Annotated in this window: 199 protein-coding genes, 17 tRNA genes, 2 rRNA genes, 1 other RNA gene and 1 other annotated feature (1 of these 220 only partly in view); of the genes, 46 read left to right on the forward strand and 173 right to left on the reverse strand. The window is 49.6% G+C overall.

Annotated features, from left to right (window positions below; translation table 11 throughout):
* From rpoB to nth, 4 genes are all read right to left on the reverse strand, one after another.
* Positions 1 to 2,982, reverse strand: partial view of a DNA-directed RNA polymerase subunit beta gene (rpoB, locus tag FXY30_RS06430; protein WP_071705833.1) — the 5' portion only. The gene continues 795 nt to the left of window position 1, outside the view; 2,982 of the gene's 3,777 nt are visible here — the first part of the coding sequence; the start codon lies at positions 2,980 to 2,982; the stop codon falls past the left edge of the window.
* 320 nt (positions 2,983 to 3,302) lie between these two features.
* Entirely contained in the window at positions 3,303 to 6,419 is a 3,117-nt protein-coding gene (gene ileS / locus FXY30_RS06435) for an isoleucine--tRNA ligase (RefSeq protein ID WP_071705834.1), read from the reverse strand.
* Between the two features lie 72 nt (positions 6,420 to 6,491).
* Complete coding sequence (locus FXY30_RS06440; RefSeq protein ID WP_071705835.1) at positions 6,492 to 7,796, reverse strand: BaiN/RdsA family NAD(P)/FAD-dependent oxidoreductase; 1,305 nt, start codon at positions 7,794 to 7,796, stop codon at positions 6,492 to 6,494.
* A complete protein-coding gene (gene nth, locus FXY30_RS06445) occupies positions 7,784 to 8,425 on the reverse strand; it encodes an endonuclease III (RefSeq protein WP_071705836.1) in 642 nt (213 codons plus the stop codon). The genes FXY30_RS06440 and nth overlap by 13 nt, the downstream gene beginning before the upstream one ends.
* Before the next feature lie 140 nt (positions 8,426 to 8,565).
* Here nth and rodA point away from each other — a divergent pair, with 140 nt between their 5' ends.
* Positions 8,566 to 9,714: a rod shape-determining protein RodA gene (gene rodA / locus FXY30_RS06450; protein ID WP_071705837.1), complete on the forward strand. Its 1,149-nt coding sequence runs from the start codon at positions 8,566 to 8,568 to the stop codon at positions 9,712 to 9,714.
* Here the strand turns inward: rodA and FXY30_RS06455 are convergent.
* Positions 9,620 to 11,740, reverse strand: coding sequence for a ComEC/Rec2 family competence protein (locus tag FXY30_RS06455; RefSeq protein WP_147659391.1), 2,121 nt, complete (start codon positions 11,738 to 11,740; stop codon positions 9,620 to 9,622). The two genes, rodA and FXY30_RS06455, sit on opposite strands and share 95 nt — an antisense overlap.
* A gap of 203 nt (positions 11,741 to 11,943) precedes the next feature.
* Positions 11,944 to 12,291 carry a hypothetical protein gene (locus FXY30_RS06460; RefSeq protein WP_071705839.1) on the reverse strand — a complete coding sequence of 116 codons (348 nt, stop codon included), beginning with the start codon at positions 12,289 to 12,291 and terminating at the stop codon, positions 11,944 to 11,946.
* A 128-nt stretch (positions 12,292 to 12,419) separates the two neighbouring features.
* On the opposite strand from FXY30_RS06460, the gene FXY30_RS06465 reads away from it, so the two are divergent.
* Entirely contained in the window at positions 12,420 to 13,355 is a 936-nt protein-coding gene (locus tag FXY30_RS06465; protein WP_071705840.1) for a TIM44-like domain-containing protein, read from the forward strand.
* 9 nt (positions 13,356 to 13,364) lie between these two features.
* Here the strand turns inward: FXY30_RS06465 and FXY30_RS06470 are convergent, their stop codons facing one another.
* From FXY30_RS06470 to FXY30_RS06495, 6 genes are all read right to left on the reverse strand, one after another.
* Positions 13,365 to 14,651 carry an MFS transporter gene (locus FXY30_RS06470; RefSeq protein ID WP_071705841.1) on the reverse strand — a complete coding sequence of 429 codons (1,287 nt, stop codon included), beginning with the start codon at positions 14,649 to 14,651 and terminating at the stop codon, positions 13,365 to 13,367.
* Positions 14,652 to 14,674: 23 nt separating this feature from the next.
* Positions 14,675 to 15,514, reverse strand: a complete 840-nt coding sequence (locus FXY30_RS06475; RefSeq protein WP_071705842.1) for a zinc dependent phospholipase C family protein — start codon at positions 15,512 to 15,514, stop codon at positions 14,675 to 14,677.
* Positions 15,515 to 15,620: 106 nt separating this feature from the next.
* A complete protein-coding gene (locus FXY30_RS06480) occupies positions 15,621 to 16,262 on the reverse strand; it encodes a hypothetical protein (protein ID WP_071705843.1) in 642 nt (213 codons plus the stop codon).
* 216 nt (positions 16,263 to 16,478) lie between these two features.
* Positions 16,479 to 16,868: a 30S ribosomal protein S9 gene (rpsI, locus tag FXY30_RS06485; RefSeq protein WP_071705844.1), complete on the reverse strand. Its 390-nt coding sequence runs from the start codon at positions 16,866 to 16,868 to the stop codon at positions 16,479 to 16,481.
* A gap of 13 nt (positions 16,869 to 16,881) precedes the next feature.
* Positions 16,882 to 17,310 carry a 50S ribosomal protein L13 gene (gene rplM / locus FXY30_RS06490; RefSeq protein WP_071705845.1) on the reverse strand — a complete coding sequence of 143 codons (429 nt, stop codon included), beginning with the start codon at positions 17,308 to 17,310 and terminating at the stop codon, positions 16,882 to 16,884.
* Positions 17,311 to 17,533: 223 nt separating this feature from the next.
* Positions 17,534 to 18,661, reverse strand: coding sequence for an aspartate-alanine antiporter-like transporter (locus tag FXY30_RS06495; protein ID WP_071705846.1), 1,128 nt, complete (start codon positions 18,659 to 18,661; stop codon positions 17,534 to 17,536).
* Positions 18,662 to 18,897: 236 nt separating this feature from the next.
* Between FXY30_RS06495 and FXY30_RS06500 the strand changes: the two genes are divergently transcribed.
* A complete protein-coding gene (locus tag FXY30_RS06500) occupies positions 18,898 to 19,296 on the forward strand; it encodes a helix-turn-helix transcriptional regulator (RefSeq protein WP_071705847.1) in 399 nt (132 codons plus the stop codon).
* On the opposite strand, the gene FXY30_RS06505 is transcribed toward FXY30_RS06500, so the two are convergent.
* The 11 genes from FXY30_RS06505 to FXY30_RS06555 form a co-directional block, all read right to left on the reverse strand.
* Complete coding sequence (locus FXY30_RS06505) at positions 19,293 to 21,374, reverse strand: heavy metal translocating P-type ATPase (protein WP_071705848.1); 2,082 nt, start codon at positions 21,372 to 21,374, stop codon at positions 19,293 to 19,295. The genes FXY30_RS06500 and FXY30_RS06505 overlap by 4 nt on opposite strands.
* Before the next feature lies 1 nt (position 21,375).
* Positions 21,376 to 21,702 carry a DUF6110 family protein gene (locus FXY30_RS06510; protein WP_071705849.1) on the reverse strand — a complete coding sequence of 109 codons (327 nt, stop codon included), beginning with the start codon at positions 21,700 to 21,702 and terminating at the stop codon, positions 21,376 to 21,378.
* Positions 21,703 to 21,962: 260 nt separating this feature from the next.
* A complete protein-coding gene (locus FXY30_RS06515; protein WP_071705850.1) occupies positions 21,963 to 22,682 on the reverse strand; it encodes a DUF554 domain-containing protein in 720 nt (239 codons plus the stop codon).
* 103 nt (positions 22,683 to 22,785) lie between these two features.
* Positions 22,786 to 23,113, reverse strand: an RNA gene (rnpB, locus tag FXY30_RS06520) — RNase P RNA component class A.
* 24 nt (positions 23,114 to 23,137) lie between these two features.
* On the reverse strand, positions 23,138 to 25,237 hold the full coding sequence (locus FXY30_RS06525) for a ribonucleoside triphosphate reductase (protein ID WP_083428265.1): 2,100 nt from the start codon (positions 25,235 to 25,237) through the stop codon (positions 23,138 to 23,140).
* A gap of 220 nt (positions 25,238 to 25,457) precedes the next feature.
* The gene (locus FXY30_RS06530) at positions 25,458 to 26,144 is read right to left on the reverse strand and encodes an anaerobic ribonucleoside-triphosphate reductase activating protein (protein WP_071705851.1); all 687 of its coding nucleotides are present in this window, start codon (positions 26,142 to 26,144) and stop codon (positions 25,458 to 25,460) included.
* Between the two features lie 82 nt (positions 26,145 to 26,226).
* Complete coding sequence (locus tag FXY30_RS06535) at positions 26,227 to 26,853, reverse strand: hypothetical protein (RefSeq protein WP_147659392.1); 627 nt, start codon at positions 26,851 to 26,853, stop codon at positions 26,227 to 26,229.
* A 10-nt stretch (positions 26,854 to 26,863) separates the two neighbouring features.
* On the reverse strand, positions 26,864 to 27,289 hold the full coding sequence (locus FXY30_RS06540; RefSeq protein ID WP_071705853.1) for a PPC domain-containing DNA-binding protein: 426 nt from the start codon (positions 27,287 to 27,289) through the stop codon (positions 26,864 to 26,866).
* A gap of 49 nt (positions 27,290 to 27,338) precedes the next feature.
* Positions 27,339 to 28,514 (reverse strand): ABC transporter permease, encoded by a 1,176-nt coding sequence (locus FXY30_RS06545; RefSeq protein WP_071705854.1) that lies wholly within the window; start codon positions 28,512 to 28,514, stop codon positions 27,339 to 27,341.
* Positions 28,501 to 29,691, reverse strand: a complete 1,191-nt coding sequence (locus FXY30_RS06550) for an ABC transporter permease (RefSeq protein ID WP_071705855.1) — start codon at positions 29,689 to 29,691, stop codon at positions 28,501 to 28,503. Before FXY30_RS06550 ends, FXY30_RS06545 begins: the two co-directional genes overlap by 14 nt.
* On the reverse strand, positions 29,684 to 30,628 hold the full coding sequence (locus FXY30_RS06555; RefSeq protein ID WP_071705856.1) for an ABC transporter ATP-binding protein: 945 nt from the start codon (positions 30,626 to 30,628) through the stop codon (positions 29,684 to 29,686). The genes FXY30_RS06550 and FXY30_RS06555 overlap by 8 nt, the downstream gene beginning before the upstream one ends.
* Before the next feature lie 236 nt (positions 30,629 to 30,864).
* Here FXY30_RS06555 and FXY30_RS06560 point away from each other — a divergent pair, with 236 nt between their 5' ends.
* Together FXY30_RS06560 and FXY30_RS06565 are read left to right on the forward strand one after the other, a co-directional pair.
* On the forward strand, positions 30,865 to 31,968 hold the full coding sequence (locus FXY30_RS06560) for a sensor histidine kinase (RefSeq protein WP_157885044.1): 1,104 nt from the start codon (positions 30,865 to 30,867) through the stop codon (positions 31,966 to 31,968).
* Entirely contained in the window at positions 31,965 to 32,612 is a 648-nt protein-coding gene (locus tag FXY30_RS06565; RefSeq protein WP_071705857.1) for a response regulator transcription factor, read from the forward strand. The genes FXY30_RS06560 and FXY30_RS06565 overlap by 4 nt, the downstream gene beginning before the upstream one ends.
* Before the next feature lie 87 nt (positions 32,613 to 32,699).
* On the opposite strand, the gene thyX is transcribed toward FXY30_RS06565, so the two are convergent.
* The 3 genes from thyX to FXY30_RS06580 all read right to left on the reverse strand — a co-directional run bounded on the left by thyX (position 32,700) and on the right by FXY30_RS06580 (position 35,344).
* Complete coding sequence (thyX, locus tag FXY30_RS06570; RefSeq protein ID WP_071705858.1) at positions 32,700 to 33,326, reverse strand: FAD-dependent thymidylate synthase; 627 nt, start codon at positions 33,324 to 33,326, stop codon at positions 32,700 to 32,702.
* Positions 33,327 to 33,365: 39 nt separating this feature from the next.
* The gene (locus FXY30_RS06575; protein WP_071705859.1) at positions 33,366 to 33,650 is read right to left on the reverse strand and encodes an OadG family transporter subunit; all 285 of its coding nucleotides are present in this window, start codon (positions 33,648 to 33,650) and stop codon (positions 33,366 to 33,368) included.
* Between the two features lie 134 nt (positions 33,651 to 33,784).
* The gene (locus FXY30_RS06580) at positions 33,785 to 35,344 is read right to left on the reverse strand and encodes a pyruvate carboxylase subunit B (RefSeq protein ID WP_071705860.1); all 1,560 of its coding nucleotides are present in this window, start codon (positions 35,342 to 35,344) and stop codon (positions 33,785 to 33,787) included.
* 187 nt (positions 35,345 to 35,531) lie between these two features.
* On the opposite strand from FXY30_RS06580, the gene FXY30_RS06585 reads away from it, so the two are divergent.
* The 3 genes from FXY30_RS06585 to FXY30_RS06595 are packed head-to-tail and all read left to right on the forward strand — an operon-like array spanning position 35,532 to position 37,795.
* Positions 35,532 to 35,804 (forward strand): type II toxin-antitoxin system Phd/YefM family antitoxin, encoded by a 273-nt coding sequence (locus FXY30_RS06585; protein WP_071705861.1) that lies wholly within the window; start codon positions 35,532 to 35,534, stop codon positions 35,802 to 35,804.
* Entirely contained in the window at positions 35,791 to 36,105 is a 315-nt protein-coding gene (locus FXY30_RS06590) for a type II toxin-antitoxin system RelE/ParE family toxin (protein ID WP_071705862.1), read from the forward strand. The genes FXY30_RS06585 and FXY30_RS06590 overlap by 14 nt, the downstream gene beginning before the upstream one ends.
* Positions 36,106 to 36,151: 46 nt before the next feature.
* Complete coding sequence (locus FXY30_RS06595; RefSeq protein WP_071705863.1) at positions 36,152 to 37,795, forward strand: M20/M25/M40 family metallo-hydrolase; 1,644 nt, start codon at positions 36,152 to 36,154, stop codon at positions 37,793 to 37,795.
* Here FXY30_RS06595 and FXY30_RS06600 read toward each other — a convergent pair.
* The gene (locus tag FXY30_RS06600) at positions 37,790 to 38,608 is read right to left on the reverse strand and encodes a purine-nucleoside phosphorylase (RefSeq protein ID WP_071705864.1); all 819 of its coding nucleotides are present in this window, start codon (positions 38,606 to 38,608) and stop codon (positions 37,790 to 37,792) included. The genes FXY30_RS06595 and FXY30_RS06600 overlap by 6 nt on opposite strands.
* Positions 38,609 to 38,783: 175 nt before the next feature.
* Between FXY30_RS06600 and FXY30_RS06605 the strand changes: the two genes are divergently transcribed.
* Both FXY30_RS06605 and FXY30_RS06610 read left to right on the forward strand, forming a co-directional pair.
* Positions 38,784 to 40,865: an efflux RND transporter permease subunit gene (locus FXY30_RS06605; protein WP_071705865.1), complete on the forward strand. Its 2,082-nt coding sequence runs from the start codon at positions 38,784 to 38,786 to the stop codon at positions 40,863 to 40,865.
* Entirely contained in the window at positions 40,862 to 43,429 is a 2,568-nt protein-coding gene (locus FXY30_RS06610) for a hypothetical protein (RefSeq protein ID WP_071705866.1), read from the forward strand. Before FXY30_RS06605 ends, FXY30_RS06610 begins: the two co-directional genes overlap by 4 nt.
* Before the next feature lie 23 nt (positions 43,430 to 43,452).
* On the opposite strand, the gene FXY30_RS06615 is transcribed toward FXY30_RS06610, so the two are convergent.
* Positions 43,453 to 44,202, reverse strand: a complete 750-nt coding sequence (locus FXY30_RS06615) for an RsmE family RNA methyltransferase (RefSeq protein WP_071705867.1) — start codon at positions 44,200 to 44,202, stop codon at positions 43,453 to 43,455.
* Entirely contained in the window at positions 44,202 to 44,588 is a 387-nt protein-coding gene (locus FXY30_RS06620; RefSeq protein WP_071705868.1) for a metal-dependent transcriptional regulator, read from the reverse strand. The genes FXY30_RS06615 and FXY30_RS06620 overlap by 1 nt, the downstream gene beginning before the upstream one ends.
* 254 nt (positions 44,589 to 44,842) lie before the next feature.
* On the opposite strand from FXY30_RS06620, the gene FXY30_RS06625 reads away from it, so the two are divergent.
* Positions 44,843 to 45,271 carry an Hsp20/alpha crystallin family protein gene (locus FXY30_RS06625; protein WP_071705869.1) on the forward strand — a complete coding sequence of 143 codons (429 nt, stop codon included), beginning with the start codon at positions 44,843 to 44,845 and terminating at the stop codon, positions 45,269 to 45,271.
* Positions 45,272 to 45,363: 92 nt separating this feature from the next.
* Here the strand turns inward: FXY30_RS06625 and thiT are convergent, their stop codons facing one another.
* The 18 genes from thiT to FXY30_RS06715 form a co-directional block, all read right to left on the reverse strand.
* Positions 45,364 to 45,972, reverse strand: coding sequence for an energy-coupled thiamine transporter ThiT (gene thiT, locus FXY30_RS06630; RefSeq protein ID WP_157885045.1), 609 nt, complete (start codon positions 45,970 to 45,972; stop codon positions 45,364 to 45,366).
* A gap of 280 nt (positions 45,973 to 46,252) precedes the next feature.
* A complete protein-coding gene (locus FXY30_RS06635; protein WP_071705870.1) occupies positions 46,253 to 47,296 on the reverse strand; it encodes a PTS transporter subunit IIC in 1,044 nt (347 codons plus the stop codon).
* 3 nt (positions 47,297 to 47,299) lie between these two features.
* On the reverse strand, positions 47,300 to 48,688 hold the full coding sequence (mtaB, locus tag FXY30_RS06640; RefSeq protein WP_071705871.1) for a tRNA (N(6)-L-threonylcarbamoyladenosine(37)-C(2))-methylthiotransferase MtaB: 1,389 nt from the start codon (positions 48,686 to 48,688) through the stop codon (positions 47,300 to 47,302).
* Positions 48,685 to 49,686: a 50S ribosomal protein L11 methyltransferase gene (prmA, locus tag FXY30_RS06645; protein ID WP_071705872.1), complete on the reverse strand. Its 1,002-nt coding sequence runs from the start codon at positions 49,684 to 49,686 to the stop codon at positions 48,685 to 48,687. The genes mtaB and prmA overlap by 4 nt, the downstream gene beginning before the upstream one ends.
* On the reverse strand, positions 49,686 to 50,807 hold the full coding sequence (gene dnaJ / locus FXY30_RS06650) for a molecular chaperone DnaJ (protein WP_071705873.1): 1,122 nt from the start codon (positions 50,805 to 50,807) through the stop codon (positions 49,686 to 49,688). Before dnaJ ends, prmA begins: the two co-directional genes overlap by 1 nt.
* Positions 50,808 to 50,905: 98 nt before the next feature.
* Positions 50,906 to 52,765, reverse strand: coding sequence for a molecular chaperone DnaK (dnaK, locus tag FXY30_RS06655; RefSeq protein WP_071705874.1), 1,860 nt, complete (start codon positions 52,763 to 52,765; stop codon positions 50,906 to 50,908).
* Between the two features lie 26 nt (positions 52,766 to 52,791).
* Complete coding sequence (gene grpE, locus FXY30_RS06660) at positions 52,792 to 53,448, reverse strand: nucleotide exchange factor GrpE (protein ID WP_083428269.1); 657 nt, start codon at positions 53,446 to 53,448, stop codon at positions 52,792 to 52,794.
* Between the two features lie 48 nt (positions 53,449 to 53,496).
* Positions 53,497 to 54,519: a heat-inducible transcriptional repressor HrcA gene (gene hrcA, locus FXY30_RS06665; RefSeq protein ID WP_071705875.1), complete on the reverse strand. Its 1,023-nt coding sequence runs from the start codon at positions 54,517 to 54,519 to the stop codon at positions 53,497 to 53,499.
* 182 nt (positions 54,520 to 54,701) lie between these two features.
* Entirely contained in the window at positions 54,702 to 55,916 is a 1,215-nt protein-coding gene (hemW, locus tag FXY30_RS06670; RefSeq protein WP_071705876.1) for a radical SAM family heme chaperone HemW, read from the reverse strand.
* The gene (gene lepA / locus FXY30_RS06675) at positions 55,903 to 57,714 is read right to left on the reverse strand and encodes a translation elongation factor 4 (protein ID WP_071705877.1); all 1,812 of its coding nucleotides are present in this window, start codon (positions 57,712 to 57,714) and stop codon (positions 55,903 to 55,905) included. Before lepA ends, hemW begins: the two co-directional genes overlap by 14 nt.
* An 8-nt stretch (positions 57,715 to 57,722) precedes the next feature.
* Positions 57,723 to 58,280 (reverse strand): signal peptidase I, encoded by a 558-nt coding sequence (gene lepB / locus FXY30_RS06680; RefSeq protein ID WP_232009049.1) that lies wholly within the window; start codon positions 58,278 to 58,280, stop codon positions 57,723 to 57,725.
* 16 nt (positions 58,281 to 58,296) lie between these two features.
* Positions 58,297 to 59,418 carry a signal peptidase I gene (lepB, locus tag FXY30_RS06685; protein ID WP_232009050.1) on the reverse strand — a complete coding sequence of 374 codons (1,122 nt, stop codon included), beginning with the start codon at positions 59,416 to 59,418 and terminating at the stop codon, positions 58,297 to 58,299.
* A 128-nt stretch (positions 59,419 to 59,546) separates the two neighbouring features.
* Positions 59,547 to 59,816 carry a 30S ribosomal protein S20 gene (rpsT, locus tag FXY30_RS06690; RefSeq protein ID WP_071705879.1) on the reverse strand — a complete coding sequence of 90 codons (270 nt, stop codon included), beginning with the start codon at positions 59,814 to 59,816 and terminating at the stop codon, positions 59,547 to 59,549.
* A gap of 93 nt (positions 59,817 to 59,909) precedes the next feature.
* Positions 59,910 to 60,947 (reverse strand): DNA polymerase III subunit delta, encoded by a 1,038-nt coding sequence (holA, locus tag FXY30_RS06695; protein WP_071705880.1) that lies wholly within the window; start codon positions 60,945 to 60,947, stop codon positions 59,910 to 59,912.
* Between the two features lie 14 nt (positions 60,948 to 60,961).
* Positions 60,962 to 62,020, reverse strand: a complete 1,059-nt coding sequence (locus tag FXY30_RS06700) for an ABC transporter substrate-binding protein (RefSeq protein WP_071705881.1) — start codon at positions 62,018 to 62,020, stop codon at positions 60,962 to 60,964.
* Positions 62,017 to 62,793: an ABC transporter permease gene (locus FXY30_RS06705; RefSeq protein WP_071705882.1), complete on the reverse strand. Its 777-nt coding sequence runs from the start codon at positions 62,791 to 62,793 to the stop codon at positions 62,017 to 62,019. Before FXY30_RS06705 ends, FXY30_RS06700 begins: the two co-directional genes overlap by 4 nt.
* Positions 62,786 to 63,655 (reverse strand): ABC transporter permease, encoded by an 870-nt coding sequence (locus FXY30_RS06710; protein WP_071705883.1) that lies wholly within the window; start codon positions 63,653 to 63,655, stop codon positions 62,786 to 62,788. Before FXY30_RS06710 ends, FXY30_RS06705 begins: the two co-directional genes overlap by 8 nt.
* The gene (locus FXY30_RS06715; protein ID WP_071705884.1) at positions 63,652 to 64,704 is read right to left on the reverse strand and encodes an ABC transporter ATP-binding protein; all 1,053 of its coding nucleotides are present in this window, start codon (positions 64,702 to 64,704) and stop codon (positions 63,652 to 63,654) included. The genes FXY30_RS06710 and FXY30_RS06715 overlap by 4 nt, the downstream gene beginning before the upstream one ends.
* A 268-nt stretch (positions 64,705 to 64,972) precedes the next feature.
* On the opposite strand from FXY30_RS06715, the gene FXY30_RS06720 reads away from it, so the two are divergent.
* A complete protein-coding gene (locus FXY30_RS06720; protein WP_083428271.1) occupies positions 64,973 to 66,277 on the forward strand; it encodes a YjiH family protein in 1,305 nt (434 codons plus the stop codon).
* Between the two features lie 35 nt (positions 66,278 to 66,312).
* Positions 66,313 to 66,825 (forward strand): thiol peroxidase, encoded by a 513-nt coding sequence (tpx, locus tag FXY30_RS06725; RefSeq protein WP_071705886.1) that lies wholly within the window; start codon positions 66,313 to 66,315, stop codon positions 66,823 to 66,825.
* Between the two features lie 180 nt (positions 66,826 to 67,005).
* Here the strand turns inward: tpx and thiI are convergent, their stop codons facing one another.
* Together thiI and FXY30_RS06735 are read right to left on the reverse strand one after the other, a co-directional pair.
* Positions 67,006 to 68,199 (reverse strand): tRNA uracil 4-sulfurtransferase ThiI, encoded by a 1,194-nt coding sequence (gene thiI, locus FXY30_RS06730; protein ID WP_083428272.1) that lies wholly within the window; start codon positions 68,197 to 68,199, stop codon positions 67,006 to 67,008.
* The gene (locus FXY30_RS06735) at positions 68,196 to 69,401 is read right to left on the reverse strand and encodes a cysteine desulfurase family protein (RefSeq protein ID WP_071705887.1); all 1,206 of its coding nucleotides are present in this window, start codon (positions 69,399 to 69,401) and stop codon (positions 68,196 to 68,198) included. The genes thiI and FXY30_RS06735 overlap by 4 nt, the downstream gene beginning before the upstream one ends.
* Positions 69,402 to 69,598: 197 nt before the next feature.
* Here FXY30_RS06735 and FXY30_RS06740 point away from each other — a divergent pair, with 197 nt between their 5' ends.
* Positions 69,599 to 70,570 carry a ribonuclease H-like domain-containing protein gene (locus tag FXY30_RS06740; protein ID WP_071705888.1) on the forward strand — a complete coding sequence of 324 codons (972 nt, stop codon included), beginning with the start codon at positions 69,599 to 69,601 and terminating at the stop codon, positions 70,568 to 70,570.
* A gap of 64 nt (positions 70,571 to 70,634) precedes the next feature.
* Here the strand turns inward: FXY30_RS06740 and FXY30_RS06745 are convergent.
* The 25 genes from FXY30_RS06745 to FXY30_RS06865 all read right to left on the reverse strand — a co-directional run bounded on the left by FXY30_RS06745 (position 70,635) and on the right by FXY30_RS06865 (position 86,312).
* Positions 70,635 to 70,708: transfer RNA gene (locus FXY30_RS06745), tRNA-Ile, on the reverse strand.
* A 4-nt stretch (positions 70,709 to 70,712) separates the two neighbouring features.
* A tRNA-Trp gene (locus FXY30_RS06750) sits at positions 70,713 to 70,784 on the reverse strand.
* 126 nt (positions 70,785 to 70,910) lie between these two features.
* Positions 70,911 to 71,150, reverse strand: coding sequence for an acyl carrier protein (locus FXY30_RS06755; protein ID WP_071705889.1), 240 nt, complete (start codon positions 71,148 to 71,150; stop codon positions 70,911 to 70,913).
* 92 nt (positions 71,151 to 71,242) lie between these two features.
* A complete protein-coding gene (locus FXY30_RS06760) occupies positions 71,243 to 72,130 on the reverse strand; it encodes a DegV family protein (RefSeq protein ID WP_071705890.1) in 888 nt (295 codons plus the stop codon).
* 39 nt (positions 72,131 to 72,169) lie between these two features.
* Positions 72,170 to 73,117, reverse strand: a complete 948-nt coding sequence (locus FXY30_RS06765; protein ID WP_083428273.1) for a YitT family protein — start codon at positions 73,115 to 73,117, stop codon at positions 72,170 to 72,172.
* A complete protein-coding gene (locus tag FXY30_RS06770) occupies positions 73,104 to 73,634 on the reverse strand; it encodes a dihydrofolate reductase (protein ID WP_071705891.1) in 531 nt (176 codons plus the stop codon). Before FXY30_RS06770 ends, FXY30_RS06765 begins: the two co-directional genes overlap by 14 nt.
* A 404-nt stretch (positions 73,635 to 74,038) precedes the next feature.
* Positions 74,039 to 74,111, reverse strand: a tRNA-Phe gene (locus tag FXY30_RS06775).
* 106 nt (positions 74,112 to 74,217) lie between these two features.
* Positions 74,218 to 74,291 (reverse strand) — tRNA-Ile (locus FXY30_RS06780).
* A gap of 6 nt (positions 74,292 to 74,297) precedes the next feature.
* A tRNA-Ser gene (locus FXY30_RS06785) sits at positions 74,298 to 74,386 on the reverse strand.
* A 3-nt stretch (positions 74,387 to 74,389) separates the two neighbouring features.
* Positions 74,390 to 74,478: transfer RNA gene (locus tag FXY30_RS06790), tRNA-Ser, on the reverse strand.
* Positions 74,479 to 74,483: 5 nt separating this feature from the next.
* Positions 74,484 to 74,556: transfer RNA gene (locus FXY30_RS06795), tRNA-Lys, on the reverse strand.
* A gap of 3 nt (positions 74,557 to 74,559) precedes the next feature.
* A tRNA-Gln gene (locus tag FXY30_RS06800) sits at positions 74,560 to 74,633 on the reverse strand.
* A 24-nt stretch (positions 74,634 to 74,657) separates the two neighbouring features.
* Positions 74,658 to 74,730: transfer RNA gene (locus FXY30_RS06805), tRNA-Gln, on the reverse strand.
* Between the two features lie 4 nt (positions 74,731 to 74,734).
* A tRNA-Arg gene (locus tag FXY30_RS06810) sits at positions 74,735 to 74,808 on the reverse strand.
* 89 nt (positions 74,809 to 74,897) lie between these two features.
* A tRNA-Thr gene (locus FXY30_RS06815) sits at positions 74,898 to 74,970 on the reverse strand.
* Positions 74,971 to 74,995: 25 nt separating this feature from the next.
* A tRNA-Asp gene (locus tag FXY30_RS06820) sits at positions 74,996 to 75,069 on the reverse strand.
* Between the two features lie 13 nt (positions 75,070 to 75,082).
* A tRNA-Val gene (locus FXY30_RS06825) sits at positions 75,083 to 75,155 on the reverse strand.
* A gap of 6 nt (positions 75,156 to 75,161) precedes the next feature.
* Positions 75,162 to 75,233: transfer RNA gene (locus FXY30_RS06830), tRNA-Glu, on the reverse strand.
* Between the two features lie 116 nt (positions 75,234 to 75,349).
* Entirely contained in the window at positions 75,350 to 75,694 is a 345-nt protein-coding gene (locus FXY30_RS06835; protein WP_071705892.1) for a hypothetical protein, read from the reverse strand.
* 543 nt (positions 75,695 to 76,237) lie between these two features.
* Entirely contained in the window at positions 76,238 to 78,037 is a 1,800-nt protein-coding gene (locus FXY30_RS06840; protein WP_071705893.1) for a hypothetical protein, read from the reverse strand.
* Entirely contained in the window at positions 78,027 to 78,737 is a 711-nt protein-coding gene (locus tag FXY30_RS06845) for an ABC transporter ATP-binding protein (protein ID WP_071705894.1), read from the reverse strand. Before FXY30_RS06845 ends, FXY30_RS06840 begins: the two co-directional genes overlap by 11 nt.
* On the reverse strand, positions 78,738 to 80,915 hold the full coding sequence (locus FXY30_RS06850; protein ID WP_071705895.1) for a DEAD/DEAH box helicase: 2,178 nt from the start codon (positions 80,913 to 80,915) through the stop codon (positions 78,738 to 78,740).
* Positions 80,916 to 80,986: 71 nt separating this feature from the next.
* Complete coding sequence (locus FXY30_RS06855; RefSeq protein ID WP_071705896.1) at positions 80,987 to 82,279, reverse strand: BREX system ATP-binding domain-containing protein; 1,293 nt, start codon at positions 82,277 to 82,279, stop codon at positions 80,987 to 80,989.
* Positions 82,269 to 83,789, reverse strand: coding sequence for a hypothetical protein (locus tag FXY30_RS06860; protein WP_071705897.1), 1,521 nt, complete (start codon positions 83,787 to 83,789; stop codon positions 82,269 to 82,271). Before FXY30_RS06860 ends, FXY30_RS06855 begins: the two co-directional genes overlap by 11 nt.
* Before the next feature lie 300 nt (positions 83,790 to 84,089).
* Positions 84,090 to 86,312 carry an InlB B-repeat-containing protein gene (locus FXY30_RS06865; protein WP_071705898.1) on the reverse strand — a complete coding sequence of 741 codons (2,223 nt, stop codon included), beginning with the start codon at positions 86,310 to 86,312 and terminating at the stop codon, positions 84,090 to 84,092.
* Between the two features lie 379 nt (positions 86,313 to 86,691).
* Here FXY30_RS06865 and FXY30_RS06870 point away from each other — a divergent pair, with 379 nt between their 5' ends.
* Both FXY30_RS06870 and FXY30_RS06875 read left to right on the forward strand, forming a co-directional pair.
* Positions 86,692 to 87,783: a D-alanine--D-alanine ligase family protein gene (locus tag FXY30_RS06870; RefSeq protein WP_071705899.1), complete on the forward strand. Its 1,092-nt coding sequence runs from the start codon at positions 86,692 to 86,694 to the stop codon at positions 87,781 to 87,783.
* Complete coding sequence (locus FXY30_RS06875) at positions 87,780 to 89,159, forward strand: UDP-N-acetylmuramoyl-tripeptide--D-alanyl-D-alanine ligase (RefSeq protein ID WP_071705900.1); 1,380 nt, start codon at positions 87,780 to 87,782, stop codon at positions 89,157 to 89,159. The genes FXY30_RS06870 and FXY30_RS06875 overlap by 4 nt, the downstream gene beginning before the upstream one ends.
* Positions 89,160 to 89,316: 157 nt before the next feature.
* On the opposite strand, the gene FXY30_RS06880 is transcribed toward FXY30_RS06875, so the two are convergent.
* The 17 genes from FXY30_RS06880 to FXY30_RS06960 form a co-directional block, all read right to left on the reverse strand.
* Positions 89,317 to 90,492 carry a type II restriction endonuclease gene (locus FXY30_RS06880; protein WP_071705901.1) on the reverse strand — a complete coding sequence of 392 codons (1,176 nt, stop codon included), beginning with the start codon at positions 90,490 to 90,492 and terminating at the stop codon, positions 89,317 to 89,319.
* Between the two features lie 2 nt (positions 90,493 to 90,494).
* A complete protein-coding gene (gene dcm, locus FXY30_RS06885) occupies positions 90,495 to 91,664 on the reverse strand; it encodes a DNA (cytosine-5-)-methyltransferase (protein ID WP_071705902.1) in 1,170 nt (389 codons plus the stop codon).
* Between the two features lie 180 nt (positions 91,665 to 91,844).
* Positions 91,845 to 92,414 carry a chromate transporter gene (locus tag FXY30_RS06890; protein ID WP_071705903.1) on the reverse strand — a complete coding sequence of 190 codons (570 nt, stop codon included), beginning with the start codon at positions 92,412 to 92,414 and terminating at the stop codon, positions 91,845 to 91,847.
* Positions 92,411 to 93,046, reverse strand: a complete 636-nt coding sequence (locus FXY30_RS06895; protein WP_232009051.1) for a chromate transporter — start codon at positions 93,044 to 93,046, stop codon at positions 92,411 to 92,413. Before FXY30_RS06895 ends, FXY30_RS06890 begins: the two co-directional genes overlap by 4 nt.
* An 18-nt stretch (positions 93,047 to 93,064) precedes the next feature.
* Complete coding sequence (locus tag FXY30_RS06900; RefSeq protein WP_083428275.1) at positions 93,065 to 94,150, reverse strand: undecaprenyldiphospho-muramoylpentapeptide beta-N-acetylglucosaminyltransferase; 1,086 nt, start codon at positions 94,148 to 94,150, stop codon at positions 93,065 to 93,067.
* The gene (gene serS / locus FXY30_RS06905) at positions 94,147 to 95,427 is read right to left on the reverse strand and encodes a serine--tRNA ligase (RefSeq protein ID WP_071705904.1); all 1,281 of its coding nucleotides are present in this window, start codon (positions 95,425 to 95,427) and stop codon (positions 94,147 to 94,149) included. The genes FXY30_RS06900 and serS overlap by 4 nt, the downstream gene beginning before the upstream one ends.
* 109 nt (positions 95,428 to 95,536) lie before the next feature.
* Entirely contained in the window at positions 95,537 to 96,208 is a 672-nt protein-coding gene (locus FXY30_RS06910) for an NAD(P)H-hydrate epimerase (protein WP_071705905.1), read from the reverse strand.
* Between the two features lie 13 nt (positions 96,209 to 96,221).
* A complete protein-coding gene (locus FXY30_RS06915) occupies positions 96,222 to 97,181 on the reverse strand; it encodes an ATP-binding protein (RefSeq protein WP_071705906.1) in 960 nt (319 codons plus the stop codon).
* Positions 97,178 to 98,122: a DnaD domain-containing protein gene (locus FXY30_RS06920; RefSeq protein WP_071705907.1), complete on the reverse strand. Its 945-nt coding sequence runs from the start codon at positions 98,120 to 98,122 to the stop codon at positions 97,178 to 97,180. Before FXY30_RS06920 ends, FXY30_RS06915 begins: the two co-directional genes overlap by 4 nt.
* Before the next feature lie 46 nt (positions 98,123 to 98,168).
* Positions 98,169 to 99,530: a replicative DNA helicase gene (gene dnaB, locus FXY30_RS06925; RefSeq protein WP_083428278.1), complete on the reverse strand. Its 1,362-nt coding sequence runs from the start codon at positions 99,528 to 99,530 to the stop codon at positions 98,169 to 98,171.
* 3 nt (positions 99,531 to 99,533) lie between these two features.
* Positions 99,534 to 99,980: a 50S ribosomal protein L9 gene (gene rplI / locus FXY30_RS06930; protein ID WP_083428279.1), complete on the reverse strand. Its 447-nt coding sequence runs from the start codon at positions 99,978 to 99,980 to the stop codon at positions 99,534 to 99,536.
* The gene (locus FXY30_RS06935) at positions 99,961 to 101,979 is read right to left on the reverse strand and encodes a DHH family phosphoesterase (RefSeq protein ID WP_071705908.1); all 2,019 of its coding nucleotides are present in this window, start codon (positions 101,977 to 101,979) and stop codon (positions 99,961 to 99,963) included. The genes rplI and FXY30_RS06935 overlap by 20 nt, the downstream gene beginning before the upstream one ends.
* Positions 101,972 to 102,919 carry a DUF2232 domain-containing protein gene (locus tag FXY30_RS06940; RefSeq protein WP_071705909.1) on the reverse strand — a complete coding sequence of 316 codons (948 nt, stop codon included), beginning with the start codon at positions 102,917 to 102,919 and terminating at the stop codon, positions 101,972 to 101,974. Before FXY30_RS06940 ends, FXY30_RS06935 begins: the two co-directional genes overlap by 8 nt.
* A gap of 1,182 nt (positions 102,920 to 104,101) precedes the next feature.
* Positions 104,102 to 104,329, reverse strand: coding sequence for a 30S ribosomal protein S18 (gene rpsR, locus FXY30_RS06945; protein ID WP_066924832.1), 228 nt, complete (start codon positions 104,327 to 104,329; stop codon positions 104,102 to 104,104).
* Between the two features lie 23 nt (positions 104,330 to 104,352).
* Complete coding sequence (locus FXY30_RS06950; protein WP_071705910.1) at positions 104,353 to 104,850, reverse strand: single-stranded DNA-binding protein; 498 nt, start codon at positions 104,848 to 104,850, stop codon at positions 104,353 to 104,355.
* 19 nt (positions 104,851 to 104,869) lie between these two features.
* Entirely contained in the window at positions 104,870 to 105,154 is a 285-nt protein-coding gene (rpsF, locus tag FXY30_RS06955; protein ID WP_071705911.1) for a 30S ribosomal protein S6, read from the reverse strand.
* A gap of 336 nt (positions 105,155 to 105,490) precedes the next feature.
* Positions 105,491 to 108,370, reverse strand: a complete 2,880-nt coding sequence (locus tag FXY30_RS06960; protein ID WP_071705912.1) for an insulinase family protein — start codon at positions 108,368 to 108,370, stop codon at positions 105,491 to 105,493.
* Positions 108,371 to 108,497: 127 nt separating this feature from the next.
* Between FXY30_RS06960 and FXY30_RS06965 the strand changes: the two genes are divergently transcribed.
* A complete protein-coding gene (locus tag FXY30_RS06965; RefSeq protein WP_172619985.1) occupies positions 108,498 to 109,256 on the forward strand; it encodes an exodeoxyribonuclease III in 759 nt (252 codons plus the stop codon).
* Between the two features lie 23 nt (positions 109,257 to 109,279).
* Here FXY30_RS06965 and FXY30_RS06970 read toward each other — a convergent pair whose 3' ends face one another.
* The 4 genes from FXY30_RS06970 to FXY30_RS06985 are packed head-to-tail and all read right to left on the reverse strand — an operon-like array spanning position 109,280 to position 114,888.
* Positions 109,280 to 110,143 (reverse strand): hypothetical protein, encoded by an 864-nt coding sequence (locus tag FXY30_RS06970; protein ID WP_071705914.1) that lies wholly within the window; start codon positions 110,141 to 110,143, stop codon positions 109,280 to 109,282.
* Position 110,144: 1 nt separating this feature from the next.
* On the reverse strand, positions 110,145 to 110,993 hold the full coding sequence (locus FXY30_RS06975) for a hypothetical protein (protein ID WP_071705915.1): 849 nt from the start codon (positions 110,991 to 110,993) through the stop codon (positions 110,145 to 110,147).
* 9 nt (positions 110,994 to 111,002) lie between these two features.
* The gene (locus FXY30_RS06980; protein WP_083428281.1) at positions 111,003 to 112,103 is read right to left on the reverse strand and encodes an ABC transporter ATP-binding protein; all 1,101 of its coding nucleotides are present in this window, start codon (positions 112,101 to 112,103) and stop codon (positions 111,003 to 111,005) included.
* The gene (locus FXY30_RS06985; protein ID WP_083428282.1) at positions 112,096 to 114,888 is read right to left on the reverse strand and encodes an ATP-dependent helicase; all 2,793 of its coding nucleotides are present in this window, start codon (positions 114,886 to 114,888) and stop codon (positions 112,096 to 112,098) included. Before FXY30_RS06985 ends, FXY30_RS06980 begins: the two co-directional genes overlap by 8 nt.
* A gap of 146 nt (positions 114,889 to 115,034) precedes the next feature.
* On the opposite strand from FXY30_RS06985, the gene FXY30_RS06990 reads away from it, so the two are divergent.
* Positions 115,035 to 116,417: a polysaccharide deacetylase family protein gene (locus tag FXY30_RS06990; protein WP_071705917.1), complete on the forward strand. Its 1,383-nt coding sequence runs from the start codon at positions 115,035 to 115,037 to the stop codon at positions 116,415 to 116,417.
* Positions 116,418 to 116,658: 241 nt separating this feature from the next.
* Positions 116,659 to 117,213: a QueT transporter family protein gene (locus FXY30_RS06995; RefSeq protein ID WP_071705918.1), complete on the forward strand. Its 555-nt coding sequence runs from the start codon at positions 116,659 to 116,661 to the stop codon at positions 117,211 to 117,213.
* Here FXY30_RS06995 and FXY30_RS07000 read toward each other — a convergent pair.
* Complete coding sequence (locus tag FXY30_RS07000) at positions 117,154 to 118,620, reverse strand: circularly permuted type 2 ATP-grasp protein (protein ID WP_071705919.1); 1,467 nt, start codon at positions 118,618 to 118,620, stop codon at positions 117,154 to 117,156. The two genes, FXY30_RS06995 and FXY30_RS07000, sit on opposite strands and share 60 nt — an antisense overlap.
* The gene (locus FXY30_RS07005) at positions 118,607 to 119,932 is read right to left on the reverse strand and encodes a glutamate--cysteine ligase (protein WP_071705920.1); all 1,326 of its coding nucleotides are present in this window, start codon (positions 119,930 to 119,932) and stop codon (positions 118,607 to 118,609) included. Before FXY30_RS07005 ends, FXY30_RS07000 begins: the two co-directional genes overlap by 14 nt.
* 141 nt (positions 119,933 to 120,073) lie before the next feature.
* On the opposite strand from FXY30_RS07005, the gene FXY30_RS07010 reads away from it, so the two are divergent.
* A complete protein-coding gene (locus tag FXY30_RS07010; RefSeq protein ID WP_071705921.1) occupies positions 120,074 to 120,832 on the forward strand; it encodes an MBL fold metallo-hydrolase in 759 nt (252 codons plus the stop codon).
* Positions 120,833 to 120,844: 12 nt separating this feature from the next.
* Positions 120,845 to 121,507, forward strand: coding sequence for an HAD family hydrolase (locus tag FXY30_RS07015; RefSeq protein ID WP_071705922.1), 663 nt, complete (start codon positions 120,845 to 120,847; stop codon positions 121,505 to 121,507).
* Between the two features lie 86 nt (positions 121,508 to 121,593).
* Here FXY30_RS07015 and FXY30_RS07020 read toward each other — a convergent pair whose 3' ends face one another.
* Positions 121,594 to 122,487 carry a LysR family transcriptional regulator gene (locus tag FXY30_RS07020; RefSeq protein WP_071705923.1) on the reverse strand — a complete coding sequence of 298 codons (894 nt, stop codon included), beginning with the start codon at positions 122,485 to 122,487 and terminating at the stop codon, positions 121,594 to 121,596.
* Between the two features lie 130 nt (positions 122,488 to 122,617).
* On the opposite strand from FXY30_RS07020, the gene aroA reads away from it, so the two are divergent.
* The 3 genes from aroA (at position 122,618) to FXY30_RS07035 (ending at position 127,002) form a co-directional block, all read left to right on the forward strand.
* A complete protein-coding gene (gene aroA, locus FXY30_RS07025; protein ID WP_071705924.1) occupies positions 122,618 to 123,928 on the forward strand; it encodes a 3-phosphoshikimate 1-carboxyvinyltransferase in 1,311 nt (436 codons plus the stop codon).
* A gap of 60 nt (positions 123,929 to 123,988) precedes the next feature.
* Positions 123,989 to 125,038, forward strand: coding sequence for a TAXI family TRAP transporter solute-binding subunit (locus FXY30_RS07030; protein WP_071705925.1), 1,050 nt, complete (start codon positions 123,989 to 123,991; stop codon positions 125,036 to 125,038).
* Positions 125,039 to 125,100: 62 nt separating this feature from the next.
* The gene (locus tag FXY30_RS07035) at positions 125,101 to 127,002 is read left to right on the forward strand and encodes a TRAP transporter permease (RefSeq protein WP_071705926.1); all 1,902 of its coding nucleotides are present in this window, start codon (positions 125,101 to 125,103) and stop codon (positions 127,000 to 127,002) included.
* Positions 127,003 to 127,197: 195 nt separating this feature from the next.
* Here the strand turns inward: FXY30_RS07035 and FXY30_RS07040 are convergent, their stop codons facing one another.
* The 8 genes from FXY30_RS07040 to FXY30_RS07075 form a co-directional block, all read right to left on the reverse strand.
* A complete protein-coding gene (locus FXY30_RS07040; RefSeq protein WP_071705927.1) occupies positions 127,198 to 127,494 on the reverse strand; it encodes a HigA family addiction module antitoxin in 297 nt (98 codons plus the stop codon).
* A gap of 38 nt (positions 127,495 to 127,532) precedes the next feature.
* Complete coding sequence (locus tag FXY30_RS07045) at positions 127,533 to 127,823, reverse strand: YcxB family protein (protein WP_071705928.1); 291 nt, start codon at positions 127,821 to 127,823, stop codon at positions 127,533 to 127,535.
* A gap of 64 nt (positions 127,824 to 127,887) precedes the next feature.
* Positions 127,888 to 129,177 carry an Ig-like domain-containing protein gene (locus tag FXY30_RS07050; protein WP_147659393.1) on the reverse strand — a complete coding sequence of 430 codons (1,290 nt, stop codon included), beginning with the start codon at positions 129,175 to 129,177 and terminating at the stop codon, positions 127,888 to 127,890.
* A 9-nt stretch (positions 129,178 to 129,186) separates the two neighbouring features.
* Positions 129,187 to 130,101, reverse strand: coding sequence for an acetamidase/formamidase family protein (locus FXY30_RS07055; RefSeq protein WP_071705930.1), 915 nt, complete (start codon positions 130,099 to 130,101; stop codon positions 129,187 to 129,189).
* A 309-nt stretch (positions 130,102 to 130,410) separates the two neighbouring features.
* Positions 130,411 to 131,013 carry a PH domain-containing protein gene (locus FXY30_RS07060; RefSeq protein WP_071706149.1) on the reverse strand — a complete coding sequence of 201 codons (603 nt, stop codon included), beginning with the start codon at positions 131,011 to 131,013 and terminating at the stop codon, positions 130,411 to 130,413.
* Between the two features lie 210 nt (positions 131,014 to 131,223).
* A complete protein-coding gene (locus FXY30_RS07065; protein WP_083428286.1) occupies positions 131,224 to 131,646 on the reverse strand; it encodes a DDE-type integrase/transposase/recombinase in 423 nt (140 codons plus the stop codon).
* 192 nt (positions 131,647 to 131,838) lie between these two features.
* Positions 131,839 to 132,735: an ORF6N domain-containing protein gene (locus tag FXY30_RS07070; RefSeq protein ID WP_071705932.1), complete on the reverse strand. Its 897-nt coding sequence runs from the start codon at positions 132,733 to 132,735 to the stop codon at positions 131,839 to 131,841.
* 91 nt (positions 132,736 to 132,826) lie between these two features.
* A complete protein-coding gene (locus FXY30_RS07075) occupies positions 132,827 to 133,042 on the reverse strand; it encodes a helix-turn-helix domain-containing protein (protein ID WP_071705933.1) in 216 nt (71 codons plus the stop codon).
* A 198-nt stretch (positions 133,043 to 133,240) separates the two neighbouring features.
* Between FXY30_RS07075 and FXY30_RS07080 the strand changes: the two genes are divergently transcribed.
* Positions 133,241 to 134,191 (forward strand): DDE-type integrase/transposase/recombinase, encoded by a 951-nt coding sequence (locus tag FXY30_RS07080; protein ID WP_071705934.1) that lies wholly within the window; start codon positions 133,241 to 133,243, stop codon positions 134,189 to 134,191.
* A 371-nt stretch (positions 134,192 to 134,562) separates the two neighbouring features.
* Here FXY30_RS07080 and FXY30_RS07085 read toward each other — a convergent pair whose 3' ends face one another.
* The 6 genes from FXY30_RS07085 to FXY30_RS07110 form a co-directional block, all read right to left on the reverse strand.
* Positions 134,563 to 135,279: a FadR/GntR family transcriptional regulator gene (locus FXY30_RS07085; RefSeq protein ID WP_071705935.1), complete on the reverse strand. Its 717-nt coding sequence runs from the start codon at positions 135,277 to 135,279 to the stop codon at positions 134,563 to 134,565.
* Between the two features lie 308 nt (positions 135,280 to 135,587).
* Positions 135,588 to 136,439, reverse strand: coding sequence for a sugar phosphate isomerase/epimerase family protein (locus tag FXY30_RS07090; RefSeq protein ID WP_071705936.1), 852 nt, complete (start codon positions 136,437 to 136,439; stop codon positions 135,588 to 135,590).
* Positions 136,440 to 136,453: 14 nt separating this feature from the next.
* On the reverse strand, positions 136,454 to 137,746 hold the full coding sequence (locus FXY30_RS07095) for a TRAP transporter large permease (protein WP_071705937.1): 1,293 nt from the start codon (positions 137,744 to 137,746) through the stop codon (positions 136,454 to 136,456).
* Positions 137,743 to 138,246 (reverse strand): TRAP transporter small permease, encoded by a 504-nt coding sequence (locus FXY30_RS07100; RefSeq protein ID WP_071705938.1) that lies wholly within the window; start codon positions 138,244 to 138,246, stop codon positions 137,743 to 137,745. Before FXY30_RS07100 ends, FXY30_RS07095 begins: the two co-directional genes overlap by 4 nt.
* Positions 138,230 to 139,345 (reverse strand): Gfo/Idh/MocA family protein, encoded by a 1,116-nt coding sequence (locus FXY30_RS07105; protein WP_071705939.1) that lies wholly within the window; start codon positions 139,343 to 139,345, stop codon positions 138,230 to 138,232. Before FXY30_RS07105 ends, FXY30_RS07100 begins: the two co-directional genes overlap by 17 nt.
* 9 nt (positions 139,346 to 139,354) lie before the next feature.
* Positions 139,355 to 140,392 carry a DctP family TRAP transporter solute-binding subunit gene (locus FXY30_RS07110; RefSeq protein WP_071705940.1) on the reverse strand — a complete coding sequence of 346 codons (1,038 nt, stop codon included), beginning with the start codon at positions 140,390 to 140,392 and terminating at the stop codon, positions 139,355 to 139,357.
* Positions 140,393 to 140,664: 272 nt separating this feature from the next.
* Here FXY30_RS07110 and FXY30_RS07115 point away from each other — a divergent pair, with 272 nt between their 5' ends.
* From FXY30_RS07115 to FXY30_RS07130, 4 genes are all read left to right on the forward strand, one after another.
* Positions 140,665 to 142,071, forward strand: a complete 1,407-nt coding sequence (locus FXY30_RS07115; protein WP_071705941.1) for a gluconokinase — start codon at positions 140,665 to 140,667, stop codon at positions 142,069 to 142,071.
* A 78-nt stretch (positions 142,072 to 142,149) separates the two neighbouring features.
* Complete coding sequence (gene gndA / locus FXY30_RS07120; protein ID WP_071705942.1) at positions 142,150 to 143,559, forward strand: NADP-dependent phosphogluconate dehydrogenase; 1,410 nt, start codon at positions 142,150 to 142,152, stop codon at positions 143,557 to 143,559.
* A gap of 298 nt (positions 143,560 to 143,857) precedes the next feature.
* On the forward strand, positions 143,858 to 144,793 hold the full coding sequence (locus FXY30_RS07125; RefSeq protein WP_071705943.1) for a phosphoglycerate dehydrogenase: 936 nt from the start codon (positions 143,858 to 143,860) through the stop codon (positions 144,791 to 144,793).
* Entirely contained in the window at positions 144,786 to 145,442 is a 657-nt protein-coding gene (locus FXY30_RS07130) for a bifunctional 2-keto-4-hydroxyglutarate aldolase/2-keto-3-deoxy-6-phosphogluconate aldolase (RefSeq protein WP_071705944.1), read from the forward strand. Before FXY30_RS07125 ends, FXY30_RS07130 begins: the two co-directional genes overlap by 8 nt.
* A gap of 1,325 nt (positions 145,443 to 146,767) precedes the next feature.
* On the opposite strand, the gene FXY30_RS07135 is transcribed toward FXY30_RS07130, so the two are convergent.
* Positions 146,768 to 147,025, reverse strand: a complete 258-nt coding sequence (locus FXY30_RS07135; RefSeq protein ID WP_071705947.1) for an acyltransferase family protein — start codon at positions 147,023 to 147,025, stop codon at positions 146,768 to 146,770.
* 109 nt (positions 147,026 to 147,134) lie between these two features.
* Complete coding sequence (gene guaA, locus FXY30_RS07140) at positions 147,135 to 148,685, reverse strand: glutamine-hydrolyzing GMP synthase (protein ID WP_071705948.1); 1,551 nt, start codon at positions 148,683 to 148,685, stop codon at positions 147,135 to 147,137.
* 206 nt (positions 148,686 to 148,891) lie between these two features.
* On the opposite strand from guaA, the gene FXY30_RS07145 reads away from it, so the two are divergent.
* Positions 148,892 to 149,791, forward strand: a complete 900-nt coding sequence (locus FXY30_RS07145; RefSeq protein WP_071705949.1) for a MaoC/PaaZ C-terminal domain-containing protein — start codon at positions 148,892 to 148,894, stop codon at positions 149,789 to 149,791.
* A gap of 151 nt (positions 149,792 to 149,942) precedes the next feature.
* Positions 149,943 to 151,616, forward strand: a complete 1,674-nt coding sequence (locus FXY30_RS07150) for a hypothetical protein (RefSeq protein WP_147659394.1) — start codon at positions 149,943 to 149,945, stop codon at positions 151,614 to 151,616.
* Positions 151,617 to 151,702: 86 nt separating this feature from the next.
* Here FXY30_RS07150 and FXY30_RS07155 read toward each other — a convergent pair whose 3' ends face one another.
* On the reverse strand, positions 151,703 to 152,575 hold the full coding sequence (locus FXY30_RS07155) for a Cof-type HAD-IIB family hydrolase (protein WP_071705951.1): 873 nt from the start codon (positions 152,573 to 152,575) through the stop codon (positions 151,703 to 151,705).
* Between the two features lie 250 nt (positions 152,576 to 152,825).
* Here FXY30_RS07155 and ppk1 point away from each other — a divergent pair, with 250 nt between their 5' ends.
* Positions 152,826 to 155,531, forward strand: a complete 2,706-nt coding sequence (gene ppk1, locus FXY30_RS07160) for a polyphosphate kinase 1 (RefSeq protein ID WP_071705952.1) — start codon at positions 152,826 to 152,828, stop codon at positions 155,529 to 155,531.
* A gap of 61 nt (positions 155,532 to 155,592) precedes the next feature.
* Here ppk1 and tadA read toward each other — a convergent pair whose 3' ends face one another.
* Genes tadA through FXY30_RS07180 form a run of 4 tightly spaced genes read right to left on the reverse strand, consistent with a single transcriptional unit; the run spans position 155,593 to position 162,226 of the window.
* Entirely contained in the window at positions 155,593 to 156,156 is a 564-nt protein-coding gene (gene tadA / locus FXY30_RS07165) for a tRNA adenosine(34) deaminase TadA (protein WP_197675358.1), read from the reverse strand.
* Positions 156,157 to 156,161: 5 nt separating this feature from the next.
* Positions 156,162 to 159,005, reverse strand: coding sequence for an excinuclease ABC subunit UvrA (gene uvrA / locus FXY30_RS07170; protein WP_071705953.1), 2,844 nt, complete (start codon positions 159,003 to 159,005; stop codon positions 156,162 to 156,164).
* A gap of 24 nt (positions 159,006 to 159,029) precedes the next feature.
* Positions 159,030 to 161,024: an excinuclease ABC subunit UvrB gene (uvrB, locus tag FXY30_RS07175; protein WP_071705954.1), complete on the reverse strand. Its 1,995-nt coding sequence runs from the start codon at positions 161,022 to 161,024 to the stop codon at positions 159,030 to 159,032.
* Positions 161,021 to 162,226, reverse strand: coding sequence for a S41 family peptidase (locus FXY30_RS07180; protein ID WP_071705955.1), 1,206 nt, complete (start codon positions 162,224 to 162,226; stop codon positions 161,021 to 161,023). The genes uvrB and FXY30_RS07180 overlap by 4 nt, the downstream gene beginning before the upstream one ends.
* A gap of 160 nt (positions 162,227 to 162,386) precedes the next feature.
* On the opposite strand from FXY30_RS07180, the gene FXY30_RS07185 reads away from it, so the two are divergent.
* Positions 162,387 to 163,010, forward strand: coding sequence for a thymidine kinase (locus FXY30_RS07185; protein ID WP_071705956.1), 624 nt, complete (start codon positions 162,387 to 162,389; stop codon positions 163,008 to 163,010).
* On the opposite strand, the gene FXY30_RS07190 is transcribed toward FXY30_RS07185, so the two are convergent.
* The 11 genes from FXY30_RS07190 to FXY30_RS07240 form a co-directional block, all read right to left on the reverse strand.
* Positions 163,007 to 163,726 carry a B3/B4 domain-containing protein gene (locus tag FXY30_RS07190; RefSeq protein WP_071705957.1) on the reverse strand — a complete coding sequence of 240 codons (720 nt, stop codon included), beginning with the start codon at positions 163,724 to 163,726 and terminating at the stop codon, positions 163,007 to 163,009. The two genes, FXY30_RS07185 and FXY30_RS07190, sit on opposite strands and share 4 nt — an antisense overlap.
* A 15-nt stretch (positions 163,727 to 163,741) precedes the next feature.
* Positions 163,742 to 165,502 (reverse strand): pyruvate kinase, encoded by a 1,761-nt coding sequence (gene pyk, locus FXY30_RS07195; RefSeq protein ID WP_071705958.1) that lies wholly within the window; start codon positions 165,500 to 165,502, stop codon positions 163,742 to 163,744.
* 11 nt (positions 165,503 to 165,513) lie between these two features.
* Positions 165,514 to 166,473, reverse strand: coding sequence for a 6-phosphofructokinase (gene pfkA / locus FXY30_RS07200; protein ID WP_071705959.1), 960 nt, complete (start codon positions 166,471 to 166,473; stop codon positions 165,514 to 165,516).
* Positions 166,470 to 170,012, reverse strand: a complete 3,543-nt coding sequence (locus FXY30_RS07205) for a DNA polymerase III subunit alpha (protein WP_071705960.1) — start codon at positions 170,010 to 170,012, stop codon at positions 166,470 to 166,472. The genes pfkA and FXY30_RS07205 overlap by 4 nt, the downstream gene beginning before the upstream one ends.
* Positions 170,013 to 170,079: 67 nt before the next feature.
* On the reverse strand, positions 170,080 to 170,817 hold the full coding sequence (locus FXY30_RS07210) for an NAD-dependent protein deacylase (protein ID WP_071705961.1): 738 nt from the start codon (positions 170,815 to 170,817) through the stop codon (positions 170,080 to 170,082).
* 25 nt (positions 170,818 to 170,842) lie between these two features.
* The gene (locus FXY30_RS07215) at positions 170,843 to 171,310 is read right to left on the reverse strand and encodes an 8-oxo-dGTP diphosphatase (protein WP_071705962.1); all 468 of its coding nucleotides are present in this window, start codon (positions 171,308 to 171,310) and stop codon (positions 170,843 to 170,845) included.
* Between the two features lie 16 nt (positions 171,311 to 171,326).
* Positions 171,327 to 171,974 (reverse strand): deoxyribose-phosphate aldolase, encoded by a 648-nt coding sequence (gene deoC / locus FXY30_RS07220; RefSeq protein ID WP_071705963.1) that lies wholly within the window; start codon positions 171,972 to 171,974, stop codon positions 171,327 to 171,329.
* Positions 171,975 to 172,009: 35 nt separating this feature from the next.
* Positions 172,010 to 172,717, reverse strand: coding sequence for a purine-nucleoside phosphorylase (gene deoD, locus FXY30_RS07225; protein ID WP_071705964.1), 708 nt, complete (start codon positions 172,715 to 172,717; stop codon positions 172,010 to 172,012).
* Positions 172,718 to 172,755: 38 nt separating this feature from the next.
* A complete protein-coding gene (locus tag FXY30_RS07230; protein ID WP_071705965.1) occupies positions 172,756 to 174,030 on the reverse strand; it encodes a glucose-6-phosphate isomerase in 1,275 nt (424 codons plus the stop codon).
* The gene (locus FXY30_RS07235; protein WP_071705966.1) at positions 174,027 to 175,118 is read right to left on the reverse strand and encodes a PP2C family protein-serine/threonine phosphatase; all 1,092 of its coding nucleotides are present in this window, start codon (positions 175,116 to 175,118) and stop codon (positions 174,027 to 174,029) included. Before FXY30_RS07235 ends, FXY30_RS07230 begins: the two co-directional genes overlap by 4 nt.
* Before the next feature lie 75 nt (positions 175,119 to 175,193).
* Complete coding sequence (locus FXY30_RS07240) at positions 175,194 to 176,345, reverse strand: THUMP domain-containing class I SAM-dependent RNA methyltransferase (RefSeq protein WP_071705967.1); 1,152 nt, start codon at positions 176,343 to 176,345, stop codon at positions 175,194 to 175,196.
* 152 nt (positions 176,346 to 176,497) lie between these two features.
* Between FXY30_RS07240 and FXY30_RS07245 the strand changes: the two genes are divergently transcribed.
* The gene (locus tag FXY30_RS07245) at positions 176,498 to 176,773 is read left to right on the forward strand and encodes a FeoA family protein (protein WP_071705968.1); all 276 of its coding nucleotides are present in this window, start codon (positions 176,498 to 176,500) and stop codon (positions 176,771 to 176,773) included.
* The gene (locus FXY30_RS07250) at positions 176,763 to 177,290 is read left to right on the forward strand and encodes a methylated-DNA--[protein]-cysteine S-methyltransferase (protein ID WP_197675359.1); all 528 of its coding nucleotides are present in this window, start codon (positions 176,763 to 176,765) and stop codon (positions 177,288 to 177,290) included. Before FXY30_RS07245 ends, FXY30_RS07250 begins: the two co-directional genes overlap by 11 nt.
* 117 nt (positions 177,291 to 177,407) lie before the next feature.
* Here the strand turns inward: FXY30_RS07250 and FXY30_RS07255 are convergent, their stop codons facing one another.
* The 8 genes from FXY30_RS07255 to FXY30_RS07290 all read right to left on the reverse strand — a co-directional run bounded on the left by FXY30_RS07255 (position 177,408) and on the right by FXY30_RS07290 (position 185,750).
* On the reverse strand, positions 177,408 to 178,925 hold the full coding sequence (locus FXY30_RS07255) for a CoA-acylating methylmalonate-semialdehyde dehydrogenase (protein WP_071705970.1): 1,518 nt from the start codon (positions 178,923 to 178,925) through the stop codon (positions 177,408 to 177,410).
* 89 nt (positions 178,926 to 179,014) lie between these two features.
* Entirely contained in the window at positions 179,015 to 180,037 is a 1,023-nt protein-coding gene (locus FXY30_RS07260) for a zinc-binding dehydrogenase (RefSeq protein ID WP_071705971.1), read from the reverse strand.
* Between the two features lies 1 nt (position 180,038).
* Positions 180,039 to 180,875: an SDR family oxidoreductase gene (locus FXY30_RS07265; protein WP_071705972.1), complete on the reverse strand. Its 837-nt coding sequence runs from the start codon at positions 180,873 to 180,875 to the stop codon at positions 180,039 to 180,041.
* 12 nt (positions 180,876 to 180,887) lie between these two features.
* Positions 180,888 to 182,162, reverse strand: coding sequence for a TRAP transporter large permease (locus tag FXY30_RS07270; protein ID WP_071705973.1), 1,275 nt, complete (start codon positions 182,160 to 182,162; stop codon positions 180,888 to 180,890).
* Positions 182,162 to 182,650: a TRAP transporter small permease gene (locus FXY30_RS07275; RefSeq protein ID WP_197675360.1), complete on the reverse strand. Its 489-nt coding sequence runs from the start codon at positions 182,648 to 182,650 to the stop codon at positions 182,162 to 182,164. Before FXY30_RS07275 ends, FXY30_RS07270 begins: the two co-directional genes overlap by 1 nt.
* Positions 182,651 to 182,712: 62 nt before the next feature.
* Entirely contained in the window at positions 182,713 to 183,831 is a 1,119-nt protein-coding gene (locus FXY30_RS07280; RefSeq protein WP_197675361.1) for a TRAP transporter substrate-binding protein, read from the reverse strand.
* 60 nt (positions 183,832 to 183,891) lie between these two features.
* Positions 183,892 to 184,908: a 5-dehydro-2-deoxygluconokinase gene (gene iolC / locus FXY30_RS07285; RefSeq protein WP_071705975.1), complete on the reverse strand. Its 1,017-nt coding sequence runs from the start codon at positions 184,906 to 184,908 to the stop codon at positions 183,892 to 183,894.
* A complete protein-coding gene (locus tag FXY30_RS07290) occupies positions 184,905 to 185,750 on the reverse strand; it encodes a ketose-bisphosphate aldolase (protein WP_071705976.1) in 846 nt (281 codons plus the stop codon). Before FXY30_RS07290 ends, iolC begins: the two co-directional genes overlap by 4 nt.
* A gap of 212 nt (positions 185,751 to 185,962) precedes the next feature.
* Between FXY30_RS07290 and FXY30_RS07295 the strand changes: the two genes are divergently transcribed.
* Positions 185,963 to 186,742 carry a DeoR/GlpR family DNA-binding transcription regulator gene (locus FXY30_RS07295; RefSeq protein ID WP_071705977.1) on the forward strand — a complete coding sequence of 260 codons (780 nt, stop codon included), beginning with the start codon at positions 185,963 to 185,965 and terminating at the stop codon, positions 186,740 to 186,742.
* A 211-nt stretch (positions 186,743 to 186,953) separates the two neighbouring features.
* Here FXY30_RS07295 and FXY30_RS07300 read toward each other — a convergent pair whose 3' ends face one another.
* The 15 genes from FXY30_RS07300 to FXY30_RS07370 all read right to left on the reverse strand — a co-directional run bounded on the left by FXY30_RS07300 (position 186,954) and on the right by FXY30_RS07370 (position 198,716).
* Entirely contained in the window at positions 186,954 to 187,730 is a 777-nt protein-coding gene (locus tag FXY30_RS07300) for a dimethylarginine dimethylaminohydrolase family protein (RefSeq protein WP_071705978.1), read from the reverse strand.
* 137 nt (positions 187,731 to 187,867) lie between these two features.
* Positions 187,868 to 188,887, reverse strand: coding sequence for an electron transfer flavoprotein subunit alpha/FixB family protein (locus FXY30_RS07305; RefSeq protein ID WP_071705979.1), 1,020 nt, complete (start codon positions 188,885 to 188,887; stop codon positions 187,868 to 187,870).
* A 12-nt stretch (positions 188,888 to 188,899) separates the two neighbouring features.
* Positions 188,900 to 189,685 carry an electron transfer flavoprotein subunit beta/FixA family protein gene (locus tag FXY30_RS07310; protein WP_071705980.1) on the reverse strand — a complete coding sequence of 262 codons (786 nt, stop codon included), beginning with the start codon at positions 189,683 to 189,685 and terminating at the stop codon, positions 188,900 to 188,902.
* Positions 189,686 to 189,693: 8 nt separating this feature from the next.
* Positions 189,694 to 190,833: an acyl-CoA dehydrogenase gene (locus FXY30_RS07315; protein WP_071705981.1), complete on the reverse strand. Its 1,140-nt coding sequence runs from the start codon at positions 190,831 to 190,833 to the stop codon at positions 189,694 to 189,696.
* Between the two features lie 121 nt (positions 190,834 to 190,954).
* Positions 190,955 to 191,734 (reverse strand): enoyl-CoA hydratase-related protein, encoded by a 780-nt coding sequence (locus FXY30_RS07320; protein WP_071705982.1) that lies wholly within the window; start codon positions 191,732 to 191,734, stop codon positions 190,955 to 190,957.
* A 2-nt stretch (positions 191,735 to 191,736) separates the two neighbouring features.
* Positions 191,737 to 192,924 carry an acetyl-CoA C-acetyltransferase gene (locus FXY30_RS07325; protein ID WP_071705983.1) on the reverse strand — a complete coding sequence of 396 codons (1,188 nt, stop codon included), beginning with the start codon at positions 192,922 to 192,924 and terminating at the stop codon, positions 191,737 to 191,739.
* A gap of 207 nt (positions 192,925 to 193,131) precedes the next feature.
* Entirely contained in the window at positions 193,132 to 194,484 is a 1,353-nt protein-coding gene (locus tag FXY30_RS07330) for an acetyl-CoA hydrolase/transferase family protein (protein WP_071705984.1), read from the reverse strand.
* A 226-nt stretch (positions 194,485 to 194,710) separates the two neighbouring features.
* Positions 194,711 to 195,097 carry a 50S ribosomal protein L7/L12 gene (gene rplL, locus FXY30_RS07335; RefSeq protein WP_071705985.1) on the reverse strand — a complete coding sequence of 129 codons (387 nt, stop codon included), beginning with the start codon at positions 195,095 to 195,097 and terminating at the stop codon, positions 194,711 to 194,713.
* A 49-nt stretch (positions 195,098 to 195,146) separates the two neighbouring features.
* Positions 195,147 to 195,686, reverse strand: coding sequence for a 50S ribosomal protein L10 (rplJ, locus tag FXY30_RS07340; protein WP_071705986.1), 540 nt, complete (start codon positions 195,684 to 195,686; stop codon positions 195,147 to 195,149).
* Positions 195,687 to 195,704: 18 nt separating this feature from the next.
* Positions 195,705 to 195,843 (reverse strand) — a sequence feature (ribosomal protein L10 leader region).
* Positions 195,844 to 195,870: 27 nt separating this feature from the next.
* Positions 195,871 to 196,575 carry a 50S ribosomal protein L1 gene (rplA, locus tag FXY30_RS07345; RefSeq protein ID WP_071705987.1) on the reverse strand — a complete coding sequence of 235 codons (705 nt, stop codon included), beginning with the start codon at positions 196,573 to 196,575 and terminating at the stop codon, positions 195,871 to 195,873.
* A 45-nt stretch (positions 196,576 to 196,620) separates the two neighbouring features.
* Positions 196,621 to 197,046, reverse strand: a complete 426-nt coding sequence (gene rplK, locus FXY30_RS07350; RefSeq protein WP_071705988.1) for a 50S ribosomal protein L11 — start codon at positions 197,044 to 197,046, stop codon at positions 196,621 to 196,623.
* Positions 197,047 to 197,121: 75 nt separating this feature from the next.
* Entirely contained in the window at positions 197,122 to 197,661 is a 540-nt protein-coding gene (gene nusG, locus FXY30_RS07355; RefSeq protein WP_071705989.1) for a transcription termination/antitermination protein NusG, read from the reverse strand.
* 21 nt (positions 197,662 to 197,682) lie between these two features.
* Positions 197,683 to 197,868 carry a preprotein translocase subunit SecE gene (secE, locus tag FXY30_RS07360; protein ID WP_071705990.1) on the reverse strand — a complete coding sequence of 62 codons (186 nt, stop codon included), beginning with the start codon at positions 197,866 to 197,868 and terminating at the stop codon, positions 197,683 to 197,685.
* A 9-nt stretch (positions 197,869 to 197,877) separates the two neighbouring features.
* Positions 197,878 to 198,027: a 50S ribosomal protein L33 gene (gene rpmG, locus FXY30_RS07365; protein ID WP_066922933.1), complete on the reverse strand. Its 150-nt coding sequence runs from the start codon at positions 198,025 to 198,027 to the stop codon at positions 197,878 to 197,880.
* A 152-nt stretch (positions 198,028 to 198,179) separates the two neighbouring features.
* The gene (locus FXY30_RS07370; RefSeq protein WP_232009052.1) at positions 198,180 to 198,716 is read right to left on the reverse strand and encodes an adenine phosphoribosyltransferase; all 537 of its coding nucleotides are present in this window, start codon (positions 198,714 to 198,716) and stop codon (positions 198,180 to 198,182) included.
* Between the two features lie 110 nt (positions 198,717 to 198,826).
* Here FXY30_RS07370 and FXY30_RS07375 point away from each other — a divergent pair.
* A tRNA-Pro gene (locus FXY30_RS07375) sits at positions 198,827 to 198,900 on the forward strand.
* A 184-nt stretch (positions 198,901 to 199,084) separates the two neighbouring features.
* Here the strand turns inward: FXY30_RS07375 and dtd are convergent.
* Positions 199,085 to 199,531: a D-aminoacyl-tRNA deacylase gene (gene dtd, locus FXY30_RS07380; protein WP_071705991.1), complete on the reverse strand. Its 447-nt coding sequence runs from the start codon at positions 199,529 to 199,531 to the stop codon at positions 199,085 to 199,087.
* Between the two features lie 5 nt (positions 199,532 to 199,536).
* Positions 199,537 to 200,253: a transaldolase gene (locus FXY30_RS07385; RefSeq protein WP_071705992.1), complete on the reverse strand. Its 717-nt coding sequence runs from the start codon at positions 200,251 to 200,253 to the stop codon at positions 199,537 to 199,539.
* Between the two features lie 321 nt (positions 200,254 to 200,574).
* Between FXY30_RS07385 and FXY30_RS07390 the strand changes: the two genes are divergently transcribed.
* A complete protein-coding gene (locus FXY30_RS07390) occupies positions 200,575 to 201,195 on the forward strand; it encodes a hypothetical protein (RefSeq protein WP_071705993.1) in 621 nt (206 codons plus the stop codon).
* An 85-nt stretch (positions 201,196 to 201,280) separates the two neighbouring features.
* On the opposite strand, the gene FXY30_RS07395 is transcribed toward FXY30_RS07390, so the two are convergent.
* The 10 genes from FXY30_RS07395 to FXY30_RS07440 form a co-directional block, all read right to left on the reverse strand.
* A tRNA-Pro gene (locus tag FXY30_RS07395) sits at positions 201,281 to 201,354 on the reverse strand.
* A gap of 50 nt (positions 201,355 to 201,404) precedes the next feature.
* The gene (locus tag FXY30_RS07400) at positions 201,405 to 202,655 is read right to left on the reverse strand and encodes an NAD(P)H-dependent oxidoreductase (RefSeq protein WP_071705994.1); all 1,251 of its coding nucleotides are present in this window, start codon (positions 202,653 to 202,655) and stop codon (positions 201,405 to 201,407) included.
* Between the two features lie 15 nt (positions 202,656 to 202,670).
* Positions 202,671 to 203,729, reverse strand: coding sequence for a rod shape-determining protein (gene mreB, locus FXY30_RS07405; RefSeq protein ID WP_071705995.1), 1,059 nt, complete (start codon positions 203,727 to 203,729; stop codon positions 202,671 to 202,673).
* A 3-nt stretch (positions 203,730 to 203,732) separates the two neighbouring features.
* Positions 203,733 to 204,926, reverse strand: coding sequence for a methionine adenosyltransferase (gene metK, locus FXY30_RS07410; protein ID WP_071705996.1), 1,194 nt, complete (start codon positions 204,924 to 204,926; stop codon positions 203,733 to 203,735).
* 87 nt (positions 204,927 to 205,013) lie between these two features.
* Positions 205,014 to 205,505: a 2-C-methyl-D-erythritol 2,4-cyclodiphosphate synthase gene (gene ispF / locus FXY30_RS07415; protein WP_071705997.1), complete on the reverse strand. Its 492-nt coding sequence runs from the start codon at positions 205,503 to 205,505 to the stop codon at positions 205,014 to 205,016.
* Positions 205,498 to 206,220, reverse strand: coding sequence for a 2-C-methyl-D-erythritol 4-phosphate cytidylyltransferase (ispD, locus tag FXY30_RS07420; protein WP_071705998.1), 723 nt, complete (start codon positions 206,218 to 206,220; stop codon positions 205,498 to 205,500). The genes ispF and ispD overlap by 8 nt, the downstream gene beginning before the upstream one ends.
* A gap of 78 nt (positions 206,221 to 206,298) precedes the next feature.
* Positions 206,299 to 207,684, reverse strand: a complete 1,386-nt coding sequence (locus FXY30_RS07425; RefSeq protein ID WP_071705999.1) for an ABC transporter permease — start codon at positions 207,682 to 207,684, stop codon at positions 206,299 to 206,301.
* Complete coding sequence (locus FXY30_RS07430) at positions 207,677 to 208,753, reverse strand: COG1361 S-layer family protein (protein WP_071706000.1); 1,077 nt, start codon at positions 208,751 to 208,753, stop codon at positions 207,677 to 207,679. Before FXY30_RS07430 ends, FXY30_RS07425 begins: the two co-directional genes overlap by 8 nt.
* Before the next feature lie 15 nt (positions 208,754 to 208,768).
* Complete coding sequence (locus FXY30_RS07435) at positions 208,769 to 209,461, reverse strand: ABC transporter ATP-binding protein (RefSeq protein ID WP_071706001.1); 693 nt, start codon at positions 209,459 to 209,461, stop codon at positions 208,769 to 208,771.
* Positions 209,462 to 209,582: 121 nt separating this feature from the next.
* Positions 209,583 to 211,004, reverse strand: a complete 1,422-nt coding sequence (locus FXY30_RS07440) for an aspartate ammonia-lyase (RefSeq protein ID WP_197675380.1) — start codon at positions 211,002 to 211,004, stop codon at positions 209,583 to 209,585.
* Positions 211,005 to 211,367: 363 nt separating this feature from the next.
* Here FXY30_RS07440 and FXY30_RS07445 point away from each other — a divergent pair, with 363 nt between their 5' ends.
* Positions 211,368 to 211,784 carry an MORN repeat-containing protein gene (locus FXY30_RS07445; RefSeq protein WP_071706003.1) on the forward strand — a complete coding sequence of 139 codons (417 nt, stop codon included), beginning with the start codon at positions 211,368 to 211,370 and terminating at the stop codon, positions 211,782 to 211,784.
* Complete coding sequence (locus FXY30_RS07450; RefSeq protein ID WP_071706004.1) at positions 211,781 to 213,670, forward strand: acyltransferase family protein; 1,890 nt, start codon at positions 211,781 to 211,783, stop codon at positions 213,668 to 213,670. The genes FXY30_RS07445 and FXY30_RS07450 overlap by 4 nt, the downstream gene beginning before the upstream one ends.
* Positions 213,671 to 213,915: 245 nt before the next feature.
* Here FXY30_RS07450 and FXY30_RS07455 read toward each other — a convergent pair whose 3' ends face one another.
* The 5 genes from FXY30_RS07455 to FXY30_RS07475 all read right to left on the reverse strand — a co-directional run bounded on the left by FXY30_RS07455 (position 213,916) and on the right by FXY30_RS07475 (position 220,108).
* Positions 213,916 to 214,812, reverse strand: coding sequence for a LysR family transcriptional regulator (locus FXY30_RS07455; RefSeq protein ID WP_071706005.1), 897 nt, complete (start codon positions 214,810 to 214,812; stop codon positions 213,916 to 213,918).
* Between the two features lie 99 nt (positions 214,813 to 214,911).
* Positions 214,912 to 215,373 (reverse strand): MaoC/PaaZ C-terminal domain-containing protein, encoded by a 462-nt coding sequence (locus FXY30_RS07460; protein WP_197675362.1) that lies wholly within the window; start codon positions 215,371 to 215,373, stop codon positions 214,912 to 214,914.
* Between the two features lie 28 nt (positions 215,374 to 215,401).
* On the reverse strand, positions 215,402 to 216,697 hold the full coding sequence (locus tag FXY30_RS07465) for a CitMHS family transporter (RefSeq protein ID WP_071706006.1): 1,296 nt from the start codon (positions 216,695 to 216,697) through the stop codon (positions 215,402 to 215,404).
* Positions 216,698 to 216,811: 114 nt separating this feature from the next.
* Positions 216,812 to 218,065 carry a CaiB/BaiF CoA transferase family protein gene (locus FXY30_RS07470; RefSeq protein ID WP_197675363.1) on the reverse strand — a complete coding sequence of 418 codons (1,254 nt, stop codon included), beginning with the start codon at positions 218,063 to 218,065 and terminating at the stop codon, positions 216,812 to 216,814.
* Between the two features lie 282 nt (positions 218,066 to 218,347).
* Entirely contained in the window at positions 218,348 to 220,108 is a 1,761-nt protein-coding gene (locus FXY30_RS07475; RefSeq protein WP_071706007.1) for a PrpR N-terminal domain-containing protein, read from the reverse strand.
* Between the two features lie 205 nt (positions 220,109 to 220,313).
* Here FXY30_RS07475 and FXY30_RS07480 point away from each other — a divergent pair, with 205 nt between their 5' ends.
* The 6 genes from FXY30_RS07480 to FXY30_RS07505 are packed head-to-tail and all read left to right on the forward strand — an operon-like array spanning position 220,314 to position 226,012.
* Positions 220,314 to 221,342, forward strand: a complete 1,029-nt coding sequence (locus FXY30_RS07480) for a zinc-dependent alcohol dehydrogenase (RefSeq protein ID WP_071706008.1) — start codon at positions 220,314 to 220,316, stop codon at positions 221,340 to 221,342.
* Positions 221,343 to 221,355: 13 nt separating this feature from the next.
* Positions 221,356 to 222,348 carry a TRAP transporter substrate-binding protein gene (locus tag FXY30_RS07485; RefSeq protein ID WP_071706009.1) on the forward strand — a complete coding sequence of 331 codons (993 nt, stop codon included), beginning with the start codon at positions 221,356 to 221,358 and terminating at the stop codon, positions 222,346 to 222,348.
* Complete coding sequence (locus FXY30_RS07490) at positions 222,345 to 222,818, forward strand: TRAP transporter small permease (RefSeq protein ID WP_071706010.1); 474 nt, start codon at positions 222,345 to 222,347, stop codon at positions 222,816 to 222,818. Before FXY30_RS07485 ends, FXY30_RS07490 begins: the two co-directional genes overlap by 4 nt.
* Entirely contained in the window at positions 222,815 to 224,080 is a 1,266-nt protein-coding gene (locus FXY30_RS07495) for a TRAP transporter large permease (RefSeq protein ID WP_071706011.1), read from the forward strand. Before FXY30_RS07490 ends, FXY30_RS07495 begins: the two co-directional genes overlap by 4 nt.
* Before the next feature lie 8 nt (positions 224,081 to 224,088).
* Positions 224,089 to 225,420 (forward strand): 3-oxo-tetronate kinase, encoded by a 1,332-nt coding sequence (gene otnK, locus FXY30_RS07500; RefSeq protein WP_071706012.1) that lies wholly within the window; start codon positions 224,089 to 224,091, stop codon positions 225,418 to 225,420.
* A 16-nt stretch (positions 225,421 to 225,436) separates the two neighbouring features.
* Positions 225,437 to 226,012 (forward strand): class II aldolase/adducin family protein, encoded by a 576-nt coding sequence (locus tag FXY30_RS07505; RefSeq protein WP_071706013.1) that lies wholly within the window; start codon positions 225,437 to 225,439, stop codon positions 226,010 to 226,012.
* Positions 226,013 to 226,344: 332 nt separating this feature from the next.
* Here FXY30_RS07505 and FXY30_RS07510 read toward each other — a convergent pair.
* The 3 genes from FXY30_RS07510 to FXY30_RS07520 all read right to left on the reverse strand — a co-directional run.
* Positions 226,345 to 226,416, reverse strand: a tRNA-Met gene (locus FXY30_RS07510).
* A gap of 36 nt (positions 226,417 to 226,452) precedes the next feature.
* A 5S ribosomal RNA gene (rrf, locus tag FXY30_RS07515) occupies positions 226,453 to 226,569 on the reverse strand.
* A gap of 178 nt (positions 226,570 to 226,747) precedes the next feature.
* Positions 226,748 to 229,702, reverse strand: a 23S ribosomal RNA gene (locus FXY30_RS07520); the annotation flags it as partial.

Raw genomic sequence — 229,702 nt, forward strand, 5'->3', positions numbered from 1 at the left:
GGACGGAATACCCAGCGGATTCAAACAGATTTGAATCGGCGTGCCGTCCGGCAGGAACGGCATATCTTCTACCGGCAAGATGCGGGAAACAACGCCCTTGTTGCCGTGACGTCCGCACATCTTATCGCCGACCATGATCTTGCGCTTGGTTGCGATATAGACGCGCACCACTTCGTTAAGGCCGGGTGCCAGGTCATCCCCGTTCGCACGGGAATATTTTTTCACATCCACGACGATGCCGCTTTCCCCATGCGGTACCTTGAGCGAAGCATCGCGCACTTCGCGCGCTTTCTCGCCGAAGATGGCACGCAACAGGCGCTCTTCCGGAGACAGTTCCGTTTCACCCTTGGGTGTGACCTTACCGACCAGAATATCGCCGGCCACCACCTCGGCACCGATGCGAACAATGCCGTCTTCATCCAAATTGCGACGCATATCTTCGCCGACATTCGGGATGTCTCGCGTGATGTCTTCCGGACCCAGCTTGGTTTCACGCGCTTCACAGCTATGTTCTTCGATATGGACCGATGTCAGCGTATCATTGATCACGAGCTCTTCATTGATGAGCATGGCGTCTTCGTAGTTGTATCCTTCCCAGGTCATGAACGCGATGAGAATATTCTTGCCTAATGCGATTTCCCCTTCATCCGTGGACGGGCCGTCAGCAATAATTTCACCCTTTTCGACCAGGTCTCCTTCTTTTACAATGGGACGCTGGTTAAAGCAGGTTCCCTGGTTGGCGCGGCGGAACTTGAACACTTTGTAGCTCTTCTCTTCACCGGATTCTTTACCGCGAATGACGATGTGATCGGCATCTACCTTGGTAACCGTTCCGGATTCGGTAGCCGTAATGACCACGCCGCTGTCCAGTGCCGCCTTATGCTCGATGCCCGTGCCGATCATAGGCGCTTCCGTCTTGATCAGCGGCACCGCCTGGCGCTGCATGTTCGTTCCCATGAGGGCGCGCGTCGCGTCATCATTTTCGAGGAAGGGAATCATGGCCGCGCCGACAGAAACAATCTGCTGCGGCGAGACGTCCATGAACTGTACAATTTCACGCGGATAAATATCGTTGACAGCATTGATACCACGGCCGGAAACGCGCTCATTGATAAAATAGCCGTTTTCATCCAAGGGCTCGTTGGCCTGTGCCTTGATGTAATGGTCTTCCTGATCCGCGGTCAAATAGGCGATTTCATCGGTCACGCGGCCTGTTCCGCGTTCAACCTTGCGATACGGCGTTTCGATAAAGCCGTATTCGTTGATACGTCCATATGTCGTAAGCGACGTAATGAGCCCGATGTTCGGACCTTCCGGCGTCTCAATCGGGCAAATACGACCATAATGGGAATCATGCACGTCGCGCACTTCCGCGCCGGCACGATCACGGGAAAGGCCGCCCGGTCCGAGCGCCGACAAACGGCGTTTATGGGTCAATTCGGACATGGGGTTGGTTTGGTCCATAAACTGCGAAAGCTGTGACGAACCGAAGAATTCTTTGATGGCTGCCGTAACCGGACGCACGTTCAGCAAGCTCTGCGGCGTTGCCAGATCGGGATCTCCGGTTGTCATGCGCTCTTTGACCACACGCTCCATGCGGGAAAGACCGATGCGGAACTGGTTCTGCAGCAATTCTCCGACGCAGCGAACGCGACGGTTGCCCAGGTGATCGATGTCGTCCACATTGCCTACACCGCTGTACAGATTGAGCTGATAACTGAAGGTCGCCAGAATATCCGCGATCGTGATATGACGCGGGCTGATTTCTTGACGTTGTTTTTTAAGATACGCCGACTTCTTCTCGACGGTGTCGTATTCCTCGGGATGCGCTTCGAATTCGGCAAGCACCTCCTGCATGGCAGGCCAATACAGCTTTTCGCTAAAGCCCAGTGCCGGAAAATCCACGCCTTTTAACTGCTCTTCAAAAGCCTGATGGTCGGTAAAGTGGTTGCCCACCACGCGCACGGTTTCTTCCTGTTCGGCATCGGCATAAATATCAACGATGTTGATTCCGGCATACTCGATCTCCCGTGCCAAATCTTCATCAACCGCCTGTCCTTTGGAGCCGATGATTTCGCCGTCTTCGCTGATAGCATCCGCTGCCAATACATGGCCGACGATGCGATTTGCTACGGTCAGTTTCTTATTAAAGGTGTAACGCCCCACCTTGGCCAGATCGTAGCGGCGGGGATCAAAGAATAAATTATGGATCAACGGCTCGGCGGATTCGACCGAGGCTAAATCGCCCGGCTTCAACTTGCGGTAAATCTCAATCAGGGCATCTTCGCGTGTGCGGGAAATTTCCTTTTCCAGCGTGAGGCGCAGTGCTTCGCTATCTCCCAGCACTTCGCGCATCTCCTCGTCGGTTTCAAAAAGAAGCGCACGAATGAGCGTCGTGGCCGGCAATTTGCGCGTGCGGTCGATGCGGATGTTCACAACGCCATGCGCATCGTTGTCGTATTCCAGCCAGGCGCCGCGATTCGGAATCACCGTGGAGGATACCATCACATTTCCGGATTTATCAAAATCTTTCGCGTAGTAAACGCCCGGAGAACGAATGAGCTGGGAAACAATTACGCGCTCTGCGCCGTTAATAATGAAAGTGCCGGATTGCGTCATCATCGGAATATCGCCAAGGAACACTTCCTGTTCCTTGACATCCAAAATCTCGCCTTCATCAATCTTGATCAGACGCACTTTCACTTTCAGCTTGCGCGCATAGTTGACATCGCGCTCTTTGCACTCTTCTACAGAATATTCCGGCTCTTCATCAAAATAGTAATCAACAAAATCCAACACGAGCTTGCCCGCATAATCGCGGATGGGCGAAATGTCTTCCAAGACCTCGCGCAAGCCTTCTTTCATAAACCATTCGAAACTGTTCTTCTGAATCGCCAACAGATTTGGAAAATCCAAAACCTGTGGAATACGCGAAAAGCTCTCGCGATTCGTGCGACCATACGATTGAGTATGATTATGCATAAACACCCCTTCTTTACCGCAAAACGAAAAAAACCGGATCCAATAAACTATGCTATGAGACAGCTTCAAATTTTAGCACAACAAAAGAACCCCTGTCAAGGCACGCCGGGGGTTAACTCGTAAAAACGAGCGGAAATTCAAAATTCTTTTATAGGATACACGCTTTTCTTTCCGTTGTCAAGTGATACGCCCGGATGCGTGGCATTTATTTTCCAACGTTTTCTATGAAAAGTTTCAAAAAAAGAAAAAAGAGAGGGGCCTTCTAAAAAGCTCCCTCTCTTTTTATATTCATCCTATACAATCACAATGCCGCATGATCGTTACGCACGCTTTTCCAGCAGAAGGGTGACGTCATGGCCGTTAATGTCCACGCTCTCCCCTGCGGCATCCTCACGCGTAAAGACCGTTGCCAGTGTTTCCTGCTGAATCTGCTCCTTTGCTTTCTCCAGCGCCGAGGCCACTTCCTCATCCGCCTGATAACGGATCTGGATGCGGTCCGCCACTTCGTATCCGTTCTTTTTGCGCATCTGTTGCACCTTGGAAATAAACTCGCGCACGTAGCCTTCTGCGATCAGGTCTGGGGTCAACGTAGTTTCCAGCACAACGAAGGTATCTTGATCGGAGGTCACATCAAAGCCTTCCTTTGCCTGGTAGTTCACCAGCACATGCTCCGGCAGTATGAGCACGTCGTGTCCGTTAAGCGACAGGGTGACGGAGCCTTCGTGTAATTTATTTAACAGCTTGCGCGCTGCCGTCTGTGCCAGGTATTTCGCAAACGCCTTCATATCCGGACCGAGCACCTTGCCCGCTACTTTAAAGTTGGGCTTGAGCGTAACCTGCATGAAATGATCCAGATCCTCGGAGTAGATGACTTTCTTGACATTGAGTTCTTCGGCCACCAGCGTATCGAGGTTGTCCACAACACTTTTTAGCGCCCGATCGACGAGAATGGCGGACAGGGGCTGACGCACCTTGATACCGGCGTCTTCTCGCGCAGCACGGCCGAGGTTCACCAGGCGACGAACCACATCCATTTTCTTTTCCAAAGCCTCGTCAATGATGGCGTCATCCGCCTGTACCTGATATTCCAAATGTACGGAATCCATCTCTTCGCCCTGCGTCAGCGCCTGATACAGCTCATCTGCGAGGAACGGTGTCACCGGCGCAATGAGCTTGGAGAGACCGTAAAGCACTTCCCAGGTGGTGCGGAACACCGCGCGGTTTTCCGGCGTCGCATCCGAGGACCAGAAACGATGACGGTTCCGACGAATGTACCAATTGGAGAGATCCTCCACAACGAAATCGGAAAGCGCATGAACCACGCGATTGTAGTCAAAACGCTCCATATCTTGGTGATAACGGCGTACCAGCGAATGGAATCGCGAGAGCAGCCAGCGGTCAATCTCGGGGCGTTCTTCCACCGGACAGTCGAAGGTGCGAGGATCCCATTCATTCGTATTCGCGTAGAGGGCGAACATGGCATACACATTCTTGATGGTACGGAAGAATTTGGACTGCACTTCTTTTAATCCCGTCACATCAAAGCGCGTCGGCAGCCATGGCGGCGAGACGTAGAGCGAATAGAAGCGAACGGCATCCGCGCCGTACTCATCAAAGAGCGCGAAAGGATCGAGCGTGTTGCCTTTGGATTTGGACATCTTCTGTCCGTTCTTGTCCAGGATCAAGTCGTTAACAAGCACGCGGCGATACGGCGAACGGCCGGTATACAGCACGGAAATCGCCATTAATGAGTAAAACCACCCGCGCGTTTGGTCAATGCCTTCACTGATAAAATCTGCCGGGAAATAATTCGCTTCAAAATCGTCCTTGTGCTCAAACGGATAATGATGCTGCGCAAAGGGCATGGCGCCGGAATCGAACCAAACGTCGATAACGTCCGGTTCACGGCGCATAATGCCGCCGCATTCCGGACACGTGAGCGTCACGTTGTCCACATACGGACGATGCAGTTCGATGGTTTCATCGATATCCTCACGCGCTTCTTCCGCCAGCTGTTTGCGAGAGCCGATGGAATGCTGATGGCCACAGTCTTCGCAGACCCAGATATTCAGCGGCGTTCCCCAATAGCGGCTGCGCGACAGCGCCCAATCGTTCAAATTTTTCAACCAGTTGCCGAAGCGCTTCTCGCCGACATAGTCGGGATACCATTGCACCTTGCGATTCTCTTCCACCATCTTTTCTTTAAACTTCGTGACGTTGATGTACCAGGACGGCTTGGAATAGTAAATGAGCGGCGTTCCGCAGCGCCAGCAATGCGGGTAATTATGCTTGATTTTCTGCTTGGCGTAGAGCTTTCCCTGTTCACGCAGATACTGAATTACTTCGGGATCGGCATCCATGACAAAAGTACCTTTGTATGGTCCTTCTGCAAACTCCCCCTGTTCGTTGACAGGATTCACATAGGCCAAATTGTAGCGTCTTCCGGTCTGATTATCATCTTCACCAAACGCCGGCGCCGTATGCACAATGCCGGTACCGTCGGTTGTGGTGACATAGTCCGCAAGCGTCACGAAAAAGGCGTTGCCAGTGACAGGAATAAAGGGCAAAAGCTGTTCATATTCCCAATGTTCGAGATCTTTACCCTTCATGGTTTCCAATACTTCCACGGGGCCGTATTCTTCTTTCAGGACGCTGTTCATTAACTCTTTTGCAAGATAATACGTTTCTTCGCCCTGACGCACCTTAACATAGTCCACATCGGGATGCACGGTGAGCGAAACGTTGGAAGGAAGCGTCCAGGGTGTGGTCGTCCAAGCCAGGAAATATTCCTTTTCTTTCCCTTTGACAGGAAATTTAACATACACCGTAGTGACTTCATCCTCGCGATAGCCCTGCGCCACTTCGTGGGACGCCAAGCCCGTCCCGCAGCGCGGGCAATACGGCAGAATTTTAGCGCCTTTATAAACCAAACCGCGTTCGTGAAAATTGTTCAGCAAATGCCATACCGTCTCGATATAGTCGTTATCCAAGGTGATGTAGGGATGTTCCATGTCGGCTAAAAACGCCATGCGCTCGGACATGTCCGTCCAGAGATCGCGATAGCGGAATACCGATTCACGGCATTTTTTATTGAAGGCTTCTACCCCGTAGGCTTCAATTTCGCTCTTTTGATGAAAGCCGAGCTGTTTCTCGACTTCAATTTCCACCGGCAAGCCGTGTGTGTCCCAGCCCGCTTTACGACGAACTTGATAGCCTTCCATCGTCTTATATCGGTTGGTCATATCCTTTAATGTACGGGAAATGACGTGGTGAATACCCGGCCGGCCATTCGCCGTCGGCGGGCCGTCAAAGAACACGAATTTTTCACTTCCCTCGCGCTCTTCTACAGAACGATGCAGCAGGTCCATCTCTTTCCAGACCTTGCTTCGTGCCAGTTCTCCCTCACGTACATTTTCCGGTAAACTCCTAAAAGCCATGCCTTCTCCCTTCTGCCTTGCGCGCAACGTCCCGCAGCCGAACGCGCTCTTTCTTGGATACTGTTCTTCCCATTATACACAACCCGTATTTCCACGGGCCGTTTTCTCCAACGCTTCCGCCGCAGCCCTGGCGCTTGCCCATGCCCAATGCAAGTTATAGCCGCCGCATTCCCCTTGAATATCCAGCACTTCGCCGATCAGGTAGAGTCCCGGACAAAGCGTGGATTCCATAGTATCTTCATTCCACTCTGCCGTGTCCACCCCGCCGCATGTCAAATGACCATGGTCCTTTTTGTGTGCACCGATCACGGAAAATGTCCAATGACAGGCGAGCTGCAGCACGCGCATACGATTTTCCGCACTGACTTCGCTTTGCGCTTCTAATCCGCATTCTGCCAGGAGTCGGTCGACAATGCGTTCTGACAGCAGGCCGCTGAAAAGCGCTTTTAAACGCCAGGTGGGAAAGCGAGATGCCAAATCCGCCAGATACAAAAGCCACTCTTCTCCCCGCCGATCGGGAAGAAGGTTGATCGTGAGGAACTCCCGACCCCTGCTATTACCGGATTTGTCGCGGGACGAAAGCTCTTTGCTTTTGTCGTTTATAGCATTCAAAATGCGATTGGATACCCGTAAAATGCCAATCCCGGAAAGACCGTATTCTGTGAAAAGCACATCATCCGTAATGCACTGTTCCTGCGTCGTAACTTGCGCTTTGACCTTTATGCCGGAAAGCTTGGCGGTGCGATCACTTTCCTGCACGGCAAGCGGAACAATGCCGGGATGCAGACGCGTCAGAGAATGTCCCACCTGTTTTGCCAGTGTGTAGCCATTGGACCATTCCTTTTTGCCGATGCCGTAGCTCCCGCCTGTCGCAAGAAGGACGGCATCCGCTGTGATGGTTTCGCCGGAAGCAAGCGTTAAAACAAAGCCTTTTTCCCGCCTTGCGAGCGCTTCTACCGAACAGGCCGTTCGCACGGAAACGCCGGCATCCTGTACCCATTCCGTGAGGCGATCCGCAACCGTATCGGCTCGCAAGGTCGCCGGGTAGGTCATCCCGCTTTCCATGGTGGTATGCGGTATGCCTAAAAGGGAAAAGAACTCTACGGCCTCGCGAAAAGAGAAACGGGAAAGGGCGGGAACCGTCTTGGCGGCACTGTTTCCCGTGTAGTGTTCGGCGGACACATGCACATTGGTAAAATTGCATCGCCCGTTTCCGGTGGCGCGCAGCTTGCGTAAGATTGCATCCCCCTTTTCCAGCAGCACGACCTCTATATCGGAAGAGGCAATTTGCGAAGCTTCGCTGTATAAGTCCGGGCGGCGCAAAAAGCCGGCAGCGCAAACTCCTGCGGCTCCGCCGCCGATGATTACAACTCGCATGATAACTCTCCATAATAACGACAATGTGCGCATACATTGCAGCGCTCGCATTCCGGACGCCGTGCTTTGCACACATAACGACCCTGAAAAATCAGCAGATGGTGGGCTTCTGACCATACAGTGCGATCCAAAATCCGCTCCAGATCTCGTTCGCAGGAGGCCACATCCTTAGAAACGGACAGCCCCAGGCGATTGGAAACGCGAAATACATGCGTATCCACGGCGATAGCCGGTACGCCGAAGGCGTTGGAGGCTACCACATTCGCCGTCTTTTTCCCCACGCCGGGAAGCGTCATCAAAAGAGGAATTTCCTGTGGCACCTCTCCGCCGAATTCCTGCTCCAGCAAGGCGGCGGTACGGATAATGTTCTGCGCTTTCATTCGAAAGAAGCCGATGGAATGAATGTACTCTTCCACCTCCGCCGGTTTGGCTGCCGCGAGAGCCGCCGGTGTGGGATACGCCGCAAACAGAGCCGGCGTCACGCGATTCACCTGTTTATCTGTCGTTTGCGCACTCAGTATGGTGGCAATCAGCAGCTGAAAAGGATTTGCCGCCACCAGCTCCCCTTTCGCATGGGGATGTGCTTCACGCAGCTTCGCAATGATTTCCCGCGCTTCCTGTTTCGTCATTCGTTTCACGCAAGTGCTCCTTTCCTGCCCTGCTCGGATTTGGTTTCGAAAATCTATGAAGTCTATTATAATAAAGTTCACACCGGAAACAAAACGACGTTGTTTCGTTTCCGCTTTCTATAGGTCGAGAAAGGAATCTCATGTTTAATCGCAGCAAAAAAGATTTTTCTAAATTTGATTGGCTGTTATCACTTGCCGTTTTGGCGTTGTGCCTCGTCGGCTTTGTCGTCGTGTTTTCCGCCACCGCCTCGCGTGGAGGACAATGGCATGCGCTCAAGTCGCAATTTGCCGCCACCGCCCTCGGTCTTGCGTTCATCATTGCCTTTCAATTTGTGGATTCCGATTTTCTCAAAAAATTGGCTTTCCCCGCCTATGGTGTCGCCGTATTATTGCTCCTTGCAACGATGCTCTTCGGTATCGGGGAGGATGCCTGGGGTGCACGGTCCTGGCTGAAGCTCGGTCCGATTTCGTTTCAACCGGCGGAGTTTACAAAAATCGCGATTATGATGTCGCTGGCCTTGCTGCTGGAGCGGTATCACTATCGCATGAATAAAATTACGACTCTGTTGTTAATTGCCGGCATTATTGGTTTTCCGATCCTGCTCATTCTAAAGCAGCCGGATTTCGGAACCGCCGCCGTTTTTTTGTTTTTCATTGCACTCATGGTGTATTATGCACAGATTCATTGGGGTTATATTCTTGCGGCCGTCGTCTTCGTGATCATTGCTGCGCCTGTATTTTATCAACACCTTTCCCCCATGCAACAGGATCGCATCCTGAACTTTCTTAACCCGATGCGCGATATTATGAACAGCGGATATCAAACGTATCAAGGTCTCATTGCCATCGGCTCCGGAAAGCTGTTCGGTAAGGGCTTTCTGCAAGGCACACAAACCCAGTTTGGATTTATTCCGGAACGAGATACCGACTTCATTTTTGCCGTTCTGGCTGAAGAATTCGGTTTTATCGGCTGCCTCATTCTGCTCGTGCTGTATGCCGTCGTGCTTGTTCGCATTCTATTTATTGCAAAAAAGGCGAAGGATCTTTTTTCCCGATCGCTCTGTATCGGCGTCGCGTCCATGCTCTTTATTCACATCTTTGAAAATATCGGCATGACTGTGGGGCTGATGCCATTGACGGGCATTCCGCTTCCTTTCTTATCCAACGGCGGGACCTTTCAGCTCATCAACATGGTCAGTATCGGGCTGGTGCTTTGCATCTCGACGCAGCGCGTTCCGCTCGACTTCGCAGCAGAGCCTCCTTCGTCTCTGCCTTTATTGCCGCGATGAGCGGAAGACTCCATAGAATTTCCAGCAGCAGCGCCGCATTGCGTTGCTGCTTTTCTGTGTAGACGCACAGGTGCATTCCCCAGGGAAAGAGATTTTCCTGATACAGTAGGGGTCCCTCCTCATCCGTCCGACGATACGGGATGCCGTGCCGTTGTAAACGGCTTATGGTGGAGGGAGCGGGATGCCCGTATCGGTTATTGATTCCACAGCTGATCAGGGCCTGTTCCGGGCGGATGGCGGAAAGCAACGCATCGGAGGTGCCACGTTTTGAGCCGTGATGTGCCACCTTCAGCAACGCAATCCTGGAAGGAACCGCTCTCGAAACCCCTTCATCCTGTTCCTGATCCCCCATAAAAAGCACTCCCCCACTAAAATCCAGATAGAGCACCAGGCCATGGTTGTTTTTGTCTTCGGCATCCCATTGCCCTGCCTGCAATGCGGTTATAATCAGTGGCTTGCACCAGGGAACCCCATTTTCCAGAAACCAACGTTGGCCGATATTTGCCTGCCGATGGGAATTTCCGAGGCGTGAGTCCGGAAACGTGTTCTTTCCCGCCGCGGGAGCGGTCACTACTTCCCCCACCGGCATGCGCTTCAGAATTTCAGACAAATTGCCATCATGATCGTAGTCGTCATGGGATAAAAAAATGCGTTGCAGGCGATGGACTCCTCTTTCCCGCAACATGCGCACCACTTTTTCCCCTTGCGTATTTTTTCCGGTGCGAAAATCCTTCTTTCCGCCCGTATCCACCAAGACCACCTGCGTTCCGTAGCGGACGAGAAAGCAATCCCCCTGCCCCACATCCAAGGCTTCCACAGACGGCGGAAGCAGGGTGCTTAGCACCGTTGCGCGCAGCACGGTGAGCATCAGCCAAAGCGAAAGAACGCGAAGAAGATACCTCCGCCTTCTCCAAAATAAGTCGCCATGCTCACTTTCCTTCCATATGTACAACCTGATGCGGCGCAGCCATCCGAGTTGCGCAGCCAGAAGAAGTAGGACAAGCAAAACATAGAGAGCCAGCCCTTCGCCGGTAAAAGAAAACGTCACACCGGGAAGGGCCAACGCCATAAGTCCTTTGAGAAGAAGAGCAAAAAATCCATAGGCGAAACGGTATAACATCGTGACCACCTCGGATAAAACCGGGACGGCAAGCAGCGTCCCCAGAATCGACAGCATTCCCAAGGCGAAGAGCAAGGAAAAGGCCGGAATGGCCAGCAAATTGGCGAACAGCGTAGAGGGGGTTTGCGCAATGCCCGCGTGCGCAAGAACGGGAAGCGTGAAAAGGCTGATCCACAAGGAACGACGAAACGAGCGGCGCAGAATTCCTCCTCTCTCATGAATGTGTTCCATGGAATTCACCGCTTCGCCGGCTGCCGCACAAAGAAAGGACAGCTGTAAACCAAGATTCGTAATTTTTTGCGGCATGACGAGAAGAATGAGACACAGAGCGAATAACCAAGCTTTTCGCGGATCCAGATTCTTTCGGAGGGCCACCGCCCCTTCCCGAAAAACTAAAAAGAGCCAAGCCCGTAAAATCGATGCCGGAAAAGACAAAAAGGCCGCATAACCAAAGAGCAGAAGCAGTACCAGACAGGCAATGTGTCTGCGAGAAAGCGGTGACCAGGACAAAAGAGCCATGCTCCAAGTAAAAAGAAGATGAACGTGCAGGCCGCTGGCAGCCAGCAAATGGGCCAACCCCAGCGTTCGCATATCGTCCTGCAGGGGGAATGTTTCCTTCCCTTCTGCACCCAAGAGAACTCTCTTGAGCATGGCAAAAGAAGCACCGCCCTGTTCATTAAAAAACGTTTCGGCTTGAACACGCAATGGATTTTCTTTTTCCGGCTCACTCGCGGCATTTTTTGTGCTCGTTCCGCAAAACGAAGACAATGTGAGATACAGTGCCATGCCGAACAGAAGAGCCATTCCCCCTTTCGCATGATGACGAAAAACAAGGAGGCTCAAAACGACTCCGGCTAAAAATGCGCCGGCGGCGGCGAACGCGACTCCCACTACAAACCCTATCATGAGCCAAAGCTCCACCCTCGCTCCTTTCTGCACACTGCGTTTTCTACTGTCTGCAGTATAAAACAGCCGTTGTGTCACGGTGTCCCATGTTCACAACGGCTGTTTTTTTATACGAAGGTTTTTTTCTATAAGGCGAAGATCTTCCTAATGCGGCAGGAATTCTATGGCCCGCAAGGACAGTCTGCTTTCGCAAACGATCTTTTTCAGCCTTTCTTTTTTAAGGGCGCCTTTTTGGGCTCTTTCGGCTCGGAAAAGCTTTCAATCAAGCTCAGCAGCCAAGCTGTGGCTAAAGCAATACAGCCTGCCACAAAGAAATACACGCTCTTCCACAGTAATTCCAATCCGGAAATATGCGCTTTTAAGCCAAATCCGCGAAAGAAAAAGAAAATGCCCAGAACGATGCCCACGGCAGCGGGAAGATATTTCATCCATTTTTGAGCATGAAACAGCAAATACAGCAGAAAAGTCGCCACAACAAAAAGCAAAATAGTGATGGGCAGCATAATCAACTGTCCCTTATATTGTCCGATAATGCTAAACAAACTGGCCATAGTTTCTCTCCTATCCGCAGTTATATTACCATACACCTTTTTTTTGCGCTATAGACAATCGCTTTTGGCAAACCGTATAATCGAAGAGAGGCATAACACGTTATTAGCAGCTTTCCGAAGGAGGGTGTATGAAAAGGCGGTCTTGGTTTCGAGTCGTGATAGCACTGGTTCTGCTCTGCATTGTCCTTGTACCGCTCGTCGGCCATGCGGATGTCGGTGGTGGCGTGGATTGGGGCACCAATGACTGGGGTGGAAATTACGGCGGAAATGATTTCGGAGGAAATGATTTCGGCGGATACCATAATGACAGCGACGACTACTCCATGAACAGCATCGATCCGTTTTTTGTGTATTTTCTTTTCCGTAATCCGTGGATGGCGCTTATTTTCATTCCCTTGTGGTATTTCAATTCGCGCAGATCGCGAAAAAATGGCAAACGCCAGTTCGGAAATTCCAATCCACCTTCTTCGACATGGATGATGCCGAAGGAAGAAGTCAATCTCGATGCGCTTTTCGAACGCGATCCGAATTTTTCCAAACCGGAATTTTTACTCCGCGCCTCCGATGTTTTTATTGCTCTCCAGCAAGCTTGGACAGCCAAAGACTGGCGTGGCATTCGCGCCTTTGAATCCAACCGTCTCTATGACCAGCATGCCCGTCAGCTACAGGCCTATATCGACCAGAAACAAACGAATGTCGTGGAGGATATTTCCATTCTCAATACCGCCCTGGAATCCTATGAAGAAGACCAGGAAAATTCGTATCTTTCCGTCATCCTGGAAGCACGGTACCGCGATTATGTCATCGAAGACGAGAGCGGTCGCGTCATCAAGGGCGATAAAAATAGTCGCTACACCATGACCTATCGCATGCAATTCATGCGCAATTTGCAGGTAAAAACGGAAAAAAGTTCCGAAACCAAGGTGACGCAATGTCCGAACTGTGGTGCATCCCTTTCCATCAGCCAAAACGGCATCTGCGAATATTGCGGCGCGGAGGTCACTACCGGGGCAAATCAGTGGGTGCTTAGTGCCTTGCAACCCCTACAACAGCGTCGTTCCTAGTTCCCTTCGTTACTGCGCAAGCGTGTTTTCCCGTTCATCGGGAACGCGATCCGCCATCCACATGAAGATAAGGCCCAGGATAAAGAAAATCGCAAGCGTAGCAACCGCGATATTGATTGTACCGCCTGCGTATTTTACCAGCGCGATGGCAAAGGATCCAAGGAACGATGCACCTTTCGCAAAAATATCATAGATACCGAAGTATTCCCCGGCATGCTGGGGCGGAATAATTTTCGAATAATACGAGCGCGAAAGCGCCTGAATCGCGCCCTGGAACATGCCCACGCCGAAGGCCATAATGCCAAATTGCCACAAGGAATGCAGGGTTAACGCATAAAGCGAGACGGCAAGATAGCCGGCGATACAAACCATAATAAGGGTGGCGGTGCGATATGTGCGCGACAGGCGCGCAAAAAGGAGCGAAAAGGCAAAGGCCACAACCTGCGTTGCCAAAAGCACAACGACCTGTCCCACTGTATCCAGTCCCAGATCCGTCCCGATATTGATGGCGTTATTGATGATGGTTCCTACGCCATCAATGTACATGAAAAATGCGATCAAAAACAGAAATACTTTTCGTTCCTTGCGCACAATATCCATGAGTGTCTGGCCGACACGCGAAAAGCTCTCGATCAGCGGCGGCGCTTCCTGCTGTACATAATGCTTCTGCTCATAATTTTTCAGCAGGGGAATGGTCACAGCGAACCACCAGACGGCCGTCACAACGCATCCGATGAGGCGCGCAATGCCGGGATCCACGATATGTAACATTTCGTCCATGACATAGGCGACCAGCGCAATCAAAAAGGGAATGCAGGAACCGATATAGCCCCACGCATAGCCATGAGAAGAAACTTCGTCCATGCGCTCCGGCGTGGTCACATCCACCAGCATGGAGTCATAAAACGTGAGCGATGCCGAGTAGGCAATCTTCACAAAAATAAACAAAATCAGGAACCAAAGCCAGCTTGTCGTCACGCCGAAGAGGATACAGCCGATCGTGCCGATGGCCAACGAAGTGGTAAAGAACGGCTTCTTATAACGCCGATAATCCGCGATATTGCCGAAAACCGGTCCCAGAAGCGCGACAATGACCGTCACAATGGAAACGCTTAGGGCCCAATGGCCGGTTGCCTCATCGGAGGTCAGTCCGCCCGGTTCACCCGTGATCGCCAGCACCTTGAACCAGATCGGGATGAGGGTGGTGGCCAACATGGTAAAAGCCGAATTGGCCACATCATAGAGCACCCAGGATAATTCCGTTGGCGTAAATTTCTTTTTTAACCCTTTCAGCATCGCATTCCTCTCTTCCCCATTCGTTACGCATAATCCAAATTCAAAGCGCCGGATTCCGTTCGTACCGCTTCAAAATGACGGTCAAAAAAGTCATCCAATTTACCATCATCCTGCAAAAATTCGAGAAAGTCGGGCAAAAATGTTTTTGCTCGCGTCAACGCCTCTTCCCGTAAAACATCCAGACGTGCGTTGGACGCCCGGCAGCGCGGATCCTCCTCGTTTTCCAGGAACAAATCCCCGAAATTTCCTTTCACGTGAAGCAATTGCACCAATCCTCGAATGATTCCGCGTTTCATGCCGGAGGGAGAATAAAACACGTGTAATGCTCGCTTCTGGCTGGTTAACACCTCTTCCATGACCTCGTTTGTGAGACCGAAAAACGGAGCGATGCTTTCCGCCGTCTTCTTGCCGGGTGAAAGAAGCAAGGATCGGTCCACAGCTGTCGGCTGTTCACCTGCCCGACGCAATAAATGCGCATCGTACTCGGCTTCAATTCTGTTGTGAGAAACGCCGGCGCGCAGCACGTGTGCCTCCACAAAGGTATGGCACGTCGCATCGAGCAGAAAATGCGTATAGAAGCCTAAAATGTACGCCAAGCGCGCCTGCTTTTGCGTCGGATCCGGCGTGTTGGCAAGAATGGTCTTTGCTTTTGTGAAGAACGTTCTTCCCGGCTGCCCGTGCATGGCAACGCCCTGCCGATTTACTTCGTTTGCTTTGAGCGGATGATAATAGAACAGCAGGTCCGGTCCATGCACGCCGAAGTCATACACGTCACGGTTTGCATCTACACAGGCTTGCAGTTCCTTCGGAAGCGCATCGCGTACCGCCGCTCCGAAGGCGTAATGCGTATAGGTGGTCGGCATGCTTCCTCCTTTCCCTTCCGGTTTTCTTGCCTTTTCATTTTACCAAAGACGTGATTGCGTGGCATCCATACGATATTTCACCATTTAACGGTAATCGGTTGGCGTTTTACTTTATTCTTGCACCGCCCCACTCGACAACCGTAAAGCCTTGCCGTTTCATTGAGAAAAGCTTTTGTTCTCTGATGTCTATGGGTTTGACAGAAGGATACCAGGTCATAAAAACTCGTATCATCGTGTCTTCTTTGGGAATAATGGTGAGTTTGGCATCGTCTGTATACGCACGATCTTGGAAGGCAATGATGTTGTACGGATTGCCTTCCATTTGGGGGAGCCAATAAACAATAAATTCATTCGCTTCTCTATGGCTCAATCCTAACGTTTCCAATTTCTCTTCAAGAAATTTTTCTGTATCCGATCCCTTAACGCAAAATCCTTCATCCATCTTATACGTTTTATCTTTCACGCCCTCCCAGAACAGCGCATAGTATTCACGGTTATTGCACAGAATAGTACCGTCCGGTTTGGCCGTAACCTGCCATGTTGTGTTCGCAGAAAAGGAAGGATAGACGTGTGTAAACTGTCCGTTATAGTGCAGAGAGACCGATACGCGTTGTTCTTGTTCCGGATAAAGATAGATCATCGGTTTGAGTTCTTTCGTATCGTTGATATCTTGCTGATAGGCCAGAAGAACGCCCAGCAATAATAAGATAAGGATTGTCAATAGTATCACTATCTTCGGCTTTTTCATCACTATTCCACTCCTTTCTCTCTTCTTCATTCTAACAGGAATAACGCAAAGATTGACATAAGATCGATGTGTTTTCACGACCGGCAGAAACAGAAAAAAAAACGGCATAGCCGGTAATTTCTTACCAAGCTATACCGCTGCTTTTCGGAGATTCGAAATCTCGAATGAGCAACCACAAATAGGGTTTCTTTTTTTATAACGCGTCGCTCGCAGCGATTAACGTTTCGAGAACTGCGGGCTCTTACGTGCCTTCTTGAAGCCGTATTTATAACGTTCCTTCTTACGTGCATCACGCGTCAGGAAGCCGGCTTTCTTCAAGCTTGCACGGAGGTTGGGGTCAAATTCAAGCAAAGCACGGGCAACGCCCAAACGAATGGCGCCCGCCTGACCGGTAAATCCGCCGCCTTTTACCGTAACGGCAACGTTAAAACCTTCGCGCTGTCCCACCAACTCCAACGGCTGTGTGCAGATGTCGCGCAGGGTCTGATAATCAAAATAGTCTTCAAGGCTATAGCCATTGACAAGCACCTGTCCGTTTCCCGGAAGGAGTCGAACTCGTGCTACGGCCGATTTGCGACGGCCGGTTCCGCGATATTGCTGATCCATCGTATCCTCCTACTTAAAACGTTAACTCTTCCGGCATCTGGGCGGCATGATTATGATCCGGTCCCACGACGACCTTCAGCTTACGGTACATTTGGCGTCCCAACGTGTTGTGCGGAAGCATGCCGCGAACAGCGCGTTCCAGAATACGCTCGGGATGTTTATCCATCATGTCCATGTAGGGGATGTCACGACGTCCACCAACAAATCCGGTGTGATGCTTGTACATCTTCTTGTGTTCTTTGTCATTGGTCAAACGCACTTTTTCCGCGTTAATGACGATGACATAGTCACCCGTATCGACATTCGGGGTGAAAATGGGCTTGTGTTTTCCGCGAAGCACGGCAGCGATATTGGCCGCGAGGCGTCCGACCACCTGGTCTTTCGCATCGACGACATACCACTTGCGCTCCACCTCCAACGGTTTTGCTAAAGTTGTTTTCATCTTTTGCTCCTTTTCTTCCTGCTCTGTCCACTTTGACTCCGCCGATCAGAGAAGCGGGTTTTGTTGATTCGACAATTTTTGTTTCGCACATCGACGCTGCGAAGGAATTACCGAAGATCCGGGGCATAAGATGCCCAAACAGATACTTGAGTATTATATAAGGCGTTGGATAGGATGTCAAACACCACTGTATGGAAAAAAGCAAGAAAGCATGCTCTTCCCGCTACTGCAACCCAAAGAAAAGCGAAATAATTTGTGGCATAAAAACAAGGAAAATCGTTGCAATAGGCTGTGTCGCCGCATAGTACGAAGAAACGCGGTCATCCTGTGTCACTTCGAGAAGAGCGCCCAACGCCGGGGCACTGGTCATAGAGCCCGTCGTCGTTCCTAAAGCACCAAAAAGCGGCAGCTTGAAAACATAGTATGCCATAATAAAGCTCAACACCGAGCTGGCCAGGGTAATCATAACGCCTGCAAAAAAGAGCTTCACTCCATATTGCTCCACAACCTCTACAAAACCTGCACCGGCGCTGACCCCCGCCCGCATCAGAAAAAATGCCAAGCCCAGATCCCGTATCATCTGCATGTTGGATTTTTCAAAACTAAAGTTGACCGGCCCGACGTGACCAAAATGACCGAGCACAATGCCGGCAATGATGGAGCCACCGCCCGCTCCGAGCGAAACGACCATGGTTTCTCCCACCGGTACTTTAATACTTCCAAGCAAACTGCCCAGTGCAATTGCTACAGCCACACCAAAGAGCCCATGCGGTTCAAAATCAATATAATGTTGTTTCAGCGCCTCTATCGCATTTTTCGATTCCGGCACCGTAAGCTTTTCATTTTCTACGTCGCGGTCTACCCCCAGCACTTTCGGTAATATCTGGACCAGAAGCACGACGCCAAGAACGCCAAAGGCATAGGCAATCCCATAGCCGACACCCGGTGAGGAGGATGAAGTAAGAGAAGTTACGGTTCCGAGCATGGCGGTCGAGGTCAAAGCGCCGGCGCCTAATCCCATTGACAGCTCCATGGGAATATCAAACATATTCGAAGCTAGTACAATGCTCACCCCGCCAATGATACATGTAAGAAGGGCAATGGCCACAAACTTAATGCCATTCTTTTTGATGTTGTTCACAAAAGTGGGCCCGGCCATGAGACCAATCGGCGCCAGAAACAATACTAATCCAATGTTTCCAAGGATCGGAGGAATCTCCGTCCCAAAATGCCCAAATACAAGCGACGTAATTAAAATGGCGGAGGCGCCAAACTTAACGCCAAAAATATTCAGATAACCCAAAAAATATCCTATCGCCATGATAAGAAACAATGCCAATAACAAGTTCATACGGTATCCTCTTTCCATACAATGGTTCTTCTTTCTGGAAAATTATAATGCATTTTCGAACGCGACAGGAGATAATTCGCATAAAGGGAACGAATGTTCCCAAGGCTTACTCTCATCAATCGCCCATTTATGGCTAAAGAATGTCGAATATGTTGTATCGTTACTTCCTTAAAACTATACTTTGCTATCCCTTTTTGTGCTACACTACGTTAGTAATAACTAACAAGGAGGAAGAAATGGTTCATTCGGGTAGCGTATACAAGGCAACTGCGACCGCAATAGATCCGGTCGTTTCCGAGCAACAGGTCGCTTCCATTCATTTAGCGATAAAATACATAGAAAATAACCTGGATAGACCGCTCACGCTTGCGGAGATTTCCTCGCAAGTCTTTCTCAGCCGTGCCTATCTGAGCACCCGTTTCAAACAGGTAACGGGAGAAAACATAGGAAACTTTATCTATACAAAAAGAATGCAGCTCGCCAAAAGGCTGCTGCTTTCTACACAAAAAAGTATTCAGGACATCGCCGTAAAATGCGGTTACGCATCCCCTTCCTATTTCTCCGCTTCCTTTCGACGCTATTATCGAAAAACACCTCGAGCGTTTCGTCAGGAAGCGGAGCAGGAAATTCATTAGGAAAGGGCGGGATACCGTCGCATGTTTGCCAGCGCCGTCCCCACTGTCGAAGCATTATGCAGGAAGGCGGAGCCGGTGTTGGAAAGCGTACCGATAAGCCCCAAACCGATTAGTACACTGTTGAAAGAGAGGATAAAACGATAATCCTGACGCGTCCTCTCCTGTAGCGCACGTGCTAGGAGAATCAACTCGACTAACGCGGAAAGATCATCTTTACCGATGGCGATATCCGCAATTTCTCTCGCTAAGTCGGCGCCCTTGTGCATGGAAATGCCGACATCCGCCTGTGAAAGCGCAACGGTATCATTAATGCCGTCCCCCACCATGATCACGGTGGATCCATTTTCTTTCAGCGTCTGTAAAAAGTCCGCTTTATCTTCCGGCAGCACCTGCGAACGATAACCGGTCAAATGCAGTTGCTCGGCAATGTGCGAGGCCGCATTCTCCGCATCTCCGGTAAGCATATAAATGTTTTCCACGCCTAAAGAACGCAGATCCTGAATGGTTTGTATCGCATCCGGACGGATGGGATCCGTAATACACAAGACACAGACCAATCGTCCGTCTACCGCCATGTACAGCAACGATGCCGATTCTTTCAGCTCATTAATCAGCGTCCGATTTTCTTCGCTCAGCTCGACTGCTTCATCTTCCAAGACAAAATGTTCCGAGCCGATGATCGCCCGTTTCCCATTGATGGTAGACGCGATGCCATGCGCTACGATATATTCCGGTTCGGAATGCATCTCTTCATGACGCAGCCCGCGATCCTTCGCCGCCTGTACCACCGCCGCTGCAATGGAATGCGGGAAATGCTCTTCCAGACAGGCCGCGATGCGCAAGCTTTCGTCCTCGGAATAGGGGCCAAAAACGATGATCTTCTCCACCGTCGGCAAGGCCTGTGTTAAGGTGCCTGTCTTGTCGAAGACAATCGTATCTGCCTTGGCCAGATTTTCCAGATACTTTCCACCTTTTACCAGAATTCCCTGTTCTCCGGCCTGGCTCATCGCCTTCATAACTGCAATGGGGATGGTCAAACGCAAAGCACAGGAATAATCCACCATGAAAAATGCCTTGGCTCGCCAGATGCTTCTCGTCAAAGCGAATGTCGCTAAGGCGCCAAGGAAAGAATACTTGACCAACGAATCGGCAAGCGCTTCGGCTTCTTTCTGCTTTTCCGACTTATTCTTTTCGCTTTCTTCAATGCGCTCAATGATTTGCTGCAACCGAGATTCGGTTGAAATCGCAGATGTGCGAATGCGCAATCTTCCCTCTTCCAAAATCGTGCCTGCAAAAACGCCGGAACCGATTTCTTTCGCAACAGGAAGACTTTCACCGGTAAAGGACGCCTGATTGGCCATGCCTTGCCCTTCCACGACCACGCCGTCCACCGGAATGCGACTTCCCATGCCGACGTCCACGATATCGCCCGGAACCACCTGGTTCAACGACTTGGAAACCAGTTCCTCGCCTTCGACCACATATACGCGATCCACACCGACCGCCAAGCTTCGGGTCAAGTCCGCCTTGGTTTTCTTCAATGTCCAGTCTTCCAGCTCTTCGCCAAGTTGCAACAGGAACATGGTGGAAGAAGCCGCTTGAAAATCGCCGGTCAACAGGGAGATGCCGATCGCAGAAGCATCCAGCACCGCCACATTCAATTTTCCTTGTCGTAAAGATTGCCAACCGCTGAGCAAGTAATCCTTCGCACGATATAGGGTCAATGCAATTCGAATGGGCAGAGGCACGAAAAATTTATATAGGATGCGCATTTGCACCGCATCGCGAAGCAAATGGAAAAAGTCTCGCTCCGCAACGGGCTCAAAATACACATCATCTATCGTTACTTCCGATAAAGCTTTGCGATCTAAAGAAAGGAAGAGACGAGCAATATTTTTAAGCGCCGTCTCCTCGTATTCCACGACGGCATTGCCGGTGATCAGAGAGATGGAACAACGCTTGACGCCTGCCACGCCTTCCGTAAGGTATTTGATTGCATTCGCCTCTTCGTAGGTGAGCTCCTCCGCAAGATGGAAACGAGCTCTTCCGGGAAGGCGATGAATAATCGACGCCTTCACCTTACTCTGCGCTTTCCTCATGCAGACTCGACTCGTCCGTCGCTTCCGCAACTTTCACGATATCTTTATTCGCCTCTTCCGCTTCCGCCGCTTCCTTCGCCGCTTCGGCTTTGGCCGCGTCTTCCGCCTTCTTTACTTTCGCTTCGGCAACGATATCACCGGTTTCTTCACGCACTTTTTCGATTGTCTTATCCAGACTCTCTTTCGCTTTTAATCCGCCTGCTACCGCACTGACCGCTAAAGAACGAGCTTTTTTGGTTTTCCAAAGTTTGTCCGATACCAAGCCAAGCAACACGCCTACGCCTGTATAAAGTAATTTCTTTTTCATCTTCTCCTCTTTTCTAACCAATGCGCTTCGAAGGAAACATTTTCCCTCGCCTACAACCGTGCATCACGATGTTTGAAGAAATGGTATCGTAGCTTTATTCGGGAAACAAGAGAAAAACTATCAATTTCTTTCTAACTTCTTCTCCTATCCTCCATTTCCCCTCGGTAATGCTGAAAGGAAACCCAACGCGGCCACATCGTGGCGGAAATACTATCGAACGAAGAATAGCACGCCCATAGCATCCGCATCATGAAAGCGCCTTAAAAAGGAAGATACGAGACAAGCACGGCAAAGACGAGTGCAGGTAACATATTCGCAACACGAAGCATTTTGCCCCAAACAAGGTTTATGCCGATACAAAAAATGAGGATGGCACCCATGAGGGAAAGGTCGATGAGCGCCGCTTCGGTTAAGACCGGTGCAATCCACGTCGCCAGAATCGTCAGTGACCCCTCAAAGAAAAAGACGATGACGGCTGAAAAGATCGCCCCCGGGCCAAGAGAGGCGGTCATGGCTAAAACGAGGAGAAAGTCCAACACGGACTTAACGACAAGGGTGGAAATATCATGGTTCGCGCCATCCTGCAAGGCACCGACTACGGCCATAGCGCCGATGCACACAGAGAGGGAGGTGGTCACGAAAGCCTCGACAAAGCGCGAGTCCTTTTCGTTTCCGGAGCGCTTTTTCAGCCATTCGCCGAAGGAAATAAGTCGCTGTTCCAAATCCAGTATTTCGCCGACGACCGTCCCGATGGCCAGTACAATCACGACGAAGAGCGTCCGACCGGCGATAAGATGACCGTTTTCAAGCCGCAACATACCCTGCATAGCGCTTGCCATAGCCATAAATAGGACGCTCACGCCGCAGCTTTTAATGACCGCTTCCTGTTGCTGTTGCTTAAATATACTTCTCGTAACCATTCCCACCAGACCACCGACAATGACGGCGGCCGTATTGATGAGCGTTCCCAATCCGACCATACATCCTCCTAAACAAATCGCGTGCAAAACTCCTTCTTACCAAGCACCGTTGCACGTCACACACAAAAATCGCGGGACCCGAAGGCCCCGCATCATTTTATTTCCGAAAAGCAAATCCATAAGCCGTGTTCTGTTTCTGAACATCATCTGTCTCGTCGTCCTGTTACCAGAACGCTCTAGCGATTCATCGAGCCGCAGCGAGCAACTGCCTGTTGGCTCTGATCTTGCACCGAATGGGGTTTACAGGGCCAACCTGTCTCCAGGTTGCCGGTGAGCTCTTACCTCGCCTTTCCATCCTTACCATTTCTGGCGGTTTCTTTCTGTTGCACTATCCTTAGAGTCGCCTCCACCGGACGTTATCCGGCATTCTGCTCTGTGGTGCACGGACTTTCCTCGAATAGGGTTCTCTTCGCGATGTTCCGACTTACTTTTCAGCGGCTCCATCTTACTGGAATTTAACACAAAGTGCAAGAATCATCGATGCCATCCGCCGTCGGATGATACACCCGACGATCCTCGTACTCCTGCTGTTTGCCATCGTTCCAGTTGCGCACCGGACGATAGTAGCCGGTAATGCGGCTGTAGACTTCCGCTTCTTCGCCACAATGCGGGCAAACGTGTTCTTCGCCGGGCAAATAGCCGTGATTCGGACATACGGAATACGTCGGAGAAATGGTGTAATACGGCAGATGGAAATTCTGTGCAATCGCGCGCACCAATGCCATGGCACTTTCCCAATCCGGGAGCTTTTCTCCTAAAAAGGTATGGAACACCGTGCCGGAAGTATACAGCGTTTGCAATTCGTCTTGCGCTTTTAACGCCTCAAACACGTCATCGGTGGCCCCCACCGGAAGATGTGAGGAATTCGTGTAATACGGCGTACCGTTTTCGTTTGCCGTCTTGATATCGAGGAAATCTTCCTTATCGTGCTTGGCGAAGCGATAGGTGGTCGATTCTGCCGGTGTCGCTTCCAGATTGTAAAGGTCGCCGTATTCTTCCTGATAATCGCTCAAGCGTTCGCGCATGTGCAGCAGCACTTCCTTGGCAAATTGACGCGTCTTGGCATCGCGCATATCTTTTCCGAGCCAGGTAGCGTTCAGGCCGACTTCGTTCATACCGATCAGGCCGATAGTCGAAAAATGATTGGTAAACGTACCCAGATAGCGTTTCGTATAGGGATAAAGGCCGGCATCCAACAGCTTGGTGATGACGTCGCGTTTGAGTTTCAGGGAGCGCGCGGAAAGATCCATCAGATAATCCAAACGCTTATAAAAATCGGCTTCATCTTTCGCCAAATACGCGATGCGCGGCAGGTTGATCGTGACCACGCCAACCGAGCCCGTGGATTCGCCGGAGCCAAAGAAGCCGCCGGCTTTCTTTCGCAGCTCACGCAGATCCAAGCGTAAGCGACAGCACATGCTGCGCACATCCGACGGATCCATGTCGGAGTTTACATAGTTGGAAAAATAGGGAGTTCCGTATTTTGCCGTCATCTCAAACAGCAGCTTGTTGTTCGTGGTTGGCGACCAGTCGAAATCGCGCGTAATCGAGTACGTCGGAATCGGATACTGGAATCCGCGTCCATTGGCATCGCCTTCGAGCATCACTTCGAGGAAGGCGCGATTCACAAGATCCACTTCTTCCTGGCAGTCGCCGTAGGTAAAGTCCATGGTTTTTCCGCCCACAACCGCCGGCATATCTTTCAAATCCGCGGGAACGCGCCAGTCCAGCGTAATGTTGGAAAACGGCGCCTGCGTGCCCCAGCGGCTCGGCGTATTCACGCCATATACAAAAGACTGTATGCACTGCTTCACTTCGTACAAATCCAAATGATCGACCTTCACGAAAGGCGCCAAATAGGTATCAAACGACGAGAACGCCTGAGCCCCGGCCCATTCATTTTGCATAATGCCCAAGAAGTTCACCATCTGGTTGCAAAGCGTCGACAGATGCTTTGCCGGCGACGAGGTGATCTTTCCCGGCACACCGCCGAGGCCTTCGTCGATCAGCTGCTTTAGACTCCAACCTGCACAATAGCCGGTGAGCATCGAGAGATCGTGAATGTGAATGGCCGCCGACTTATGCGCCTCCGCAATTTCCTTATCGTACACCTCGGAGAGCCAGTAATTTGCCGTGATGGCTCCGGAGTTGGAAAGAATGAGGCCACCAACGGAATATGTGACGGTCGAATTTTCTTTCACGCGCCAGTCATTGATTTTCAGATAATCATTCACCAGCTTTTTGTAGTCAAGGAGCGTATCGTTTACGCGGCGTAGCTTTTCGTGCTGTTGGCGATACAGAATATAGGCCTTCGCAACGTCGGGATACCCGCTATTGGAGAGCACGCGCTCGACGCTGTCTTGAATCGCTTCAACCTCAAGAATGTTATCCTGCGCATGTTTGCTCGCATCCGCTGTCGCACGCAGCGCTAAAAGCTCCAGAATGTCGTCTGAGACGGGCGTCGCAGTAGAAAGGAAAGCCTTTTTCATGGCGTCCTGAATTTTCTGGATGCGATAGGCAACATACGACCCATCGCGTTTCTTTACGGTGATCATGGCTTCCTCCTTTTTCCTTGCGCCGATCGCGCACGGGATAAAAAAACAGGGCAACTACGGTTTTGCCCTCTTTACCGAATAACGTAAGGATAGTGTAACACGATACATGAAATTGCACAATATATAGTATTAAAATATTTCTCATCTACCATATATGCTTACTAAAAGAGTAGGAATTTAGCAGCGAATTCTTCTTGAATCACAAAAAAAGCGCCTGTGATCAGGCGCGGATTTCGACTTGTTTAACCGTTCGTCGCAAGAGAGCCGCGTACGTGTCGAGCGTTTCCCGGCTCGGCGTGCCGAGTGTAGTATCCGGCACAAACTCCGACACGCGAAACGGCTGTAAAGCATAAAAATGGGCACCGGCGAGCCACTCTCCGATCACCTGAAAAGAATGTAAATCATGAAAACGCGTGGTCACCGTGGTGCGAAATTCCACACGGATATCCGCATCCAATAAAAGATCCACACTCGCAGCAATCCGCTCCATGTCAACATGAGAAAGGCCGACGGTTTCCGCATAGCGCGCCGGCTCGTTTTTAATATCCATGGCCACCATATCGAGAAGGCCTTCCTTCAAAAGTGCTTTCAGACGGTCCGGATATAACCCATTCGTGTCCAGTTTTATGGCAAAGCCCATGGCGCGCACGGTGCGAATCACTTCCGCCAAATCGGCTCGCATGAGCGGTTCCCCGCCGGAGAAACACACGCCTTGCAGAAAGCCCTCACGCAAGCGCAAAAAATCATACAGGCCCTGTTCGTCCATGATGCCGGGCCGATTTACCTCCCAAATTTCCGCATTATGACAATAGGGGCAGCGCATCGTGCAGCCGCCCAAGAAGACGGTTGCCGCCGTCCGTCCGGGAAAATCCAAAAGCGATAACTTTTGCAAGCCGTGTATAATCATCGGTTTCCTTCCCCAACAAGCACTGCAATGCCGTTATACGGCAAAAGTGCTTAAAACGCGTGTAGCATCCAATAGTAAAGACCTATGCCCGAAGCAGACAAAGCGCCGCATAGGAACCTTGCCAGGTGCCGAGACCGGCCACATCCACATACTGCGGCGTTACCGACCAGTGCGTGTTGATACGCAGATAGACGCGCCGTTGATCGCCTTTTGTCCAAATCTCCGCGCCGTAAAAAGTTACGGTATGACGGTGATAGGGCTTATGCGTAAAGCTGATGATGCCCGGACGATGTGCCCGCAGCTCGTCAAGAACCAGGTCTTGCAGTTCCTCGCGCGGAGTCAGCACAAAAACCGTATGCGCTTTTCCGGGATAGCCGAACGAACGCCACGTCCGACGGGCAAGCTCCGATAACCGCCAGGGAAACGTCCCGATGAGCGGATGATAAATCACCCGCGAGCGTGCCAAATTCTGCACAACGGAAAATACTTCCTGCGGATCCGCAGGAAGTTTGGTAAAGCCCTGACGGCGAAAACAGGAAAAGACTGATGTTAACGCCGTCAGCGAGCAATGGTTCGTATAGGGAAATTGACTCATTTGCAGCAACGGATACTCCGAAAGAAGAAGGCGTTCCGCACAATGCCATCCGGTCCCTTCCTTTTGCAGAATATCCTGCGCCGGATCGGTAATGGGCAGACGAGTCGCACGCATCGCTTTGCGCTCAGTCCAGAAAACGGAAGACATTTAATCCGATGCGTTCATCCTTTTCGCGTTCCACGGTGCCGTCCAGAACACGAATAAACAGTTCCCCCGTCGCAAAAATTCGCGCTTCATTCAGATGTCCACCGAACGCATGGCCTTCTTTATCCGCCGCCGTCAGATGGATGTGCGCATAGTATTCGTCTTCCATTGTCGTAATATTGCCGTAGAGCATAGTGATTTCTGCCGGGAACGTAAAGTGATTTTTATAATATTTTTGCTCGTTCACATCGTAGCAACCGACTGTAAAATCGTCGATGGCGCCGATACCGCGCACCTCCGCCAGCTTCACCTTTTCCGCCTTGGCCACTTTCTCCAACTGCTCGTGAATTTCTTCTCCTCGTTGCAAACGACACACGATGGTATCGCCAAAGCGTCTGTATTCCATGGCTCCTCCTTATTCTTTCGTTTCCTTCGTTCTGCTCCATTATACCCCACTACCGAGCTTTGCTCTGTTCCCGGCGCAAAATGATGGTCAAGAGGAACGTCGTCACCGCAACACCCAGAAGTAGAAGGAGATTGCGATTTACCAACGCGTAATCGATTTTCGCCGCACTGACATGTGTCAGATGATCAATGGTGTTCATCAGCCAATAGGAGGGGAATATGCGCGATGCTTTTACGACGAAATCCGGAAGCAGAAAGCTCGGAACAAAAACACCGGTGGAAAAGGCCACCAATAATGAATAGGCGGTGCTAAAGAACGAAGCTGCATTTTCCGATCGAAAAATCTGCATGATAAACAGGATCAGTCCGTTGATGGCTAGAGCGTGCACCGCAGAAGTCAGAACCCCAACTTGTGCCTGTCTCGTCTCGAGCACGTCAAAGCCCACAATAGCAAGGCTGATTAGCATGAAGATCGCCCAGAGGAAAAACATAAATACAAAGGACGAAAGCGTAATTTGTCGCGTCCTGGTCGCCTCGTCATAGCCGCTGATCAGCTCACGAGCCTTTATTTTCGGATCTTCTGTACGGGCAATGGTCATGCCCACACATATAAAACCGGCGCTTAAGAGGACGTAAAGAATGACGCCAAGCATTCCCATGAAGAGTTCAATTTGCGCACTGTTTTCGTGGCCATTTACAGCGATTTGTCCCTCCAGTTTCGTATCCATGATTTTTGTCATGTACGACTCAAGAAAATCACTTCGCTCACTTCCCTGCACGGAAGAAGGAATATGACTGTCAAAGAGGCGATAACTCGTGGCATAAAGAGTAATCTGGCGATCCAATACCTGTACCGGCGTATCATTTTTACTGACGAAGGTCTGTACGTCGAGCCGGCTTCCCGTCTCGGGAAAACGGAAGGTTTCAGGAATCACCAGGACATAGTCCACCTTGTCCCGAAAAATGGAAGCGTTCCACGCTTTTTCATCCGTTCCGGCGTCCACGATCTCGTTTGTTTTCTTCAAATACGCTTCAAGGCTCTTGGCGAACGCATCCTGACTGCGATTAATCAGTGCTAACCGCGGCTTTCTTTCCTCTACAAAAGCGGCTTCCTCGGTCTGATTCCTCGCCATGAGTAAAAAGAGCCCAAAAAAAATGCCGAAAGTAATCAGTAAAAAGCCTTTATTGTGGCGTGCGATTTTGAGAAACAGCTTATAGGCTCTCATAGCGATCCCTCCTTAATGCGATGATGGTGATGCCAAGAAAAAGAACGAGGGTGATAGCCAGATGCGCCATCGCCGTATGATAAATCTCGCCCACTCCCTGTGTATAGAGACCATACAAACCGTCGTTCACCATATTAACCGGATTGAGTGCATCCAATAACGGGGCAGCAGCCTGCACACTCGTCCGTACGCCGGAAACCATCATGCCCGACAAAAAGCCTAAGAAAAGGGGCAATAAGATACCGATGGCCTGGCGGACCCCTTTTGCTTCCGGCAACAGGGCAGCCACCACAACACCGATCACGATGCCACAACACTGCCCCAAAAAAAGCAGAAGCAAAAGAGCCCAAATATTCGTCTTCGTCGCCGCTTCTGCGCCAAGGAGGCGAAGCAGTAGGTAGAGAACCAGGGTAAAGCCGATATAAATGACCAGATAGGCGCCAAAATGAAGCACAAAGCTTTTCCGACGCTCCAATGGGGATATCTGCTCTCGCAAGCCAAGTGGGCCTTGGTTCGCATGCAAGTTATCCAAAAGATGATTGCCCATGGAAAACGCATAAAAGGTGATGTAGGCAATGCAGGCGAACTGAAAACTGAGCATTTGATCGACGCCGCCTGTACGCAGATCCGGATTTACTTCCAGCGCTTCTACTTTTTGTTCTTGCGCTACCGCCGGCACCGATGTTGGAGCTTTTGTCACAGCAGATTTTGCAATTTCCTCCATATTGGTTTTGGTTTGGTACGAGCGCAATATCTGCTGTACAATCATCAGCACATAGGAACGCGCCATGCGCGTTTCATATTTTCCGGCTTTGGCATCCAGTACGATGGCGTCGATAGCGCCGGCATTCATCGCGGCTCGCGCTTCTTCGAGTGTGGAGAAGTTGCCATACACGAGTGGAAGTTTAGCATTTTTTTCCGGCGTCTCCTCTGTCCACTTTTGATTTTTCCAAACGCCTTTCTTGGCCTCAAGATCCGCCATAAAATCCGGGAAATCCGCCTCTTGTCCTTGAATCAACCCGATACGACTGACCGGCAAAGAGAGGTCTTCCTTTGTGGTCGGACGAAAGACCATGCTGAAAATGAGTAAGAGCACAACCGGCAAGGAAAAACCCCAAATCAGCGCTTCCCGCTGGCGGATGATCTGTTTCAGGTGATAAGCGAAAAGTTTACGCATGATCACGCAGCTCCTTTCCGGTGATTTCCAGAAAAACATCATTTAAGGTGGGTCGATCGGTTTCAATGGACAATAGAGAAATACCTTTTTCTTCTAATCGATGGATGAGATCAATGGCGCTCATGGCAGACGTGCGAAGCTGCAGTTGCAGATATTTTCCGTCATAAGAAGGCGACACGAATGCGGGCTCTTGCCTAATCCAGGCCAGTTGAGCGTCGGTAAGTTCTGCAACCCCCACTTTTACCGTCTCCCTCAGCGACGTTTGCGCCAGAATTTCACGGCTGGTTCCTTCCACTAACGACTTCCCGTGATCCAAAATGACCAAGCGATCGCACAGCAGTTCAATTTCTTCCATGTAGTGTGACGTATAGATGACCGTGGCACCCTCATCCCGCAGCTTACGAATGCCTTCCAGAATGCGGTTTCGGGATTGCGGATCCACCGCAACAGTCGGTTCATCCAAGATCAGAAGCCGCGGCTTATGCGCGATGCCGCAGGCTAAATTGAGACGTCGCAATAATCCGCCGGAAAGTTTGGATGGATGAAAATGACGAAAATCCTCCAGTTCTACAAAGTGAATGGCCTCTTCTACCAATGCTTTGCGTTTCTTTTCGTCCTGCACATAGAGACTGCAGAAATAATCAATATTCTCCTGGACAGTCAGTTCTTCATAGACCGCCACGTTCTGCGGTACCAGTCCGATCTGTTTTTTGACGGATGCATTTGTCGAGGACATCGGTGTGCCAAAAATTTCAATCTCACCATGGTCAAATTTGAGCAAGGCTAAAATGCAGTTAATCAAGGTCGTCTTACCGGATCCATTCGGACCCAACAAGCCAAATATCTCGCCTTTATCTACGGTCAAGCTGAGATGGTCAATGGCTACCAGTTCTTTGTAACGCTTGACCAAATCGTTGACCTTTACCACATGTTCCATATTGCCTCCTTATATTGAGCTTTTGACGCCGTTTTTCAGATGGTTGTCGCTTTCGTTATTTTGCTTTTCTTCTTTTCTTTATTCTCAGTGTAAACGGAGCAAGAGAAGAAAACGAGAGTCTTCTGTCATGATCTCACATGACAAATGTCATCTTCCGTTGTCTTTTATCCCCGGTCTTGCCTTTGCTATAATAAATGTGTCGGAAAAGCGGCAAGGTTCAGCCAAAGGAGGCAATCGTGAAGCGATTTTATTTGTGGGGTGGCGTCGTTCTTCTCTCCGTTCTTGCCACCTTCTTTTTGTCCGCGTTGCCTCTATCCGTGGATGCATATCTTCATATTCTGTTTATTCTTAGCGGCAATGCTCTATTTTATCTGTTGTCGCTTTTGGCACCGGAAAAAGTATCCCAAAAGCACAAGGCATTTCTTTTCCTTCTATCCGCGTCCTTAATCACCTTGTTCAGCGGATCGCTTCCCTATCTGGTGGCCTTCCTTCCGGGACTCTTTTTTCTTCTTCCGGATTCGTCCCCTATTCGTTTAACGGGTATCTTGCTTTTTCTTATCGTTTTTCTTTGCTGTGGCGTCTCGCCGTACACGCTGTTACTCAGCGTTCTCGCCTTTTATGCGAATTATGTGGCCGGTACATGGCGCAAAGACAGCCATCGCTTGGAAAAAACCTTGTATTCGCTGGATGAAGAGACGCAGAAATCCAATGTGCTCAACCGTCGTTATCTCGCTCTGGAAGAATCGCAGTCTCTTCTGCAGGATAATGCCATCCTTCAGGAACGACAGCGCATTGCGCGGGATATCCATGACCACGTCGGGCATGAGCTGACGTCTGCCATTCTCCAGTTAAAAGCGTTGGAATTTCGAATCGCAGATCCATCCCTGCTTGTTCCTGTCCGTCAATTACTGGAGGAGAGTATGACGGAAATCCGTAACAGCGTACACAATCTGCATGATCAATCGTTGAATTTAGCCGAAGAAGTTCAGCTCCTATTGGATCGCTATACCTACTGTCCGGTCTATAAAGAAATCCATCTGCAAACCGAACCACCTGGTGCAGTCCATTTTACGCTTCTGGCCGCCATTAAGGAGGCATTAAAAAACACTGCCACCCATTCCAATGCGACAAAAGCGGAAATTCTTTTAAGCGAGACGCCAACGTTTTACCGCTTATTGCTTGTGGATAACGGTACGACAGCTGTCAAACATCCTGAAGCCGGCAATGGGCTTGGCCTGCTTTCCCTACAACAGCGCGTAGACGCCTTGAACGGTTCCATGAACATCTCCGTGGAAAACGGCTTTCGTCTGTTTATCACGTTGCCAAAGGAGGACGTATGAATTTAGTCATTGTGGATGATGATCCCATTGTCGTCGAAAGTCTTCGTCTCATCATTGAAGGCGGCTCAAAAAGCTATCCCGAGGCCATTACGGTGGTCGGAACGGGAAACAGCGGGGAGGATGCTGTAGAGCTCTATGCAAAAACCCATCCGGACATTTTGCTTCTGGACATTCGTATGGAAGGCATGAACGGACTCGATGCAGCGAAAGAAATTTTGCGCCAGGACCCCCATGCGCCGATTTTATTTCTCACGACGTTTCTGGATGAGGACTATATTGTGGAAGCGCTTCGCCTCGGCGCACGCGGCTATTTGCGAAAGTCCGGCGTGGAGTCCCTTCTTCCCTCTCTCTACGCCGTGCAAAACGGGCATCACGTCTATGGCGATGAAATTGTAGAAAAATTACCGCACCTGCTTCAACGTCCTCACCAAGCCGCCAACGATCCGTTTGCCGCGCTAAAGGAGGACGAATGGAATATCGTGCGTTTGGTCTCCGAAGGAAAAAGCAATAAAGAAATTGCGGATGCCCTTCACTTCTCGGAAGGAACCATCCGCAATTATCTCAGTTTAATTATGGAAAAATGTCAGGTGCAGGGGCGCACGCAACTGGCCATTGCCTTTTACAAGGCCGGCCACATTCATTAGCCTATGTTAGGGCGCCAAATAGCCGCTCCCTGCGTCTTTCGCCGCGTGGACACGCTTAGCCATGCGCTACCTTCTTTTCGATGACGCTTAGTCTATCGTAATGTCCTCAAACAGATCCGGCAACAGCTCCCGGAACTTCGGCAACAGAAGGCGAACGATCTCACGAATTTGCGGATGCGCCGCTTTGGAGCCGCGCAGGCGCAGGAAATGGCGCCATTCCCGCATATTCATCGTTACGACGATTTCCGTTTTTAGGCTGTTCGGCAAAATGCTGCGCGCTTCTTCCGGTGTCGCACCGGCTTCAATCAAAGCAAAATAGCCTTTCTCAATGGAAGCCATTTGTTCTTTCCATAGGGTGTAGCAAGTGTCGCCCTCATTCCAGAACAGTGGTTTGATGAAGGTAAGCTCGTTTCCAAACTTATCTTTGGTGTAATTGCAGTAGCGCGTGCTTTCCTGGCTGTAGCTGGCAATGCGATGACGAACGATTTCATGCGTCACGCCGCGGTCACAGATGATTTTCACACTGAGCTTTTCGTGTTCGATCACGCTCTCATGCCCGCTTTGTACCAAACGGCGCAGAAACGGTCCCGCCGTATTTTCTTTGATATTCGCTTCGCTTTTGTAGCAAACGCGCCCTGCCGCTTCCATATTGCGCAGCATCTGACGGGGATCCGGATTTCCCAGAATCTCTATGGACGGAGGAATAATCTGCATCAGTATCTCCTTTTCGAGCTCTCTGGCAATAGCTTTCGTTTACAGTTCACGGCAGGAGAGAACACGCACATCGCCTTTTGCTCTCTCTTGCGCCACGCAGGAGGCTGTGAGCATGGCAATCATGCGACCGTCCAAGGCCGATTTTGCGGCAGCCTTTGCAGCGGCCGGCGCTTTTTTAGCCGGCTTTTTCGGCGCTTCTTCTTCGCCGCCCGGAATATACTTCAACAAGCTGATAATAGCCGTTAGCAAAATCAGGATGAGAAATACAATGAGCATCGAAAACGCGCTGACGAAAAGGGCATCGCTTAAACCAAATGGATTCATAATACGTCCTTCCTTAGTTTTTGCGCAAAATGGTAGCGAATGAGCGCTCCTTCGCGCATAGCTTTAAATCGACATGTTCACCGGTTCTTGCCGATGAGAAATCGGTATTGTTTTACCTGTTATTTTATTCTATCCTATTTCCCCTCGGGAAGAAACATCTCGAAGCATTCCGCTCCGCCACCGGAGGACAAATGGGCGGCTACCGCCATAACAGCCACTTTTTCTAGCGTAACGGATTCGCTATTCGATGTCGTCGCTGCCTGTGTTGCTGCAGCGGCCGCTGCCGCTTTTTCCTGTTTGGCTTTCTCCTCCGCTTCTGCTTTGGCTTTGGCCGCAGCTTCTTCCTCTTTCCAGGCTCCGGTCAGCAAAGACTCCACCTGTTGCGGGAACAGAATATAGGCAATAACTTCTTCTTCGGCCGCTTCACGTCCCAACGCTTTTTCCAGTTTTTTCTTCTCGTCTTCATAGATAAACGGAAGATCATCCGGGTCGGTCGGCTTTTTCGGCTCGATGCCTTTCAAAACCTTGGCCACCACCTCGGGGTCTTTCTCAGCCGGCGAGCGTCCATAAAAGCCTTGCACATAATCTTTAATCTCCTTCGGCACCATTTTATAGCGTTCGCCGAAGAGCACGTTCATGACGGCCTGTGTTCCTACCATTTGGGAAAGCGGCGTGACCAGCGGCGGATAACCCATATCTTTTCGCACATTTGGCACCTCTTTAAGAACATCATTAAAGCGATGGCCTTGCTTCTGGCCTTCCAATTGGCTTAAAAGATTGGAGAGCATGCCGCCCGGAACCTGATAGGTCAAGATCTTGGGATTCGGTACCAGGGAGCGTGCACGCATGTCCCCGGAAGCAATGTATTTCGAAGCCAGACGATCGGCAATCTCGTAGGCTTCGCTGAGGGCTTCGCGATCAATGTTAACCTCGCGCCCTGCAAGCTTGGCCACTTCGAGAAGCGTCTCATCTGCCAAGTGGGATGTTCCGCCGGAGAAGGGAGAAATGCAGCCATCCACAATATCCACCCCGGCCTTCATGGCCTCCAGCATGACCAATGCGGTCGCGTTGCCGGTGGTGTGGGTGTGCAAATCGATGGGCACATCCACCGCTTTTTTCAGCGCCGAAACCAGCTCATAGGCATTTTGCGGCGTGCAGATACCGGCCATATCCTTGATACAGATGGAGTCTGCACCCATGTCGACAAATTCTTTCGCCAGCTTGACGTAGTACTCATTGTTGTGCACCGGGCTTACGGTGTAAGCGATGGCCCCTTGTAGATGACCATGATGCTTTTTGACAAAGCGAAACGCATTCTTGAGATTATTGGTATCATTCAGGGCATCGAAGCAACGAATGACATCAATGCCGTTTTCGATGGTCAAACGAATGAAACGCTCCAGCGTATCATTGTCATAATGGCGATAGCCTACGATGTTTTGCCCACGCAGAAGCATCGAGAGCTTGGTGTTCTTTGCCGCCTGACGAATTTCGCGCAGATTCTCCCATGCACTTTGATGCAAAAAGCGAAATGCAGAGTCAAACGTTGCCCCGCCCCAAACTTCCATCGAATGGAAGCCCACTTTGTCCAACGCTTTCGCCAAGGTAATGATGTCTTCGCGCTGCATGCGCGTGGCCAGTAGCGACTGATTGCCATCTCGAACCGTTAAATCTTGAATAAACACTTCGCTCATTTTATGTCCTCTCTGTCCATCCGTGTCGACTCACTGCCCTTATTATAGTGAATATTGATGAAAAGGGAAAATGTTTGTGTGGCTTTTCGTGAAGTCTTATTTTTCTCTTCGCGACGGATTATTTTTGCCGTTCCTAAAGAAATAAGTGTATACTATCTTTAGATTTTCCAGATAAGGAGGTTCCCAAATGCCCAATATCAAAACCAGTACGGATTTACGTAACAACTATAATGAAATTTCTTCTTTCTGTCACGAATCTGACGAACCGCTTTTTATTACAAAAAACGGGCGCGGTGATTTAGCGGTAATGAGCATTGATTTTTATAACCGGATGATGGGAAGATATGAGCTTTATCAGCTGCTTGAGCAAAGTGAAGCCGATTTTGCGCAGGATCGCACCATGTCCTTTGCAGACTCCCTGAAAAGTGTCAGAGAAAGTTTGGAAAATGGAACACTATGAAGTTCTCGTTTCCGAATCCTTTCATCGAGATCTGACCAACATTGTGTACTACCTTGCTCATCAATTGGATGCGCCTCTTGCCGCTTCCTCTTTTTTGGCAAATGTGGAGAAAACCGTGGAAAGCCTCTCGTTTATGCCTTATCGATTTTCCCTCGTAGATGACGCGTATCTTCGTCCCAAAGGCTTTCGAAAATGCGTAATCAAGAACTATCTTCTTTTCTATCGAATCCGGGAAGAAGACAAAACGATAGCAATTCACCGTCTTCTCCATACCAAACAAAACTGGTTACAAATTTTATGATTTTCTCTGCCGATCTTTAGTTTTCAAAAAGCGAGAGGAGCTTTTTATGCGTTCCAAACGGATTGAATCGCTGTTAAAGGAATTTATGGCCTTGCCTACCGTAACGGGCACCGCCGACGAAAAGTTGGCTTTGCCGTTTTATCGCACGTTTTTTTCGTCACTTCCCTATTTTCAGAAAAATGCAACGCATTGGGGAACCTTTCCCTGCTCGGAGGATCGTCTTAATCGCGAAATCGCCTGGGGCTTGGTGCGAGGGAAAACTACGCGAACCGTCGTTCTTATTCATCACATGGATGTCGTAGATGTGGAGGCCTTTGGGGATGCGCAGGCTCTTGCCTATCGTCCGGACGGTGTAAAACCTCTTTTTCGGGAGGGCGCAATTCCCGTCGATGATGACGTACGAGCCGATTTGCAGGGAGATACCTGGATTTTCGGGCGCGGCACCTGCGATATGAAAGGCGGTGCTGCCATTCAACTGACGCTGCTCGAGGAATGGGCGCAAAAGGCAAGTAAAGGAGAGTTGCCGGAAGGCAGCCTTCTCGTAATCGGTGTACCGGATGAAGAAACGGGCTCCGCCGGTATGCGTGCGGCTGCGTCCCTTTTTGCGAAACTGGAAGAACAATTCGGTTTGCAGTACATACTGATGATCGATTCGGAGCCGCATCATCGTTCCTCTCCGGATACAAGGGTGATTCATGACGGCAGCATCGGCAAGATGATGCCCGTTGTTTTGGCACGGGGCAAAAGCGTCCATTTAGGCGATGTGTATTCCGGTCTCAACCCGATTCATCTGATGAGCGCTCTGGTGCGACAAACGGAACTTTGGCCCGCCATGGTGGAACATCGCGGCAACGCCACCACGCCGGGTGCTACCTGGTTGGGGCTCCGTGATCGGCGAAAAGCCTACAACGTGTCCTTGCCGGAATTGGCCGGAGGCTATCTGAATGTGCTTACGCTTACGCGCACGCCGCAGGAGATCCTCTCGGCGATTTGTCGAGAAGCAGCCATTGCGGGAGCAAAAGTGTTAGCAGATCGCAAAGGAAGCTATCTGCCCTATCGGCAGGAAACGCCCTTTGCTCCGGACGAACCCGCTCCTCTTTCGGTGCAGGTGTTGACTGTACAGGCGCTGAAAACGGCATTGCAAGAACAGAACGTGGACATTGCCTCGCTGGAAAAACCTATTGCGGAAAAAGTAAAAAATGGCGATCTCGATTTTCGGGAAGGCGCGCTGCAACTGATGGAGACCTATCTTCGCCATTGGCAGAGCGAGGATCCCTGCTTTTTGATCGGTTTGGCCGCGCCCTACTATCCGCCGGTGAACAACGCTGATCTGGCAAGTCGAAACGCTACGGATGCTCTCGTTGCCGAACTGTCCCGCTTTGTTACGACACATTTCGATCAAACGCTCTACGTCGATAATTATTTTCGCGGAATTTGCGATCTCTCCTATGCGATGTTTACAGCCGATCCGGCGACAATTTCTTTCGTGGAACACAATGTCCTGTTCTGGAATCAAGGATATTCCATTCCGCTGGATGCGATCCGTCGTTATACCATGCCAGTTTTAAACATCGGACCCTGGGGAAAAGATCTGCATACGATCCGCGAGCGGGTGCATAGGGAAGACTTAACCATAAAAACGCCCGCTCTTATGGAGGAAGCCATCGAGCAGGCGTGGGAAAAGCTATAGTGCCACAAAGCCGCGAAGCATCGCTTGAAAGCGTGTAGCCGCCTTCTTTCCCTCTTCAATGACTTCCTCTTCGCTGAGTTTTTCGGCACCGACGCCGGCGGCGAGATTGGTGGCCAGCGAAACGCCCACCAGGCGCACACCCATGTGGTGCGCGGCAACGGCTTCAATAACTGTCGACATGCCCACCATATCCGCGCCGAGAGTGGCTGCCATGCGGATTTCAGCCGGCGTCTCATAGGCAGGCCCCGTAAACTGCATATACACCCCGTCATGCAGCGTACAGCCGGCAGTCTCGCCCGCACGGCGCATGCGTTCACGCAATTCGCGATCGTAAACTTCGCTCATATCCGGAAAACGCACGCCCCAGGCTCTGACATTTTCGCCAAGAAGCGGCGACGGAACAAAGGATGAAATGTGATCCTTAATTAGGCAAAAATCCCCTACGTGATATGTCTTGTTCACCGCGCCTGCGGCATTCGTCAAAATCAACGACTCGATTCCAAGCGATGCCATCAGCCGAATGGGCAAAACGCAATCCGACACGGGATAGCCTTCATACAGGTGAATGCGCCCTTGCATCATCACCGTAGGTATACCTTCAAAACGACCAAAAACGAAACGTCCGACATGACCCGGAGCTGTTGTTGTTGGGAATCCATCAATTGATGCATACGGAACATAGATGGGATCTTCCATGGCCTCGGCCAGATCGCCCAAGCCGGAACCCAACACAATGCCTATGCGCGGCATCTCCTTCAGACACACACGAACCCGCTGTGTACAATGCTCGACTTTTTGCTGTATCGTATTCATTTCCTGCCTCCTTTGCCCCTTTTTACAATTCCACGACGGGAATCATCATATTTTTCCCAACTCTTTTCGCTAAAATCACGTATCATAAGTATAGAAGAAAAAATCCACGATCACCAGGCGAAGAAAAGGTGTTTTGCTTTCGCTCTGTTGGAAAATACCAAGGTAAGGGGTGCTTATGAAACGAAGTGCTGCGTTTGTATTACGCCATCGCATCGCCGTCCTCCTGTTGTTTGTCGTCCTGACGACGCTTTCCGCTTTCGCGGCAACAAAGGTTCCGGTGAACTACGATATGGCGGATTATCTTCCTGCCGGGGCGCCATCCGCCAAGGCGCTGCACACATTAAAAAAAGACTTCGATTTTTCCATGCCGAATGCCCGTGTTTCGTATCCGGTCGATTCTGTGCGCGAAGCGCTTACGATCAAAGCAAAGCTGCAAGCAGCCGATTGCGTTGACCAGGTGCTATGGCTCGATGACATGGTAGATATCCACACGCCTACGGAACAGCTTGATCAGCGTACCGTAGAAACGTACCTGAAAGACGGTCGAGCCATGTTTCAAGTTTCTGCGGATACCGTCAAGGCCCGCGATTCCGTGAAATTTTTGCGTTCTGTGAAAGACGACTGCTGGATCTCCGGTCAGCTGATGGAATTGGCCAGTGCACAAAATGCCGTGAATACCGAAATTCAATCCATTACGCTGTTCATCATCCCCATCGTCTTTGCCATTTTGCTCATCAGCACGTCGTCTTGGCTACAGCCGTTTCTGTTCTTATTGACCATTGGGGTGAGCGTATTGCTCAACCTCGGCTCAAACCTAATTCTGGGCAGTGTGTCATTCATCACCCAGGCCGTTTCCGGGGTCCTACAGCTGGCCGTATCCATGGATTACGCAATTTTCTTGCTCAACCGCTACAATATGAACCGAGCTGCCGGCATGGAGAATAAGGAAGCCATGGCGGCCGCCATTGTGCGTTCCTCGGTTGCGATCGCCTCTTCCGCCGCCACCACCTTTTTCGGCTTCTTGGCGTTGCTCTTTATGCAATTTCGCATTGGTGCCGATCTTGGCATTGTGATGGCGAAGGGCATTGTCTTCTCGTTTTTAACGGTACTCCTCTTCCTTCCGGCTCTTATTCTCGTGCTGCAACGTCCGCTGGATCGCTTAGCTCATCGCCCGCTGCTTCCGAATTTTCAACGCGTCGGCAAATTGATTTATCGCAGGCGGTATCGTTTTGTTCTGCTGATCGCCATTATCCTTGTTCCGGCGTTTTTAGCGGCACAGAATAATGCCTTTGTCTATGGAATGGGAAACTATCCGAAGGGAAGTGCCGCCGAACATGATGTGCAAGCCATCGATACGCATTTCGGACAGCAACAACAAATCTCCCTTTTAGTACCACGAGGCGATTTGCAGAAAGAACAACGGTTGCAAAACAAGCTCGAAAGAATCGGGCCGATCGATACCGTCATGTCCTATGTTTCCATGGCCGATGCCGCAATCCCTCAGGAGGTTGTGTCAAGAAAAGGACTGGATCTTCTGGTTTCACCGAATTACAGCCATTTCATTTTGAATGCAAACATGGCACGAGAAGGAAAGATCGCCTTTGCGACGGTGGCGGAAATTCGTGATGCTGCAAAAGAACTATATGGCGATACGATACAAATGACCGGCTATCCGGTGGTAACGGACGATATGCGCGCAACGGTGCGTTCCGATAACCTCATTGTGAACGGACTCGCAGTACTTACGATCGCCCTGACCATTGCAATCGCCTTCCGCTCACTCTTCCTGCCTATTCTTCTGGTGATGACCATTGAAGTCGCCATCTGGCTCAATCTCTCTGTGCCCTATTTCACGGGATCACCGTTAAGTTATATCGGCTTTCTCATCATTTCCACCGTACAGCTTGGTTCCACTGTGGATTATGCCATCCTGTACACGGAACATTACTGCGATCATCGTACGCGACGCAATCGTCGTGAAACGCTGGACTTGGCGGCTCGGGAAACCATTCCCTCGCTTTTACCTCCGGCAATGATTTTGACCTGTTCCGGGCTGGTTCTCTATCTCACCTCTTCCCTGACGATTGTCAGCGAGCTCGGTGAAGTCCTTGCCCGTGGCGCAGCACTTTCTCTGCTCATGGTCATTTTCGTTTTGCCGGGATTGCTCTTTGTCTTTGATCGTCTTGTGGAACGCACGTCATTCGGTCGCCATTTTATGGCGGATCATCAAAATGCTTTTACGAAGGAGGAGCTATGAATCATTCCACTCACAAACCAAAACGCATTACCAGCCTTCTTCTTGCGGCTGCCTTGCTTACTATGCCTCTCTCTATGCCGGTTTCTGCGGAGTCCGGGTCTGCCTTTACCGCAGATGTTCTGGCCGGAAAGCATAAATCGGAAGTTGTATACGCTTCCCTGCAAACTAATGGTGCCGTAAAAAACATCTATGTCGTGAATCGATTTGAACCAAACGGCGAGCCTATGAAAGATTACGGCGAATACAAAGCGGTAAAGGAAATTTCCGTCGAAGGCGATCTGCAGGCTGCACAAGGAAACGAAAATGCGGTAAAAACAGGAAAACGCGCCTTCTTCTACCAAGGAGAACTGAGCGGTCGCAAGCTTCCCTGGACCATCACTTTGCGCTACACACTCGACGGGCAACCCGTTTCCGCAGAGCAGATCGCCGGAAAATCCGGAACCTTCGGCCTGGAACTGACCATCACGCCAGTAGCGCAACGACCGACCGGAAACAGCTCGAAAGAAGACGCAAGCGATTCCTGGGCGGAACAGCTGATGCTGCAAACCTCCATCACGCTTCCGCAGGATGTGGCGGAAAACATTACGGCCGAAGGCGGAACGCTGGTGCAGGTGGGCGGCGATCGACAGGTCAACTTTGTCGTGCTTCCCGGAAGCGAGGCCAAGACGTTTACGCTGCATGCCAAGGTAACGAATTTCCATCTTCCCTCCATCACGATTGCCGGCGTCCCCTTCTCGATGGATCTCGACAATTTTAAGCTTCCCGATTTTTCACAAGATCCGGATCTGAAAAAGTTACAAGAGGGCACAAAAGCTCTCAATGATGCCGGTTCCCGTTTATCCTCCGGACTTTCCACCGCCAACGAAGGCTACAATGCCTTAGCACTTGGCTATGGTCGTCTTTCTTCGGCATTTAGCACCCTGAAGGGCTCTTCCGACCGTTTGGCGCAGGGCAGCAATCAGTTTTTTGACGGACTCCAAGCCTTGCAAGAAAACGGAAAAGCGCTACGTGAAGGACTGGGTTCAAGCATCGATGGAACGGACGCGTTACAAAGCGCCATGAAGCAGGTGAATGACGGCTGGCGCAGCTATGTGGACGGCGTCGAGCGATACGTGGCGGGATCCAAGCAAAGTGTCGCGGCGGTTACGCCGCTTTCCGATGGTGCCAATCGTTTGTTGGAAGGCGCTACGCAGACACGGGATGCTTTGACCACCTTCAGCCAGGAAGGAGCAAAGCTTCTCGGTTATTCCGGACAGATTCAAGAGGCGCTTCACAAGCTGAACGCTGCGCTTTCCTCCGGAAGCAGCACTCCCACGCCTACCCTTCCCACCGCTGCGGAATTACAAGAAGCAAAAACGCGTGTCGCGGGATCTGCCCAACAATTGCAAGAAGCAAAAGGTGCGGTGGATACGGTCTATGAGGCCTTTGGAAATCAAATCGCCGCCGTGGAAAATATGCCGGAGCCCACGATAGATCAGGTTGTACAGGAGGCCCATTTATCCTCCGACGCCTTAAAAAATAAGGATGTCCAAAGACTTCTCGCCTATCAGAGCAATAAGGCAAAAGAACAAAAAGCGGCTCAACTGCAGGCGCTTCACGCGCTCTACGATACGGCCGGCTCCACGGGACAGGCGCCTTTGCTGCAATTGAAAAATGCCATGACCGAAACCGCGAACCAAGCGAACGAAATGGAATCCGCCATGACCACGGCCATCGAGAATTTACAAAAGATTGTGGAAGCTGTGAACACCATCCGTCAGAGCACCGGCCCGGTGAGCGAGGGCGTACAACAACTGAAAGAGCAATATGATGCCTTTCATAATGGATTGGAGCAGTATACTAAGGGAATTCAAACGTTGAGTCAAGGCTTCGGGCAGAAGGATGACACGAACGGATCCTCCACGACCGATCCGCAACAGCCGACGTTCTATGCGGGTCTTGAAGGTCTTGCTCATGGCCTGGAACAATGGAAAACGGGCAGTGCGGCACTGGTAACCGGCGGAGAAGCTCTCACCGCGCCCGATACCACACAAGCATTACTCAACGGACAGGAGCAAATCGCTTCAGGCGTTGGCCGCCTCACAGGCGGGCTGGGAGAGCTGTTCGGAGGCATGAAAGCCTATACGAACGGCGTCGACCAATTAGCGGAAAACGGCAATGCGTTACAGAGCGGTCTTTTGCAGTATATGGACGGCGTAGGAAAAGCCTCCGATGGCATGGGACAATGGCAGGATGGCTTTATCCGCTTCGGCAACGGCCTTTCGTCCGCAGCCAATGGTGCGCAACAGTTGGCAAACGGAACCGCGCAATTCGCTGCACAGAGCAGTGATATGAACGGCAAGATCAAGGAAAAAGTCCAGTCTATGGTGGACGACATGAAGCCGAAAAAGCAAGACATCACCTCTTTCGCAGATGCACGAAACGGCAAGATTGCAGAGGTACAATTCGTCTTGATGACGGAAGAGATCCGTCTGCCGAAGGAGACAAAAAAAGAAGCGCCGGCTGTGGAAAAGACGGGCTTCTTCGATCGTTTACGCAACTTGTTTGCACCGAAAAAAGACTGACCCTGTCGAAGAGACCTTCGCTCTCAACGATTCCTCGCCCGCCTCTCCTGCAACTGGGCAGCCATTCCGACACTGAGTATCGCGGCCGTCTCCGCACGGAGGATGCGCGGCCCAAGGCCGGCAAAGGCTACCTTCTCTTCGGCGAAACGGGCGAATTCCGTGGAAGAAAATCCACCTTCCGGACCGATGATCAAAACCATGGCTTTTTCAGGCACCACCGAGTCAAGCACTTCGCTTAACGGTGGCGCTTTTTCTTCTTGGCGTTCCGCGAGCACGATGGCAAAAAAATCGTCTCGTTGACGAACGACGGTGAGAAGTTCCTCCAGCGACAATGTCTTCTGTATGTACGGAATACGATGGCGTTCACACTGTTCCGCCGCCTCCTGCAGAATGCGATGCTCTCGCGCAAGACGATTCGGCGAGGGCTCCGCTTCGTTTACGCGTTCTGTCAGTATCGGCCAGATTTCCGAAACACCCAATTCGGTGGCCTTCTGCAGCATCCATTCCCACTTTTCCTTTTTGATTCGTGCGGGAGCCAGAATAAGCGGTGTAGACAGTTCGCGCCTCTCCTGCAGCGCTTCGACACAGTCGGCTTCCACGCCGTTCTTCTTAAGAACAAGGCGCGCCAGAAACGGCATGCCCTCGGCATCAATGAGGCGCACCGTCTCACCGCCACGCACACGCAGGACGCGGCGAAGCTGTCTTTCGATATCTGCGGGAAATATCACATGCCCACCGACCGCAAGCGGCGCGGAAATAAAAAATTGCTGCATTATTTTTCGGATCTCCGAATATTTTGATCGAAATAGGCGCGTAGGCAATCAAAGGTTTCCGCGGAGATGGCATGCTCCACCTTGCAGGCATCCTCTTCCGCCACCTCGGGGGAAACGCCGACGTGCAAGAACCAGTCCCTAAGCGTGCGATGACGCAAATCAATTTCTTCTCCAATCGCTCTTCCCGAAGAAGAGAGTTGAAGAGAACCGTCATCTTCCATCGTCACGCGACCTTCTTGCTCCAATTTTTTCATAGCGTTGCTGACCGACGCACGGCTTAATTCCAGATGATTGGCAACATCTATCGAGCGCACTACGCCAAGATCTCGTTCCAAGACGACAATGGCTTCGAGATAATTTTCTTCTGAGTCATGAATATTATGCATGGTTCCTCCTTAGACGGAAAGACCGGAAACTTTCCTCGTTTTTTATTTCGCTATAAGATTACCCTAACCACGTCAAACCTCACGACTAACCGTATTTTTCATTCCATTTCTACAATTTCGGAGGTATTATCACTCTAATTCATTGAGTGCTAATTTTTCTTGACATTAAGGTCAAAGATGGTATAATAAAGACACGTTGAGGAAATCACAACGAACAAATGTGAATAGCTCCCTACGGGAGGAAAGGAGACAGTATGAAACTGGTACCGTATAGAAGAACTTTATCCCCGAGCTTTGCCGTGATGAACGACATGATCGATGACTTTTTCAAAAGCGGATTGGATAATGCCGTTTATGACTCGTTTAAGGTGGACGTTGAAAAAGAGGCGGACAAATACGTCGTTACGGCGGATCTTCCCGGCATGACCAAAGAAAACGTGGATGTCGAAGTGGAAGAGGGTGTGCTCACCATCTCTGTGCATCAGGAAGAGGAAAGCGAGCAAAGCGATAAAGAAAAGAATTATTTACATCGCGAACGCCGCATGACCAACAGCTCCCGTCGCATCCGTCTCGGCGACATCAACGAGGAAGCCATTAAAGCCGGCTTGGAAAACGGTGTGTTGCGTGTAGAGCTGCCCTTTGCGCAGGAAGTGACCAAAAAGAAATCCATCACCATTCAATAAGCGCTGCCCTTCGCGTTTCGTAGCAAAGCAAAAAAGAAGCCCAAAAATTTCGGGCTTCTTTTTTTATGCCATCAGAAGCACAGGCCGTGCTTTTAAGCGCGATGCATGCGTTTTCGCAGCGGTTGCCATGCCAGAGCGAGCACCACGAGGCAAATGAGAAAATCCACGCCTAAAAACGACGCGTTATACTGAAAGCTATACACAAAGCCGGCTCCCATGTTGGAAAGCGTGAATGCCTGTCCCAGCGAGGCGCCCGCCTTGGTAAAGTCGATGGTGGAATAAAAAATGCATCCCGAAAGCACGTGCATGGCTAAGCGCAGCGCCACAGCAAAAAGCAACGACGGCAGATGCGAAAAGAAGCTATCTCCTTCGGAGGCGCGTTGCAAACCGGCAAATCCCAGCATCATGTAGGCCAACGGGTAGTCCAGCAACACCTGAAGCGGATGAACGGTATATCCTCCCAACAGATAGTCCACCAAGCCGTAGACCAGTCCTACTAAGAGTCCTTTTTTCCATCCCCAACGGATTGCAAAAAATAGGATCGGCGCCATGGAGGCCAAGGTCACGCTGCCACCCATCGGCATTTCGAAAAGCTTAATAAACGATAAAATTTTTGCCAAAGCGATCATAACGCCGGCTTCCGCTACCATGCGGGTAGAGAAGCCGTTGCTGCTCGGCATTTTCAAGGTTGATTCCGTCATACTTTCTCCTTCTGTTCTTCGCATGACCGTCTTTTTCGCGTTCGATCGAAACGTCCGGTCACCCGAATGTTGCCGTTCAATATCGGGAAAAGAAAAACGCCGCAGAGCGGCGTTACGGAATTCCTACTGAATTCTCTCGAGCTTCCCTCCGCTATCATTACATAGATCAGGTTCGGGGTTGGTTTGCACCTCTCAGCCGTAGCACCCCCAGTCGATATTGAATTGTTTTCATTTTACCGATACGATGCCGTTTCTGCAAGTCGTTAGCACCGTCTTTGCTTTATTTTTCCCGCTTGGAAAAGGCCAGCCTGAGATCGCCGGATGCAATCCATCCCCTTCCGCGCATCAAACGATACACAGCATACGATAGAATCGCCGGCGCCAGAAAGTGCATTACGACCATTTGCAGGAGCACAGAAGGTGAGTGCCCCATCACATCCAGCATCGCAAACTGTCCGACCAAACCGCTCGTTCCCATGCCGGCGCCGGAGGCGTTGGAAGTCATACCCAGCACTGCCGTGGAAATGGGCCCAAGAATAGCAGAGGAAACGATGGCCGGAAGCCACACGATCGGCTTTTTGATGATATTGGGCATTTGCAACATGGAGGTGCCGATTCCCTGTGCTAAGCTGCCGCCAAAGCCGTTGTCACGATAGGAAATGACCGCAAAACCGATCATATTGCAGCAGCAGCCCACTGTTGCAGCACCGGCGGCAAGGCCGGATAGGCCAAGAGAAATCGACAAGGCCGCACTGGAAATGGGCAAAGTCAAGATCACGCCCATCAGTACACTGAGAACAATGCCCATTGGAATCGGCTGCAGCTGGGTGGCACGGTTAATGAGGTCGCCCAGACCATTCATCATGCCCGAAATATACGGGGCCAGGAAGAAGCCGACGAGGCCGCCGGTCACAATGGTCACGAAGGGAACGAGCACGATATCCACCGGCGTTTTCCCCGCCACGCGACGGCCGACTTCTACGCCCGCAAGTGCGGCGACAAAGGCGCCCACCGGTTCCCCAATGCCGATGGTCGCAACGCCCGCAGCATCGAAGACAACGCTACCGGCGCCCAGTGCGCCCAATACCACAGCGGAAAGAACGACAAGAGCCGGGGCATCCAATACGGCAGCGACACCAACGCCAATGGCGGGGCCCATGAGCTTCTGTGCGACCGAGCCCATGGTAACCAACAAAGGAATGTGCGCCAAGGTGCCGATCTGTTTAATGATTAATCCGATGAGCAACGAGGAAAACAGCCCCCATGCCATACCGTTTAATACGGTTGTCCAATACTCGCGAATGGGATGTGCCGTGTTTTTCATCTTCTACTCCTCTCCGGTCGCTATGCCGACCAATTCCTCCCCGTCACGCTTGAGCACGCGAACGGAATACACATGATTTGCTGCCGGCGAGAGAAAGTCATCCTCTCCGGTGTTCAAATGCTTCGTTGGAAAATGCCGGACACTTTCCTCCGTCGGGGAAACGACGGCCACACGCAGATAATTGCCGGAATAGCCGCTGAAGCGTCCTTTTTCATCCCGTTTTTCCTCTGTCAGCACGGACAGCGTTTTGCCGACCATTTTTTCCATAAACGCATGCCGCATGGAAACCTCCTGGGCAGCCAGCCGCGCGGCACGCTCTTTCTTGATGGCCGCATCCACTTGCCCCGTAAAGAGAGCCGCCGGCGTTCCCTGCCGTGGTGAATAAGGGAAAATATGCATGCGTGAGAATCCGATGGCATGTGTAAAATCCAAGGTCTCCTGAAACTCCCGCTCCCCCTCTTCCGGAAAGCCGACGATGACATCCGTCGTGAGACCGGCGTCCGGAAACACCCGTCGAATGGCATCGACCTTTTCCGCATACAGAGCCGTAGTGTAGTGACGATTCATCTTTTCTAGGATCCGATCGGATCCGCTTTGCAGGGAAAGATGAAAATGCGGGCATAACTTACCCGTGGCCGCCAAGCGTTCCAGCTTCTGTCGTGTCACCCAACGAGGTTCGATGCTGGAAAGGCGAATGCGCCGGATTTCCGGGATTGCCGCCACCGCTTCGATGACATCCGTAAGCTCTACGCCCGACATTTCTGCACGAAAAGGAGCTTCCTTTCCATAGCTTGCTACATGGATGCCGGTAAGCACCAATTCTTGAAAGCCGCGTGCCGCAAGTGCTTTTGCTTCCTGCAAAATGGAAGGCAGCGGCCGAGAGGCAATATGGCCGCGTGCATAGGGAATGATGCAATACGAACAGAACATATCACAGCCTTCCTGTATCTTAACGGTAGCCCGCGTTGTGGATTGCTCCGTCTCAATGGTCAACGCATCAAAATCCGTTGCCGCATCGAGATCCTCCACTGCAATTTGCCGTTCTCCGGTAGAACACACCTGTTCCACGAGAGCCGGCAGGCGTTGTCGGCCTTTTGTACCGAGAAGAATGTCCACTTCCGGAAGCGCGGAAAGAGAATCCGCTGCCACTTGTGCATAGCAGCCGACCACGGCGATGATCGCATTCGGATTTTCGCGTTTCATTTTCCGAATCTGCTGGCGGCTCTTGGCATCTGACATATGGGTCACCGTACACGTGTTAATTACAACCACGTCCGCCATTTCCTCTCCTTGGGCAAGCTGATAGCCGTCACGCAGAAAGAGCTCCTCCATGGCCTCCGTTTCATATTGATTCACTTTACAGCCTAACGTGTGAAATTTAATTCGCTTCATCTTGTTATTCCGTTCGCATCCGATCCCGCTTCCGCCGGCCAAGCCGATTCGAGACATGCCCACTCGCCCAAAATCGTCTGCTTGCTCACGAGAAACCCAGCCTGTTCCAACGCATTTCGGATGCTCTCTTGCTGGGTCGCTAAAAGGCCGGAGAGCACCACGCACGCCCCCGGATACAGTACTGTCGGCAAATCCGGCAAAAGGCGCAGCAGCGGCCCGGCTAAAATGTTGGATACGACCACATGAAATTTCCCATCCACATTTTTTAACAGATCGCTCTCACGGAAGGTGATGTCCACTTGATTTCGTTTTGCATTTTCCCGGGCGGAACGCAACGCGTCTTCGCTGATGTCGGTGGCCAGCACGTTGTCCATCCCCCGCTTTTTCATGTAGATGGCGAGAATTCCCGAGCCTGTTCCCAAATCGAGGCCGCTCTTCCCCTCTAAAGGCAGACGTTCCAAGGCTTCCAGACACAACGTTGTAGTCTCGTGGGAACCGGTGCCGAAAGCCATACCCGGCTCAATGAAAATGGGGAGCCGTGTCGCATCCGTCGGTTGCATCCAGGATGGAACAATTTCCATGGTTTTTCCGAGTGAAAGGGGATGATAGGTCTTTTTCCATTCTTCTTCCCAGTGAGAATTGTCCACCTGCTTTTCCTGCAGAATGCGAATTTCTCCGCCATATTGCTCATAACACTGGCGTTCCAAGCGTTCGATCGCCTGACGTCCCATGTCGTCGTCGGAAAAGAAAACCAATTGGACCACGTCGTCTGCTTGCCATGCTTCATCGGCCGCTTTCTCGACGGCGCGATGCAAGTCGGCACGCAACGCATCGCCGTCGGCCAGTTCCCAGTCCGGATGCTGTGCCTCATACTGCGCAATGGTCGTCGGATCCAGTGTCTGTGTGCCCAGCGTATCGCTGTCAGCAAGAAGCGCTTGCGCCGCCTCTTCCCATTCACGCGCATACATCATGGTCACTTGTAAGAACTTCGTTTCCATCAATCAAACAATTCCTTTACCTTGTCCCAGAAGTTTTTCTGTTTTTCTTCGACCTCATCACCCATAGCCTTGGCATAGGCACGCAATGCCTCCGCCTGTGCCTCATTGAGATGCGTCGGGGTTTGGATGTCCACAACAAAATGCAGGTCGCCGCGCCGCTGGGTACGCACATCCGGAGCGCCCTTTCCTTCCAGTGTAAAGCGCGTACCCGTCTGCGTTCCTTGCGGGATGCGGAACGTTTCTTTCCCCTCCATCGTCGGAACATCCACCTCATCCCCCAGGGTAGCCTGTACAAAGGAGATGGGAAGCTCAAAATAGAGGTCGTTGCCGTGACGTTCATATATTTCGGACGGTGTCACGCGAATGACAATATATACATCGCCGGCCGGTCCGCCATTGGCACCACCGTGTCCCTGGCCGCGCATGGGCAAAATGTTGCCATCCGCCACACCGGCCGGTATTTTAACCGACAACGTGCGGTTTTCTATCTCTCGTCCTTGACCGTGGCAATGCGGGCAGGCCTCTTCAATGATTTCACCGCGCCCGTTGCACGTGCTGCAGGTCATCTGCTGAACCATGCGGCCAAATGGGGTGTGCATTTCCCGATTGATTACGCCGCTTCCGTGACAGGTCGGACAGGTTTTTTTCGCGGTACCGTCCTTCGCACCCGTACCATGGCAATGACCGCATTCGCTTTCTCGTCGAATGGTGAGCGTTTTTTCCACACCGAAATATGCCTCACGAAAGCTGAGACGGATCTCTTTTCGAATATCCGCTCCGCGTTGCGCGCGATGGCTACTCTGCGCACCTGCCGATCGACGGCCGAACAAATCCCCGAAGAGGTCTCCAAAGATATCATTCATATCGAAACCGAAGCCGCCGGCACCAGCGTTCATGCCGTTTTCAAAGGCGGCTTCGCCGTAGGTATCATAAAGTCGGCGTTTTTCCGGATCCTGCAGAATGCCGTACGCCTCGCTTAAATCATTAAATTTTTTTGCTGCTTTTTCATCTCCCGGATTGAGATCGGGATGGTATTGTTTTGCTTTTCGGCGGTACGCTTTCTTGATGTCGCCTATTTCGGCATCGCGCTTCACGCCGAGCACTTCATACGGATCTTGCAAAGCCGGCTCCTTTCTTACACTAAAGAGTCATTGTAATCGAAACCGCACATAAAGAAAAGGGCACCGAAGCGCCCTTTTCTTTCTATGCTTGCCTTGCCTTACTTCTCTTTGGGGTCATCCTCGTCAACTACCTCGTAATCGGCGTCGACAACGTCATCCCCCTGCGCGCCCTGGCTCGCACCCTGCGCACCGGCATCGGCGTTCGGTCCGCCTGCCTGCTGGCCTGCCTGTGCATACAGTTTCTGCGAAAGCGTATTGAGCTCGCCCGTTAACGCTTCGGTGCGCTTTTTGATGTCGTCGAGATTTTCGCCGCCCACAACATCCTTCAAGGCTGTAATTTTCTCTTCCACTTTCTTCTTTTCGTCTTCCGAGACTTTATCGCCCAATTCTTTCAGCGTATTTTCCGTCTGATAGATCAGCGATTCCGCCTGGTTCTTGACTTCAATGAGTTCCTTTTTCTTTTTATCTTCTTCCGCAAACTGCTCCGCCTCTTTCACGCGGCGATCAATTTCTTCATCCGAAAGATGCGTGGACGAGGTGATGGTGATCTTCTGTTCTTTGCCCGTTCCCAAATCCTTCGCACTGACGTTGACGATGCCGTTGGCATCAATGTCAAATGTCACTTCAATTTGCGGGATGCCGCGACGTGCCGCCGGAATGCCAGAAAGCTGGAAGCGTCCAAGCGTCGTATTATCCGCCGCCATTTCACGCTCGCCTTGCAGAACGTGGATGTCTACGGTCGTCTGGTTGTCGGCAGCCGTCGTAAAGGTCTGGCTCTTTTTCGTCGGGATGGTGGTGTTGCGCGGAATGAGCACCGTCGTGACACCGCCCAGCGTTTCAAGGCCCAGCGACAGCGGGGTGACGTCCAAGAGAAGCAGATCCTTGACTTCACCGGTCAACACGCCGCCCTGAATAGCCGCACCGAGAGCAACACACTCATCCGGGTTGATATCCTTCTGCGGATCCTTTCCAGTCAATTTCTTGACCAGCTCCTGTACCATCGGTACGCGGGTCGAACCGCCCACCAGCAAGACTTTGTTCAGATCGGAAGCGGTGAGGTTCGCATCTTTTAATGCGTTCAGAACCGGCTCTTCCGTTTTCTTTACGATCGGTCCAATGAGTTCTTCAAACTTAGCGCGCGTTACCGTCATATTCAGATGCACGGGCTGTCCGTTGACCGCCGTAATGAACGGCAGGTTGATGGTCGAGGTCATGGCGCTGGAAAGTTCCTTCTTCGCTTTTTCCGCAGCATCCTTCAAGCGCTGGTCGCTGGTCGGGTCCAGACGAAGATCCACACCGTTTTCTTTCTTGAAGTCCTCTGCGATGTAGTCCATCAAGGCATTATCGAAATCATCGCCGCCCAGACGGTTGTTCCCGCGGGTGGAAAGAACTTCGAAGACACCATCGCCCACTTCCAGGATGGAGACATCGAAGGTGCCGCCGCCCAAGTCAAAGACCATGATCTTGGAAGATTCTTCCTCTTTGTCAGCGCCGTAGGCCAAGGCGGCCGCCGTCGGCTCGTTGATGATACGCTTTACGTCCAAGCCGGCAATTTTTCCGGCATCTTTGGTGGCCTGACGTTGTGCATCTGTAAAGTAAGCCGGAACGGTGATGACCGCTTCGGAAACGGTTTGCCCCAGATAGCTTTCTGCATCGGCTTTCAGCTTCTGTAAGATCATGGCGGAGATTTCCTGCGGCGTATAGGTCTTGCCGTCAATTGTCACCTTGCGGTCGGTTCCCATGTCACGTTTAATGGATGAAATCGTCCGATCCGGATTCATAATGGCCTGGCGTTTCGCGGTTTCGCCTACCAGACGCTCGCCGTCTTTGGTAAATGCCACGACAGACGGGGTGGTGCGATTGCCTTCCGCATTCGCAATAATCGTTGCCTGGCCGCCTTCCATAATGGCTACTGCCGAGTTCGTCGTTCCTAAGTCAATACCAATGATTTTTCCCATATTCTTTTCCTCCTTGTCGCTCAGCCTTATTTCGCCACTTTGACCATGGCCGGCCGAATCAATTTTCCGTTCAACTTATATCCTGTCTGCAGGGTTTCAATGACGTGCCCTTCGTCCACCTCCGCACTCTCTTCGGTAAGTACCGCATGGTGCAGATTAGGATCAAAGGCTTCGCCATCCGCCACAATGGCTTCCACCCCGTTTTTTTCCAATATCTCGCGTAACTGGGAATGAATCATTTCCATCCCCAGGAAGAAATTATCGTGTTCTTTTTCCGTGGCTAAGGCGCGTTCAAAATTATCCACCACATCGAGCAGCTGCAGAATCAGACGCTCATTCGCGTAACGTATTGTATTTTTCTGCTCTTCCTCGGTACGGCGTTTGTAATTTTGAAAGTCGGCTTGTAATCGCAAATACCGGACGGCGATTTCTTCGTTTTTCGATTCATCTACGGAAGCATCCTTTTTGTCGGATGGATCGTCCGTTGTTGCGTTCACATTCCCTTCTTCGGCGTCGTCCCCATTTCTGTTCATCCGTTCGTCCGCTTCTTCATGAGACGTCTTTCCCGTCGCATCCGCGAAGGTATCGTCGCTTTGGTTCGGTTTACCACCGGTCTCCTGTGCAACCTCTTTTTCCTGTTGCAACAGTTCTTCGACTGTTACCTTTTTCTTTTTATTTTTCATGCTTCCTCCTTTCCGCGGCACGATACCACTTGCCGCCGGAATTCAACCTTAGACTCGTCCTGTAATGGAATCGAGATATTTTCCCATGCGCCGCACATGGCCGATGGCGTTGCGATAGTGTAACCGCAATGGCCCAATGATTCCCAGCGCTCCATAGACCTGATCGTGTACGCGAAACGGTGTCGCGATGAGTGAAGCCCGATGCAGCAGGGGCAATTCATTTTCGGAGCCGATACGCACGATCGTTCCCTCTTGCGGTGAGATTTGATCGAGCAAGCCCAGAAAATCGGAGTTCGTTCGCAATTCCTCCAGAAACTGTAACGCACCCGGCAGATCGCTGCCTTCTACGAAACGCAACCACTTGGCCATGCCTTGGAACACTACGCGTTCTCCATGCTTGGCATTGAGTCGTTCGAGCAAGGTCGGAATGAGCTCACTCATGAGGTTGCCGTGTGTCACCGTCCCGCTGAAATAATCGGATTGCAAGAAAGCGGAAACATCACAGAGACGATGGCCTTCAAACAACTCCTGGAAAATTTCACCCAGACGCTCGAGACGCTCTTTGCTGTAATCCCCGTCCAGACGAATCAACTCGGTGTCCACAAAACGCGTATTGAATACGGTTACTGTCAGCAATTCGTGCGCCGAAAGCGGCAGAAAACGAATTTTTTCGATGATATCGTCCGTGCGCGCCGGCAAAAGGGCAAACGCCACACTGTCAGTTAAATCGGAAAGAATCGTGAGCGCCTGCTCCAGTAAACTTTCCGGATCGTAGGACTGCTTCAGCAAACTTCGGCTGCTTAGAGCGGAAATCGGCTCCGGGTCTTCTCCGCGTCGCAATAACTCATCCACATACCAGCGATACGCCTTTTCGACGGGAACGCGTCCGGAAGAGGTATGCGCCTTTTCCAGATAACCCATGTGTTCCAGATCGCTCATTTCATTTCGAATCGTAGCTGCGGATATGTTCATCTCATAGTCACGCCGCAACGTTCGTGATCCGATGGGCTGTCCTTCGTGAATATAGGATTGCAAAATGGCGCCCAGAATGAACATTTTTCGATCGTCCATATTGCCTCCTTCCATGGATGAAGCCCATCAAGCTAGTGTCCGGTTTACGGTATCTTGCATGGAACAATGCAACCGCTCCGTTTCCATCCTGTTATCACTCTATCTCTTTGAGTGCTAACACTATGATACAAGGCATCTTCTCCTTTGTCAATGGAAAGCGAAAAAAATGTGGTGGTTCGTCGTCAGCCTTCCCACTCCCAAAGGATGTCGGATAAAACGTCATTTTGTACATTGAGTCCTGCCGGTGTGAAAGCAATATGTGTCGGCGTAACGCAGAGCAAACCATTTTTCTGTGCTTCGGCAATGCGCTTCGGCGCCATATCGAGTACATCGATGCCGTTGCGGGCATAAAACGCATTACGATCAATACCCTGTATTTTGCGCAAGCCCATCATGACCTGCTCAAACAGGTCCTCTTCCAGCGTACGCTCTTCGCGCTGCTGGGGCAAGCGTCCTTCCGCAATCTCCTTGCCATAGGCATGAATGCCTGCAGGATTGCGATAGCGTTCTCCCTGCAGATAGCTCGCCGCGCCGACACCGATTCCAAGATAGTCTGCAGCACTCCAATATTTCAGATTATGCCGCGAGGCATAAGATGGCAGCGCAAAATTGGAAATTTCATAGCGCGCATAGCCTAAAGCAGAGAGGCCGTTCAAGACTTCCTCTTCTTCCTGTAAAAGAAGTGCCTCTTCCGGCAAGGGCAGATCGCCATGTTGCGCCTGCCACGAAAAATAGGTTTTTTCTTCTAAAATGAGAGAATACCAGGAAACGTGTTGCGGACGCCATTCTTCTATAAAAGATAGATCCCGACGAATCGCTTCCAGAGACTGCCCCGGCAAGCCGAGAAGAAAGTCCACATTCACGTTTCGTACACCGGTCTCCCGCAAGAGAGCAATGTCCCTTGTAACGTCTGCAGCGGTATGCGTACGGCCGAGACGCGTAAGCAGCGTATCGGACATGCTTTGCACACCGAGCGAGACGCGGTTCACGCCGGCAGCAACAAGAGTCGCGAGTCCGTCTCTATGCAGCGTTCCCGGATTGGCTTCCAGCGTAATTTCCACGTCTTTCGCGAAGGAGAAGGCGGCGCGAAGCGCATCCAAAAGAGATACCACCGCTTCCGGCGGCAAAAGCGAAGGGGTTCCTCCGCCGAAATAAACAGTATCCACAACATACGAAACGGGCGCAAGAAACGGCATTTGTTGCCGCCCTTGCGCCTGGTCCAAGAGATGAATTTCCTGTTTTAAAGAGGAAAGATAGGGAGCCTGCAAGGCCTCGGCATGCGGAAACGTTAAAAAATCGCAATAGAAGCAACGCTCTTGGCAGAAGGGATAGTGAATATAGAGTCCAAGCGGACGAATTTCCGGTGCCGCTTGGAAGGTGTTCTCAGTTTTCTTCATCGTACTTCAGTACATTCAAAAATGCGCTCTGCGGAATGTTGACGTTTCCGATTTGGCTCATGCGCTTCTTGCCTTCCTTCTGCTTTTCCAGCAGTTTCTTTTTTCGCGAAATATCGCCACCGTAGCACTTGGAAAGCACGTCTTTGCGCAATGCGGAAACCGTCTCACGGGCAATGATTTTCGCCCCGATGGCCGCCTGGATGGGCACCGCAAACTGATGGCGCGGAATTTCTTTTTTCATCCGCTCGCAAATGAGCCGTCCGCGCTCATACGCTTTATCGCGATGCACGATGAGCGAAAGCGCATCCACCGGCTCACTATTGACCAGAATATCCAGCTTCACCAGATCGGAAGGCTGATAGCCCTGCAGCTCATAGTCAAGGCTTGCATAGCCGCGTGTTTTGGATTTTAACGCATCAAAGAAATCATAGATGACCTCATTCAAGGGCATCTCATAATGCATGGAAACGCGGCGTTCATCCATGTATTCCATGTTCTTATACACGCCGCGCCGATCCTGACATAATTCCATAATCGTACCGATGTATTCCTTCGGTGTCATGATGTCGGCACGCACAATGGGTTCCTCCACCCGTTCTATATCGGTCGGATCCGGAAAATCGGTCGGGTTCTGAATGCTATATTGTGTTCCATTGTGCAGCGTAATGTGATAAATAACGCTCGGTGCGGTTGCCAGAATATCGAGATTGAATTCCCGTGCCAGACGTTCCTCAATCACTTCCATATGAAGCATGCCTAAGAAGCCGCAACGAAAGCCGAAGCCCAGTGCGGCGGAATTTTCTTTTTCAAACACCAGCGCGGCATCGTTAACCTGCAATTTCTCCAACGCATCCCGCACACTGTTGACGTCCTCATTGGTGCTCGGATAGATGCCGGCATAGACCATGGGAACGACTTTTTTATAGCCCGGAAGTGGCGCTTCCGCCGGATTCTCGGCAGAGGTGATCGTGTCGCCGACCTCCGCATCGCCTACGGTTTTAATGGAACAGACCACATAGCCGACATCGCCCGTGGAAAGCTCATCGGTCCTCACGTGACCGCGTGCATCATAGCCGACCTCATCCACTTCGTATTCTTTGCCGGTCGCCATCAATCGAATGCGCATGCCCGGAACAATTTTTCCATCCTTCACACGCACGAACATTACGACGCCCAAATAGGGATCGTAATAGGAATCGAAAATCAGGGCTTGCAGTGGTCCCTTCGGATCGCCGGACGGCGCAGGAATATTCTGTACGATATCTTCCAGAACCGCCTTGATATTCGTTCCGGCCTTTGCGGAGATCAGCGGTATTCCTTCTGTGTCAAAGCCCAAAACATTTTCAATTTCCTCTTTGGCCATGGGAATATTGGCACCGGGCAGATCAATCTTGTTAATGACCGGTAAAATTTCGAGGTCTTCCTCCAGCGCCAGATACGTGTTGGCCAAGGTCTGCGCCTCCACTCCCTGGGAAGCATCGACGATGAGCACAGCGCCCTCGCAGGCGGCAAGGGAACGCGAAACCTCGTAGTTAAAGTCCACATGACCCGGCGTATCAATGAGATTGAGCGTATAGACGACGCCGTCATCCGCTTCATAAAAGAGGCGCACCGCCTTGAGCTTGATCGTAATGCCGCGCTCGCGCTCCAAATCCATGGAATCTAAAAGCTGTTCTTTCATCTCACGCATCGTAACGGCGCCGGTCATTTCGATGAGCCGATCCGCCAAGGTGGATTTGCCATGGTCAATGTGTGCAATAATGCAGAAATTACGAATATTTTCTTGCCGATCTCCCATACATCCTCCTAAAACCCGCCGAATGCGTTAAAAGGAAAATACCGAAATACCGCGCGCCCTACGACAGAGCGGAGCGGGATGGTGCCGAAATACCGGCTGTCACGACTCGCGCCTTGCTTGCGATTGTCCCCCAATACAAAGAGTTCATCTTTTCCCACCAACCATTCGGTGTTCTCGCGCACATGCGTAAAGCTGGTATTGATATAGGGCTCTTCCAGACGTTTTCCATTGATGTAGACCATGCCGTCTTCAATCTGCACATACTCATCCGGAAGCGCCACCACACGTTTAATATAATCGCGATTCTCATCCGGCGAATGAAAAACGACAACATCCCCGCGTTTTAAGCCTTCCGCCGTAATACCTTGCTTAAACACAAAGAGACGATCCCCGTTATGGAGCGTTTCTTCCATAGAAGATCCCTCCACAACGGTGCTCGCCACAATAAAATGCGTAATGAAAAAGGCAATCACGATGGCGATGACAAGAATGCGTATCGCCTCCAGCGCTTTAAATTCACGTTCCACACGCCGCTTAGGCGTATGATGGGACATTGGTGTTCTCATCCATTCCTCGCTGCCATCAATACATCAACATCATCTTCGTAATCGGCCAGATGCGCACGCGCGAAACCGCTTTGATATGCTCCGCCAAAACGGGCCCAAACAATCGGCTGTCGTTGCTGGCTCCCGTGCCGCGATTATCGCCCATAACAAAATACTCATTCTCGCCCAGTGTCCATTTCGAGCTGGCATACGAAACCGTTTCCTGATTCGTATAATATTCTTTCATCCATTTGCCGTTGATATAGACTTTGCCGTCATCGATCTCAACCGTTTCTCCCGGTAGACCGATCAGACGCTTGACATAGAATTCGTCCAGATCGGGGGAATCCACGATGAGAATGTCTCCACGCTTATATTGTTTGAGATAGGTCGGAATTTTGCTGACCAACAGAAAATCGCCGTTATGCAGCGTAGGCTCCATGGACGTTCCGCTGACGGTAGTCGCGCCGCCGATAAAAAAGCGGATCACGATGGCAAGCAACAGCGCCACGCCGATGGGCAAAATCCAATTGAAAAAGAAGCCGCGAACGCCCTTCTCTTTCGCTTTTTCTTCCTCATCATCCGCATCGGGATAAGCGGGTGTGAGAGGCGCGTTCTCCTCATCCGGCCAATCTTCCTCTGCAGCGAATAGCTCCGTCGCTTTGGCTTGCTCATGCCCCGAATATACGTTATGTTCGTCTGTCCGCGTCTCCTCTTTCGGGACGGAAATGGGCGCAAAAATTCTCGTTTCCTCGGAAGGTGCCGATTCGTTCGTAATAGTAGGAAGAAGTATCGTCAGATCTTCGGTGTCGTCCGCCTGTTCCTCTTCTGAAAAGTCCATCTCAGGAATCGGCGCCTCCTGATTCAACGCCTCGATTTCGCGGGCGCTGCGTTGCGCACGCTCCGTCTGTTCCAACTTCTCTCTCGTCTCGTCGGAAACGCGCTCTTTCAGAAAACGGCGCAGATGGCCAGCACTTCGTTTCGGCGCTTCGCTCGGCTTCTCTTCTTCCTCGTTCGTATCGGGAATCTGGGCCGGCTCCATCTCTTTGTCCTGTGTTGCGACCGATTCCAGCTCTTCTTCCTTTTGCTCTACCGGTTCGTCGTCCATAAAAACAGCATCCAGCGAAAGCAAGCGCCGGTCTTTTTGTTCTTTCGTCATCGCTTTGCCTCTCCATTCGTCTTTCATCGCATTCAGTATAGCACAGCAGGAGGCGAAAAAAGAGCATAAAAAAAGAGCCGTTCAAAAGAAAATCGGCTCTTTTCTGTTCTTCGTATGTTGATTCGTTGTTACTGGGCAGACGCAACGTTCAGGCGCTTTTGCAGACGGCTGACGGCGCGGCTTGCTGCATTTTTCGAATACGCGCTCTGCAACGAAGCACGCTTCAGCTTGCGGTCAATCACCTTTAACAGCTCTTGCGCTTCCTGAGGTGAGTTCGCCTCTAACGCCGCATCAAACTTTTTGATGTAGGTTTTAATCTCGGAACGCTTGCTGCGGTTGCGCAGACGGTTGCGTTTAGCAATGTCAATTCTCTTTTTTGCCGACTTAATATTGGCCAATTCGCTCACCTCCTTTGGTAGCATGAGATCTTTTTTTCGATACCTGAACAGTTTACCACAATCTTTTGCTCTATGCAAATCAAAAAAAGCAATTTACGCTTTTTCGCGCTCCAAGGACAGTGCAAAGCGCTCCAATTCCGATTCGAGGTCAAACACCTGTGTTTTCATGCGTTTTTCCATCGAAAACAGGCGATCGTGATAGCCGATCAGTTCCTCCTCCGTATAACGTTGCACGCCGCGACGCAATTTGCCGTATTCAAAGGAAGACAGCTTTAAGCGGGCTTGGCCGTCTCGTGGAGAAAGGCGCATGCCTTCGGCACGCTTGACTCCGATCATATTGCGTACTTGACGCACCAACATGTAAAACAGACGAAACGGATCTTCCCCCAAGGATTCGTAGCCCTTTATTAGGGCGCAGGCACTCGCTGCACGGCGGTCATTGATGGCATCCATCAGAGCAAAAATATTGCGTTCGGAAGGCGAAATGAGCGCCTCTTCCACATCCCGACGATATAAGAGGCCGTTTTTGGCCAATGAGGCCGTGGACGCTACGAGATTCTCCACATCATACAGGTTTTTCTCTGCGCGCGGATCCAGATATTCGCTGGAGGAAATAAGAAGAGACACGACGCCTCTTTCAGGAGTGATGCCGCGTTGCTGCCATTTCTTCATGATAAATCGTTCCAGCTCCGGTTCCGTCAAGGGAGAGAGCGAAATGCGCTGCAGATCCGCTTCCATTTGTCGAAGCACTTTTCCACGAAACGGCTTTTCCCCCTCGAAGCCCAAAACCAAGAGCACATGCGGCGGGCGATGCAAAACACTCTCATACAGAGTGTTCAACAACGTCTCATTTTTTTGCAGGGCTTCTTTTTGCAAAGGCACGTTTTCCACAACGACTACGCGCCGCTCCCCCATCAGAGGCAGGGTTTCCAAAGCGGAAACCAAGGCTTCGGGTGAAAGCGTGCGACCATCCAGGTGTTCGTAGTTAAAAGAGAGGAAGTTTCCGCCCAATACATCGTTTTGCAGCACGCTCTTCAGCATTTCCCAGAGGTAGGGTTCCTGAATACAGCAGAGAAGAACCTGGCCGGGTTCGCCCCGATCCACATGGGAAAGCCAGTCCACGTAATTCATGATTCCTCCTCTCCTTACTGATTCTTGACATCCTGCCAGAGCTGATCATAAAGATGTACGGCATCGCCGATATATTCAAACACTTCATACTTTTCGTACGTCTTGGGGTCCGGATAGGCCACCGGAGAATTGCGCGTCTCTTCCGGCAAAAGTGCTCGCCCCGCTTCACTCGGAAGCGAATAGCCCACCCATTCCGCATTCTGCGCCATGACGTCCGGACGCAACATGAAGTTGATGAATTTTTCCGCATTTTCCTTGTTCTGTGCACCTTTGGGAACGGCAAACACATCAAACCAAAGATTTCCGCCTTCCGGCGGATTCACAAAATCCAGATCCGGATTCTCCTGCATGGCGGCATAGGCGTCGCCGGAATACATGACGGCCAGCGCATTCTCCCCGTTGATCATGAGATCCCGAATCTCGTCGATGAGATACGCGTATACCAGCGGGTATTGACGAATTAAATCTTCCTTCGCCGCCGTAAGCTCTTTCGGATCGGTGGAATTCACAGATGCGCCCTCGCGAACCAATGCCACCATTAAGGAATCACGCGAAGAATCCAGCATGATGATCTGCCGCGCATAGTGCGGATTCCAGAGAATGTCCCAAGAATTCACAGGATCCTTCACCATTTTGCGATTGTAGAGAATTCCCACCGTGCCCCAGAAATAGGGGGCAGAATAGCGTTGCTCCGGATCAAAGGGCTGATGCAGAAAGGGGCGGTCAATGTATCGCATATTGGGAATATGGCTGTAATCCAGCGGAAGGAGCATATCCTCCTGCACCATGCGCTGCAGCATATATTCCGAAGGAACAATCACATCATAGGCGGCACCCCCGTTTTTCAGCTTGACATACAAATCCTCATTGGTCGCAAAGTTGGAATAAATGACGTCAATGCCTGTCTCATCTTCAAAGCGATGGATGAGTTCCGGATCAATATATTCCCCCCAGTTGTACACATTAACCTGTTGCTTTGCCGTCTTGGTGTCTTCCCCCTGACCGCAGCCGGATAGCATGGCGGAAAGAAAAAGCACAAATGCCGCAAAAAGCGTAAATCGCATGCGTCTCATGGCATCTCCTTTCCGTGAATGGTGCGCCAGTTGGTTGCCAAAAGCAAGAGGAACATCGCCACAAACATCATGGCGGATAAGGCATTTACTTCGGGATTGATTCCCCGTCGCGCCATAGAATAGACCATCGTGGATACCGTCTCGACACCGTTTCCGGCATTGAAAAAGGTAATGACGAAGTCATCAATGGACATGGTAAAGCCCATCAAGGCACCGGATATGATGCCGCTCTTAAGAAAGGGCAGAATGACATAACGCAATGTCTGCCAGGGCGTTGCACCCAGATCCATAGAAGCCTCCGCCAGTTCCAGCGGCATCTGCTTCAGGCGAGGCAGAATGGAAAGAACGATATATGGGATTTCAAACGCGATATGCGAGAGCAGGATCGTCAGATAACCCGGCGTCATGTGCAAGAAGCCGAACAGGGCCATAAATCCAATGGCGGTCACAATGTCGGGGTTCAGAACAATCACCTGATTGATAAGGTGAATGGCCACGCGACGTCGCCGCGAAAACCAGTACACGCCGATGGTCCCGAATGTCGCAATCACCGTGGCGATGACCGTAGCAACAAGCGCAATGGACACCGTGTTCTTGAGCGCATTCAAAATTTCATGGTTCTGCATCAACGACTGATACCAGTGAAGCGAAAAGCCTTCCCATGCGCCGCGCGTCTGGCCGCTGTTAAAGGAAAAGACAATCAGCACCACAATCGGAGCATAGAGGAACGCATACAGCAGAAAAAGGAATACGCGCCTAAGTTGTTTAGACATCGCTAACCTCCTCCTGCTCTTCCGCCACCAGTTCCAAATCCTGTGCGGTGACGACGCTGCCCTGCGCATGCGTTTCTTCTTCTCTTCCGAAAAAGAGCGAAAGCACAAGAAACACCATTAAGATCATGGCCATGGCGGAGCCGTATTGCCAATTCCCGGTGACGGTAAACTGCTGCTGAATCACATTGCCGATCAGGTTGGTCTTATTGCCACCCAAAAGGGAAGTGATTTCAAACGTGGCGATGGCGGGAATGAATACCATGGAAAAACCGGATGCCACGCCGGGAAGCGAAAGCGGCAAGGTGACGTGCAAGAACGTCTGCCGTTTGTTGGCGCCCAAGTCATCGGCCGCTTCCAAAAGGGCCGGATCCATTTTTTCAAGAGACGTGAAAATGGGCAAAATCATGAAGGGCAAGAAATTATATACCATGCCCAGGATGACCGCTGTCTCTGTGTATAGCAGATCGGTCGGTGCAAGGCCGATGCTCGTAAGAAACGTGTTCAAAATGCCGCCGCGCGAAAGAATGGTAATCCAGGCATAGGTGCGCAGCAAAAAGTTCATCCACATCGGAATCATCACCAGCATCAACAACATGGGGCGTATGCGTGCATTGGCCTTCGCCATGAAATAGGCCATGGGATAGCCCAAAAGAAAGCAGATCACCGTCGAGATCAAAGCGAGACGCAGCGATTTGACTAGCGTTGCGGTCGCATTGCCGGCAAAAAAGCGCCGGAAATTTTCCAATGTCCACTGTCCGTCAGCGGTCGTCAGAGCATAGTAAAAAATCATGCCCATCGGGATCAACACAAACATAGCCGCCCATAGTAAATATGGGGCGCTCAAGCGACGGTATCGTTTCATCGCAAAACCCCTTGTGGCGACGAGCGGTGCATGACTTGAATCAGATCGGGCGCAATGACGATGCCCACACGACTGCCAACCCCCATCGCCTTGGTGCTCTGGCTCTTATAGCATTCGCCATTAACGTCGATTTCCATCTCGTAATGAACGCCGCGGAATAGGCAGCTCTCCACCTTTCCCACCAGCATTCCCTTCTCCGGAGCAACGAGTTCCAGATCTTCCGGACGCAAAACGATATCGACGGCTTCATCGGGCGCAAAACCTTTGTCGACACACCGGAAACGATGACCGGAAAAGCTCACATCATAATCGGCATGCATGATGCCTTCGACAATATTCGAGTCCCCGATAAAATCCGCTACAAAACGATTCTGGGGTTCATCATAGATATCTTTGGGGTCGCCCATCTGCTGGATGACACCGCCGTTCATAACGACAATGCAATCCGACATCGTAAGCGCTTCTTCCTGGTCGTGGGTGACAAAAATAAACGTAATGCCCAGTTCCTGCTGCATGCGCTTCAGCTCTCCCTGCATCTCTTTGCGCAACTTAAGGTCCAGTGCCCCAAGCGGCTCGTCAAGAAGTAACACCTCTGGCTCATTCACCAAGGCACGGGCGATCGCAATGCGCTGCTTCTGTCCGCCGGAAAGCTGATCCACTTTGCGCTTTCCATACCCGGAAAGATTCACTAAGCGCAGCATTCTCTCTACGCGCGCCTCCCGTTCCTCTTTCTCCACTCCCTTCATGCGCAGACCGAAGCCGACATTTTCTTCCACATTCATATGGGGAAAAAGGGCATATTGTTGAAATACCGTATTGAACGGCCGCAAATGCGGCGGGACATGCGTAATGTCTTTTCCTTCGAAAAGAACCTGACCGCTGTCCGGTTCTTCAAAACCGCCGATAATGCGCAAAATAGTCGTCTTTCCACATCCTGACGGACCTAAAAGCGTCAGAAATTCTTCATCCTCAATCGTCAGATCAAAATTCTTTAATACCGTCAGCGCATCAAAGGACTTGCTGATTTGCTTGAGTTGAATTTGCTTCAATGCGGTTCCTTTCTGGGCTCCCCCGTTACCAATGTTTGCAGTCTCTCCTATTTTATGTGAGTTTGACGGAAAAGCAAACGTACTAATGAGCAAATGGTGTAAATTTTTTCGCTTGACTCCATTCTTACAATTTTTTCAAAAGTCGATGATTTTCGTCGATTTTTTGTGCCAATCGTTTTCATTTGTTTCTAGAACGCGTATAATAAGGACGAAAGAGTTTCATCGGAAAACTCTTGGCTTTGTATCCTTAATGGAAAAGGAGGAAGTCATGACTACCACCAAATGGACGGCAAAAGATGTATGTCTATTCGTCCTGTACTCGCTGTTCGGCATTTTTATGTTCTTTGTTCCAATTGAATTCGGAGGCAAAAACACCATTCCCATTGACCACATTGTTAATGCGATCAAAGGCATTCCGAATTACGGCATTGTGTTCGGCACGTTTATGGTTCTGGCCGGATTAGCGTATGCATTCAAACGCAAGGAATGGGAAGGCGGCATTGTCCGCAAAGTCTTTTTTGCCCTAAAACTGGTTTCGATTATTTTCCTCGTCATGCAAATTACCGGATGGGGCCCGGCCGCGTTGCATGATAAAGGCATGCTGCCGATGATTTTTAACGCTATTCTTGTTTCCGTTACCACCATCGTCCCTATCGGATCTATTTTCCTGGCCTTCTTAATCAGTTTCGGTCTCATGGAATTTGTCGGGGTCTTCATGGAGCCGGTTATGCGCCCGGTATTCAAAACCCCGGGACGCAGCGCTGTTGATGCCGTTGCCTCGTTTGTCGGCAGCTATTCCTTGGCGCTTCTTATCACGAACCGTGTCTACCGTGAAGATGCCTATACGCAAAAAGAAGCCGCGATCATTGCAACCGGTTTCTCCACCGTTTCCGCCACCTTCATGATTATCGTTGCAAAAACGCTGGATCTGATGGATCATTGGCTGTTCTATTTCTGGGCGACATTGATCATTACCTTTATCGTTACGGCGATTACCGTACGTCTTTTCCCGCTGAGCAAAAAGAAGGATGTGTATTTCTCCGGAAAACCGATGGTCAAAGAAGAACGCAAAAAAGTTTCTTTCCAAAACGCCATGCAGCAAGCCATGACGGCCTATCATCAGGCACCATCGCTATTCGAAGTCATTAAAATGAATTTCATTGACGGCTTCAAAATGGCGCTCAATATTGCACCTTCCCTTCTCGGCGTTGGTATGACAGGCCTCTTGATTGCGACCTATACACCGGTCTTCGATATCATTGGCTACATTTTCTATCCCTTTACGGCACTCTTACAGGTTCCGGAAGCACATCTGACTGCAAAAGCGTTGTCCTTAAGTATTGCGGAAATGCTTCTGCCGGCGCCGCTGGTTGCCGGGGAAGGCATGGCCATTGCCACGCGTATGTTGGTCGCGATCGTCAGCGTTTCGGAAATTCTCTTCTTCTCTGCTTCCATCCCCTGTATGATGGGTACAGATATCCCGATCAAGTTCAGCGACTATCTCATCATCTGGGTTGAACGTGTCATCCTGAGTATCATCCTGGCCGGCGCATTAATGCTCATCGTATTCTAAGCGGGCCTTTGAACTCTGACACAGAAAGGAGAAATATGACAAGAACAGGTTACAAAATGGGCGATATGGCCCTGACATTACACGGCAAAGAATTGGTGCCGGGAGATGCCGCTCCCGATTTTACGCTCGTCAAGCAGGATTTAAGTCCCCTGCATTTGGCGGATCTTGGTGACAAGGTCAAGATTCTTGTCGCAGTTCCTTCGGTGGATACCTCGGTATGCGAGCTGGAGACCATCCGGTTTAATGAGGAAGCCGGCAAATTGGGCGATAAAGCCGTCGTGCTCACTGTTTCGGTGGATCTTCCCTTTGCGCAGCAGCGCTTCTGCGCCGCAAAAGGCATCGAGAATGCCATCGTAGCATCCGACTATGCGCATCGCAGCTTCGGTGAAGCCTACGGTGTCTTGATTGACGAGCTCATGCTTCTCAATCGCTCGGTATTTGTTCTGGACGGCAAAAATCAGATTACCTATGTGGAATACGTCAAACAGAATACCGAACATCCCAACTACGATGCCGCTCTCGATGCTGCAAAGAAGCTGTTAAAGTAGCTTAGCATTCGCGCCGCTTGCTTCGTGTTTCAGCGAGCCTGCGACGTATGGTGAAACAAACACAAAAAAGCGCCCCTCCTATTTCAGATTGTATTGCTAACCTGAAATAGGAGGGGTCTCCTTTTGCATATGCCGGAATGACGAGAAGAGCGTGCGTGCAAGAAACACCCGTCTCTTTCCTTACTCCACGATTTCCAACGTTTCCAGCGCCTCTTCCACAAGGGCCTCCACATCCAGGTGCCCTTCGTCTTCGAGAATCTGCTCCAATGCCGGACGGGTGTTAGGATGTTCCGGTGCGAAAAGAGAGCAGCAATCGTCATATGGCTCAATGGAAAGCTCGTACGTGCCCAGCTCTCGGGCAACCTCAATAATCGCCGTTTTATCGGTCGCAATCAGAGGACGCAAAATGGGATGAAATGCAGCATTATTAACGACATGGATGCCTTGCACGGTCTGGGAAGCGACCTGGCCCAGACTTTCACCGGTGATCAGTGCATGGTAGCCGAAACGCTCACAGAGGCGATCGGCGATGCGCATCATCATGCGTCGCGATAAGAGCGTCGTATTCTTTTTTCGGCAATTTTGCGCAATCGCCGTATAAATCTTGACCAGATTAATCATATAGAGGCGCATGGGCCCGACAGATCGCTCCAGTTGCGCCTTCAAACGTTTGGCCTTGTCCTGCGCACGCTCACTCGTGAATGGATAGGAATGAAAATGCACGCCTCCCAAGGCCAAGCCGCGACGTGCTATTTCGTAGCCAGCAACGGGCGAATCGATGCCGCCCGATAACAAAAGAAGGCCACGACCGCCGGAGCCGGCCGGAAGCCCGCCCACGCCTTCATAGCGCTCGACGGAAACAAAAGCATCCTCCCGAATCTCCACCGCCAATGTAATCTGCGGATCGCGTACATCCACACGAAGAGAAGGAAAATCCGTCAACATCCAGTCCCCCACGATCGCGGCAAAGTCCGGAGACGGGATGGGAAAGGTCTTGTTGCTGCGTTTCACTTTCACCTTAAAGGTTGGCGTTTGATCGGCATCCGTTTCCGCCAGCTTTTGCGTCATCAGGGCGCGGCATGCCTCACGAATGGCAGTTTCTTCACAGGCAACACGCAGGCCTGGCGTAACGTAAAGTAAGCCGAAAACACGCCGACAGGCCGAAACCGTTGCCGCCACATCTTCTTCACGCACAACAAAAAACAATTTACCGAATTGCTCAAATTCCTCCGCCACGTGGATATCCTGCAAGGCACGATGCAAATGGCGTTTGATTGCCGCCACGAACATGCCCCGATTTTTCCCCTTCAGAACCAGTTCCCCGTAGGAAACGGAAACCACCGACTGCATGCCGATGTGCTTTTTTTCGTTCATGCCTTTCCTCCTGTAATGCGGCGAATTTGTTCTACAGAAAATGTCAGCCGATCAAAAAACGGATCCACTTCTTCTTCCCGATTTTCTCGGCCGAACGACAGACGAACGGCCCCGTCAAGATATTCCTCCGGAAGATGAATTGCTTGCAGAATACGGCTCACCTTTCCTTTGCTGCAGGCCGATCCGGAAGAAAGATACATCTCTTCCTGTTCCATAAAATGGAGAAGCACTTCGGACTTGATGCCGGTGAGTGCAAAATTAAGAATGTAGGGACTTCCGTTTTCCGGACTGTTGATGTGAACCCCCGGCAAGGCTTCTGCCCGCTCGCGTGCACGCTTTGCAATGGCAACCACATGCGGATCATACGTGCCTTCCCGATGCGCCTCCATCTGCGCCAGCGCCTCAGCAAAGCCGAGAATATAGGGTACATTTTCCGTGCCCGAACGCCGGTTCTTTTCCTGTCCGCCACCGGTAAGAAGCGGCGACAAGGTGGTTCCGGGACGAACATAGAGCAGTCCAATGCCTTTGGGCGCATGGATTTTATGGCCGCTCGCAACATACGCATCACAGGAAAGGGCGGAAAGACGAACCGGAAGTTTTCCCAGCGCCTGTGTGCCGTCCACCAGATAGAGGGCATGCGATTGGCTTTTGACGATCTTTCCCACTTCCTCCACCGGAAAAATGGTTCCCAGCTCATTGTTGACATGCATTACGGCAACCAGAAGCGTCTCTTCATCCACCAGGCGTTCCACGTCCGAAAGGAAAATTTGCCCTTGTTCATCGACGGGAATCTCGCGCACAGCAATGCCGAAAGACGAAAAAAGCATCGCCGTTTCGTGAACGGCTGCGTGTTCCACTGCGGTGAGCACAATATTCGCTTTCGTCTCATCGCTCGCACAATCGGCTCCGGGACTCTCCATCTGTCCCACATGACCACTTTTATGCTGAAGCGCCTGCATAAGGACGCTTCGCATGACGGTATTGATGCCTTCCGTTGCACCGGAGGTAAAAAGCAAGCTATTTTCCGGGGCACTGAGTATTCCGGCCATACGTCCGCGTGCTTCTTTCATGGCTTTTTCCGCTTGAAAGCCAAGGCGATGCAAAGAGGACGGATTTCCCCATTGATGATGCAAGGCATCGGTCACCACGTTTGCGACGTCCGGCAGGACGGGCGTTGTGGAGGCATTATCAAAATAAATCATACAATCCTTTCCACGCAAGGTTGCGTTGACTATACTGAAGGCGGATACCGCAGAAAAATGCTGCGCTATTCGCCTTGAACGCGACTTCTTCCTTATTCTATACAAGGAAGGAAGGGAGATACAAGATCAACCGTTAAGCAGAGCCGGAACGGTTCTGTCCGCTAAAAAGAACCGGAAAACCATCGCAAGGAGTACACATGCTGCAAGTCATCCGAAAAAATGAATCTTCACCGCAAATTGCGCCGGAAAGTGCCGTTCTGGATATTGAAACGACGGGGCTTCACAGAGCAACGGATGCCGTTTTTCTGGTGGGTCTACAGACGGCCGAAGAATTTCGCCAATGGCTTGCCCCTTCACGCGACGAGGAAGGAGAGCTGCTCGAAGCCATTCGTCCGTTTTTGGCCGATAAAACGCTCATCACCTATAACGGGGATCACTTTGATTTGCCGTTTCTGCAGGAGCGCTTTGCGGTGCATGGCATTGCCTTTCCCTCGACTCTTTCCCGGGACTGGTTTGCCTATCTTCGTCCGCGCCGCCTGTTTTTCCGTTTTCCCAACCTGCGTCTAAGCACATTGGCGCGCATTGCTGGGCTAATGCGTCAGGATCCGTACACCGGCGCGCAGATTGCGACGTTCTCCAAGCATTTGGAGGATCCCGAGGCAAAAGAGGCGGTACTGCTGCACAATGAGGAAGACGTACGCGAACTGGCCCTGCTCCTTCCTTTTTTTCAAGAATGGCAACAGCAGTTACAGCTGGAAGTGCCCATTCGTGCTTCGCTCAAGGCTCTCGAGCCAAAGGGCGATCAAGTTACCATGCACTACCGCAGCGAAATGCCCGCACGTCCGGAATGGCACACGGAAAACAGCTTCGGATCGCTACACTGGGTAGAGCAGGATCTGTACTGTAGCGTTCCCACTCATCGCCTGGATGCGAGCGCCTCGACCGAGCCTCGACAGGTTGCGCATGTTTCTTCGCTTGCTACGCTCTCTTCCCCAGCCAGGTCCTCTTCCGATACCTTGCGCCTGGCTGCGGTAAGCCCTTCCTATGCAGAAGATGCCGCCGTTCCGCCGCTTCCCAAGCCCTTTCTCACGCTTTCTTCCTCGGAAGGATATTTTGCATCCAACTGTCATCGTCTCGTTCGGGATCTATTCTCCTTAGGAAAGGCGTAGCGTTTTTGAGCTGCTACACTTCCTGACAAAGAAAAATCCTACACCAGACGGTGTAGGATCTCTATGGGCCTGAATGGACTTGAACCAGCGACCTCACGCTTATCAGGCGTGCGCTCTAACCACCTGAGCTACAGGCCCATAACAGGGGCAAGAGGACTCGAACCCCCGACATTCGGTTTTGGAGACCGACGTTCTACCACTGAACTATGCCCCTTTACCGATCAAGAGGAGTCTCTTAACCAGTGCTCATTTGCATTGACCGATACAGTATACCAAAAAGGAAAGCGGCATGCAAGGCATAATGGACTTTTTCCTCTTCCTTACGCGACGAACATGGCAGCTACCGATTGCTGTCTAATTCCTCCAGTTCGCGCGCCACATCGCCAATGGTGTGGAGGTTACTCAGTACGTCATCATCAATCTGAATATCAAATTCGTCTTCAATGTTCATGACCATCTCGACCAAGTCCAGAGAATCCGCATCCAAATCGTTGATGATATCCGTATCGGCATTGAGCTTTTCCCTGGGCACTTCCAAATTCTTGGAAATAAGATCAATGACGGTTTCCAAATAATCCATGGTTCCTCCTTCGAACGCATCCGCGATAACACCCGTATTTTACGAACTTCCTATTGCCTTGTCAAGCGCACGCTTCACCGATGCGTCGTCGGCTATTCTTCTCGTTTTTGCCCCCAAAAGAAGACAGCTACCGTTCCGGGCCCCGTATGGCTGCCGATGGTCGTTCCGATGCTGTTGATTTCCACCTTGCCGCGAAGGTGCGGAAAACGCGCTTCAATCTGTCGCGCGACCTCCTGGGCATCTTCTAAACAGGCCGAATGCGATAAATAGCACTTTTCTGCATAGTCCTTTCCGTCATCCGCAAACTGTTCCATTTTGTCGACAACGGTTTTAAACACTTTTCGCTTGGTGCGAATTTTTTCACGCACCGTTAAGCGACCGCAGGAATCCATGTTCAACAACGGACAAATGTTCAGCATCTGCCCGATGGTACCGGCAGCCTTGGAAATTCTTCCTCCCTTAATATAAAACGAAAGATCCATGGAAAAAAACCAGTGATGCACGCGCAACTTGTTCTCTTCCGTCCAATGGTACAGCTCATCGATGGACATTCCTTGATCCCGAAGGTGCGCCATGGTATCCAGCAGTAAGCCATAGCCCGAGGAAGCGCCTAACGAATCCACAATGTACAATTTTCGTTCCGGAAATTCGTTTAGCAAAATTTCTTTTGCCAGATTCGCCGAATTCAAGACACCGGTAATGCCGGATGAAAGGCAGACATGAAGCACATCCAAGCCCTGTGCCAGGAAAGGTCGAAAGTAGGCGACAAATTCTTCCACGTTGATTTGCGACGTCTTCGTTTCGGTGCCATCCGCCATGCGCTGATAAAAATCGGAATACGAGATGCTTTCCCCCAGGTCATCGACATAGGTCACGCCGTCCATTTGATAGTGGTAGCAGATATACTTTACGTCCATCGCATCGAAATGCGCTTTGGAAAGATCCGCCGTGGAACTTCCGCTTACGATATACTTCGTCATGTTTTCTCCCTTGCTGTATTCTTGACTCGACAATCGAGGTTAATCTAATGGTTCGATATAGAAACGCCCTTCCAGCTCTTCCGAATCGAAGATATTCATGAACACCGTTTGTTCCGCTTCCTTCAGGTAACGCTTAATAGCCGGCATATCCGTCTTGCTGACGACGATGTAAATCAAATAACGCGGTTCCTGGCTGAAATTGCCGACACCCTCAAAAATCGTCACGCCGTGATTCGTCAGGCGCTGCAAATCCGTTGCGATCGGCTCGCATTCATTGACAATAATGAAGAGCGTTTTTCGCTGGTAGCGGGCATGCAGGCGATTGACCAATATGGTAGAGCCAAGCTGGAAGACCATGGAATACATGGCCGCTTCTGCACCGAAGAGCGTTCCGGAAATGAGAAGCACCACAACGTTGAATACAAAAATGTAGTTCCAGGTGGCAATATTGTATTTTGTGGAAGCGATCATCGCGATGAAGTCCGTGCCGCCTCCGCTCGCATTGGCATTTAAAGCCACCGCGGCGGAAACACCGTTGAACACCGCGCCGAAGATGACGTTCAGTACCGGATCAGTCGTAAAAGCAAATTTCGGCAAAAGGTCTACAAAAAGCGAGAATGCAATAATGTAGACGATGGAAAATGCAAAAAACTTCCTTCCGACGATAAAAAAGGCCAATATTGCCGGCAAGATATTCAGCGCGATATTAAGCACCGAAAAGGAGACATGCCAACCGAGAAAGGACTGAAAAATATTCTGCAACAGCAGAGAAACGCCGCCAAATCCGCCCGGAAGCATGCCGGAAGGGTGCAGAAACACATTGACGCTGAAAGCGCAGAGAAATGCTGCAAGCAATACCTTAAACAATCGCCATCCGTCCTTCTGCATCGTTTCCCGAAACGGGCCAAACATCTGAAACAGTGCGCGAGCGGTAAACTTTTCTTTCTTTTTTTCCGTAACCGGCATTGCATTTTTATCCTTCATCATGCACACCGTCCTTTCCCTTCACCCGTTGGAAATGGCGAATTACCCAACGCTTTCCGTTGTATTCACCCTCGCCCAGCACACTCACAAACTGAAATTCCGGGCTTTCATTCAGATTTGGAATCCAGGTATCCGCCTTCGCGTATTCTTCATCCAATTGTGTCAAGATCACTTCGTCGATCTCCGTCCACAGCGTTTTCACGAGGCCGCCCCCGCCAATGTGAAACACCTTCCGCGACCCGTCCCCGTTCACCTTACGAAGCAGCTTTTTGAGTTCTTCCGGGCTATGCACGACACGCAGTTCGTCACTTTCTTGTCGTTCTCCGCGCGTCAACACGATATTCAGCCGTCCCGGCAACGGCCTCCCGCCGGGCAAAGACTCGAGCGTCTTTCTTCCCATCACAACAATATTTCCCGTGGTGGTCTCCTTAAAATGGCGCAGATCCGCCGGAATATGAAACAGCATATCGCCTTGATAGCCGATAGCATAGTGCCGATCACATGCAATGAGCAGTATCATAGTTCCTCCTGATGCTTCCTACTTCGTTTGGTTCTATCATACCCTGACATGGCGCTTCCTGCCTCTTTTTACAATAAAAAAGCCGACGGATGCCGGCGCGAAATTCGCATGCTCGAAAAGCAGCTTGCTCAATGCTTCCCGCCATACAACGAAAAAGGCCCGGACGAAGCCGGACCTTTGACAGTGCCCAGAGCAGGAATTGAACCAGCGACACAAGGATTTTCAGTCCTTTGCTCTACCGAGTTCCAGACCTAACACGGCGATTGGCTGCGCAGCAGACAGAGCCGATGTAGGTCTGATGCAAAGGCCGCCCGTGAAGGCGAGCCTGCGAAGCCTGAACGGCTTGCGGCCGACTGCTGAGCTATCGTCGCACGAAAAAAGCTCCGCCGAAGCGGAGCCCCCTATGCCCAGAGCAGGAATTGAACCAGCGACACAAGGATTTTCAGTCCTTTGCTCTACCGACTGAGCTATCTGGGCATATGTACCTTTCGATACGAAAGATAGTATATATTAAGTTGCTGTTCGCTACCACCCTATTGGATAGCGAAGGAGACGCCCCTAAAGGGGCGAAGTGGTCAACATTTGGGCCATCAGGGACTCGAACCCGGGACAAACCGGTTATGAGCCGGCTGCTCTAACCAACTGAGCTAATGGCCCGAACATCGGAGAAGGAGGGATTCGAACCCTCGCACCGTTCATCACGGTCTACTCCCTTAGCAGGGGAGCCCCTTGAGCCACTTGGGTACTTCTCCGAATGGCGGAGAGAGAGGGATTCGAACCCCCGTGAGCTTGCGCCCTAACGGTTTTCAAGACCGCCCCGTTATGACCACTTCGGTATCTCTCCAAAGCTGACCCATCGGGGATTCGAACCCCGGACACCCTGATTAAAAGTCAGGTGCTCTACCTGCTGAGCTAATGGATCGTACTGGGGTAGCAGGACTCGAACCTGCGAAATGCTAGAGTCAGAGTCTAGTGCCTTACCGACTTGGCTATACCCCATCATGCAACACATTCACTTGTCAACTGGGGTAGCAGGATTCGAACCTACGAAATGCCAGAGTCAAAGTCTGGTGCCTTACCGCTTGGCTATACCCCACTAACGCGCCCACGAGGATTCGAACCTCGGACACACGGCTTAGAAGGCCGTTGCTCTATCCAACTGAGCTATGGGCGCATAACCAGGTCCTGCCGGATCTCGGCCCATCCCTATGCCCATCGTCTTTTGGTGACGAACCGGATCGTCTCCGTGCTCGCGTCATCAAAAGCTGGTGAAAGGACTTGAACCCTCAACCTACTGATTACAAGTCAGTTGCTCTACCGATTGAGCTACACCAGCATTCCCTTACTTGCGCAAAGGATAACGACCCGGATGGGCTTCGAACCCACGACCTCCAGCGTGACAGGCTGGCATTCTAACCATCTGAACTACCGGGCCAGAAATGGACGAATGGGCGCTACAGGGCTCGAACCTGTGACCCCCTGCTTGTAAGGCAGATGCTCTCCCAACTGAGCTAAGCGCCCATTGATTGACCCTACCCGGATTCGAACCGGGGATACCGCCGTGAAAGGGCGATGTCTTAACCGCTTGACCATAGGGCCGCATTAAAGTTACTGAAACAGTATAACAAGGCCTTTGCCCCTTGTCAAAGTTTTTTTCGCGACGGGATGATATGTGATACGCAGTCACTTGAAAAACAAAGTCTGCAATGCAAACTTTAGTCTCGGGGCATCTTGGCTAGAAAGACCGCGGCTTTTTTAAAGACCGCGGCTTTTTTTAAGATGGTAATCTCCTCTTTTAATTCCGCGATTTCTTTGTCTTTTGCGGCTTCCCTCTCCTGTTGCGCACGGGTGAACGTACTCTCGCGTTGACAAAATTGTTGGATGTTATTCGCTAAGCCCATTTCCCCATATTTGTGATATACGTCTTTCCCGCGTAAAAGCGTCGATGTTCGAATATGGTATTTTTCCGCAACAAGAAATTCTTTGCCTTCCAATTCCGGCTTTAGCGCCTCTTCCACGACTCGTTTTCGAAAAGATTTTGTGTATCTTCGTTGTGCCATGTCCTCCTCCTTACGCCTTTCTTCATTGTATCTTTTTGTTCTGTAACGCTCTACTTTTTGGGGGACATATCAAAATGGGGAAATGACCCGTAAGCCTATGGGGAAAATTACGGGTCAAAATGGCGAAACGGGGAAATGACCCGTAAAGGGATCGCGAAGATTACGGGTCAAAATCGCGAAGTGGGGAAATGACCCGTAAGCCCTTGGGGAAAATTACGGGTCAAAATGGCGAAGTGGGGAAATGACCCGTAAGCCTATGGGGAAAATTACGGGTCAAAATGGCGAAATGGGGAAATGACCCGTAAAGCCATCGCCAAGATTACGGGTCAAAATCACGAAATGACGAAATAACCCGTAAAGTCATCGCCAAAATTACGGGTCAAAACCGAGAGGCGACAAAATGGCCCGTAATCTGCCCGCGGGCACCCATAAGGAGCCGGCCTGCGGCCGGCGTTTGTCAACCGCCGCCGAAGGCGGCTCCGCCTTCCGTCGCGCAGACCGTAGCATTCCTCGAAGTGCTTGGAATGGCGCAAGACCGTTCGTCTATTCTTTGCGCATCACCTTCGGTCCGCGTGTGCGGATCAGGAAGAGAGCGAAGGGCAAAAAGAGTGCAAAAAAGCCGATAGAGAGAAGCGAGAAGGTCATGGGCGAAAACGCGTCATCCAGGCGAGGAGCGCCGAAAAAGCAGAACATGTACACGAGCGCATTCAAAAAAGAAGGCGCAAAAGAGGTGATCGTTCCGGCCGAATCATAGGGCTGAAATACGTAGTAAATAAACAACGGATAAATAGTGAAAAATCCACCATTTGCCAGCGTTAACAAAAGCGCAGCAATAAGCAGCTTGGTGGAAAATTTCAGAATCAGCCCATTAACGAAAACCAGGACTAGCACCAACAACGTCGGTAGAGCCATCAGCTTCCAGAGACTTATCATGCGCAGACGAAACATCTCCAACAAGGCCTTCTTCTCTTTATAAAAGCTGTAATGCAAAAGGCTCTGATCGCAATTAACATACATCGCCTTGGTTAGTCGGGAATAGGAACAGAGAAGATACATGAATGTCGGCAAGTAGTACACCAGAAAGGCCGGGGACTCCCCGAGCTGAACTTTCCCGGCAAAAAACATGCTGATGCAAGTTAAAACCAAGCCAAAGACCAAGCCGATTCCTGTACGAATCCAGATCGGGCGTTCAATAATGCGTTTATGACGCGCAAAAAACATGGCATTGAGGTAGGCATAGCCGGTTTTTCCCTGGACAGATGCAGCGGGCGCTGAAGGCGTGGTAGATGCCGCTGATGTGACCGGTGCACTCGGCGTAACAGACGCAGCCGGAATAGCGGACGTACCCGACGTAGCGGACGTGTCTGACGTGGCCGACGTCGCTGGCGTTTCGGACGCAGCCGACGCGACAGACGCATCCGGCGCATCGCTATTTTTCAGGTCTTCGTCTTTTATGCGTACATCATTTCCATTCGCCTCGCGAAGGTCGGCAAGAGAATAATGCATATCGCCGCTGACTTCCATCAGACGAGCAAAATCCGTTTCTTGTAGAAAATAGCGCACGGAAAGAAGCGAGGGATAAGCCAATGCGGCACTGATCACCCAACCGAAAAAGGACGGCATGACATTCCATTTACAAAGCATTGCGACGACCAGAGCGGTTAATAACAGTCGAAGAGCCACAGAGGCCAGCTGCCGCCCCGCACTTTCCGTCTTATGAATTCTGAGCTTTTTCTCATAGTTGTGCTTCGCAAAGGCCCACTCCAGAACAAGGACGGCAAGGCTCCATCCGATGGCATCCAAAATCGACCAGGCCGGCAAAAGCAAGGAAAACAGCACGCTCCAAATAACACAGCGGGAAAGAAAATGCTTTAGCGGCTCAACAATGCTCAGCAGCACCACGCTGCGGTGCATATCGAGATGGAAGTAACGTTGCCAGCCATAAAGGGTATCGCCTTCGGAAACCACACGAGACGTTCCCCAACTCGTGAGCAGGTAAACCACGACAAATCCTCCGGTTTCCGCCAAATAGGCAGCCGGTGACAAGTCCGAAGCATACGGAGGAGGTCCAAAAATCCAGCCTCGTAGCGACGAGAGAAAGAACGTGGAAACCGCTAAACATAGAGCGGAGACGACCGCTGTTTTCAACAGCTCCACAATCACCATCACCAGCGGGCTGAGTGCCCGACTGACCTTCTTGAATAGGGCAAAACGATAGTGTTCGCCCAAAAATGACCCGATGAGCGGCAACCGACGCACCATCAACACCAAACCGTTGAGGAAGCTGTACCAGCTGATCATGGTGACGAGAAGCATGTCCTTCCAGAGACGCTTACTGTTCATAGGTTCCCTCTTCCGTCAACAGATGGATGACACGATTTTCCATGTCCGCATCCTGCAAATCCTCGTCCACGGCCAGCAGTGATCCGTTTTTCAAAAGCACCACTTTATCGCAAAGATCCTTGGCCAGCTGCAGAATATGGGTGGAAAAAAGGATAATATGCTCGCCACGAATACGGCGAATCCATTCCTTCATCTCGTGCTGCACCACCACGTCCAGGGACGTTAACGGTTCATCCATGAGAATCACTTGGGGACGCAAAATCATGAACATGAGCATCTGGATTTTGTTCTTCATGCCCGTGGAATAGCTTTGAATCAAGCGGTCGCGGTCATCTTCTGCAAAATCAATCTGCGAAAAATAGTCATCCACATCGATCGCGTGGCCGATTTTTTCCTGATTGGCCTCTACAAAAAACTGCACCATCTCGCGGCCGGTAAGAAAATTCGGCAATGTCGGCTCGGAAACCATGAAAAACACATCTTCCGGAAGTAGAGGCCGCATTTTGCCCTCTTCCTCCAGCATCACGCGCCCGCCATCTTTGGTACGTTCACCGGCGATGAGCGAAAAAAAGGTCGTCTTGCCGGCGCCGTTGCGACCCAAAAGAGCATAAACCGTGCCTTGTTCAAAGACGCCGCTCGCTCCGCGCAGGACGTGTTTTTCTCCGAACGACTTTTCCAATTGTTCCACATGTAAACGCATTTACAACTCCTTCATGATCAAGTTTAAGCTCGAAAGACACAGATTGTCGCAGACATAGCGAATGCGATAGTCCTCCGGCAACAAAAAAGCATATTTTACCTCGCCCAGCATCCGAGAAAGCATGGCGGAATCTTCCCGCAAATAGGCAGGTATGCGGCGCAGCAGTGCATCGCCTTCTTCGGAATACGCATGGCGTAGACGCAGTACCGATCCCTTTAACGCCTCGCCGTACAAGCGTCCGTGACGGCCATCCCAAAAAATAGCGGGATGTGGCATTTCACATAGGGCACGCAGCAGCAAAAAGAGCGTGCGCTCCGCACATGTGCCCAGAAAAAGGGTCAACGCCGGTTCCAACGCCGCATTTTCGTCCCATTGTATCATAGGAGCGGACGACCACCGAGACCGCAAACGCAAAAAAGCATCCATCGCCTCGGCATGGCGGCGGACCGCTTCCGGCGGATGATAGAGCACGTTAAGCATCCGTTGCCGCAGCAAAGAAGAGACATCATAGGCACTGCCGGAAAACAGAGGCGCGCGCCCTTTTTTCGCCGACACCACAAAAATTTTGCGTGCCTTTTCATCCACGGTTTCGATTTTCCAGACGCGCCCGGCAAGCAGAACATGCGCTCCTTCGATCGTCTGTGGCGTCAGGGGGATCGAGCCAATTCGTTCCTTTCCGGCTAATACGGTAAAATCCTGTGGCGTTTGAAATTGCGCATAAAAATCGCGCCGTGTGGCCACGCGCTCGCCCGCAAGGCCCAAAAATACTTCCTCTCCCTCTCCTTCGCTTTGTTCCAGAAAATCTTCCGCAAGAAGATGGTCCAAGATGGCATCGATATCGGCTTTCGTCAAAAACGAAAACACCGGCCATTCGGAAAGCGCGTACAAATCCGAAAGAGAAAGGCCGCATCCTTCCAACGCCATCGCCAACACCTGATGCGCAAACACGTCGTAGGGATGCGCAAGGGGTTCAACAGGCTCCAGCGTTCCTTCCTCCACCATGACCAATGCCGTCACGGCCTGCAACAAAGCCTCATCCTCGGTGGTTAAGAGAAGGACGCGGGCCGGCTCCGGAATCCTTTTTCCCGAATACGGATCGACCGTTTCTCCGCGGCCGCTTCGACCCAGGCGCTGTGCCAACGAGATTGCCGAAAAGGGAGCGTCCACCTGACAAACCGCATCTACTGCACCGATGTCGATGCCGAGTTCCAGCGTAGACGTCGCGCAGAGCGCAAAGCGCGAAAATCCACCCTTTGCCCATTGCTCCGCTTCCTCACGCAATGCTTTTTCCATGGAGGCATGATGCGCCATGACGCGCACAAAGAGTTGCTCGTGTGCGACGCGCTCCTGCAGAGCATGCGCAATTTCCTCCACCCGGCGACGGGAGTTGGGAAAAATCAACAGGTTTTCCGTTTTCAGATGGGCAAAAAGAGCGTCGTAGAGAGCCGATTGTGCCGAGCTATCCTCCTCGGCCTCCCTTTCCGCTGGAAAAAGATGAATCGAGCTTTCGATGGTGCGTTTCGTGCGATCCAAAACTAAGCGGGTGTCTCTTCTCGGCGGAAAAAAGCGCTTGGCATCATCATAATTGCCTTCCACGAGTGTCGCACTCATGCCGATATAGCGCGGATGCGCACCGCTTCGCCGTTCGAGGCGCATCAGAAGCGAGCGCAACTGCACACCGCGGGCACCGGAGAGAAAGCTGTGACATTCATCTACCAGCACCCAATCTAAATTGGAAAACAGCAAGGAAACACGTTCCGGATGCGTGTCAAACATCGCCTCCAAAGATTCCGGGGTGATGAGGACAATGCCGGCCGGATGCGCCAGACAACGCCTCTTCGCCGCTGTATTGGCCTCGCCGTGCCAGGCGGTGACCGGAACGCCCAGCGCCTTACATAACGACCATAACCGATGGGTCTGGTCATTGATGAGTGCAACCAGCGGCGAAAGCAACAGAATACGCACGCCCTCCTGCCAGGAGGACGGTTCCACCAGAGACATGGCCGGCAAAAAGGCGGCTTCCGTCTTTCCAGCCGCCGTCGGTGCGGCGAGAAGGAAATTGTCTTCCGTTTCCGTCGCGACACGAATTGCCGCTTCCTGAATCGGACGAAGGGCCTGCCAGCCCTGTTCATAAATATAATGACGAATAGGCTCCGAGAGACGCCCAAAGGCAAACACCACAGTCTCCTTTCCATCCTGGAAAACGTGCAAGAGAACACCGGAATTTTCAAGCCGTTACAAAATTTCCATTACAGAATTTCAATCTCCGCATCGTCCCGGTTGTCGGGATCTTTTTCCACCCGACCAAGCGAACCGAAGCGACGCGTTAACAGTTCTTCCGCCGGAATGGTCGGATTCTGCCTTGCCCATTGGAGAAGTTGCAAGAAGTCCTTAATAACGGCACGAGGCGTGAGAAATTCCGCCGCGCCGGGACGATTGAGTTCGGCTTGCATGAATTGGGCAATCTGTTCTTCTGTGAAGGGCACTTCGGCGACGTCGTAACACGTGTCGAAAATGGTCTGCAATTTTTCCAGCAAGGTATAGATTTCTTCCGGCGTGAGGGGTTTTAAGATTTGCACGGTTGCCGTCGTATCGACCAGATCGCCTACATCCGCTCGTTCGATGCCGAATCGACCTTTTAAAGCACCGTAACTGAACATGCCGCGACGTTCGTCAAAGACGGTTTTACGCGTGGCTGCCAAATTGATCCACAGGCCGGGTGTATTTCCGCTTTTCGTCTCATTATAAAGATTCAAAACACGTTCGTAGTTCTGCTCCCGCGTCATACTGCGCGGCAATTTATACAGGTTCACGCATTCATCAAAGTTGACGACGAATCCGCGATAGCCGAGAAGTCGGAACAGCTCGCTCCAGCTGAACAACGCTTCGGTCCAATTGTCATCCGTAATGATCTCGCCCACACCAAGGGTTCGTTTGGCCTCGGTTTTGGTGGGCATGTGGCCACTGAGCCAGCGAAGCGCCATGGCTTTTTGGATGGGATCCCCCGCCACAAGCGCTTCCATATAGGTTGTCAATACTTGCATGAGCGTAAAGCGCAACCCACCGCCGGCAAACGTCGCCAATCGTTCAAAAAGATAGGCGCCGATTTGCGGATGTTCTTTTCCTTCTTCCGCATACCAGCGATCCAGAATGGCAGCGAGTGCATTTCCGGAGAGGAAATCCCTCGTTTGCAAGCGATGAAAGATTTCCTGATAGAGAGCCACCCCTTTCCCGTCGGTGGCGTGAAAGCGGCGGCTCGGCGTCAAATCCACCGTCGCCGTTACCATATTCATGGGCAGCCCCAGCTGTTCGATGGTGCGAAGCATGAAACTCTTTCCGGATCCAAAATCGCCCACCCATAAACGAAATTCCGATGCGCCTTCTCCCAGACGGGAAAGGATGGAGACGACTTCTTCGACTTCCTGACGGCGGCCGACCAACAGATGCTGAATACCGACGACCGGCACCACGCCTCCTTCGAGGGCTTGCAGAATTTGTTGTGCCTCTTCACGCGAGATGGCGCGCGCCTGTTCATTCGTCATGCGTTTCCTCCTTGTTTTCCGTGGTCAACAGACGGTCTACCATGGCAACCGTCTGCGCTAATTCCTTTTTTGCCTCGTGAATACGACTTCGATTCAAGCGAAGCGTTCGCACCTTTGGACTTTGCCACGCTGTAAGCTGTTTGGAAAGCTCGCTAACCCAGTGCGGCGTCCGCTCCGAAAGATTCTGAAGCCTCTCTCGCAATTCTTCTTCCCAAGAGGGATCCACAATTTCCCGAACGGCGCTCGCCGTAATGGCATCCTCTTTTTTGCGCCGCAGAGCGAAAAATCGTTGCAGACGCAACAATGCGGGGCTCTTCGATTCCGGACTTCCTCTTCGCGTTAAAAGCGCATGAATCTCCTTCTCCCCCATTTCATCCAAAACCGCTACTTGTTTATCCTCGTCCGCCAACAAAAAAATCCATTTTTGGCGCAGTCGCAGGGAGAGCTTTTCTTCTGTAGGTAGTAAGCGAAAATCTTCTTCCGTAATGGGCGGAAGGGAGGTCTCCCGTATCGCTTTCATCACTGATTCCTCAAGGGGCTTCGGCAAACGACGCGCCACTTCGCGTCGATCGTGCTCCGTTTGAATCGGTGCAATGCCCGCGATTTCCACCCGGACGCGTTCTTCTGCCAAGCGCAACAGGCTGTCCACGATCGTATACGAATACGGATTGATGGCAACACTGCCGCCGGCCATGGCAAAAAGATAATCGCGCATCATGCGATTGTTCCAACGAATGGAGTCGTCCCGCTCAGCGGATTCGATCACATCCATAGCAGCATTGTAGAGAAAGAGGATACGTATGACCAGCGGCGGAAGCATCCATGCTTTGCTGAGCTGTGCCGGTTTTTCCTGCAAGCGACGAATGGTTTTTCGGCTGACCGGATGATGATCGCGAATCACGCCTTCCGGATCCCACCAAAGAATCGGCCTGCCTTTGGCATCCAATCCGAAATAACGCAAGGTCTCCTCATCCGCCGGAGGCAGATGCTCCGCCGCTCGATTTAAGAACGTCACCAGCGTATTTTTTCCTTTCGCGCCCAAGGCAAAGGAAAGGTAGGCGTCCTCGGAATAGCCGCTCAGAGTGCTGCCGCGATGGTGCGCACAGACGATGTCCTCCGTCAGCACATACAATCTCCCCAGTAAATAGGAGGGAAGGCGGTCGACGGGTGGCATTTCACCATCCTCCTCGGCCCCGCCCCGCGCCAAGCGCAGGGCATAGGCTTTTTCGGCCGTCTGTTCAAAGAGACCGTCGATCTGCTGTTGAAGCTGTTTCGTCGAGGGCTTAGCGGTATGAGGCGCATCCCGCAGAAGCTGCGCCTTCCAGAACCCTTCCTCGTGCGGTTTGGCCACCTGAATAAAACGCTGTTGTGCCGAAGGGGAGCGTGTTACAGGAGATTGCGTTGCAGACGACTGCGCTACAGGCGATTGTGCCATGCGCGCCTTTGCTTTTTCCTTGAGCTTCGGATCATGCAGTTGCGCCAGCATCCAGGTTGAAAAGTCATCTCCCATGCTTCCCTCCTTCCTATCACGTCAAACATCTATTCTTTCTATTCTACCGCATAATAAAATCGTCTGCGATGACAGCGATTCATTGCCGCTATGAAATGAATCCAATTACACGACAGAAATATCAAATCCACCCACCTTTAGGTATATCTTTGACGTATGAAAGCATTTTTCTATTTAAAATCATAAAGGTTCCTGAAATAAAAATAATCCAATCTCCTAACCTCTCTAAAATCAAAAAAAGGTGGCTTGCATGTGAAATCGCATGTAAGCCACCTTTTAGGTCATCGTATAATCCGAATTCTATTTGTTTTTGGATCTTCTAGTATTGAGAACAAGCATTCCACATGCTGCCATTATTAGCCCTAAAGTATAAACGTATGGTATTGCGTTATCGCCAGTCTTTGGTGCTGTCGCATCGGATGCAATCTTAACTGGCTTCTTCTGCCATACTGCAGTAAATGTGTGATTCCCTTCAACTAAATACTTATCGCCCGGTTGATACTTAGAGCCCTTCCAATATAGGAAAGTATAGCCATCTTTTGTTGGAGCAGCTGGAAGTGTTAGGTACTGTCCTTTTTCTATCTCATAACTCTTTGCAGCTGTGCTACCGTTCCAATTTCCACCGCTAGGATCAACTGTGATCATAAATTTCTCTACTGTCGGGGTTATTCCAGGCGTTCCAGGATTCGTACCTGGATTTGGTGTTCCGGGATTGGTTCCAGGAGTAACAGGCTTAGCTTTAAAGGTTACAGTGACATTTACTAACCTATCCGGCATAGTGAACTTGTTATTTGTTACCGGTACGTTGCTTGCACCGTCATCCATAACATTGATTTCATCTATGACATAACCATTATCAGGGGTAATGGTTAGGGTAACTGTTTCACCTTTCTTTGCTTTCGCTTTATCGGCTGTTACAGTGCCGTGTGTTGTTGGGGCGATGTTTACATCATGAGCTACTGGAATAACTGCTTTGTCTTTCCAAAGTGCTTTAACCGTAGTATTTGCGTTGACTGTAATGCTGTCGTTTGGTGCCTTTTCAACGCCGCCTACTTCCCAAGCCTTAAACTCTTTTCCTACGGGTGCGGTAAATTCACAAGCGGGTAAAACATAGGTTTCGCCTGCTTTTTTGGTAACATCTGCCATTGAGCCGCTTCCGCCGTTTTTATCAAAGGAGATTTTAACTTCATCCTTGTGACTTATGTTTAAGGTTACCGACAGATTCCTGCCTGGTCTCGCTTCATAGGTGTAAGTTACCTTTGATGGCTTTGTGCTGTCAAGCTTCAGGGTGTTTCCCGATACACTTGCACCTGCCCATCCGCTTGCCTTTGACGGGTCAAAGTTTCCGGGTAATGACTTAAGGTCAAAAGTCATCATGTTTTTACCTAATGTGATGTCAAATTCTTGATCATATCCGTGGAAAGCTTTGATTAGTGGGTTCGCTGTAAGATCCAGGTTAGTCAGTCGGTTTTCATAACATGCAAGGTCTTGCAGTGCCGGGTTATGACTCACATCCAGATTAGTCAGTTGGTTATAAGAACAATTAAGATATGTCAGTTCCGGATTATGACTTACATCAATGGCAGTCAGTTGGTTAAAATTGCAAGTAAGCCCTGTCAGTGCCGGGTTATGACTCACATCCAGGGTAGTCAGTTTGTTAAACATACAATTAAGCTTTTTTAATGCCGGGTTATGACTCACATCAATGGCAGTCAGTTGGTTACGATCACAATCAAGATATGTCAGTTCCGGATTATGACTTACATCAATGGCAGTCAGTTCGTTTCCAGTACAAACAAGGTATTCCAGTGCCGAGTTTTTACTCAGATCCAGGGTGGTCAGTTCGATATTGAAACAACCAAGTTTTTTTAATGCAGGATTATGACTTACATCTAAGACAGTCAGTTTGTTACTATCACAATAGAGCTCTGTCAGTTCCGGATTATGACTTACATCCAAGGCGGTCAGTCGGTTATAACCACAATCAAGATCTGTCAGTGCCGGGTTATGACTTACATCTAGAGCGGTCAGTTGGTTATTATCACATTCAAGAGCTTGTAGTGCCGGGTTATGACTCACATCCAAGGCGGTCAGTTGGTTATATCTACAAAAAAGCTCTTTTAGTACCGAATTATGACTTACATCAATGGCACTCAGTGCGTTGTCAGGTAAAAGAAGAGTTTCCAGTGCCGGGTTATGACTCACATCCAAGGCGGTCAGTTGGTTATAACCACAATTAAGATTTTTCAGTTTCTTAAAATGTTCCACCCCTTTAAGGGTTGGGATATGTTTATCTGACACATCAATCTCTGTAACCGCATCAAGTTCGCTTTGTGACAAAATGCCGTCATTGTTCGTGTCGAAGTTTGCAGATACATAGGCTCTAAAAGTTGAATCCGGGAAATTTGTGACGTCAATCGCAACATCTCCCGGTTCCGCAAACGCTGTCATCGGCATAAGTGACAGGCAGAGTAAAACGGACATCAAAATGGCAATCAGTGTGCTTTTCTTTTTTATTTTCATGATAAAAAACCTCCTTTTGATTTTTCATCTCAGAGGGAGGTTGCTTTTGTTAGCGGTTGTTCCTTCTGAGTTTTTTTTTCTCATAGTTTTTTTTCTTAAAAGAACGTCCACTGCTTCTTATATAAATCTACTGCATTGCATATAAAAAGTCAACGTTTCAATCAAAATTTGATTAAGATGAAATTTTGCTCATTCTTATTCTATCCATGGCTCTTCTTGCAAAGCCAAACCGTACCCCGTTTTCCTCGGTTGCCCTACAAAGGAGATCCTTACAATAGCCACAATTCGTTCTGCAGAGAAATGGATTCGATGCGGTTCTTTTTGGCACGTTCGTCCAAGTAGACTATAATAAGACCATTGGAAACAAAAGGAGTGACGCTTGAAAACCATACTTATTCTCTGCGGCGGGCGATCCACGGAACACGAAATCGCCTTGCGTAGCGCAAAATCGGTGATTAACGGCTTGGATCGCAAGGCCTATCACGTGGAAGTCTGTTATATCGACAAAAAAGGACGCTTCCTGCCTCTGGGTGCGCTTACCCATATTGAACACGAAGAGGAACTCGTCCGCACCAGTGACCGTTCGCGCTTGGAAACCATCAGCGACTTTTGCCTTCTGGTCGAGCGGCTTTCTGCGGAAAGCGAAGCACTTATTGTTTTTCCCGTCCTGCACGGACAGACGGGAGAAGATGGGGAAATTCAGGGCTTTTTACAGACATTGGGCGTGCCCTATGTCGGCAATCGTCTGACCACCAGCGCGCTTTGCATGGACAAGGGCTTCGCCAATGAGATCTTTCGCGCCTGCGGCCTTCCCGAAGCGGATTATCTGGTCTACACTCGCACGCAGTGGGAGGCGGACGGAAAGAAAAGCGAGGCGCTCGCGAAGCGCATTTCCGATTCCTTCGGTTTTCCCTGCTTTGTAAAGCCGGCCAACAACGGTTCCTCGGTCGGCGTCAGCCGCGCCACAGAAGCCACGCTTACCGACGCTTTGACGGAGGCCTTCCGCTTTGATCGGCGCATTGTGATCGAAGAAGAAATTCAAGGCCACGAGTTAGAGGTCTCCATCCTCGGAAACGCGCATCCCAAGGCTTCCCTTCCCGGAAGCTACACCTCAACGCACGAAGTGCTGGACTATGAGGCGAAATATAACGATACCTCCACCAAAGAAAACGTGCCGCATCCGCTTTCGCCGGAAATGACAAAAGCCGTACAGAAGCTGGCTTTGCAAGCCTACGAAGCCCTCGGCTGTGAGGGCTTTGCTCGCGTGGATCTTTTCCTTGGTGACGACGGCAAGCTGTATCTCAATGAAATCAACACTTTCCCCGGCATGACGCCCTCTTCCCTTGCACCGAAGCTGTGGACGGCGCTGACGGAGATGACGTTTCGCGACTATCTGGATGAATTGATCGCCTATGCGCTCGAATCGGAAGCAGCGCAAAATACGGTGGAAACCTCTTGGAGGCAAGCATGAAACAACAGACTTTAGGCCAAATCGCTTCTTATGCGAATGCGACGCTTTCACCCGCGGCCGATGCGAACGCCCCGGTGCGCTCTGTTTCGATTGATACGCGCACGCTGAATATCGGCGATCTCTATGTGCCCATTATCGGGGAACGCCTCGATGGGCATCGCTTCATCGACATGGCTTTTGAGAAAGGCGCTGTCGCGTGCCTTCACGACGCAAAGCACGTGCCTGCCGCGGACGACACCAGAACCTATCTTGCGGTGGACGACACCACCGAAGCCTTCACCCGTATGGCGGCTAATTACCGCGCTTCTCTGACAACTACGGTCATCGGCATCACCGGCTCCAACGGCAAGACGACAACGAAGGATATTGTGCATTCCGTTTTGCAGCAAGCCTTTCGCACCGTGAAAACCACCGGCAATTTGAACAATGAAATCGGAGTGCCGCGCACCCTGCTGCAAATTAATGAAGATACGGAAGTTGCCGTTGTGGAAATGGGCATGAGCGGATTCGGTGAAATTTCTCATTTAACGAAGATGGCGCGCCCACATATTGCCGTGATTACAAACGTCGGCGATGTGCATCTCGAGCAGCTCGGATCACGCGAAAATATCGCCCAAGCCAAGTTGGAGATTCTGGAAGGCATGAAAGCGGACGATATTTTTCTCTACAACTATGATAATGAGGTTCTCCGTAAAGCGGTCGCTTCGCGCACCATTGTCCCTCGCGTAATTTCTTTCGGTACCGATCCCGAAGCGGATGTGCGGCTTACTTTGGATCGCACGACGCCAATCAGCACTTCGTTTACACTCGACGGAAAATCCTTTACCGTTGATCTTCTGGGCGCATACCAGATGTATAACGCTGCCGTCGCCGTCATTATCGCCCGCCTTCTCGGTCTTAACGACGACACGATTCAGGAAGGATTGCACGTCACGGATCAGACCAAGTGGCGTACCGATTTGGAACATTTTGCCGGCTTTGATATTTTAGTGGACGTTTATAAATCCAACCCGCCTTCGCTGGAAGAAGCGCTGCATACGGCGGAACTTCTTCATGGATACAAAAAGAAAATCGCCATTCTCGGTGATATGCTCGAGCTTGGCGAACAGGAAAGCGAGTTGCATCGGGAAATCGGCCGAAAGATTGATCCGAACGTCTTTGATGCGGTGCTCTTTTATGGGCCGCTGTCCAAAGCCATGATGGGAGGCGCCGCCGAACATTTCGACGCTTCACGTCTTTTCCACTTTTCCTCCAAGCCCGATCTGGTGGACAAAGCCAAATACCTCATCGAACGTAATTCCCTCGTGCTCATTAAAGGTTCACGCGCCATGCGCCTGGAAGAGGTGGTGGAAAGTCTTTCGGGTGTTACGGTGTAATGAAACAAAAAATGAGATTGCAGAGTGATGCGTATCATTATGCAATCTCATAATTTTTCGTATAGAAACATCTTCGTCTTTCAATCATCCAACTATTTCGCCAGCTATCTTAAACCTAAGCGACTCTGTTAGTTTGTTTTTGGCGACCCAAAGTAAGCTAATAGAGTTGTTCCAACTCTTGCACATATCGGATAAATTTTCCAATAGGCCAAATTCTATCCTGTCGACTCCTTGGATAAGTGGATATATAGGGCTTCGGAACAACAAGAACAACCTGTTCCGCTTGCATCTCGTCCAACTGTGCGGAAGATATTCCTTGCTGTAGCGTACAAAGATATTTTTTTCTATCTCTCAAACGATCCGCCTCGTTTAACACCTGCCTCCAGCGATCTTTACATGTTGTTTTTGCAGCAAGTGTACAAATGTTATTAATAGAAAACAACATGTCATGATATGCCTCGACAGACGGAAAAATAAAATCTGGTCTTTTGTTTCCCTCTGTAACGCCCTGTGCCGTGTAGTTGATATTATATCCGTCAAAAAGAGCTGAAAGGTGATTCTCCAAACTCTTTCCGGCTCGACTCTTTCTACGATTCAGAACCTTATTAGAAAAAGTGATGAAATCATCAACAGAGGAGAAGCCATTCTCAATAATTCCTCCATACCTTGCTTGTTCCAACATCTTAAAAAGCCGATATTCCTCTTTTATCCAATCTATTAAAATCGTATCGGGATTGTCGTGAATGGAATTACTTGTTGGATCAACTTGAGCGAATATACTTCTTGCCGCTTCAGACATTTCTGTAGAACTTGGAAAAGCAACCTCTAAATTTGAGATATAAGTATCTATTGCGTTTTTCTCAATGCGCTTAGCGGCTATTCGTTCGATTTTTATTAGGCTATTCGTTTCCGCCGGCGTAAGGCCAAAGGAATCCAGAAATTGTTGAATGGTATCCTCCGTGTTCAGAATAAATGCCCCAAACTCACGATCAGAAAATTTCGTGAGAATAAATAATGCACCAGTAAACTCCGGTCCAAGAAGAGAAAACCCTCTGCCGAACTTTGTGAGTCTGAGTTCATTCTTGCTTTCATACCAAGTAAAAACGCTCTCTGTTATAAAATCATCCTGCCATTTCACCGAAATATCTTTTTTTAAAATATGATTGTTTTTAATTTCTTCCTCCGTGAAAAGCATTTCTCTAGCCGATTTGGAGATTAGAATGCCAAACTGATGGCCTCCCGTCTCTCCGCTATCATTGGCTGTCAAAAATTTACAAAATGCCTGTTTTGCTTCAAGGGTCGCATCTATTGCAAGAGTCAACGTTGATTCCATCGTCAGACCGCCTTAATAAATTGATCTTGTTTTTTGTTTTCTACGGTTTTTCTGAGGTTTCTTTGTTCAAATATTTCTAGTTGACCGGCAATACGTTTTGCAATCTCACTCATTAGCGGCACAACAACCGAATTGCCAAACTGCCGATATGCTTGTGTATCGGAAACAACGATTTTGAACTCATCAGGGTAGCCTTGAAGCCTCGCGCATTCTCTAGGCGTTAATCGTCTAGGATTTTTATTTGATTGCGCAATCAAAATTTCTGACCCATCTTTGTAATATCTAGCACTCAAAGTTCTGGAGATGCCTTTTGGATCTGCAATTCCAAATCCAAATCCATTACCTGCCGCGCGATGTTTCGCTGCATAATTCTGTAAATACTGCCATAATTTATCAGAAAGAGTATATTTCTTGTCCACATGATCCTCAAGAATATCTTCCATGACTTTTTTTCTGGTAGGTTTCTTGACAGTAAAATCAAAGCCCAGAAGTCCCTTATACCTCCTACGATCAAAACCGACGATCAAGATTCTTTCCCTATGTTGTGGAACAAAATCCTGTCCATCCATCACCTGATAAAAAATGTCATACTCCAGCTCATCCAAAGATTGCGTAATCACTTTGAACGTTCTACCACGATCATGGCTTTTCAAATTCTTTACATTCTCCAGCAGAAATGCCTTCGGGCGCTTTTCATTCAAAATACGGCATACGTCAAAGAACAGAGTTCCTTGCGTTTTATCCTCAAAGCCGGTAGCACGACCAAGGCTATTTTTTTTCGATACCCCTGCAATAGAAAAGGGCTGACAAGGAAAGCCGGCTACCAGCACATCATGGTCAGGTATCATCTTTGCATCAACCTTTGTTATATCATCATCCGGTTTTTCCCCAAAATTAGCAAAATAGGTCTTCTGACAATACTTGTCCCACTCATTGGAATACACGCAATGTCCGCCGGCTTCTTCAAAGGCAAGGCGCATCCCCCCTATGCCGGCAAAAAGATCAATAAAAGTAAATAATGATTTCGTTTGTGTTGGATTATTTTGCTTGTTTAACAATCCCATGATGGCATTTGAAACAGTTTCCTGCATAGTCAGCTGAGAGTCAACAGAATATTTTGCAAGTGCCTCATAAACAGCATCATCTATTCGAACATGCACTTGTTTCGACATATAAGCCTCCTTATGGGATGTATTGTATACCATCTTTTTCCCCATAATGATATCACTTCGCCGAATAGATAACAACATGATAATAATCATCCTATATCGTATTTTATTTTCTCCGTTCGACCGGATGAAGATCAAGTACGGGTTGTCTAAAACAATGATTAAAGAAAAGAACGAACACAGCTATGACAGCAAACCCACTAAATGAAGTACAACTCCGCTCATTGCGGAAACGATAACGATGCCGATGACGCCAAGACGTTTTTTACGATAGAGCGCAAAGCCGATCACAAAACCGATCACGCCGCCGAGACTGAGGGTGGAAAATTTCCAACTTTCTCCAATAAAGAGCGAAGCGCTCATCATATCCAAGGCCGCAAGCCCCACCAGAGAAACAATGGCGGGTTTGAGGCCTTTTAATATGCGATCCAGCCACGGCATTTCCTGATGACGGGTGAAAAGAAAATAGCCCAGGATCATCATCAGAATAAATTGCGGCGTAATATTGCCCAGGGTGGCCACAATGGCACCCGGAATGCCGGCCATTTTGGTGCCGATAAAGGTTGCGGCGTTGATGGCGATGGGCCCCGGCGTCATCTGCGAAAGCGAAACGAGATCCGTCAAACCGGCGGTGGAAAGCCAGCCCTGCTCATGCACGACGTACTCGGAAATGAGCGGCAAGACCGCATACCCTCCCCCGAAAGCAAAAGCGCCGATTTGCAAAAAGACAAGATAGAGCGTCCAAAGAGTCATCGGATCCTCGATTCATCTACAAAGGAAAATAGCAAAAGCCCGAACAGGCCGGAAACAGCAATGATGAGGGCGGCATTCAGATGAAGGAAAAAGCCGGAAACAAAGGCCCCCAGCATGATGCCGCTTCCAAAAGCGGGATGTTTTTTTAAGGCAACCTTTCCCATGTTCCAGGTGGTCAACAGCAGGACAGCCGAAATCGCTCCGCCCATGACCGAAAATGCAGCACTCACCCAAGGATTGGTGCGTAAAGACTGATACACATAAAAGAGCAGCGTAATGACCAAAAGGCATGGCAGGGTGGCTGCGAAAAGTGCCACCACCGCCCCGACAGGTCCGCAAAGGCGATAGCCGGTAAGAATGGAGGTGTTCACCGCCATCGGTCCCGGTCCGGACTGCGCCAACGCCGTTAAATCCAACATTTCCTCTTCTTCAATAAGCTGCTTATTGCGCACAAATTCATCGCGAATGACCGGCACAATGGTGTAGCCGCCGCCAAACGTGAAAAGATTGATTTTAAAAAACGTCAAAAACAACGTCCACAGAGAAAGTGCTCCGGTGGGCGTTGTTTTTTTGTGTTCTGTTCTCTTGTTTCGTTCCCCTTGATCCATCGGGAATGGCCTCTGTTCGGTCATGCCTTCTCCTTCGATGCTTTACGACAACAAGCGGTGCGCTTCCAACAAGGAAAGAATCGTCTCGACACCATCCGAAAAAACAAAGCTGCGTTGTCTGCGCTGCATAACATCGCGTTGATTCATGATGGTGTTCACCGCAGAAAGGAACTCCTCCGCTGATGCCTCACGCTCATCGAGCACTTTGGCATAACCGGCGCGTTCAAATTCCCGCGCATTTTCCACCTGGTCGCCGCGACTGCCCTTCCAATATGGAATGAGCAACATAGGCTTATGGTAGTAGAGATATTCAAAAATCGCATTCGAACCGGCACGCGAAACCACAATATCCGCCATGGCCAAGGCATCATTCATACCTGCTTTGATATAGTCCACCTGATGATAGCCCGGACGCTGGATGGCGGAATCGCCTTTGTTGGCGCCGACGCCATGCAGAATCTCAAAGCGTTCCAGCAGGGAATCCAAGTTCTCCCAGACCAGCTTATTGAGGGCATCCGCCCCTAAAGAGCCTCCTAAAACCAACAAAATGGGCTTGTTGGACTGCATGCCGAAGCGAATACGCCCCTCTCGTACCGATCCGCCCTGAATCTGCGGACGAATGACCGGGCCAAGATAAAAGGCTTTCTTTGCGGGTACTTGCGATGCCGTCGATTCGAACGTTAAAAGAATCCGTTTCACAAACGGCGCCGTCATCTTGTTGGCCAGACCGGGCGTTAAATCGGATTCATGGCTGATCACCGGAATGTGGCGCATTGCTGCGGCAAGCACAACCGGAACCGAAACAAATCCCCCTTTGGAGAACACGATATGCGGTGCGATGCTCTTTAACAAGTGTCTCGCTTCCTGGACGCCGGAAAACACATGTCCGACATCGAGCACATTGGCAGCAACATTCTCCGCCGACAGATGGCGACGGAACTTTCCCGTCGGAATGGCATGGTAGCGAACGTCCGGGTAATCCGCAAGCAGGCTTTTCTCGATGCCGTTTTCGGAACCGATATAATGCACTTCCCAGTCCTCTTCTTTAAGACGGGGAAGGAGTGCCAAATTTACGACAACATGACCGGCGGATCCCCCGCCGGTCAAAACAATACGTTTTGCCATCATCCGCGCGATTTCTTCTCAATGCGATCGCTGCCGAAATACGGGCGAAGCGCGTCCGGGATGGTGATGGAGCCGTCGGCATTCTGATAATTCTCCGCCACGGCCGCCCATGTGCGACCGACAGCGAGACCAGAGCCATTGAGCGTGTGTACAAAGCGAACATTGCCCTGTGCATCGCGGAAACGGATGTTGGCACGACGAGCCTGGTAATCTTCAAAGTTGGAGCAGGAGGAAATCTCGACATAGCGCTGATAGCTCGGCATCCAAACCTCAATATCATAGGTTTTCGCCGAGGAAAAACCGAGATCGCCGGACGATAACGTCACCACGCGATACGGAAGCTCCAGACGCTTGAGCACTTCTTCGGCATCATTGGTCAATTTTTCCAACTCTTCGTAGCTTCCTTCCGGATGCACGAACTTAACCAGTTCCACCTTGTCAAACTGATGCTGGCGAATAATGCCGCGCGTATCGCGTCCGGCAGAGCCGGCTTCCCGGCGGAAGCAGGGCGTAAACGCCGTCATGTACTGCGGCAGATCTTTTTCATCTAAAATCTCATCGCGGTAAATATTGGTCACCGGCACTTCCGCCGTTGGAATGAGGAAAAGGTCATCTTCGTTGCAATGATACATATCTTCTTCAAACTTCGGAAGCTGGCCCGTCCCGGTCATGGAAGCACGATTGACGAGATACGGCGGTGCAATTTCGAGATACTCCTGATCAATGGTGTGCAAATCCAGCATGAAGTTATAGATGGAGCGCTCCAAACGGGCGCCCTGTCCCCTCATGATGGTGAAACGCGCACCGGAGAGCTTGGCACCGCGATCAAAATCCAACAAGGAAAGATCCGTGCCTAAGTCCCAGTGCGGCTTGGGTTCAAAATCGAACGCAGTGGGCTCGGAAAAGCGGCGCATCTCCACGTTATCGGTATCGTCTTTGCCGAAAGGAACGGACTCATGCGGCACGTTCGGAATGGAGAGCAGCTCCATGCGCAACTCTTCCCCGATAGCACGCAGCTTCTCGTCATCCGCTTTGATGTCATCGCCCAGAGCGCGCATACGTTCAATCGTTGCCGAAACATCCTCTCCCGCTTTTTTGCGCAGCGGAATCTCTTTCGACACCTGGTTGCGTTCGGCCTTTTTCGCTTCGACTTCGCTTAGCAATGCACGGCGTTCATCATCCAATTGCAAGGCCTTTTCCACCGAAAATGATCCCGAGCGACCGGCCAGACCTTTTTCGACCTTTTCCCGCTCTTCTCGGATACGCTTGATGTCTAACATGAGTTCCTCCTCATTTTTTTGCAGCGCCAAGCTGCCATTTCTGCCCTATTATAGCACGGAACCTCGGGCCGTTTTCCGAACCGTGGCCGGTTCCATCCGTTTTCCTTCGTTATCGTTGGAGATTTCGAAGCACCCGATCTTTGACCGCTTGCGGCAATCCTGCCGAAACCACCTGAATGGGACAATCCACATAAGGATTATTTTCCAATCCCGTTTTCATCATCTCGAGGGTAATCACTTCGTTGGCTTCAATGAACGCGCCGGACGGTCTTCCTGTCGTTGCATCCAATCCCGAAGGTACATCCACGGAAATGGTGTAGATGCGCGATTGGTTGATGTTGTCAATTACGATGGGAGCAACGCCTTTTAACGAACCCTGCAGTCCCGTTCCGAACAGGGCATCAATGATCGTATTGTACGCGTTGATTTCCTGAAGCATATCTTCAATTTCTCCCAGGGTCTCGACGCGGCGCAAATTCTTTGTCATGTGCTGCAGAATGCGCCGATTGGTCAGCCAAGCTTCTCCGGGATGCTCGCTTTCTCCAACGAGATAAACCATCACCTTTTTGTCCCGGCCAAGCAGATGGCGTGCCAAGGCCATGCCGTCCGCCCCGTTATTCCCCGGACCGCAAAAAACGGCGAAGGAATGCCGTGTGCTCAAGTCCAGACAGCGCAGAATGTTCAGCGCGGCATTTTCAACCAGAAGCAATTCCGGAATTTCCAATTGTTTGATGGCAATTTGTTCCATCTCTCGCATTTCTTCTGCACGCACGCTTTGCATGGCGCCTCCCTTCTTATTGCCTGCGCAGATCGCTGCCGAAAAGCGCAAAAGGAATATATTCTCCGGCGATGCGCGACGCGATGCGCTCGCCGTAAAGATCTCCCAATTCTTCCAGCTGCACATTCGAAGAAATAATGGTGGGCAATGCCGCGACAATGCGACCGTTGAGAAGTTCAAAAAGTTCCGCCCGCATCTTGTCCGTTAAAAATTCGGTGCCGAGATCGTCAATTACCAGCAGATCACACGAAAAAGCAAAATCATGCTTGGCACGATCGCTTTCGGTGCGTTCTCCTGCATAGGAAAACGAATACGTCGTAAGAAATTCCAACAGCTGCGGTGCCGTCTGGTAATAGACCTGCACGCCGCGATCGAGAAGTTCTTTCACAATGCAGTTGAGGAAAAAGGTCTTTCCGGTTCCGGTCGGCCCGTAAAAATACAGATTGGGCGAACGCCGTGAAAAGGTGGGAATATACTCCTCCTTCATGCGCCGCCGCAAATCGGCCATGTTTTCAAACGGGCTGCATGGCTCATCGCTCTGACGATCCTGCCGAAAAAGTTGCAGGTTGAACGTTTGAAAGTTCTCGACTTCGACCCGCTTGCCGATGGCGCTCATATCGTAGCGTGCTTCGGCCAACAGGCGATTACGGCAATGGCAGGAAACGCCGTTGACAAAACCTTCATCATGGCAATCAGAACAGACATAATCCGGCAAAAACACCTCGGCAGGAATGCCCAGTGCCTTCCACCCGGCTTGCTCCTCTTCTCGACGACGGCGAAGATCCGCCTCCGCTTCTTTGCGCTGCTCTTCGTTCATGGACAGGATTTTACCCAACAGAGCGCGACCTTGCTGTAAGCGCTCTCGGTGGATGCGTGCCATGTCCGGATACTTGGCATAGAGCGCTTCCACGCGGCGATCGCGCTTTTGCACCGCTTCTTGACGGCGTCTCGCTAAAATATCGCTGACGTTTCTCATGCCTCACCTCCTGTGTTCTTTCCGGAAATATCCTGAGCAGAGGGTGAAGACGATGGCTCACCTGCTCCGCCATCTCCGCGAAGACTGCGTTTACGGGATTCTTCCAGCTTGCGGTTCACCCATTCCTTGCGCTCTTCCCGGCTCATGCGCGTATCGTTTTGCGCAAAGGCCGGCTGTTTACGTTTTCGTTTCTTCGGTCGATTCATTTTTTCTTGATCGACTTTCGCAAAATAGGCATCCAGTGCCTTACGGTCGGTAATCTGTTCAAAACGCGCCCAATTCTCGATCACCGCAACCACATAGTTGACGGAGCGGGAGCCGACCTCATTTCGTTGGCAGGCGCTTTGATAGGCATATAAAAAATAATCGGGCGTAAAGGCATACTGCTCCATGACCTGCAAAATGAGGCGCAATTCATTTTCTTTTAGGGCGACGCGATAACGGAGCCCCTCCGACAAAAAATCCTCCAGCGCATCGAACATATCCGCTTGCGAAAGCGCGCCTTTCTGAGAAGATCCCTGCGTTTTCTCGGATTGCAGTGTCTCACATTGCGGTTCCTCAGATTGTGGCTTCGCGGATTGTTCTTTCTCCACCGACGGTTTTTCGGCAGGCATTGCTGTCGTCGTTTCACCGATGCCTGCCCACAACAAGAGCATGGAACGGAAAATCAATCGGTCGGGATGATTCGGATCCGCCACCACCAGTCCTTCATCGATCCAATACGCAACCGCTTGTTCGACGGCCTCCGCACTGAGCCCCAACAGGTCCGCAAGATCGGTTTCTTCCACGTGTTCATCCGGACGACTGTAACAGGCTTTCCAGCCGGCAAGATAGACGCGTAATGCCTCTGCCGGAGCATGGGAAAGGTAGGTATCCAAAAATATATTTTCCACCGGCGTCGTGCGAAAATCTACACGCGACAATTCAAATGACGCTTTCATCGTGCTCCTTTCTTTCTCGCGAGCCATGTCCTCTATCTTTTCCAAGTTATACGGTGGGATCGTCCTCCCGATTCAGATCTTTAAAGCGGGTGAGATAATCCTCAAAATAGAGTTCAATCTCCCCCGTCGGGCCGTTACGGTGCTTCGCAATGATCACCTTGGTGATGTTCGGCCGTTCCGTATCTTTATCGTAATAGTCTTCGCGATGCAAAAGCATGACGACATCCGCATCCTGTTCAATGGCGCCGGATTCACGCAAATCGCTCATCAAGGGGCGCCCGCCTTCACGACTTTCCGCCTTTCGGGAAAGCTGCGAAAGCGCCAGTACGGGACAGTTCATCTCTTTCGCCAAGCCTTTCAGGCCGCGCGAAATCTGGGTAATCTCTTGCTGCCGATTTTCATTTCGCCGCACATCGTCGGCATTCATCAATTGCAGATAGTCGACCATGATCAAGTCCAAGCCTTGTTCCATTTTTAGACGACGGCATTTCGCACGCAACTCCTGCACAGAAATGGACGACGTATCATCAATGTAAAGTGGCAAATCTGTTAGCTTTTTCGTCGCTTTCCAAAGCAGTGACCAATCCTCCTGCGTCTGTAAATCACCGGTGATGATCTTTTGCAGGCCGAGGCCCGACGCCATCGCAAACAAGCGCTGCGTCAGCTGCATTTTACTCATTTCCAATGAAAAGACAGCTACCTTGAACGGATGATGGCCTGCTTCATCCTGTGTACGGGCCACATTATATGCAATGTTGAGTCCTAAAGCGGTTTTCCCCATGGATGGGCGCGCTGCGAGCAGGACCAAGTCGGAAGGGTGCAGGCCAGCAAGCTGATGATCCAGCCATCGAAATCCCGTAGGAACCCCGGTAATCGCGCCCTGATTCACAGCCAATTCCGAGATGCGTTCCAAGGTCTCTTGCATGGTCACCCCGATCGGCGTCAGGCCAATGCGCGTACGATCCTGAGAAAGCTGTAAAAGCTGTTCTTCTGCAGACTCCAGTACTATTTTGGAGGGATCGCTACCGTCGCTTGCATGCGCCGCGACATCGTTTCCGAAATGGATGAGTGCGCGCTGCAAGGCATGGTTTTTTACCACCTCAATATAGGCTTGGAGGTTGGCAGAATAGAACGGTTCACTGGTAATCTGAACAATGAAATCCATCCCACCAATTTCCTGTAGCTTTTTTTCGCGATCCAGCTCTGCGACGAGCGTTTGCAGATCAATGGGCTCATGGGCGCGGTTGAGCGCAAGCATCGCCTCATAAAGAATTTGATGCTTGGGAAAATAAAACTCTTCCGTCTTGACCTGTTCAATGACCGTGTTGATCATCTTGTCATCGAACAGAATGCACCCGAGCACCGCTCGTTCGGCATTGGCGCTACCCGGCAATTGTTGGCCCGTCATGTTCTATTCCTCTTCTACGTTCACCTTGAGGCGTGCCGTCATGTCGGCATAAACGCGAACATCGACTTCCCGCACGCCCACTTCACGAATGGATTCTTTCAGTTCAATCTTCTTTTTGTCGATGGAAAGGCCTGCCTGCTTCTGCAGCGCGTCGGCAATATCCTGCCCGGTGATGGAGCCGAACAGCTTTCCGTTTCCGCCACCCTTGGCAGAGACAGATACCGTCAGCGCGTCAATCTTTTTCTTCAGTTCCTCGGCCTCGGCTTTGCGCTTGGCTTCCTCTTCTTCCAGACGTTTCTGTTTGGCTTTCCATTGCTTGACGGCCGCCGGCGTTGCTTCCACCGCCAGGCTGTTAGCCGCTAAAAAGTTGTGAAAATAGCCCGGCTTGCTGTTCACCATATCGCCGGCTTTTCCCAATCCCTTGACATCTTTAAGCAGGATTACTTTCATCCTTTTCCTCCTTTAAATAAGCAGTAATTGCCTCTTCCAATTGCTTCTGCGCTTCATCCAACGTTGCGTTAAGCTGTGTCGCTGCGGAGGTCAGATGACCGCCTCCGCCCAATTTTTCCATGATCAGCTGTACCGAAATATCTCCCAGGCTGCGAGCGGAAATGTGCACTCGCTTTTTTGCAAGCGTCAAAACAAAGGATGCCTGGATGCCGCGAATGCCCAAAAGATCGTCCGCCGCCTGTGAGGCAATGAGCGTCGATCCTTCCATATCATGCGGAAAACGTCCAATCATGATGTCCGGTGTAAAATGTATCGCCCCCACCAAAATTTCAGAACGATACCGCATCAAATCGAAATCGTCTTTAAAAAGCTCTTTGATGACGACCGAATCCGCGCCCTTTCGTTTGAGATATGCCGCCGATTCAAAGGTGCGGGTTCCCGTTTGATAAAAGAAATTCTTGGTGTCCACCGTAATACCCGCTAACAGCGCTTCCGCCACCACTTTGGGCAGCGTCATGTCACTGTCTTGATAGCTGATGAGTTCCGTCACCATCTCGGACGTCGAGGAGGCATACGGTTCAATATAGGCAATTTCCGCCCCTTGAATATATCCTGCGCCACGACGGTGATGGTCGATAATGATGACGCGATTGCCTTCATCCAGCAGCTTCGGCTCTGCAGTAGCGTCATGGCGATGATTGTCCAGTACCACAATGAGCGATTGCGCATTGCGCAATTCCAAGGCGCGTTGAGGACGGATAATGCGTTTTGCCAAATCAGGCGCCTCATCGGTGACTTTTTTATACAGATTTTCAATGGACGCGGTGACCTCATCCAACACAATCCAGGCATCGCCGCCTGCCTGCTCCGCAAACGTGAGCATGCCGAGGCAGGAGCCAAGCGAGTCCATATCCGCATTCTGATGCCCCATAATGAGCACGTTGGAAGCTTCTTCGACAAACGAACGCATGGTATTGGACATCACGCGCGCTTTCACCTTTGTCATGCGTTGGGTCGCCTGATTCTTTCCGCCGAAATAATCCAATTGCTCACCGGATTTCAGCACCACCTGATCGCCGCCACGCGCAAGAGCGACGTCGAGAGCGGAGCGGGCTTCCAGCATTTTTTGTGCCGGCGTATCCTCCCCGTAGCCGACACCGATGGATGCCGTCGGGCGAATCGCAATGAGGCCTTCCATCTCGGTCTTCAGCTGTTCCAAAAGCCGGAATTTTTCTTTCTTCATCCGATCCAGTGCCGCTTTTGTGAGCACCAACAGGTATCGATCGGATTCATATTTGATAATGGGCGCATCATAATCCGCCGCAAAACGGTTGATCAGCCCATCGATTTTGGCGAAGGCGAGGGGACGATCTGCTTCGTGCATCGTGGCACGTACTTCATCATAATTATCCAATACGATCACGGCCAACACTTGTTGTTCTTCCTGGTAGCGTTCGCGCACTTCCTCATCCTCGCTGTTATCCACGCCATACAGCAAGATCAATGTTTCTCCCTTCGGAGAACTCGTCACATTGTTGTAAAACAGATAGATGCGATCTCCGACGGTCACGCGAAACGGTGCCGCATTTTTTCCGATCAAGGTCTTAACCGGAACATCGGCAAACAGCTTGTCGTAAGCCTGCCCGAGCAAAGAATCCTGAATATGGAACAATTCTTTGAAATACGAGTTGTACCAGAGGAAAAGCCCGTGCTCATCCAAAACCGTCATGGGGAAAGGCATGCCGAATACCGCATTTTTTGTCACTTCGTCAAAATGCAGGTCCAGCGTTTCAATGGCATCCACCACAGAGCGTTGTGCTTCCCGTTCGCGCAGATAGCTGTGTGTGCTGAGAAAAATAGTGCCAACAAAGCCAGCCACACCGGCGTATGCATTCCAGAAAAACAGTCCGCACGTCATCAACAGCCCAACGATTGAAACAACCAGCACTTCTGTCCAAAGTCGTTGTTGTGCATTCTCAGAAAAAATATCTCTATTCATGGCTACCTCCTTCGCCTGCCGAATTCCGCTCATAGAGGAAACTCAGCAGAAAGCCGATAAGAACAAAGAAAAAGGTTAAAAACACGAAGATAAACGATGACAGGTAAAGAAGCGCGCGCAACACCTTGGGCACATGCCGTCGAGACAGTTGTTCATCAATGCGTGCAATGCCATGAAAAGCATAAAGAACAAGCACGGCGATACCAATGTTGGATCCCAGATATGCGAGCGGTTCGAGCCAAAGAGAAAGGAGCATTCCGAGGGCGACCAAGGTAAGCAAAACGGCACTGATCTTTCGCGTAATTTGAAACTGTGCGAAGGAAAAGCGCGCCACATCCTCTTCCGTCCGGGAAAGCAATAAGCGGGAGAATAATGAAGTCGTTGTAGCGGTCAGTAATCCTTCAACAAAGAATAAAGCAGGCAAAAGATTCAACATCGCTGCGAAAAATTGCCGTAAAGTCACTTCCGAACCCGCGGGCAAGGCCCCTTGTTCTTTTGCCAACTCCATCACCTGCTTCGAAACGCTTTGCATTTCTTCACGTAAAAGTGCCATGATATCCCTTCCCGACACCCATTGCTCCACAAAAAGCAACAACACGCATAGGGCCGTAAACAGGAGCGCCGGAAAAACAATCTCATGAAACAACGCTTTTCGTTTTCGGATTGCCATTCCGATGACAAACGAGATCACGCAAAAGCGCAACCCCACCGAAAGCCCGGCCTCAACGCCAAAGAGCATCGCCAAGGCCGCGACCGCAAGCATAGCTGCGGAGCCCGCCCAATAAAGCCCGTGCGCAACAACCAGCGTCGTCAGCGGAAAATAGAGTAACAGGCGAACAACGCTGACCGAATGGGCAGAAATATAGTAGATAAAGACGCTGAGCGCTGCAGCAATCAGTGCATTGACCGGCGCCGTCCATTTTTTTGAATCGAATGTCATGTTCTCTCCTTCCTGTCCTATTTTAACATAGTAGGAAGAGAGCAAGGTGATGGGATGACTTTTCTTCTCCGCGTTTTCGTTCTTCTGCCGGGGGAGGGGCGCTGCGTGACCCTGACGATGTTCTATATTACGACTTTATCAGGGTCGATCGGGCCCTGACGACGTTCGATATTACGCTTTTTTCAGGGCTGCCGACCCTGACGAGGTTCGATATTACGACTTTGTCAGGGCTGCCGACCCTGACGATGTTCCTTATTACAACTTTATCAGGGTCGCTGCCCCTGACGACTTTCTATTTTCGCCATTCGTCAGGGTCAATCGGGCCCTGTCAAGGTTCGATATTTTGCGTTTATCAGGGTCTCCGACCCTGACGACTGTCAGTATTATGCGTTTATCAGGGGCGCGGCCCCTGACGACTCTCTATTTTGGTCATTTGTCAGGGGCGATCGGGCCCTGTCAAGGTTCGGTATTACACTTTTGTCAGGGTCGCCGACCCTAACGACTTTCTATTTATGTCATTCGTCAGGGGCGATCGGGCCCTGTCAACGTTCGGAATTTCGCTTTTGTCAGGGCTGCCGACCCTGACGACTTTCCGTATTATGCATTTATCAGGGTCGCTGCCCCTGACGACTTTCTATTTTCGCCATTCGTCAGGGTCAATCGGGCCCTGTCAAGGTTCGATATTTTGCGTTTATCAGGGTCTCCGCCCCTGATAATGTTCTATTTTGGTCATTCGTCAGGGTCAATCCGACCCTGTCAAGGTTCCGTATTTCGCTTTTGTCAGGGTCTCCGACCCTGACGACTTTCCGTATTATGCTTTTATCAGGGTCGCTACCCCTGACGGCCTTCCATTTCAACCGTTTGCCATGGGTGAGAGGTGCTACGCGACCCTCGCTGCCGAGGTTTTTCGACCATCTGCCAGGCACCACGGAACAAACCACGGAGGGGACTGCCTATGCCTATTCGCAATCTAAGCATCACCTATACGCAATCTAAACATCACGAGAACCGTTAACCGCTTTGCTGCAAACGGCCTCGACTGGATACAGCACCCCGCCTCAAAATAACCCCTTTGCCTCAAAATAAAGCATCCTAATTTCAGGGCAAACCAACATCGGCAACAAAAAAAGCCCGCAACCCAAAATGGGTTGCGGGCTTTTTACATGCACTGCACGCCAGCGTTTACTTATCCTCGTAAGGAATAAGAGCGATGTGACGAGCGCGTTTTACGGCGGTGGTCACGTCGCGCTGATGTTTTGCGCAGGTTCCGGTAATGCGACGCGGAAGAATTTTTCCCGCTTCGCTGATAAACTCTTTTACAGCATCGACGTCTTTATAGTCGAGCACGCGTTCTTTGTCTTTGCAGAAAATGCAGACCTTCTTATGCGGTCTGAACTTGCGTTGAGCCATGTCGTCCTCCCTGATGTGTTTCGTTAGAAGGGAATGCGCTCATCATCCACGGGGCTGAAATTGGCATCGAAAAAATCATCGCCGCTATCGCCGTTTTCGGGCGCCGCAGCCTGATTATTTTTTGGAAAATTGTTGGCACCGGAAGCGTGGGAAGCATCCCCGCCGCCGAAACCGTCACGATCCTTCCAGTCAATGAATTCCACAGCGTTCGCAACCACATCCGTGGTATAACGGCGTGAGCCGTCCTGTGCCTCGTAGGAGCCAGTCTGCAAACGTCCTTCTACGATGACCCGTTTGCCTTTGGCCGTGAAATTATTGACCGTTTCCGCCAATTTGCCCCAGCACACGCAGTTGATAAAGTCTGCGGTGGGCTGATTGCGTGATTCCATCTCTTGTTTCTTTTCGCGGGACAGTTTTTTATCCACGGCCACTGAAAAGCGAACCATGGCATTTCCTGTCGTATTGTTGTAGGTCAACTCGGGGTCGCGTGTTAAACGCCCCATAAGCGTCACTTGATTCATCGGTTACCTCCTAAAAGAGTTAAGCCTCTTTCTTTACAGTAAGGTAGCGAAGGACTTGATCCAAAATGCGTGCGCGACGTTCCACTTCAACAACAACTGACGGATCGGCCTCGTAATTGAGGACATAATAGTAACCGTCTTTGTTGTAATGGATCTCGTACGCCAACTTTCTGGAGCCCCAATCATCGATTTCACCGACGGTACCGTTTTGGTTGATGGCGTCTTTAAGACGATCGAGCACTTGATTGCGCTCTTCTTCTTCCAAACCGGCCTTCAGGATGAGGACCATTTCGTACTGATTCATGCGTTTCACCTCCCTCTGGATTTCGCCCCGCTTTTTAACGGAGCAGAGATTACGACCCGACGCAAAAGTTGCGCCAATGTCACCCGCTTATTATATCAAAATCATCCGAATGCGCAACTCCCCTTCCAACGACATCGCTACCTTCTTTTGTCGTTGACGTGCCTAATGCCCAATAGCCCCTCACCGACTTCATTATAGCGCGTGAAAGGGCGGAAAAGGGGCATTCCGTCCGGTTGGTACGCTGTAACACATCGTCGGCAAGGCTTGGCACAGCGCTGGCAAGGCTTGCCACAGCGTCGGCATAGCGCAACGCACCGCTCGCTCACAAGCACTTTCTTAGGAAAGGCGATTCACGCTATCAAATGGGATCTTGCTCGCGCGGATGGCCTCCGCACTTCCAATCGTCACCTTCGACGCCTGCTCCATCGCGTGGGTAAGAAATTCGCCCCACGCACGAAGATCCTCGACGTTCGTTTGCAAGGCCTCCTGCAAGAGTCGATCTTCACGAGTCGGATCGTGATGGCGCAAGAAGTCCACGAGGTCACGACGACCCTTTTGCTCCTCCGTAAGAGGCGTATCCATCTGTCCCACCGCACCGACCACAAAACGATCGATATCTTTCGGCGTAAGGGACAATTCCGAAACAGCTTTTCCAATCGTAGCAAAGACGCCATAGGTAGCATCCAACTGCGGATCGCGATAGGAAGACATCACCACCTCGCCTGTCGCCGTGAAACGGGCGGACTGTCCGTATGCGCCGCCCTTGGCGCGAATTTCATTGTATAAGAGTGCATTGTTCAGGATGTTCGTCAGAACAAAGAGACTGCCGTGCAAATCCTCCGGCTTGATAAAGGGGGCGGCAACCGCATTGTATTGCACATCGGACGTTGCCGAATAGGCCTCGGCCGACCGAGCGGATTGGAAAATCCACTCCTTCTCCTCCGTAGGCGCAGTGGGAATCGCTACAATCGCCTGCTGTGCGCGGGCCAGAAAAGCCTCGCCTTCCTTACCGTGGCCGGTAACGCTGATGACCCTTCCCGGAGCCGAAAAGAGGCGATGGGCGACCTCTTCCAATTTTGTCCGATCCGCTTCGGAAAACTGTTGATTCATCCGCTCCAAAAAGCGGAAATACGGGAATCCCGAAACGGACTGCCGATAGAAAGCTGCCGCACTGCTGTTCGCCAGCGCTCGCTCACTTGCAAAAGCATGCCCGGCGTACAGGATGCGCTGCATAAATGACGTATAACTGATGCGAATCAGTTCCCGGATGCGTTTCGTATCCGTCCACAACGTACGCAGCAACTGTTCTTCAAGGAGAGAAAATGCCCGATCCGTATTTTCTTCTCCCATAACGGACATCTCCACGAGAAGTGCGCGGCAAATGGCCTTACTATCTTCTTTTGCGAAGATGGCCGGCGACATCGTAATCCCACCGGTAAAACGATGTTCCGCCTTGTCATATTCGTGATAGGATTCATTTTCCGTATCCAGCCGGCCAAAAAGGTCCGCTGCCAGCGCCACAAAAGGCAATTCGTCCACCGTAAAGCCGGAAAGGTCGAAGGCAGTGACAAGATAGTGGATGCCGGCCGTGGGCAAATCATGGAACAACAGGGTATCCGCCCCGCTTTTCGTTATGAGCCGCGGCGTCTTTTCCAGTGTTTTCGGTAATACGTCCCTCGTCAAAACCGGAATGGTTGCTTTTTCCTCCTCGGTATCCGAACGATTCTGGCGTTCCCGCAGACGTTCATTTGCAGCAATCAACGCCTGTACTTCGTCCCGGCTCATATTCTCCTTTTCAGTCGCCAACGCGCAAGCCACCTCGGCATCTTTGCGCGCATTCTTGCCGGGTTCCGGGCGATGCACACTCAACACACGATGGGGATTCTTTACCAATCGCTCTTCGATGTAGCGCTCCAGCGCCCCGCCTCGAAGAAGCTCCCGCAGCTCCTGCAGCTGCTTTTCATAATGAAAGACCGGAGCCGGATCCAAGCCATAGATGCCCTCATTGAGCAAGGAGAATAAGAATGGAATCGCCTTCGTCGCTTCGCCATTTTTCTCACGCAAATCAAATTCTATGCGATGCAAAACACCTTCCCAGATTTCCGGATCAATCCCATCCCGGACGATTTGTTCCAGCGTCTCCATCACAATCTGTTCAAAATGCTCTTTTTGCGACGCATCCACATGTTTGACCAGCAACAGAAAGCTAACGTCTCGATAGCTCATTTCCGAGGCAAGGACATCCGCCGGCTGCAGCTCGGCAAAAAGGCGACGTCGAAGCGGCGACGATTCGGCGTCGATGAGCACGGCGCTGAGCATCTGATTCAAGTAGCGCGCGCTGTCCGTGCGCGCTTCATCCACCAGCCAGCTGAGAGCCAAAAAATCTTTGTTTTTTGTCTCTTCCCCATCCGCCACGGAAAAGGTGAATTCCGCTTCCTTTGGCGCAGCAAACGGGATCTGTTTTGCCGACAAGGAATGGATCTTGCGAGGCGAAAAAGCGGAAAAATAGGACGAAAGCAGCGCAAAAACTTCTTTTTCCGGAATCGCTCCATACAGAAATACTTTGGCATTCGAAGGATGATAATACTCTTTATGGTAGGCGCAAAAATCCTCATAACGCAGCGTCGGAATCACATACGGATCGCCACCCGCATTATTGGCATACGGCGTGTCCGGCAACAACGCCTGTTGAATCTGCTGCACCACTTGCTGTTCCGGCGCCGACATGGCGCCGCGCATTTCGTTATATACGACGCCTTTATACGTAATGGGCTCTTCGGGCGAAAAAATTTCCTTATGCCACCCCTCCTGTTGAAAAATGAGCGGATCCTGCACGGCTTGTGGATAGAACACGGCATCCAGATACATCTCCGTTAAATGCATGAAGTCCGTATCATTACGGCTGGCGACCGGATACACCGTGCGATCCGGAAAGGTCATGGCATTCAAAAAGGTCTGCAGACTGGATTTCAATAGATCCCAAAACGGTTCCTTCGTTCGAAATTTACGGGAGCCGTTGAGAACGGCGTGTTCCAAAATGTGCATGTTGCCCGTCGAGCCGATGGGCAAGGTGGGAAACGCGATCGCAAACATTTTGTTGGAATCGTCATTTTGTAGCCAGTACACCTGCGCACCGGTTTTTTCGTGCGAAAACTCTTTATACGTCGTCTGTTCCTCGGCAATGCTCTCCGAGCGCAGCAAGCGAAAGTCATTCATAGAAGCCTCCAAGGGTCATCAGGGTTTGTACGCAATCCGATTTTATATGGTTTCATTATACCCGGTGTCCTCTTGCCCGGAAATGGGTTATCATGAAGGGCAAGTGAAACAGAAAGGAAACCTCATGCTGAAACTCATGTCTTGGAACGTAAACGGCCTGCGCGCCCAGGTGCGCAAGGGCTTTTTGGATAAGCTCGAAGAGCTGAATCCCGATATTCTCTGTATGCAGGAAATCAAGCTGTCGGAAGGACAATTGACATTGGATCTTCCCGACTATGAACAATATTATAATTATGCAGAACGCAAAGGCTATTCCGGCACGGCAATATTCACGAAAAAAAAGCCCCTCGACGTTCAGTACGGCATCGGTATGGCCGAACATGACGACGAGGGACGTGTCATTACGATGGAGTTTCCATCGTTTTATTTAGTTACGGTCTACACGCCGAATTCCAAGCGTGCCCTGGAGCGGCTGGATTACCGCCAGGTCTGGGAGGACGCCTTCCTGGCCTATCTGAAAAAGCTGGAAGAGAAGCATTCCGTGGTGGTTTGCGGCGATTTAAATGTGGCGCATCAGGACATCGATTTAGCAAACCCGGCGACGAACCGAAAAAGTGCGGGATTTACCGATGAGGAGCGCGCCAAATTTAATCAACTGCTGGATCACGGATTTATTGATACCTTCCGTTATTTTTATCCGGACCGCACCGAAGCTTATACCTGGTGGTCCAATTTTGCCAAATCCCGTGAGCGCAACATCGGTTGGCGCATCGACTACTTTTTGGTTTCGCAAGCGCTCGAAAAGCAACTGGTATCAGCCGCCATTCACGACGACGTCATGGGATCCGATCATTGCCCGGTCGAGCTGGTGCTCTCGCTCGCGTAAACTTTCGCTCTGCCCATTCGACGCTAGCGGTCAATCTTTTTCCAGTAGGCTTGCGCTCTCCAAAGCAAGAAGACGATCGCCACAAGGAAAAATACGATCAGCAGGATCGGTGTGCCCGTGTGATAAAGCGGCTCTCCTGCGCCCGCTTCCATGAGAAAAGTACTCACCGGCTCTAAAAAAGCATCCAGCCGCGCCACTGTCTTTGGATGAAACAGCTGGAACGTGTTCACGTCCACGTACCAAGTGGAGAACCTCGTAACCAGCGAGCCCAACTGGTCAAAAGCAAAAAAGGCAACGAGGAAAGATACGACGCGAAGCGCAAACTTTCCCCGGCGAAGAACGCCGCGCGAATAGAGCACTTCTGTCCAGCCCAACGCCCAAAAAACAAGAGCAAGGACGAAGGTCCAGTGCAAGACGAAGAGCAAACAGCGCACGGCAGTCATCCCGGTGAGAAACACAAAAGGCACATTCACGGGATGATAGTTCTCCGCTAACGCTGTAAACGGCTGGAAGCCAAACGGAAAGCCTTCCTCTTCCAACGGGAAGAGAATAAGAAGAAAGCGCATCATGAGAAACGACAGTCCGAAGGAAACCATGAAATTAAGCCATTTCGCGACCATTAGTTTCCATGGAGCAAGCGGAGTGAGGAACGTCAGCAAACCGGATGGCCGGGAAAGTTCTTGACTGACGTTCACAATGACGTAAATCACCGAAGCGGCGACAAAAGCCAACGCGATGAAAATCGGTAAAAGAAGGGGCACCGTGTAGAGAAGTTCCGGATGCATAATCATGTGCCGTACCGTCAGCCAATAAATGGCCCCGCCAAGAACGAGCGTCAAAAAGAACGGCAGGCTACGCATAAATTCATATCGAAATCGTTTGATCATGTTACACCTCCCAGTCCAGGCGATCTTCCACTAAGATAACCGAAAGAATCCACTGTAACATACTGAGAAGAATCATCCCCACCAAAACAGGCACAGACAGCACGGTCTGTCCCGCTTCCGTCATGGTCAGCGGCCATAACAGTAAATTGCCGTCAAAGGTAGGATTTCCCGCCAAAACCAAGGATCGGCTGACAACACCGTTCAGCACGTCCAACACCAAGGGCCAGCGAAAGAGAAGGCGCATGGCAAAAGAATACAACAGCGTCCATATGCCCATCGTCAAAAGAAAGGTGATCAGATTCGCAGCGGAACGCGGAAGGCGCTTACCCAGCGTCGTGATCTGCCCCAGACGGCGGAAGAAAAGTTGTAAAAACATGACCAATGTAATGGTAAAGAATAACTGTACCACCACCGCCGGAACGAAGGACGCCAACGGATAATGAAAATTCTCCCACAGCATCGCTTTGTTAGGCAATTGCCCCGTACGTAAAAAGGAGTCCAGAAAGGTGCATAGCAAGGCACAAAGGCCATATAAAGCCGCACTCACCAGCAGACTTACCAGCACAGCCAGAAGCGGTTTTCGTTCCTGTTCCGGAAGCAAATGGCCGAAGCGGTCATCAAAAACCAGCAATACGGAGCGAAAAAGCTCCAGAAAAAAGGCTGCGAAGAGAACAAACCGGGCTAAGAAGACGGGAACCGCATCGGTGATATCATTCATTTCCGGCATTTCGTTCTTCTGCAAGAGCGGAAGAAGGATGGAGGCGAGCAGAATCAGGACGACGGCTCCGAGAATCAGCCCCCAGCGAGCCGGCCCCGTGCGGCGGCGCAAAAGAGAGTAATAATACTTCATCTTTTCCTCCTATCCGAAAATCGAGCGATAGACATGATCTAAATCCGCCTGCTCTTCTTGGCGAATCTCTTCGGCAACGCCGTAGCGAGCTATCGTTCCTTCGCGCAGGAAACAAACTTCATCAAATATACGTTCCAGATCACGCACCTGATGCGTGGTGATCAGCATTGTTGCTTCATCCCCAAGCGCTTCCACTAAAATGTCGAGAATTTCATCACGAACAACGGGATCCACTCCGCCAAGCGGCTCATCCAGAAGATAGAGGCGTGCGCGGCGGCTCATGACCAGCGCCACAGCGAGACGATCCCGATAACCTTTGGACATTTTCCCGACCTTCGTGCCTTTCGGCAACTGGAAGCGTTCCGAAAGTTCTTCAAAGCGATCCCGATCAAAATCCATAAAAAATGTCTCGTAGTATTTTCGTGCCGCTTCTACGGTCATTTCCTGCCCTAAGAAAAGCGTATCCGGAAGATAGGACACCATGCTCTTCGTCTCGGTTCCCGGCGTGATGCCGTCTATTTCGACCCGGCCCGCATTGGGATGCGCTAAGCCGGCCAAAATACGCAACAGCGTCGTTTTCCCGGATCCGTTCGGGCCCAACAATCCCAGCACATGGCCGTTAAACAGGGCGAGATTGATATCGTTAAGAACCGTCTTTTTCGCAATCTTTTTATATAAATGAGAAATCAACACCACCGGACGATCTTCTTCTGTTGCCGGCTCCGCATCGGTTTCCACAGAGACTTCTGTCGTTTCCTCGATAGCCGACTCCGGAACAGAAATAAGGACTTCCTCCTCTTGTTCATACGTGGTGGGCATTTCTTCCGATTCCGACAGTTCCGACGGTTCCGGCGGTTCCGGCATGATCCATGGACGTGTACGGAAGGTTTGCTGCGATTCTTCTTCGCTCGGTGCTTCAAGCGGGGCCGCTTCCCCTTCTTCCGCAGCCGTTTCGCTGGGCTCTTCCGGCGTTTCCTCCGCCATCGCATCGCCTTGTTCTTGTGTCGGTTGTTCCTCCGTGATGTCGTCGGACGGCAAAACGGGCGCGTCGTCCGCTTGGATGCCCTCCAGCATTTCCGCTATGGTCATCACGTGTTTCTTTTCACTCATGCGATTCCTCCTCTCGTGGGCAACATGCACGCATCGGGCAAATTCTGCAATGCGTTAAATTCGGGGTTGGGGCCGAAAAAGCGCCCTGTTCAATGGCGGCGACCGTTTGTCGAATTCCCTGCAAGAACGGCTCTCGTTCTTCTTGAGGAAAAAAGAATTCTTCGCTGGGATGCTCCGTATCCTCTACGTCTGTATAATAGAGCATCTGCCGTGATATCTCGTCCGCAGGGTCTTGGTTTGCCGCATTGTCTACTGTCGGTGAGAGCAGACAGCGATAAAAGCGCAACTGATCGCGATAGACCGCCTGCTGTTCCGGCGCAGGGCGCGCCGTCTTGAAATCCACGATGCTGTTTCCATCTTCTAAAAGGAGATCAATTTTCCCCTCCAGCAGGTGCTCATCCAAAACGGCATAGACTTCGCGTTCGGTAGCCGTAATCTGTGTCGGCGAAAACGGCTGCGCCCGATGAAGCGCAATAACCTGCTCCTCGGCACGCGCAAGGTCGTCGGCGCACAATGCCGCGCCGGAACGAACCATGCCATCACGGACTAATTGTACCATGGAGAGGACCCATTCATCCGACGGTTTTTCCCCCTCAGCATGCAAAAATCGATAGTAGCGTTCTAAACACGCATGCACGAGTGTGCCGAAATCTGCCGCACGGCTCGGCTTCCTCGGCATGCGCAATTTTTGCAGAAAATAATATTGTCGAGGGCAACGGCGATAGGCGGCAATGTCCCCGGTAAACGTATAGCGATGACTGACCGGTACGGGCTCTGCGGGAAAAAATACACAGGCTTGCACGGTGGAGGCGCTGAGGGCAGGATCATCTTTTCCGTGGCGCACCCCGGTTTCCACCAATAGGGATTTTGCCCTTGTGCGCGCCGTGTACATCAAGCGCGCATGGTCCATCCCCTCGGCGACGCCCGCAGAGAGTGGTGTTCCCAGCGCAGGAGAACGCGTCAGACAGGATATCCCGCTGCGCGAGGAAAACGCACGTCGCGGCGGGGATTCCACTAAAAACACCGCCGAATATTCCAAGCCCTTCGCCTGGTGTATCGTAAACATCGGGAGGGCTCCCGGCAAATCCGCCTCCTGCTCTTCCCGCACAGCAGCCTGTTTAGTGCGCTCCAGAAGAGACAGCCATTGACCGAATAGGATCGCGCTTTGCGAAACGATATTGTCACGCGTTAAAACGCTCTGCGCCTGGGGGTCCACCGCAAGCATCTCCAACAGGTCCGTCAAAACGTTGCGTATTGCGCTAAGATGCGCCTCCGCAGACTCTTCGCCGGACAGAGCTTTTCGGATGAGGGCGCTAAACGGCGAATGCCCTAAAAGTTCATAACACAGGTCCAGAAACACCATGGTCTCGCCTTGCGCAAGACGGCCGGCAACATCGCGTGCAAACTCTTCCTGCGCGGCAAAATCGCGCTTGGGAAGGGTCAAGGCATACGTGACGAACGGATCCAAAACGGAACGGGAAAGCAATCCTTCCTCGATCGCGCGCTTTAAAAACGGGCGAAAGATAATCGTAAGGGTCCCCACAAAACGGCGAACATCACGGTCCGCCATCAGCGTCCCGCCTCGCGGCATATTGAGCGGAATCCCACGTTGACGCAGCGTCCTGGCCAAGGTCATCATGGCTGCAGAACGCACCGAAAAAGAAAGAATCGCCATGTCTTGATACGGCAAGCCCTGCGCATGCAGCGTCAACACGGAGTCGGCCACCCGTTCGGCCCATACGGATTCGTCGGCGCAAAAAAGCTGCTGCACAGCCGCCGCATGCCGACGCGTCCGATCCGCCGGAAGCAGATTCTTTTCTTCCCGCAAAAGACCGCCGGGCGCGGCGGAAGCCATCTTGGCAATATCCCGGCGAAACGCATTTTCTGCAGTGTCCAGAATCGTGCCGTCACTGCGATAATTTTCATCCAGGCGAATGACGGTCGTGTTTTCATATCGCTCCGCGAAAGACAATAAGTTGTGCACGCTCGCCCCGCGGAAACGATAGAGGCTTTGGTCCCCATCCCCCACAACGCAGAGATTTCCGCTTTTTTGTTGCAACAGGCGTAATAGCTGCTCCTGGATGGGATTGGTGTCCTGGTATTCATCCACCATCAAATAGCGGCATTTCTCTTGCTCCGCCGCCAATACGTCCGGGCATCGTTTCAAAATGAGGTATGCGCTGAAAAGCATTTCGCTAAAATCCGTCACGTTATGTTGCATCAACAGCTGTCGATACCGGCGAAGTGCCTCTTTTGCAGCCGTCGTGGCCGCATTCCGAGGACGAAAATCCACAAAGCCTTCACGAAGCTGATCAAACAAGCGGCACCAGGCGCTGACGGCCCAAGGCTCTTCGGCGGACAATGGAATACCGAGCATGGCAATATCGGGAATGTCGCACAGCAAGGAGAGATGCGAGGCAACAAGAGCCTGTTTTGCCATGTCGTTTAACAGCCTCACGCCGGGAGCAAAGCCTGCCCGCTCCGCCGCTCTTTCCACGATGGCTCCCGCCAAATGATGAAAATTCCCGACGTGCACTTTTCCCGCATCCTGCGCACGCCCGCTGGAAGACAACAACCGTGACAGGCGCACGATCACTTCCTGTGTGGCTTTGCGCGTAAACGTCGTTACGGTGATGTTTTCCGGTGCGACGTCTTTTTCCTCTATTAAATACGCCGTTCGCCGCACCAGTGTCCGGGTCTTTCCCGTTCCGGGGCCGGCAATAATCAGCACATGCCCTTCGGTTGTGCGGATCGCTTTTTTCTGTTTTTCATTCATGCTCTCCATTGCTTCCGCCCTCCCGGTTCCATTTTAACAAAAGAACGCTACGAACGGCGCCTGTATGCAGCCATACGTCCGACATGTCTTCACCCGTTTTTCTTGTTCGATGTTCACTCCGTGTGATATCATACGAGCAAATAAAGGAGGTCATTATGTTAGACGAGAATAACAACGTGCAAACGTCCAGCGAATCCGCCTCGAATGAACCGAATGAAGAAAAACCGATACGAGAAACGTTGCACGAAGATGTTACAAACGAAGAAATGACGGCCGAAGAGGAGACTTCTCAAGAAGATCCATCTGCCGAAAGCACGGCCGAAGAAAAGACGCCGCAAGAAGCGCCATCTGTAGAAGATGCGACCGAAATATTGTCCGGCGAAGAGACGTGGACCGAAAATAGAGCAACCGAAGCAAAGATAGTCCGAGAGACGTTGAGGGAAGAGAGAAAAGCGAGTTTCGACACGCACACACATAGACACCACAGCCATTCCAAACCGGATTTGCAACAACGTCGAATTCGTCGCCATCGGCGACAAGAACGTCGCATGGTTCTGAAAGCGGTTTTCCTATTGGTGCTTTTAGTGACCGCCTTTGGCTTGCTTACTGCTCTGTGGAATCGCTTCCAATCTGCACAACCTGCATCGAGCACGGAAACTCCTCAATCCTCCGGTGCGGCTGTCGCAACCAATACCCCATCGGCATCCGCCACAGCATCAAAGGAAGGAAGCAGTCTTGCCGAATCCTCCTCCGAAACGCCCTCTGTGTTTGCCGGTACGGCGCAGCCCAACGCGAATACGACTGAGGTCAAACAAAATGCCGGCGGCACCGGGTCCAACCACAACACGGCTGCTGCAGTATATGCCTACAAGACCGCCGATGTGAATGACGCGATGTTTGACGGCAAAACCATTTTTTCGGAAAAGCTGGCCTTCCTCACCTTTGATGATGGCGTCGATCCGAACTCTACGCCACTTCTTTTGGATACCCTCAAGAAACTCGGCGTGCCGGCGACATTTTTTATGGTCGGTCAATCGTTTACGGAAAAAAATAAGCTCCTTTTGGAACGGACAATGGCGGAAGGACATGCTCTGGCATTTCATTCCTTCGACCATGAATACAGCAAATTGTATCCCGGACGCGTTGGAGATTCGACCGAAATCCTAGCGCAGTATCACAAAACAAAGGAAGCGCTGCAAAAGTTGCTGGGAAAAGAAGTCGATCCCAAGGTTTGGCGCTATCCGGGCGGCCATATGTCTTGGAAGGGACTAAAGGAAGCGGATGCCCTGCTGAAAAAAGAAGGTGTGCAATGGATTGATTGGAATTGCCTGAACGGCGATGCCGAGGGATCCACTTCGCCGGAATCCACAGAAGGACAGGTCAAGCGCATTCTGGAAACGTGGGAAGCCTATGGCAAACCGAGCGTCATCACGATTTTGATGCACGATACGGGGGCCAAAACACTTACGCGCAATTCCGTTCCATCCATTGTAAAAGCATTGCAGGAGCAGGGATTTTCCTTCGGCGTGCTGGAATAAGGCCGGATGGAGCGAGTCCATCTCGTTATAACTTGTCGACGTCCACTTTAATGAAAGAACAATCCGCTACAACGTCATCCGAATTGCGTTATAGCGGATTGTTTTTTTCTTGAAGGATCGATGGAAGAACGTTACAATACAAGCTACAGTGTTTCTTGGCACCCACTCTAAAAATCAAGATGGTGTCGTTTTGACGCCTTTTTTGTTGCCATGAACACTCCATACTTTTAAGGAGGTTCACATGAACAAAACACAGTCCTATTCTTCTTTGCTATCGGCCAGAACCATGGCCCGTCAAGGCATCATTGCCGCCGTCTATGTGATTTTCACGCTTTCCGGCTTCGGCTTCAGTTACGGACCGGTCCAATTCCGCTACGCGGAAGTCATGACGTGGCTTGCCTTTTTCGATCCCAAAAACGTCATCGGCTTAACGCTTGGTTGTCTGGTGGCAAATATCTGGAGCCCGTTCGGCGCAATCGACATGATTGTCGGCACTCTGGGTACGTTGCTTTCGACGCTCTTGATGGCGAAAGTTTCCTCTAAATGGATTGCCTCGCTCTTTCCTGCGGCTTTTTCCTTTCTCTATAGCGGTGAGGCCTGGTTTTTAGGGGAAATCACAGGGGATCTGTTTCCCCTTGTAACCGCACAAATTATGCTCTCGCAATTCATCATCACGGCGATCATCGGGTTGCCGCTCTGGACCGTTTTATGGCGCAACAAGCTGGTTCGTGAAGCCTTAGCGGATCCGGTCCCGGCGCGTGACGACAAAAGTGGGCGCGGTAAAATAATCTCGTAAGCCCGAAATCATATTATGTTGCCCGATGCGCACATAGCAGCCCGCAAATTGCTCATCAAAGAGGAAACAGCCGAGCACATGGCCAAAAGGCTTCACCACAAACGCTCCGGCGGTTTCCGGCGTTTCGGCATCCTTCAAGGCTTGGGCAAAGGAAACAGCTTTGGGGTCGTCGAGAGATCTAACAATGGGGAGCACTTCTTCGCCGTCCCCATTTGCCGCGTTGGGATCGTTTTGCAAGCAAAGGAAGGGAGTCGGGTCATTGTCCACAAACTCCTGTGCGATATATTGCGCATACGGCAGTGCATTCACTAACGTTTCCCATTCGTTCTGTGTATGATCCCGACCGATGACAACGCCCTGTGAACCGTACGAGTTATAGGGCTTGAGAATATAGGCATCTTTCTTTTCGATCACCTCGGCTTTTTCTTCCGGCGTGGTGATTTCCCACGTCATAGGAATGCGCCGGGCAATGAATTCTCTTTCTTCCGGCGTTAACAACGCCAGGGTCTCCTCTTTATGCAACATGGCAAAGGTGGTTTTGGCGTGCATCACTTGCGAACGGAAGGATCCGAAAGAGAGAAAGGCACCGGCACGATACGCTTCTTCAAAGGCCTTCGCCTCTTTGCGCACGGCGAGAAAATCGGAGGTCACCAACCGGCGATACACCAGATCAATCGCGAGCGGCTCTCCCTTTTCATCCTTTGCCCATAATTTACCGTCTGCAAAGCGTAAGTCGCGCACGTCGGCCACCACGGCGCGCACCCCGGCGGCAGCAAAACGGTCGCGATACACATCGAACTCCATTCGCGTCCCTTTGTCCAAGACATCGACGATGGCGACACTTTTCGCCTCGCGTCCGCGAATTTTTCGATAGCGATCCAAAAAGACCGACACCAAGGAATCAAAAAGGGAAAAACGGGAAAGAGACCAATCCTTTTGCATGTCCTGCATAATCCGACTTTGCAAGAGCAGATCGCCCAAAACACGATCTTCATTCATCGCGGAAGCGCCGTCCGTGTTCAACTCACAAAAACGGTAGTCTCCCCCGCCGCGATAAAAAATATCGTAGCGACCGACCGGAACGGGCATGTCATAGCCCGGATCCAATAAAATCAGTTCTTCCATCGCAGGATCGAAGTGAAATCCCTTGCGATACGCCGGATTTTTGACATATTCCGCCGTAACCTTCCGACCGATGGAGACCATCGTATGGATCATCTCCTGAAAGATTTCCACTTCTTGTGGCGTTAAAAACATGCCCTGATACGTCATGGGTACTTCCATGCCGTGGTAGAGTCGTCTTTTTTCAATACTCTCGCCAATCAAGGACTGCGCATCCTCGGCATAGCGATCGGGATGCGTCATGACCCGGCGAATATAGTCTTTGGTAAATTCAGGATAAAACATGACGCACTTCCTGCTTTCTCAATGCTGCAAGCCATCCTTCCTGCTCCACCGCACGTTCGATTTCTAAGCGCGGTGTATCGAGGTTGTCCCACATTTTCTCCAACGGTGCCAGCAGCGCTGCCTCCGGTTCACTCAACCCTTCCCGTGCCATGGCGCAAAGTGTCGTTCCCCAATGCGCAAAATAATCCCCGTGATAATACGCTTGGATGCCGTTATCCCGGCCGGCATTTTTTCCTCGTTCCACCCAGTCCGCCTGCATCGGCGTGAAGCGCTCTTCCAAGCGATCCAGCGTGTCCGCATTATAAAGCAGTCCTTTGAGGAGCGCCATGGCGCCAAATGTATACGGTCCGGATACCGCATCCATCATGCGAATCTCCAAAACCTGCTTGGCGCGGACGTCCGGAAATACGATGGACATGCCGTGACGCACAAAACGGTCGAGTTCCTCTTCATCCCTCGCCTCATCCAGAAGGTCGCGTAACGGACGATTCCCGGTGGAGACAACCTTCCCGTCTTTCGGCAGGAAAATCAGGGGTGCGGAAAGCACCCAATCCGCATAGCTTTCGACTCCGAAATCCGGTGAGAATACATCCGGGACAAAGCCGGTACGTGCCGGATCCGTACGCCTCCAAATTTCCTGGCGCGCGTTATACGACGTAATCCGTCTTCCCTCGTTCTCTGCGGCAGAATCAAAAAGTGTATACAGAATCGGAGAAAGGGCTGTTAAGACACGGTACTTCCTGCAAAAGTCCGCATCGCTTTCGATATCGAGAGAAACCTGAAGCGCGGCGCTTTTTCGCATCATGGTGCGCGCCAAATCCCCCGTATTGCGTAAATAGGCATCCATCATGTGATAACGGGACTTGGGCAGAAGCGGAATATCGTCCACCGCATTAAAGGGATCCAGACCAATGGCAACCAGCATATAACCCAGCGGATCCAAAATTTCATACATCGCATCCAGCATTTCCTGGTAGCGGCGTTGCAAAATCAAAACCGATTCGGACGGTGCCAGGGAAAACTCCAGCTGCGCACCGGGTTCCAAGGTAATGCTGCTGCCGCATTTTTCCAAGGCGAGAAGATGCCCTTCTTCAAAGGTCGCAAGCCAATCCGGATGATGGTGCATAAAGGCTTGTAAAATGCCTTCTACGCCGAGTTCTCCCGGATACATCACGCGCTTTCCGCTTTGCCGGTCAAACACAAAATGTTCCATCTCCGGTCCGACTTGCCAATGTTTGCGCGCCGTATATCCGCCTCGAATCACGTCGGTTATGCACCGTATTTTTTCTTTTTCTGTCAGCCGTTTTTCCATATCTCCGCCTTTCCCGGTTGCTGCGATGTTCCCTGCTCTTCGCATTTTTAGATCCCCGGTGTCTTGTTCGGCCGGTTCTTTCTGTCTTTTTCATCCGTGTGGGGTATAATCGAAGGGAAATTGCCACGAAAGGAGCTCTTCATGCCCCACACGCTTACCGTACAGTATTTATATAACAGCGGCTTTACCATTTCGTATCAGGACACCTTCCTCGTCATCGATTATTGGAAGGGTGATTTGGTGTTGCCCACCGATAAAAAGATCCTGTTTATTGTTACCCATGCCCATGCGGATCACTACAATCCGGCCATTTTCTCTCTGCCCGGCAGTGAACAGGCGCTCTATGTGCTTTCGGAAGATGTAGAGCACGTCGAGGAGCAAGGAAAAATTCTGCAGCTCAGCGACAGTCCCGCACAAACGCGTGCACGCAAAATTGCCTATGATCCCCGGCGTACCTACCGTGCCGATGCGGATAGCGAATTTACCTTCGGTGGACTTTCCTTTAAAACCTTCCCTTCTACGGATCAAGGGTTTTCTGTATTATTTACGCTACACGATGTCAATTTTTTCCATGCCGGCGATTTAAACGCATGGAAATGGCCTTCTTTTTCGGAAGCGGAACAAAAACGGGAAGTACGGGATTATCTGCGCATTCTTCGGGAAGTGAGCGTCCACCCCATCGACGTCGGCTTCGGCGTGGTGGATCCGCGGTTGGAAGAAAACGCCATGCTCGGCGGAGCGTATTTTCTCAAGCATCTGCATCCGCAAATCTTCTTCCCCATGCATTTTCGCGATCATCCTGAAATCACCGAAGAATTTCATGCCCGCTATGCCGGCGAAACGAGCTCCGTCATTCAAACGATTTCGCACGCCGGCGAGCGCTTCGTGATTCAGGCATAGAAAGGATCTGCTATGCTAAAATATTTATTCATCGACTTTGACGGTGTCATTACCGACACGGAAAAAGAAGTCTATCGCCTTATGCGCGAATGGATCCTCGAGCACACCGGTCATGCCCTGACACTGGAAGAATATGCCATTGCGGCGGGCGCATGGCATGTGGAATTGGTCAACTATTTTCAGCGGGAATATCAGATCGATCTGGATGAAATGGGCTTTACGCGCTTTTGCCATACCTTGGAAGAGAGGGCGCTCAGCCATCTTCCGCTCATGCCCGGCGTGGCACGCTGGTTAGAGGACGCCGCGTCCCTCGGCATTCGCTGTGCCATTGTCTCCTCGAATCGAGCCCAAACCATTCATTCGCGCCTGGATTTTTTAGGCCTTCGGGACTACTTCGCCTTCATTCTCACCGCGGACGATGCCACCGCCTTAAAGCCCGACCCGGATCTGTATCTGCAAGCCCTGCAACGAGCAGAGATCACGCCGAAGGAAGCACTGGTCATCGAAGATTCCATGAACGGCGTTCGTGCCGCCGCTGCTGCCGGCCTGCGCGCCTTGGCAGTACCCTGCAGCGTGACGATCGGCCATGCCTTTGACGATGCCTGGTGGAAGCTGGATTCGCTGGAAGAGGTCTCTCTATCTGAGGTGTTGGAGCGCTTTGCGCGGGAAAAGTAGATATACAAATGTATCACGTAAAATTTACCCTATATAAATATCCGCTTTGGAAACGAAAAATTTTATTTTCAAGATAGTAGGGTCTGTTAATGAACTATGCCATTAAAATAGTCTTCAAACAGACGCAAGGCATAGGAAGAGGTGTTTCTTTTATACGTGACCATTGCCGTTTGTGTTTTATATATTGGGCGAAGAGGAATGCTGACGAGGTCTTTCCGCAAATATGATCGTGCTACACCGGAAGATAAAAATGTAATGCCTATGTTAGCCCGCACCATTCCCAATAGGCTATCTATATCCGGACAAGTACAGACGATCTTCGGCGACCGGTGCATATTTGAAAAAATGTCATTCATCTGCATGCGAATGCTCGTCTTGTTGTCAAGCCCAATAACCGGTATGTCACTGAGGTCATCCATAGTCAAATATGCCTTACTACCAACACGGGAACGACGAGCGGCTACTACAGCAATCGTATCTTCAAAATAAGGTATGATATTAAGGCGTGGATCTGGCTCATTGTCTTTAGAAAAATAAACGTTTGTAACCGCCGCATCCAACTCCTGCGTTTTTACCCTCGTAATTAATTCCGAACTCCAGCCAATCTGAATCTCAATTTGAATATTGGGGTAATGTTGACGAAAACCCATGATATATTCAGGAATATTGAGATGAGACAATGTACTGAGAAGCCCTACGGATAGACTACTGCGTATTTCGCGACGGCGAAGCTCCACAATTCTTCCCAATTCGTCCATTTCTCGCAATACAGACTGTGCCCGCTCAACAAATTCTTTTCCGACCTCTGTGAGGTCGACCTTTCTTGTAGTTCGTTCAAAAAGCTTTACGCCGATCTCATTTTCTAATGCGCTAATCTGTTGTGATAGTGCTGGTTGCGTAATATAAAGTTGGTTTGCGGCCTTGGAGTAATTCGCAGTCTCCGCTAACTTCACCGCATATCGAAGCTGAGATAACTCCATAAAAACGCCCCTTTCCTATAAGCTTCTCTTATAAGTTTATTATAGATAGTTATTTCACGTAACTCAACCCCTTTGTTATATTGAATATAACCTTCGGCCGAACGAATTACGAAGAAGGAGCGGTTATTCAATGTATTACATGATTAAACCTACCTCGCGTCTAAATGGTGAGGTGCATATTCCCGGCTCCAAAAGTCAGACTGCTCGCGGTCTCATTTTGGGAACTCTTGCCGAGGGAACCAGTCACGTTTTGAATCCGATGTTGAGCCTCGATAGCTATGATATTGCGGAGTGTTGCCGCCGTCTGGGTGCTACGGTAGATACCTCGAATGATAACGATTGGGTAATTACCAGCCCCGGCCTTAATGGACTGCATATTCCTTCCAGTGTATTGGATGTCGGAAATTCCGGTACGGGCTACTATTTTTTAACGACACTTGCTGCTATGCTCCACGGAAAGAGCGTCGTCACCGGTGATTATCAAATTGCCTATCGCCCCATTGCCCCACTCCTGAATGCCATTCGTGAAATGGGCGGAAAAGCGATTTCTACGCGGGACAATGAGTTAGCGCCCCTCATTATAGAAGGTCCTATTGAAGGTGGGCACACGGTCCATTTGAACGGTAAAAATGTGCAATGGGGCATTGGTCTCATGGTATGCTGCCCAGCGCTTAAAGATACCACGACTATCGTCTACGACGGGGTCCTTGGTGAGCGCCCTTATGCAAATCTAACTATGGACTGGATGGAGGCTGCCGGGGTTCATCTTGAAAATCACGATTATAAAAAATTCGTCATTCCCGGAAATCAACAGTATCGTCCTTTCACTAAGCGTACTGCCTGTGACTGGTGTTCCGCCAGTTATCCCATGGTTGCTGCTGCCATCATGAAGGAAAAATGTCGCATTAAGTTGCATGGCATGGACATCCATGACTTTATGGGTGAGCGTCATTTTGTGGACTGGATTAACCAAATGGGCGGCCATGTAGAAGTTCTTAACGAAGGCAAGGATGGGATCATTGTTGAGGGTGGGCATACTTTGCACGGTATCGAAATTGATTGTGGCGATACTCCAGATGCCGTGCCCGCTCTGGCTGTTCTCGGCTGCTATGCACAAGGCAAAATGAAACTTTATAATGTCGCAGCCAGCCGAATGAAAGAAACGGATCGAACGAAAACTATCGCCGGCGAGTTACGCAAAATGGGAGCGAAAATTGATGAAGAAGAAGACAGCATTACGATCTACCACTCTCCTCTTCATGGTGCTACCATCGACGGCCATCAGGATCATCGCATCGTCATGGCAACTTCCTGCGCTGCGCTTGGCGCAGAGGGACATAGCTTTATTGATTCGGTCTCGCATGTTGGGGTTTCTTTCCCGCGCTTCTATGAGGAAATGAAAGGTATTGGCGCCAACATCTTGCGTTTGGCTGAAAAGTAAAGGTAGTTTGGAAAGCTTCACACGTTGTAAAAGGGATAGAAACTTTTAAGGAGGAAAAACATGAAAAAGATCGTCGGAATTTTGCTTGCGGTCGCTATCATTTGCAGCTTGGCTGCCTGCGGCAAAGGTCAAGCACCAGCTCCTGCGGATAGCACCTCCGGTGCAGAGAGCGTCTCAACTGCGGATAGCTCTACGTCCAAGCGTACAGGAGAACTGCGCATCACAATCGGTACCGCCGGTACTGCCGGTGCTTTGTATCCCATGGGTGTGGCGATGGCAGAAACGATTACCAAACACGTAGACGGCATCTCGGCAACTGGTGAATCCACCGCAGCCTCCATCGAAAACTTGCGAAATCTCCATGAAGGCAAAATGGCTATGGGCATCTCTATGAGCGAAATTTGCTCCTATGCCTACCACGGCGTGAGCGACTATGAAGGTAGCGCCTATACGGATATTCGGGCGATGTTCTCTACCATCAATAACTATCTACAAGTCTTCACGTTGAAAGACAGCGGTATCAAATCCATTGCGGATCTGAAGGGTAAAACTGTCAGCATGGGCGCCGCAGGTAGCGGCGGGGAAATGGCCGGTCGATTACTTCTTGGTGTCTACGGCCTGGATTACAACACGATCAAGGCACAATTTATGGGTGAGTCCGATGGCGCAGCTGCTCTCAAAGATCATAAAATTGACGCTATGATCGCCACGCATCCTCTGAACTCGGCTGCGCTTACGGAACTCACCACTTCCTGTGATGCAATACTGTTGCCCGTTGACAACGATGAATTCTATAAAACCTATCCCGCCTATGCTCGTTGCACCGTACCTGCGGGGACGTATCCTAACAATGACAAGGACGTAATCATTCCACAGAACAGTGTCATTATGTGCACCTCTCTCAACAGTGGTCTGACGGATGACGATGTTTATGAAATCACCAAAGCCATCTGGGAAAATCGTGATGAATGGGCATCCAGCGCCAAGAGCGTAGAAAAACAAGCTGTCTGGGACTCCATTCTGAAGAATATCGATATTCCACTGCATCCCGGTGTTATTCGTTACTTTGAAGAAAAAGGAGTGACGATACCGGATGGTTTAAAGGGCTAAAAAACAACCGGAAGGGCCGGGGTATACCCCCGGCCCTTTTTCACATGAACTGAGGTAATACGATGAACGAAAAACAAAGTTCAAAAAAAAAGAATATACTGGACGTGATCCTTGCTATCGTGTGCCTTGCAGCGGCGATCTTTCATATTTTTATTTCCTGGAATACCTCTATAAGCATTATTCAACAACGAGTATTTCACGTTTTTGTAATGATTCTTATTTTCTTCCTTATGAAATGCTCTGCCTCTACAAAAGCGGAAAAGAAATTCTCTGCCACAATCTACGGCGTCTGTTCCCTATTATCGATAGTCTCCGGATGCTATTTTCTCCTGCGCACAAACCTGGATGTGATGTTAAAGCGAAGCATTCGAGGCGCTTCGGATATAGAGATTCTCTTTGGAGTTCTTTTAATTATTTGTGTCATGTATTTGGCTTGGCGAACAGTGGGTTGGGCCCTTTCCATTCTTAGCGCTATTTTTCTACTATATGCTATTGCCGGACCATACATGCCGGATATTATCTCTCACCGAGGCTACACGATTCCCTATATTACAAATTATGTTTCTTGGACAAGCGAATCCATTTTTGGAACTTGCGTTAGTGCCTGCGTTTCTTTTGTTGCGCTATACATTATATTTGGCGAACTGTTAGATAAATTCGGTGCCGGCCAGTTCTTTATTGATATCGCTTATGCGCTTACCGGTCGCATGAAAGGAGGCCCGGCCGAAGCAGCCGTAGTGTCCAGCGCACTGATGGGTTCTATCAATGGCAGCGCCGTAGCCAATGTTGTTACCACCGGAACCTTTACGATTCCTTTAATGAAAAAAGTGGGATACCGGCCTGAATTTGCGGGTGCTGTAGAAGCGGTCGCTTCAACCGGAGGACAGATCCTTCCTCCCGTTATGGGAGCAGCGGCTTTTGTTATGGCCGATTTAACAGGTATTCCCTATTCAACCATCATCATTGCTGCTATCGTACCCGGTATCCTCTACTATTTAAGTCTTGGTATATCGGTCTATCTGGAAGCGGATAAACGCGGACTGGAAGCAGAACTCCCGGAAAACTTACCGCAGATTAAACAGGTCCTCAAAGAAGGTTGGTACTACGGATTACCTATTATTACCTTAATTGTCGCTTTACTTGGATTTAACCTCTCCGCTAACTATTCCGCTCTGTTCAGCATTGGCGTGCTGCTTGTCATCGGCTTTGGAAAAGAGTGGTTTAGGAATCGACGTCTTCCCTTCCGCGAAGTGTTCGAAGCCCTTGTCAAAGCCTCTAAAACCACCGTTTCGGTAACGATCGCCTGTGCTTGTGCGGGAATTGTGATTGGTATCGTCTCTATGACCGGCATCGGAATCAAGTTTACAAGTATCGTATTTCAGCTCTCCGGCGGCAATATTATTCTCATGCTCCTCTTGGTCATGCTGGCCTGCATTGTCATGGGCATGGGGCTTCCCAGCACCGCCGCTTATATTATTGCTGCTACCGTCGGCGTTCCTACACTGGTCGCTGCCGGAATTTCAACGCTTGCTGCTAATCTATTTGTATTCTACTTTGCTATCATGTCGTTTATCACGCCACCGGTTGCTGTTGCGGCCTATGCCGCTGCCGGTTTAGCGGATACAAGCGCCAGCAAGACCGGTTGGCAAGCATTTATGCTGGGAATGCCCGGCTTTATCATCCCGTTCGTTTATGTTTTTAATCCGGCATTACTCATTGTGGATACATCGACGATTGACACGCTTTACATTGTAGTGCTAGCAACATTCGGTGTAATTCTCACCTCCATTGCCGTAATTGGCTGGTTTAAAGGGAAGTTACATCCAATAATCCGGCTCCTCATCGCCATCAGTGCCATCCTCATGTTTGTCAGTGGAACGATCTATGATATTATCGGGGTCGTAATGGGAGTTGCAATTATGGGCTATCTTTTGGTCACCAGAAAAAAGCGCGTTGCTGCATAAAAGATAAAAGCTGGGCTTCTTTTGCTACATGAAATTTTAGTTTTCAAACATCTGTTTCATGCAGAGCATCACCCATGCTCCTACGTTCACTATTCAAAAACCTGCGTAATACACTCCTATCTTGTGTATCGCGCAGGTTTTTCTTTCGCTTTTAGAGCGTCTCTGAGATGCTTTATAAAGCCATACTTCTAAAAATTATGCATAATGCGTCGTTTTGATTTGTTCCAGTTCTTCCTTCATCGTGTGCTCAATGTTACGCACATCAATATCTCCCTGAAGATTTAGAAAGTACCTAGGCGATACACCGAAATATTTCCCCAGGCGCACAGATGTATCCGCAGACACTTTGCGTCTGTCGTGAAGTATGTCCTGAATGCGAGACACAGGAACGTTAATGTCCTGTGCCAATCTATAAGCTGATAGCTCCAGCGGAGCCATAAACTCCTCCCACAAAATCTCGCTCATCTTCGGAGTTTCAATATAGTCTCTCATCTAATGGCCTCCTTTCTCAGTGATAATCCATAAAATCTCTATAGTGTCGCTAATGCTGTGTACGAAACTTTTCTTTTTCTCTCGCTTTCCCGCTTATGCGCGTGAAAGTTATCCCTTTCCGCACCTCTCGCCTGATGAAGTCTTTGAAGCCGCGCCAATAATTCCTTCGTACAGTCGGCCTTTTTGACCGCAAAACTTTGGTTTGCACCGACCAAAAGATAAAAATTCGTATTTGTTTCCATCACTTGATACAGCTTGTCATAGGGCACTTCCGAATTTCCTGCTTCCGTCTTTGCTGTCAAGCGATCCTCGTAGAAGACATATTCCACCCGGTGATTCCGAATAGGTCATCTCTGTTGTGGCTTAGTAGAGGGGTCCATGAGGGCGCCTTTCCTATTTTTTGAGAGGCTCGAATGTATAGGTGACAATAAAATGAGCGGTCTTTCCCCTGTTTTTACCACCATTTTCCGTTACATATACATCCAGCTTTTCTTCAAAACCGTTTGCGACATCCTCTTCCGTTACTACATGGGTCAGAGAAGCCTCACCCACATCCGGTTGTTTATCATCTTCCGTGAGTTGAGCGTATAAGGAAAGGCTATCCCCAACGATCAAAGCCACTTCGTTTTTTGCAGGTTCTCCATTGAGCTCAAAATAATTGCTCCACTCATTGCCAATGTGAACATCATTTTCTTGCCTATGTTGAACGTACAAATGCATCAACGCTTTTGTCCCGTCAACGCTCACCTCAACCGTTGAAGAAGCTCCGCCGGTCGCGGTAGCGGTAATGGTACATTCTCCACCGCTCATGGCAGTAACATTGCCCTCTTCATCAACAGCAGCAACGTGGTTATCGCTCGATGTCCAAGTCAATTTCTGGTCTTCGGCATCTGCCGGAGAAATGGATGCATTAATCTGCAATGTTTCACCTATGGCCAGTTCGCTTTTTGCAGCCGTTAAATTCACTGCTTCCACTTTGATGGGTTCCGAGACAACCACATGGCTAGAGTCCGATTTCATAGAATCGGTGGAGTACGGTTTCATAGAATCGGTTGTTGAGATCATCGAACTTTTGAAATTGTCCGCACGATCAGATGATTTTCCGAAAGCAGCAATAGCAAAATAAAGCCCCCAGGCTGCTACAATAACGCCTATTTTGACCTTCTTGTTCAACTTCTTATTTCTGACCATTAAAATTGTGAGAGGCACAGGGAAAAACAGAAGCCATCCTAAAACCCACGGCCAAATCTTTTTCTTCTTTGTCGATTTTGCCGTTGTGCCATCCTTAGCCACGGCAGCTTTATCGAAAACAGCCGTGTAGCCGCAATCCGGGCAGGCGGAAGAGTAGTAGTTGGTGCCGCATCGCGGACATTTTTTTGGTTTTGCACCGACTTTTACGCCACACTGTGGGCAATACTTTCCCTTACCAAATATGGTTCCGCAATTCTCGCATTTGTATTGAAATTCATTAGCTCCACACGATGTACAAACCGTTGCAGAGTTTTCATTCTCTGTCCCACAGGACTGGCACACTTTCATCGCCTTTGTCTCCTCTTGTTTGACTGAATCTGTTTCCTGTTGCGTAGATTTATTATATTGATTAGCAAGCAATATTTCTATTAAACGGAAAATTTTACAAAAAACCGTAGCGCAAGCTACGGTTTTTGCTGTTGCAATTTGCAAATTTTCTAATTATAGAGAGTGGAGCAATTTTTCTAAACTCAAGATCTCTTTTGAAATCGTCGCACGAAAGGTCTTCATGGGGTTCACCAGTTGAGAAACTTCGAGATCGACCGCCATAGAGCCGATCATATACGCTTCTTCAAAAGAGATATCTAACGCCTTGGCAATATGTTGAATAGCCACTTTCGCCGCCTTAAAAGATGCTTCATCGCCGGTCTCTGCGGATGCAAGGAAAGAAATCTTGCCATCATGAACGAGGAAAGGCCATTCCACATTGTTGCCTTTGTTCTTAATCAGTTCAAAACGTACCGTTACATCCGCTTTGATTTCCAATGCTGCAAAGGACATCTCTCCATCGCCCATGCATGCGTGGCAGTCACCAAGAGCAAACATCGCCCCCTCTTGGCCAACAGGAAGATACAGTGTCGATCCTTCTTTAATCGCTGTGGTGTCCATGTTTCCGCCATGTTTCCAAGGAATGGCATTTTGCCAAGATCCGTTGCCGGCTTTGGACGCTACGCCAAGAACCCCAACCATGGGATTGAGAGGGATTTTTATCTCATCCGAAAAAATCGCATATCCACCTTTGATGGGAATATCTCTTTGCGCTCTATTAAAATTCAAAGAACCAAGTACGCCATGACCGGGCTCGCAAAGCGCGGTTCCAAAATCAGAGAGATCGATCTTCTCAATGGTCACGGCCAAAAGATCGCCGACCTCAGCTCCTTCTATTTCCACAGGGCCGGTGGCAGGATTCAAATGAGCCATGTTAAGATCCTCGATGGTCGCGCCTTCTTTTCTAAGTTGTTGGTAGAAACAATCGTTCGCCTCAAAAATGACCGTCTCTCCACTTTTAACCGTTTCCACTGGCATCAAGTTTTCAGTAAATTCATAAATCACCTTGTCTCCTGGAATTCGTTTCATTCAATCCTCCCTTGTCAATCACGCTTTTAGGCTTAACGGTGTTATGCTTTGCTTCCATTATGTCTGGAAATTTATAAAAGTACAAGAAAAGAGAAACCATACACCCGCTCTTAATTAAAGCGTATCGTTTTGTAAATTATTTGACACTGTCTTCTTGTAACCTATTATTTATTCTTATTTATTAAAAAATGACACAAAGAAGGCTCTATTAAAATAGAACATTACATAAATTCCAGTAATTAATCAAAAATCACCAGTGAAAATTCTGACATAAAAATTTTCTCAGTGACCTTTTTGTTCCCTTTTAAGTTATCTTTTATAGCTTGTATTATAGCCTTCATTCTCTTTTGGTCTATAGGCATTGGGGAAGGCTTGGTCTGTTGCAACATCGAGAGATACTTTTTTAAGAAGTTTATAAACATCGTAGGGATCTTCTATGGAAATAAATTTATTTGCGTCAGCCTTAAAGTTGTAAGATGAATTTCCCCCTTCGCCATTATAAATTAGGATAATTGTTCCAAGCTCCTTGAGATTTTCCATAAAATTTATATTTACTTTTAAATTTGTAAGCTCTCTGTGTTCATAATTATTTACATCTCTTCCAAAAATGCCCTGACTGATGTAAACTCTCTTGTCTGTAATTGCATATTCTATTGTTCCGTAATTTAAAAGCCTGTAAATGGGCATTAAAATTGCAAACCAAACAGGAAAAAGATGAATTATAAAGAAAATTATAAAAAATCCATGCATAAAGCTAAATTCTCTAGAAAAATTAGAAATAAAAAAGAAGTCAAAAATCCCCCAAATTAATGCAATTAAATACATGCTTGGGTTGCCTACAATATAAAGAAAGGCATTGGGTTTTCCTCGCCACAATATATTTTCATTGTCGTCAATAATTTTTTCAATCATAATTTCCTCCATTGCTTTCTCTTTATTAAGATAAAGCATTCTTGCTTGGCATTTTATCACAGAGATACTTGTGAAAAAATATTTGAATGGCTGAATCGTCCCACAGTGTTCTTAACTGTCAAGACATATGTTACACATTCCACTTAAGATGCATCTGACACAGTTAGCTTTTTTCCGGCGGTTCTTTCACAGGCACTTCCTTTCGACTTGTCAAGGGCGAAGAGCGACCAGAGGGAGCGTCCCTTGACCGGGAGAAAGGAAGTGTCTATCCTCTCGATGGCTTCGTTCCACTTTCCCGTTTTGCCAAGGAGGATAGGGTCTTGTCCTTCGCAGTGCCCATCCTTTCTTCTTTACCGCCCGTTCAAATCGACTTTCCCGGTTGGTTCGATCCTCGTCATTCACAAATTCGCAACCATTGTCCACCTGAATGGTATGAATGGAAAATCCCATGCTTTCTTCTAAATCGTCTAAAAATTTTGTCGTCTCATAGGTCGATTTCTCCTCAACGATTTTTAGAACACGCTTTCGACTGAATTCATCAATTGCTGTTATCTGATAGTAGCGTAATCCATAGCTTGGAAAGCGGATGCATTTCTGCGTGCTGCTTTTGTCACGCCGTGCTTTAATGCGTATTCACATTCTTTTTGACGATATCTCATTTCTTAAGTTATAATCTTACGCAAGAGGGGCTCCTTTCGATGCAACGAGTTTTGGTTAAACACATTGTATCAGAGCACCTCTTTTCTTTTGTTGAAAGTGTCACATATGTCTTACTACACTACAATCAAGCATCTTTTCACGCTTAATTTTAAATTTGTCATTTTCTTACCTCACCTTATTTATAAGACTTTGAATCAAATCTTTATCTTCTATCTTAGTAATTCCAAAACTCTTTTTTCCTGCATCCTTAATTGATGCTCCAATATGATAGACTTCAGTTTTGTCTATAATCAAAAATCTTTCATGAAAATCAGTAGTAGTTTTTACTGACAATTTCGGATATTGAGCATTGAATTTATTTATATCTTTTATTGATAAATTTCCTTTACCTGCAGTTGCAATAATGATGTCTACACCTTTATTTTTCTTGCATAAAATATTAAGTGTATTAATATCAACATAGTTATCAATCAAAACTATCTCTTTTTTAGCTTTACCAATAAGCTCAACAATAAAGCTAAAAGCATCATAGATTTGACCATCAAAGAAAATATTTTGTTGTACTTCTGTGTTTGTTGCGATGTAGTTAAACACTTCTTCCAATTTTTTATCTGTTTCTAATTGTTTAAGCTCCACCCGATCAAGACGAGCAAACATTTCTCTATTTGAAAGTAAGAAATTACGCATTTTAACAAATACATCCATAATTTTAATACTAACATCTACTGCAATGTCGCTTTTAAGCACCGCTGAAAGCATAGCTATTCCTTGTTCAGTAAAAACATATGGCATATAACGTCTACCACCGTGCGTACTGTCGTTTTCTCTTGAGGTCACAATTTGTGACCTCAAGTTTTTAAATTCTGATTCTGTTAATTGAAACCTAAAATGTTCAGGAAATCTATTTATATTTCTTTTTACTGCTTGATTAAAAACTTTCGTCTCTACGTGATAAAGTTGTGCAAGATCACTGTCAAGCATCACCTGCTTTCCTCTAACAGAATAAATCATATTCTGTATTTCTATATTATCAACTATGACGAGATTGTTATCTTCTACCATAAATACATCCTATCATTTCTTAAACAAGTCACAATTTGTTGCCGGTTAATTATTATCTAACTTGAGGTCACAATTTGTGACCTCAAGTTTATCACTCTGCTTTAGCTTCTCTGACAATCGAAACCATCTCTCCAAAATCTGCATCAAGTTTTGTTCCTATACGATACAAAACATCCATACTTACAAACTCTCCCCTACCCATTTTAGATACTGTTGCAGGAGATAGTTCGCAAACTTCCGTTAGTTCTTTTTTATTCATATTTTTATCTATTAAAATTTTCCACAATCCGTTATATCTAACTTTCATGTAATTACCTCTCATCTATAAGTTTATGAAGTTTTTCTATAGATATAGTAACATTTTTAAAGCCCTTTTCAAAGTCTGAAAATATTTTACGGCATACTACACTGTAGAGATACAATTGATGTGAGACCAAGAGAAAAAAATATAGAGAGAATTCCTGTACAATGAAAGTGTCCACCAAACAAAGAAAGGATTCTCTCTATGTCAACCAGTATAGCAAAAACGCAGCGGTATCTGCCACATACTTTGGAAACAAGATTTCATGCCGTTAAAACGTATCGCTTGGGATGGTCAGTGAAATTTGTTGTTCGCCGCTATAAGATCTCAAAGGCTTCTCTAATGCGCTGGAATCGTCGTTTTGACGGAACAATCGATTCCCTAAGAGACCGCTCACATCGTCCAAAAACGCCGCATCCGAATGCCCATACACCACAGGAAAAGACTTGGATAAAAAATTTCATCCGGCGAAATCCAACCATCTCCCTCATTGAACTGTACGCGAAACTCAAGTTTCAACGTGGCTATCAACGTCATCCCTGCTCCCTTTTTCGCTTCCTTCGAAAACAGAGCTTCTATAAGGAAAAAACAACAAAGAAGAAAGTCTATGTACCGAAACCTTACGATACACCGAAAAAGCTGGGCATAAAATGGCAGCTTGATGTGAAATACGTTCCCAAAGCCTGCTATGTAGGGAGAATGCCCGACAAGTTCTATCCGTACACGGTCATTGACGAAGCCAGTAGGGAGCGATTTATCTACGCCTTCCGCGAGCAATCTTCCTACTCCAGTGTGGAATTTATCAAAATGGCTATCAAGCATTTTGGCTATCAACCAAAAATCATACAGACGGATAATGGCTTTGAATTTACCCATTTCCGTGAGACACGTCGAACGCATCCATTCGATCTGTACTGCCAAAAACAAGGGATTGTACACCAGCTTATACGCCCAAGAACGCCGAGACATAATGGCAAAGTAGAACGGAGTCACCGCAATGACAATGAGCGCTTCTACGCGCGTTTGTCTTTCTACAGCTACGAGGATTTGCTGGTGCAAATGAAGCGCTATTTATATAAGTCGAATCGGTTGCCTATGCAAACCTTGGGGTGGTTAACGCCCATGGAAAAACGCACCCTATTGCTGGCGGGTTAACCCGCCAGCAATAGGGTGGCATACAGGAAATTCTCTCTCCTGTTTTTGGCCTCACATCATTTACAAATGTACACAAAGCCTTTCTACTAAAGCAAATCTGCTGAATAGAAGAAAGATAAAGTAATTATTCCAAGGGAGGCAGTTTTGATTTATGAAAGATCTACAGGTTCGGATACATTGCCAAGCTTGAAGTTTCTAATGGATTGATCCATTACTTCTAATGTTCGACCAGACAGGTCTTCCGGGACATTTAATTCACAAAGCTCAAGCATAATGCAGCCACTCTCCAATAAATGCTTCAGCCCTTGCATGACCCTCATTTTCACTGGAATTTTCGACCAGAATCACAGTTCTGTTATATTATCCCTCTTTTATTTTTCATCTTTTTGAGTAATAAGTAAGCTGCTTAAATCAAGATCCTTGCGCACTTGCTTTAGATGTTCCTCGGCATATTCTCGGGCACCTTGAATATCCTTTGATTTAATAGCCAAATAAATAGCTTTATGTTGGGCAAGTACCAGCTTTGCCTGCTCTAATGTTGGCATATTTTCAGTTAATTTATCCAGGTAATAGCTAGAAATATCTGCCAAAAGCGGATTATGTGTTGATTTCCCGATGATCAAATGAAATTCCATATCTATGCTATGAAAGCGAGTCATATCGTTTTTCTGCAAGGCTTTTTCCATTTCATCAACATTCATTTTTATAGCAAAAATATCTTCATGATTTGCTCGTTGAGCAGATAAGGCGCACATTTCTGCTTCAACAATCCGTCGAACTTCATAGGCTTGCCGATAGGTTATACCTTTTGATGTGATGGACGAACTATATTTAGCTCTAATTTTTTCAATTAACTCCGTATCATCTGTTAAAAAAGTTCCATTTCCTGGCAAAATAGTTACCACATCTACAAAGGATAATGCTTTTAAGGCTTCACGAATTGATGTGCGGCTAACATTCAATTTTTCTGCTAAATCTCTTTCAGAGGGTAATCTCTCTCCAGGCAAGAAGATACCATCATGCACCATCTTTAAAAAGCTTTCTAAAATGAGATCAACAACGGATTTTTTCAGTATTTTGGGAAACATAAGACCACCTTTATCGTTAAAATACTAATCAATGTATCTTAGTATTTAAGGGAATCAGAAACCATTTTCTTTAAACATTAAATATATTATAAAGACATCGATCAAATTGTCCAATATAAACATAAAATTTCTCCAGTGCAATTAGATGATTATCCAAAATACCGTCCTTTGGATAATCGCCTAATTGCACTGGAGATGGGAAACCATGCGGTCAGTTGGAGGTTTTGACCGTAAGGTGATCATAATGAACTTGATTTAAACAAATCTTTTTCGAGATTCTATAAATCAAAAATGTCTCATTATATAATTCATTGGTCTTTGATTAAATCTTTCGTTGTGTTATATGCCTTTTGAACTAGTAAATCTGGTTTCCACTGGCCATATTCATCGCGGAAGGTTTCAATGGAAATCATTCCCTGATAACCTAAGCGATTTAGTTGATAAAGAAATCCCGTTAAATCAACCACGCCTTTATCGCATAATCTTCGGTGACTTTGATCTTTATAATCCAGGCCATATCCATCAGCATTATTCACATGTACAACAAAAATTTTATCCTTCTGAGCGAGTTGAAGGTCTGAAAAATCATTTGATTTGTTGGCACAGTAAATGTTAAATGCATCAAATGTATAGCCCACATTAGGTCTATCAACCTTCTCGACGATTTCTACCGCATGTTTAATGGTACGGACCATGCTTTTTCTCAAACCTACTAGCTCAAAAGCTAGGTTGATTTTGAAGGATCCTGCAACATCTGACATTTTTTTTAATGCTCTAACACAGGTTTCCGTCGCCTCATCCCTTGTTCCTTCATACGCCGGTTCCACAAACGGAGGAACAATAACAATACATTTTGAACCTACCTGACGTGCCAGGTCACAGGCATTAAGAAATTCCATATCAAAGGCTTCCTGTAGGACCGGATCACATTGATTAGAATATATGAAGGGCTTTAAGTAAACTGCATTCATCGCATGTGGTTTTATATGCATACAAGAAAAGCTCTTTGATAAGGTCTCTAGAGAATTGGTTTCCATATAGGCTTTTAACTGATCAAATCTTATCTCAATAAAATCAAAGCCCATCTTGTCACATAGCTTCAAATCCTTCTCTAGTGTAGAGCACTTTAGCGACGTTGCCTGATTAAATCCGATTTTCATAGACTCAATGCCTCCTAACGCCCCATTTGACCAAATGCACTTGGAATTGCCATTGAAATGGCAGGAATAAATGTTATTAACATCAGATCAATGATCATGATTAGAACAAAAGCTATTACCCCTGATACTACTTTATCTAGTGTGGTTTGACCTACTCTTGCTGAAACAAATAAGTTGATGCCTAATGGTGGAGTACAGAATCCGATCGCTAAATTAACAACCATAATTAGGCCGAAGTGAATGGGATTGATTCCATATACTTGGGCGATAGGAAGTAAAATAGGCGCAAGAACCATAATCGCCGGGGTTGTATCCATTACACAACCAACAATAAGTAAAATTATATTAATAATTAGGAGAATGATAATCGCGTTATCCGAAATACCTAATATTGCATTGGAGATAATGACAGGAACCTGTTCTATTGTCAAAATCTTTGCAAATGCCGTGGCACATCCGATAATGACCATGGTTGTTCCATTTGTTGAGAAAGCCCGCGTCATAGTGAAAAAAAGCTCTTTTGGCGTAAATTCCCGGTAAATTAGCGCTCCACAAAGGAAGGCATAAACAGCAGCAACCGCCGCCGCTTCTGTTGGTGTGAAGATGCCGCGATAAATCCCTCCCAAGATAATGATTGGATTGATAAGCGCCCATTTTGCTTCCCAGATGATACCAAGTTTTTCCTTAAATGGAATGGGATCTCTATCATCCTTCCAACCTCTCTTTTTTGCATAAAAATAACAGTAAATAATAAGGGAGAACCCAATGAGAAGGCCAGGACCAAATCCTCCCATAAAAAGCCCTGAGATTGATGTGTTTGTGGAAACACCATATACAACCATTGGAATAGAAGGAGGAATAATAACCCCAATGCTACCTGCTGCTGCTATTAATCCTAGAGTAAATGGCTTGGAGTATCCTTTTTCCAGCATGGTGGGAACTACCATAGTTCCAACGGCGGCAACTGTGGCAGGACCAGATCCAGAAACTGCTGCAAAAAACATGCAAACAACGATCGTAACGATTGCCAACCCGCCTGTTATTCTTCCAAAGAATGCATTAAAAACATTGAGAAGGCGCTTAGAAACGCCACCTGCTCCCATTAGCTCCCCTGCAATTATAAAGAGAGGAATTGCCATTAGTGGAAAAGAATCAGATGCCGTAACAAGAGATGCCGCTATAAAAGTATGTCCAAGAGTATCTGATGCAAGCACTGCTAAGAAGGAGGCACAGCCAATAGAGATGCCAATTGGAACATTGAGTAGCAAAAAGATAACCAAGCCTCCAAAGAGCAATAGTGTGATCATCTCTTAGCCTCCATTTCCTTTTCAAGTTTTCCATCTTTAAAGCAGTTAAATAAGTTTTGTATTATGCGAATGGCTGATAAGGCCATCCCAACGACAGGTGCCGCATAAACTACCTGCATGGGGAGACCCAATGCGGGAGATGTGCGGTTTAATAAGCCCTGCTTCGTGACCAGCTCCCATCCAGTGAATGCTATGTAAATGGCAAAGATGGCAAAGACAATATTTCCGATAATATCAAATATCTTATGATATTTCTTTGGAAGTATTTTTGTCATAATATCCAGTTTGATATGAGTGCTCATCTTACAACCATAGCTAATTCCAAGATAAATAGCCCAAATAAAAAGATATCGGGCAAGCTCCTCAGACCAAGATAGGGAGTTTTGAAAAACGTATCTTGCAAGTACTTGGATGAAGATAACTATCGTCATTACTGAAAGTATGGCAATACCAAGAGCTACTTCTAAGTATTCATCTATCCACTTAAAAATTCTTTTCATGGTTAGCTCCTTTTAACCATTCTGAAAAATGGATGGGCTTTCCTAACTTGGTGCTTTCATAAATTGCTTCCATTAAAGCAACTGTCTGAAACCCTTCCTCTGCCAGAACCAGAGGTGGCTTACCTTCAAGGATAGAGTCGATATAATTTTCAATTTGGAGTTTATGGTAGTGAACCTCTGGATTGTCACTGAAAAAGGCTTTCTTATCTTCCGCTTTCCACAGGTCAACTTTTTCAGTTTCATTAGGAATAGTCCAAACATCATTGTATGGAGCATCTGTTATTGGTGTGACACCAGCAATAAACATAGCTCCACCATCGGTTTGGACTCCTACGGAAGCACCATTGTCCCCATGGACTCGAACTTTTCCATAAAGTGCAGGGTTTTGAGCATTGCTGGCAGTAATTGTACCAAGAGCTCCATTCTTAAATTCAATGATAGCTACTGCTGTATCTTCAACCTCTATATAGGGGTGATTGAAGTTTCTCCATATTCCATATACCGTATCTATTTCTGAATTCATAAACCAAAGCAATAGGTCTAGCTGGTGGCAGGCCTGCGTGGGGAGCACCCCTCCGCCCTCTCCCTTCCATGTTCCTCTCCAGGGATCGGATTCATAATATGCTTGATCTCTCCATCCCAGCATTGTTACATTTCCTAAGATGGGTTTGCCTATCTTACCATCGATAATGGCTTGCTTTACTCGTTGAGATGCTTCATACAAACGTCTCTGAAAAAGTGTACTCACCAAGACATTATTCTTCTTACCAGCATTCACCATCCGTCTTGCGTGTTCTATACTCACTGAAAAGGGCTTCTCAACGATAACATTAGCTCCTGCGTTAGCTGCAGCTTCGCACCCCTCTGCATGAAAGGGGTGTGGAGTGCAGATGCTGACCAGGTCTAATTTTTCACCTTCAACCATACTTTCTACGGTTGGATAGGCATGAACATTAAATTCTTTTCCAAAAGCTTCTGCGCGTTTAAAATCAACATCACATACTGCTGTAAAATTGGATTTGGAAATTTCTTTGTAAATCTGGGCATGTGTCCGCGCAACCTTCCCGCAGCCAACTATGCCTGTTTTAAGTACACGCATATCATCTCCCTATTTTAAAATAGTATCCAGGTACTCAGGATGCGATAACTTTTCACGGATTAATTTATAAATCCCAGCGTCCTCGATTTTCTTTTTCCAAACAGCCTGTTCGTCTGAACTAATATCGATCACCTCAAGTTGGTCATCCTTCTGATACTTTTCCAAGATGCTGTGGTCATACTTCTGTGAAAACTCTCTTTGATTTTTCACCCAGGTCTTCCCTGCCTCAAGCAGGACTGCTTGATCTTCTTTGCTTAATTCATTGAACTTATCTAAATTCATACAAAATACAAAGGGAACATAGGTATGCTTATCTAGGGTCAGATATTTCTGAACAGTCATAAATTGGCTACTATCGATTATCCCTAATGAATTTTCCTCGCCATCTACAGTGTTTTGCTGTAACGCAGTATATAGTTCATTAAAAGACATCGGTGTAGGGTTTGCTCCTAATGCTTCCCATGTTTTTAACTGAATTTCATTTTCCATAACACGAATTTTGAGTCCCTTTAAATCATCAGGGCTTTTAACAGGAAGCTTATTATTTGTCAGGTATCTAAATCCATTTTCACCAAAACCTAAGACTTTTAGTTTGAATTGTTCTAGATCCCTCATCATTCCTTGCCCAACTTCACCATCTAAGACATCATAAACTTCCTGATAGTCGCTGAAAATAAATGGGGCATCAAACAAAAAGAAATCATCGAAGAAAGAAGCAAGAGGCGTAATCGGTGAAATGGCCATATCGATATCCCCCATTTGAGTACTCTCGACAACAGCTTTATCATCACCTAATTGATTGTCATGGAAAAATTTTACTTGGATTCGTCCATCTGTTTTTTCTGCCACTTCTTTAGTAAAGATTTCTGCAGCATCCTTGGCTGATTGTGAAACAACACTTGCCACTCTTAAGGTTATCGAATCGTTTTCTTTTTTGGGTGAAGAAACTTCTTTTTCCCCAGGTTTTCCTCCATTACCTTGGCAAGCTACTAACAGTAACATTGAAAAAATTAACCCCGCTGTCAAGATCTTTCTAATTTGTTTCATAACCTTCTCCTTCTTCTATTGTATTTGTTTCGGTTTACTGGTATGCTCTTTATACCGGTGCTGATAGTATATTAGCTTCTTGATCTCTTGTCAAGGGGAAAAGCGTTTCCATTTCAGGCCCCTCGCCCTGCCATGTAAATTAGCTATTCTCCACAAGTTTCGCGCCGTATAATTTAGTTAAATGATTATCTTAAAGGTAGAAAAAGTTTTCATTTCACTAAAAAAGCAAATGATGTGTATGTTTATAAATGTTCTAAATCTGGGAGGTGAATATGAAATTTTTGGTATTAGAATCTTCAACATCTTCAGGTAAAGCACTCTATTTTGATACCGAACAAGAATCTGACCCACAAATAAAAGCTATTAGTTATCCTTTTACAGGGGCTGATCTCACCCAGCATAATGCACAAGTCGTATATGAATTGACTCTTCAGTCTGCGAGAGAAGTATTACAGGATAGAAGGGTTGATGCTATTGCTATCAGTGGTACGTGGCATTCCCTTGGATTATTCGACCAAGAGATGAAGCCAGTAACTCCAGTTTTTCCATGGAATTCAACAATTGCCTCTCCCATTTGTAGAGAGTTAAGAAGTGACCTTGCTTGGAAATCATATTATCTAGAAACGGGATGCATGATAAATTCAATTTATCCTTTTTTCAAACTTTTATACCTATCCCAATTAGGCTATGACCTCAAAGATTATTATATAGGTGGACAAAATGTTTTTAATTTCTATCAATTAACAAAGAAGTATATGGTATCGGAATGCTTAGTCTCAGGTTCTGGATTATATAATATAAACACACAAGATTATGATGAAAAATTAAATCGTCTTTTAGGCGTTTCTACTTCTAACTTACCAAGTATTGTTCCTTCTAACTCTGTTTTTCCGCTAGATCCAGGAGCTGCTCGGCTACTAAATATATCTCCAGGAATCCCAGTCATGGTTCCAAATTCTGATGGTGGGCTTAATCAAGTTGCTGAAAATGCTCAGAATCCAGGGCAAGCTACATTTTCTGTGGGAACTAGTGGTGCCATAAGGATCTCAACAGCTCAGCCTGTATTATCACCAAACCAATCTACCTGGTGTTATCGTTCCCCTGTTAATTGGCTTACCGGGGTTGCAACCTCAGGTGCCTGTAACTGTATTGACTGGTTCCGAATGAATTTCGCTGCTGGAATGGATTATTCTGCTCTGGAGGCTGAACAAAATTCATATGATGCACCTATTTTCCTCCCATTCTTGAATGGAGAGCGATGCCCGGGGTGGAATGATCAAAGGGAGGCAAGCTTTCATGGTATTAAAGCACAGCATACCATACAGGATTTATATCAAGCTGTTCAAGAGGGTATTCTATTCAACTTATTTCAATCCTATCTTGAGCTTATTGCACTTGTTGGAAAACCCGACAGCATTTATCTATCAGGAGGTATCCTTAATTCAGATAAATGGATTCAAGTTTGTGCAGACATCTTCTGTCAACCATTGTTTCTATCCCATAATAATCAGGCATCTTTGATTGGAGCCCTAAAATTGCTCCTCAATCATTTTAAAGAAAAAGATTGTTTCTTGGAAACTAGCAGAAAAACTGTTTTTCCTAAAGGGGAAAGACAGCGTCTCTATCAAAATCGCTATGAACGATATCTAGAGGCGTACAATTCATTTAAGCAAATATAATTTGTTGTATTTATTATAAATTTGAGTGTGAGCAGGAAAAGATGAGTCCAATTCAAATGGAGGAAGAGAGGCAAAGAGATGCGTAAATCAAGGATAGGTATTATTGGGCTGTCTGTTATGGGCAAGGGGCTTGCTCTAAATATGGCTAACAATGATTTCTTGGTGTCTGTTTATAACCGAACTGAGAAGAAAACTAGAGATGTTATTGCTCAAGATCATACGGGGAATCTTCATGGTGTTTTTTCTCTTAAAGAATTTCTTGATAGCCTGGAAAGTCCAAAGAACATTTTAATTATGATCAAGTCTGGTTCTGCTGTGGATGAGATGCTAGATAAGCTTCTACCTCTATTAAGAGAAAATGACCTTATCATTGATGGAGGGAATTCACACTTTAAGGATACGATTCGCAGGAGTAATTATTTGGAGGAAAAAGGAATTTTCTACCTAGGAATGGGGGTTTCGGGAGGAGAAAAGGGAGCACTCGAAGGTCCAGCTATTATGGTGGGTGGAAATTTTCAGGCCTATAATCGTATAGATGATGTTTTAGAGGCGATCTCTGCTAAAGCCGAGGACGGCCTCCCCTGTTGTAAATATATTTCTGATAATGGATCCGGTCACTTCGTCAAAATGATACACAATGGAATTGAATATGGTGATATGCAAATAATAGCTGAAGCTGTCTCAATTATGAAACATCTATTACATATTGACAATAAGGAAATGTCTGAAATATTTCGTCAATTTAATAAGGGCCATCTGGAAAGTTACCTTATTGAAATCACTGCTCAATTATTAAAGGAACCCGATGACCAAGGAGAGGGATTCTTGGTTGATAAGATTCTTGATCACGCAGAGCAAAAGGGAACAGGAAAATGGGCCAATCTAGAAGCTATCGATTTGGGTATTAACACCTCCGTCATGATGGCCGGCCTACAGGCTCGCATGATGTCCTCTATAAAAGTGCAAAGACGAAAAGCCGCTGGGATCTATGTAAAAAGAAAAACACCTATCGTTCCTGACAAGGAAAGTCTATTAAAAGATCTTGAGTCTGCTCTACTTGCAGCTAAGGTTATGTCCTATGCACAAGGCTTCTCGCTACTACGGAAAGGAGCACAAATCTATCATTGGAAATTTGATTATAAAGAAATCGCATCCGTCTTTCGAGCTGGCTGCATTATACGGGCAGACTTGCTTTACGTTTTAATGGATGAATTTAGCAAAAATAATGAGCTAGATAATATTTTGCTAACAGAATCCTTTTCAAAGATTCTAAAAAATAGTGTATCTGGCCTACGTAAAATTGTTGTCCACTGCATCGATGGAGGATTTGCCTGCCCTGCTATGAGCTCAGCCATTTCCTATTTCGATGCCTTCTGCACGGAAAATAGTGAAGCAAATATTATTCAAGCCCAGCGGGATCTGTTCGGAGCACATACATTTCAACGTAATGATGGGAAGGAAGGTTATTTCCATCATAATTGGTCATAACAGATGCTGTTCAAGAAGGAGCCATGTGAAAGAGGGGTGATCAAAAACTCTATTTGGACAGTATTCTTTCTAATACTGTCTTCTTCCACAGAATAAAAGAAAGCTATTTAGAAGGGAGAAAACATTATGCTCTAAAAATATAATTTCTTTAAGTGATTAAAAATCTAACATGGGTTCCTGCATACGTATGAATACTGGGATACGCCCATTGATTTCAGCAACTACAAAGAAAAGGGATTAATTGATATTAGAAACACCATTGATGTTTGCGGGAAACTGATAAGGAGGAACGGCTTTAATGAAAATACTAATCACGCCACGTTCATTTGGAAAATACAATATGGATGAATTAAAATCTCTTCTTTCAGAGAAAAATATTGAATATAAGTTAAATCCATATGGTCGTATCCTAACAGAGGATGAAATGATAAAAGAATTGGAAGATATGGATGGAGTTATTGTTGGAGTAGATCCTCTAAATAATAGGATTATAGAAAAGTCAAGGCAACTTAAAGCTATCTCCAAATATGGAGTTGGCGTAGATAATATTGATGTGGCGTTTGCTAAATCGAAAGGGATTCCTATATCCGTCACACGAGGTGCGAATTCAGATGCTGTTGCTGATTATACTTTTTCCCTTTTATTAGCCGTTGCTCGGCGATTAATAGAAATTAATAATACTGGGAAAGCTGGTGATTGGTCTAAAAAGATATCACTTGATGTTTTTAAAAAGAAACTTGGCGTCATCGGTATGGGGGCAATTGGGAAAAAAGTTATTGAGAGGGCTAAGGGCTTCCAGATGGAGGTTTTGGGCTTTGATATTTTTGAAGATCAAGGCTATATGAGAACTAACCATGTAAGAAGCGCCAGCATTAAAGAAATTATGCAGGAGTGTGATTTTGTGAGCCTACACCTTCCATTAACCCCCGAAACCAAGCATGTAATTAATAAGGACGCATTGTCATTGGCGAAAAAAAATTTGGTTCTTATTAATACTGCACGCGGAGGATTAATCGAGGAAGAAGCTTTGTATCAGGCGTTAAAAGAAAAAAGGATTTATGGTGCAGGTCTGGATGCCTTTGAAGAGGAAGGTCCATGCAAATCTCCTTTGTTCTCACTGGATAATGTGGTGATTGGGACGCATACTGCTGCCTCAACGATCGATGCAACAAAGAATATGAGTCTGATGTCGTTAGAAAATTTAATACATGATTTGGAGGATATTAATGAATAAGTTTCAAATGATGCAATACTTATATGAAGAAAAACTTGTCGCCGTAATACGCGGGAATAATGAAGAACAGGTGATTGAAACTGCAAAAGCAGTAGTTGCTGGAGGAATCCATTTTTTAGAGATTACCTTTACTGTGCCTAATGCTCAAATTATTATTGGCAAACTAAATGGGATGTTTCCATGTGATTCCAGCGTAGTTGTTGGTGCAGGAACCTGCTTAGATGCTGAAACCGCCCGCATTGCTATTTTAGCCGGAGCAAAGTTTGTAGTATCTCCTCATTTTGACCCTGATATAATGAAAATTTGTAACTCATATTGTGTTCCGGTTTTCCCAGGGTCAACAGATGTAACAGGTATTAAAGAATGCTTATCCTATGGTGCAGAAGTGGTAAAACTCTTTCCCGGTGAAATCATGGGAATCCATGCTATTAAGGCTTTTAAGGGCCCACTCCCCCATGCAGAATTCATGCCTACAGGTGGTGTAAACGTAGATAATGTCATTGAATGGCTCAAGGGGGGTGCTTTTGCCGTTGGTGTTGGAGGAAGCCTGACTGGTGCTGCAAAAAATGGAGAGTATACTAAGGTCACTGAAATGGCCAAACAATTTGTAGAACAGGTTCACAAATTTAAAAGCCAGCAGGGTGCTTAGGGGCTAGTGAATCATTGAATGATACATTTGAGATTAAGCTAATTAATATCTAGTTTACAATCTGAAAATAGTTATATATTGTCCCCCAAGATTGGATTTTTATCACTTTCTTTGGGGGACAGTTTATTTATTCAACCTCCATTTTATCGTTCTCTTCTTGTTATTTATTCGATTAAACTATAAATGAAGTTATTGATTCTGTGATGCTGGAGATAAAAAAACTATGAATGATATCAACCATAATCTGATTTAGAAAATTAATTCCCTATAATCAGGAAATTCATAGTTAGATCTAAAGCATCATTTTTCTAATCAGAAAAGTAATATTTGCTGGGATTCCGCTCAATATAAAATAAGCTCATAGGCTAAGGCCATCCGCAGGTCATGGTCAAGGTCAAATTTCGGCGGCCGGTAGTCCAGTGGCCAGAGTCCTCAGCATTAACAGTGATAGGCCCTAGTTGTGGTTGACACCTTCTTGCCACACTTGGTACAAATAAATTTCATCCTAGAACCTCCAAAAACGACGGACCAGAGGGATCTTTCCCATAATATATGTGGTAAGAAAAGCAAGAGCAATGATGAGGAGAGTCTTGGCGGGGATGGCCAGAAAGCTATTAAAACTTATGGTAGTAAAGCCAAGTTTCGCGGATAGCTTGTTAATGAGAAAGGGATGGAATAGGTAAAGACCCAGGGTCAAGGAGGAAAGCTGGTAGATCAGCTTTTTTACTCCCTGCGCCCCTTCCCAATTTATCTGCTTGAAAAGTAGGAAAAGAGAAATAGCTTCGATAAAAGTCGTGAGGGAAAAATAGTCGTGAAGAGGAATTTATACACCCCCTTTTGCCAGAGTCCCCATCTGGGTTGAAACGGTGCAAATTGCAACTGATAAGGCATAAAGGGCAAATAATGCCATTGGATGATAGGAAAGCCTATTCGTATTGGCGAAATAGTAACCGAGGATCATGTGGCCAGCATACCCCATAAGGTCCATAGGAATCTTATTTATCAGGCTTAGGATCAAGGGATTTTGAACAAATGAGTCCCGGGTCGGTCGAATGATACCGAAAAGGAAAAATAAACCTAAGAAATACTTTAAAAGTTCTCCCTGCTTGTAAGATCCAATGGTCCTTAGGAAGGGTTGGAGCATATACAAGCCAATGAGGCTGGGGAGAAACCATAGGTGGTAGTGGCTTTTCGCTGTAGCTAGAGATAAGTCCCTCCAGTTCGTATCCAGGATGGCATCCAAACCGATTGAATCAACCGCATATGAAAACGACCATACGCCCAAATCAAGAAAAGAGGGATAATCTTTTTTTGGAACAAGTCCTTTAGGGGAAGGTCCTTTTCAACAGAAAGACGCCGCTTAACATGAAGAAGAGGGGGTCGGAAGACCGGACCATGCTATCATAGCAATTCATGGCGAACCAGGAAGCAGATCCGGGAGAAAGCTCATAAAAACAAGAGACGGAAACATGGAGCAAGACCACCATTCCTGCTGCGCAGATACGCAATAAATCATAGGAGATATTCCGGCTCGTGGGAGCCAGTTGATTGATTTCTTTCCTTTGAGTTTGATTATCCTTCATCCGAATACTTTTCCTCTTCCCTTCTCCCCATTGTACTTCCCTTTCATTTCAGGAGTGTATTTTATAATCCCAAGTTCACTGGCTCTTGTATATTCTAAACCACCAGTTATCATTCCCATTCAATCGTCGCCGGGGGCTTGCCGGTGATGTCATAGACGACGCGGCTGACGCCGTCGACTTCGTTCACGATGCGATTGGAGGCGCGGTCAAGGACGTCGTAAGGAATGCGGGCCCACTCGGCGGTCATGAAGTCGTTCGTGGTGACGGCACGCAGACCGAGGACGCAATCGTAGGTGCGATGATCGCCCATGACGCCAACGGTGGCAATGTCGGTGAGGACGGCAAAATATTGGCCGATGGTGCGATGGAGGCCGGCGTTCTTGATTTCTTCGCGCCAGATGGCATCGGCATCCTGGACGATGCGAATGCGTTCGCGCGTGATGTTGCCCAGAATACGCACAGCAAGTCCGGGACCCGGGAACGGCTGACGCCAGACGAGATCCTCGGCGATGCCAAGTTCGGTGCCGACAGCGCGCACTTCATCCTTGAAGAGATCGCATAAGGGTTCTACGAGCTCCTGAAAACGAACATTTTTCGGCAAGCCGCCGACATTGTGGTGCGATTTGATGACGGCGCCGCCCACTCCGGACTCAATGACGTCCGGATAGATCGTGCCCTGAACAAGGACATCCACCGCGCCGATTTTTTCCGCCTCTTCTTCAAAGACACGGATAAACTGCTCGCCGATGATTTTGCGCTTCTTTTCCGGATCGGTGACTCCGTCCAGCAGACGCAAAAAGCGTTCCGAAGCATCCACGCGAATCAGATTGAGACCGAATTCTTCCTTAAATACGCGCTCAACCGTATCCGCCTCATCCTTGCGCAAAAGGCCATGATCCACGAAAACGCAGGTCAGATCCTTGCCGATGGCTTTGTGCACGAGAAGTGCCGCCACGGATGAATCCACGCCGCCGGAAAAGGCGCAAAGCGCTTTCTTCCCCGCCAACGTTTCTTGCAAATGCGAAATGGTCTGCGAAACGAAGGTGGACATCTTCCACTGTCCCGTCACGCCGCAGATGGCATAGAGAAAGTTGTGAAGCAATTGCTTGCCGAAGACCGTATGCTCCACTTCGGGATGAAATTGCATACCGTAGAGACGGCGGCGGTCATCGCCGAAGGCGGCCACCGGACAATTCGCGGAATGCGCAATGGCGGAAAAGCCTTCGCCCAAAGCGTGAATCTGATCGCCATGGCTCATCCACACGACGGAAGTTTCCGGCATCTCCTGAAAGAGAGGCGAGGAAAGGTCGAAGGTCGTCTCTGTTTTACCGTATTCGGCAACACCGGCTTTAGCAACTTTTCCCGCTGTATGATGCGCGATCCACTGCGCACCGTAGCAAATGCCGAGGATGGGAATGCCCAGCGACAGGATCCCTTCATCCGCCTGAAGCGATTGCGGATCATAGACCGAATCCGGGCCGCCTGTCAAAATCAGGCCGGAATAATGCCCTTCCTGAATAACGGAAAGCGGTGTCGTACAAGGCTTAATCTCACAATAGACGTGTTCTTCCCGCACCCGACGACCGATGAGCTGTTTATATTGTCCGCCAAAATCCAAAATCAGGATTTTTTCCTGCCGAAGCGTTTCTGTTTGAAGCATAATTCCTCCTGTTTGCACTACACCCGCGCGGGTAGATAAAAGAGCAGTCACAAGCCTCCGCATGCCGGAGTCGAAGAGCCCGGCACGAAAAGGCTACCCTTGATAGCTTCATTATATCGAATTTTACCGTCCCGATGGAACGGATATGCGGATGTTGCCGCCGATATGCGGAAACAAACACATCTCTACGGAAGAAAGGATCCCCTATGTCTACGATAAAGCGAATTCGCTATTTTGACGACTTTACCGTCGGCGAGACATTTCCGATCGCACCGATACGCCTTGACGAACAGGATCGTCTGGCGTTTTCCACAAAGTTTGAAGGCGGTACGCTCTTTCCCGGCCTATCCCCTTGGCATGTGGCGACCGCCGTCTGGGGAAAATGGGTGGAGACGAAAACGGATGCCGGCGGGATGGTGGCCGGCATGAGCATTGATTTTGCCCGCTGGTATCGAAACGTATCGGTCGGCGAAATACTCCTCGGCACCGTCACCATTTCCCGCAAGCGCGTTTTCTCCACCGGGGATGCCGGAAGCGTCTCCTTTTTGCTTTCCGTCGTAGACCAAGACCGTCGGCCCATTCTGGAGATGGAAATTACCGGCAAAATGCGGCTCCGCACACCGGTAGCACCCGATTCGCAAGCAACCTCTGCGCCGAAACAAAAGGAAACCGAACCGCAGAGCATGCAAACGTGGCATCCTGCGCCGTTCACGCTGTCGGAAGAAGAAATCATCGCCTTCGGCCTGGCGTTTGATGATCGCCCCATTCATGTGGATCGCGACGTTGCCGCCCAAGGTCCTTTCGGGGAGCTGATCGCCTCGGGATTGCATTCCATGGCGCGTCTTCTCGGCCTGTGGTATGCAACCATCCACGAAAAAGAAAGCGCATTTTCCGACGATGGTACATTCGAAATTCTCAATGCCCGCTGGCTTTCGCCGGTGAGAGCGAAACGTACCATCGTTCCATCCATTGCACTTACAAAAAAAGAACCTGCGCCGGATGGACGCGCGGTTCTTTATTTTACAAATCAACTATGCGATATACGGGAAAGCCCCCTCGTTCTCTGCCACATCCGAACGCTCCGATCAACAGGTATCCAATCCTAAAACGAGAAAAGGCAACCTTGGAATAGGGGCAGATGTTTTTTTGCTATAATGAGGAAGAAGCGATAGATACGTCAGGATGAAAGAAGATAGAGACTCGCTTGACGGTAAGAAAAAGGGGAACAATCGCGTGGGAAAAGAGAGGAAAGTGAAAATGAAGAAAAAAGCACTGGGAGCAGCACTACTATCTTTTTTGCTGGTCTTTAGCATGATTTTCGGCCTCCTGCTGGGAAATGTCCGGGCAGAGGTAGTTCCTGACCCGGAGGGCATTTCGTATGATGCCGATGGGAATCTGAACATTGCAAATCAAAAAGATTTGCAGACGGAAATCGAAAAAGCACGCTCGTTAGGCGTAAAGGTCAATGTGAGTGAAAACAAGAACCCGGCTTTATATGTTGGTGATACGGCTGCGTTAAATGCAGCAATAACGACTATTGAAAACCAGAATCACGCCGCAATAACAAATTTAAAAGCCGCTGTCGAGCAGCAAAAGGTGAATAACGATGCATATAAAGAGCAGCTCGTTCAGTCTTTCAAAGATGCCAACGGCCAGACCTGGTCTTATGATGACTTGCGTCGTTTAGTGTTATCGCCATCCGAACTGGATGCATATAAAAGCGATCCTACGGTCTTGCTCGCAAAAGTGATCCAGCGCTTTTCGGAATCCTCCGTCGTGACCGCAAATAAAAATACGAAGCGAGGAGAAACACATCTCGCCGAAAAAGACTTTTTAACTACCGGGGATACAATTCGCTACAACAACGTGTTTACCGACCGTCGAAGCGGAAAAATTGTCGATCTTCTCATAACAATAGGCAACATTGAAGAAATACAGGGCATCAAGGAGAATGCCACCAGAGTACCGGTAACAAAAACCACATTAATAGGCGGTCTTCCAGATCAACCTCGCTTCTTTTATGGAAGACATGACGTCACCATGGATGTCAAATTTCTCGAGAACGGTACAGACAATCCAATTTCCATTATACCTATCTTGCTTTTTGTCGATGTGGATCACTATCAAGGTGTGAAAGTAACCAATGCTGCGATCATCGGCGCCTTGCCCGGAAAAAACGTCGCGAGTGATCAAAATCGCCCCGGAGTGTACGCTGCAACAGTTAATACAGATGATCGCCCCGATGGAGGAAGCAATGTTTACTGGCTGATGTTTGGTGCCCAGGAAACCACCGGCTTCACATATACCTTCTATGCGCATACCGTTGACGGACTAAATGTTTATCAGGGTATAGGGGCCATGGATAGTGTCATGAAAGACGGCTACACCCCACCAACCAAGCCTCAGCAGGAAGTCGTTACGGTGAACGTCTTAAAACAGCCGATCTATCACCAGGTTTCCTACCAGTTTATGGGCAATTATCCCAAGAAGGCGAAGCTTCCGACCGACGCAACGAAATATGCCGTTGGGCAACAGCTTAACGTGGCGGCAGAGCCGGATAAAATCTCCGGATGGACATTCTTGGGTTGGTTTGAAGATCAGACACTGAAGACTCCCATCAAAGCCCACCCTGTCAATACCAACGAAATAATCTACGGCGCATGGAAAAGAAAGCCTACTCCGCCAACAATCTCTTCCAGCGTGAGCAGTTCGTTGCCACCAAGCTCCGACTCGATGAGCACTGTTCCGGGCATTCCCCAGACACCGGAGCAGCCGCCGGAAACGTCGAGCACGCCGAAGCCGACGAAGACGAATGCTAAAGCACCGAGGACCGGGGAATTGGAGAATCGCATGTGGGGTATCACCCTGCTTGGCCTTGCAACTGCGGCCGTCGGTTTTGCAACGATCGAGAGAAAGAAATCGAAACGCTAAGCAAAAAAGATAGAAGAAACAAAAGGGAAGGCATCGCGTAGATGCCCTCCCTTTCTTTCTTCACACGCCATTTCTGAATCTTGTTTCTACCTTTCCGGCATAAGCCGCGCCAAAAACTGGTAAATTCCGCCGGCATTATTGGATCCCGTGCGGTACTTCGCTGTTGCCGCCGCTCGATCGGAGGCTTTTTCCATCGCCACACTCACCCCGGCATAGGCCAACATGGGAATATCATTATCTTCGTCCCCAAAGGCCACGATTTCATCCGGCATGATGTCATAGCGATCCGCATATTCCTGCAACCCGGTGCCCTTGTTGATGCCACGCATCATGGCCTCAAAATACGTTTCCGCCGAAAACGCGCCGTAGATATCGGCTTCATAGTCATCTTTTACCATGGCCTGCGCCTTTAAAATCAGCGAACGGTCGCCTAAAACGCAAGCTTTTACCGGTTCCTCCGGAAGCGGCGTACTCAAGTCATAGTGTTCCACTTTCATCGACGTCACTTTTTCAATGCGTTCCAGTCCCTTTTCCATGGATATCCCAAAGTAGGTAAGCCCTTCTCGTTTCGGCACGTCTACATAAATTTTCTCGCGTCCATAGGCGATCAATGTCAATAGAAATGGCTTCCATAGCTGAAAATAGTGCTGTGCGGATGCAATTGTCAGGGTGTGTCGCCAAAGTTCCTTTTCCACGCCCAGTTGGTAGGCATGCCCGCCGTTTGCGCCGATGATGACGCCTTCGTGGCGATCCATTTGCAATTCGCGCGCATAGCGCATCATGCTCTGAATGGGGCGCCCGGAAATTAAGGTCAGTCGAATGCCCTCTTCTTGCCAGGCAATGAGCAACTCTTTGGTACGCTGCTCAATCGTTAGGTCCGACTGGAGGATGGTACCATCCATATCCGATGCGATCAGACGCAACGGATGTCCGTTCGGAAGGAGTATCGTTTTTGTCATTCTTCCTCTTTTCTTTGTTTCTGCGCTTGCACCTTCTCTGTCACCGCTCCTGCGGCGACGGCAAGCGCCTCTTTTCTTCTCTTTGTTCCCTGCCAGTATAACCGATTTTTTATCTTCGCTCATGCGCAAACAGAGAAAAGCGGGCAAAAACGACCGATTTTAACCTGTTTCTAACACAAACCCGTCGGTTCATTCGAGACTAAGGATATAATACCAATAGATCATCATCACGGGCATCAGGGAGGACGAAATGAGCGAACAACGTACCGTACAACCAAATGAGGACAAATTACGCGAAAACAAGAAGCAAGCCAAGGGCTCGGATACCAGTTTTACCCAGAATCGCGAGCTTTCCTGGCTGGAATTTAATCGCCACGTCCTGCAGGAAAGTACCGATCCTCGTGTTCCACTTTATGAGCGTTTTAAGTTTATCGCCATTTTTACTAGCAATCTCAGCGAATTCTTCCGGGTGCGCGTCGGATCGCTTATGAATTTAAAGGAATGGAAGGGTAATGTTCTTGACAACAAGACGGGCTGGAATGCCGATGAGCAGCTTTCCCATGTCTTTGCGGAAATGCCGCAGCTCTATGCTGAACGCGATGCCGCTTTCGCACAATTAAGCGATGCGCTGGAGCTTTCCGGTGTGCATCACAAAAGCATGGAAAACCTGACCAAGTCGGAGGCGAAATTCATTGCCAGCTATTATGAAACCAATGTTTTGCCGCTTTTGTCGCCGCTGATTATCAATGCGCGTCATCCATTCCCACACATGGTCAACCAAATGCTGTATATATTCTGCGACGTGGAAGACCTCAAGGGCATCGAGTATTATGCTCTCATCGGCGTCCCGGCCTGGATCTCACCCATTGTTTTCTTTCCGGAAGGAGCCTCGTATGTGCTGCTGGAAGAAATCATTATGGATCAAGCGGCGACGCTGCTGAGCGGCTTCAAGATTAAGGATTCCGCCGTCATTTCATTAACACGCAATGCGGATATCGATCTGGATGACGGCATCGACGAGATGGAGGGCAACCTTTTACAGGCCATGAAAAAGGCGATAAAAAAGCGGAATCGTCTTGCACCGGTGCGTCTGGAAATTCAGGGTTCGCTTCCGAAAGCATCCATTAAATTCCTGTTGAAATATCACCGTCTAGACAATACCCAGGTATATTTCAGCAAGGCCCCCTTGCGCATGAAATACGTCTTCGCGATTGAGGATCTGTTAACGCCCAAGCAGAAAGATCAGCTCTGCTATCGGTCCTTCGCGCCACAGCCTTCCCCCATGTTTTTGCCCGATGTGCCCGTCATTGACCAGGTGTTTCAGGAGGATAAGCTGCTGCACTATCCGTATGAGTCGATGGAGCCATTCCTTCGCATGTTAAAAGAAGCGGCGCAGGATCCGACCGTGATCTCTATTTCCATTACCATCTATCGTATGGCCTCCATTTCCAAGGTGGCGGAATATTTAGCCATGGCAGCGGAAAATGGCAAGGATGTGCTGGCCCTGATGGAATTGCGAGCTCGTTTCGATGAAGAAAACAACATAGACTACTCGGAACGTCTGGAACAGGCGGGCTGCACCGTGATTTACGGTCTCGAAGACTACAAGGTGCATTCCAAAATCTGTCATATTGCACTCTACCGGGAAGGCAAAGTACGCGAGATCACGCAGATCGGAACCGGCAATTACAACGAAAAAACGGCAAAGCAATACACCGATTTAAGCTACTTCACGGCGGATGAGCGCATCGGTGCGGATGCCGGAGCCTTTTTCAAAAACATGCTCATCAGCAAAGTCGACGGCCGCTATGACAAATTATGCGTTGCTCCTACGGGCATTAAGCCGATGTTGTTGACGCTGATTGATCGCGAGATTTTGCGGGTCAAAAACGGCGAAGATGCGCGCATCCTCTTGAAATGCAATTCCATCACCGAACGCGATCTGATGGACAAGCTTTCCGAGGCCTCGAACGCCGGCGTTCATATTGTGATGATTGTTCGAGGCATCTGCTGTCTTTTGCCCGGCATCCCCGGCAAAACCGAAAATATTCGGGTGCTGTCCGTAGTCGGCCGTTTTTTGGAACATCACCGCATTTATTGCTTCGGTGCGAACCGCGAAGATATGTATATTTCTTCTGCCGATCTGATGACGCGCAATTTAGTGAATCGCGTCGAAATCGCCGTGCCGATTCAGCAGGATGCCATTCGACAACGCATCAGTCATATTTTGGATGTGTTTCTGGCCGATGATGCCAAGGCACGGGAGCTCTTCTCCGACGGCAGCTATCGCCGCGTACAAGGAACAAAAGGTCTCTCCGCACAATCCCGCTTCATGGAAGAAGCGGAGGACGCCGCAGGAAGATTCCGGGAAGAATTGCGGGCAAGAGAAAAGCCGGTCTCTGCGCCCGCTACTACACCAAAACAGACGCCCGCACCGGCACCCGCGCCAAAACTGACCCCTGCACCCACTACTGCACCAAAACCGACACCTGCACCTGCGGCCGAACCGAAGCCGACGCCTGCGCCCGCGCCTGCATCAATACCGACATCGGCACCCGCGGCCGAACCAAAGCCAACGCTCGCACCCGTAACAGCTCCAACGCCTAAAGTAACACCGAAAACGGAAAAGACACAAAAAGCAGGCGAGGTGACTCGTCACGGTACTCTACACCAAGCCATCCAGGCTGCAACACAAAAACCGCAGCAACCGCCAGTCGCGCCTGTGACACAAAAGCCGCAGCAGACAGACCATGCTGACGTCACAACACAAAAACCACAAAACACGATTTCTGTTCCGGCATCGGAAGAAACAGGCAAAGAGGATAACGCGCAGACGGCCGCAAAAGCAGCGCCAACTGAAAGCGCGTCAACGTCTAACAAGGAAAAAAGTGCGCCAAAAGCTGCCGAACCACGTAGCTTGTGGCAAAAAATTAAGGCGTTTTTCCATCGCGGATGACTTTGAAAAACGCCTTGCATCATTAAAAAAACGCCGTGCTGTGTGCGCAAGCGAAACTACTTTATTTCTCGGTGTTTCGCCTGCCCTCGGCACGGCGTTTTTGAAAAAAAGTCCGAAGAAGATTTGCGGAAACGTCCGCATAGAGCCCGGATGTGACCGGAAAGGCATGCAGATTATCCCCATGGCCGAGAATGGCAAACTGGGATCCGCAGCCGCCGCGTTCCGGGTCATCGGCGCCGTAAACAAGGCGACCGAGACGCGCATGAAGCATGGCGCCGGCGCACATCACACAAGGTTCCAACGTGACATAGAGTGTCATCTCGGTCAACCGACGTCCGTATCGACGACCGGCAGCTTCCAGAAGCAATAATTCTGCATGCGCGAGTCCGTTATGATCGCGTTCGACGCGGTTGATGCCTTCCGCCACTACGACGCCACGGCATACTAAAACAGCACCGACAGGCACTTCGCCCAAGGATGCTGCCCACCGTGCTAAACGCAACGCGCGACGCATATAGTGTCGGTCTATCACGCGGCGCGGGAAACAGACGACCGCCATGGGACGCTGCCTCCCCTTCGGTCCGCGCAAAACCTTCTTTAATTGCGCACGACGCATGAATCGCATGTCCCTCATCCTTGCTCTTTTAAACGATCCCGTTCCAGAATGGGCTGTAGATACTTTCCGGTATAGGATCCTTTTACGCGACAAACTTCTTCCGGCGTGCCTTCGGCTACAATTTGGCCGCCGCCGTCTCCCCCTTCCGGGCCCAGATCGACCAGATAATCCGCCACTTTAATCACATCCAGATTATGCTCAATGACGACAATCGTGTTTCCTTGATCAATCAGGCGCGTAAATACCTTGATGAGCTTATCAATATCTGCCACGTGCAAGCCTGTAGTGGGCTCGTCCAGAATATAAATGGTTTTACCCGTGGACACTTTTCCGAGCTCCGCCGCCAATTTGACACGCTGGGCTTCACCGCCGGAAAGCTCCGTCGACGGCTGGCCGATCTTGAGATATCCCAGGCCCACGTCCACCAATGTTTGCAGCTTGCGGGCAATGCCCTTATGGTTGCGGAAAAATTCCAGTCCCTCTTCGATGGTCATTTCCAACACGTCGGAGATGGTTTTTCCGCGGTAATGCACCTGCAGGGTTTCGTGGTTGTACCGATGCCCGTGGCAGACTTCACACGGAACGTAGACGTCGGGAAGAAAGTGCATCTCCACCTTGATGGTGCCATCCCCCCGGCAGGCCTCGCAGCGCCCGCCCTTCACGTTGAAGGAGAAGCGTCCCTTGTCAAAGCCGCGCATTTTTGCTTCATTCGTCTGGGCAAAGACGTCCCGGATGAGATCAAAGACCTTCGTATACGTTGCCGGATTGGAGCGCGGTGTACGCCCGATGGGCGATTGGTCAATTTCAATGACTTTGTCCAGTTCTTTTTCACCGCGAATGCTGCGATAGGCACCCGGACGCAAATGCGCTTGGTTCAGGCGATTCGCCAGCACTTTGTATAAAATGCCCTCCACAAAGGAGCTCTTTCCGGAACCTGATACGCCCGTAATGCACGTCAAAACGCCCAGCGGCAAACGGATATCGATGTTCTTCAAGTTATTTTCCTGACATCCCAACACTTCCATCCAGCCGGTGGGTTTGCGACGTTCGACCGGCACGGGAATGAATTTACGGTGGGCAAGATAATCGCCCGTGATGGAGTTCGGATTGGCGCAGATGTCATCGAAGGTGCCTTCCGCGACCAAAGTGCCACCCTGAATGCCTGCTCCGGGGCCGATGTCCACAATCCAGTCGGCCGCGCGCATGGTGTCTTCATCATGTTCGACGACGATGAGGGTGTTGCCCAGATCGCGCAGATTTTTTAAGGCGCCGAGCAGACGATCGTTATCGCGCTGGTGCAGACCGATGGACGGCTCATCTAGCACGTAAACGACACCCACCAGCCCCGCGCCGATTTGCGTGGCCAAACGAATGCGCTGACTTTCCCCGCCGGAGAGCGTGGCCGCATAACGATCCAAGGTCAAATAGTCGAGTCCGACATCCACCAGAAATTGCAGGCGCGCCTTGACTTCCTTGAGAATCGGACGCGCAATGATGGCCTCCGCTTCGGTAAAGGTGAGCGTATCCACCCAGGCCAATGCCTCATGGATAGACATACGGTTAAATTCGGCAATGTTTTTTTCGCCAATATGGATGGCCAGCGCTTCCGGACGCAGACGATCCCCGTGACAGGTTGTACAGGTGTTTTCCGCCATATATTCGCGGATGCGCTGCTGCATAAAATCGGAATTGGTCTGATGGTACCGGCGCGTTAAATTGGGAATGACGCCTTCCCAGGCATCATAGTATGTTTTTTGGCCGGAGAAATGCGAATCAAACCGAAAACGCAGCTTTTTCCCCTTCGTTCCATAGAGAATCGCATCGGTGACTTCCTTCGGCGCTTCGCCGATGGGCCGATCCGTCGGCCAATCATAGAGCGCGCAGAGCGCATGAATCATCTCGTAATAGTAGGTGCCCTTCACGGAAGTCGCAAACGGCGCAATGGCTCCCTCGTCGATGGAAAGATCGGGATTGGGAATGCAGAGTTTGGCATCCACCGCAATATGGAAGCCGATGCCGTTGCAATCGGGGCAGGCCCCCTGCGGGCTGTTAAACGACAGCAGACGCGGCTCAATTTCTTCGATGACCATGTGTCCGTTAGGACAGGCAAGCTTCGAGGAATAACGGTGCAGTTCTCCGTCTACGACCTGAATGGAACAGCTGCCATTCGCCTGTTTCAGTGCCGTTTCAATGGACATGGCAAGCCGCGAACGCATCCCGTCGCGGCGCACCAGACGATCCACGACAATGGCGATGGAATGCTTCGTATTTTTGTCCAATTCCGGCTGTGTGCCGAGATCATACATCTCTCCATCCACCAGCACACGGGTAAAGCCTTGCCGCTCTAAATTGGTGAAAATCTTATCGTGGCGTCCCTTTTTGTCGCGCACCACAGGTGAAAGCACGAGAAAGCGCGTTTTTTCGGGAAACGCCATCACCTCTTCGACGATCTGATCCACCGCCATAGCGCGAATCGGCTCGCCGCATACCGGACAGACTGCCTTTCCCACTTTGGCGTAAAGCAGGCGTAGATAGTCATGAATTTCCGTCACCGTGCCCACGGTGGAACGCGGGTTGCGGTTGGTCGTTTTCTGGTCAATGGAGATGGCCGGCGACAGGCCTTCCACAAGGTCGACATCCGGCTTGTCCATCTGCCCCAAAAACATGCGCGCATAGCTGGAAAGACTTTCCACGTAGCGACGCTGTCCCTCGGCATAAATCGTATCAAAGGCTAACGAGCTTTTTCCGGAGCCGGAAAGCCCGGTCATCACAATCAGTTTGTTGCGCGGCAGCGTCAAATCCAAGTTTTTCAGATTGTTGACGCGCGCACCGCGTATAACAATGTTTTCGAGTGTCATGTCCATCCTTTCTATACAATTTGCTTAGGATAGGCCGTATTCGCGCTTCATGGCGCGAATCGCATCGCGCAGACGGGCTGCGCGTTCAAAGTCGAGTTCTTCCGCTGCCTTGCGCATCTCCACATCCATTGTGGTGATCATGCGGGAAAGATCCTCGCGCGAGTAGCTTTCTTTTTCTTCTGTCGGCAATTCGCCCTGATATTCTTTCAGCTCTTCGGCGGCAATTTCGGTCGAAATACGAGCATGAATTTCTTTCTGTATGGTCGTGGGCGTAATGCCGTGTTTCTTATTATAAGCCTGCTGCAGAGCGCGGCGACGTTCCGTTTCTTCGATCGCGGCCGCCATGGAATCCGTCATTCGGTCACCATACAAAATGACATGACCGTTCACATTGCGCGCCGCACGGCCGATGGTTTGAATGAGGGACGTCTCCGAACGTAAGAAGCCCTCTTTATCCGCATCCAAAATGGCAATCAGGGATACTTCCGGCAAATCCAGTCCCTCGCGAAGGAGGTTGATGCCGATGAGCACATCATAGGTTCCCAGACGCAAATCGCGCAGAATTTCCATGCGCTTGAGCGTCTCGACATCCGAATGCAGATAAATGGCCTTGACCTTCGCTTCTTCCAGATACTTGGTCAAATCTTCTGCCATCTTTTTGGTCAGCGTAGTGATCAAGGTGCGCTCCCCGCGTTCGGTGGTTTTTTGGATTTCCGCCATCAGATCATCAATCTGATGCTTTGTCGGGCGCACTTCCACGAGCGGATCCAAAAGCCCCGTCGGCCGAATGACCTGGTCAACCGTCTGCGTTGCATGTTCGTTTTCATAGGGGCCCGGCGTGGCGGACATGAAAATCGCCTGCGGAACCAGTGCCTCAAACTCATCAAATTTCAACGGACGATTGTCCAGCGCCGAAGGCAAACGGAAACCGTAATCCACTAAGTTTTGTTTCCGCGCGCGGTCGCCGTTATACATTCCGCGCACCTGCGGAATCGTCTGATGGCTCTCGTCCACCATGAGAAGAAAATCCTTGGGAAAATAGTCGATCAGCGTATACGGGCGCGATCCCGGCGGTCGCCCGCTCATCGGAGCGGAATAGTTTTCAATGCCGGAACAAAAGCCCACTTCCGTCAGCATTTCCAAATCATAGAGTGTACGCTGCTCGAGTCGCTGCGCTTCCACCAGTTTATTTTCGCTTTGCAGAACGCTGAGGCGCTGTTGCAGTTCCTCTTCGATGCGCACGATGGCGCGTTTGAGCTTTTCTTTTGTGGTCGCATAGTGACTGGCCGGATAAATCATGTAATAGCTTCGGCCGCGCAGAATTTCGCCCGTTAAGGAGTTAATCTCCACAATACAGTCAATCTCATCCCCAAAAAACTCGACTCGGATGGCTTCTTCATCGGAAGAAACCGGAAAAACGTCTACGACATCGCCGCGCACCCGAAAGGTGCCGCGCTGAAAAGCCACATCGTTGCGCACATATTGAATGGAGACGAGCTTGCGCAAAAAATCGTCGCGGTCCATAGTCATACCCGGACGCACGGAAACCGTCAGTTCCAAATAGTCTTCCGGGTCGCCGAGGCCGTAAATGCACGAGACCGAGGCAACGATAATCACATCCCGGCGTTCAAAGAGAGACATCGTGGCGGAGTGACGCAATTTATCAATTTCATCGTTTACCGAGGAATCCTTCGCAATATAGGTGTCCGTCGCCGCTACATAGGCTTCCGGCTGATAGTAATCATAGTAGCTGACAAAATACTCCACCGCATTGTGAGGAAAAAAGCCGCGCAGCTCCGAACAGAGCTGCGAAGCCAATGTTTTATTATGGGCAAGCACTAACGTCGGGCGCTGAATGGCCTGAATGATGTTGGCCATGGTAAAGGTCTTGCCCGAGCCGGTCACGCCGCGAAGCGTTTGATAGCGATCTCCGCGGCGAACGCCTTCGACCAGCGCCTGAATGGCCTGTGGCTGGTCGCCCGTCGGCTGAAACTTGGATTCAAGCTGAAAACCGCTCATAAGCCCTTCACTTCTTCAATCGCGCGCTTCAGCTGCGGATCCTCCTCTAAAAAGTCCGGGCCGATGCCTTTCGCATTATCCGGTGCCTTGACGACGATGTCGGGCGTGATGCCTTTTCCGTGAATTTTTTCTCCGTTCGGTGTGAGGTATTCGGCCATAGTCAATTTGAATCCGCCGTCTTTTCCGTTGTCACCGAGGGGATAAATCTGTTGCACGATGCCCTTGCCGAAAGTCGTCTCGCCAATGGATTTGGCGCGTTTGTTATCTCGCAAGGCTCCCAGCAGAATTTCCGATGCGGAAGCCGATCCGCCGTTCGCCAGCACTGTGATGGGTTCCGTAAAATGCTTTTCGTCGGATTCGCTCTTTTCTTCCTGCCCTTTGTTATTCACCGTGGTAACGATGGTGGCCTTGCCGAGCAGAAGATCGGCAATGTCTTCACAGGTGTCCAGCAAACCGCCCGGGTTGTTGCGCAAATCCAGGACAAAGCGCTTGGCACCCTGCTTCTCAAGCTCTTTCCATGCCTTTTCAAAATCCGTAGCGGTTTCTTCATCAAACGAAGTCAGCTGCAAGTAGCCGATATCATCGGGAAGCATCTTGCTGATCACGGTATCGACTTTAATCATTTCGCGGATAATGCGTGCATGGGACGTCTGGGTCTTTCCCTGAATCACGCGCTGCACGGTTAATTCCACCGGTGTCTGCGGATCGCCGCGCATCTTGTCTGTCGCTTCCTGCAAATCCTGTCCCGTATAGGTCACCCCATCCACTTCGATGATTTTATCCCCTGCTTTGATGCCCGCTCGCGCAGCCGGGGTATTGGCAATCGGCGAAACCACGGTAATCAGATTATCCTCTCCGGCCGTGATGACCAGACCCACGCCGGCAAACTTTCCGCTCGTATCCTCCACCAAACGCTGATATTCTTCCGGCGTGTAGTATTCCGAATACGGGTCTTTAAGCCCCCAAAAGAGGCCTTTATATATGCCAGTTTCCAGATCTTCCGGCTTGTAGGAAAAGAGATAGTCGCTCTTGATGGTCTTGCGGTACAGATCCAGATTCTTCATGATGCGCTCATCCGCATCCGTTGCCTCCGAAGCCTTCTGGACCGGTTCGGTTTCCATGTTGTGACCTAAAATAAAGCCGCCGCCTCCCACCGCAACCAAGAGGAGCAACAGCAGTATGGTTTTTCCCAATTTCTTCATGGTTTTCTCCTTTTCTGCAAAAACTTTCCCGTTTATTATAGCACGGAACGCCGATACCATGCCGCAAAGGTCTCGTGTCCTTCCCCATGATTTCGCACGTGTCTTCTGCGCCGTGTTATAGTATAGGCAGTTCGTGCAGAGGAGAAAGAAAAGGGGACATATGGCTAAACTGTATTTTCGCTACGGCGCAATGAATTCCGGCAAATCGACCTTGCTGTTGCAGGTCGCCTACAACTATGAAGAACGCGGAATGCAGGTCCTGCTGCTGAAACCGGGCGTGGATACCAAGGGCGAGGATGAAATTGTCAGCCGTCTGGGCGTGCGCCGCCGCGTCGATCGCACCATCACAAAAGATACGGATTGTCGCGTGCTGGTGCAAGAAGAAATCAAAAAGCGCCCCATCGACTGTATTCTGGTCGATGAAGCGCAATTTCTCTCTCGGCAGCATGTGGAACAGCTTTTTACCACCGTTATCGATGCCGATATTCCCTGCATCTGTTATGGCCTGCGCACCGATTTTCGCGGGGAAGGTTTCCCCGGCAGTCAACGTCTGCTGGAGCTTGCCCATTCACTGGAAGAGCTCAAAACCATCTGTCATTGCGGGCGTAAAGCCATCATGAATATCCGCCGGGTAAACGGCCAAACCGTTTTTGAAGGCGATCAGGTGTGCATCGACAACAGCGCCACCATCGAGTACGAGGCCGTCTGCGGACAGTGCTTTTTGGCGGAACGAAGAAAGCTTGGTGAGGTGCCTTTAGCAAGCCTGGATGCAGATCTTTGCTAAATTTCTACTTCTCTATTTTTCGTCGTAAGAACCGTCTTTACCGCTACTTCCGCATCCAAATAACGCTTTCCATCTTCGGCCAGCCGATCAAGAATCGCGAGTAAATCGGCATGTCGTGTCGGATCCACGCTTTCTACGATCAAAAATGCCTTCTTCGTGTTTTCCGTAAGCATGGTGCGCTGACCATCACGCCAATTCCAGCAACGGCAGACCGCTCCGGCATCATCCAGATAGCACAGTTCGCCGGGCAGCGTGGGGTTGTTCTCTTCATCGCCCAGCGCGAGAAAAGCATCGCCACCATTTTCAGAAACCGTCAGGCGCAAATCCCCCACGAAACAGTCGATGTCTTCACCGCCGACCGGAAGTGCATAGGTAAGGGATGCCATATTGTAAATGTCCACAAGTGGATTGATGCAGGATATCTCATTTCCTTTGTAAACACGGGTAAGCAGCGCTTCGATGGAAGAGCGATTGCCTTTTTTCTTTTTGAATTTTTGAAAGGCCTCGCGCCAGACCGCAATCACCTTGCTTTGGCTAATGGGCGTCGTGTCCAACCACTGTAAAGCTTTTTTGTTGGCTTGCTGCAGTTCCTCTTTTAATTCCGGATGTTCGGTATAGACCGCATCCGTATTGTTCACATTCTCCAATACTACAACGCCAATTTCCGCTTCCGGAAACAGAGTCCAAAACGATTCTTCCGTAATAAACTTCGTCATTCCTTCTCCTTTTTTCTAAGCGAACGCCTGTATCCCCTTGTACACCACGCCGGTTGAAGCATCGACCGTGACTTCTTCTCCCTCTTGCAACAGTTTATAGGCATCCGTCGCCCCGACAATGGTCGGAATATTGTAATGTCTTCCCAGAATGGCTGCATTGGACGTCAGGCCGCCTTCTTCCACGACGACGGCGCCCGCTTTTTCAATATATGCAATCATATCCGTTCCCGTGGTGCGACAAACGAGAACGCTGCCGGGAACAAAGGAGTTTTTGATTTCTTCCACCGTGGAGCCGTGAACGACATGGCCGGAAACGATGCCCTTTCCGATGCCGGTGCCGGAGGCGACGATATCGCCAATCGTATGCACCTTGATGAAGTTGGTGGATGCACCCCGCCCGACGGGAATGCCGGCGGTTAACACGATCTGATCGCCCTGATGACATATTCCAGTGGAAAGCGCCGCCAAGATAGAACGCTCAATGAGTTCATCCGTTTCTTTGGAAACGGTGGAAAGCACCGGGGAAACGCCCCATACCAGCGACAGCTGGTGATACACCGATTCGTCCGGCGTAACCGCAATGATCGGGGTTGCCGGGCGATAGCGGGAGATCTGGCGCGCCGTAAAGCCGCTGGCCGTGGAGGCCACAATGGCAGCAAGCTGGATCTGTTGCGCAATAATACAGGTCGAGCGGGAAATGGCACTGGATACATCAATGCTCACCCACATATCCCGATCTTCAATGGTACGCAGAAAATCCGGCGATTTCTCCGTGGTTTCCGCAATGACGCGCATCTGACGTACTGCTTCCACCGGATATTTTCCCGCTGCCGTTTCTCCGGAAAGCATCACCGCGTCCGAGCCGTCTAAAATCGCATTGGCGACATCGTTGACTTCCGCCCGCGTCGGACGGGGATTGCGCTGCATGGAATCCAGCATTTGCGTGGCGGTGATCACCGGCTTGCCGGCTAAATTGGCTTTGCGGATAATCTGTTTTTGTACCAGCGGTACCCGTTCGGTAGGTATTTCCACGCCCAGATCGCCGCGTGCGACCATAATTCCGTCGGCAACATTCAAGATGTCATCCAGATTGGTCACGCCCTGCTGCGATTCAATTTTGGCAAAAATAAGCACCTTCTCGCCGCCATGCTCTTCACAAAGCGCTCGAATATCCAAAATATCTTTCGCGGAGCGAATAAAGGACGCAAAAATGATTTCGATTCCTTCCTGCAAGCCGAACAGAATATCGGCACGATCCGTGTCCGTCAGCGCCGGAAGCTGGATGTCCGTCGCCGGCACATTCACGCCTTTTCGATTGGAAATCACCCCGTTATTGTTGGCTTTGCAATGAATTTCCGTGCCGTTTTCCACCGAGAGCACTTCCAGTTCGACTAAGCCATCGTCAATGAGAATGCGCGTGCCTTCGCTCACATCGTTCGGCAAACCCGGATAAGAAACATGGGCAATCTCTTTTGTTCCCTCCACATCACGCGTCGTCAGCGTGAAAAGATCCCCTGTCGACAGTTCCACCGGCGTATCGTTTTGAAACGTACCCAGGCGAATTTCCGGTCCTTTGGTGTCCAAGGCGATAGCAAGTGGCACCTGCAGTTCCTCACGCACCCGATGCAGCGTTTCCAATTTTCGTCTCTGTTCCTCATGCGTGCCGTGCGAAAAATTCAGACGCGCGACGTTCATTCCTTCTTTGACCAATGCTTCTAAGCAGCTCGCCTCTTCCGAAGCGGGACCTATGGTACAAACAATTTTTGTTCGCTTCATCGGTACTCCTTTCAGCTGGACAGCACTTGCGCCATTTCATACAATTCCTGATTAAAGGTGTGTGGCACCGCAATGGCTTCCAAAATCGGCATGGCGAAGATTTCTTCTCCGCGTACGCCGATGGCGATGGAACTGGATCCGGCTAACAGCTCTTTCACGGCCCGATAGCCCATGACACATCCTAATTTCGCATCGGTGAAGCTGGGGCTTCCGCCGCGCTGCACGTGGCCTAAAATAGTGAGTTTGGTTTCCACACCGGTTTTTGCTTCAATTTCTTTGCGCATGTTATAAGGCTCACCCGTACCTTCGGCAAAGACGATGATGTGATGGCGTTTGCCGCGCTTTCGTCCGCGCAGAATGCGATCCGTAATTTCCTGCATAGAGAAGGAATGCTCCGGCACGATGATGGTTTCGGCGCCACCGGCAAGCCCCGCATAGAGAGCGATATCGCCGCAGTGACGTCCCATCACTTCAATGATGTTGGCGCGACCGTGCGAGTTGGAGGTGTCGCGCAATTTGCCGATGGATTCGATCACCGTCTCGACAGCCGTATGAAAGCCGATGGTATAGTCTGTGTAGCCCAGATCATTGTCAATGGTTCCCGGAATGCCCACCGTGCGAATGCCGCGGTGATGCATCTGTGCGGCCCCCTGAAACGAGCCGTCGCCCCCAATGACCACCAACCCGTCGATGCCGAACTGCTGCAGAATGCGTACGGCCTTATCCTGTCCCTCCGCTGTTTGAAACTCTTCCGAACGCGCGGAGCCTAAAATGGTTCCACCTTTTTGAATAATATCGGCGACGCTGGAGACATTCATTTCATAAATGTCGCCGCTCATCAAACCGTCGTAGCCGTAGCGAATGCCCTTGACGCGCAGTCCGGCATCAAAGGCGGTACGTGCCACGGCACGAATCGCCGCGTTCATGCCGGGCGCATCGCCACCTGACGTGAGTATGCCAATCGTCTTCATTCTGTATCCTCCTGTGTCTCGTTGAACACGACATTGCGCTCCCCGAAGAGCTGTGTGAGCTCCTCCAATAAAGCGGAAGTGCCGTCTCCATAATACCCCTTCGGGATGGAATAGGCTCTTTCCTCATCCGCAAAATACACAATTACCGGAACCGACCCGGAATGTCGTTCCAAAATGGACGTCATGGCTGCATAGTCTTCGCGATTCTGCTGTGGCAGGCGCACATACAGTTTGCCGGTCCTTTTGGGTCTCGCCTTCGCAGTATCGGTTGCCGCAGTAGTCTTCTCCTCCGTCACACGGTAGGAAGAAGCCTCTCTTCCTTTCGGCGCCGTCGGCAACTCTTCTTTCGTCCAAAGGCGATCCACCAACAGATTCACTTCGTCCTCCCGCACCTGCAAAGAACCGCTTAACAGCAACGGCTCTTCCATGCGGATGCGGTCGCGATAGGACGCGTAGACGCGCGGAAACACCACGCAGCGCAGACTCCCGGTGCGATCCTCCACCTCGAGAAAGCACATGGCTTCCTGCTTTTTGGTCAACAGATCGCGCTTCCCCCGAACGATGCCCGCAAAACGCACCTTTCGCCCATCCAAGTGCTCACGGTTCTCCTCTTCCAACAGTTCCTCCGTCGAAAAGGACTGAAAGGGTGCAAACGCCGCTTCATACGGCGCAAAGGGATGCCCGGAAAGATACACGCCCAAGACCTCTTTTTCATAGGCAAGCCGCTCGGGAAGGCCATATTCCGGAACCGGTTTTGTGTGCCATTCGCCCGAACCTTCTAAAGCGGAGAGCGTGCCAAAGAGCGATTGCTGCCCACTGAGATTCTGGCGATGTGCCGTTTGGATGCCCGAAAGGGACATCTCCAAATTCGCCATCATCTGAGCGCGATGCGCGCCCAGGCCGTCACATGCGCCCGCATAAATGAAGCTTTCCAGTGATTTGCGATTCAGTGCGTTGCTGTCGACATCACAGATGCGGCGCATATATTCTTCCAGGGACGTAAACGGCCCATCTTTTCGTGCCTTCACCGTCGCCTCCACGATGGCGCTGCCGACATGCTTGATGCCCAACAGGCCGAAGCGCATGGAATTCCCCTCTACCGAAAATTTGTTGAAGGAAGCGTTCACATCCGGCGGAAGCAGTTTGACCCCGATGCGTTCCGCTTCACGAATATAGAGCGACATTTTCGAAAAATCGCCCATTACGCTGGATAGCAGCGCGGCAAAATATTCGCAGGGATAATACCGTTTCAAATAGCCCGTCTGCACCGCCAAAAACGAGTAGGCCACGGAGTGCGATTTGTTGAACGCATATTTGGCAAATGCGATCATCTGGTCAAAGATTTCATTGGCGACCGCAGCAGGAATACCGCGGTGCACACAGCCCTCAATGACGGCCGTTCCATCCGCCTCCGTCTTGCCGTGTACAAAATATTCGCGATTTTCTTCCATGACGGCCATCTTTTTCTTGGACATGGCGCGGCGCAAATTGTCCGCTCCGCCAAGCGTATAACCGGCCAATTGCTGCACAATCTGCATGACCTGTTCCTGATACACGATGACGCCGTAGGTTTTTTCCAATATGGGCGCCAGAGCCGGATCCAGATAGCGTACCAGCGCGGGATTATGCCGCGCCTCGACATAGGTCGGAATCTGTTCCATGGGACCCGGACGGAATAAGGCGTTGGCAGCAACCAGATCATCAAAACGCGTCGGCTTGAGCTGCGAAAGAAAACGGCGCATTCCCGGCGACTCGAATTGAAAGAGACCGATGGTTTCCGCATCCTGAAACTGTTTGAGTACTTCGGGATCATTGACATCCATGTGATCCAGATCGGGACGCGTTCCCGTTCGTTTTTCAATCATATCCAGGGCATCATCAATGACCGTGAGGTTGCGCAGGCCGAGAAAGTCCATCTTGAGAAGACCCAGCTCTTCCAACTCGATCATGTTGTACTGCGTCGTCACCTGACCGCTGTTGGTCGAGAGGGGAACCAGATTCTCCACCGCCTCACCGGCAATGAGAACGCCGGCGGCGTGCGTGGATGTATGGCGCGGCATGCCTTCAATCGCACGAGCCAAATCCACCAACCGCTTATTTTGTTCATTTTCCTGATAGATCTGTCGGAAATCGGGGCTTTCTTCCAACGCGCGATCCAGTGTCATCTTTAACGCATTGGGAACCGCTTTGGCGATGCGGTCGACAGCGGCAAGCGGCATGTCCAGAACGCGGCCGACATCCCGAATGGCCATTTTGGCCGCCAGCGTACCGAATGTGACAATCTGCGCCACTTTTTCAGCGCCGTACCGTTTTTTCACATAGTCAATCACTTCTTCCCGGCGCACATCGTCGAAGTCGATATCAATATCCGGCATGGATACACGCTCGGGGTTAAGAAAGCGTTCAAAAAGAAGATCAAAACGCAATGGATCAATTCCGGTAATGTCCAAGGCATACGCCACGATGGATCCGGCGGCGGATCCGCGGCCCGGGCCGACGGATATGCCGTGGGTTTTAGCAAAATGCACAAAGTCGGACACAATGAGAAAATAATCCACAAAGCCCATGGAGGCGATGACGTCCAACTCATGCTCGGCACGCGCCATCGCCTCTTCGGAATCCGGATATTTCTGTTTCACATTTTCACGCACCAGGCGGCGCAGATAGGTTTCATGGTCTTCCCCGCCGGGCACTTCAAAGTTTGGCAAATGCGGCTCATGAAAAGCAATTTCAACATTGCAGCGTGCGGCAATGCGCGCCGTATTCTCGATCGCACCGTCATAGTCGCCAAGAATGGTTTCCATCTCTTCCGGACTTTTTACGTAAAACGAATCATTCGGAAAGCGCATCCGCTTTTCCTGATCAAGGGTCGCCCCGGTCTGGATGCAGAGCAGAACGTCGTGCGCTTCGGCATCCTCCTGGCGCAAATAATGACAGTCGTTGGTGGCGACCAAACCGATGCCGGTTTCCTCATGAATGCGGGCAAAAATGCGGGCAACCGCGGCCTCTTCCCGCAATTCATGATGTTGAATTTCCAGAAAAAAGTGATCCTTGCCAAACAGTCGTTCATAGCGCAGCGCCGTTTCTTTCGCCACGTCATACGTGCTGTCTAACGCGCGCTGGGCGCACTCGCCGGCAAGACATGCCGATAACGCGATCAGACCCTCATGATATTTTTCCAAGATGGAAAAATCCACGCGCGGCTTATAGTAAAAGCCTTCCACCCATCCGGTGGAAACAATTTTCATCAGATTATGATAGCCGATCTCATTTTCGGCCAATAGCACTAAATGATAGCGCGTACGGTCCTTGCGATCGAAGCGATCCTCCGTTACGTAGATTTCGCACCCGATAATGGGCTTGATGCCGGCATCTTTCGCAGCCTTATAGAATTGAATCGCGCCGAACATATTGCCGTGGTCCGTGATGGCGACGGTATCCATTCCCTGTTCGCGCACGGTATCCATCAAGCGGTCAATACGGCAAAAGCCGTCCAACAGGCTGTACTGTGTATGTAAATGGAGGTGTGTAAAGGTCACCCGTGCCTCCTGTCCGTGTTTGCGTCTTCATCGACGAAAAATATGCTTCGCCCTTTTCCCCGCTTTCTCAGTCTTTCACCAAAGCTGGCAAAATTTCGGCGATGTTGCCATGGATCGCAATATCCGCTTGCGAATCCGCCGGGGTCGGATCCCGGTTGAGAAGAATAAACCGGTGACCGCGATAATAATTGAGCAGTCCCGCCGCCGGATAGACCACGAGCGACGTTCCGCCCACAATGAGCGTGTCGGCCTTGGCAATGGCCTGAATCGCACCGAGAAACACTTCTTCATTGAGGGGTTCGCCATAGAGAACCACATCCGGGCGCATAATCTCCCCGCAGATCGGGCAAAGCACCCGCCCCTTTCCGGCCATAAATTCTTCGCTTGGCATATGATGGTGGCAGGCGGGACAATAGATGCGCGACATATTGCCATGCACTTCAAAAACACGTTTGCTGCCGGCCCGCTGATGCAAACTGTCGATGTTTTGCGTCACCACCGCATCCAGTTTTCCTTCCTGCTCCAGACGCGCCAACGCCAAGTGGGCGCCGCTGGGCGGCACCTGATAACTGGCGATACATTCGCGGGTAAAATCCGCAAAGCCGTCGGGATCTTCGACGCTAAATTCGTGACTGAAATAATATTCCGGAGAATGCTCGCGCTTCATGGTGTGATAGAGGCCGTTTTCCGAACGGAAATCCGGAATTCCCGAAGCCGTGGAAACGCCGGCGCCCCCGAAAAAGACAATGTGGGAGCTCTCTTTGATCCAAGCTTTCGCTTTGTTCATCGCGTCTGTAAATTCCATGGCTTCCTCCTTTGGCTTGGTGGCGTCACCGAATGAAGGTGACCTCGCCCTTTTTTCCGTCCTGGACGGTAATCAGCACCTCTTTCGCTTTTCCCTGATAAATTTCCAGCATCTCATCCATAGAATCGCTCTTCGGTTGAATCGCTAAAAAAGAAGAAAACGGCATCCACGTAAGGCTGCCTTCCGGCCCGGCTACGACCTCGCCGGAAAAGTCCTCACAGCGATATAGGAGGCCCAGCTGGCGCAAGGGTTTATCCTGATGCAGCCAATGCACCATGCCGACGAGCTCCACGCGGCCGAGGGTAAGGCCGGTTTCTTCCCACGCTTCCCGGCGCATGGCATCGGTCAAACTCTCGTTCGGCTCCACTTTTCCGCCCGGAAAGGTCAGACCTTCCCAGCCTTCTTTTTTCACTTTATCCAGCACTAAAACGGCGCCGTCCGCACGCTTAAGCATTACCATGTTAAGCAGCTGAACGTCTTCCTGTCGATGCATGCTTGCCTCGTTTTCGTTATTTCATGCCTTCCACGATGGCAATCCCCGCGCTGGCACCGATACGCGTCGCGCCGGCTTCGATCATGGCCAAGGCTTCTTCTGCTGTGTGGATGCCACCGGAGGCCTTCACTTCGGCGCTGTCGCCTACGGTTTCCTTCATCAGTCGCACATCGTGAACCGTCGCGCCGCCCGTCGAAAAGCCGGTAGAGGTTTTCACAAAGTCCGCACCGGCCTGAATCGCTAACACACAGCCGAGGGATTTCTCCTCATCGGTCAATAGACACGTCTCCAGAATGACCTTCAGGATGCGATTGCCGCAAGCGGCCTTGACCTGGGCGATGTCCTCGCGCACGTATTCGGTATCGCCGCGCTTCAACGCGCCCACGTGAATCACCATATCAATTTCATCCGCGCCGTTTGCTACCGCGTCGCGCGCTTCGGCCGCTTTGGCCGCCGTTGACATAGCGCCAAGCGGGAAGCCGACCACGCAGCACGTCTTCACATCCGAGCCGACGAGACGTCCATGCACCTGTGCGACAAACGAGCCGTTTACACAGCAGGAATAAAAGTGGTACTGCAAGGCCTCTACGCACAATTTTTCAATTTCTTCCGGCTGCGCGTCGGGCTTTAGCAACGTGTGATCGATCATCCGATTGATCTGCATAGTTTCCTCATTTCTATTTTATTTCGTTCTTTACATTACACGGCCAGTGCAATTTCCATCATAGCGTGAAAGCTGTTCTGTCGTTCCTCGGAGGTGGTTTCCTTGCCGCTGACGAGGGAATCGGAAATGGTGAGAATGCCCAGCGCATCGACGCCGGCAGCGGCAGCTAAAGCGTAAAGGGCGTAGGTTTCCATTTCCACAGCCAAACAACCCATATTGGCCCATTTTTTCCAATGGGCTTCGCTGCTGTTCAGCGGATTATAAAAGACATCCGTCGAAAAGACGTTGCCCACGTGCACCGTTTTTCCCTGGGCATCAGCCGCCTGTGCTGCGCGCGAAAGCAGATCCCACGAGGCGATGGCAGAATACGTACCGTTCAGATCATAGGGAAAGGCAATTCGCGAATCGGTGCAGGCGCCTTGGGCAAGAACGAGGTCATACAGATGCAAATCTTCCCGCATCGCTCCCGCCGAGCCCACGCGAATCAAAGTCTTTACCCCATAGGCATGAATTAATTCATAGGCGTAAATAGAAAGGGAAGGCATACCCATGCCCGTTCCCATGACGGAAACGCGCTCTCCTCGATAGATGCCGGTATAGCCCAGCATATTGCGCACGCGATTGAAACACACCGCATCGGTCAGATAGGTTTCCGCAATGAATTTTGCCCGCAAGGGGTCTCCCGGAAGCAAAATCTTTTCGGCGATAGCGCCGTTTTCCGCTTCAATATGTGGTGTGGCCATGTTTCCTCCTTGTAAAAAATCCGTTCCGCACGCTTTTTCTAAAAGCCCGGTTTGCCCAAACGTTGGAACATATTCGTCTTATATTGCTCCACGCCCGGCTGATTGAAGGGATTGACGCCCATGGCATAGCCAGTGACGCCGATGACCACCTCAAAGAAGTACAGCAGGGCGCCGAGAGTTTCGGCATCCAATTTCGGGAAAACCAGTAAATGATTGGGCACGTCACCGTCAAAATGCGCCTGACGCGTCGCTTCCATGGCCTGTTCATTCACCTCGTGCATCGTCTTACCGGCCAAATAATTGAGCCCATCGAGGTTATCCGCCGTAGCCGGAACGGCCACATCCTGCTGGGCTTCCGCAAACCACACCACCGTCTCAAATAGGATGCGCGGACCTTCCTGAATCCATTGGCCCAACGAATGCAAGTCTGTCGTATTGCCGACGGAGGCCGGGAAAAGTCCTTTGCCATCTTTCCCTTCGCTCTCACCCGCCAATTGTTTCCACCATTCCTGGACGTAGTGCATCTTGGGTTCATACGCCACAAGAATTTCGATGCTCTTTCCTTGCGCCATGAGCGCCAGACGGGATGCGGCATAGCGAAGAGCCGGGTTGGTCTCAAAATTCGCCTCGAGTGCCGTCTTACGCATGCTTCGCGCACCAGCAATGATCGCATCCACATCGATGCCTGCCGCAGCAATCGGTAACAGACCGACCGCAGTCAATACGGTAAAGCGGCCGCCGATGTCATCCGGAACCACGAAGGTTTCATAGCCTTCGGCATCGGCCAGGGTCTTGAGTGCGCCGCGCGCTCGATCGGTCGTGGCAAAGATGAGGGACTTGGCCTTTTCTTTGCCGACATTTTCTTCCAGCAGTGCCTTGAAATGACGAAACGCCACAGCCGGTTCGGTGGTCGTCCCGGATTTGGAGATGACGTTAATCGCAAAGGTCTTCCCCTTGAGGTGTGTTAATAGTGCCACCGTTTCTTCGGCGCTAAGCTGATTTCCCGCAAAGAGGATTTCCGGTTCAGCCTTTTCGTACGATGGGGAAAGAGCCTCAATGACCGCACGGGCACCGAGGTATGATCCGCCGATGCCGATCACAACCAGCGCCTCCGCTTCGTTACGAATGCGTTTCGCTGCTTCACGAATGCGCGCCAATTCTTTTTGATCCACCTGTTCCGGCAGATCCACCCAGCCTAAAAAGTCATTGCCTGCGCCATTCTTTTGCACTAACGTGCGCAGCGCGTTCAATACTTGTTCTTTGTTGTCTTCCCGGACCTTCGCATTTCCGGCTTGTGACAAATCCAATTTCATGCTTTCCTCCTTCGATTTTCCACATACACAATGGCAATATCGTCCTTGAGTTGTTCTCCTGTGTATTGACGCAGATCATGGACGATCGTCGGTAACGTATTGTTCTTCGTGGTGAGCAACAGGCGGCGCAGATTTTCTTCGCCGTATTCCATACCAAGCGCATTCTTGGCCTCGACCGCTCCATCCGTAAAGAAAAGAAAACGCTCGTTTTTTCGCATCGGACGAACCTGTTGCACATAGGTATACTCTTCCAAGAGAACCGGCGAAATGAGGCGGCCGGTGGCGTATAGAACGTCTAGCTTCCCGTCGCATTCCACCATGGGCAAACAATGATGTCCGGCATTGGCATAGGTCAACGTGTTTTCCACGGTATCAAAAACGGCATAAAACAGGGAAAAATACTGTCCGTCGTCCATTTGAATTTCGAAAAAACGATCGCGCAGCGCTCTTAATACTTGCGCCGGCTCCCGGATTTGCTCTTCTTCCAAAATGGATCGCATGGTCTGTCGGACGAACATGGTCAAAATCGAAGCCGATACGCCGTGACCGACCACGTCGGAAATATAGAAGCCCAAGCGTCCTTTTCCCAAGGGAACAAAGTCAAAAAAATCTCCGGAAAGCTCCTCGCTCGGCATATAGGCAAAGTCGAATTCTAATGGGCCAAATGTCTTGATGCGCGGCAGCATTTTGGTCTGAATGGTGCGTGCTAAGGCAATTTCTTTTTGCCATTTCCGGTTACGATTCAAAAGCTGCACCGTAATATTGTTCTGGATGGTGGTATCGCGAAACACCTGAATGGCCGCCACAACTTCCCCCTCTTCGTAGATGGGCGAATTCATCACGGAGAAAACATGACCGGCAACGCAAAATTCCGTTCTTGTGACGGTATGCTCCAAAAACGGGCCCGTCGCCGTGGACAGCGGAAACACCGGTTTTCCCTTGCTTTCCACTTGGTTAAAACGTAGCAATGCCTCATTTTCAAAAAGAATACGTCCCTTGCGGTCGACCACGCGCACGTAATCTTCCATGGCATTTAAAATCGTCGTGTCGGTAAGAAAGGTCTGCTCTTTTCTTGTGGTATTTTTCATGCGTTCCTCCCTTACCATTCTCGTCATTATCTTATCATAGCAGAGCCCTTTGCGACGGAGAATCCGCATGGTTCGTTAGCGAAACCGTTTCGGATCGGGGCCTAAAAATTGATAGTAGGTCGTTTGTTCGCCTCCATTAAACAGCTTTCGCCGCCTCGTGGCTTCTTTTCCCGCTTCCTGCAGGGCCCGCTTCTCGAAATCCGGCATGACAGTCAGGACATAGATCGACCACGTGCGCAAGGTTAAAAAGCGCCGGGCAAAATCGCACATCAGCTCTTCCACCCCTTCCACGGGAGAAAGGCGCTTGCCATACGGCGGATTGGTCACGAGGACGCCGAAGTTTTCACGAAGTCCTACTTCCCGCATGTCGCGTGTCACAAAATGTACCATGTCGGAAACGCCCGCTTCCTCGGCATTGTGACGCGCAATGCGCACCATGGTCGGATCGATATCAAAGCCGAGCATATCCGCTTCGAGATCGGTCTTCACGCGAGAGAGCGCTTCGCGGCGCAGTTCTTTATATCGTTGAGCATCCATCCATGGCCAATCCAAAAACAGAAAAGAGCGATCCAGTCCCGGCGCTATGCCCCGCGCTTTTCGCGCTGCCTCAATCACGAGAGTGCCCGATCCGCAAAAGACGTCCGCAAACGGGCGATCCGGCGTCCAAACAGAAAGATCCACCAGTGCCGCTGCCAGGGTTTCTTTCAGCGGCGCACCGCCTTTCTCGCGCCGGTAACCGCGCTTAAACAAGCCTTCCCCGGTCGTATCCATGCACACCACGCATTCGTCGTGGCGAATGGTCACGTCGATGGGATAGAGTGCCCCGTCTTCCGGAAAATGTTCCAGCGCATCTCGACGCTGTAATGCGGTTACCACCGCTTTTTTGACCAGCTTCTGCACATCGGACGGCGAAGCCAATTGGGACTGCACGGTTTTCGCACGCACCGGAAAACGAGCATCGCGCGGCAAATACGCCGTCCAATCCAGCGCTTTGGTCGCTTCAAATAATGCGTCAAAGCTCTCGGCACGAAAACGCCCTACTTCCAGCAATACGCGATCCGCACTGGCCAAATAGAGATTGGCGCGCATCACGTCTTCACACGTGCCTGGAAAAAGCACATGTCCCTCTTCAATACGGCAAGGGCCAAAACCGAGCGCTTCGCATTGTCTTTTTACCACCGCCTCCAGCCCGAAGGCTGCTGTAGCATGTATGGTCCATTGCGTCATTTGTCTTTCCTCCCGGTTCTATTTTGTTGCATTGTGTACGATTTTTCCAGTCGGGCAAATTAAAGAACATCCGCTTGACGCCGAATCCATTCATGCGTAGAATATTGTTAGATAAAGCTAACATCATGCTACGCCATTAGAAAGGATAAACCATGAAACTGTTTTTAGCGAATCCGGGTGAAACCTACGAAATTGTACATATCGGCGGCCGCGAAAAGTTGCAAAAGCAGTTGATGAATCTCGGTTTTGTTCCCGGCAGTCACATTCGACTGGTAAATGAAACGCAAGGAAACTACATTGTCGTGGTCAAGGAAACACGACTCGGCATCAGCCGCGAGCTCGCACAGAAGATTGACGTGGCCCCGGTCACGGAAAGTGCACAGTCAATTGTACTCCAGGCGCGCCCCTGCACAGACCATGAAAGCTGAAGATTTTCGGGTTTGCCCAACTCCTCCCGCGATGACGGGATTTTATTCTTCTCCGCTCGGCACCATTCGAATCACATTCGATGAAAATGCTCTTCACGCATTGCGCTTTGAGGAGCATTTTTCTGTTTCACGTTTACCGGACTATGTGAACCACCCCGTTTTTCTAGAGACAGTCCGCTGGTTGGACCTCTATTTTTCCGGTCAACAGCCGAATTTTCTTCCTCCTCTGGCGATTACGACAACGCCCTTTCGCCGGGTCATCTACGAGCTTCTGCTTACAATTCCCTATGGGCAAACCGTGACCTATGGCGATGTTGCCATGCAGGCGGCAAAACGATTGAACCGTCCGACGATGTCCGCTCAAGCTGTCGGCAACGCCGTGGCGCACAATCCCATTCTTCTCATCATCCCCTGTCATCGCGTAATCGGCGCAAACGGCGCGCTAACGGGGTATGCGGGTGGGTTGAGACGAAAGACTCAGCTGTTGGCATGGGAGGAGCGATGGAAGAAAACGTAAGCACTATTTTCCGCATACATAAAGAGAAACAGGACGCCACCGCGTCCTGTTTCTCTTCGACAAAGGAATGCTCTATTGTTTAGGCCATTTTCATGGCCTTGGAAAAGAATCCATCGATCAGCGGTCGACGGACCCTTCCCATGTGCCGACTTCTCTATATTTAGAACGATCATCGAACCAATGTTTGGTAACGGTTTTTGCACGCGTGTAAAAACGGACGCCATCCGCTCCAAGCACGTGCAAATCGCCAAAGAAGGAATCTTTATTTCCGGAGAACGGGAAATAAGCCGTCGGTACGGGAATGCCGACATTGATTCCTACCATACCGCCATCCGTGCGCATTTCAAATTCGCGTGCATAGTATCCGCTCTGCGTGAAGATAACCGAGCCGTTCGCAAAGGGATTGTCATTCATGACTTTCAAGCCCTCTTCGAAGTCCTTCACCCGTTTAATGAGGGTAACCGGTCCAAAAATTTCCTGTGTTCCCACAGACATTTCTTCCGTGACATGGTCGAAAATGGTCGGGCCGACAAAATAGCCGCCTTCATAACCCGGAACAACGATATCTCGCCCATCCAGCACAAGCTCCGCGCCTTCTTTAACCCCTTGGTCAATCCAGCGCACAATCGAATCTTTGTGTTCCTGCGAAACAACAGGACCCAAATCCGTATTCTCATCGTATGCGCAGCCCACTTTCATGGCCTGTGCCTTCTCCTTGAGCAGAGCGACAAAGCGATCTGCTATGCTCTCCTGGACAACGATGACCGGAAGCGCCATGCAGCGCATGCCGGCACAGCCATACGTGGAGTTGATGATGGCCTTGGTGGCACTTTCCAGATCCGCATCTTCCAGCAGAAGGGCATGGTTTTTCGCTTCACACTGCGCCTGCACGCGCTTGCCGTTCGCCGAAGCGAGCGAATAAATATGCTTGCCGACCTTTGTAGTGCCGACGAACGTAATCGCCTTGACACGCGGGTCTGTCAGTAAAATCTCCGCCTCATGACGGCTGCAGGTTACCAGGTTTACCACGCCTTTCGGGAATTTGGCTTCCTCATAGAAAAGTTCCAACATCCGCATGGATGTCAGCGGCGTCAGCGTATTTGCCTTGAGAACAACCGTATTTCCTGTTGCCAGAGCGAGCGGAACCATCCATCCCCAAGGAATCATTGCCGGGAAGTTGAATGGCACAATGCCACCGACAACGCCAAGCGGTTCACGATACGTGGCCGTATCGTAGCCGGTTGTTACGTTAAGAGATGCATGGCCCTGGGAAGCAAAGGAAATTCCTGTGGCAAACTCTGTCGGCTCAATGGCTTTTAAGACATCGCCGCGTGCTTCAGCAAGGTTTTTGCCCAATTCTTTCGCACAAAGCACCGTTAATTCTTCCAAATGGTCCATCAACACATTACGCCAGGTAAACAGATATTGTGTGCGGCGGCTTAAAGACAGCTTAGACCAGCTCTTATACGCCTCATGTGCCGAAGCGATCGCTTCTTCCACCTCTTCTTTGGTGCAACTGGGTACCTGAGCCAGCAGTTCGCCGGTGCTTGAATCCGTCACGTCATAATATTTTTCCGCTTTGGATGTTTTCCATTCCCCATTGACACAATATTTCATTTTTTTCACTTCGTTCATTTTTTCTCCTTGCCTTATTTCATTTTCCTTTGTTCGGTTCGTTCATCAAAACAACCGTCACCAAAAAAGTGTATCCTTGCTACGCGTTTTTAACGCAAGGCAACGACTTTAATCGCCATGCCGGGATCTTTGTCCAGCGCTGCAATAGTTTCGGGTAACTCGTTAAAAGCAACGACTCGAGAAATGATTTTGCGTGGGTCAATTTTTCCTTCTTCAATCAGTGAAACCACTTCTTCGAACTCTGCCGTTACACCGGTACGAGAGCCGAGGATCTTTAATTCCTTACGCGTGATCACCGCGGTAGGAAGTTCCACGTCCCGATCCGGCCAACCGGTAAGAGCGATGCGACCCGTTGAGGCGGCATAATCCAATGTGCTGCGCACCGCTGCCGGGGCGCCGGACATTTCACAGACACATTCCGCCAGCCTGCCGTTTGTCATCTCCAACAGCTTTTCCACCGCATTTTCTTTCATCGGGTTGATTGTGCCATCCGCGCCCAGAGCCGTTGCTACCTCGAGACGCTCGTCAACGACATCGGAGACAATCACATGCAAGCCTTTTGCTTTTGCGACGATCGCGGTGAGAAGGCCGATACACCCTGCACCAATGATGACCACATGCTCACCCGCTTTTGCTTGCAAGCGATGCAGCGCATGAAGTGCAATCACCGTTGGCTCAATCACAGCACCCAGCTCGTTATCAATCGAATCCGGCACTTTAATCATCAATTTGGTCGGATGCACAAAGGTTTCACACATCGCACCGTCCGTCTGCACGCCAAGGCATTTTAATGACGTACAGGCATTGGTCTGCCCTTGCTCGCAGGCGTAGCACGTTCCGCAATAGAGATACGGATTGAGAACCACGCGATCCCCCACGCGCAGTTGACGCGGATTTTCCCCTTCGCCAATCTCTACGATTTCACCGATAATCTCATGTCCAATGATCACCGGATACGTAACGTTCGGGCTTTTTCCGGCATAGGCATGTACATCCGACCCGCAAACCCCCATGGACAGCACCTTGATTTTGCTGTGATTGGAAAGCATCTTCGGTTCGTTGACATCCACCACCCGGATATCTTTTTTTCCTAGAATTTGAATCGCTTTCATATCACACCCCACTATAAGCCGTATAGCCGCCATCCACCGGAATCACGGCTCCCGTTACAAAGCCGGACAACTCCTTGTCCAGAAGAAAGCCGATGGTTCCCAATAATTCCTCCGGAACTCCGAGACGCTTCATCGGCGTACCCTCAATAATTTGACGCAATCGTTTTGTCGGCGTTTTTCCATCTTTTTCATAAAAGAGCGGCTTTGTCTGCTTGGTGAGCAAAAAGCCCGGTGCAATGGCATTCACGCGAATGGGCACCGCCGAAAAATACATGGCCAGCCATTTTGTAAAATTGCTAAGCGCCTCTTTTGCCGCCGAATACGCCGGAATTTTAGTCAAAGGCAGGAAGCTGTTCACGGAGGCGATGTTTATAATAGCCGCATCGTCGCTGTCCAGCATATCCTTTGCAAATTCCTTGGTCATCAAAAACGCGCCCATGAAGTTGATGTCAAACACAAAGGAGAAATCCGGTTTGCTTAAATCAAAGAAGGTTTTTTCTTGACCAAGTTGTTCTTTTGCAAACACCGGACTCGTCGTCGTCGCTTTCGGATGATTTCCTCCGGCGCCGTTGATCAAGAAGTTGATCGGCCCATAGGTTTTACGAATCGTTTCATGCGCTTTACGAATGGCATCTTCATCCAGCACATCACAAGCGATCGCGAGCGCCTCGCCTCCTTCTTTCCGGATCTTCTCCTGCAAATCGGTTACCGCTTGCAAATCAATGTCCAGAAGGCAAACGCGCGCATTCTGTCGCGCTAAAAACAGCGCCATTTCACTACAGAGAATTCCGCCTGCACCGGTAATTGCGACAATTTTTTGTTGAAAATCAAAACGCATGTTTTCCTCCCATCAGAATAGCAAGTGCGGCAGGAACAGGGCAATTTGCGGCACAAAGATAAACAGCAGAATCGACACGACAACCGCAATCAAATACGCCGGTAAGTACGGCAGGACATCCTTCATCTTCGCTTTCGCAATGCCCATCGTAATGAAGAGCACGCCTCCTACCGGAGGAGTCACGCCCGCATACACCAAGGTGATGACCATGATCAATGCAAACTGAATGGGCTCAATACCATACTGGGCAGCAACCGGCATTAAAATCGGTGCGCAGATAATGGTTGCGGACAAGGTTTCAATGAACATGCCGACAAAGAGCAAGAACAGCACCAAAAGGATCATGATGATGTACTTGCTGTCCGTCAAACCGGTGAAGAAGTTGATGATGAGCGCGGGGAACTGCTCATAGGCTACCAGCCAGCTGAAAATCGAAGCGCCGGCAACAATTAAGAGACACATGCCGGTCATGGATGCGGACTTGAGCAAAACGCCGGGCAGCATGCTCACTTTCAGCTTCTTGTAGACAAACATCGAAATAACAAACGCATAGATGCATGCGATCGCACCGGATTCGGTCGGCGTAAATAAACCGCCCACGATACCGCCGATGATGATGATAGGCATGATAATGGCAAAAAAACCGTCTTTCAGAGCTTGTCCTCGTTCTTTCCATGTATACTTTCTGCCACCCTTGATCTTCAATTTCTTTGCATAGTGATACGTAACAAATCCCGTACCGAAGGCGATAATGAGACCGGGAACCACGCCGGCCATAAAGGCTTCGCCAATGGAGAGGTTGGTCAGCGAACAATAGATGATCATCGTCAGACTGGGCGGGATGATCGGGCCAAGAGACCCCGCCGTTGCCTGAATAACGGCCGCTAAACCGCGCGGATAACCATCATTTATCATGGAAGGAATCAGCATCGATCCGACCGCAGCCGTGTCCGCTGCTGCCGATCCGGAAACACCGGCGAACAACGTACTGGTGCCGATATCCACCATGCCGATGCCACCCGTGATATGCCCCACAAAGGCCTTCGCAATATTCACGAGTTTCTCCGAAATGCCGCCCGCTTCCATCAATTCGCCGGCAAGCATGAAAAACGGGATCGCCATGAGGGAGAAGGAGTTGACGCCCGTAAACAGCTTTTGCGCCACCAACATCGGTGAAACGCTGCCGTCAATGAGGATGGCCAGCATCGAGCCAACGCCCAGAGAAAAGGCAATCGGTACGCCAATAAAGAGGCAAATTAAGAAAATGATAAACGCCATCAACAGCATTATTGCACCTCCTGTTCGATTGCGGTGCGATCGTCTTTATGCCGAAGATAGGAAGCAATCTCTTCAAAAATCATGAGCGCTCCTCCCACGGGAATACAGAGACTAACCAGCGACATCGGTAACTGCATAATGGGAGACGTTTCTCCTACAAGAGATTGGCAAACCAAAATACCAAAATAGGTCACCAACACCAAAAACAGCGTAGAAGCCAGAAATACCGCGGTATACATTATTTTCCATCTTTTTCCATGCTGTGCTTCGAGAAACAGATCGAAGCAAACATTGCGTCCATCGCGAATCGTAATCGCTCCGCCCAAATAAATCACCCACACAAACGCAAAACGTGAAAATTCATCCGCCCAGCGAATCGATGTGCTGAGGACAAAACGCGCAAAAACTTGTGCAGACACGACAATAACCACGAGGGCAAAAAAGAAGACGACGATTCCGTTCGTAATTTTTCGTAGTGTATCGAGTAGTTTCGTCATAATAAACCTTTCCGGTATACAGCAGGCTCTGCGACGTGGCAGAGCCTGCTTTTGTACCTCGCTTATTCGTAGGAATTTACGATGTCATAAACCTCTTTCAGATCATTCTTTTGAATGTAGTCTTCGTTATAGCTCTTTACGGCTTCGATGAAAGGCTTCAGATCCACTTCCGTAAACGTTGCGCCATCCTTCTTCAGTTCATCTTCCATGGCGGGGAAGAGTTTCTCGGTGTAGTGCAGGAAAACATCCAGTGCTGCATCCGCCGCTCGGTCAATAACCTGCTTCTGTGCATCCGACAAACCATCATAAATTTTCTTGCTCATGACGTAGTCCGTAAAGGTAAAGACGTGTTTCGTTTGTACATAGTTCTTCGCCACTTCATAGAACTTCTGCAATACCATGTACTCGGCATGACCTTCCAGGCCGTCCGCGACACCGGTCTGAACGGCGGTATACGCTTCACCGGAAGGGATTACCGTCGGGTTCGCCTGGAATGCGCGGAACGCGGCAATCGTATGCGGTGCCTCAGGCGTACGCATCGTAATACCTTTGAAGGATTCGAACGAGTTGATATTGGGGTCTTTCATCAAAGCATTACGGAAGTTGAGCGGCATAATGGATAAAAGGTGCATGCCGGAATCTTCAATCCATTCCGAAATGTCTTTGTTGATCTCTTTGCTTTTCGCCAGCTTAACCGCCTGGTCGCGATTTTTGATCAGATACGGCAGATCCAACATGCTCGCCTTGGGGTTATAGTTTGCCAAGAGCGCCGTGTCGGAGTTGGCAATGTCCAATGTTCCTTGCTGGGTTGCCTGCAACGCATCGGCCTGTCCGAAAAGCTGTCCGTTGCCATACACCGTAACCTTCATTTTGCCGTCCGAAAGCTTTTCAACCGCGTTTTTGAAGGCTGTCGCATAGACATAGTTCGAATCCATCTCGGTGCAGTGTGAGGAAAGCGTTAATGTCTTTTCTTCTACGTTTGCAACCGGATCGCCGGTTTCCAACGTCGCAAGTGCTTTTTCAATTTCTGCTTTGGCATCCCATTTCGCACCCGCATCCGTTTGTGTCCCGGTCTTGGTATCCGAGTTCTTGTCCTCCGCCGGCTTTTTCCCTCCACAAGCGGTTAGGCCGATCGCCAGAACAGCGACCATGAGTAGACCCCACATTTTTTTTGCTTTCATTCTTTTCTCCTTCCACTCTCTTTTCTTTTCGTTCCTGCTTTTTCGTTTCATTCCTGTCGGTTATACGCGTGCTACCATTTCACCATATTCCTCTTTTACACGAGCAATGAATTCTTGGAGTTCCTCCATCGTGGGCATATCAGCACTACAAGCGTGGCTGGCTACCAACATCGCTGCCTCTGCGCTGCCCATTTCCAAGCAGTCGATCATCTCCATTCCTTCAAACAAGCCATACAGGAAGGCGGCTGCGTAACCATCTCCGCCTCCAAAGCCTTTAAGGGCCTTAACCGGAAACGGTTTAATGGAATAGCTTTCGCCATCTTTGGTGTAGGCGGTCGATCCCTTTTTGCCATGCTTAATCACGACCACGGATGCGCCTTGGCTCAACCAGTAGTCCGCACTTTGGCGATCGTTCATACCTTGGGCGATCAATCTTTCCGCTTTGTCAAACTCTTCCCTGGAACCTAAGATGACATCTGAATGGGAAGCTACGATCGAGTAGTAAATCGCAATCTCATCCTCGTTTTTCCAAGAATATGCGCGGTAATCAATATCAAAGATGATTTTGGTGCCGTGCTTCAATGCCAGAAACATTGCTTTCAGCGCTGCTTCTCGCGAAGGCGATTCGGACAATGCTGTGCCGGAAATTTCAATCGCTTTTGCCTTTTTAATATAGTCTTCCGAGACCTCATCGACGTCGAGTTTTAAATCCGCCACCTCTTTACGGTACATGAGGATGCTGCTTTCGGTTTCGCTCAAAATCTCCGTAAAGGTAAGGCCGATCTTCTCGCCGCCCGTAGCGCGAACTACATTTGAGGTATCAATACCTTCTGCTTTAAAGGTGTTCTCGACAAAGGTTCCCATCTGATCATCCGAAATCTTGCCGATAAAGCCGACCTTTTTCCCTAATCTGGCCAAGCCGATGGCAATGTTGGAAGGGGAACCGCCAACATATTTTCGAAATTCCACGCTGTCCTCAAGCGGGCGATTGTAATCGATGGGATTAAAGTCCACGGCAATGCGCCCCAAGGCAATCAAATCGATGGAACGATCCTGCGGAAACTCGATATACTTCACGCTAATACCTCCTTGTTGTTGAAAACGGTGATGTGCCGTTTCACTTCTTCCTGTGCATGCTTTCGACCGTATTCATTGACCTGATAAAACGTACAAGAAGGGTTGTTCTTTAGAGCTTCTCGCAAACCTTCGACGTACGCATCGAGTACACCTGTCGCAATGTTGATCTTTCGAATGCCGTGATCGATGCAGGCCCGAAACTGTTCGGCGCTGATGCCGCTTCCACCGTGTAAGACCAGAGGGAAGGCGGATGCCCTCGCCAGCTGTTGCAAAAGCGGCATATTCAGCTTGGGTGTTCCCTTGTAATGCCCATGCGCATTGCCGATTGCAACGGCTAGCGCATCGACGTCGCATTCATTCGAAAACCTTTTCACGTCTTCCAAAGAAGTATATTGAACGGTTTCTACGTTGTCCGTCGCCTCTTTTCCGCCGATGGACCCGATTTCCGCCTCTACCGATGCTCCATATTGCCTCGCCAGCTCGGTAATGCGCTGTGTCTTGGCTATATTTTCGGCAATAGCGTTTCGCGAACCGTCATACATGACCGAGCTGAATCCTAAATCCAGCGCTTGGCGAATGGTGTCTTCGGTCAGTCCATGATCCAAATGCACACAGATCGGCACTTTTGCCTCCTCTGCCGCATGCACCATCATCGGGCCGAGATAGTGTAAGGGAGAATGTGCCAGTCTTCCTTCCGCAATCTGGATCACAATCGGAGTTTGCTTCTCTTCCGCTGCCGAAATGGTGGCCATCAAAATTTCCATGTTGGGTACCGTAAAACAGCCGACGGCGGAATTTTCTTTCTCTGCTTTTTCCAGCAGCGTTTTTAATGTAACCTTCAACCATTCCTCCTTTCTTATTGTGAGCTAATTGAGTGTTTTCTATTCAATATACTCATATACTACAAATGTTTTCCTATTGTGTCAATCTAATTTTTACGTTTTTACACCCTATTAACGCATTTCTATTGCCTATTTGTGGATGCTTATGGTAGATTGTGAGTAGATTTGGAGCAATATGTTCATAAATTAGAGCAGGTTGATAAGGACGAAACATGAAAAAAGAGCGCTTATTAGAGTTGGAAAAATTTATTGATCAAAACGGTCTTGTTACTATTGACGAATTGTGCGATCAATTTCAGGTATCTCTGAGCACGATTCGACGCGACCTAGATACGTTAGCTGCCGAAAAGAGTATTCAGAAAGTTTACGGCGGAGCACGATCAATAAAAAATACCGAAGAAGGTTCGTCCCTTCTGAAGTCGTACGACGAACGTCATTCTGCGCATGCCTTAGAGAAACAAATCATCGCTAAGCAGGCGGCTTCTTTCATCGAAGAAAATGACATCATTTTTATCGATACCGGCAGCTCAACGGTTCCCATTATGGATTTTCTCCGTCCATTTCATCATTTAACCATCATTACCAATAGTATTTTGGTGTTATTACGCGGGCTGGAATATCCCAATCTAACGGTTGTAGGACTGCCCGGACTTGTAAAAAGCAAAACAGCTTCTTTGGTTGGAGCCTCATGCCTTGAAGCTATTGAAGCCTATAACTCTGTGTTAAAGTCCTTTATGGCTTGCTCAGCCATTGACCTCGCCCATGGCGCAAGCAACTCCTCTTTAGAAGAATTTGAGATCAAAAAAAAGATTATTGCCTACAGCCATAAAAAATATCTTCTGGTGGACCATTCCAAGTTCGACCACGTCGCCCTAAAAACTTTTGCCGAAATTCAGGATTTTGACGGCATTATTACCGATGTAGCTCCCCGGCAAGAGTACGTGCAACATTGTGATGCAAATCAGGTTCGTTTATATATTGCTAATGTGTAAAGAAAGCAGATAACGCACGGCATAAACAGATATTCCTATGTTCCATGATTGGCGGAAAAGTATTACCACGATTGGCTGTTTTTTATTACCACGATTGGCGGATTTTTATTACCACGATTGGCGGAAATTCATTGCCATACGTAGCAAATACGGATAACTATCACGAATGAAAAACCACGTCTTTCCATCGAAGACGTGGTTTTCTTTCTCTCTAAAATCGTAGGGAAAGACAGGTCAAACTGCCGTCAATTTTTTTGAACTCGTCGGTATCCACCACTTTGACCGGATAACCCCTAGTTTCAATATGCTTCTGTGTAATCGGATTGCCCTTGGGAACCAGTACCGTACCATTGATCCATAAACTGTTGATGGCGTATAGCTCCTCACGCGGAACGACAAAGCGATCAAAATCGGCAAAGGCCTCCTGCTCGTTCATTGCTTCGCTCACCAAAAGATCGCGATGGTCCAAATACACGGCAAAATCCTTCAGATGCAGACCTTCCGTCACGGGAACGGCCGTAACGCTGTAGCCGAAAGGAGCCACGATGTCGGAGAACTGACGTACGCCTTCCGCATTCGTGCGCTCGGAAAGCCCGATATAAAACTGCTTGCCCACTTGTAAGACATCTCCCCCTTCCATGTTTCCCGGAGGAGTAAGCGCAAAAATATGTTCAGGAGAATAATACTTTTCCAGGGCAGCGATAATTTCCTCTTTTTCGCCATGGCGCGATGGCGCCGGAGAATTGGTTACGATAGCGCATTCCTTCATAACCACTGCCGGATCTTCCACAAAACACGAATCAGGGTATTGTTCCAGCGGTTCTAACACCAGCACCTCCACACCCAGTTCCTGTAGTGCGGAAACATAGGCAGCATGCTGCAACAATGCTTTTTCATATACCGGCGTTTTCGTGCTGAACATGCCGGTCGTAATACCTTCCACCATAGATCGGGCAGGTTTGCGAACAATGGCGTTATGATACTTCATGTTGACTCCTTTCGTATTTTTCCTTCGTCTTACCTTATCAAACGAATCGAAACGCCGCAATCACAAAAACGCCCTGCACACGGGAGTACAGGGCGTTTGCTTATCGAGAACGCGTCTTAAGAAGAGCTTCGTTCGGTTTATTGCTCCGCGCTCTTCGCACGGTCTTCTTTCACCTTCTCGGTCAGCTTCGGCACAATCTGGAACAGATCACCAACTATGCCGACGTCCGCGACGTTAAAGATCGGGGCCGCAGAGTCTTTGTTGATCGCGATGATGTAATCGGATTCTTCCATACCGGCCAAGTGCTGGATCGCGCCGGAGATACCGCAGGCGATGTAGAGCGTCGGACGGACGGTTTTTCCGGTCTGACCGACCTGAATTTCCTTGGGTGTCCAACCGGCATCTACCGCAGCACGGGAGCTGGAGACTTCGCCGCCGAGGGCATCCGCCAGATCCTGCAAAATCTTGAAGTTTTCCGGGCCGCCCATACCACGGCCGCCGGAAACCAGGATTTTCGCTTCCTGAATGTCCACCTTCTTGTGAACGGCTTTGACCACATCTTCAATCTCCACAAAGCACTTATTCTTCTCGATCGGCTTCGTGTAGGCAATGATCTCGCCCTTGCGGTTGTGATCGCGAATTTCCTTGACCATAACGCCCGGACGAACCGTCGCCATTTGCGGACGATGGTTGGAGCAAAGAATCGTCGCCATGAGGTTGCCGCCGAATGCCGGACGGGTCATGCGCAGTTCTTTATTTTCCGGATCGATTTCCAGCTTGGTGCAGTCTGCTGTAAGACCGGTGTGAATGCGACCGGCAAGGCGCGGTCCCAGATCGCGGCCAATGGCGGTTGCGCCAACCAGCATCGCTTCCGGTTTATATTCGTTGATGACGTTGGCGAGCACCTGTGTGTACGGCTCGGTGCGATAGTATTTGAGTTCTGGATCATCCGCAACGATGACGCGATCCGCGCCGTATTCGATGAGCGTTTGGGCCAGATCCGCCATGTTTTCGCCGACGAGAACGGCCGTAACGTTGGTATTCAGATCTTTGGCCAATTCGCGGCCTTTACCGATTAATTCCAACGAAACATTGGTCAACTTTCCTTCCACCTGCTCGGCAAAGGTCATGACCCCTTTATAATCCTGTAAATTCATCCCTGACCTCCCTTACAGTACGTACTTATCATGCAGACGATCCAAAATGAACTGGACCGATTCATCGACGCCCTTTTCAATCTTCATACCCGGCGCCTTAACCGCCTTCGGGAAAGACTGCGCCACGCGCGTCGGCGATCCGGCAAGACCGATATTGGAGTCTTCCACGGGTACGTCCGCACGGGTCCAGCGGGTTATTTCATAGTTATCAAAGGCATCGAAGATGGCGCCCGGCGTCATATAACGCGGGGAGACTGCCTCCTGCAAAGCCGTAACAAGGCAAGGCATCTTAGCGCGAACCATGTGGTAGCCGTCATCATACTGACGCTTAACAAGAACGCTGTCGCCATCCACTTCCAAGCTTGCTGCATAGGAAATGTTAGGAATGCCGAGGTGCTCGGACATTTCCGGGCCGACCTGCGCCGTATCGCCATCGATCGCCTGACGACCGCAAATGATCAGGTCGTAGTCAATTTTTGAAACCGCAGCGGCAATCGTCGAAGAGGTCGCCCATGTATCCGCACCGCCGAAAGCACGGTCGGTAACCAGATACGCATCGTCCGCGCCCATGGCGAGCGCTTCGTGCAGAATGGCTTCCGCCTGCGGCGGTCCCATGGAAACTACGTCAATGTGCGTATCCGGCGTTTTATCTTTGATGGAAAGCGCAAATTCCAGCGCCGCTTTATCATCCGGATTCATGATCGAGGGAACGCCATCGCGAATGAGGGTGCCCTTTACCGGATCGATGCGCACCTCATTGGTATCCGGCACTTGTTTAATGCAAACTACAATTTTCATGATTCCTCCTATTTCAACAGGTCGCCACCGACCACCATGAGCATAACTTCCGACGTGCCTTCGTAGATTTCCGTGATCTTGGCATCACGCATCATGCGTTCCACATCGTAATCCACCATGTAGCCGTAGCCGCCGAGCAGCTGAACTGCGCGATTCGTGACCCAAGAAGCTGTACGAGCCGCTTTCAGTTTTGCCGTAGCCGCTTCGACGCTGTAGCGTTTCTGCGTATCTTTTGCGATGGCCGCGCGATAGACAAGCATGCGAGCCGCCTGTACTTCAATTTCCATCTCCGCCAGCTTGAACTGGGTGTTCTGGAACTTAGCAAGCGGACGTCCGAACTGTTTACGCTCTTTAACGTACTCTTTGGCGATATCCAGCGCGCCCTGTGCAATGCCCAGCGCCTGCGCGGCGATACCGATACGGCCGCCGTCCAGCGTACCCATCGCGATACCGAATCCCTTGCCCTCTTTGCCGACCAAGTTTTCCTTCGGGACACGTACGTTGTTGAAAATCAATTCGCGAGTGGAGGAGGCGTGAATGCCCATCTTGTCTTCGGCAATGCCGAAGGAGAAACCTTCCATGCCCTTTTCCAGGATGAAGCAGGAAATGCCGTGGTTGCCTTTGGTGCGATCCGTCATGGCAAAAATGCAGTACACATCCGCATAGCCCGCGTTCGTGATAAAGATCTTGGAGCCGTTGATGACATATTCCTCACCGTCCAACACCGCCGTCGTCTGCTGACCGGCTGCATCCGTACCAGCTTCCGGTTCGGTCAGACCGAATGCGCCTAACTTTTCGCCTTTGGCCAGCGGAATGAGATATTTCTGTTTTTGTTGTTCGGAACCGAATTTTTCGATCAGGCTCGCGCAAAGTGAGGTATGTGCGGAAACAATAACGCCCGTCGATGCGCAATGACGAGACAACTCTTCAACGCACATAGCGTATGTAAGCGTGTCACAACCCTGTCCGCCGTATTCCTTCGCAAAGGGAATGCCTAAAAATCCGTATTTCGCCATCTTGGCGACCGTTTCTTCCGGAAAACGATGCTCTTTATCGATTTCCTGGGCAAGCGGCTTCACCTCTGCCAGAGAAAAGTCACGAAACAGCTGTTGCGCCATCTTGTGCTTTTCACTTAACGTAAAATCCATTCTTTCCTCCTCCATGTGTCAGGTTCCTGCTTTCCCCACGGAAAGCACGCCAATCTTGTTAAAAATTTATCCCATAAGCTCAAGAGGAAGAGACCCGAAAACGGGTCTCTTCGTTCCCCGCTTATTGATTGGTAAAATGTTTCTCTTTTCGCTTTTCTAAGAAAGCGGTCATGCCTTCGACCTGATCGTGCGTCGTAAAGCAATTTGCAAAGGCATCCACTTCCCTCTTGAGGCCTTCTTCCAAAGGAAGGTCCATGCCTTTCTGTAGCGCCGCTTTGGTCTTTCGAACCGCGATGGGAGCGTTCTTGGCAATGGTCTCTGCAAGCTTCATCGCCTGTGCCATCAGTTCTTGTTGCGGAAAAACCGCGCTCACCAAACCGATGCGCAAGGCCTCTTCTGCATTGATGGTACGTCCCGACAAGAGCATTTCATTGGCTTTGGACCGCGAGCCGATCAGACGCGCTAAACGCTGTGTTCCGCCAAAGCCGGGTGTAATGCCCAGGCCGACTTCCGGTTGCCCGAAGATCGCGTTTTCCGAGGCATAGCGGATATCGCAGCTCATCGCAAGCTCATTGCCGCCGCCAAGCGCATAACCGTTTACCGCTGCGATCACAGGAACAGGCAAAGTCTCCAGCTTTCGCATAATCCGATGGCCTAATTCCGCATAGGACCGGGCTTCCGTTTCCCCCAAATCCTTCATCTGCGCAATATCGGCACCTGCCACGAACGCTTTATCGCCCGCGCCCGTCAGGATGACGACACGCACCGCCTCCAGGTCAATCGCATCAATGGTGTCCTCTAATTCCTGAAGCTCTGCGCTATTTAAAGCGTTCAGTGCCTCCGGACGATGTAACGTGAGAATCTCGATCTCGCCTCTTCGCTCACGTTGAATGATGCCCATACTTATTTCACTTTCCGCACAACAGCTGCACATCCCATGCCGCCGCCGATGCACAGTGTTGCCAGACCCAGATCCGCTTCCTCGCGACGCAGCATCTCATAGATCAGTGTTGTCAAGATACGAGCGCCCGAGCATCCCACCGGATGGCCAAGTGCAATAGCGCCACCATTGACATTGACTTTGTTTTCATCCAGCTTTAATTCTTTCACCACCGCTACGGATTGTGCCGCAAAGGCTTCGTTAGATTCCACCAGGTCAAAGTCGGTCGGTTTGATATCCAGACGCTTGCAGATCTTCTTGGTGGCTTCGATGGGGCCAACGCCCATGATTTTTGGCTCGACGCCGGCGAGTGTTCCACCCAACCATTCCACTTGCGGTTTAAGGCCCAATTCCTTCATCTTCTCTTCGGAAACGAGGATCATGGCCGATGCGCCGTTGTTAATACCGGAGCTGTTGCCGGCTGTCACAATGCCGTCTTTCTTGAAGGCCGGACGTAACTTTGCCAAAATTTCCGGCGTTTGGCCTTCGCGAATGCCCTCATCCGTATCGAAGGTGATGGTTTCTTTCTTGAGTTTGATCTCCATCGGAACAATTTCATCCTTAAAGCGGCCGGCATTGCGTGCTTCTTCCGCACGGTTCTGACTTCTTGCCGAGAAGGCATCCAGTTCCTCGCGCGTGATGCCGTATTTTTCCGCTACGTTTTCCGCCGTGATGCCCATGTGGAAATCGTTAAAAGCATCCCACAACGCATCATTCACCATGGTATCCACGATCGTGGCGTTATTCATGCGATAGCCGAAACGGCCTTTCATCATGGCATACGGTGCCATGGCCATGTTTTCGGTGCCGCCGGCGATGACAATATCCGCTTCGCCTGTTTGAATCAGACGCGCCGCAGTGTTTACCGCTTCGAGGCCGGAGCCGCAGACTACATTCAGCGTTACCGCAGGAGTCTCAACAGGCAGTCCGGAATTGATTGCAACCTGTCTGGCCACGTTTTGACCCTGACCGGCCTGTAATACGTTTCCCATGTACACGAAATCCACTTGTTCCGGTTTTACGCCGGCGCGTTTCATGGCTTCCCGAACGACAACTTCTCCCAGTTTGACCGCCGGTGTGTCCTTTAATACACCCGACATGGTGCCGATTGCCGTACGAACGGCGCCGGTAATAAATACTTTACGTGTCATGTTTCCCCCTTCACTCTCGTTTGAATGGCCTTGTTTTCCTTTGCAGACAGGCCACGGTTTAGACGGTACAAAAGCCGTCACGCCTATCCTTTATTCTATCGCTTTCCCGCACGCTGTCAAATCATTCACAATGATGTCGTGCGCCGGGTTCCCCTTTCTTGCACGGTATTTGACCGTATCGGCAAACCCCTTGACCGCTTATTTTTTTTAGCGTTTATTGCTGTTTCGCCAGATATGCAGGCGCTCCGCTTCCTGAATGAGGTCTTCGCGCATATCCGGATGGGCAATGCTGATAAGTGCTTCCGCACGCTGCCAGGTGGATTTTCCCTTCAGATTGACGATTCCGTATTCGGTTGCCACATAGTGTGTGGTGGTACGCGGATCCGTCACGATCGTTCCGGGGCTTAGCGTCGGGACAATACGGCTCTGCATATTGCCCTGTTTGTCGGTGCGAGAAGACTGGAATGCCGTAATGGATTTTCCGCCTTTAGACATGTAAGCGCCCATGACAAAGTCCAACTGTCCGCCCGTTCCGGAAATCTGGTTAATGCCGCCCGATTCGGCGTTGACCTGTCCGAACAGGTCGATTTCGACGCAGTTGTTGATGGCAATGAAATTGTCCATTTGGGAAACCACATACGGATCATTGACATAGTCCACCGGAGCCGTTGCCAACACCTGGTTGTGATCCATCCAGTCATACAGTTCCTTGGAACCCAGAGAGAAGGAGAATACCTGTTTCCCACGATGAATTTCTTTCTGCATGCCGGTTACGACGCCGGATTTCGTCATGGCCATCATGGAATCCACGTACATTTCGGAGTGAATGCCGATATCTTTTAAGTCTGATTCCGCGATTTTGTAGCCCAACGCATTCGGCATGCCACCGATGCCCAATTGCAGAGTGGCGCCGTCCACGATCTCCTTAATGAGCATGTCGGCAATTTTTTCATCCGTCGCATCCGGCTGAATGGTGGGGATGGTATCGATCGGTTCATCCGATTCCACCACCGCGTGCACTTCGGTGATATTGATATAATCGTCACTTAAACCGTACACCACCGGCATATTCTTATTGGCTTCCACAATGACATACTTCGCGCGCTTAATCGCTTCCCTCGTGGAAGCAATGCACGGGCCAAGGTTGAAATTTCCATTTTGATCCATGCCGCACGTCTGAATAAAGAGCACGTCAACGGTTTCGACATCGTCCGCACGGCGATACATTTCCGGCTGTTCGGCATAGCGCATCGGAATGAAAAACGCGCGCGCTTCCCGCGCCATGCGACGATCCTGGCCTTGCATAAACCAGCTGTTCCAGACGAAAACGTCCCGGTTCAGGCGCTTATTGGCTTCTAAAATCTGAATGGGATGGTAAATCAGATAGCCGCGCACAAAAACTTCATTGAGTTCTTCGGCTCGCTTAGCAAGGGCTTTGTCCAACAAGTTCGGTACAGATAGTGCATGCGCATAATCCAGCCACATGCCATCTTTCACAATTTTGACCGCCTCCTCGGGAGTGGTCAGCTTCTCCTCATATTGCTTACGATAGTCGATCATACCTTCTCCTTCCCTGCGTTTTTATCGGAAACGCGATTCCGAAAAACGTTATCCTCATAAACCACTCTGTATTTACCCTTTCAAACTATTTCCACACCCCAAAAGTCCTCAAAAGTAGATAAAAATCCTCGCCTTTTATCTGCTCGAGGAACCTTTTGTGCACAAAAAAAGGGTTGTGTCGAATGCAACCTGCACTCGACACAACCCTTGCGAAAACAAAGTTTTCTTACTTGACCTCGACTTCAGCGCCGGCTTCTTCCAGCTTCGCTTTGATCGATTCCGCCTCGTCCTTGGAGACCTTCTCTTTAAGAGCTTTCGGCGCTTCGTCAACGAGCGCTTTGGCTTCTTTCAGGCCCAGGCCCGAAACTTCTTTGACAACTTTGATGACGTTGATCTTCGAGGAGCCAGCGCTCTTCAGGATAACGTCAAATTCCGTCTGTTCTGCTTCCGCAGCACCGGCAGCAGCACCGGCAACCGGAACAGCAACGGCAGCAACCGGAGCGGCAGCCGAAACGCCGAATTCTTCTTCCAATGCGGAAACCAGTTCGGACAATTCCAGAACGGTCAATTCTTTCACTTGATCAACTAATGCAGTAACTTTTTCAGATGCCATGATATTCCTCCTAATGGTCTAACAACAGGTTGCCGAAAACGCTAAGCGATTAAGCGGCTTCTTCTTCTTTTTTCTCTTTGACAGCGTTGAGCGCATAAACCGCTTTGCGCAGGATGCCTTGCGAGGCATTGGCCAGACCGGAAATGGGGCCTTGTAGGCCACGCAGAACCATGCTGAGCAACACTTCTTTCGCCGGCAGTTTCGAGAGCGCGACCATTTCTTCGCCGCTCATCGCATGACCATCCATGTATCCACCGAGGATTTGAAACTTCTCTTTGTTATCCTGCGCGAATTTGGCCGCAATCTTCGGACCGTCCACCATCTCTTTGTTGGAGAAGATAAACGCGTTCGGGCCGTTGAGCAGGTCATCCAGCTCTGTGACGCCCAAATCATTGAAGGCGCGACGCACCATGGTGTTTTTATAGACCTTGTATACGACGTCTTCTGCACGGAACTGGTTGCGCAAATCCGTGATGCTTTCCACGGTAATGCCGTTATACGCGACAACGGTCACCGACTGCGCCTGTTCAATCGCTGCTTTGATCTCTTCGACCACCGCTTGCTTTTTTTGCAGTGTCTGTTCTTTCATTCGTTTCACCTCCTTCGGCTACAAATTGAAAATCTCCCGGCACGACGCACCGGGAGAGGAAAAGCATATCATTCCCACCTCGACAGGAAATTAAGCCGGAAACATACTCGTCATGCTTCGTGGCACCTGTGGTCTTCGGTAGCCGAATAGTAGATTAGCACAGGACGTGCTTTTTCGCAAGTTGTTATTTGCCAAGCTCCATCAACGCTGTGGTCTCCAGCGCAATGCCGGGGCCCATCGTATTGGCAACGGTGACGGATTTCAGATACTTGCCCTTTGCGGATGCCGGTTTCGCTTTCACGATCGCCGCCAGAACCGCCTTCAAGTTTTCGCTGATCTGTTGAGCGTCGAAAGAAGCCTTGCCGACAAGCACGTGAACAATGTTCTGTTTATCGGTACGATATTCGACTTTACCGGCTTTCACGTCTTTAACTGCCTGCGCGACATCCATGGTGACCGTGCCGGCCTTCGGGTTCGGCATTAAGCCGCGGGGGCCGAGGACACGACCGATGCGACCAACCTGGCCCATCATGTCCGGCGTGGCAATGGCAACGTCAAAATCCATCCAGTTTTCTTTCTGAACCTTTTCCACCAGGTCTTCCCCGGCGAAATCCGCACCGGCGGCAATCGCTTCATCGGCTTTCGCGCCCTTGGCGAAGACGGCGACGCGCACGGCTTTGCCGGTACCGTTCGGCAATGCAACCGTGCCGCGGACTTGCTGATCGGCATGGCGGGAGTCAACGCCCAGGCGAGCGTGCAGCTCGATGGTTTCGTCAAACTTGGCCGTTGCCGTTTTCTTTAACAACTCGGATGCTTCATCAATGGAATAGGTCTTCGTCGCATCGATGAGCTTTGCTGCTTCGATATATTTTTTGCCTCTCTTCGGCATAAGATCCTCCTTGTGGTACGAGCGGAAATTCCTCCCACTGCTCCATTATTCTTCGACGGTAATTCCCATCGAACGCGCTGTTCCGGCAACCATGCTCATCGCCGCTTCCAACGAAGCCGCGTTCAGATCCGGTTTCTTGAGCTCCGCGATCTTCTGTAACTGCGCTTTGGTAATCTTGCCGACTTTTTTCTTGTTGGGTTCACCCGAAGCAGCCTGCAGGCCCAGTTCCTTTTTAATAAGAACCGCAGCCGGCGGTGTTTTGGTGATAAAGGTGAAGGAGCGATCCTGATAGACCGTCATCACCACCGGGATAATCAAACCCTGCTTATCCGCGGTTTGCGCATTAAATGCCTTTACAAACTCCATAATGTTGACGCCGTGAGGACCGAGCGCGGTACCGACCGGCGGTGCCGGGGTTGCTGCGCCGGCGGGAATTTGCAATTTGACAATCGCACTTACTTTTTTAGCCATAGTATCCTCCTGGGATTTCTATCGTGGTCAGAGCGGGGAGTTCCCCCTCCCACTAACGACTATTGCATCGATACGCTATAGCGTCTCGATGTCGTCATAGGACAACTCGACGGATGTTTCACGCCCGAACATGTTAATGAGCGCTTTGATCGTCTGTTTATCCGATTGTACTTCTTCGACTTCTGCGGAAAAACCAGCAAAAGGGCCGAAAATAATTTCGATCGCATCGCCCGGCGAGACGTGAATCTCGCGCTGTGCCATCTGCTCACGTACGCCAAACTGTGCGACTTCGCGTGCGGTGAGCGGAATCGGATCCGATCCGGGGCCGACAAACCCCGTAACGCCATTGGTGTTGCGGATCAGGAACCAGGACTTCGGGGTGATGTTCATTTTCACCAGCACGTAGCCCGGCAGAATTTTGCGTTCCTTAATCACGCGTTCGTTATTACGAACCTCTGTGTACTTTTCCATCGGAACACGCACGTCAAATACATCTTTGTCCTGCTTGTTCTCGATAATCATTTCGATCTTATCTTTTACTTTATTTTCGTATCCGGAATACGTATGAATGACATACCATTTTCCTTCCAGGGTGTCTTTTTCCTGTTCCGACATCATTTCCCCCCATTCTACGAATTAAATGACAAGACCGACCAACCAACCATAAATCAGATCAAGTATCCAACCGAACGTTGCAACCACAGCGGCGATCACCAGCACGATGAGCGTGTACTGCACGACTTCCGGAGCGGTGGGCCACTGGATCTTACGCATTTCTGCGCGCATGCCGTCAATGCGGCTCGGCGCCTTCTTCTCTGCCATAGATCCTCCTTACTTCGTTTCGCGATGCAGGGTGTGCTTTTTGCAGAACGGGCAGTACTTGTTCAGTTCAATACGTTCCGTATTGTTCTTTTTGTTTTTGGTGGTATCGTAGTTTCTGTTCTTGCATACAGTGCAAGCCAATTTCACTTTATCAGCCATTGTTTCCTCCTACTCCCAAAATCGTATCCCTCTTTCGCCTGCCAACGAAGGACGCCTGTCGGTACTTTTTTGCGCACTCAAAAAAGCCTATCCCGACGGATACGTTTCATCAGTGTATCACGACTCTGTTCTCGGCGCAAGTCGGGGTTGCCTTAATTGGTCCAGGTCAACAGCGCCTTTACCTTATAGCCGGCCTCTTCCAGCACTTTTCTTCCGCCGAGATCGGTTAACTCGGTCAGGAAAAGCGTTCCGGCAACCACGCCGCCTGCGGCTTCAACCAATTCGCAGGCCGTCTTCGCCGTGCCGCCGGTGGCCAGAAGATCGTCCATAACGAGTACACGTGCGCCATCCGGTATCGAATCACGATCCACCTCAATCGCCGCTTCCCCATATTCCAAGGTATAGGATTTCTTGATCAAGTTTCCGGGTAATTTCCCCGGCTTTCGTGCCATAATAAATCCTTTGTGTAAGAGGGCTGCAACGGGCACACCTACGATGAAACCTCGAGATTCCGTTCCCAGCACATAATCAAAATCCCATTCCTTGGCCGCATCGGCAAGTTGTTCCACCATGGCCTTCAGGGCATCCGCGTCCGACAAAATCGTCGTGATATCTTTATAGCTGATGCCCGGGCCCGGAAAGCCCTCAATCACGCGCATCTTTTTCTTTAAATCCATTTGCTTTGTCATCCTATTCTCCCGGCTTTCGCCTGTTCCGTTTCCCCCTCCATACCGGCTGCACACAGAAAAATTTGTTTCCCGCCGAAAACTGTGGTACAATTCCATGGTCAGCAATTCGACGGGGTGTAGCGCAGCTCGGTAGCGCGCCTGCTTCGGGAGCAGGAGGCCGGAGGTTCAAATCCTCTCACTCCGATTTTTCTATGTAAAAGTGTTGAAATCAAGCCATTCTTGTCATGGAATGATACGGTTTTGATACTACATTTTGAAACCGGGACAATTGTCCCGGTTTTTTCTTTCTTTATATCGCCATTCACGTTTCATTAGTATGGAAAGATCCGTCGTCTTGTTCCTTTTCTTGCGCCGGACTCCTGCTTCCATCACAGCTCCGCGGTATCGATCCAAAGCGTAAAGGGGCCGTCATTAACGGACGAGACGAGCATGTCCGCGCCGAAGCGGCCGGTCTGTACGTCGGGCAAATCTGCCTTAACCAACGTTACCATCTCATTATAAAGTTCCTCGGCCCATGCGGGCGGTGCAGCCGTCGCAAAGCTGGGACGATTTCCCTTCTTAATGGATGCATAAAGGGTAAACTGGGAAACCAACAAAACGTTCCCCTGTACCGCCGCCAAATCAAGGTTGGTCTTTCCTTCGCTATCCATGAAGACGCGTAGCTTGCGGATTTTTGTCCACAAACGGGCCACTTCTTCTTTCGTATCATTGGGGCCGACGCCCAAATAGAGGAGATAGCCGCGGTCGATGGCACCTACAATCTCACCATTGATGGTCACCGATGCCTCTTTAACGGTTTGTAATACGGCACGCATGGCGCTTACTGAATGGTAAAGCCAAGGTCAGCGATATCGCGATTAAAGCCGATCACCGTATCCACGGAAAGCTGTTCCGGCGTTTTGTCCCCGATTTTGGCAAGCTTCTGCAATACGCCGTCCGGGCAGGTGATGATATCAACGCCCAGGCGCTCGGCTTCATACACATTCCACACTTCGCGCGTGGAAGCCCACAGTAAGCGAACATGATCGTATTTTTTGCAGATTGCAGACGCTTCCGTCATGACGGGAATGGGATCCAACCCGTTGTCGGCCAAGCGCCCTGCAAAAATGGAAACATAAGTGATAGCCTTGTCGCTGACCGCTTCGACGATCGCTTTTGTCTGCGCGACGGAATACACTGCGGTCACATTCAGATTTACGCCTTCCGCGGAAAGACGAGAAATCAGGGGGAGCATGCTCTCGCCCTTCGTGTTTACGACAGGAATCTTCACAAAGACATTTTTGCCCAGCGCCGCAATTTTACGCGCTTCCTGTTCCATAGTTTCCATATCGTCGGCAAACACTTCAAACGAAAGCGACAAATCCGGAATCGCCTCGACGACTTTCTTGGCATACGGCGTATAATCCTCCACCCCCGCCTTTTTCATCAGCGACGGATTGGTCGTAAAACCATCCACCAGACCGCTCTCGTACTGCTTTTTCATTGTTTCCAGCACTGCGCCGTCTGCAAAAATCTGCACGCCAAAATCCTTAAACATCGTTTCTCCTTTCTCCTAAGACCAAGGTTTCCTAAAGGATATCCTTGTAAAACACCTTTTCACGAAACGCCATCTTTGCAGCTCTTTCTTATCGGTCAAGATGTCCTGCCTGCTGCTTCATTTTAGCAGAAGGCGTACCTTCGCTCAATGTAAAGAACTGGGTCGGGACAATCCGGGATGCCGACAATGCGCACCATTCACGTCTTACAAGAGATTAGAGCAGTTGGCGTTGCCACGATGACTTTCGATAAGATTTACAATGTATCCCGTTCCGATGCGCTACGATAGAGATGAGAAAAATAGAAGACAAAGGAGGAAACGATGAAAAAGGGGTTCCTACTCATGGGAATAGTACTATTTGCACTCACCGGATGCCATTCGGACACGGCGGATCGCAAGGTGAGTGGAGAAAACGAAGAATTGCGCCAAGAAGTATCCCTGTTAACTGCCGAGAAAGAATCCCTGGAAACAGCGCTTGCGAACGAAAAGGCGCAACAATCATCGGAAGCGGAAGCCGAAAAGGCCAAAAACAATGTGAAACTGAGCGCCGGCCAGCCGTGGACAGTCGATGGGCTCTTTACGTTGCAGGTGGATTCGGTCAAGGCCATCGCCGAACGCAATACGTATACCGCTAAAAACCCTGCCCAGGTGGTACTGATCACCTATACCTATCAGAACATCGGCTATGTAAATAATGACCAAGAGCTCTATCTCGCGCCCAGTCATGTCGTGGACAGCAGCGGCGAAATGGCCAGCCCGTATCCCGCGGACATTGACGTCTATCCGCAGCCGACACCTGTCGGCGCCAAGATGGTAGGAGCGCAGGCCGCGTTTAGCTTAAATCACGTCAGCAAAGAAATCCTGATCTCTTTTGAAACGTACGACCGCACGAAAGGAAGACTCACGGCGACGTTTACTTTGCCGGTTTCGAGTGAAGAGTAATCGCTTCGACAAGAGTCCCGATCATACAGACATTTCAAAAAGAAAACCGCCTGAAACCATTGATTTCAAGCGGTTTTCTTAGCTATCGGGGTGACAGGATTTGAACCTGCGACCTCATGGTCCCAAACCACGCGCGCTACCGAACTGCGCCACACCCCGAAAAGCAGGGTTATTCTACCATACTTCCACCCTGCTGTCTTATGAACTTGTTAGCCGATGAGGGAGTCCTGAAGGCTGCGCAGACGATACACCTGCGTGGACGGATCCAGCTCGACGTCTTCTTCCGTCAGAACGCTGTCTTTGGCGATGTTTCGTTTGGCAATGGCGTTGCCCACCAAAAGGCCGATAGGAATATGGCGTTCCCGTTTCTGCGTTTCATGCGTTTCGATGCGTCCACGTACACAGAAGCCGCCAATACCGTCGATAAGTTCGCCCTCTGCAATATCTTTCTTCGCCACGGCCACCGTCTCTGAAACCGGCTTGTCCAGCTGCACGATGGCCGCCTGTTTATGCAGCACCGCACGCGCGACGGTCAGCGGTGTTTCCAGGCTGCCCAGGTGGAAGGGACGATAGAGAATATGGTGTTCACGCTCGCCTTTTTTCAACATGTAATTCATTTCGGCGGCAACCTGCGCATTTTGCCCCTTGACGATCACGAAAACGCCGGGAGCAATGCCGTCCACATAATCGACTACACCGAAGCGATTGAGCACACCGCCTTCACGAACCAGATCAAACTGTTTTACGGTCTCATCCAGATCGCCTGTAATGCCGTGCATGCCCTCCACATCGGGAACAAATCCCGTGGCATTGGAAAGAAGCGTCATCTCCGCCATGGTCTTGGTGCCATCCTGGAAGGATGCCAACATGTGCGGATTCATCCCGCGTTCTTCGGCTTCCTGTCGCGCCGTATCCGGATTGGCATAGGGCTTGAGTTTATTGTTTTTTCCTTTGCCGGCGACGAGAACCTCCATGCCCATGGCGCGGGCAAAGTTGAAAAGGCTGAACGTAGCAGCGGGTTCGTCTCCGTCCGAGCCGGTGTAAACCAGGCCTGCCGCATCAAAGAGCTGTTTCATCAGCACGCCGATGGTAATGTCCACTTCGACATTGAGAAGAACCAGATGTTTTTTTGCTAAAAGCGTAGCCATCGATACCCGTGCGCCGATTTCTGTCATGCCGGTCGCTTCGACAACCACATCCACCTCTTTCGAGCGGACGACCTCGTTATAGTCCGTGCTGGTGATGATATTGTGCTGATCCTGTGACTCGGCAAGGTACGTGCGCTTCGCTTGTTCCGCGCGCTCCGCCGCCACATCACAAATGCCGGTAACGCACATGCCGGGGATGGTGGAAATCTGCGCAATCATGCCCGTTCCCATCTGTCCGGCGCCGATGACTCCCACGCGAATCGGATGTCCTTCCTGTTCCCGTTGCAGAAGTTCTTCAAACAAGTTCGACATATTTTCCTCCTTTTATCACCGCTTGCGCAGGATCTCTCGGTTCATTACCTGTTGTCTTGTTTTTTCCGCCAATAAATCTTCACTGGTACGCATGCGACGAATCCAGGTTAAGGCTTTGCCGGTACCGCGTACAACCGCGCTGATGGGCTGCTCGACATAATTCACTCGAAGGCCACAGCGCTTTTGAATGGCTTCGCTAAGGCCGCGCACCAACGATCCTCCTCCGGAAAGCAGAAGCCCCTGATCATAGAGATCCGAAGAAAGCTCCGGCGGTGTTTGTGCCAACACGCGATGCACCGTCTCGGCAATCGCCGTAAATTGCGGTGCAAGCGCTTCATCCAGATCACTTTTTGTCATATACACTCGCGCCGGGAGTCCGTCGGCACGATGACGTCCCTTCACTTCCAACCGCTCCGGCGCATCGAGGGCGAGAACGGAACCTAAACGCAATTTAATGTCTTCGGCCGTTTGTTCGCCGATCATCACCTGATGTTGCTCCAGAATGTAACGTGCAATAGCGGCATCAAACGCATCGCCTGCCACGGTTGTCGATTCGGCAACGACAATGCCACCGAGCGAAATCAATGCCACATCGGTCAGTCCGCCGCCAATGTCAACGACGAGGGTTCCACGCGGATCGGAGACCTCCACACCGGCGCCTAATGCTGCCGCCAAGGGCGCCTCAATGAGAAAAATCCGATGCGCACCGCCCGCTGTAGCAGCTTGCAAGATTGCACGCTTCTGCACTTGCGTCGCACGCGAGGGAACGCTGATCATGATATCCGGGTGCAACAGACTTTTGTCGACAGCCCGATGGAGAAAGGCCCCCAGCATTTTTTCCGTCGCGCGATAATCCGACACCACGCCCCCTTGTAGGGGATGACAGGCAAGGATGTTTCCGGGGGTGCGGCCCAACATTTTTTTTGCTTCTTCCCCTATCGCCACAATGGAATCGGTATAAATGTCCAGCGCAACCACAGAAGGTTCCTGAAACTTCACTCCTTCCGCCCGGGTAAACACAAGAATCGTTGTCGTGCCGATATCAATCGCTACATTTTTTCGTAACCAAGCCATGGTCTACTCCAAGTATTTCTTTAATGTCTCCACCTGATCCAGTTCTTCCCAAGAATAACGGTTGTCCGTGCGTCCAAAATGGCCATATGTCGCCGTGTGCGCATAGATTGGTCGGCGCAGATCCAATTTCTTGATGATGGCTGCCGGACGAAAGTCAAACACCTCTTGCACAATTTTTAAGAGCTGTTCGTCCGCAAGTTTTCCTGTTCCAAACGTATCAATGGAAATGGAAAAGGGCTCCGCACGGCCGATCGCGTAGGCCACGCAAATTTCCGCCTTCTCGGCCAAGCCGGCCGCCACAATGTTCTTGGCCACATAGCGCGCATAGTACGCTGCCGAGCGATCCACCTTTGTGGGATCCTTTCCGGAAAAGGCGCCACCGCCGTGATGCCCCGCGCCGCCGTAGGTATCAACAATAATCTTTCGTCCGGTCAAGCCGGTATCCGCGTTCGGTCCGCCCAGTTCAAAACGCCCCGTCGGATTGACGAAAAATTTCGTATGCGAGTCGATCATCAGCGGATCCAGGCATTCTTTGACCACGTGATCCCAAAGGGCTTCTTTTATCTCTTTTTGATCGGCCTGATCGTCGTGTTGCGTGGAAATGAGAATCGCGTCAATGCGCTTGGGACGATCCTGCTCGTCGTATTCCACGGAAACCTGTGTCTTACCGTCCGGGCGCAGATGCGGCACAATGCCCTCGCGGCGGACTTTGGCCAGACGCTTTGCCAGCTGATGCGCCAGCATGAGAGGCATGGGCATGAATTCCGGCGTTTCCTTCGTAGCATAGCCGAAGACCATTCCCTGATCGCCGGCTCCTTCGCCGGATAGCTGTTCGGATTCTCCTTCGCGTGCCTCTTCGGAACGCATGACGCCGCAGGCAATGTCCTGGGACTGTTCGCGAATGGTCGTAATGATGGCACAATGTTCAGCGTCAATGCCGCTGTCCGCATCCGTATAGCCGATCTTGCGCAGGGTTTGACGCACGATGGCGTTAATGTCCACATCCGCTTTGGTGGTTAATTCACCCATCACAAAGATAATGCCGGTGGACGCCATTACCTCACAGGCGCAGCGGGATTGAGGATCCTGCCGCAACACTTCGTCCAGAATCGAGTCGGCGATCTGGTCGCAAATTTTATCGGGATGTCCTTCTGTGACGGATTCCGCCGTGCGGATACGCCCTGTATTCTCTTCCATTTCTTCCCCTTCTCTATTTTTCCGGTTTTTCCTTCCGGGTTTTCTTCTCTTCCTTCTCACACAGCCATTGTATCGCCTTTTTCGACATTACACCGAACGAAGCAATAAAACCTGTGCCATGCAACTGATTCCCTCTTCGCGGCCGACAAAGCCGAGATGTTCCGTAGTCGTCGCTTTTACGGCAACCTGCGTCACATCACAGCCGAGCGTATGTGCAATCGCTTCGCGCATGGCCGGAATATAAGAAGCTAATTTGGGCCGTTGCGCCATTATCACGCTATCGATATTGCCAATCCGATACCCCTGTTTGGAAACCAAGTCCATCACCTGTCGCATCAAAAGCAAGGACGAAATGCCCTCATATTGCGGATCGGTGTCCGGGAAGTGCTGGCCGATATCCCCGAGAGCCAACGCACCGAGAAGCGCATCGTTGATGGCATGCACCAAACAATCGGCATCGGAATGGCCAAGCAGCCCCTTTTCAAAGGGAATTTCCACTCCACCCAGAATAAGCTTTCTTCCTTCGACCAACTCATGCACGTCATAGCCGAGGCCCGTGCGAAACGCGATATCATTCATCTAAATCCTCCCGTTCCGTCACAATGCGCTCCCCGAAGAGCAGATCCATGGGCGTGGTGATCTTGATGTTTGCCTCGTCTCCTTCCACCGTGGCCACCTTGCCGCCGAAAATTTCGACCATTTGTGCATCATCCGTAATAGGGATCTCTTCCCAGATCGCCTTTTCATAAGCATCAAGCAATACCGACTTTTTAAACATTTGTGGCGTCTGGGCGCTGAAAAGATGCGCGCGATTGGGCGTGTTTTGAATCACGCCCTTTTCATTCACGAATTTAATCGTGTCCTTCATCGGCAAAACGCAGATTGTTCCGTCCACGTCGCCCCTCTCGATGCGAGAAAGACAACGCCGTATGACGGCCGAGGAGACAAAGGGCCTTGCTCCGTCATGAACAGCGATAATATCCGTTTCTTCGGGCAAATGCGCCAGGCCCATTTTCACGCTATCCTGCCGAGTCGGGCCGCCAAGGCAAACCGTTACACGAGAAAAATTCTCCCCGAACACCTGGGGGAGAATATCTTTTTGTACGGTTTGTAAAATGTCTTCCTTGACAACGACGACATACGCATCAAATACACCCGATCGGTGCAAGGCGCGCAAGGCGCGTTGCAGTACCCGACCGCCGTCGATTTCAATGAGCATCTTATTTTTTCCGTTGCCCATGCGCGTGCCTAAGCCCGCGCCGGTCACCACAGCTGTCACAAACGGTCGTTGCATGATTTCCTCCGCAGTTCTCTGTTTATCTTAACACACTGTATGGAGGAAAAAAGGCGAGAATGTGAAGGAGTTTTTGCTCTATTCGGTGCGAATGGCTTCAATCGCCGAAATTTGGGTTGCGCGCTTGGCGGGTAAATAGCCGGCAACGAGGCCGATCAGCGCAGAGAAGGCGAATGCCGCAAAGGGCAGCCAGAAGGGAATCAGGCTGATTTTCTGCTCGATATCGTATCCTTCGCCGAGCATCGCCTGGGTGAAGAAATGATTGATGCCGAAGGAAAAGAGATACGAAAAAAGAACGCCGATGATGCCGCCAATGATGCCAATGAGCATGGATTCCACCAGAAAAATCATCCGTACATCGCCAATTTGTGCACCGATGACCTTCATGACGCCGATTTCCCGCGTGCGCTCATGAATGGACATGAGCATGGTGTTGGCAATGCCGATGGCGGAAATCAATAAGGAAATCGAGCCGATGCCGGCGAAAATCCAACGCACCACGCGCATGGCTTCTTCCTGTCCGCGAATGGAATCGGAATTTGCGTACGCATTCAATTGCATGTCATTGATCTCATTGATAACTTGTTGGGTGTAGCTGATGTCGTCCACCGTCACAATGGCGTTATCGTAATGGCGTGTTTTCTTCCCTCGCGTCAGCCTTTTCGGCGGTGTTGCGGAAGGATCATCCGGATTCGGATTATCTCCCCTACTGCGTTTTTCTTCTTCTTTTTGCATGCGCTCCAACGTGTCAAAGGAAATATAGATTCCTCTGGGCACAAGCAGATCGGACTTGGAAAACGTTCCGGCATAGGTCAACGGCAGCTTGGCCGCCTGGTCCTGATTGCCGATCATAATGTTGTTGTCGGGTGTATCGTCGTGTTTGCCGTAATCAAACGAGCGCAGCATCACTTTTTCATGGGAAAAGTCCAGATCCTTTACCGGCTTGGGCATTTCGCGGAAATTCTTTGTATTGTAACGAAACACCGTAATCGCGTTTCCCACGATAAACGGGTTTTTTTTGGTATCTCTCGGAAGACTCCCTTCTTTCATTTCCATCTGTGTTTTGCGCAGGGCATCAAAATCAATCGCCGCCATTTCTCCGAACATCGATAATGCGGGATCTTTGAAGACAATCTCATAGGACATGTACTTCATGCCCAGCGCGTCTTTCACGTGCGCGATCTGCTTGATCTTTTTGATCTCTTCGTCGCGCAAATAGCCCTGACGGCTCCCCATCTGGCTATTGGTCGGATCCTGATAAGAAGTCGGTTCCACGCGAATCGCATTGAGCTGTGCAAACTGTTCCATCTGGCGGCGGTTGCTGTCCTCTATGCCATAGCCGAAGGAAAGCATCAAAATGATAGCCACCGCGCCGATCACGACGCTAATGACCGTAAGGATTGTCCGCGATTTTCGGCGCATCAGATTGCGCCAAGCCAACAGTAAGAGCTCGACGTTACGCATCGAGGTTCAACTCCTTTTCCTGTTTCTTTTTCTTGCGATGCCGATGAATGAGAATTGCCACTACAAGGATCACCAGAACGCCGATGCCCACCGGAAGAAGGGGGAAATTGCCTCCCTGCGGAGCGGGAACCGGTTCAAGGGTTTTGGCATCATAGTATTGGCTGGTCTCGTCATCGATCAGAAGGCCTGTTTTTTCATCATGGCGCAGCTTCGACGGATCCGCCGCCATCCCTTGATCAAGCCCTTCGATTTTGGCTTCGAACGGTTGCTTCTGTTCATGTTTCTTTCCCGTGGAATCTTCAAACGTGATCACGATGTTGCCGGAAATTTCCTGTTCCTGCGGAACAATTTCCGCGGAGAAATGATCGGCCGCACCCGGCGCAAAATTACCGACAAAATAGCGCGGCGAACCGTTGACTTTGAAGCCCTTCCCCTCAATGGTCACCATATACGTCGTCAGCTGATCTTTACCGATGTTATACATGTCCATATCGACGTTGGCCGGGTTGCCCATCATGAGCATTTCCTCCCCGCCACCGTTCATTTGTACATCTCCCAAAAGGATATCCGCCGTCTGTACGACGGGAATACCGATGGTTTCCGTCGCCGTGAACTCATTGCCGAGCAGATCTTCATATTCAAAGGAGACGTTGATGGAATAGTTCTGTGCCGCCAAGGTCGGCGCCGTCTTCAGATGGATGGTCTTTTTGTCCGTCTCGCGTGGACGAATGCGGGAAATGTAAAAGGTGTTGGAAGATCCGACCGGCGTAAAAACCGAACCGGTGCTTCCAGAAGGAGCGGATGCTTGGCCACCTCCCGTCTGCGTCGCCGAGGGGATCGCTCCGGCCTCGCCGCCGCCGATGCTGATTTTAATATTACGTACGGACTTTTCCGCATTCGTATTATAAAAAGTGAGGGAAACGGCAAACTCCTGCCCTGCTTGCGGCATTTCCGGATCCAGGCTATAGTTGGAAATGATCAGCTTCGGCTTGTTTGTGACATTGACCGTTCCGTTATCACCATTCGACGGCCCGTCCGTTACGCCCGGAATATATGTATCTCCACCCATGTTCTCTCCTCTCTGCTATGCTCTCTCATGAACGCGTTCAATTTGTCCATCACGCATATGAAACATCCGATCGGCATAGCCGGTCATTTCTTCATCATGCGTCACCATGATGACCGTGACATTTTCCTCTTTCGATATACGGGAAATCAGGTCCATCACTTCAAAGCTCGTTTTCGTATCCAAGTTTCCTGTGGGCTCATCTGCAAAAAGAATCTTGGGATTACCCACCAGTGCACGCGCAATAGAAACACGTTGCTGTTGTCCGCCGGAAAGCTGATTGGGCCGGTGATGAAGGCGGTCCCCGAGCCCGACCAGGTTCAACACCCGTTTGGCGGCCTCTTCATACTCTTTTTTCGGTACGCCCTTTAGCATCAAACCGAGCGTCACATTTTCCATGGCATTTAAGGTTGGAATCAAGTTGTACGATTGAAACACAAACCCGACATTCAGACTGCGAAATAGGGTCACCTGCGATTCGGACAGTTTCTCCAGATGCACGCCTCCGATGACAATCTCTCCCTTGGTCGGCCGTTCCAGACCGGCCAAAGCGTTGAGCAAGGTGGATTTTCCGGACCCGGAAGGGCCAAGCAGACACACCATTTCTCCGCGGGCAATATCTAAGTTCACATCGCGCAAAGCGTATACTTTTTCTTCGCCCATGCGAAAGACTTTGTAGAGATTGCGCACCGCAATGAACACGTCTTCCATGGTGTTTTCCTTTCTCTTCCTCGAACCGGCAATCGTTTCTTTCCAGATTAGTATATACTGACAAAAGCGTCTTTTGCCATCCTCTTTCTTAACAAATTATTAAGATTTTGTCGGCTTGCCGTTAGCGAGAAGAATCCTCCTCTTCTTTTCCGGCAATACCGGGATGCGTCATTTCATAGGGATTAAAAATGCGGTCCAGTTTCTTTTCGCTCATCAGCTTTTCTTCCAATACCAATTCCCGCAACGATTTATTGGTCGCCAGCGCGGTCTTCGCCAATCGCGAAGCGGTTTCATAGCCGATATGCGGAGCAAGCGCCGTTACGATACCTACGCTGCGCTGCACCTCTTCTTCCAAGCTCTTTTTATTCGCGACGAGTCCTTCAATGCAGTGGACGCGAAAGGTATAAATCGCACCCCGCAAACCGCGCAGCGATTCAAAAATCTTATAAAAGCAAACCGGTTCAAAGGCATTCAGCTCCAGCTGTCCACCCTCGACACACATGGTGACGGTCATATCGTTTCCTACGACCGCGAAAGCCATCTGATTCACCACTTCGGGAATGACGGGATTCACTTTCCCCGGCATGATCGACGAGCCTGCCTGTCGCGCCGGCAACGTAATTTCATGGATGCCGGAGCGCGGCCCGGAGCTTAAGAAGCGCAGGTCGTTAGCAATTTTGGAAAGAGAAAGCGCATAATTTTTCAATACGGAAGAAGCCACCAAAAAACCGTCCAGGTTTTGTGTCCCGTCGATAAGATCCGCGCTCTGCGTGAGCGAAAGGCCGGTCACCTCATTGAGCTTGGGGACGATGTTTTTCACGTAATTCACGTCGGCATTTAGTCCCGTACCGATGGCGGTGCCGCCCAGGTTGACGACCGAAAGCGCCTCAATCGCCGCGTCAAAGCGCTTGACATCCCGTTCAAGCACCGCGGTATAGGCAGCAAATTCCTGGCCGAGGCGAATCGGGACGGCGTCCTGATTCTGCGTTCGCCCCATTTTTATGTAGCTGTCAAATTCCCGGCTTTTTTTCTCAAACGCGGCGTTGAGCTTCTTCGCTTCCTCTTTCAAATCCAGAAAATAGCGAATCATGGCAATTTTCCCGGCCGTCGGAATGACATCGTTGGTGGATTGTCCTTCATTGACATGATCGTTGGGATGCACCGGGTGATACGATCCCAATTCCCCACCCAGCGACTCGGTTGCCATGTTGGCAATGACCTCATTCGCATTCATATTAAACGAGGTGCCGGCGCCGCCTTGAATGGGATCCACGACGAATTGATCCAGATTCTCTCCGGCCAAGATTCGGTCGCAGGAAGCAACGATCGCTTTGGTACGCTTTTCATTCAGCTGGTGGACCTCATAGTTCATCAACGCCGCCGCTTTTTTTACCTCCACGATGGCCCGGATAAAGCGACGATCAATGGGATTTCCTGTAATCGGAAAATTTTCCACCGCTCGCATCGTGTTTGCCCCGTAATAGGCATGCTTCGGCACCTTTACTTCCCCAAGGGAATCATGTTCCATGCGAAACGCATCCACCATTTTCTTCTCCTTTTTCTTCGTTTTCGCTTTCTTAATAGAATGCTTTCGGGATCGTCCTCCGGCATGAGAGCGTCCCAAAAGTACGCGTTTTGAAGATACGCCTTACGCTTTTTTTCGTCCCCTTTACGATACCATAAAGCAGTAGATTTTGAGGAAAAAATCGTTTTCTTATGTTCGCCATTTACACATCCTTTATGTATAATAATTAGGAAAGAATTCTCTTTCTTCCATCTGCGACCGTTTTGCATTCTCGGCGCAGATTGCCTATTTTTACGGAGGATTCGCCTACGGTAGAGCGCAGATCCTTTTTGCCAACTGTTTTGAAAGCCAACTGTTTTGAAGGAAAGAGGCATCGTAACCATGCAGGAAAAATTATCGGAAAAAAAATCGAATATACAATTCCTGATCTTGGCCGCACTTATCATCGTCCTCGCGATATTTTCTCTTCTTCCTCGAAAGCCCCGCCTCTATACTGCTTATCCTCTATCCGATGGAATACGCCTGGAAGGCAAGATTTGGTTGCCGACAAAGAACGGGGAAGGCGTTATACATTTTCCGGATAAAGTTGTCTATCGCGGAGCCTTCACAGCGGGCCATCTCGATGGAAAAGCGCAGGTAGAACTGGATCCGACTTGCCTTTTCACCGGAGCTTTTAAAGAAGGCAGTCTCGTCTCCGGAGAGATGGAAGTCAAGGCGGAAGGAATCTATGTTTTGCAGGATGACGGAAGTTGGATAAAAAAAGTCGAAGACAAGCAGAATGAAAAGGATTTGAAATGAACAAGCGGTTACCATGGTTTGACTCCTTACGTGTTTTCGCCTTCCTCCTTGTTGTGATCTATCACCTGGGAAAGACGAAGCTTCCTGCCGGTTTTTTGGGAGTGAATCTTTTTTTTGCTTTATCCGGTTTTTTGCTGACAGCGAAGGTATTAGATCGCATCCTCCTTTCGGATGCCGATTTTTCCTTTCCTTCCTACCTGAAGAGTCGCGGAAAACGGCTCCTCCCCGCTATGGTGATGATGCTCTTGATCAGCACGCTATTCCTTTTCGTGGGCTCGTCCGACTTGCGCGTCGATTATTTTCGCCAGCTTGCGGGCGTTTTCGGTTTTACAACCAATGCCTATGAAATCTTCTCCGGCGGCTCGTATGAAGCGCAATTCGTTCCGCATATTTATGTGCATACATGGACACTTGCCATGGAAGTGCACTTTTACCTTCTCTGGGGCGGCATCCTCTATTTTCTGATTCACTACTCCGCCAAGCGCCATGCAAAAAGCCCGGAAGCTCGACAAGAGTGGGTTCGTTTATGTATTTTCTTTCTCTCGCTGGTCCTGCTTATTTTGCCGACCCTCCTTCTGGTTTTCGGCGCTTTTCAAGGGTGGCCGACCGCCTTCCTCTATTTCTCTGATCTGACCCGCATGACGCCCTTTTTCGTGGGCTCACTGGTTGCGAGTATGACGGGTATGTCCTCACTGGCCTATTCGACAAAAAAGTGGGCAAAGGGATCTCCCCTCCAAACGCTCTTGGCCCTATTCGGCTCGTTGGCTCTCTATATTCTTCTATCTTTTAAGCTCGGCTATTCCGCTCCTGCAACCTATCGTTGGGGCTTTCCGCTCGTGGATGCGCTATGTTTCCTGCTGTTATTTGCCACGCGCATGCTGGATTTGCAATGGCAGGGTGGAGAAGATCCACGTCCCATCCGTTTTCTATCCCGCATTTCATACGGGTTCTATCTTTTCCACTGGCCCATTTATGTGGTGCTTTCTTCGACCGGCCTGCCGCGTCCATTCGTCCTGTTGCTGACCGTGAGCATGGCGTTTTTCCTGTCCTGGTTTAACCATGATGTTTGGGAACCCCTGATACTACAAAAAGACGAAAATGCTTTGCAGCTTCCTTTCAAAATTGCAGTCCATCGTCGCAAAAGCAGACAGGTGGCGCAATGGAGCGTTCTCCTTATCTTCGTTTTCATGCTAATTCAGCTGATTACCGCCCCGCCGATTCTCTCTCTCGAGAGCCGACTCTGGTCGTCTTCTCTGCAGCAGGAAATAGATCAGGTGAAGGAAGCCGGCACAACGGTCCGAGACCAGATCGCACGGGAAAAGCAAGCGGAACAACAGAGAAAAGAGGCGGAAGCTCTTCAGGCAAAGGCCCGCTCGGAGGGCTTTTCCATGATTTGCGACTCCATCGCTCTCGGTGTGCGCGATTCCATTTTGCAGGCGTTCCCCTCCTCACAAGTCAACGGAAAAGTTTCCCGTTTCCTTCATGAAGCGCCGGATATCCTTCGCGCCATGATAAAGAGCGGTCATCTGAAAGAGATGGTGATCATTTCCCTCGGAAACAATGTCTATCCCAGCTTTGCAAAGACAACGGAGGAAATTATTTCTATCCTTCCGGCGGGCACACGCGTTATCTTTGTCAGCCCTTATGACAGCAGCGAGCCCGCCAATTCCGATTTGAACAAGTATGCAAATTATCTGCCCTCTGTGGAGAAAAAATATCCTTTTGTGACCCTCGCCAACTGGCACAAAGTTTCCCAGGAGCACACCGACATCTACGACGGTACCGACGGCGCACACTTCTTTGCCCGTAAAGCGGGCATTCCTCTTTACATTCAAACCTTGACGGAGGCAATTGCGCGCTCGTATCAGAGGCCGACAAAGAAGTAAGGAGAACTTTGTGACTATCGTCACATCTTCGTCGGCGAAAAGACTTTGGATGTTTTCCCGGTGTGCCATCATCCTCAGGTTTGTTTTCAAATCTCAGCAGAGAAATATTACTCGGCACAATGAGTTCATTCGCCTAAAAAATAGGGGACTGCATCAAACGATTTTCTTGTTTTAGCACAGTCACCTGTTTGTTTTGCGAAATTTCTATTACAAGAGTCTCTTATACATAGATAAGCAAGCAAATATTATTTTATTGCATTGAAATCATCCAACGGTACAAAATAGTTTTTTGCAAAATCCAAAAATTTTTCTGCGGCTAACCCTGCATTCTTTTTCGAATCCCAATAAATGTATTGCTGACGTGGAATAAAAGGGTCCGTAATGGGAACGTAGCCAACCTCATTCGATAAATAATTTTTTCTACTTCTTCCCGTTAATACGGCAACACCACATTTCTCTTTTACAAGGCGCTCACGCATTGCATAATCCACTTCCATGATAATCTTCGGTTGAATACCAGCAGCTTCACATAATATATCAAAATATTTTCTCGATGACATTCCAGAGGTTAATGCAATAAAACGTTCATTTTTCAGAGCTGCCATTGTTGTTGATTTTAATGATAATGCAGGATGTCCCTTCCATGCCATAAGCATTGGATAGTCATCCGTATAAAGTGGGTAGCTGCTATAGGCAACCCTTGTTTCAAAATCCAAGGGACTGGCTAGCAAAAAATCCCCTGTGTTTCGTAAAACATTTTGCGATAACATGTCAAGGTAAATAAATTTTTGTGAAATTACAACGTCCGGTTTCTTTTCACGAAAGGAAATGACAAGATCCGTCCATACGTTTGGGCTCGTGGTTAAAAGATTCACTTCCTGATTAACAGGAGGTTGTACATCTTTAACGGCAGCTTCAGCATCTCCTAAAATCGAGCAAGCATAGCGATAAAAAATTCGTCCAGCTTCATTTAGAGTAATGTAATTGCCACCGCGAGTAAATAATTTAACACCAATCTCCTTCTCCAATCGAGAAATGGTCATGCTCAATGCCGAAGGTGTAATATACAGCTCTCTTGCTGTCTTGGATATATTTTCAGATTGAGCAACTTTTTGGAAATATTTTAGTTGTAATAATTCCATTGCCGTCACCTCCACAATCTGGATATGCCAAGTGCCTACTTACATCAATGATAAGTAGGCACTTTATAGCATTTTCTTACCCAATCACAAAATAAAGTACTACTTGCCCATAGAAGGTAGGGTCACCATTCGTGTAAATTCTCCTTCCGCAACAGAGAGACCATTTTGATTCATGACGTTATATTGCATCGCGATGATTCCCCTTTTCCCATCTTTTGTTGGTCGCTTGGATAGAATTTTTAGTTTTAAATGTATTGTGTCTCCAATGAAAACAGGGGCTGTCGACTTCCAATTTTTTATTCCCAAAAACACGGAGGAATTAAATATATTGCTTCTCATATAGAGTCCGTTCGCGATCGATAAGATGAGCATGCCATGGGCAATACGTTTTTTAAATTGAGTTGTTTTTGCAAACACTTCACTGGTATGCAATTCGTTCAGGTCCCCTGTTAATCCGGCAAATTGGAACAGGTCTGATTCAGAAACAGTCCGACTTGGCGACAAAAATTCATCGCCGATATCGATGTCCAGATACGTCAAATTGGATGAATGATTTTTCAACTGTATCCTCCTCCTGTATCATATTCGTTTAAAAAGGAATGACCTGCATGATTACCGATGAACCTAAAACGACCAGCGAAACCGCCCATAGATACAAAAAGCTATGTTTCTGATGTTCCCCCAAATCAACACCCGATAGTCCTGTAAGGAGAAATGTTGACGGGGTGAGAGGCGAAATGGGAAAACCTACGGTGATCTGGCCACAAATTGCTGCACGCCCCATAGCAAGGGCTGTAATACCAGCGGCTTCTCCAGTTGCAGCAAGTACAGGAAGAACGCCGTAATAGAAACTATCTGGATCAAAAGCCAAACTAAGTGGCATAGACGTAAAGCCAAGAGCGAATGCTAAATGCGATGCAAGTGACGCAGGTAGAATTGAAACAAGGCCTTCTGCCATCGCGGCAAGCATACCCGTGCCTTTCATGATGCCTGTGAAAACTCCGGCAGCAAACAAGGTAGAAGCCATCATCATAGCAGCTTCCGCGTGTGTGTCAACGAGTTTGCGCTGAAGTTCCCCGTCAGGATAATTGACCAACATCGCAATGAGCGTAGCAGCCATGAAGCACCCTGCCGGAGGAAGAATGCCCCAAACTAGAATGATGATTGTTGTAAGTATCAATAGTAAATTAAACCAAAACAAATTCGGTCGAAGAAGAATTTGCTCCTCTTCAGATAACATTTTGTCCTCGAGAACAATATGGCTTAGAGAATCGCTTAATCTCTTCTTTTCACCCCTTCCAATTAAAATGGTAAAAACAAAACAGGCAAGCAACCCACAGATTTGGGGAATAACCATTGGATTATACAATTCCGTCAAAGAGACTTCCAAGGCGGTAGCTGCACGGATTGTAGGGCCTCCCCAAGGAAGAATGTTCATTGTTCCTGCCCCCATCGCCACAATTGTTGCTAAATTACGTCGATCCATACCGATCTTGTCATAAATCGGCAACAATGCCGGAACTGTAATGAGAAATGTAGTTGCTCCAGAGCCATCCAAATGGGTACACATCGTGATAATTAATGTCCCAATCGCTATTTTTAACGGGTCTGTGCCAATGATTCTAAGCACCTTGTCTACGATCCGGCCAAAGCACCCATTGTCTCCCATAATGCCAAAAAACAAAACGGCGAAGATGAACATAACTCCTGTCGACGCGACACTTTTAAGACCATCGGTAACAAATTCTCCCATTTTAGCGCCTTGTCCAATAATGATACAAGCGATCATGGGGACGGCAATTAATGTAAGCATCGGTGACAGCTTTTTTGTCATAATCAAAACAAGAACAGCAATAATGGATAAAAAGCCAACAATTGCTAACATCTTAATTCCTCCTGCATCTAATATTACAATCCGTTCGTCTTTTCTATGTCATGAAGAAATCGATTGCACCCCCTCTCTATATCACAATCTCATTGAGCCACAATGGCCATGGCTTTAGATCACCCCTTCCTCAGATAAACGTTTGAGTTCACATTTGCTGAGTCCAAGAAATTCTTGATAAATGGAAGAGTTATCCTCGCCAAGCAGAGGAGAAGGTTTTATGATCTCCGGATTAGTATCAGTCATTTTAATCGCATCGCCATTAACAGGCATGTCGCCAATAACAGGATGGTGCATCGTAGGAAACATTTCCCTTGCACCAGCAATATGTGCGTCTTTGACAATTTGAGATAAATCATAAACCGGTCCAGCGGGAACGCCAGCTTTGAGTGCCCTCGTTGTAATATCTTCAACACTGTAGTGTATTGACCACGCATTGATCAGTTTCTCTAATGCATTCATATTTTCAACACGCAATATGTTTGTCGAAAAACGAGAATCATCGAGCCATTCAGGCTTCATTACAACGTTCTTGCAAAATTTTTCAAACAGATTTTGATTTCCACAGGCGATGACAACAAGGCCATCAGAAGCTTGGAAAGTGTCATATGGAGCAAGAGCAGCATAGGCATTTCCATTTCTTTCATATAACTTTCCTGTATACCAATATCGCGTAAAAGCATTTTCCAAAGAGACAACAATCGAATCCACCAAGGAAACATCAACTCTTTGTCCAACTCCCGTCAATTTTCGTGCATGTAGCGCCGCTAAAATACCAATCGTTAAATTCATACCAGCAAGCATGTCGCCCATAGCATTCCCTGCACGCGTCGGCTGTCCTCCCTTTTCACCCGTAAGACTCATTAAACCGCCCATAGCCTGAGCTAAGATGTCATAACCTGGACGCTGTGAATAGGGCCCCCAGGCTCCAAATCCCGATACCGCTCCGTAAATGATCCTTGCGTTGATTTGTTTTAAAACGTCATAACCCAATCCCAATTTCTCCATGACGCCCGGCCGATAGTTTTCAAGCACGATATCGGCCTTTTTGACCATTTCTAAAAACATCGACTTCCCAATATCACTCTTTAAATTTAGAGTTACGCCATATTTGCTTCTGTTCAATAGTGCAAAATAAGCACTTTCCCCATTTACAATCGGACCATAAGAACGGCTATCGTCTCCTTTTTTAGGAATTTCGATCTTGATCACACGAGCGCCCATATCACCAAGGAGGGAACTACAGAAAGGGCCGGCAACTACTCTGGTCAAATCTAATACGGTAATGTCTTCTAACGCACGATGGCAACTCATCTCATTCCCCCTATTCGACTTGAAATCGATTTCTTGAAAAAATAACGTTTTCACCCATTTCATCCTGCAGTGCAAGAGCAAATATCCCTATAAACTTAGTAATTTTTCCAGCCAGAGATACTGATCAACCTTGATTCGTAATATAGAACGAAGTATAATTTTTGAAAATTCCAACTTTTCTTAAGCTGCTTTAGATTAAGCTTAAGGCAAAAAAATAAGGAATGAAAAATATTACATTTTCATTCCTTATGAAGATAATCGATAGAAATTTAAGACGAGCACTTAGAAAAGTGGTCGAATTTGCCTACTCTTCTTGATGATAATTGTATTCAATTTTTAGTGTCCTTTTCCTTTTAGAATACGCCATACCGTCGTACGACCAATTTGTAATCTTTTCGCTGTTCTTGTCTGGTTCATTTCTTCTTCGCGCATAACTTGACAAACGATGTTATAAATAATTTCCGCTAAAGGCCGATCATAGGGAATTTTTCCTACTGTACCCGCTTCTCGCCATTGGTTTTCTTCAAAAAGAAGAAGGGACACCTCGTCCTCGGTGAGGTAATAATTGGTTGTTTTCGAAAAAAGCGTCCGAAGAACACGCTGTAATTGTTCTAAATTTCCGGGCCATGAATGATTGACCAGAAGATCAAGGGCTTTTGGTTCAAAGCCGGCAATTGGCTTATTGGTTTGGATTTTATATTTTTTTAAGTAAATATCAATAATATCAACGAGTTCACTACGTCTCTCGGAAAGCGACGGCATACGGAAAAACTGTACCACGGGCGATTCTTCCAAGAGCGTTAGCTGAGAAGAAAGGGATTCGTCAACAGCATCCAAAGTAAACAACAGCCTATGGGGAATTTTGTCTCTCCGACGAAGAAAAGAGAATCGTTTGATTTTCTCCCCATCGCATTGTTGTATGTTTTGGATAATGATGGTGAAAGGCTCCGACGCCATCGGTAAAAAGGAGTCGAAAAAGTACGACCACATGCTTTCGTTCATGCTTTGCGCATCCATCCACGCGATGGGAAATCGCGATTTTTGATTTAAGGCAATATATAGTGCAGAGTCAATTTTGCCTGTGCCCCTTTCTCCGTAGATGACAAGGTCATCCTGAGGAGCAAAAAACGGTCGTAATTTTGATCGGATTTGACCAAGAGAGAGGGAAGTCTTCAAATTTCGTGCATCCTGTGTTGGATCATGGGAATTAAAGCGAAAGAGACGAATGCCATAGTCTTTTGAAATTTGATCAAAATCATTTGGTTTGATCGTGACAATATAGTATGTCGTTCCTGCTTTGATTTGCTTCTGAAGGTAAAAGAGCAGCCTCTGTCCATCGCTGAGTTGTGCGGTGCGAACCGTTGTCGAAGTAAGAAGATAGGACACAAAGAACGTTTCAACCAATTCCATCAGTTCATCAACAACAACATGACCGGGTAGATTAGAGGAAATGACTTTTCCCATGTTGTTGATGGAAACATAATAAATATCGCGTTCTTTTAAAATGGTGTGCTGTATCGTTTCTGCCTGAAGTCCCGCTCTGCGCTGCGAATAAAAATAAACGGCTTCGTCAATGGAAAGTTGGATATTCTCAAGACTTGACAGCAATATCTTCGTTTCCAGCTGAAAAGAAGCTGCCACTTCTGAGCTGATGACATCACAGAGTAAGAGATCATATCCTTTTTCTTTTATCGTCTTAATCACTTCCGGTATTTTATCGCTTTGTGTAACAGTGTAAATGTCTTCTCTTCCAAAGTTTTTTGTTTCCAAATAGGCTGCACACATCGTAATCGTCGGATAGCCGACTAAGGCGACTTTTTTATCTGTCTTTATGGAATAAAGGGTTTTTCCTAAATCATTGCTGGTCATCGGAATGGAAAATACGGGAATCGAAAAATGCGCACGCAGTATCTCTGCTGTTCCTCCTCGCGAGATAATGGCTTCAATAGAGGTGTGTTTCAAGATGTCTTCCGTAATCGCAATACTTCCTTCCACATTCCCAACGGCGTATGAGGCTTCGACATATGGATACCGCTTGAGAATGGATTGAACATCTTTCTTCATGGATAGATAAGGAATGATAAAAAGAATGTGCATTGTTCCCGCCTTTCCTATATTAAAGCTCATCGCCTGAGCTTTATTGATTATATTCCACATTGAAACAGAATAAGGAGATGAACGTTTCAATATGAAACATCGTCTCCTATCATGAGCCTCCTCTTTTTTTTATGCTTTTCATGAAGTAAGGAAAATCAATGGCCTCGATCGTGAACGATAAGTGAAAAATGCAAAGGAGGATCGTATGAAAGCATGCTATGTTGTTTCGCCGGAAAAAGTGGAAATTAAAAACATTGAAAAGCCGGTAATTGATGAAAAGGAAGTGCTTATCCGCGTCCATTATGCAGGTGTATGCGGATCAGATCTACATCTCTTCCACGGCACACACCCTTTTCGCAAGCCACCTGAAATTCTTGGTCACGAGGTAGTGGGAGAAATCGTTGAAATCGGTTCAAAGGTTACCGACTTGCGAATCGGTGATCGGGTCACCGTAGAGCCGCATTTAGGATGTGGACAATGTGAGCTTTGTCAGTCTGGCAACGAAAATCTCTGCCGTACAAAAATTGCGCCGGGTTCCGCAAAATGGATGGGTACCTTTGTCAATTATTTCAAAGCGCCGGCGAGCAAGACGCATCGTCTGGCCGATAAGGTACCGGATGAAATCGGTGTGCTGATCGAGCCATTCGCGGTGGCTGTGCACGCGATCAATCTAATTTCCATTCCGCAAAGAGAAAGCATCGTTATCCTTGGTTCAGGTACAATCGGTCTTTTTACTGTCGTGGCTGCAAAAGCTGCAGGTTTTAAAACCATTATTGCTACGGATACGCAACAATTTAATCGCGATATGGCGATGCAATTTGGAGCGAATATTACGCTTGATCCGCTGAATTGTGATGTTGCGGAGGAGGTAAAAAAAGTCACCGATGGAAAGGGTGCGGACGTTGCGATCGTTGCTGCAGGAGCAAGCAATATCATTGATCAAGCATCCAGCTCGGTACGAAAGCGCGGCGAAGTTGTGCTCGTTGCCATGATAACTGAGAAGATTCCCGTCTATAGTTACAGTTTTGTCTTTAATGAGCAAAAACTAATCGGTGCCATGACGTATCGCCCCCAAGATTTTAAAGAAGCTGTCGATTTGGTTAACAATGGGTTGAATCTGGATGGCTTTGTCACACAAATTTTCCCCATTCATCAAACACAGGAAGCTCTCGACACTTTAGCACAGAAAAAAGAAAATGTAGTGAAAGTGCTGGTCGACTTTCATAAAGAATAAGAAGGGAGTGGCCATGAAGCGCGCTAAATTCATATTTGTTTGTTTGACCGTTTTGCTCTTATGCGTCGGCTGTGGAAAACCGAAGGAACAAGCCGAGGTGAATTTAAGACTGGGGCACATTCAATCTGCCAAGGATATCTGGCACAAAGCGAGTCTCGTCTTTAAAGAAGAGCTGGAAAAACGTTCTGGTGGAAAAATAACCGCTACGATTTATCCCAGTTCAACACTGGGGGGCGATCGGGATATTGTGGAAGGTATGCAATTAGGAACCATCGATATGGGTTTGATTGCCGGCGTTCTTGGAAACTTCGAACCTTCCATTCAGCTTTTCGAAATTCCTTATCTTATGACCAATGAGCAGGAATACGAGACCATTGTGAAAGGAGAAGTGGGCGGAATTATTGTTGAGAGGCTACGTCAAAGGGCCGGCGTTCATATTCTGGACTTTTGGGATCGCGGGCCTCGCGAAGTCAGCTCCAACAAGCCGATTAACACCATTCAAGATATAAAGGGTTTGAAGATTCGTATTCCTGAAATTCAAGCTATGGAGGCGGTCTGGTCCGCCATGGGAGCATCGCCGACAACGATGGCTTGGGGAGAAGTCTACACAGCCCTGGAGCAAAATGTCATCGAAGCGCAGGAGAATCCCGTCCCCTTTATGTATAGCGGACGAATTCAGGAAGTACAAAAATATATTGCCATGACCGATCACAAGTTTGAATATGTGACGCTTTCGATCTCTGAAAAAACGTGGCAAAGTCTGACAGAGGAGCAGCAGAAAATCGTCCGGGAAGCTGCGGATGCTGCTACAAAATATCAAAACGATACCGTAAATCAAGTGGCCAAAGAAAACCTACAAGAAATGATTGATGCCGGAATGAAGATTACCTATCCGGATAAAAAAGAGTTTCAAGACGCAGCAAAGGAAGCTTCTCGCATCTATGGCGAATCTGTTGATGCCGATCTTTATAACAAAATCATTCAAGATTTGGAGGCCATGAAATGAAAAAGCTGAATGATACCATCCAATCTATTTTGTACTACTTGCTAGCCTTCATGATCTGCTTAATGACTGTAATCGTTGTGTTACAAGTTTTCTTTCGCTACGTGATGTCAAGCCCTTTAACATGGTCGGAAGAGTTAGCACGTTATTTGTTCGTATGGATTACTTTCTTAGGTATTGCCATCGCCATTCGTAAGAAAGCGCATGTTGCCATTGACTTAGTAGTCGAGCACCTTCCGAAGATGCAGCAAAGAATTATACGCATAATCAACACCGTTATGATCCTTCTTTTGGGGGGCATTATCGTATACGGTGGTGTGCAACTGATGAAAATTGGAGAGATACAAAAGAGCGCAACTTTGTTGCTCCCCATGAGTTTGGTTTTTTCTGCCATTCCAGTTTCGGGCGTGTTCATTGTTCTCTTCAGTATAGAGGACTTGCTTTCGTACTTCTCGAAAGGAGAAAAGAAATGAATACAGCGCTTCTTATCCTTATCGTTTTTCTTATTTTGCTTACCATGGGTTTAGAAGTTGGATTTGCGGTAACTGCATCTGCCCTTGCCGCAGCGGTAATGTTGAAAATCCCCGTTGCCGTCGTCGCACAACGTTATTTTACGGCGGTCGATTCTTTTTCGTTGATGGCCATTCCGCTTTTCATGGTGGCCGGCTCAATCATGAGTAAAGGTTCCTTGACGAAACGCATCATCGACTTTACACTCTCCTTTATGGGAAATGTAAAAGGGGCGCTTTGTCAGGTAGTCGCCATATCCGGAATGATCATGGGAGGCATTTCCGGCTCCGGTGTCGCCGATACGGCAGCGCTTGGTGCGCTTTTGCATCCCGAGATGAAACGTAAAAAATATGATCCGGAATTTTCTGCTGCACTGATTGCCGCTTCCGGATCCATCGGTCTCATCATTCCTCCAAGTGTCGCAATGATTATTTATGGGGTAACCACCCAGTCATCGATTGGAGACCTTTTCATTGCCGGTATTGTTCCGGGGGTCTTGATCTCGCTGGCTTTCATGCTTTACTCTTTTGTCGTTGCCCACAAAGAGCATTACCCTGTCGAAGGATCCTCTTCTTGGGCAGAACGATGGGATAAGTTTAAGAAAGCCATATTTTCTCTTATTATGCCGCTGATCATCATTATCGGTATCCGCGGTGGCTTCTTTACACCGACAGAAGGCGGTGCGATTATCTCCGCCTATGCACTGCTAGTCAGCATGTTTATTTACAAGGACATTAAACTTGCGGATCTTCCGGAAATTTTCTTTGATGCAGCGTTGAGCACGGCAACGATTGCTTTGATTATTTGCGGTACTTCCTTGTTAACCTGGATCCTAGCCTATGAAAATATTCCGCAAATGTTAACGCAAGCGGTCTTGTCCTTAACGGACAACAAGATCATTCTCATTATATTGATCCAGAGTATTCTGCTTTTGACGGGTATGGTAATTGACAGCGGTCCGGCTATTATGTTACTCGCCCCCATTCTTGCACCGATTGCAAAACAAATTGGAATGAGTAGCGTGCAGTTCGGCCTGATGATGGTCATCAGCTTGACGACCGGTTTGTTAACGCCACCCGTTGGCACGGCAATGTATGTTTCCAGCAACATTTCTAAGATTCCTGTACAGAGGCTAGCTAAACGTCTCGTGCCTTTTGTTCTCATCATGACCGTCATGTCCTTACTGATTGCCATCTTCCCCATCTTTTCGGAAATTCTGCTGTAGGAGGTTCTATGTCCATCTTAATGGGAATTATAGCGGATGATTTTACGGGAGGCAGTGATGCTGCCTCCTTCTTCGCCAATCACGGCATACCGACCTTTCTAAGCAACGGGATTCCGAAGGATCCCTCCTTGCGCAAAAAATGGTCCGGAGATCATCACTGTGTAATCGTCATCGCACAAAAAATTCGTTCTATTGCTGCCGAAGAAGCCGTTGCTCATGCGCTAGATGCGTGCTGCTGGCTACGCAAAGAAGGTGCTGAAAAGTTGTTTTATAAGTATTGCTCCACCTTTGACTCCACTCCAAAGGGAAACATCGGACCGATTACGGACGCGATTCTTGAGGCCTTTGATTATCCATATACCTTTTTAGCGCCCGGTTTACCGGTCAATGGCCGAACGGTTGAGCAAGGAATTCTTAAACTCTATGGAGTTCCCCTGGCCGAAACCCACATGAAGAACCATCCTGTCAATCCCATGTGGGATTCCCGCATTGCTGAATTGATGCGCCCGCAAGGTAAGTATCCGTGCATTGAACTTGATCGGAATAATCTATACCAGTCCCGTGAAAAAATCGATGAATACGTAAAAACACAGCTATCGAAGACCTCTAATGCACAAGGTAAAAGTGGCCCCTACTACGTAATCCCGGATTATACCAAGGCTAAGGATGCCGATCAGCTCGTAGCAACCTATTCCGATTGTGATTTCTGGACAGGCGGATCTGGCTTGAATGATGCATTTAGTGCTCAATTTTTAAAGCAAAAAAACATAGATGCTACTTCGACCGAGGAGCGTGTCCCCGGTAAATCGATTCTGTTCTCCGGATCTTGTTCAGAAATGACCTTGCAACAAATTGCTCATTACCGCCTCCGTTATCCGAATAAAGCGGTTCAAATTGCTGTTCGTGAGGTGATGGAAGGAAATCCGGAAGAAAAAATTTGGGAAAAAGCGCTGTCGATCGGTGATGGAGTATTAATCTACAGTTCTGACGATGCGAGCGGCCGTTCCGCTTTGGCGAAGGTATATAATCAAGAAGAAGTTTCTAATCGCCTAGAGAAATTAATGGGACGTCTCGCACAACGAGCCTATGCTGCAGGATTTAACAAGTTGATTATTGCCGGTGGCGAGACAAGCGGGGCTATAACAACCGCATTAAATTTCTCAACCTACCAAATTGGAAAAAGTATTGCTCCTGGCGTGCCGGTAATGATACCTGTTGAAAATGAGAAGGCTCGCTTGATTTTAAAATCTGGCAATTTCGGTCAGAAAAATTTCTTTGAAGAAGCTATCTCCTTTCTTGCACCGGAAATCGAATCCGGACGTCTAGAATCCGCAACATGAAATAGAAAGGCATGAAATGCAACCGGAACAACAAATAAAAGAAATGATACTCTATGGGAAAATATTGTTTGAGCGTGGAAAAGTCACAGGTTCCGCTGCCAATATGAGTATACGCTGTGGTGAAGAAATCTATATTACACGAAGCGGATCCTGCTTCGGGACGCTTACGGAAGAAGATTTTGCCTGTATTGACCGGAAAGGAAAATCACGGAACGGAATTCAACCCAGCAAAGAATGGCCTCTGCATTGGATTTATTATGAATCCAAGCTGGGACAAAATGCCGTGATTCACACCCATTCCCTCTATGCGACGCTTTGGAGCACGATCGCTCCGGAAGATGCTAAAAGCGTAGTACCATCGATCACGCCTTACCTGCAAATGCGGATAGGAAATATTGCACGAATTCCCTATGCCCCACCGGGAAGCGAGAAACTTTTTTCCTTAGCTAAGCAATACATGTCTCTAGCGGATGGGTTTTTGATGGAGAGACACGGCCTTCTAGTTGGAGGAAAAGATATGGAAAATGCGTTTTATAATGCAGAAGAATTGGAATATTCCTGTCAGATAGCATGGGAAATGCGAAGAGCGTAAGAGTTTCTGCACTATCTACCAACAAGCAAGAAGGACAGCACGTTTTGCTGCCCTTCTTGCTTCTTCATCGCGGGGGCAGGATCCCCACGGCGCTTCGCGCCTCTGGATGCCTCGCTCACCGCGCGCCCTGCGCGCTTCGCGCTTGGTCTTGCGGGAGCTCTGGCAATCCCACGGCGCTTTGCGCCTCTGGATGCCTCGCTCACCGCGCGCCCTGCGCGCTTCGCGCTTGGCCTTGCGGGAGCTCTGGCAATCTCACCAGGTTCTCATCCTGCCCCCTACCTCTACAAACAAGCAAAAAGGACAGCACATTGTGCTGTCCCTTTGCTTCTGTATTGCGGGGGCAGGATTCGAACCTGCGACCTCCGGGTTATGAGCCCGACGAGATGCCACTTCTCTACCCCGCGGTATAAAGAAAGGACACTTCCGTGCCCTTTCCTTTTATTTGGCGACTACCTACTCTCCCAGGCCGTTTCCAACCAAGTACCATCGGCGATGTGAGGCTTAACTTCTGTGTTCGGGATGGGAACAGGTGTATCCCTCACGCTATCGTCACCATATTAAACATTCAATTCTTAACAATTCCGCATCTCCGTCAAAGACGCTTTCGTCTCCGACGCAGTCGATTTCTTCCGCGCGCCTTCGCGCTACGCGCTCGCCTTGCGGGAAACCGTTGCGTATGAAATGGCTACCAACCGCTTCGCTTGTTGGGCCATTTCACAATCTTAATAGGTATTTCTGGTCAAATATTCGAGAGATTAGTATCAGTTAGCTCCACGTATTACTACGCTTCCACCTCTGACCTATCAACCGGGTTTTCTTCCCGGTCTCTACGAAATCTCATCTTGAGGGGGGCTTCGCGCTTAGATGCCTTCAGCGCTTATCCCGTCCGAACGTAGCTACCCGGCTATGCCCTTGGCAGAACAACCGGTACACCATCGGTTCGTCCATCCCGGTCCTCTCGTACTAGGGACAGCTCCTCTCAAATTTCTTACGCCCACGCTGGATAGGGACCGAACTGTCTCACGACGTTCTGAACCCAGCTCGCGTACCTCTTTAATGGGCGAACAGCCCAACCCTTGGAACCTGCTCCAGCTCCAGGATGAGACGAGCCGACATCGAGGTGCCAAACACCCCCGTCGATGTGAACTCTTGGGGGGTATAAGCCTGTTATCCCCAGGGTAGCTTTTATCCGTTAAGCGATGGCCCTTCCACGCGGTACCACCGGATCACTAAGTCCTACTTTCGTATCTGCTCGACTTGTGGGTCTCGCAGTGAAGCTCGCTTTTGCCTTTATACTCGTTGAATGGTTTCTGTCCATCCTGAGCGAACCTTTGAACGCCTCCGTTACTCTTTGGGAGGCGACCGCCCCAGTCAAACTGTCCGACTGACAGTGTCCCCGAACCGGTTCACGGTCCTAGGTTAGAACCCTAGTCTGTAAAGGGTGGTATCCAAAGGGCGACTCCGCATCATCTGGCGACAATGTTTCCTAGTCTCCCACCTATCCTGTACATTACAAACCAAAGTCCAATGTCAACCTGCAGTAAAGCTCCATGGGGTCTTTCCGTCCTAGCGTGGGTAAGTCGCATCTTCACGACTACTACAATTTCACCGGATCCTTTGTTGAGACAGTGCCCAAATCGTTACACCTTTCGTGCGGGTCGGAACTTACCCGACAAGGAATTTCGCTACCTTAGGACCGTTATAGTTACGGCCGCCGTTTACTGGGGCTTAAGTTCACTGCTTCGAATTGCTTCTAACAGCTCCCCTTGACCTTCCAGCACCGGGCAGGTGTCAGCACCTATACTTCGCCTTGCGGCTTCGCAGATACTTGTGTTTTTGGTAAACAGTCGCTTGGGCCGATTCTCTGCGGCCATCCGAAGATGGCACCCCTTCTCCCGAAGTTACGGGGTCATTTTGCCGAGTTCCTTAACAAAGGTTCTTCCGCGCGTCTTAGAATATTCTTCCTGCCTACCTGTGTCGGTTTTGGTACGGGAGCAAAAAATCTCGATAGCGTCTTTTCTTGGCAGTGTAGCATCAGCAACTTCTCTACTCACATTTCGATCCCCATCCGCCCTCAGCACCATCCGACGGATTTGCCTATCGGACTAGCCCACTGCGTTGGACGCGCTTACCTTCTACGCGCTTTGCTTAGCTTCCTGCGTCAACACTTCTCTCAAACGATTCTTTACTGTACCGGAATTTCCACCGGTTATCCATCGCCTACGCCCTTCGGCCTCAGCTTAGGTCCCGACTTACCCTGAGAGGACGAGCCTTGCTCAGGAACCCTTCGGCTTTCGACGGGTGAGATTCTCACTCACCTTCTCGCTACTCATGCCAGCATTCTCTCTCGACTGCGCTCCACATGGGGTTACCCCTGATGCTTCGATGCCCAGTCGATGCTCCTCTACCGATGGTCGAGACAAAAAGTATTCTATGAATACGCCTTCCTTTATTAGCCCAATGAAATTGATGAATGATATCTTGGAATAACCTTATACCATTTGGCTCTTTGTTCTGTCGTATCTCATGTTTGTTGAAATTTGACTCTTTGTGTGCGATATTTCTCATCAATTTTGGAAAGCTTTCATAAAATACTTTTTGTCTCGATCCATCCCATAGCTTCGGTATGACGTTTAGCCCCGTGTATCTTCGGCGCAACTTCACTCGACCAGTGAGCTATTACGCACTCTTTAAATGTATGGCTGCTTCTAAGCCAACATCCTGGTTGTCCAAGTAAAATAACATCCTTTTCCACTGAACGTCATTTGGGGACCTTAGCTGATGATCTGGGCTGTTTCCCTTTTGACGATGAAGCTTATCCCTCACCGTCTCACTCCCATGGCTAATGCACGGAATTCGAAGTTTGATAGGTGTTGGTAACACAAAGTGCCCCGCGACCAGTCAGTGCTCTACCTCCCTGCATCTTCTCATGAGGCTTGCCCTAAAGCAATTTCGAGGAGAACCAGCTATCTCCGAGTTCGATTGGCTTTTCACCCCTAACCACAAGTCATCCGAAGCGTTTTAAACCGCTCCCGGTTCGGTCCTCCATTGAATTTTACTTCAACTTCAACCTGCTCATGGCTAGATCACCCGGTTTCGGGTCTATGTCCACAAACTTTCGCGCTCTTCACACTCGGTTTCCCTCCGGCTCCGCCCCTGAAAGGCTTAACCTCGCTTGTAAACATAACTCGCTGGCCCGTTCTACAAAAAGTACGATATCACCCTCCTAAAAGGGCTCTATCTGCTTGTAAGCACAAGGTTTCAGATTCTTTTCACTCCCCTCTCGGGGTTCTTTTCACCTTTCCCTCACGGTACTTGTTCACTATCGGTCACATGATCGTATTTAGGCTTAGGAGGTGGTCCTCCCATGTTCCCACCAAATTTCTCGTGTTCGGTGGTACTCGTTCGTGATGATCTCTTCCTCTTTCGTGTACCGGACTGTCACCGTCTTTGGTCATCCTTTCCAGAATGTTCCACTAGATTTCAAGATCGTGATTCACGGTTGGCCTCTTCCCCGTTCGCTCGCCGCTACTGAGGGAATCGCTGTTGCTTTCTTTTCCTCCGGGTACTGAGATGTTTCAGTTCTCCGGGTCTCCCCTCCTAACGTTATGTATTGGCGTTAGGATGACAGGATCTTCTCCTGCCGGATTGCTCCATTCGGAAACCGACGGGTCATAGCTTGGTGCAGCT

The organism is Murdochiella vaginalis (genome assembly GCF_902381775.1).
Classification (GTDB): Bacteria; Bacillota; Clostridia; order Tissierellales; family Peptoniphilaceae; genus Murdochiella; species Murdochiella vaginalis.

Bases quoted from the DNA above. Each gene is read 5' to 3' on its own strand.
- FXY30_RS06880 (WP_071705901.1), bottom strand. From the start codon at position 90,492: ATGGAATCAACGTTGACTCTTGCAATAGATGCGACCCTTGAAGCAAAA.
- FXY30_RS06735 (WP_071705887.1), bottom strand. From the start codon at position 69,401: ATGATTTATTTTGATAATGCCTCCACAACGCCCGTCCTGCCGGACGTC.
- FXY30_RS06980 (WP_083428281.1), bottom strand. From the start codon at position 112,103: ATGAGTGAAAAGAAACACGTGATGACCATAGCGGAAATGCTGGAGGGC.
- rplM (WP_071705845.1), bottom strand. From the start codon at position 17,310: ATGAAAACAACTTTAGCAAAACCGTTGGAGGTGGAGCGCAAGTGGTAT.
- FXY30_RS07080 (WP_071705934.1), top strand. From the start codon at position 133,241: ATGTCAACCAGTATAGCAAAAACGCAGCGGTATCTGCCACATACTTTG.
- FXY30_RS06620 (WP_071705868.1), bottom strand. From the start codon at position 44,588: ATGCATAATATTCATGACTCAGAAGAAAATTATCTCGAAGCCATTGTC.
- FXY30_RS07300 (WP_071705978.1), bottom strand. From the start codon at position 187,730: ATGAAGTATCATAACGCCATTGTTCGCAAACCTGCCCGATCTATGGTG.
- FXY30_RS06545 (WP_071705854.1), bottom strand. From the start codon at position 28,514: ATGAGAGCCTATAAGCTGTTTCTCAAAATCGCACGCCACAATAAAGGC.
- FXY30_RS07250 (WP_197675359.1), top strand. From the start codon at position 176,763: ATGAAAGCTGAAGATTTTCGGGTTTGCCCAACTCCTCCCGCGATGACG.
- FXY30_RS07145 (WP_071705949.1), top strand. From the start codon at position 148,892: ATGTCTACGATAAAGCGAATTCGCTATTTTGACGACTTTACCGTCGGC.
- rplI (WP_083428279.1), bottom strand. From the start codon at position 99,980: ATGAAAGTAATCCTGCTTAAAGATGTCAAGGGATTGGGAAAAGCCGGC.
- FXY30_RS06575 (WP_071705859.1), bottom strand. From the start codon at position 33,650: ATGAATCCATTTGGTTTAAGCGATGCCCTTTTCGTCAGCGCGTTTTCG.
- FXY30_RS07155 (WP_071705951.1), bottom strand. From the start codon at position 152,575: ATGACAAAAACGATACTCCTTCCGAACGGACATCCGTTGCGTCTGATC.
- tadA (WP_197675358.1), bottom strand. From the start codon at position 156,156: ATGCGATTCATGCGTCGTGCGCAATTAAAGAAGGTTTTGCGCGGACCG.
- FXY30_RS07330 (WP_071705984.1), bottom strand. From the start codon at position 194,484: ATGATCGACTATCGTAAGCAATATGAGGAGAAGCTGACCACTCCCGAG.
- ispD (WP_071705998.1), bottom strand. From the start codon at position 206,220: ATGCAACGACCGTTTGTGACAGCTGTGGTGACCGGCGCGGGCTTAGGC.
- prmA (WP_071705872.1), bottom strand. From the start codon at position 49,686: ATGGAAACGAAGTTCTTACAAGTGACCATGATGTATGCGCGTGAATGG.
- FXY30_RS06635 (WP_071705870.1), bottom strand. From the start codon at position 47,296: ATGAAAAACACGGCACATCCCATTCGCGAGTATTGGACAACCGTATTA.
- FXY30_RS07010 (WP_071705921.1), top strand. From the start codon at position 120,074: ATGCCCCACACGCTTACCGTACAGTATTTATATAACAGCGGCTTTACC.
- FXY30_RS06615 (WP_071705867.1), bottom strand. From the start codon at position 44,202: ATGCAGCAATTTTTTATTTCCGCGCCGCTTGCGGTCGGTGGGCATGTG.
- FXY30_RS07475 (WP_071706007.1), bottom strand. From the start codon at position 220,108: ATGCACATTCTTTTTATCATTCCTTATCTATCCATGAAGAAAGATGTT.
- rpsI (WP_071705844.1), bottom strand. From the start codon at position 16,868: ATGGATCAGCAATATCGCGGAACCGGCCGTCGCAAATCGGCCGTAGCA.
- dcm (WP_071705902.1), bottom strand. From the start codon at position 91,664: ATGTCGAAACAAGTGCATGTTCGAATAGATGATGCTGTTTATGAGGCA.
- FXY30_RS06470 (WP_071705841.1), bottom strand. From the start codon at position 14,651: ATGCTGAAAGGGTTAAAAAAGAAATTTACGCCAACGGAATTATCCTGG.
- FXY30_RS07260 (WP_071705971.1), bottom strand. From the start codon at position 180,037: ATGAAAGCGATTCAAATTCTAGGAAAAAAAGATATCCGGGTGGTGGAT.
- FXY30_RS07000 (WP_071705919.1), bottom strand. From the start codon at position 118,620: ATGTTTTATCCTGAATTTACCAAAGACTATATTCGCCGGGTCATGACG.
- FXY30_RS07425 (WP_071705999.1), bottom strand. From the start codon at position 207,684: ATGCGTAACGTCGAGCTCTTACTGTTGGCTTGGCGCAATCTGATGCGC.
- FXY30_RS06875 (WP_071705900.1), top strand. From the start codon at position 87,780: ATGAAACAACAGACTTTAGGCCAAATCGCTTCTTATGCGAATGCGACG.
- rodA (WP_071705837.1), top strand. From the start codon at position 8,566: ATGTTTAATCGCAGCAAAAAAGATTTTTCTAAATTTGATTGGCTGTTA.
- FXY30_RS06865 (WP_071705898.1), bottom strand. From the start codon at position 86,312: ATGAAAATAAAAAAGAAAAGCACACTGATTGCCATTTTGATGTCCGTT.
- FXY30_RS07280 (WP_197675361.1), bottom strand. From the start codon at position 183,831: ATGAAAGCAAAAAAAATGTGGGGTCTACTCATGGTCGCTGTTCTGGCG.
- FXY30_RS06465 (WP_071705840.1), top strand. From the start codon at position 12,420: ATGAAAAGGCGGTCTTGGTTTCGAGTCGTGATAGCACTGGTTCTGCTC.
- FXY30_RS07095 (WP_071705937.1), bottom strand. From the start codon at position 137,746: ATGATCACACTATTGCTCTTTGGAGGCTTGGTTATCTTTTTGCTACTC.
- FXY30_RS06910 (WP_071705905.1), bottom strand. From the start codon at position 96,208: ATGCAAAGCGTGCGTGCAGAAGAAATGCGAGAGATGGAACAAATTGCC.
- grpE (WP_083428269.1), bottom strand. From the start codon at position 53,448: ATGAAAAATAAAAAGAAAAAGGTAACAGTCGAAGAACTGTTGCAACAG.
- FXY30_RS07130 (WP_071705944.1), top strand. From the start codon at position 144,786: ATGAATAAGTTTCAAATGATGCAATACTTATATGAAGAAAAACTTGTC.
- FXY30_RS07070 (WP_071705932.1), bottom strand. From the start codon at position 132,735: ATGGTAGAAGATAACAATCTCGTCATAGTTGATAATATAGAAATACAG.
- FXY30_RS06550 (WP_071705855.1), bottom strand. From the start codon at position 29,691: ATGCGTAAACTTTTCGCTTATCACCTGAAACAGATCATCCGCCAGCGG.
- FXY30_RS07400 (WP_071705994.1), bottom strand. From the start codon at position 202,655: ATGTCGAACTTGTTTGAAGAACTTCTGCAACGGGAACAGGAAGGACAT.
- FXY30_RS06970 (WP_071705914.1), bottom strand. From the start codon at position 110,143: ATGATCAAACGATTTCGATATGAATTTATGCGTAGCCTGCCGTTCTTT.
- FXY30_RS07310 (WP_071705980.1), bottom strand. From the start codon at position 189,685: ATGAAAATTGTAGTTTGCATTAAACAAGTGCCGGATACCAATGAGGTG.
- FXY30_RS07015 (WP_071705922.1), top strand. From the start codon at position 120,845: ATGCTAAAATATTTATTCATCGACTTTGACGGTGTCATTACCGACACG.
- FXY30_RS06510 (WP_071705849.1), bottom strand. From the start codon at position 21,702: ATGAAAAAGAAATTACTTTATACAGGCGTAGGCGTGTTGCTTGGCTTG.
- FXY30_RS07075 (WP_071705933.1), bottom strand. From the start codon at position 133,042: ATGAAAGTTAGATATAACGGATTGTGGAAAATTTTAATAGATAAAAAT.
- FXY30_RS06555 (WP_071705856.1), bottom strand. From the start codon at position 30,628: ATGGAACATGTGGTAAAGGTCAACGATTTGGTCAAGCGTTACAAAGAA.
- FXY30_RS06895 (WP_232009051.1), bottom strand. From the start codon at position 93,046: ATGACCGAACAGAGGCCATTCCCGATGGATCAAGGGGAACGAAACAAG.
- FXY30_RS07100 (WP_071705938.1), bottom strand. From the start codon at position 138,246: ATGAAAAGAATTTTTAAGTGGATAGATGAATACTTAGAAGTAGCTCTT.
- FXY30_RS06565 (WP_071705857.1), top strand. From the start codon at position 31,965: ATGAATTTAGTCATTGTGGATGATGATCCCATTGTCGTCGAAAGTCTT.
- FXY30_RS06915 (WP_071705906.1), bottom strand. From the start codon at position 97,181: ATGAGAAACGTCAGCGATATTTTAGCGAGACGCCGTCAAGAAGCGGTG.
- FXY30_RS06600 (WP_071705864.1), bottom strand. From the start codon at position 38,608: ATGAATACGATACAGCAAAAAGTCGAGCATTGTACACAGCGGGTTCGT.
- FXY30_RS06710 (WP_071705883.1), bottom strand. From the start codon at position 63,655: ATGAAACGATACCGTCGCTTGAGCGCCCCATATTTACTATGGGCGGCT.
- FXY30_RS07085 (WP_071705935.1), bottom strand. From the start codon at position 135,279: ATGTTTCCCAAAATACTGAAAAAATCCGTTGTTGATCTCATTTTAGAA.
- FXY30_RS06595 (WP_071705863.1), top strand. From the start codon at position 36,152: ATGCGTTCCAAACGGATTGAATCGCTGTTAAAGGAATTTATGGCCTTG.
- pyk (WP_071705958.1), bottom strand. From the start codon at position 165,502: ATGAAGCGAACAAAAATTGTTTGTACCATAGGTCCCGCTTCGGAAGAG.
- FXY30_RS07315 (WP_071705981.1), bottom strand. From the start codon at position 190,833: ATGGATTTTACGTTAAGTGAAAAGCACAAGATGGCGCAACAGCTGTTT.
- serS (WP_071705904.1), bottom strand. From the start codon at position 95,427: ATGTTAGACATCAAGCGTATCCGAGAAGAGCGGGAAAAGGTCGAAAAA.
- FXY30_RS06985 (WP_083428282.1), bottom strand. From the start codon at position 114,888: ATGGAGAGCATGAATGAAAAACAGAAAAAAGCGATCCGCACAACCGAA.
- rplA (WP_071705987.1), bottom strand. From the start codon at position 196,575: ATGCCGAAGAGAGGCAAAAAATATATCGAAGCAGCAAAGCTCATCGAT.
- FXY30_RS07005 (WP_071705920.1), bottom strand. From the start codon at position 119,932: ATGGAAAAACGGCTGACAGAAAAAGAAAAAATACGGTGCATAACCGAC.
- FXY30_RS06700 (WP_071705881.1), bottom strand. From the start codon at position 62,020: ATGAGACGCATGCGATTTACGCTTTTTGCGGCATTTGTGCTTTTTCTT.
- mtaB (WP_071705871.1), bottom strand. From the start codon at position 48,688: ATGAAGCGAATTAAATTTCACACGTTAGGCTGTAAAGTGAATCAATAT.
- FXY30_RS07115 (WP_071705941.1), top strand. From the start codon at position 140,665: ATGAAATTTTTGGTATTAGAATCTTCAACATCTTCAGGTAAAGCACTC.
- FXY30_RS06755 (WP_071705889.1), bottom strand. From the start codon at position 71,150: ATGGATTATTTGGAAACCGTCATTGATCTTATTTCCAAGAATTTGGAA.
- FXY30_RS07060 (WP_071706149.1), bottom strand. From the start codon at position 131,013: ATGATTGAAAAAATTATTGACGACAATGAAAATATATTGTGGCGAGGA.
- FXY30_RS07020 (WP_071705923.1), bottom strand. From the start codon at position 122,487: ATGGAGTTATCTCAGCTTCGATATGCGGTGAAGTTAGCGGAGACTGCG.
- FXY30_RS07305 (WP_071705979.1), bottom strand. From the start codon at position 188,887: ATGAATTTACAGGATTATAAAGGGGTCATGACCTTTGCCGAGCAGGTG.
- FXY30_RS06860 (WP_071705897.1), bottom strand. From the start codon at position 83,789: ATGGGAGATGACTTTTCAACCTGGATGCTGGCGCAACTGCATGATCCG.
- deoC (WP_071705963.1), bottom strand. From the start codon at position 171,974: ATGCAGATCAATCGGATGATCGATCACACGTTGCTAAAGCCCGACGCG.
- FXY30_RS07450 (WP_071706004.1), top strand. From the start codon at position 211,781: ATGAACAAGCGGTTACCATGGTTTGACTCCTTACGTGTTTTCGCCTTC.
- FXY30_RS06990 (WP_071705917.1), top strand. From the start codon at position 115,035: ATGTTAGACGAGAATAACAACGTGCAAACGTCCAGCGAATCCGCCTCG.
- guaA (WP_071705948.1), bottom strand. From the start codon at position 148,685: ATGCTTCAAACAGAAACGCTTCGGCAGGAAAAAATCCTGATTTTGGAT.
- FXY30_RS06845 (WP_071705894.1), bottom strand. From the start codon at position 78,737: ATGCGTTTACATGTGGAACAATTGGAAAAGTCGTTCGGAGAAAAACAC.
- nusG (WP_071705989.1), bottom strand. From the start codon at position 197,661: ATGTCGGAACAGGAAAAAGACACCCTGGAAGGAAAATGGTATGTCATT.
- FXY30_RS06995 (WP_071705918.1), top strand. From the start codon at position 116,659: ATGAACAAAACACAGTCCTATTCTTCTTTGCTATCGGCCAGAACCATG.
- FXY30_RS07505 (WP_071706013.1), top strand. From the start codon at position 225,437: ATGCAACCGGAACAACAAATAAAAGAAATGATACTCTATGGGAAAATA.
- rpsR (WP_066924832.1), bottom strand. From the start codon at position 104,329: ATGGCTCAACGCAAGTTCAGACCGCATAAGAAGGTCTGCATTTTCTGC.
- thiI (WP_083428272.1), bottom strand. From the start codon at position 68,199: ATGAACGAAAAAAAGCACATCGGCATGCAGTCGGTGGTTTCCGTTTCC.
- FXY30_RS06760 (WP_071705890.1), bottom strand. From the start codon at position 72,130: ATGACGAAGTATATCGTAAGCGGAAGTTCCACGGCGGATCTTTCCAAA.
- FXY30_RS06840 (WP_071705893.1), bottom strand. From the start codon at position 78,037: ATGAACAGTAAGCGTCTCTGGAAGGACATGCTTCTCGTCACCATGATC.
- rplJ (WP_071705986.1), bottom strand. From the start codon at position 195,686: ATGAAAGAACAGACACTGCAAAAAAAGCAAGCGGTGGTCGAAGAGATC.
- FXY30_RS07190 (WP_071705957.1), bottom strand. From the start codon at position 163,726: ATGACGAAGTTTATTACGGAAGAATCGTTTTGGACTCTGTTTCCGGAA.
- hemW (WP_071705876.1), bottom strand. From the start codon at position 55,916: ATGAAGAAAACTGAGAACACCTTCCAAGCGGCACCGGAAATTCGTCCG.
- FXY30_RS07240 (WP_071705967.1), bottom strand. From the start codon at position 176,345: ATGACGCAATGGACCATACATGCTACAGCAGCCTTCGGGCTGGAGGCG.
- FXY30_RS07275 (WP_197675360.1), bottom strand. From the start codon at position 182,650: ATGACGAAACTACTCGATACACTACGAAAAATTACGAACGGAATCGTC.
- FXY30_RS06765 (WP_083428273.1), bottom strand. From the start codon at position 73,117: ATGATGAAGGATAAAAATGCAATGCCGGTTACGGAAAAAAAGAAAGAA.
- mreB (WP_071705995.1), bottom strand. From the start codon at position 203,729: ATGGCTTGGTTACGAAAAAATGTAGCGATTGATATCGGCACGACAACG.
- lepA (WP_071705877.1), bottom strand. From the start codon at position 57,714: ATGGGAGATCGGCAAGAAAATATTCGTAATTTCTGCATTATTGCACAC.
- FXY30_RS07110 (WP_071705940.1), bottom strand. From the start codon at position 140,392: ATGAAACAAATTAGAAAGATCTTGACAGCGGGGTTAATTTTTTCAATG.
- dnaB (WP_083428278.1), bottom strand. From the start codon at position 99,530: ATGACGGGCCAACAATTGCCGGGTAGCGCCAATGCCGAACGAGCGGTG.
- FXY30_RS07455 (WP_071706005.1), bottom strand. From the start codon at position 214,812: ATGGAATTATTACAACTAAAATATTTCCAAAAAGTTGCTCAATCTGAA.
- FXY30_RS06705 (WP_071705882.1), bottom strand. From the start codon at position 62,793: ATGTCTAAACAACTTAGGCGCGTATTCCTTTTTCTGCTGTATGCGTTC.
- FXY30_RS06890 (WP_071705903.1), bottom strand. From the start codon at position 92,414: ATGACTCTTTGGACGCTCTATCTTGTCTTTTTGCAAATCGGCGCTTTT.
- FXY30_RS07180 (WP_071705955.1), bottom strand. From the start codon at position 162,226: ATGAAGAAATTGGGAAAAACCATACTGCTGTTGCTCCTCTTGGTTGCG.
- FXY30_RS07090 (WP_071705936.1), bottom strand. From the start codon at position 136,439: ATGAAAATCGGATTTAATCAGGCAACGTCGCTAAAGTGCTCTACACTA.
- FXY30_RS07370 (WP_232009052.1), bottom strand. From the start codon at position 198,716: ATGACAAAGCAAATGGATTTAAAGAAAAAGATGCGCGTGATTGAGGGC.
- FXY30_RS07390 (WP_071705993.1), top strand. From the start codon at position 200,575: ATGAAAAAGGGGTTCCTACTCATGGGAATAGTACTATTTGCACTCACC.
- deoD (WP_071705964.1), bottom strand. From the start codon at position 172,717: ATGGCCACACCACATATTGAAGCGGAAAACGGCGCTATCGCCGAAAAG.
- FXY30_RS06525 (WP_083428265.1), bottom strand. From the start codon at position 25,237: ATGATCACCGTAAAGAAACGCGATGGGTCGTATGTTGCCTATCGCATC.
- FXY30_RS07035 (WP_071705926.1), top strand. From the start codon at position 125,101: ATGAACGAAAAACAAAGTTCAAAAAAAAAGAATATACTGGACGTGATC.
- FXY30_RS07150 (WP_147659394.1), top strand. From the start codon at position 149,943: ATGAAGAAAAAAGCACTGGGAGCAGCACTACTATCTTTTTTGCTGGTC.
- FXY30_RS07215 (WP_071705962.1), bottom strand. From the start codon at position 171,310: ATGCATCGACAGGAAGACGTTCAGCTGCTTAACATGGTAATGCTTAAG.
- FXY30_RS06625 (WP_071705869.1), top strand. From the start codon at position 44,843: ATGAAACTGGTACCGTATAGAAGAACTTTATCCCCGAGCTTTGCCGTG.
- FXY30_RS07105 (WP_071705939.1), bottom strand. From the start codon at position 139,345: ATGCGTGTACTTAAAACAGGCATAGTTGGCTGCGGGAAGGTTGCGCGG.
- thyX (WP_071705858.1), bottom strand. From the start codon at position 33,326: ATGCAGATTATTCCTCCGTCCATAGAGATTCTGGGAAATCCGGATCCC.
- FXY30_RS07030 (WP_071705925.1), top strand. From the start codon at position 123,989: ATGAAAAAGATCGTCGGAATTTTGCTTGCGGTCGCTATCATTTGCAGC.
- ispF (WP_071705997.1), bottom strand. From the start codon at position 205,505: ATGAATGATATCGCGTTTCGCACGGGCCTCGGCTATGACGTGCATGAG.
- dnaK (WP_071705874.1), bottom strand. From the start codon at position 52,765: ATGGGAAAAATCATTGGTATTGACTTAGGAACGACGAACTCGGCAGTA.
- metK (WP_071705996.1), bottom strand. From the start codon at position 204,926: ATGGAAGAGAATACAGGGCGTATCCGCACGGCGGAATCCGTCACAGAA.
- FXY30_RS06720 (WP_083428271.1), top strand. From the start codon at position 64,973: ATGACTACCACCAAATGGACGGCAAAAGATGTATGTCTATTCGTCCTG.
- FXY30_RS06585 (WP_071705861.1), top strand. From the start codon at position 35,532: ATGCCCAATATCAAAACCAGTACGGATTTACGTAACAACTATAATGAA.
- FXY30_RS06590 (WP_071705862.1), top strand. From the start codon at position 35,791: ATGGAACACTATGAAGTTCTCGTTTCCGAATCCTTTCATCGAGATCTG.
- FXY30_RS06605 (WP_071705865.1), top strand. From the start codon at position 38,784: ATGAAACGAAGTGCTGCGTTTGTATTACGCCATCGCATCGCCGTCCTC.
- FXY30_RS06580 (WP_071705860.1), bottom strand. From the start codon at position 35,344: ATGAGCGAAGTGTTTATTCAAGATTTAACGGTTCGAGATGGCAATCAG.
- FXY30_RS06455 (WP_147659391.1), bottom strand. From the start codon at position 11,740: ATGATAGGGTTTGTAGTGGGAGTCGCGTTCGCCGCCGCCGGCGCATTT.
- uvrA (WP_071705953.1), bottom strand. From the start codon at position 159,005: ATGACACTCGAAAACATTGTTATACGCGGTGCGCGCGTCAACAATCTG.
- ileS (WP_071705834.1), bottom strand. From the start codon at position 6,419: ATGGCTTTTAGGAGTTTACCGGAAAATGTACGTGAGGGAGAACTGGCA.
- FXY30_RS06460 (WP_071705839.1), bottom strand. From the start codon at position 12,291: ATGGCCAGTTTGTTTAGCATTATCGGACAATATAAGGGACAGTTGATT.
- FXY30_RS07325 (WP_071705983.1), bottom strand. From the start codon at position 192,924: ATGACACGTAAAGTATTTATTACCGGCGCCGTTCGTACGGCAATCGGC.
- hrcA (WP_071705875.1), bottom strand. From the start codon at position 54,519: ATGGACGATCGAAAAATGTTCATTCTGGGCGCCATTTTGCAATCCTAT.
- FXY30_RS07445 (WP_071706003.1), top strand. From the start codon at position 211,368: ATGCAGGAAAAATTATCGGAAAAAAAATCGAATATACAATTCCTGATC.
- FXY30_RS06940 (WP_071705909.1), bottom strand. From the start codon at position 102,919: ATGACATTCGATTCAAAAAAATGGACGGCGCCGGTCAATGCACTGATT.
- aroA (WP_071705924.1), top strand. From the start codon at position 122,618: ATGTATTACATGATTAAACCTACCTCGCGTCTAAATGGTGAGGTGCAT.
- FXY30_RS07245 (WP_071705968.1), top strand. From the start codon at position 176,498: ATGAAACTGTTTTTAGCGAATCCGGGTGAAACCTACGAAATTGTACAT.
- FXY30_RS07230 (WP_071705965.1), bottom strand. From the start codon at position 174,030: ATGAAATTGGATTTGTCACAAGCCGGAAATGCGAAGGTCCGGGAAGAC.
- FXY30_RS06540 (WP_071705853.1), bottom strand. From the start codon at position 27,289: ATGGAATACAGACGCTTTGGCGATACCATCGTGTGTCGTTTGCAACGA.
- FXY30_RS06960 (WP_071705912.1), bottom strand. From the start codon at position 108,370: ATGAATGACTTTCGCTTGCTGCGCTCGGAGAGCATTGCCGAGGAACAG.
- FXY30_RS06975 (WP_071705915.1), bottom strand. From the start codon at position 110,993: ATGAAGTATTATTACTCTCTTTTGCGCCGCCGCACGGGGCCGGCTCGC.
- FXY30_RS07495 (WP_071706011.1), top strand. From the start codon at position 222,815: ATGAATACAGCGCTTCTTATCCTTATCGTTTTTCTTATTTTGCTTACC.
- FXY30_RS07040 (WP_071705927.1), bottom strand. From the start codon at position 127,494: ATGAGAGACTATATTGAAACTCCGAAGATGAGCGAGATTTTGTGGGAG.
- FXY30_RS06610 (WP_071705866.1), top strand. From the start codon at position 40,862: ATGAATCATTCCACTCACAAACCAAAACGCATTACCAGCCTTCTTCTT.
- FXY30_RS06950 (WP_071705910.1), bottom strand. From the start codon at position 104,850: ATGAATCAAGTGACGCTTATGGGGCGTTTAACACGCGACCCCGAGTTG.
- FXY30_RS07435 (WP_071706001.1), bottom strand. From the start codon at position 209,461: ATGGAAGACGTGTTCATTGCGGTGCGCAATCTCTACAAAGTCTTTCGC.
- secE (WP_071705990.1), bottom strand. From the start codon at position 197,868: ATGGCAGAGAAGAAGGCGCCGAGCCGCATTGACGGCATGCGCGCAGAA.
- FXY30_RS06480 (WP_071705843.1), bottom strand. From the start codon at position 16,262: ATGAAAAAGCCGAAGATAGTGATACTATTGACAATCCTTATCTTATTA.
- FXY30_RS06440 (WP_071705835.1), bottom strand. From the start codon at position 7,796: ATGCGAGTTGTAATCATCGGCGGCGGAGCCGCAGGAGTTTGCGCTGCC.
- FXY30_RS06770 (WP_071705891.1), bottom strand. From the start codon at position 73,634: ATGATACTGCTCATTGCATGTGATCGGCACTATGCTATCGGCTATCAA.
- FXY30_RS07490 (WP_071706010.1), top strand. From the start codon at position 222,345: ATGAAAAAGCTGAATGATACCATCCAATCTATTTTGTACTACTTGCTA.
- rpsF (WP_071705911.1), bottom strand. From the start codon at position 105,154: ATGAATCAGTACGAAATGGTCCTCATCCTGAAGGCCGGTTTGGAAGAA.
- FXY30_RS06495 (WP_071705846.1), bottom strand. From the start codon at position 18,661: ATGAACTTGTTATTGGCATTGTTTCTTATCATGGCGATAGGATATTTT.
- FXY30_RS07235 (WP_071705966.1), bottom strand. From the start codon at position 175,118: ATGAAAAATACCACAAGAAAAGAGCAGACCTTTCTTACCGACACGACG.
- FXY30_RS07265 (WP_071705972.1), bottom strand. From the start codon at position 180,875: ATGCGTTTTGATTTTCAACAAAAAATTGTCGCAATTACCGGTGCAGGC.
- dtd (WP_071705991.1), bottom strand. From the start codon at position 199,531: ATGCGTGCCGTATTACAAACCGTTAAAGAGGCATCGGTGACCATCAAT.
- FXY30_RS06500 (WP_071705847.1), top strand. From the start codon at position 18,898: ATGGTTCATTCGGGTAGCGTATACAAGGCAACTGCGACCGCAATAGAT.
- FXY30_RS06740 (WP_071705888.1), top strand. From the start codon at position 69,599: ATGCTGCAAGTCATCCGAAAAAATGAATCTTCACCGCAAATTGCGCCG.
- tpx (WP_071705886.1), top strand. From the start codon at position 66,313: ATGACAAGAACAGGTTACAAAATGGGCGATATGGCCCTGACATTACAC.
- FXY30_RS06855 (WP_071705896.1), bottom strand. From the start codon at position 82,279: ATGACGAATGAACAGGCGCGCGCCATCTCGCGTGAAGAGGCACAACAA.
- FXY30_RS06935 (WP_071705908.1), bottom strand. From the start codon at position 101,979: ATGAATAGAGATATTTTTTCTGAGAATGCACAACAACGACTTTGGACA.
- FXY30_RS06535 (WP_147659392.1), bottom strand. From the start codon at position 26,853: ATGCGTGCGACTCGTCTGCCCATTACCGATCCGGCGCAGGATATTCTG.
- rpmG (WP_066922933.1), bottom strand. From the start codon at position 198,027: ATGGCTGATAAAGTGAAATTGGCTTGCACTGTATGCAAGAACAGAAAC.
- FXY30_RS07270 (WP_071705973.1), bottom strand. From the start codon at position 182,162: ATGCTGTTGATGGCGTTTATCATTTTCTTAATTTGCCTCTTTATTGGC.
- rplK (WP_071705988.1), bottom strand. From the start codon at position 197,046: ATGGCTAAAAAAGTAAGTGCGATTGTCAAATTGCAAATTCCCGCCGGC.
- FXY30_RS07210 (WP_071705961.1), bottom strand. From the start codon at position 170,817: ATGGAATTTACAGACGCGATGAACAAAGCGAAAGCTTGGATCAAAGAG.
- FXY30_RS07295 (WP_071705977.1), top strand. From the start codon at position 185,963: ATGAAAAAAGAGCGCTTATTAGAGTTGGAAAAATTTATTGATCAAAAC.
- nth (WP_071705836.1), bottom strand. From the start codon at position 8,425: ATGACGAAACAGGAAGCGCGGGAAATCATTGCGAAGCTGCGTGAAGCA.
- otnK (WP_071706012.1), top strand. From the start codon at position 224,089: ATGTCCATCTTAATGGGAATTATAGCGGATGATTTTACGGGAGGCAGT.
- FXY30_RS07135 (WP_071705947.1), bottom strand. From the start codon at position 147,025: ATGAAGGATAATCAAACTCAAAGGAAAGAAATCAATCAACTGGCTCCC.
- FXY30_RS06900 (WP_083428275.1), bottom strand. From the start codon at position 94,150: ATGATGGCAAAACGTATTGTTTTGACCGGCGGGGGATCCGCCGGTCAT.
- FXY30_RS06515 (WP_071705850.1), bottom strand. From the start codon at position 22,682: ATGGTCGGATTGGGAACGCTCATCAATACGGCCGCCGTCATTGTCGGT.
- FXY30_RS07485 (WP_071706009.1), top strand. From the start codon at position 221,356: ATGAAGCGCGCTAAATTCATATTTGTTTGTTTGACCGTTTTGCTCTTA.
- holA (WP_071705880.1), bottom strand. From the start codon at position 60,947: ATGAATTACGTGGACTGGCTTTCCCATGTGGATCGGGGCGAACCCGGC.
- thiT (WP_157885045.1), bottom strand. From the start codon at position 45,972: ATGACGGAATCAACCTTGAAAATGCCGAGCAGCAACGGCTTCTCTACC.
- FXY30_RS07055 (WP_071705930.1), bottom strand. From the start codon at position 130,101: ATGAAACGAATTCCAGGAGACAAGGTGATTTATGAATTTACTGAAAAC.
- lepB (WP_232009049.1), bottom strand. From the start codon at position 58,280: ATGAGAACACCAATGTCCCATCATACGCCTAAGCGGCGTGTGGAACGT.
- FXY30_RS07465 (WP_071706006.1), bottom strand. From the start codon at position 216,697: ATGTTAGCAATTGTTGGCTTTTTATCCATTATTGCTGTTCTTGTTTTG.
- ppk1 (WP_071705952.1), top strand. From the start codon at position 152,826: ATGAGCGAACAACGTACCGTACAACCAAATGAGGACAAATTACGCGAA.
- FXY30_RS07480 (WP_071706008.1), top strand. From the start codon at position 220,314: ATGAAAGCATGCTATGTTGTTTCGCCGGAAAAAGTGGAAATTAAAAAC.
- FXY30_RS07430 (WP_071706000.1), bottom strand. From the start codon at position 208,753: ATGGGTGGAGATACATATATTCCGGGCGTAACGGACGGGCCGTCGAAT.
- pfkA (WP_071705959.1), bottom strand. From the start codon at position 166,473: ATGAAGACGATTGGCATACTCACGTCAGGTGGCGATGCGCCCGGCATG.
- rplL (WP_071705985.1), bottom strand. From the start codon at position 195,097: ATGGCATCTGAAAAAGTTACTGCATTAGTTGATCAAGTGAAAGAATTG.
- FXY30_RS06530 (WP_071705851.1), bottom strand. From the start codon at position 26,144: ATGATTATACACGGCTTGCAAAAGTTATCGCTTTTGGATTTTCCCGGA.
- FXY30_RS06835 (WP_071705892.1), bottom strand. From the start codon at position 75,694: ATGGCACAACGAAGATACACAAAATCTTTTCGAAAACGAGTCGTGGAA.
- FXY30_RS06920 (WP_071705907.1), bottom strand. From the start codon at position 98,122: ATGAAAGCGTCATTTGAATTGTCGCGTGTAGATTTTCGCACGACGCCG.
- FXY30_RS07385 (WP_071705992.1), bottom strand. From the start codon at position 200,253: ATGTTTAAGGATTTTGGCGTGCAGATTTTTGCAGACGGCGCAGTGCTG.
- uvrB (WP_071705954.1), bottom strand. From the start codon at position 161,024: ATGAGCGGTTTTCAGCTTGAATCCAAGTTTCAGCCGACGGGCGACCAG.
- FXY30_RS07185 (WP_071705956.1), top strand. From the start codon at position 162,387: ATGGCTAAACTGTATTTTCGCTACGGCGCAATGAATTCCGGCAAATCG.
- FXY30_RS07320 (WP_071705982.1), bottom strand. From the start codon at position 191,734: ATGGGCATCATTCAACGTGAGCGAAGAGGCGAGATCGAGATTCTCACG.
- FXY30_RS07255 (WP_071705970.1), bottom strand. From the start codon at position 178,925: ATGAACGAAGTGAAAAAAATGAAATATTGTGTCAATGGGGAATGGAAA.
- lepB (WP_232009050.1), bottom strand. From the start codon at position 59,418: ATGACGAAAGAACAAAAAGACCGGCGCTTGCTTTCGCTGGATGCTGTT.
- FXY30_RS07125 (WP_071705943.1), top strand. From the start codon at position 143,858: ATGAAAATACTAATCACGCCACGTTCATTTGGAAAATACAATATGGAT.
- gndA (WP_071705942.1), top strand. From the start codon at position 142,150: ATGCGTAAATCAAGGATAGGTATTATTGGGCTGTCTGTTATGGGCAAG.
- FXY30_RS06475 (WP_071705842.1), bottom strand. From the start codon at position 15,514: ATGCCGACCACCTATACGCATTACGCCTTCGGAGCGGCGGTACGCGAT.